Source organism: Streptomyces sp. NPDC015139, from assembly GCF_043079785.1.
Lineage (GTDB): Bacteria > Actinomycetota > Actinomycetes > Streptomycetales > Streptomycetaceae > Streptomyces > Streptomyces albidocamelliae.
In genome coordinates, this window is sequence record NZ_JBIBUW010000001.1 from 733,915 (window position 1) to 961,074 (window position 227,160).

Sequence of the window (227,160 nt, forward strand, 5' to 3'; positions counted from 1 at the left end):
ATCCACCGGAGCCGTCGAACCCCTACGCGCCGGCCCGGGAGCGGTCACACCGCCAGGCCGTCCGTCTCAGTCCTCCTCCGCCTGCTCCTGCGCGCCGACGTTCGGGCTGGTGGCGTCCCCGGCCTTGCCCGAGCGGGACCCGTCCTCGTCGCGCTTCTCGGCCTCCTCGACCTCCCGGAGCACTTCCTCCAGGGCCGTCTCGGGCCGCTCCTCGTGGTCGTTCCCGCCGGGCATGGCGCCTCCTCGAATCGTTACGGTCTTGATCCACCGCGAGTTACCCGCACCCGCCGCCTCAAGCGTCCCGCGGGGGGTGCGGCCTGTCGCCCGGAGGGACAACGCGAGGGGCCGCCGTCTCCCTGAAGACGGCGGCCCCTCGGGGGTGCGGTTACGTGGCGGTCACATGTGGACGACCGGTGCCGCGCCCGCGTCCTGCTCGGGCACGCCGCGCCGGTAGAGCAGGAAGGCGATCACCGCGCCCGCGCCGAAGAGGACCGCGGACCACCAGAAGGCGGTGGTGTAGCTCTCGATGGTCGCCTGGGCCCGCACCAGCTCGCTCGTGGCGTCCCGGCCGGCGAGGTAGTCGGTGGCGGCGCTCGCGGCGAGGGTGTTCAGCAGGGCCGTGCCGATGGAACCGCCCACCTGCTGCATGGCGTTGACGGTCGCGGAGGCCACACCCGCGTCCTCGGCCGCCACCCCGCCGGTGGCCAGCTGCATGGCCGGCGGCATGACCAGGCCGAGGCCGACACCGATCACGACCAGCTGCGGCAGCACCGCGCTCAGGTAGTGCGAGCCGACGCCGATGCCGGCCAGCCAGGCCATGCCGGCCGTGGCGATCGCGAAGCCCAGCGGGATGACCGCCTTCGGGCCGAGACGGGGTACCAGGACGGTGGTGCCGAGCTGTGCGGCCACCATCAGGGCACCGACCATCGGCAGGAACGCCACACCGGTCTTCGTGGGGCTGAAGCCCAGGTTGAGCTGGAGGTAGTAGGTCAGGAAGAGGAACACGCCGAACATGCCCGCACCGGTGATCAGCACGGCCAGGAAGGAGGCCGCGCGGTCGCGGTCCAGCAGGATGCGCAGCGGCAGCAGCGGATGCGCCGCCCGGGTCTGCCACCAGGTGAAGGCGGTCAGCAGCAGCCCGCCCGCGATCAGGAAGCCCCAGGTCAGCGGGGATCCCCAGTCGTGGGACTCGGCGTTGGAGAAGCCGTAGACCAGGGAGAACAGACCGGAGGCGACCAGGACGGTGCCCGGCACGTCGAGCTTGGCGTCCGCCGCGTCGCGATGGTGGCCCAGCAGGATCCAGCCGCCCGCGAAGGCGACGACCGCGATGGCCACGTTCACGTACAGGGTCCAGCGCCAGTCGAGCGCGTCGGTCAGCACACCGCCGAGCAGCAGGCCGACGGCACCGCCGGCGCCGGCGATCGCGCCGTACACACTGAACGCGCGGGCCCGTTCCCGGGCGTCGGTGAAGGTGGTGTTGAGCAGCGACAGCGCGGCGGGCGCGAGGAGCGCGCCGAAGGCACCCTGCAGGGCGCGGGCCACGACCAGCATGGTGAAGCCGTTCGCGGCGCCGCCGAGCGCGGAGGCCAGGGCGAAGCCGACGACCCCGACGAGGAAGGCCGGCTTGCGGCCGAACAGGTCGGCGATCCGGCCGCCGAGCAGCAGCAGGGAGGCGAACGCCAGCGCGTAGGAGGTGACGATCCACTGCCGGCTGCCGTCGGAGAAGCCGAGGTCGCTCTGGGCGGACGGCAGGGCGATGTTCACGATCGTGGCGTCGAGGACCACCATCAGCTGCGCGATGGCGATGACCGCGAGGATCCACCACCGGCGGGGCGAGGCCTCGCCCCGTTCGGTCGCCGGTGCCCCCGATCGGGAGGACTCGGCCAGGGTCTTCTGGGACATGGGGGAACCACTCCAGGGAAGTCGTCCGGGTGCGGATACGCAAGAGAACGAACGGCGCGTAAACGAAACCGTTTCGTACACATGGAGCGTAAACCAGTCCGAACGAAACGGCAACGTTTCGCTGGGGCGCCCGCCTGGGCCGCCGCCCCGACGAGGCGCCGGACGACACCCGGCCCCGACGTGAAGGACCCGAGCACATGTCCGTCGACCTCACCGGCGCCTATCTGACCCTGCACGACGGCCGCCCCGCCGTCCGCTTCGGCCGTACCTACGACCACCCCGTGGACCGTGTCTGGCGGTACGTCGCCGACCCCGCCGAACTGGCCCTGTGGTTCCCCTCCCGGGCCGAGATGGAGCTGCGCCCCGGCGGCGCCGTCCGCTTCACCGGCGACCCGAACACGCCCGAGTCCACCGGCCGGGTCCTCGCCGTCGACCCGCCCCGGCACCTGTCCTTCGCCTGGGGCGGCGACGAACTCCACTTCGACCTGGCGGCACTGGACGACGGGCGCACCCGCTTCACCCTGACCGACGTGCTCGGCGCCGCGGACACCGCCGCCCGCAACGGCGCCGGCTGGGAGGTGTGCCTGACCGCCCTGGACGCCGCGGCGGGCGGTCGGGCCGTCGACGGCCCGCACACCGGGGCGAGCGCGCTCTGGAAGGAGTTCTACGACGGCTACGTCGGCGCCGGTGTGCCCTCCGGCGCGCCCGTGCCGGGCCTGGACTGACCCGCCCGCCGACCGGGCCGCCCTCGCGATCACCCCGGCGGCTGCGCGGACGGATCAGCTCGCGAACACCTTCACCAGGGCCGACGACAAGGAGCCGGGACCGGCCGGCGAGATACGTGCGCCCAGATGGCCGTCCGGGCGCACCAGGAAGGCGGTGCTCCCGCCGGCCGTGTACCGGTCGCGGAACTCGCCCCGGCCGTCCCGCAGCACCGGCACCGGCAGGAAGCCCGGTTCGACCCCGTCCGGCAGCACGCAGTAGACGGCCACCCGCCCGTGTGACAGACGGCGTGCCTCGTCCGCGAGCGCCGCGCAGTCCCGCGTCCCGCCGGCGGAATCGGCGTAGAGCAGCAGCACGTGGTCGTGTCCGCCCAGCACCTCGTGCAGGCGGAGGGGGAAGGCCGCGATCGGATCACGCAGGCCCCCGCAGTCGGGCGCGCGGTCACCCGCGGCCGGGCCGCGCCCGGCCGCGGGACCCGGCTCCACGACCGGGCTGTCCTGGTAGGTGATCAGCAGCTGCGCCTCGCGCAGCATGACCGTCACCGGATCGCCGGGGTCGCTCTGCACGCCCTGGCGCGTCGCGTGCCTCAGCGTGCGGCCCACCACCTCCTCGCCGACCGGCCGGCGTTCGGCGTCGTAGCTCTCCAGCAGCTTGGGCTCGGCGTCGCCCGCCACCGCGAGGGCCAGCTTCCAGGCGAGGTTGCAGGCGTCCTGGATCCCTGTGTTCATGCCCTGGGCGCCGGTCGGCGGATGGATGTGCGCCGCGTCCCCGGCGACGAAGACCCGCCCCCCGCCGTACCGGCCCACCAGGCGGTGGCTGACGCGGAACACCGACGACCAGCGCATCGCCGAGGCCGTGGCCGGCCGGGGCGACAGCCGGTCGACGACCTCCTGGATGTGTTCCAGACTCGGCGCACGCCCGGACTCCGGACCGTGGGCCACCGCGTCCTGCCCCCGCGCCCCGCCCCGCAGCGACAGCTCCGGCGGGACCCGCATGGACACCCGGTAGCGGCACCGGCCCGGCAGCGGGATGCACACCAGCAGGTCGTCCACCTCGCCGCCGGGGGGAACGTGCATGGCCCGCACGCCGTACCCGGGCGCCAGATCCCAGTCCAGCTCGACGTCCGCGAGCATGTACTCCTCGGGCAGCGCGCCGCCCTCGAAGGAGAGCCCCAGCGTCCTGCGCACGACGCTGTGCGCGCCGTCGCACCCGACGACGAAGCGGGAGCGGATCTCCAGCTCCTCACCGGTGGCCGTGCGCAGACCGCTGGTGACGCCGTCCGCGTCCTGGGTGAAGGAGACCAGTTCCGTACCGCGCTCGATGCGCCCGCCGAAGCAGGCCAGCCGCTCCTCCAGGATGCGCTCGGTCTCGTACTGCGGCAGGCACGCGAAGCCGTACGGCACCTCCGGCGGCAGCTCCAGCTCGACGCGCGCCTGCTGCACACCGTTCACGTAGACCAGCTGACCGCGCATGGGCAGCGCGGCGTCGAGCGCGGCGCGGGCCACGCCCATCCGCTCCCACAGCTCGAACGTCCTCGGCTGGACACCGACGGCCTTGGCGTACGGCAGCCGGGCGGGCAGCCGGTCCACCAGCCGGCAGCCGACGCCCCGCCGGCGCAGTTCCAGGGCGGCGGTCAGACCGACCGGGCCCGCCCCCGCGATGAGTACGTCGGTGTCCGTCATCCGCCACTCCCGCCAGGGTCCCGGTGAACGGACGGGGGACCGGCCCCCGGTCCGCTCTCGCCTTCATGCTCGCTCCCGTGGCCCCGCCCGGCGACCGGGGACCCGCGCGGGAGAGGGCGCCGGCCGCCCCGCCGTGCGCGGTGTTTCAGTCTGTGGCGCCCTGGATACACCGCGAGGGTTCGGCCCCGGAGTCCGCGAGCCCGTGCACACCGTCGCAATGAGGTCGTCACCATGTCCCACGCCCCGTCCCCCGCAAGCCCCTCGAACCGCGCCGGGCCGGTCGTGACCTCCGCCCCCCGGACGGGTTCCGCCGCGCACGCCGGGCGGCGGACCGGCGGGGGCGGCACCGCTCTGGTGACGGGCGCCTCCTCCGGCATCGGCGCGGCCGTGGCGCGCCGGCTCGCCGCCGAGGGGGGCTGGCGGATGGTGCTGAACGGGCGCGACGTCACCCGTTTGGAGCAGGTGGCCGCCCTGGCCGGTGCCGTGGCCCTGCCCGCGGACCTGACCCGGCCCGGCGCGGACCGCCGGCTCACCGAGCTGGCCCTGGACCACCTGGGGGAGCTGGACCTGCTCGTCGCCGGTGCCGGGGTGGGCTGGGCCGGGGACTTCACCGCCATGCCGGCCGCACGCATCGACGAGGTCGTCGGCGTCGACCTGCTGGCCAACCTGCACCTGGTGCGGGCCGTGCTGCCCCACATGGTCGCGGCCGGATCCGGACGCGTCGTGCTCGTCGGATCCCTCGCCGGCAGCGTCGGCGTGCGCGGCGAAGCCGTCTACTCCGCCGCCAAGGCGGCCCTGGCCGCCTTCGCCGACGCCCTGCGGTACGAACTGCGCGGCACCGGCGTCCGCGTCAGCCATGTCGTCCCCGGTGTGGTCGACACCCCCTTCTTCGACCGGCGGGGCACCCCGTACACGCGGCCCTGGCCGAGACCGGTGCCGCCCGCGCGCGTGGCGGACGCGGTGTGGGCCGCCGTCCGGCACGACAAGGACGAGGTGTACGTCCCCGGCTGGCTGCGCGTGCCCGCCCTGGTGCGGGGAGCCGCGCCCGGGCTCTACCGGCGGCTCGCCGCGCGTTTCGGGTGAGCGGACATGATCGCCCTCACGGTGGTGCTCGCCCTGCTCGCGGCGCTGTCCAACGCGTCCGCCTCGGTGCTCCAGCGCCGGGCCGCCGTGGAGCAGGGCGACGAGGGCACCGGTGCGAGGGCCGCCGGGCGCCGGCTGCTGCATCTGCTGCGGCGCCCGTCCTGGCTGGCCGGCGCGGGACTGCTGGCGCTGTCCAGCCTGTTCCAGGCCGGGGCGCTGGCCACGGGCAGCCTGTCCCTCGTCCAGCCGCTGCTCGCCGCCGAGCTGCTGTTCACGCTGGCCGTGGGCAGTGTCGTCTTCCGGCGCCGCCCGGACGGCCGTACCTGGCTGGCGTTCGCCGCCCTCGCCGTCGGGCTCGCCCTGTTCCTCCTCGCGGCGGCGCCGTCCCCCGGCCGGCCGACCGCGCCGCCGGAGGCCTGGCTGCTGGGCGGCTGCGGGGCGCTCGGGGCCGTCGTCGTGCTGGTCGCCGTCTCCCGCCCGGTCCGGGGCGCGGCCAGGGCGGCGCTCCTCGGTCTCGCCTCCGCGGTGTCCTTCGCGACCACCGCGGCGCTGATGAAGGAGGCGGTGGGCCGGCTCGCCCACGGGCCGGAGGCCATGTTCACGCACTGGTCGCTGTACGCCACCGCCGGCGCCGGACTCGTCGCCTTCCTGCTGCTGCAGAGCGCGCTGAGCGCCGGATCGCTGACGGCCTCCCAGCCCGCCCTCACCCTCGGCGACGCGCTGACCAGCGTCGTGCTCGGCTGGGTCCTGTTCGCTGAGACGATCCACCTGGGGCTGAGGGTGATTCCCGAGGTGATCGGCGTCGTCCTGATCGGGGCGGGCAGCATCGGCCTGGCCCATGCCCAGTCGGCCGGTCAGGACTGGGACACGTCCGTACCGGACCACCCGCCCGACCGGAACGGGCGGCGGGCGCCGGCACCCCGCAGGCCCTGACACCGGCCGGGCCGTGCGCGCCGGTCGAATCCACTGAAGGAGGCAGTCCGATGTCCCTCGTGTCCGGCCGCGCGTGGCGGACGACGGTGGCCCTGCTGCCGGTGGGCGTCGCCGCGGCGCACATCGGTCCGGCGGCCACCTGGCTCCCCGGCGTACGGCTGCGGTTCTTCCCCGGGCTCAGCGGGACCGGCCGCCGCGACCATGTGGCGCTGACCTTCGACGACGGCCCCGACCCGGAGTCGACACCGCGCTTCCTGGACGCGCTGGACGACCTCGGGACGCGGGCGACGTTCTTCGTGCTCGGCGAGCATCTGGTGCGCCACCCGGGTCTGGCCCGGGAGACGGTGGCGCGCGGCCACGAGCTCGCCGTGCACGGCTGGACCCACGACCGCCCGTGGCGCCCCGCGCCCGGCCGGGACTCGGCGGAGATCGCCCGGACGGTGCGGGCGGTGCGGGACGTCACCGGCCGGCGGCCGCAGTGGTACCGCCCCCCGTACGGCATCCTCACCTCGGGCCGCTGGGCGGCCGCCCGGCGGGCCGGACTGCGGACCGTGCTGTGGTCCGCCTGGGGCGAGGACTGGACGGCCGACGCCACGGCGGCGTCCGTACGGGCCCGGGTCGCGGCGGACCTGCGCGGCGGCGGCACCGTCCTGCTGCACGACACGGACCGGCACTCGGCCCCCGGCTGCTGGCACTCCGCACTCGGCGCCCTGCCCGCCCTCGTCCGGAGCTGCCGGGAGGCGGGCCTCACGATGGGCCCACTCGCCGACCACACCGGCTCCCCGGGACCGGCCGGGCCGGACGCGCCGTCCCCGGTCGGCGAGGGGTGAGCGCCAGGGGGCGTTGCACGCCCGGTCCCGCTGTCCTCGGTGGCCTCAGGGCCTTCCAACGGCATGCCGGAAAGGCAGTCGGCCCCCGGCTACGGGCCCGCCGTTCCCCGGCAGGCTCACAACCCGGCCACGTACTCCATCGGATCGTGCCGGAACAGCGCGTGGCCCCGTTCCGCGCGTTCCGCGCGTTCCCGGCCGCCCGCCGGGAGCCGGCCGAGCGCCGTCAGCAGCGCGGGCCCGTCGCCGGCGTACTCGGACAGCCCCAGCTCCGCCATCCGCCGTACCCCCTCCGCCCCGTGGCCGGGCAGCGGCCGGTGCCCCACCACGGGCAGCCCCGAGGCCAGGGCCTGCACGGCGGTCTGGCCGGCGGCGTTGTCCACCAGGGCGTGACACGCGGCCAGCAGTCCGGGCATGTCCCCGACCCAGTCCAGGGCGAGCACCGAGGGCACCCCGGTAAGCCGGGCGAGCAGCCTTTCGTTGCGGCCGCACAGCACCACGGGCAGATAGCCGGCCCCCGCAAGCAGCCGGGCGGTGCCGGCCGGGCGGGACGCCGCACCCCAGGCACCCGCCGACAGCAGGACGGCGGGGCGGCCCGGCGCGAGCCCGGCGAAGCGCTCCCGCCACCGCTCCGCCCCGGGGGCCGGGGCGAGGAACGCGGGCGCCACCACCGGCCCGGTCGTCACCACGGGCGTGCCCAGCGCCCGGCGCACCTCGCTCGCCGCCCGGTCCGTCAGGCACAGGTACCGGTCGTTGCCGGGATGCAGCCACTGCCGGTGCACGGCGAAGTCGAGCAGGAACACCGCGCTCGGCACCCGCAGCCCGCCCCGCTCCCGGAGATGGCCGGTCAGCTGCGCGGCCAGGTGGAAGACGGACACCACCACGTCGATGTCCAGCCGGTCCACCAGGGCGGTCAGCCGGCCGGCGGCGAGCCGGGCCAGCGGCACGCCACTGGGGCGCGGACCGGTGCCGGTGCGCAGGAACGCGCCGTAGACACCGGCGTACGCCCAGGGGAAGTGCCGTACCGAGGCCTGGTAGCAGCGGCGCAGCCCGGTGCCGAGGCCGTACGGCAGCAGCCCCAGCAGGTCGACCACGTGCGGCTCGTGCCCGGACGCCGTGGCGCGGCGCGCGAGTTCCGCGGCGACGGTGTCGTGGCCGGCCCCCATGCTCGCGGTCACGATGAGTGTTCGCCGCCCGCGGCCCGGCATGTGCCGGTCCGTGCCGGGCACTTCGGCAGGAGTGCGCACGGGTCCCGATTCTCCGGTGACGCGGCGCGCAAACGGCGGACGTGCCCGACGTGTCGCCGGATCCGGCGGCCGGGGCCGCGCACCATGGCGCCGTGCCTCCGGCCCCCCGGCGAGTTGCCCGGTACGCGCCGGGGTGGATGAATCGGCACAGGAGAGCGTGTGGGCGGCGAGCACGGGAGGAGCCGTGAACCGGTGGCGGCGCGGCCTGCACCGCGCGTGGGAGTGGCTGCGTGTCGGCGCCCTGTTCGACCACGGTCGCGAGCTGGAACTGATGCACCGGGCCATGGGATTCGCCACCCTGGCCCTGGTGACCCTGGCACCGCTGCTGATCGTGGTCGCCGCGGCCGACCCCCTCGGGCGGGGCGGCTTCGCGTCCTGGCTGACCGACGGGATGGGGCTGTCCGGACGGTCCGCGCACGTGATCACCGACGTCATCAGCCCGCCGCGCAATGTCATCGGCGCCACCAGCGTCCTGAGCGGTGTGCTGCTCGCCGTCTTCGGCGTGGCCTTCGGGGGCAGTGTGCAGAACGCCTACGAGCGGATCTGGGGGCTGGCCGCCGGCCCCTGGCACCGGGTGTGGCGGCAGGCGACCTGGCTGGTGGTGCTGACCACGTACCTCTACCAGGAGGTGGCGACGAAGACGACGCTCCACGGCGGCCAGCGGATCACCCTCTCCGCGGTGAGCGGTGTGCTGTTCTTCTGGTGGGGACAGCGCTTCCTGCTCGGCGGCCAGGTCCGCTGGCGGGCCCTGCTGCCGGGCGCGTTCGCCACCGTCATCGGGCTGGCGGGCCTGAGGGCCTTCTCCTACCTCGTCTTCACCCCCCTCATCGTCACCAACGCCCTCAGCTACGGCGCCGTCGGCACGGTGCTCGTCGTGGAGTCCTGGCTCATCGGCGTCGGCTTCGTCATCTACGGCGGCGCCCTGTTCGGCCGCTGGTTCACCGAACACCACTGGATGCCGTCCCACCACGAGGACGAACCCGGTGCGCGGGACCCCGACTGATCCGGACGCGGCCGCTAGGCCATCTGGCGGCGCACCAGTTCGTGGAGGCGGCCGGAGGTGTCCGCGAGCAGTTCGGCCGGGCTGCCGTGCTGGACCACCTTGCCGTCCTCCATCACGATCACCCGGTCGGCGTCCAGCACCGTGGACAGCCGGTGGGCGATGACGACACGGGTGGCGTTCAGCTTGCGGGTGCTGTCGATGACGATGCGCTGGGTGTCGTTGTCCAGGGCGCTGGTGGCCTCGTCGAAGAAGAGCAGCCGGGGGCGCCGGACGAGGGCCTGGGCGATCATCAGCCGCTGGCGCTGCCCGCCGGAGATCGCGCCGTTGCCCGCGACGATCGTGTGCAGGCCCATCGGCATCCGCTTGATGTCCTCCGCGAGCCCCGCCATCTCGGCCGCCGCCATCGCCTCCTCCGGCGTGTACGGCTCGGCGCCGCAGATGACGTCCAGGATGGAGCCGGTGAACGGCTGCGCGTGCTGGAGGACGACCCCGCACTGGCGACGCACCGCCGACCGGTCCAGGGCCGCGAGATCCTGACCGTCGTACAGGACGCTTCCGGAGACCGGCCTGTCGAAGCCGATCAGCAGCCTCAGCAGGGTGGACTTGCCGCAGCCGCTCGGGCCGACGATCGCCACGAACTCGCCCGGCCGGACCGCGAAGGACACGTCGTCGAGGACGAGCGGGCCGTCGTCGGCGTAGCGGAACGACAGCCGGCGGGCCTCCAGTGCGCCCGACAGCGGGCCGGGGCGGGTGCTGGCCGTGCGCACCTCGGGCGTGGCGTCCAGGACCGGCCTGATCTCCTCGAAGAGCGGCAGCGCGGCCACCGCCGAGACGAACGACCCGGTCAGCTGGGTCACCGCCGTCAGCACCATGGTCACCGACGTGTTGAAGGTCAGGAAGTCCGCCGCCGACATCGCGCCCCTGGCCGGACCCGCCAGCAGCATGAACATCAGCAGGGTGCACACCGGCAGGTAGACCGCGCCCAGCACCGTGGTGAGGTTCTTGATCCGGCCGACCTTCTGCTGGAGCTCCCGGCTGCGCGCGAACTCCCGGGCCCAGGCCGCGTACGCGTAGTTCTCGGCCGCCGCCACCCGCAGCTTCGGCAGCCCGCGCAGGGTCTGGAACGCCTGGTTGTTCAGCTTGTTGCCGAGCACCACGAGCCGCCGCTGCCAGCGCACCTGCCACAGCCCGAGCCCCAGGAACACGGCCGCGATGACGACGAGCATGCCGATCGCCGCCATCGCCATCGGCACGCTGTACCAGAACAGCAGGCCGAGGTTCATCGCGCCGATCGTCGCCGACTGCGCGACCACCGGGCCGACCCCCGCCAGCAGCCGGCGGACGGCGCTGATGCCCATCGCCGCGCTCGCCAGCTCACCGGTCGAACGCTCGGTGAAGAACCGGGTGGGCAGCCGGAGCAGCCGGTCCCAGACGGCCGGCTGGAGCGCCGCCTCGATACGGCCCTCCAGGCGCAGGATGGACAGGTTCTCCAGCAGCGTGAACGCCGCCGCGACCAGCCCGCTGACCATCACCGCCAGGCACACCTGGACGATCAGGCCGGTCTGCGCCCGCGGCACGTACTCGCCGAGCACCTTGCCCGTGGCGACCGGCACCAGCGCGCCGATCGCCACCGTCACCAGCCCCGCGAGCAGCAGGTGCAGCAGGTCCCCGCGAGTGCCGCGCAGGCTGAACCGCAGCAGCCCCAGCGGCCCGAGCCGCTTGTCGGGCAGCGGCCGGTAGAACATCACCGCGCGCGGTTCGAACTCCTGCGCGTTGGCCTTCTCGATCGGTGTCTCACGCCCCGTCGCCGGCTGTACGGCCACGTAGCCGCCACGCCGCCACAGCAGCGCGACCGGCGCCCCGGACAGCGCCCGGTGCCCGACCAGCGGGCCCACGTTCTCCCGCCACCAGCGCCCGTCCAGACGGACCGCCCGGGTGCGCACCCGGGAGGCCAGCGCCACCCGTTCGACCGGATCGAGGCGGTCGCTCTCGGTGCCGCTCTGCGCGGGCTCGGCCAGCTCGATCCCGGCCGCCTCGGCGACGAGCCGGCAGGCCGCGTACGAGGCGTCCGCGTCGGCGGCCGTCGTCCGGCGGGCCGAGCGCTTGCCGATGGAGGCCAGCAGGGTCCGGTCGGCCTGGGCCCGCACCGCCTCACCGGCCTTGATACCGGCGGCCGTACGGGTCTCGTGGGTGCGCTCCAGCTGTTCGATCCACCGGTCCAGCGCGGTCAGCAGCCGGTACTGCTGGTCGACCATGCTCTGCCACAGCGCCGGGTCCATCAGCAGATCGGCGGCGGCCTCCGCGCCGTACAGCGAGCCGTACTGCACGCTGCCCGGCGGCACCTGCATCCAGAAGACGTCGTCGTCGGCGGGTGCCGCGGCCCGTTCCTCGGCCATGGGCGCCTGGAACAGGACGGACAGGCCGCGGCCGACGCCGAGGGCGAGCGCGTACTCGAGCGGGCTCGACGTAGGCGGGACGTACTGCGGGTTGCCGTACTCGTCGTACGACCAGGTCTGGGTGTGCGCGGGCTGGTACAGCTCGCGCAGGTTGACGCGGTGCAGGACGCAGTCGCGGACCGGGCGCGCCACCAGGGTGTGCTGGGGGCCGGCGACCGGGCCGAGCAGCAGCGCGCCCGCCTCCAGCCGGCCCAGGTGGTGCCAGTGGCCCTGCTCGGCCGCGTCCACCGCGAACAGGTCCAGGGCGCCGGCCGCGACCAGCCACAGCACCTGAGGGCCTTCCAGGTCCACCCGGGTCAGGCCCGCGCAGTCCGACCGGGTGCCGAGCGCGCCGAGCGCACCGAGCACCAGGTCGCCGTCGTACCCCTCCTGAACGGTCGTCATCTCAACGCTCCCTGACCAGCGCCGCGTACGCGCCGCCGTGTGCCACCAGTTCCTCGTGCCGCCCGCGTTCGACGACCGTGCCGTGCTGGAGCACGACGATCTCGTCGCTGTCGCGGACCGTGCTCAGCCGGTGGGCGATCACCACGCAGGCGCAGCCGCGCCGGCGCAGGTTGTCCATCACGATCAGCTCGGTCTCCGCGTCCAGCGCGCTGGTCACCTCGTCCAGCACGAGGATGCTGGGCCGGCGCACCAGCGCCCGGGCGATCTCCAGGCGCTGGCGCTGGCCGCCGGAGAAGTTCCGGCCGTCCTGCTCGACCCTGCTGTGGATGCCGCCGGGCCGGCGCGTCACCACGTCGTACAGGGCCGCGTCCGTCAGCGCCTCCACCACGGCCTCGTCGGGGATCGACGGGTCCCACAGGGCCACGTTGTCGCGCACCGAGCCCTCGAAGAGGAACACGTCCTGGTCGACGAAGGACACGGAGGAGGCGAGCGCGCCGCGCGGGATGTCCTCCAGCCGGCGGCCGTCGATCCGGATCACCCCGTCCCACGGCGCGTACAGGCCCGAGATCAGCCGGGACACCGTGGACTTGCCGCTGCCCGAGCCGCCGACGAGAGCCACCTGCCGGCCGGGTCCGACGGTCAGGTCGAAGCCGGTCAGCAGCGGCTGGTCCAGCGGGCTGTAGCCGAAGGTGACGTTCTCCAGCTCGACGTGTCCGTGCAGCCGGCGCGTGGAGTCGCCGGTGCCGGGGCGGTCGTAGAGCGGGTCGGCCTGGAAGTTTTCGACGTCCTTGAGCCGGGCCACGTCGGCCGCGAAGTCCTGGATCCGGCCCGCCACGCCGTTGAGCCGGGTGAGCGGCGCGGTGAAGCGGACGACCAGCGCCTGGAAGGCGACCAGCAGACCGACCGAGATGTGGCCCTCGACGGCCCGCATGCCGCCGATCCACAGGATCAGGGCGCTGTTGAAGGTGGCGAGGGTCGGGGCGACCACCCCGAGCCAGGCGCTCGGCACACCGAGCCGCTGCTGCTCCTCCAGGGTGGTGGCGTGCTGCCCGGCCCACTTGCGGAAGTAGCCGTCCTCGCCGCCGGTCGCCTTCATCGTCTCGATCAGCTGCAGCCCGGTGTACGACGTGTTGGTGAGCCGCGCCGTGTCCGCCCGCAGCTTCGCCGTGCGGGTCGCGCGCAGCCGTACGACCAGCCGCATGGCCACCAGGTTCAGCAGGGCCACGCCGATGCCGACGAAGGTCAGCTGCGGGTCGTACGTGTACAGCAGCACGGCGTAGAGCACGACCACGACCGCGTCCACACCGGCCGCCGCGAGGTCGCGGGCCAGGGTCTCCGCCACCTGGTCGTTGGACTGGAGCCGTTGCACCAGGTCGGCGGGGGAGCGCTGGGCGAAGAACGTCACCGGCAGGCGCAGCAGATGGCGCAGGAACCGGGCGCTGGAGAGCGTGGAGGAGATGATCCGGCCGTGCAGCAGGTTGGCCTGCTGGAGCCAGGTCAGCACCAGGGTCAGCAGCACGCAGGTGGCCATCGAGGTGAACAGCACGCCCAGCAGCGAGGTCTGGCCGCCGATGAGGAACATGTCGATGTAGGTGCGGCTGAGCGCGGGCACGGCAGCGCCGACGGCGACGAGCAGCAGACTGGCCAGCACGGCGGCGGGCAGGGTGCCCGCGGTGCCGCGCAGCCGCGCCGGCATCGCGCCGAGGACGCCGGGCCTGCGCCCGCCCCGGGTGAAGCCCTCACCGGGCTCCAGCACCAGCACGACACCGGTGAAACTGCCGTCGAACTCCTCCAGGGGCACGAAACGGCGGCCCTTGGCGGGGTCGTTGACGAAGACGCCGCGCCGGCCGAAGCGGCGGCCGATCCCGTCGTAGACGACGTAGTGGTTGAACTCCCAGAAGAGGATGGCCGGGGAGCGCACCTCGGCGAGGGCGGCCAGGTCCATCTGCATGCCCTTGGCGGTCAGGCCGTAGCCGCGGGCCGCCTTCAGCAGGTTGCTGGCGCGTGAGCCGTCCCGGGAGACACCGCAGGCGATGCGCAGCTCCTCCAGCGGGACGTGCCGGCCGTAGTGGCCGAGGACCATGGCGAGTGAGGCGGCGCCGCACTCGACGGCCTCCATCTGGAGCACGGTCGGGGTACGGACCGTGCCGGTACGGGACTTGGGGACCGGCCGCTTGGCGGGGGCGGCGCGTCTGCGGCCGCGGGTTTCCTGCGTGGTGGTCACGGGAGCAGCCAATCGACGGGCCGCTGGTCGGTCAGCCTGACCGAGGCGGAGGCGAGGGTCATCGAGTCGAGCCGGTACGGCGGCCCGCCGGCGGTGGACCAGCGGTAGCCGCTCCTGGCGGTCCCCGACCGGTCCAGTTCGACCAGGACGGCCACCGGGCGCCCCTTGCGGGTGAACTGCTCGCCGAGCTGGGTGTCGCCGAGGAACGCGGAGATCGACTGGGCGGACTGCACGGTGCGGTCCACCGACTTCACCCGGCCGCGCAGCACGCCGTACCGCTCGCTCGGCACCGAGGAGACGGTGAGGTCGACGGAGGCGTGGGCGGGAATGGCCGCCGCGTTCTCGGCGGGCACATACACGGTCGCGTACAGCGGGTCGGAGGCGTGGGCCACCTTCTCGACCGCGGCGACGTCGGTGCCGGTCCGGATGATCTGCCCGATGGTGGCGGCGAGCGTGGTGACGCGGCCCGCGGCGACCGTGCGGACGACCGAAGTGCCCTGCGCGGTGCGGACCTTGAGGACGGGGGCGTTCGCCGGGAGGCGCCGGCCCTGTTCGGCGAGGACGCCCGTCACCTGGCCGCTGACCGGGCTCTGCAGCACGTAGCTGCCCTGCCCGTGGGTGAGGACGGCCTGCGCGCTCACGGTGGAGGTGACCGAGCCGGTCACCGCCCAGACGGAGGCCGCGGCCATCACGACGACGGTGACGCCGAGCGCGAGCCAGCCCTGCGGGCGGGCGAGCCGCACCGGAAGGTCCAGCTCCTCCGGCGACTGGAGCTTGGCGAGGGCCTGTTGGCGGAACTGCACGGAACTTCCCTCACCCGAGGAGAGACATCGTCACGACACATGAGGGCGCTGCCGCGGACGGCGGCCGCCCTCGGGCACCCGAGAGTCCCGGAGCCGAGGGACGGCTCCGGGACCAGCGGTGACACACCGAGGTGCGATCAGAGACCGGCGACCAGGCCGGAAACCGGGGCCACGTTCAGGCCGGTGACACCCTCGACGGTGCCGACGGCCGTGTCGACCAGGCCGGAAACCGGGGCGAGGCCGTTGACGGCACCGGTCACGGTGTTCAGGGCGTTCACGGACAGACCGCCGGAAACGTTGTCCAGCTCGGCGTCCGAGATCTCGACGGTCTCAACCTGGGGGGTGGAGTTCATGATGGAACTTCCCTTCGTATGGATATTTCACAAGGGGGAGAGCGGCCCCCTCTGGGGACAGACGGACGGCCGCGACCGCAGGGATCCGGGCCCCGGATTCCTCAAGGCCCCGGCCTCCCTGCGGTGCGATGGATCAAAGCACGCACGGCGGGCGCGCTTCCAATCAACCAGTGCTCCCACCTGGGAACTTGGTTCGGTAACGGCCTCAACCGTGCAGGTGTGCGCACGGCATGTCGGCGACTCCTTCACATGCGGCACGACTTCACCGCCGTTCCACCCCTTGCCCGCCGGGCGGCGAATCCGGCACTCCGCGCCAAAGGCGTGCGAGGGGGCGCGCGGATGTGCAGATAAGCCGACGGCGGTGACTTGGTTGAGCATTCAATGTGCAGATTCCCTGAAGCCGGGATTCCGCTACGCCGCCGGAACGCACCGTCACCGGTCGGTGGCCGAACGTGTCAGGCCAGGATCGCGTAGACCGTGCTCGCCCGGGCCGCCAGCGCGCCCGACTCCGCGTCCCTCAGCGTGATGTCGGCGAAGGCCATCCGCCGGCCCAGCTTCGTTAGCACCGCTTCGATCAGGACATCCGAACCCGTCACCGCCCGCTGGAACGACGTGGACTGCTGAACCGTCGTCATCGGAACGAATCCGCCCCGCGCGGCCGACACCGCGATCACCGTCGCCGTGTCCGCGGCCGCCATCAGCGCCTGCCCCGACAGCCCGCCGCCCTCCCGGGCCAGCCGCTCGGACCAGGGCAGACGCAGTACGGCCCGGTCCTTGCCCACCTCCTCGACGGTCAGCCCGAGATCGAGCACCCAGGGGGCGAAGTTGGCGGAGAGGATCTTGTCGCCTTCGGCGGGGGTCATCGTCATACGGCGGATCGTTCCCGGCCGCCCTCCCCGCCACGCGGAGGGTGGCCGATTCCCCGCCGAATGGCCGCCGTTGGGAAACGGAATTGAACACACCGCACGGCCGGTGCGTACAAACGGCCATCCAGGCGCCCCGGAACGAACTGCCCCTCACAGGCAGCCCCCCCGTCTCAGGAGGTCGAGAAGTTTGAGTCACAGGCGAATGCCCAAGCGCAAGGTCGCGATAGCGGTGGGCGGTGTCGCGGCGCTCGGAGCGGCGGCCCTCCTGCTGCCCAACGCCAACGCGTCGCAGGACCAGAACGGCCAGAACGCGGCGTCGGGCGCCACCGGTGCGAAGACCCTGAAGTCAGCGGACGCCTCGGACCTCGCCGGCCAGGTGCAGAAGATCCTCGGCGACGCCTTCGCCGGCTCGTACTACGACAGCGGCAAGCAGCAGCTCGTCGTCAACGTGGTCGACGGCGACGACAACGTGATCGTCCAGGCGAAGAAGGCCGGCGCGGTCGTCCGCGAGGTGGACAACAGCCTCGGCGAACTCCGGCAGGCCGCGAAGACGCTGAAGACCGAAGCGACGATCCCCGGCACCTCCTGGGCGGTCGACCCGCGCACCGACAAGGTCCTCGTCACCGCCGACTCCACCGTCACCGGCGCCAAGTGGGACAGACTGCAGTCGACCGTGCGGAGCCTCGGCGCCGACGTGGCCACGGTGAAGAAGTCCGCCGGCAGCTTCAAGACCTTCGTCTCGGGCGGCGACGCCATCTTCTCCCAGGCGCAGGGCGGCAACGTCCGCTGCTCCCTCGGCTTCAACGTCACCGCCTCCGACGGCAGCCCCGCCTTCCTGACGGCCGGTCACTGCGGGGTGGCCGCCAAGGACTGGTCCGACTCCCAGAACGGGCAGCCGGTCGCCACCGTCGACCAGGCGACCTTCCCCGGCAACGGTGACTTCTCGCTGGTCAAGTACAACGACCCGAACACGCAGGCGCCGAGCGAGGTCAACGTCGGCAACGGCCAGACCGTGCAGATCAAGCAGGCCGCCGACGCCACCGTCGGCCAGGCGGTGTTCCGGATGGGTTCCACCACCGGACTGCACGACGGCAAGGTCACCGGCCTCGACGCCACCGTCAACTTCCAGAGCGAGACCGACCCCAACGGCGTCGACACCGTCACCGGCCTGATCCAGACCGACGTCTGCGCCGAGGCGGGCGACAGCGGCGGCTCCCTGTTCACCCAGGACGGCGGCGCGGTCGGCCTCACCTCAGGTGGCAGCGGCGACTGCACCAGCGGCGGCGAGACCTTCTTCCAGCCGGTCACCGCCGCGCTCCAGGCCACCGGCGCGACCCTCGGCGACGCCGGCGCGGGCGCGGGCGGCCAGGCGGGCGCCGGCGATCAGGCGGGCGCGGGCGACGAGGCCGGTGCGGGCGACCAGGCGGGCGCCGGTGACCAGTCGGGCGCTGCCGACCCGTCGGCCTCGGCCGGCGGCCAGGCCGGTGCGGGTGACCAGGCAGGCGCGGGTGACCAGGCGGGTGCCGGTGACCAGGCGGGTGCCGGTGACGGATCCGGTGCCGGCGGCGACCAGATCGGTGGCGGCACCGACCCGTCCGGCGCGGCGGGCGACCAGTCCGGCAGCGGCGCGGCGGACGACGGTTCGTCCCAGACCGACACGCACTGAGCCGGACGCACCCGGACCCCCTGCCCACCTCGTCGCGGTTCCGGCGGGCAGGGGCCGGTCCGGCCCTCCGGCGGGAGGGCCGGACCACGACGTCCGAGGCGGCCCGGCCGGCGCGTTACGGACACGAGTCCGGACCATGCTGAACCGCCCGCGGTGACGGAGGTGTCAGCCGTCGTCGCGGGCCCGCAGCAGCAGCACCGCCACGTCGTCCAGGCGTTCCCGGGCCGCCGCGCTGTGCCGGAGGATTTCGTCCGCGAGAGTCTCCAGCGGCTGGTCACCGATCTCCGAGAGCAGCGCGCCGAGCTCGACCAGGGCGTCCTCGATGTCGACGCCCGGGGACTCCACCAGGCCGTCGGTGTAGAGGACGAGGACCGAGCCGGGCGCCAGGGACACCTCGGTCGTCGGGTAGACCGCCGCCGCGTCGATCCCCAGCAGCGGGCCCCCGGCCAGGTCCAGCACCCGCACCCGCCCGTCGGGACGCCGCAGCAGCGGCGGCGGATGCCCCGCACGCGCCATGACGGCCCGTCCGCGCTCGGGATCGAGCCGCAGATACAGACAGCTGGCGAACAGCTCCGAACCCAGGTCGATGAGCAGCCGGTTGGTGCTGCTCATCACCTCGTGCGGCGCCTGCCCCACCGTGGTGTAGGCGCGGACCCCGGTGCGGATCTGCCCCATCAGGCCCGCCGCGGTCACGTTGTGCCCCTGTACGTCCCCGATCACCGCCGCCGCCAGCGGCCGGGTCGGCACCAGGTCGTAGAAGTCGCCGCCGATCTCCATGCCGTGGGTGGCCGGCAGATAGCGGGCCGCCGCCTCGATGCCGGGCAGGGACGCCAGCGTGCTCGGCAGCAGCGCCTGCTGGAGGCCGTGCGCCAGCCGGGTCTTGGCGTCGTAGAGCAGCGCCCGCTCCAGCGCCTGCGCGATCAGACCGCCGAGGGACGTCAGGACCGCCCGCTCGTCGGCGGGGAAGGCGTGCGGTTCGGCGTAGGCGAGGACACAGGTGCCCACCGGCCGGCCGGACGCGATCAGCGGCAGGTACGCCCAGGCCGCGAAACCGTCCGGGGTCTCGTGCCGGCCGGGATACAGCCGTTCCAGCTGCTCCCTCGTGTCGAAGAACGCGGGCACCCCGCTGTTCAGGGCCTGCGTGCCCGGGGTGCGTTCGCTCAGCGGCAGCCCGTCGAACCGCTCCACGACGTGCGCGTTCGCGTACCCGCGATGCCCCAGCACGTGCAGCCGGCCGCCCTGCGAGCCGAGGATCACCAGCGCCCGGCTGCCGACGGCCGGGGCCACCTCGTCCCAGACCAGCTGCACCACGTCCTGCACGCCCACCGCCTCGGTCAGCGCACCGGCCAGGCTCAGCACCTGGGAGATGGTCACCAGCCGTGCCGGATGCGCCTCGGACTCCGGTGCCCTGCGCGCCAGTTCAGCCACCGCCCGCGCCCGGCTGATGCGCACGCTCAGCCCGGTCGTGCTCGGATACATGCGGAACGACAGCCACTCGCCCGGCGGGCGCAGCGCCACGAACGACATCACCTGCTGGCTGATCAGGGCCGCCCGGTAACGGTCCTCGTACATCGGGTCGTTGAGCCAGGGCACCGACACCCAGGGTTTGCTGCCGAGCAGTTCCCCGGCCGGTCTTCCGAGCATCTCGGCCGCCGCCGCGTTGACGAAGCCGATCCTGCCGTGCAGGTCGAGCGAGACCAGCCCGTACGGCAGCCTGGACACCATCCGGACCGCCTCGAGCGAGCCCAGCGTGCCGGCGATGCCCGGCGCGGGTGCCGCGATCACATCGGCCTCGGGGCCGACCGGCCGGTTCTCCTCGGCGGCCCGCTGAAGCCGCAGCGCCAGCCGGTCGCAGGCCGCCGACAGACTCTCGCGCTCCCGGTCGGACAGCTCCGGCGGATGAGCGCCGGGCCAGGTCACGAACACTGCGCCGTACACCCCGCGCTCCGTCGCCAGGGGAAGCGCGGCCAGCGCGAAGGGATACGGCAGCACCACCGAGATCCGCGGATAGCGGCGGGCCATCTCGTCCTCGCCGGCCACCCACACCAGCCGCCGGTGCCGCACCGCGTCGGCGACCGGGATCGGCGCGCTCAGCCCCACCCGCTCCCACGGCGCCGCGAACGCCCGGGGCATGCCCGCGGTCACCGCCATCTCCAGGACCGGTTCGTCGGGCCTGAGCAGGTACACCGCGCCCGAGTGCGCCTGCACCTCCTCGACCAGCGAGGCCAGCGCGAGCGACAGCACCGGCCGCCCGACCGACGCCGCGTCCGCCGCCGGCGCGCGTCCCGGCCCCGGCCCGTCGGACACGCCGACCACCTCCTCCTACGGCCGCCTCCTACGGCCGCGCGTCGCACCCAAGGATCAAGACTCCCTCGCGGGTGCGCCCCGCGCACGGCGAGCCGGCCGCCGTGATCACGGCCCGGACCCGTACGACGGGTGCGTTCGCATACCCCGAACGCCCCGACGCATGCCTGGTCGGCCGATGCGCGAAGCGGCACACGCCCGCTCCCCGTGCGCCCCCGCGCACCCCGATGGCCGGATCTTCGCGCCCGCCCTGGATGATCCGGCCGAAGAATGGGCACGCGCTCACCGCGCCCGAAAGTCGACGGCGTGAAAGACGGCGCGGAAGACGGCGTGGAAGAGGGCGCGGACGACGGGAAGACGGACGGCAGCGAACCACGACGGCCGGACGAACGCAGGTACGGCGACCATCCGAGGGGGCGGAGCAGTGATCCGGGTGCTTCTGGTGCACGACACGAGTCTGGTGCGATCGGTTCTCGCGGAGTGGCTGCGACGGGATCCCGGGCTCGCTGTGGACGACACGCCATGGCGCGGAGCCGCCTCGCGGTTACGGTCGTTACGTCCGGACGTGTGCGCGGCGGACCTGGACTGTGCCGACGGCCACGGGGTGCCGCCGCTCGGCGACCTGTGCCCGCCCGGCGCCGGGGGGAGACCGCCGGCGCTGGTGGTGCTGGCGCACGCGCACCGGCCGGGACTGCTCAGACGCGCTGCGGAGGCGGGGGCGCTCGGCTTCGTCGACAAGGCTGGCTCGCCCGACCGGCTGGTGCGTGCCATACGGAGCGTCGCATCGCGGGAACGTTTCGTCGATGCCTCGCTGGGTTTCGGGTTCCTCAAGGCCGCGCAGATGCCGCTGACCAGACGTGAACTGAGCGTGCTGTCCCTGGCGGCCGGCGGCGCGTCCATCGCGGAGATCGCCGGGAGCCTGCACCTCTCCCACGGCACGGTCCGCAACTACATGGCGTCCATCACCCGCAAGACCGGCGCGCGCAACCGCGTCGACGCGATCCGGATATCGCGTGGTGAGGGCTGGGTGTGACTAGCGGGCGAGCGGCGCCGGGGCGATCCAGCCACCGGCCAGGTCCCGGTACAGGGCCGAGGTCCGCAGCAGCTCCTCGTGCGTGCCGGCGGCCGTGTGCGCGCCGTCCATGACCAGGATCCGGTCGGCCCGGCGGGCCGAACTGATCCGGTGGGCGACGACCACCAGCGTGCCGCCCGGCCGCTCGGCGAAGGCCCGCTCGGCGCGCGCCTCCGCCGCCGGATCCAGATGGCAGGTCGCCTCGTCGAGCAGGGCCAGCGGGGCGGGGGCCAGATAGGCCCGGGTCAGCGCGATCAACTGCCGCTCACCGGCCGAGAGCGCCGCCGGATCGACCCGGCCGGCGGGGCCGCCCAGCGTCCGCAGCAGCGGGGTCAGGCCGAGGACGTCGGCGGCCGCCAGCAGCTCCGCCTCGGGCACCGGGCCGGGGCGGAAGAGGGTGAGGTTCTCGGCCAGAGTGCCGCCGTGGACGTACGCCTCCTGGGGGATGAGGACCCGCAGCGCGGCCGCCTCCGGCCCCGGTACGGCGTGCCCGTGGACGCGGATGCCGCCGTGCACCGGCCGCAGCAGCCCGGCGACGAGTCCCGTGAGCGTCGACTTCCCGATCCCGCTCGGCCCGACGACGGCCAGGTGCCCGCCCACCGGCACGGTGAGAGCGAACCCGTCGAGCACGGGCTCACTCGCGGGGCCGTAGGCGAAGGTGACGGAATCCAGGTCGAGGGCGGGAGCGCCGGGACGCGGTGCCGCGGGTGGCTTTCCCACGGGCTCCAGGCCGGCCGGCCGGCGTTCGCGTGGGGTCGTCCGGGCGTCGTGGGGCCATGACCGCGCGGGGGAGTCCGCCGTGCCCGGTGCGGCCGGGTGGTTCCCCGGCTTCGGCTCCGGTGTGCGCCGGGCCGGCACCGCCGCGGTGCCGGGCGTCCGCTCGGCGGGGGCGGGTACTGCCGGGTGGCGCACGGTCCGGGAGCGGGAGGGGCGTCCCCGCGCGGGGGCGTCCGGTGCGGTCAGGCGGCGCAGGACGACCGTCAGGCGGGCGCCGCCGGTGCCCAGCCCGTGGACGAGGTTGTGCAGGGCGGGCAGCAGCGACTGGGTGACGTAGGCCAGCGCGCCGACCAGCGCGCCCGGGGTGACACCGTGACCGAGCAGCCAGGGCGCGGTGGCGAGCAGCAGCACCACGGGCGTCTGGCCGCCCACGGCCAGGGCGGCCACCCGGGTCACGCTCCAGCGGGCCAGCGCGCCTGCGGCCCGCAGCTCCGCGTCGATCAGCCGCCCGGTGTCGGTGGCGACGCGCGCCTCGGCACCGGCCGCCGTGACGTCCCGCAGTCCCGGGCACACCGTGCCCAGCTCCCCGGCGAGTGCCTCGTCGGCGGCGAGGAACGCCTCCTGACGGCGGGCCAGCGGCCGGAGCGTCACCGCGAACAGGGCCATACCGGCCAGCAGCGGCGGCAGGACGACCGCGAGCAGCAGGGGGGCCAGGGAGAACAGACCGATCAGCGCGCCGGCGGAGGTGAACAGGAACGAGCGGGAGACCATCACCAGTCCGGCGAGGGCGTCCCGGGCGATCTCCACCTGCTGGGTCAGCCCGGACAGCGCCCCCGTGTCCGCCTCCCGGACCCCCCGCCCGACCACGGCCGTGACGAGCCGGTCCCGGACCGGCTCGACCAGCGCGGCGACCGCGCCGTACACCCGCCCGGTCCCGTACGCCCCGACGGCCACGGCGAGGGCGGCGGCCCCCAGCCACAGCAGACCGGCCCGCGCGTTCCCGGCCAGGAAGCCGGAGTCCAGCGCCCGCGCGAGAGCGAGACCGACGACGAAGGTCTGGCCCGCCTCCAGCACCGACCAGGCACCGAGCCGGACCAGCACGAGCCACCGGACCCGCAGCGTCCGGCGCACCCGCCCGCCCACGGCCGCCGTCACCGGGCCCCGGTCCCGGCGTTGCCGGCCGCGGTGCCCGTGCTCTCGGCCGGACCGTCCTGACCGCGGGTACCTGTCCCGTCCCCGACGGTGTCGTCCGGGGCACCCCCACCCCCGCTGCCCGTTGCGGCCCCGGCGTTCCCGACGGCGGGCTCCGGGGTTCCCGGGGCTGGGCCGACTCCGGCGTCTTCCGCGTGGGCGGCGCTGCCCCCGGGGTCCGGGCCGACTCCCGGGCCTTCGGCGCGGGCGCCCTCGGGGTTCGTGCCGTTCTCCTCGCCGAACACCGCGCGGTAGTCGGCGTCGGCCCACAGCTCATGGTGCGTGCCGATCGCTCGTACGCGGCCCCCGTCCAGCCAGGCGACCCTGTCCGCGCGGGCCGCTGTCGTCGCGCGGTGGGCGATCAGCAGGCGGGTCGGGCCGGGGCCCAGGAGGGACTGGGTGATCTGGTGCTCGGTGACCGTGTCGAGGCTGGACAGGGCGTCGTCGAGGACCAGGAGCCGACCGCCGTGGGCGAAGGCGCGGGCCAGGCCGAGGCGTTGGGACTCGCCGCCGGAGTGGGGAGCGTCGGCGCAACGGGTCGCGTAGCCGGCGGGCAGCCGGCGGACGAAGGCGTCGGCGCGGGCCTTGCGGGCGGCGGCCCGGACTCCGGCGGGGGAGGGGGCCGCGAGGCCGAACGCGATGGTGTCCGCCACCGTGGTGCCGAGCAGCGCGGGCCGTTCGAAGGCGTAGGCGACCGCCTGCCGCAGCTGAGCGTGGGACAGTTCGGGCAGCGGGACGCCGTCGAGGAGGACCTCGCCCGCGTCCGGGTCGGCGAGCCGGCCGGCGAGCTCGGCGAGGAGGGACTTGCCGGTGCCGGAACGGCCCACGACCGCCAGGGTCGTGCCGCCCGGTACGACCAGGTCGACGCCGTCGAGGACGGTCCGGGCGCCGCGGTGGGCGGTGACCCCGCGCAGTTCCAGCCGGCCGGGACCGGACGGCAGACGGCGGGCGCCGTGGGCGGGCGCGCCCTCGGCGGTCACCTCGGCGAGCCGTGCCGTCGCCGCCCGGGCCCGGCCGAGCGCCGCCAACTGGCCGACCAGGACGCCGACTCCGGTGGCGAGCGCCGCGTACCGGGAGGCGGCCAGCACCTCACCCACCGTCAGGCGGTGCCGGACGAGCAGCAGTCCGGCGACCGCCACCACGCCCAGGGTGAGCAGCGGCGCCACGGTGACGGCCTGCGCGGCGGCCCGCCCCTGCACCCGCCACATACGGTGCCCGGCGCGGGACAGTTCGGGCAGCGGGGCGAGGATCCGTGCCGTCTCCCGGTCCTCGGCGCCCGCGGCCCGGATCGTGCGGAATCCGCCGACCGCGTCCGCGAGGGAGGACGCGATCCGCCCCTGCACCCGCTGGTAGTCGGCCGCGCAGGCCGACGTGTCGCGGGCGAAGGCGCGCAGCAGCAGGGCCAGTACCGGGGCCCCGGCCAGGAACACGGCCGCCAGCCACGGGTCGATGAGGCCGAGGGCGATCACCCCCCCGACGGGACCGGCGAGCGCGGCGGCGAGCGCGGCCAGCGCGCCCGGCGCCGTCCCGGCCTGCGCCGCACCGCCGACCAGCCGCGCCACCAGGTCCCCGGAGCCGAACCGGGCCGTGGCGCGCGGCCCCAGTGCCAGGACGTGCCCGGTGAGGCGGTGGCGCAGCCAGGCGGTGGCCCGCGCGTCGGCCGTGCCGGTGAGCACGCCCGCGCAGCCTTCCAGTACCGCGGTCAGCAGGACGAGGGCGGCGCACCCGCCGACCCAGCGGGCCGCCGGGGCGTGCGCCAGCAGCAGGTCGAGGGTGTGGCCGAGCAGCGCGGGCAGCAGGAGGCCCGCCGCCGTGGCCGCCGTGCTCACGGCGCACAGCGCGGCGCAGCGGGCGCCGGTGTGCCGCAGCACCGCACGCGACAGGTCACGGACGGCCGCGGGACTCGGAGTCGGAGGGGCGTCGGCGGCGTCGGCACGGAGGGTCATCGGCTGCGGCCTCGCTCGGGTCGGACGGAAGCGGGGGCTGAGTGGGCGGGGGAAGCCGGCGCGCCCGAGGCGTCGGCCGGAAGCGGACTACGGCGGACGGGGTCCCGGCGCCCACGGGAACGGCAAGGCCCCGGGGGGCCCTCCCCGCGAGGAGGGCCGCCCGGAGCCGTGAACGCACCTGCTCGGTCAGAGGCAGAGCAGTACGCTCGCCGCGGACACACAGGACAGCAGGCTCGCGGTGCTCGCGCCGGTGTGGGTGTGCTCGTCGGACTCGAGGATCTGCAGGTCGAGAAGTGCCATGGTGATGTCCTTTCCCTTTATGGGGACGGGGGTTGGATCACGACTCCGTCAATGCGCGGAGCCGCGTGCGGGGGCCGCCACGGGGGGGCGGCAGGAAGGGCAGGTGCGCGCTGCGCTCGGGGTCGCGTGCCGCGGCGAGCGCGAGCAGGCAGCCTGCCGTACCGGTGGCCAGGTCCATGGAGAGACGCATCATCTGGTGCCCGGGGAAGGCCAGTTGGCCCTGGTAGCCCATGGAGAACCAGCCGAGGCCCGCGATCTGCTGCTCCAGCCGTTCCCGGGTGGCACCCGGGGCGGAGCTGCGGGCCAGGTGGAGGATCATCCCGGCGCGGCCCTGGAAGAGGCCGGGCTGGGCGTAGAAGCGTGAGGTCGCCGCGGTGAGGATGCCGGCCCGGGCGGTCCGGAACCGCTCGTCGTCCGCGTACACGAGCCAGTCGTCGAGGACCAGTCCGATCCCGGCGCTGCCGTCGCCGAGGTAGGGCAGGGTCCGCCAGCCCTCGTCCACCTCCAGGCCGCCGCCCGCCTCCTGCACCACACAGACCGCGAGATCCCGGCGCAGCGCCTCGGCGGCCGCGTCGAGGAACCGCGTCTCACCGGTCTCCTCGTACCACCGGATCAGGAACAGCGCGGGCCCGCTCGCGCCGCGCAGCAGCCCGGCGCGGCGGCGCGGGGTGTCCGGGACGGGTTCGGCGAGGCGCCGTACGAGGATGTCGGCGGCGTCGGCGGCGTGCTGCCGCAGGCCCGGCTCACCGGTGGTGGCCGCGAGCCGGGCGAGGACCAGCCCCAGTCCCGCGAGCCCGCCCTGCAGATCGGAGGCCAGATTGCGCCAGTTCTCCCGCAGGATGCCGTCGAGCAGGTCCAGCGCCCGGCCGCGGTGGCCGAGCCGGTCGAGGACCAGGGCCACGCCGGCGAGGCCGTCGTACAGGCCGAGCGGGGTGCCGGGCGGCGGCGGGGCGGTGTGGTCGAGCAGCCAGCGTTCGCCCTCGTCGTAGCGGCCGGCCCCGGACTCCTCCAGCGCGTACAGCACGCCGGCCGCGCCGTGCGCGAGCCCGAGGCCGCCGCCGTCGGAGAACTGGGCGATGTCGCCGGGGAAGAGGCGGTCGTCGCGTTCCGGGGTGGCGGAGGCGAGGATCGCCTTCACCATCGAGTCCCGGCTGTAGGGCCAGTCGCCGGGCACCACCGGCACGGCCGGCCGGCTCCGCCCGCCGCCCGTGTCCCGGGTGATCTCCGCGACCGCCTCGTCCAGGAACGCCCGCGGGACGTCCGGGAACTGCTCGGATATCACCTCGGCGAGATGCGCGGCCTTGCCGCGGTCCACCACGAACAGCGTGGTCACCGGCAGGAACAGGGCCAGCCGCAGACAGGCCAGGGCATAGCGGTCGACGTCCGGGCCGCGCCGGTCCGGTGGCGCGAAGAAGCCCGGGTGGGCGACGGTCTGCCGGGCGTTCTCCTCGGCGGGGGCCGCGGCCTCGAAGTCGATGAGGTGCACCGTCTCCTCGTCGGGCGCCACCATGATGTTGAAGACGTGCAGGTCGTTGAAGACGAGCCCGCGCGCGTGGATCGCCGCCACCGCCCGTTCCACCGAGGCGTGGACACGCAGCGCCCACGCCGTGTACGCGGCGACCTTCGCCGGGTCGGGGTCGGAGGTGAGCAGCGGATGCCGCTCGGCGAAGAAGGAGTTGAGCGGGCGGCCCTCCAGGAAGTCCATGACCAGGAACCGGTGGTCGCCCAGGGTGAACCAGTCCCGCACCTCGGGTACCACGCCGGTGCCGGCGGCCCGTTGGAGCGCGGCCCGCTCCCGCTCCAGCCGGGCGACGGCGTCCGCGCCGTCGGCGGCGAGTCCCGCGTGCGGCCGGGCCTCCTTCAGCACCACCCGGCGCCCGTCCCGGGTGTCCGTGCCGGTGTACACCCCGCCGCCGTTGGAGAAGTGCAGTGCCTTCTCGATGCGGTACGGCAGGTCGCCGACCGTGGTGGTGTTGCGGGCGTCGAGGTGCGGCCGCAGGAACTCCGGGAGGCTCACCCACTCCGGCACCTGGAAGGACGGCGCCCGCCGGTCCGGGACCAGCCGTCCGGTGGCGTCGGCGACCGCCGGGACGAGCGTGCCCCGCTCGTCCACCACGTACCGGCGGGCGAACGCGCCGTAGCGGACGTAGAGCGGGCCGTCCTGCCAGCGCAGGTCGGTGAGGATGTACGGCCCCTCGAAACCCTCCAGCAGGGCGCCGAGTTCCCGCAGGGTGCGCTGCAACTGCTCCTCGTCGGCCGGGTAGACGGTGACGAACTTGCCGCTGGTGTCGCGGCCCGCGTACTTGGCGTTGCGCAGATGCAGCAGGTGCGGGCCGGGCACGAACTTGAACGGGATGCGGCGCGGCACGCAGTAGTCCCAGACGATCGCGGCGATGCGCTCCGCGTTCGCCGCCGTCGCCGAGGAGTGGATCTTCCAGCCCTGGGCCGGCGACGGGAGCGGGGCGCCGTCCGCGTCGACCGGCGTCAGCGTCAGCCAGTCGCCGGAGCGGGCCGCGTGCCAGCCCTCCGGAACGGTGCGGCACGCCGTCGCGAACAGCGGCGCGGGCTCACCGTCCGCGGCCGAGAGCCGGTCGGGCGCGTCGTAGAAGTGTCCGTCGGCGAGCGCGTACACCTCGTAGCGCTTGTCCATGCGCCTCCCGTCCCTCCTCGTGCGGTGCCGTGCGGTGACGGGAAGACACTCTCAGCGGCCACCCGGTCGCGGACAGTCACGTCTGTCACGACATCCGCGTGCGGAACTCACGGGTCAAGATGTGTTCGGCCGCTTTCGACCCGAGGGCCCCGGAACAGGCGGCGCGCGGGCCCGTCGGGCACCCGGACTCTTCACAGGGGCTGCGCGGGAGCCTCACACGCGCTGTAATGGCGAACGTGGTGAGTGACGGCGCTGCGATCAGCGGCACGAGGACGGAACGTGCCGAATCCGCCCTCGACACGCTCACCGCGTCGCCGGTCTCCCCCGAGCGGCTCCGCCGCATCCTCGAACAGGCCCTCGTGTTCGCCGCCGCGTCCTTCGCCGGGGTGTACACGCCCGGCGACGACCCGACCCAGCTGTACCTCGCCGAGTCGGCGGGCCTGCCACGCACCCTGTACGGCCTCAGGGACAGCTATCCGGCGGCGGGCGGTTCCCCGGTCGCCGAGGCCCACCGCACCGGACGTCCGCGCTGGCTGGGCCCGGCGGAACTGGCCGGCGGCCCCGAGGCCCGGCGCACCCCGTCCGGGGAGTTCTCGCTGGCCGCGGTGCCGCTCGGCCCGGCCGGCTGCGGCTGTCTGCTGGCCGTCAGCGAGCACCCCGGCGGGTTCGGCAGCGACGACCGCGCCTGCCTGGAGCTGATCGCCCGGGCGATCGCCGTACCCGCCCCGCAGGAGGCCGCCGAAGAGGGCCGTGAGCTGCCGCCGGACACCTTCAGCCTGGCCATGGACAGCGGCCGGGTGGAGGTGGGCGACGGGATCCTCGCCCTCTTCGGGATCGCCCGCGACAGCTTCGACGGCCGGGTGGAGACCCTGCTCGGGCAGACCGTCCCCGAGGACCTGCCCGCCCTGATGTCCGTGGTCGAGGCCGACCACATGTCCATCGGCGACCGCGAGCTGGAGTTCCGCATCCTGCAGCCCTCCGGCCCGCCGAAGTGGCTCCGGCTCCGCGGCCGGCTGCTGCCGGGCGAGAAGGGCCGCCCGGCCCGGCTCGTCGGCACCCTCGCCGACGCCTCCACGCTCCGCTCCGACGTCACCGACGTGGCCCGGGTGCAGCGCCTTGCCGCCGCCCTGGCCACCGCCGGCACCGTCAAGGACGTCGGCAACGCCGTCGTCGCGGCCCTGCGCAAGCCCCTGCAGGCCGACCGGATCGCGCTCGCCGAACTCGAGAACGACCGGCTCGTGGTCACCGTCCTCGACCCGCCCGAACCCGAGTTCTGGCCCGAGGTGTGGCGCAGCGAGTGGCGCACCGAGTGGCCCGACGCCCCGGTACGCTCCATGCCCACCCTGTCGGCCGCGCTGCGCGAGGGGCGCGCCCGGATCTGGCCCGCCGGCAGCCCGCTGGAGCCCGCCCTCGCCGACGTCGGCCCCGGCGGCCTCGCGGTGCTGCCGCTGCCCGCCGGCGGCCGCATGGCCGGTGCCTGCCTGATCGGCTGGGACCGCCCGCGCGAGTTCGCCCCCGACGAACGCGCCCTGCTCACCGTCTGCGCCGGCCTGACCGGCCAGGCCCTGCTGCGCGCCCACGCCTTCGACGCCGAGCACGAACTCGTCGGCATGCTCCAGCGCACCCTGCTGCCCCGCCGCCTGCCCCGGCTGCCCGGCGCGGTCGCCGTCGCCCGCTACCTGCCCACCACCGCGGGCCTGGAGGTCGGCGGCGACTGGTACGACGTCATCCCCCTCGCCGACAACCACGTGGCCTTCGTCATCGGCGACGTCCAGGGCCACAACGCGGGCGCCGCCACCCTGATGGGCCAGATGCGCACCGCGCTGCGCGCCTACGCCGCGGAGGGCCACCCCCCGGACGTCGTCGTCTCCCACGCCAACCGGCTGCTGATGGACATGGAGACCGACCTCTTCGCCACCTGCGCCTACGTGGACGTCGACATGGAGCAGGGCACCGCCCTGTGCGTACGGGCCGGCCATCTCCAGCCCGTGCTGCGCCACCCGGACGGCTCGACCACGATCGTGGAGGCCGAGGGCGGCCCGCCGCTCGGTGTCCTCGGCCGGGCCGAGTTCCCGATGACCCCGCTCCGGCTCCAGCCGGGCACGGTGCTCGCGCTGACCACCGACGGACTGGTGGAGTCCGCCGACGAGGACCTCGACGTCGGCATGGAACGGCTCGCCGGCGCGCTGGCCGCCGCGGACCCCGCCCACCTCGGGCAGGTCGCCGACGCCCTGCTCACCGGCGCCCACCGGGGCGACGACGTGGCCCTGCTGCTGATGCGCTTCGACGGCATGGCGGTACGGCCGCTGCGCGAGAGCTGGACGGTGTGGCGGGTACCGGAGGCGGTCCGCCACGCACGCCGCTTCACCCGGCGCACCCTGCGCACCTGGGGCGTCGAGCGGGACACCCTCGACGCGGCCCTCCTCGTGGTCTCCGAGCTCGTCACCAACGCCCTCGTGCACACCGGCGGCCCGGTCCGGCTCGACATGAGCCTGGTCAACCACCGGCTGCGGCTCGCCGTCGCCGACTCCTCGCCGCGCAGCCCCATGAAGCCCGCGAGCATCGGCTGGGAGGCCACCGGCGGCCGGGGCATCCTGCTGGTGGAGGCCGTCTCGGCGGCGTGGGGCACGATCCCGGTCAGCGGCGGCAAGCAGGTCTGGGCGGACCTCGTCGCCCCCGACTGACACCCACTCGGGTGCGTCGGGGCACCGTTCAGGCAGGCTGGGGAGGCGCATCGGGCGAGCGGTGCCTAGGGTCGGTTGATGTGGCACACACCTTCGAAGAACTGGTGCAGAAGCAGCGCGCGGCCGCCGCGGCCCACACCACGGTCGAGGATCTGCGGGACGCCTACGGCCCGCCGGCCGAGCGACGGATGACGGGCGCCCAGTCGGGCACCTACGAGACCGCCCTGCGCGCCTGGCGCGACCTCGCCCGGGACGTGCAGACCGCCGTCAGCGAGTACGCCAGGGAGACGGGCCGGCCCCGCGCCGAGGTGGAGGCCGAGGTGGAGCGGGCCGCGGCGACGGAGACCACGTGAGCCGGACGGCCCGCCGCGCCGAGCGGCTGGCCGACGCCGCGGACGCACGGCTGCCCGTCCTGGAGGGCGGCACACTCCTGCGCAAGGCGTTCCCCGAGCACTGGTCCTTCTTCCTCGGCGAGATCGCCCTCTACAGCCTGCTGTTGCTGATCCTGACCGGTGTGTGGCTGACCTTCTTCTTCCAGCCGGAGATGCGCGAGGTCGTCTACACGGGCTCCTACGTGCCGCTGCAGGGCGTGGCGATGTCGGCCGCGTTCGACTCCACCCTGCACATCAGCTTCGACGTGCGCGGCGGCCTGCTGATGCGGCAGGCCCATCACTGGGCCGCGCTCGTCTTCGTGGCCGCGATCGGCCTGCACCTGCTGCGGATCTTCTTCACCGGCGCCTTCCGCCGGCCCCGCGAACTCAACTGGGCGATCGGGGTGACCCTGTTCATGCTCTCGCTCGCCGAGGGCTTCGCCGGCTACTCGCTCCCCGACGACCTGCTCTCCGGCACCGGACTGCGCATCGCCCAGGGCATCATGACGTCGATCCCGGTGGTGGGCACCTACCTGGCCTTCTTCGCCTTCGGCGGCGAGTACCCGGGACACGACATCATCACCCGCCTCTACCCGCTGCACATCCTGCTGCTCCCCGGCGCCCTCATCGCCCTGGTGACGGCCCATCTGATCCTGGTCTTCCACCTCAAGCACACCCAGTGGCGCGGTCCGGGCCGCACCAACCGCAACGTCCTCGGCAAGCCCCTCTACCCGCAGTTCACCGGCACCTCGGCCGGCCTGTCCCTGACGGTGTTCGGTGTGCTGGTGCTGCTGTCCGGCCTCGCCCAGATCAACCCGGTGTGGACCTACGGCCCCTACCGCCCGGACCAGGTCTCCACCGGCTCCCAGCCCGACTGGTACGTCGGCTTCCTGGAGGGGGCGCTGCGGCTGGTACCGCCCTGGGAGACGAACGTCGCCGGGCACACCGTCATGTGGAACGTGCTGCTCCCGGCCGTCGTCCTGCCCGGCCTGCTGTTCGCCGTGCTCTACGCCTACCCCTTCGTCGAGCAGCGCCTGACCGGGGAGTGGCGTCACGAGCAGCACCTGTGCGACCGGCCGCGCGAGCGCCCCGTGCGGACCGGACTCGGCGTGGCCGGCACCGTCTTCTACGGCGTGCTGCTGCTGGCCGGCGCCAACGACATCATGGCCCAGGTCTTCCGCGTCTCCGTCGACGCCCTGACCTGGATCCTGCGCGTGGCCCTGGTGGCGGCGCCGGTCCTCTCGTTCCTGGTGACCCGGTGGCTGTGCCGGGCCCTGACCGCGGCCGAACGCGAGCGGCTCGCCGAGGGAGTGCCCACCGGCGACATCCGCCAGAGCGTCACCGGCGGCTACGAGAGCGACCACGAACCCGTCGAGTCCTTCCGGCCGGGCGCTCCCCGCAAGCCGCTCACCGGCGCGCGTACTGGAACACCAGCCCGAACACCCCGCGCGCCAGAACACCCAGACCGATGAGGAACAGCCACAGCCCGTAGACGACCCCGCCGGCCGTCACCGCGAAGCCGAGCGCGGTGACGATCGGCCACACGCTCGCGTCCGGGAAGAACGCCACCGGCCCGGCCGCGTCCGCCACTTCGGCGTCGGTGCGGTCCTGCGGGCGCAGCCCCCGGCGCCGGTACTGGATCAGGCAGAAGAAGCCGACGAGCGCCGCCATCCCGCACGCGACGACCAGCGCGGTCGTGCCCGTGGCATCCCCCGACCACACCCCGTACAGGGCGGCACAACCCCCGAAGAACAGCGCCACGGCGCCGAACAGCACCGCCTCGGCCTTCATCGCGTCGCCTTCTTCCCGGGCGGGCTGTCGATCCCCGGATGGTGCAGGTCGAACGCGGGGGACTCCGACCGGATACGGGGCAGGGCGACGAAGTTGTGCCGCGGAGGCGGACTGGACGTCGCCCACTCCAGGCCCCGCCCCCAGCCCCAGGGGTCGTCGAGGCCGACCTTCTCGCCCCTGACGGCGGTGCGCCAGACGTTGTACAGGAACGGCAGCGTGGAGACGCCCAGCAGGAACGCACCCGCCGTGGACAGCGTGTTGAGCGCCGTGAACCCGTCCCCGGGCAGATAGTCGGCGTACCGCCGCGGCATGCCCTGCTCACCGAGCCAGTGCTGCACCAGGAAGGTGAGCTGGAACCCGGGGAACAGCAGCCAGAAGTGCACCTTGCCGAGCCGCTCGTCCAGCATCTTCCCGGTGAACTTCGGCCACCAGAAGTAGAACCCGGCGAACATCGCGAACACCACGGTGCCGAACAGCACGTAGTGCAGGTGCGCCACGATGAAGTACGAGTCCGTCAGATGGAAGTCGAGCGGCGGCGAGGCGATCAGCACCCCGCTCAGCCCGCCCAGCAGGAACGACACCAGGAAGCCCGCCGACCACAGCATCGGCGTCTCGAACGAGAGCGAACCGTGCATCATCGTGCCGATCCACGCGAAGAACTTGATGCCCGTGGGCACCGCGATCAGGAACGACATGATCGAGAAGAAGGGCAGCAGCACCGCGCCGGTCGCGAACATGTGGTGCGCCCACACCACCGCCGAGAGCATGGTGATCGCGATCGTCGCCCCGATCATCGGCACATAGCCGAACAGGGGCTTGCGGGAGAAGACCGGGATGATCTCCGAGACGATCCCGAAGAACGGCAGCGCCACGATGTAGACCTCGGGATGCCCGAAGAACCAGAACAGGTGCTGCCACAGCAGCGCGCCCCCGTTCGCCGCGTCGAAGACGTGCGCCCCGAACTTCCGGTCCGCCTCCAGGGTCAGCAGCGCCGCCGTCAGCACCGGGAAGGCGGGCAGCACCAGGATCGAGGTGAACAGCACGTTCCAGGTGAAGATCGGCATCCGGAACATCGTCATGCCCGGCGCGCGCAGGCACATGATCGTCGCGATGAAGTTCACCGCGGTCAGCGTCGTCGACACACCCGAGACGACCAGCCCCATCGTCCACAGGTCACCGCCCGCGCCGGGGGAGTAGTAGGCGCTGTTCAGCGGCGCGTAGGCGAACCAGCCGAACGCCGCGGCCCCGCCCGGCACCAGGAAGCCCGACACCACCATCAGCCCGCCGAAGAGGTACATCCAGTACGACAGCGCGTTGAGCCGCGGAAAGGCCAGGTCCGGGGCCCCGATCTGGAGCGGCATGACGGCGTTGGCGAACCCGGCGAACATGGGCGTCGCGAACAGCAGCATCATGATCGTGCCGTGGATCGTGACGAACTCCAGGTAGCCCTGCTTGCTCAGCACCTGCATACCGGGTTCGGCCAGTTCGGTGCGCATGGCGAGCGCGAGCAGACCGGCCAGCAGGAAGAAGCAGAACGCCGTGACCATGTAGAGACGGCCGATCACCTTGTGGTCGGCCGTGGACACCCAGCGCAGGAGGGTCCGGCCGGGGCGCGGAGCGGGCTCCGTGTACCGGGCGGTGATCTCCACGATCTCTGACATGTGCGGCGAATCCGTCATCGCGGGTGACGGTACTCCCGGTGCCGCGAAGCCCGTCAGCGCCACGCCCTGCACGTCCGCGCCCGGCCCGGCCGCGGGTTGCGCCGAACGGCTGACCGCCGTCCGGCCCGGCATCCTCGGCGCGGCCCCGGGTACCCGGCGCCCATGACGACTTCCATGTACGAAGCGGCCGCCGGCGTTCAGGTGTTCGGATACGTCCTCATCCTGGTCGCCGGGCTGGCCTGTGTCGCGGGACTGATCTGGGCCTTCCGGCTGGGCGCGAAGGTGCGCGAGCGTGAACCGGCACCGCCGCGCCCCGACGAGCAGCCCCGGGTGCCGCCGTCCGGGCCGGTCCGCGAAGTGCAGGAGATGCGGGAGCCGGACGAGGTGCCGCGGGCCGCGGACGGCGACGAGCGGCTCACCCCCCACCACTTCGGCAACGTCGGCAGCAAGCGGGCCGAGGACCAGAGCCGCCCGCGCTGGTCCCCCGGATCGAGCGGCTCGTTCGGCGGCGGTGGCGGCGGCCGTACCTGACCGCCGCCGTCCGTCCGGGTTTGCCCACGCCCGAGCGGGGGACCCGGCCGGACACCGATCGTGCAGAGGGAAGATGAATGACGTGACCGCGCATGCCAGTCAGAGGACCGCACTGCCCTACGCCGAGACCGGTTGGGCCGAGGCCCGCCGCCGTCACGGCCGCGGACCGCGCACCTGCCGGCCCGCCGTGCTGAAGCACGCGGCCGCCCGCCGGCAGGGCGAGGCGGCCGAGGACAACATCGTGCGCGGCGACGACTGAGACGACTGCCCGGAAGGGCGCACCGCGGGCCCGGCACCGCGCGGTGAACCGCGGTGGGCAGCGCGGTGTCCTGACGTGACCATCCAGTCGTACAAACGCAGGTCCGATCGGGACGATCGCCACTAGGGTGGGGCGAAGGAAGGCTCTGGTGCTCTCCGGCGGCACCGGGTCCAGGCTGCGACCGATCGCGCACACCTCGGCCGAACGACTGGTGCCGGTGGCCGACGGGCAAGCGGTCGGCGAATCCGCGAGGAGACGTCCGAGTGAAACGCCACGAGTTCCTGCGGGGACTCCACAAGGCCACCGCGAACCGCAACTACCTGGAGATCGGCGTCAACGACGGCCGCAGCCTGACGCTCTCCCGGGTGCCCAGCATCGCGATCGACCCCGCCTTCAAGGTGGTCAGCGAGATCCGCTGCGACGTCCACCTGGCCAAGGCGACCAGCGACGACTTCTTCGCCCGCGACAACCCGCTCGCCCATCTGCGGGGCGGACGCCACCCGTTGCGCAACCTCGCCCGCAACCGCAGCCCGCTCGGCCACTGGCAGCGCACCACCCTGGACCTGTCGTTCATCGACGGCATGCATCTGTTCGAGTACGCGCTGCGGGACTTCATCAACATCGAGAAGCACGCGGACTGGGCCAGCGTGATCGTCTTCGACGACATGCTGCCGCGCAACGTGGACGAGGCCGCCCGCGACCGGCACACCAACGCCTGGACCGGGGACGTCTACAAGCTGATCGAGATCCTCCAGCGCCACCGCCCCGACCTGGTGACCGTCCTCGTCGACACCGCGCCCACCGGCCAGCTGGTGGTCTTCGGCGCCGACCCGGACAACACCGTCCTCAAGGACCGCTACGACGACATCATCGCGGAGTTCGAGGTCCCCGACCCGCAGAAGGTCCCGGAGTCCGTCCTCGGGCGCACCACCGCCGTCAAGCCCGAGGACTTCCTCGGCGCCGGGTTCTGGAAGCCGCTGGCCGCGTCCCGCAACCGGGGCACCGGCCGATCCCGCGGCTGGGAGCCGCTGCGCCGCGCGCTCGCGCCGTACGCCGCCGGACGCTGAACCCGGCGGCCCCTACCGGCCGCGCAACCGCTCGTAGTGGGCGGAGCATTCCTTGTACGTGGGCAGCAGCCCGGACTGCTCCGCCTCGGCGAGCGTCGGTGCCTCGGTGTCCTTGGCCGACAGCACGGGCTCGACACCCTCGGGCCAGGCGATGCCCAGCTGCGGGTCGAGCGGGTGCAGCCCGTGCTCGCGCTGGGGCGCGTACCCGGCCGAGCACAGGTACACCACCGCCGCGTCGTCGGTCAGCGCCATGAACGCGTGCCCGAGGCCCTCGGCGAGGAAGACCGCGCGCCGGCTCTCGTCGTCCAGCCGCACCGCCTCCCACCGCGCGTAGGTGGGGGAGCCGACGCGGATGTCCACGACCACGTCCAGGACGGCTCCGCGCACACAGGTGACGTACTTGGCCTGCCCGGGCGGCACGTCCGCGAAGTGGATGCCGCGCAGCACGCCCCGGGCGGACACCGACATGTTGGCCTGGGCGAGTTCCAGGTCGTAGCCGGTGGCCTCGCGGAACTCCGCGCCCCGGTACCACTCGTGGAAGCTGCCCCGCTCGTCCGGGAACACCCGCGGTTCCAGCACCCAGGCGTCCGCTATCCCCAACTGCCGCACGTGATCAGGCCTTTCCCGTCGATGTCCTGCCGAGCGCCGAGCGCAGTGCGCGCCGCGCCACGCGTACCAGCCGCCGCAGCGGTCCCGGGTGCGCCGGCCGGACCACCTCGACGTCACCACGGCCGCGGCCCACCCGCAGCAGCAGTGCGAGCGCCGGTACCCGGCCGTCCGGCAGACCCAGCCCGGTCCGCCAGACGGCGTTGCGCAGCTCCCGCAGCGGTATCGAGGCCTCCAGCAGCGAGTGCACGCCGTCGGCGGGGGTGAGCACGGCCGGCCGGTCGAGCGTGCGGCCCGAGGCCGTCGCGGTGAACCGGAGGGTGGCCGCCGTGCTGTCCGGGACGTACAGCGGCAGGGCCACCGTCAGCGTCTCGGTGTCGGAGACGGCCGCGTCCGCCGGGGTGAGCCGGTGCAGGCCGAGGGACTTCACGGCACGGTCCACGTCCAGCGACAGGTTGCGGCCCTGCTTCGTCCAGTACGGCAGCACGACCCGCCCGGCGACGATCCCGGCCGGCGGCAGCGCGGGCGCCTGCTCGGGGGCGGGGCCCAGGCGGCACTCCTTGGTCCAGCCGCCCAGGGAGACCCGGACGAACATGTCCCACAGCCCGCCGTGCAGCGGGGCGCCGCCCGCGGCGGTGCCGGGGTCCACGCCGGCGGTCGCGCGCAGCACCAGGCGGGTGCCGCCGTCCTCGGCGGGGATCCGCTCGCGGGTGAGTTCGACCGGCTGGAAGAAGGAGGCCGCGGTCGCCCGGTCGCGCAGGATCAGGTCGGCGGCGGCCCGCTCGAAGCCGTCCGCCGCGGCGGCACCCAGCCATGCGGCGGCCTCGGCCGCGTCGCGGGGCGCGCCGTCCGCCGCCGGCCGGGGGGCGTCGGCGGCCACGCTCAGCGGCCCGTCGGCCGTGACGTACTCGGCGGTGAGGCCGATCCGCAGGGTGCCGTCCTGCCACTCGACGGCCGTCGGGACGGACCGGGGCCGCACCCCGGCCTCCCACTCGGCGAGGGCGACGAGGTCGTCGTAGCGGTCCTCGCGGAGCAGCGCGGCGACGATCCGCTGACCGGGGCGGAGCCCGGCGGCCACTCCGGGTCCGAAGCGCTCCACCACGACGGCGTGGATCTCCCGGAACAGCTCGCGCCGGTAGTCGTCGGGCATCGCCAGCAGCCGGCGTCCGCTCATCCGGTCGGCCATCTCCACGCGCAGCCAGCGGCGCATCAGTTTGTCGCGCAGCGGCCCCGGTTCGGTGTACCGCTCGACCACGTCGAGGGCCTCGCGGAGGTTCTTGTAGTAGCCGACGGGGTCGAAGCGCTGGAAGCCGGCGTTGGCCGCGTCGTCGCGTTTGACGTGGTAGTAGCAGACGTAGTCGCTGAGCACGGAGACGTTGTCCGCGCGCAGATAGGCCTCGGTGACGAAGACGTGGTCCTCCAGCCGCCGCCGGCCCTCGGGGAAGCGCAGGCCGGTGCGGTCCAGGAAGGAGCGCCGGAGCATCTTGTGCGGGGTGAGGCTGTCGATCAGCGGCGCGTTGTCGACCGTGGCGTGCGGGTGGTTGCGGCGGAACAGCTCCACCGGCACGGGGCGGCCCTTTCCGGCCATCTTGCCGACGATCACGTCGGCCTTGTTGGCCACCCCGTAGTCGTACATCCGCTCCAGGGCCTCGGGCCCCAGGTGGTCGTCGTTGTCGACGAACATCACGAACTCGCCCCGGGCGGCGTCGATCCCGACGTTGCGGGGCCTGCCCGACCAGCCGGAGTTCTCCTGGTGGAGGACCCTCACATGAGCGTGCTGTGCGGCGAGCTCGTCCAGCCGGGCGGGGGTGCCGTCCGTGGAGCCGTCGTCCACGAAGATCAGTTCGTACGCGTCGGCGGGCAGGGACTGGTTCAGCAGCGAGGCGACGCAGTCCTCGATGTACGGCCCTGGGTTGTAGACGGGGACGACGACGCTGACCTTGACCGGCATCCGGTTCCAAGCCCCCTTTGTTCGCCTGCCGTTGCCTCGGTGACACGGTGTGCGTGGCCGCATGCTAACCCGGCCGCTCGTGCGCGTGTGCGGACACTCGCGCACAAGGGGCCGGGCCGAGGAGGGTCAGGCGTGGGTCTTGGCCAGCAGCTCCAGGACCTCCGCGGTCGTGCCGGACTCGCCGAGCCGCGGGAAGATGCGCTCGACGCTGCCCTGGTGAGCGGCGGGGTCGGCGTCGGCCATCGCGTCGGTGGCGAGGGTGACGTGGTAGCCGTGGGCGTAGGCGTCACGGGCGGTGGACTCCACGCCGATGCTGGTGGCGATGCCGGTCAGCACGATCTGGGTGATGCCCCGGCGGCGCAGCTGCGTGTCCAGGTCGGTGCCGTGGAAGGCGCTCCAGTTGTGCTTGGTGACCCGGATGTCACCGGGGTGCCCGGAGAGCTCGTCGGTGATGGTGTCCCAGCCCTCGGGGAAGGCGAGCCCGCGCGCCTGGCGCTCGGTGCGGCCGGGGACCGCGTCCGCCCCGTCGGCCGCGAAGGAGACCCGGACGAGCACCACGGGAAGGTTCCGGGCGCGGAAGGCGTCGGCGAGTTCCGCCGTGCGGGACACGACCTCCGGGCCCGGGTACGGCTGGGTGGGCATGGCCACGATGCCGTTCTGCAGGTCGACCGCCACGAGGGCGGTACGGGGGTCGAGGGTGGTGAGCGACATGGGTCGGCCGGGCCTTTCGGGGATTCGGGGGGATGGGGAGGACGCGCCGGCCGGGGAGTGGCCGGACGGCGCGTGCGCCGCGGGGGCGGCGCGGGCGGAGGCGCACCGGATCACGGCTGGGACAGCCGGTCCATCAGCTCCAGCGCCCGCAGGACCGCCTCCCGCTCCTCGGCGGTGAACCGGTCCTGGAAGGCGCGGGCCAGCCACTCCTCGCGGACCTGCTTGTTGCCCTCGACGCGCGCCCGGCCCGCGTCCGTCAGCGTGACCAGCTGGCGGCGCCCGTCGTCGGGGTCGGGGGCACGGCGGATCAGTCCGTGCTGCTCCAGCGCGGCCAGCGTGGTCGCCATGGACTGCGGCCGTACGCCCTCGGCGGCGGCCAGGGCGCTGGCCGTGGCCGCGCCGTGCTTGCCGACCAGGGTCAGCGCCGACTCCTGGGAGGGGGTCAGGTCGGCGTCCTGGGCGATCTCCCGGATGCGGCGCCGCAGCCGGCTGAAGACCACCCGCAGGTCACGTGCGGCACGGACGGCCGAGTCGGAGATGTGATCCATGCCGCCAGCCTAGGACCGACAGTGGAAACTGTCCAGGCGAAACTGTTCAGTTTTGCCTGAATGATTGCCGGGTACTCGCCCGCCGTCGGACCGCACGACGGGCCCGCGCCTAGCGACGACGGCAGGTGAAGGAGCGCAGATGACCCCTCCGGACACGTCCGGCCTGGAGGCGGCCCTCCGTGCCGAGGTGGACGGCGAAGTCCGCTTCGACGCGGGCAGCCGCGGCGCCTACGTCACGGACGGCTCGAACTACCGGCAGGTCCCGCTGGGCGTCGTCGTCCCCCGCACCGTGGAGGCGGGCGCCCGGGCGGTGGCGGTGTGCGCGCGCTTCGCCGCCCCCGTGCTGTCCCGCGGCGGCGGCACCAGCCTGGCCGGACAGACGACCAACACCGCCGTGGTGATCGACTGGAGCAAGTACTGCAGCAGGGTGCTCACCGTCGACGCCGAACAGCGCACCTGCGTGGTGGAACCCGGCATCGTCCTGGACGAACTCAACCGGCAACTCGCCGGGCACGAGCTCCAGTTCGGGCCGAAGCCCTCCACCCACAGCCACTGCGCGCTCGGCGGCATGATCGGCAACAACTCCTGCGGCGCCTCCGCCCAGGCCTACGGCAAGACCGTCGACAACGTCCGCCGGCTGGAGATCCTCACCTACGACGGTCAGCGCGCCTGGGTCGGTCCCACCCCGCCCGCCGAGCGCGCCCGGATCGTCGCCGGCGGCGGACGGCTCGCCGAGATCTACACGGGCCTCGACCGCATCGCCACCGAGTACCTCGCGGACATCCGCCGCGGCTTCCCGAAGATCCCGAGGCGCGTCTCCGGCTACAACCTCGACTCCCTGCTGCCCGAGAACGGCTTCGACGTGGCCAGGGCGCTCGTCGGCAGCGAGGGCACCCTGGTCACCGTCCTGCGCGCCGAACTGGACGTCGTCCCCGTCCCCGCCCGCCAGTCGCTGCTCGTCCTCGGCTACGACGACATCTGCGCCGCCGCCGACGACGTGTCCCACCTCCTGGAGCACTGCTCGCCCAGCCAGCTGGAGGCCCTGGACGGGCGCATGGCCCAGCTGATGCGCGAGGAGGGCGCCTACCTCGACTCGCTCGACACCCTGCCCGAGGGCGACAGCTGGCTGCTGGTGCAGTACAGCGGCGACAGTCAGGAGGACGTCGACGCCCAGGCCCACGCCCTGCTGCGCGCCGTCGGCCGCGAGGAGAAGGACGCGAACGTCGCCTTCTCCGACAACCCCGAGCGCGAGCAGAAGATGCTCAGGGCCCGGGAGGCCGGCCTCGGCGTCACCGCCCGCCCGCCGGACGACCGGGAGACCTGGGAGGGCTGGGAGGACTCCGCCGTACCGCCCGAACGGCTCGGCGACTATCTGCGCGACCTCAAGGGGCTGTTCGAGGAGTTCGGCTACGACCACCCCTCCCTCTACGGGCACTTCGGCCAGGGCTGCGTCCACACCCGCATCCCGTTCGGCCTGAAGACCGCCGAGGGCGTGGCCGACTTCCGCCGCTTCGTGGAGCGTGCCGCCGACCTCGTCGTCTCCTACGGCGGCTCCCTGTCCGGCGAGCACGGCGACGGCCAGTCCCGCGGCGAACTGCTCACCCGGATGTTCGGCGAACGGCTCGTGACCGCCTTCGGCGAGCTCAAGGCCGTCTTCGACCCCGGCAACCGGATGAACCCGGGCAAGATCGTCCACCCCAACCCCGTCGACGGCCAGCTGCGGCTCGGGCCCACCTGGCGGCCCGACACCCCGGCGACCCACTTCGGCTTCCCCGAGGACGACCACTCCTTCAACCGCGCGGTGATGCGCTGCGTCGGCATCGGCAACTGCCGCGGCCACACCGGCGGCGTCATGTGCCCCTCCTACCGGGCCACCATGGAGGAGGAGCACTCTACCCGCGGCCGCGCCCGGCTGCTGTTCGAGATGCTCGACGGACACGCGGACTCCGTCGTCAAGGACGGCTGGCGCTCCACCGCCGTGCACGACGCGCTCGACCTCTGCCTGGCCTGCAAGGGCTGCAAGTCCGACTGTCCGACCGGCGTCGACATGGCCACCCTCAAGGCCGAGTTCCTCTCCCACCACTACGAGGGCCGCCTGCGCCCCGCCGCCCACTACGCCATGGGCTGGCTCCCGCTGTGGGCGAAGCTGTCCCGCATCGCCCCCCGGCTGGTCAACTCCGTGCTCCACGCGCCCGGTTTGGCCCGCGTGGGCAAGCGGCTGGCCGGCGTCGACGAGGCCCGCGAGGCACCCGTGTTCGCCGCGCAGTCCTTCCTCCAGTGGTGGCGGCAGCGCGACACCGAGAACCCCGACCCGGCCGACCCGCGCACCGTCGTGCTCTGGCCCGACACCTTCAGCACCTACTTCCACCCCTCGATCGCGAAGTCGGCCGTACGGGTCCTGGAGGACGCGGGCTTCCGGGTCGCCGTCCCCACCGAACCGGTGTGCTGCGGCCTGACCTGGATCTCCACCGGCCAACTGCCCGTCGCTGAGAAGGTCCTGCGCCGCACCCTCGACGTCCTGCGCCCCTATCTGGACGCGGGCACCCCGGTCATCGGCCTCGAACCGTCCTGCACCGCCGTCTTCCGCTCCGACGCCCCCGAGCTGATGCCCGCCGACCAGGACGTGCGGCGGCTCGCCGGCCAGGTCCGCACCTTCGCCGAACACCTCGTCCACCACGCGCCCGACGACTGGCGGCCACCGCGGCTGGCCCGGCAGGCGACCGTGCAGACCCACTGCCACCAGCACGCCGTCATGAAGTTCGACGCCGACCGCGAACTGATGCGCCGCGCCCACCTCGACGCCGACGTCCTCGACGAGGGCTGCTGCGGACTGGCCGGCAACTTCGGCTTCGAACGCGGCCACCACGAGGTCTCCATGGCCGTCGGCGAACTCGGCGTCCTGCCCGCCGTGCGCGGTGCCGCCCCGGACAGCCTCGTCCTCGCCGACGGCTTCAGCTGTCGCACCCAGATCGAGCAGGGCGGCACCGGCCGCCGCGCCCTGCACCTCGCCGAAGTCCTCGCGCTCGCCCTCGACGGCGACCTCCCGAGCGACCGGCCCGAACGCCTCGCCGACCGGCCGCCCGAGCCGTCCCGCACGGCCCGCTGGGCGACCACCGCCGCCCTGGCCGTTCTCGCCGCGGGCGCGGTCGGCGGGCTGTGCCGGCCGCGGAGGTGACCATGACCGATCCGCCTGCCGTCGAGACCGTGGACACCGCCGTCTACACCGTGCCCACCGACGCCCCCGAGGCGGACGGGACACTCGCCTGGGACTCGACCACCCTGGTCCTGGTCACCGCCCGCTCCGGCACCACCAGCGGACTCGGCTGGACCTACGCGCCCGCCGCCACCGCCCACGTCGTCCGCGACCTGCTCGCCGGCACCGTCACCGGTCTCCTGGCGTTCGACGTGCCGCGCGCCAACGAGCGCATGTGCCGGACCGTCCGCAACGCCGGACTGCCCGGCGTGACCGCCCAGGCGATCGCCGCGGTCGACATCGCCCTGTGGGACCTCAAGGCCCGGCTGCTCGACGTCCCCCTGGTCCAGCTCCTGGGCCACGCCCGCGACGACGTGCCCGTCTACGGCAGCGGCGGCTTCACCACCTACGACGCCGGGCGCCAGGACCGGCAACTGCGCGGCTGGACCGAGGAACAGGGCATCCCCCGCGTGAAGATCAAGATCGGCGAGTCCTGGGGCACCCGGCAGACCCGCGACCTGGAACGGGTCGCCCGCGCGCGGGCCAGCGTCGGTAACACGGCCGAGCTGTACGTGGACGCGAACGGCGCCTACACCGGCGGGCAGGCCGTGCGGATCGCCGGCGGCCTCGCCGACCACGACGTGACCTGGTTCGAGGAACCCGTCTCCTCCGACCACCTCGGCATGCTCGCGGACATCCGCGGCCGCGTCCCGATGGACGTCACCGCGGGCGAGTACGGCTACACGCTGCCCTACTTCGCCGCCATGCTGTCCGCCGGCGCCGTCGACTGCCTCCAGGCGGACGTCACCCGGTGCGGCGGCATCACCGTCTGGCTGCGCGCCGCCGCCCTCGCCCACGCGCACGGACTAGACGTGTCCGGCCACTGCGCGCCCCACGCCCACGCCCACGTCGCCGCCGCCGTGCCCAACCTCCGCCACCTGGAGTGGTTCCACGACCACGTCCGCATCGAGGGGCTCCTCTTCGACGGCGTCCTCGACCCCGGCGGCGGCAGCGTCACCCCGGGCGCCGACGGGGCGCCCGGACTGGGCCTGACCCTCGTCGAGGAGCGGGCGCGGCGGTACCGGGTGGAGTGAGACCGATGCGAGCCGCCGCTTCCCGCCCGACGAACCGTTCCATGCCATACGACACGCCGTACGACACACCGTACGAAAGGAGATGACCATGCCCCCGACCGTCGTCATCACCGGTGCCAGCGCCGGGATCGGGCGGGCCACCGCCCGGCTGTACGCGAGGCGCGGTGCCGACGTCGTGCTGATCGCCCGGGGCAAGGGAGGCCTGGAGGAGGCGGCGGACGAGGTCGCCGCCCTCGGCGGACGACCGCTGGTCCAGGTCGCCGACACCGCGGACCCGGCACGCGTGGAGGCGGCCGCCGACGCCGCCGAGGAGACCTTCGGTCCCATCGACGTGTGGATCAACTGCGCGTTCTCCACGGTGTTCGCCCCCTTCGAGGAGATCACCGCCGAGGAGTTCGAGCGCGTCACGCAGGTGACGTACCTCGGATTCGTCAACGGCACCCGCTCGGCCCTCAAACGGATGCTGCCCCGGGACCGCGGCACCGTCGTGCAGGTCGGCTCCGCGCTCGGGGAGCGGTCCATCCCGCTCCAGGCCGCCTACTGCGGCGCCAAGCACGCCATCAACGGCTTCACGTCCTCCCTGCGCACCGAACTGCTGCACCGCGGGAGCCGCGTGCACGTCACTGTCGCCCAGATGCCCGCCGTCAACACCCCCCAGTTCCAGTGGGTGCGCTCCCGGCTGTCCAAGCACCCCATGCCGGTGCCGCCCATCTACCAGCCCGAGGTCGCCGCGCGGGGCGTCGCGTACGCGGCCGACCACCCGCGCCGCAAGCAGTACTACGTCGGCGCCACCACGGTCGCCACCATCTGGGCCAACCGCTTCGCACCGGCCCTGCTCGACCGCTACCTGGCCCGCACCGGCTTCGACTCCCAGCAGACCGACAGCGTCCCGCCCGCCGGCCTGGACAACCTCTTCGAGCCGGTCGACCGTGAACCCGCCGGCGACCAGCGCGCCCACGGCGCCTTCGACGACACCTCCCACGCCCGCTCCTGGCAGGAGATCCTGGTCCGGCACCCCGCGGCCACGGCGGTCGGCGCGGGCGCCGCCGTACTGGGCGCCGTACGCGGCGTCCGCCGGCTGACCTCCCGAGCCGCATAGGCTGACCGCGTGCGCCTCCTCCTGATGTCCGACACGCACCTCCCGAAGCGCGCCAGGCGGCTCCCGGAGCAGCTGCTCGCCGAACTCCCGCACGCGGACGTCGTCCTGCACGCCGGGGACTGGGTCGACGCGGCCACCCTCGACCTGCTTCAGAGCCGCAGCCGCCGGCTGGTCGGGGTGTACGGCAACAACGACGGCCCCGACCTGCGCGCCCGGCTCCCCGAGGTGGCCCGTGCCGAGCTCGGCGGCCTGCGCTTCGGCGTGGTGCACGAGACCGGCCCCGCCCAGGGCCGCGAGGCCCGCTGCGCCGCCCGCTTCCCCGACCTCGACGTCCTGGTCTTCGGGCACAGCCACATCCCCTGGGACACCACCGCCCCCGGCGGCCTGCGCCTGCTCAACCCCGGCTCCCCGACCGACCGCCGCCGCCAGCCCCACTGCACCTACCTCACGGCGGCCGTCGACGGCGGAGCGCTCACCGACGTGACGCTGCACCGGCTGCCCCAGCGGTGACGGACCCTGGCATGATCACCGGATGACCTCCACCGCCGGCATACCCGACGTCGTACCCGCGGGCCGCCTCGCCACCCGGGCACAGCCCGTACTGCCGCTGCCCGGCGGCCTTCAACTGCGGCCCTGGCGGCTGGACGACGGCGACGCCGACGCCCTGCACACCGCCGGACAGGACCCGGCGATCAGCCACTGGAACCTCTTCTCCGTCGGCAGCCGGGACGAGGCCCGCGCCCGCATCGAGCGGCTGCACGCCCGCCGGACGGCCGAGACGGGCGCGATCTGGGCCGTCGCCCCCACCGGCGGCGCGGCCGTCGGACTCGCCGGGCTCAACGACGTCGACCTGGCCGGCGGCACCGCCGAGCTCGTCTACTGGGTGCTGCCCGAGGCGCGCGGCGGCGGCATCGCGGTCGCGGCGACCCGCGCGCTCAGCGGCTGGGCCCTGGACGACCTGGGCCTGCACCGGCTGACGCTGTGCCACTCCACCGGCAACCCCGCCTCCTGCCGGGTGGCCGAGAAGTCCGGCTACCTCTTCGAGGGCACCCACCGCAGCGCCCTGCTGCACGCCGACGGCTGGCACGACCAGCACGTCCACGCACGCGTGGCCGGAGATCCCGCGTAGCGCGCACGGAGCCCGGCCGTCTCCCGGGGCGCTAGCGGCGTCGTCCGCCGTGGCGGCTGCGGCTGCGGCTCCGGTTGCGGCGGCGCAGGCGCAGGGCCACCACGGTCAGGGCCGCCAGGGCCGCCGCCAGGGCCGCCGCCCGTTTGGCCACCGGGAGGCCGGCGACGTGCAGCAGGTCCAGCGGCTCCGGCTCCGCCGGGCCGGCCGGGGCCGTCGCCGTCCCTTCCTCACCCGGCTGCTCCTCGGTGGCCGGGGGCCGCTCGGTCAGCCGCTGGGCCAGGCAGTCGGCGAACTGCGACACCAGCCGGTCGCCCACCTCCGCCAGCACCCCGCGCCCGAACTGCGCCGGACGACCGGTCACCGTCAGATCGGTCCGCACCGAGACCGCCGTCCCGCCGTCGCGCCCGCTCAGCTCCGCGGTGACCGTCGCCCGGGCCGTGCCCTGCCCCCGGGTCTCCCGGCCGCTCGCCACGAGCACCATCCGGTGCGCCGCCTCGTCCTGCTCCTCGAACACCGCGGTGCCCCGGTAGGTCACGGTCACCGGGCCGACCTTGACCTTCACCGAGCCCGTCACGGTCTTGCCGTCGTACTCCTCCACCGTCGCGCCCGGCAGACACGGTGCGACGCGTTCGATGTCGAGGAGTGCCGGCCAGGCCTCGTCGACCGGGACGGGGACGGTGAACTCGTGCTGCAGCTCCATGACTTCTCCTCGCACTCAGACGGCGGCGGGCGGATGGATGGCCCCGGTGGTCGCGGTCAGCGGCGCTCCGCTGCCGCCCCAGCGCAGGGCGACGATCTCGGCGGCGACGGACACGGCGACCTCCTCGGGTGTACGCGCCCCGAGGTCGAGCCCCAGCGGTGAGCGCAGCCGGGACAGCTCCGCCGGGGTGAGACCGGCCTCGGCCAGGCGTTCGCGCCGCTCGTCGTGGGTACGGCGGCTGCCCATGGCCCCGATGTAGGCGGCCGGCCGGCGCAGCGCCTCCTCCAGCAGCGGCACGTCGAACTTCGGGTCGTGGGTGAGGACGCAGATCACCGTGCGCTCGTCGGTGCCGGTGCTCCGCAGATACCGGTGCGGCCACTCCACGACGACCTCCACGCCCGCCGGGAAGCGCTTGGGTGTCGCGAAGACCGGGCGGGCGTCGCACACGGTGACCCGGTAGCCGAGGAAGTCGCCGATACGGGCCACCGCGGCCGCGTAGTCGATCGCGCCGAACACCAGCATCCGCGGCGGCGGCGCGAACGACTGGAGGAACACCGTGACGTCGTCCTCACGGCGCTCGCCCCGCGGGCCGTAGTGCCTCAGGACCGTCGCGCCGAGGGCGAGTTCACCGCGCGCGTCGGCCGCTACGGCGGCATCGAGCCCGCTCGTGCCGAGCGTGCCGGCCACGGTGTCCCGCCACACGCCGAGGGCGGCACCGCGCGGGGCGGGCCCGTCGACCACCGTCGCCACGGTCACCGGCTCGCCCGCGTCCACCGACCCCGCGACCGCCCCGAACACCGGGTCCGTGCCGGGCGACACCGGCCGCACCAGCAGAGTGATCTCTCCGCCGCAGGTGAGCCCCACCGCGAAGGCGTCCTCGTCGCTGTACCCGAAGCTCTCCAGCCGGGCCTCGCCGCTCGCCACCACCTCCTGCGCCAGTTCGAACACCGCGCCCTCCACGCAGCCGCCCGACACGCTCCCCACCACCTCGTCGTCCGGACCCACGGCCATGGCGGCACCGGGCCCGCGCGGAGCGCTGCGGCTGACCGCGACGACCGTGGCGAGCCCGAACGGGATCCGGGAGGTGTACCAGCGCTCCAGCGCCGGGAGGATCTCACGCACGCTGCGCTCCTTTCACGTCGTCCGCGCCGTCCGCCGCCCCGCGCACCACCGCCGCGAGCCGCTCCAGCGCCGCGAGGCTGTGCCCCTCGACGAAGGCGTCGACACTGGGCAGGGCCGCGGCCATCCCCGCCGCCAGCGGCGCGTAACCGGGGCGGGCCTTGCGCGGGTTGGCCCAGATCACCTGGTGGGCCAGGGCGTGCAGCCGGCGCATCTGCGCGCCGAGCAGTTCCGGGTCCCCGCGCTCCCAGCCGTCCGACATGAGGACGACGACCGCGCCGCGCGCCATGCCACGCTGCCCCCAGCGGTTCAGGAACTCGCGCAGCAGCTCGCCCAGCCTGGTGCCGCCGCGCCAGTCCGGCACGGCCGCCGCCAGGGCCGTCATCGCCAGGTCCGGGTCCCGGTGGGACAGTTCACGGGTGGTCCGGGTCAACCGGGTACCGATGGTGAACACCTCCGTGCGCCCCGCCCGCACCGCCGCGTGCGCGAACCGCAGCAGCGCGTCCGCGTACGGCGCCATCGAACCGCTCACGTCGACCAGCAGGACGACCCGGCGGGGCCGCTCCACCCGCGCGTGCCGCCGCAGCCGGGCGGGTTCCCCACCGCGGCGCAGCAACTCCCGTACGGTGCGCCGCGGATCGACGTCCCCACGCCGGGCCGGCCGCCGCCGGGCCGTACGCCGGGACTGGCCGTGCAGCGCGAACGCCGCGAGCAGACGCCGCAGTTGGGCCCGTTCCGCGCCGTCAAGGCCGGCCACGTCACGATGGCGCAGTACCTCCGCCGAGCTGGCGAGCGTGGCGGTGGGCGGCCCCGTGGGCTCGCTCCCGGCCGGTCCGCCCGGCACGCCGACCGCCTCGCGCACGGTCAGCCGCAGCCGGGGCGGGGGAGTGGCACGCACCCGGCGCGGGGCCGGGTCGCCGCGGGCCCCGAAGTACGCGGCGAACACCCGCTCGTACCGCTCCAGGTCGTCGTGTCCGCCGCACAGCGTCGCCCGGCCCGCCCAGTACACGTCCGCCCGTATCCCGGGCCGCAGCACGGCCACGGCACGCAGGAACGCGTACAGCCGCTCGGTGCTGACGTCGAGCCCGGCCGCCCGCAGCGCCCGTACGAAGCCGACCAGCACGGCGTCGGCACCGAGCGGTGTCCCGGGAGGGCCGCTCTGCGCGCCGGGCGACCGGTCCGCCTCGCCGTCGGCCGGGGCCATCGCCGTCACACCCCCCGCGCGGCCAGGGCCGCCGCGAGGTCCAGGCCCCGGGCCCGGTCCATGTCCTCCCGGTACTTCAGCACCGAGCCAAGCGTCGTCACCACCAGGTCCGCGTCCGCCTCCCGGGCGCCCAGCGCGTCCAGCGCCTGGGCCCAGTCGATCGTCTCGGCCACCCCCGGGGGCTTGAGCAGGTCCGCGCCCCGCAGGGTCTGCACCAGCGACGTCACCTGCTCGGCCAGCCGCTGGGACACCCCGGGGAGCCGGCGCCGCACGATGGCCAGTTCCCGCGCGAAGGACGGATGGTCGAACCAGTGGTACAGACACCGCCGCTTCAGCGCGTCGTGCACCTCCCGGGTCCGGTTCGAGGTCAGCACCACCACCGGCGGCACCTCGGCCCGCAGCGTGCCGAGTTCCGGGATCGAGACGGAGTACTCGGACAGCAGCTCCAGCAGGAACGCCTCGAACTCGTCGTCGGCGCGGTCGATCTCGTCGACCAGCAGTACCGACGGCTGCGTCTGGAGGGCCTGGAGCAGCGGCCGGGCGATGAGGAAACGCCGGTCGTACAGCTCGCTCTCCAGACGGTCGGCGTCCGTCACCCCGGCCGCCTCGGCGGCCCGCAGGTGCAGCAGCTGGCGCGGGAAGTCCCAGTCGTACAGCGCCTGGGAGGCGTCGATGCCCTCGTGGCACTGGAGGCGGATCAGCGGCGCGCCGAGCACCTCGGCGAGGGCGGCGGCGAGCGCGGTCTTGCCGACGCCCGCGTCGCCCTCGCAGAACAGCGGCCGGTGCAGCCTCAGGGCCAGGAAGCAGGTGACGGCCAGCCCCTCGTCGACGAGGTACCCCGTCTCCTCCAGGCGGGCCCGCACCTGCTCCGGGTCGTCCATCCGGGTGATCGGCGCTCACCCCCATCCGGTGGCGGTCAGCACCGCCCGCCGGGTCAGAACCCGCGCGAGGTGCTGCCGGTACTCGGGGGAGGCCGCCAGGTCCTGCGACGGCCGGGCGCCCTCGGCCGCCGCCTCGGCGGCCCGGGCCACGGCCTCGGGGCCGTCGGCGCCGGACAGCGCCTCCTCGGCGGCCGTGGCCCGCAGCGGTGTGGAGCCCATGTTGGTGAGGCCGACGCGCGCCTCGGCGATGTGCCCGTCGTCGCGCCGCACCAGCGCGGCGACACCGACGATGGCCCAGGACTGGGCGACCGGGTGGAACTTCTCGTAGTGGAAGCTCCAACCGTCCGTCTTCGGGATGCGCACCTCCACCAGGAGTTCGTCGGGCGCCAGCGCCGACTGGAGGTAGTCGACGAAGAACTCCCGCGCCGGTACCGTGCGCCGGCCGCCGGGACCGGCCACGACCAGGCCGGCGTCCAGCGCCAGGGCTACGGCGGGCAGGTCCCCGGCCGGGTCGGCGTGCGCGAGGGAGCCGCCGAGGGTGCCCCGGTGCCGTACCGCCGGGTCGGCCACCGTGGCCGTCGCCTCGGCCAGCAGACCGGCGTGCCGGCGCACCAGCGGGTCCCGGACCACCTCGTGGTGCGTGGTCATCGCGCCGATGACGAGCGTGTCGCCGTCCTCGCGGACCCCGCGCAACTCGCTGATCCTGCCGACGTCCACGACGAGTTCCGGGAAGGCCAGCCGCATCCGCAGCAGCGGCAGCAGGCTCTGCCCGCCGGCCAGCACCTTGCCGTCCTCGCCCGCGTCGGCGAGGACGCGCACCGCCTCGTCCACGCTGTCGGGACGGGCGTACTCGAATGCGGGGGGAATCATGCCGGACCCTCCTTCCCCGAGGGGTCGTACTGGCCGGTGTCACCGGACTGGGCCGCCTGCCCGGACTGGCCGGACTGCGCGGGCCCGGTGCCCTCGACGTCGTCCGCCGCGACGCTTGTGCCGGACCGTGCCGCCCGGAGCGCCTGCCACACCCGGTGCGGCGAGCAGGGCATCCGTACGTCCCGCACACCGAGCGGCCGCAGGGCGTCCACCACGGCGTTGACGACCGCGGGCGTCGACGCGATGGTCCCCGCCTCGCCGACGCCCTTGACGCCCATGGAGTTGTCGACGGCCGGGGTCTCCGTGCGGTCGGTGACGAAGTCCGGCAGGTCCGCCGCCGACGGCACCAGGTAGTCGGCCATGGTGCCGGAGACCAGGTTGCCCTGGTCGTCGTAGACGGCCTCCTCGAACAGCGCCTGTGCGATGCCCTGGGCGAGCCCGCCGTGCACCTGGCCCTCGACGATCATCGGGTTGACGACCGTGCCGACGTCGTCGACGCAGACGTACGAACGGATCCGGGTCTTGCCGGTCTCGGTGTCGACCTCGACGGCGCACAGATGGGTGCCGTGCGGGAAGGAGAAGTTCTCCGGGTCGAGCACCGTCTCGGCGTTGATGGACGGCTCGACCCCGTCGGGCAGGTCGTGCGAGGTGAAGGTCTCGAAGGCGATCTCCTGGATCGTCCTGCGGGCCTCCGGGGACCCCTTCACCGAGAACGCCCCGCCGCTGAACTCCAGGTCCTGCTCGCTCGCCTCCAGCAGGTGCGCGGCGATCTTCCGCGCCTTGTCCACGACCTTGACCGCCGCCCGGTGCACGGCCTCGCCGCCGACGGCCAGCGAACGCGAGCCGTAGGTGTCCATGCCCATCGGGGCGGACTTGGTGTCGCCGTGCACGACCTCGATGTCCTCGAACGGCACGCCGAGCACGTCGGCCGCGATCTGGCTCCAGCAGGTCTCGTGGCCCTGCCCGTGCGGGCTGGTGCCGGTGACGACCTCGACCTTGCCGGTGGGCAGCATGCGGATGCTCGCCGCCTCCCAGCCGCCGGCCCCGTACCGCAGGTCGCGCAGCACCCGGCTCGGCGCGAGGCCGCACATCTCGGTGAACGTCGACACACCGATGCCGAGGCGTACGGTGTCCCCGCGCTCGTTGCGCTTGGCCTGCTCGGCGCGCAGGTCGTCGTAGCCGAACAGGGCCAGCGCCTTCTCGGTGGCGGCCTCGTAGTTGCCGCTGTCGTAGGTCAGGCCGGCGATCGTGGCGTACGGGAACTCCTCGTGCCGGATCCAGTTCCGGCGCCGTACCTCCACGGGGTCGAGGCCGAGTTCCACGGCCAGTTCGTCCATGATCCGCTCGATGGCGAACGTGGCCTCCGGGCGGCCGGCGCCGCGGTAGGCGTCGGTGGGGGTGCGGGTGGTGAAGACGCCGGTGCAGTTGAATTCGTAGGAGTCCATCTTGTAGATGCCCGGGTACATGAAGGCGCCGAGGATCGGGATGCCCGGGGTGACGAGCATCAGGTAGGCGCCCATGTCGGCGAGCAGGTCCACCTTCAGGCCGAGCAGCCTGCCCTCGCGGGTGGCGGCGATCTCCACGTCCTGGATCATGCCGCGGCCGTGGTGCGTCGCGAGGTAGCCCTCGGAGCGGGACTCGGTCCACTTCACCGGGCGGCCGAGCCTGCGGGCCACCGCGATGGCCAGGGCCTCCTCGCCGTACACCTGGAGCTTGGAGCCGAAGCCGCCGCCCACGTCGGGGGCGATCACCCGCAGCTTCTGCTCGGGGACCCCGGTGACCGTGGCCAGCATGATCCGCAGGATGTGCGGGATCTGGGTCGCGGAGTAGACGGTGTACTCGCCGGAGGCGGCGATCGGCGTGACGACGACCGCGCGGGGCTCCATGGCGTTGGGGATCAGCCGCTGCTGGTGGTAGCGGCGCTTCAGGGTCACCTCGGCGCGTTCGCGGACCGCGTCGAAGCTCTCGCCGGTGGCGAGCGGCCAGGTGTAGCAGCGGTTGGTGCCCTTGTCGGCGTGGACCAGCGGCGCGTCCTCGGCGAGGGCGGCCTCCAGGTCGAGTACCGGGGGCAGCGGCTCGTAGTCGACCTCGACCGCCTCCAGCGCGTCGGCGGCCGCGTACCGGTCGCGGGCGACCACGACGGCCACCGGGTCACCGGCGTGGCGGACCTCGTCCACGGCGATCGGCGGGTGGTCGGGCAGCACGATGTCCTCGGTCACCGGCCAGGCGCAGGGCAGCGAGCCCAGGCCCTCGGCGAGGTCGGCGCCGCTGAACGCGGCGATGACACCGGGCCGTTCGAGGGCGGGCGAGACGTCGACCCGGGTGAGGCGGGCGTGCGCCATCGGGCTGCGCAGCACGGCCAGGTGCAGCAGCCCGGCGACCCGGATGTTGTCCGTCCAGTTGGTCTGGCCGGTGATCAGCCGGGCGTCCTCCTTGCGGAGCCGGGAGCGGCCGATCTCGTGCTCTACGGCCTGGTCGGTCATGCCGTCGCCTCCTCGGTGACCTGCTGTCCGGACCCGGCTCCCCGCCCGGCCTCGGCCCCGCCGGGGGAGTTCTCCCCGTCGGCGGCGGCGAGCACCGCGCGCACGATGTTCTGGTAGCCGGTGCACCGGCAGAGGTTGCCTTCCAGGGCCTGCCGGACCTCGTCGGAAGTGGGGTGCGGGTTCTCGCGGAGCAGATCGCGGGCCGCCATGATCATCCCGGGGGTGCAGTAGCCGCACTGCAGACCGTGCCGCTCGTGGAAGGCGCGCTGGAGCGCCGTCCACTCGCCGTTCCGGGCCAGTCCCTGGATCGTGGTCACCTCGCCGCCGTCGGCCTGTACGGCCAGCACCGAGCAGCTCTTGACCGTCGCGCCGTCCAGGTCGACCGTGCACGCCCCGCAATTGGAGGTGTCGCAGCCGATCGGGGTGCCGGTGAGGCCGAGGCGGTCACGGAGATAGTGGGCGAGGAGGAGACGGGGTTCCACGTCGTCCTCGTACGTCGTGCCGTCCACGTTCACCTTGATGTGGGTCATGCGCCCTCCAAGCCGTGCGGGCAGGAGTGAGGAATCAACCACGCTCGCGTGATGTAGGTCACTCTATGGCGGCCCTCCGGACGCGGCGAGTGCTGCGGCGCCCGATTCGTTGAGCGTTAATCGATTGCCGTCGGCGGAGCGTCCCTGCTGCACTGCTCGGGACCCGATGCCCCTCGGGACGTCACACGGAGAGGACCCCTCTGATGCGCGCAGCGTGCCTGTCCACCCAGGAAGGAACCCACCCCGTGCCGAAGGACATCACGCTCAGTGCATCTGCTCAATCTCGGAATTCTCGCGCATGTCGACGCAGGTAAGACCAGTCTGACCGAACGGCTGCTGTACACGGCCGGAGTGATCGACGAGGTCGGCAGCGTCGACGCGGGCAGCACCACCACCGACACCCTCGCGCTGGAGCGGCGGCGCGGCATCACCATCAAGTCCGCCGTCGTGTCGTTCCCGCTCGACGGCGTCACCGTCAACCTCATCGACACCCCCGGACACCCGGACTTCATCGCCGAGGTCGAGCGCGTGCTCGGTGTCCTCGACGGTGCCGTGCTGGTCGTCTCGGCCGTGGAGGGCGTCCAGGCGCAGACACGGGTCCTGATGCGGACGCTGCGCCGGCTGCGCATCCCGACGCTGGTCTTCGTCAACAAGATCGACCGGCGGGGTGCCGAGGACGGCGCCGTGCTCCGCGGACTGGCGCGGCGGCTGGCCGCGCCGTTCGTCCCGATGGGGCGGACCGCGGCGCGCGGCACCCGTGCCGCCCGCTTCGTCCCCCACCTCGGCCCGGCCGCGCTGGACACCCTGGCCGACCACGACGACGGGCTGCTCGCCGCCTACCTGGACGGCGAGGTCCCCGAGGCCCGGCTCCGCGCCGCCCTGGTGACCGGGACCCGGAGCGGACTGGTCCATCCGGTGTACTTCGGCTCCGCCGTCACCGGCGCCGGCGTGCCCGAACTGATCGACGGCATCGAGCATCTGCTGCCTCCCGCCGCGGGCGACCCGTCCGGCCCCCTGTCCGCCTCGGTCTTCAAGGTCGAACGCGGCCCGGCGGGCGAGAAGATCGCCTACGCCCGCCTCCACACCGGCACGCTCAACGTCCGCGACCGGGTGCCCGTGGGCGCGGACGGCGACCGGCCCGGTCACGCCCGGCCCACCCCCGCGCCCCGCGCCACCGCCACCCGCAAGGACGGCCGGGTCACCGCGATCAGTGTCTTCGACCGGGGGACCGACGTACGGCGGGACCGTGCCGGGGCCGGCCGGATCGTCAAGGTGTGGGGTCTTGGCGGGGTCCGGATCGGGGACGCGCTCGGGGTGCCGACGGCGGCGTACCGGCGGCATTTCGCGCCGCCCACCCTGGAGACCGTCGTCGTCCCGGGCCCCGGCACCGACCGGAGGTCACTGCACCTCGCGCTCACCCAGCTCGCCGAGCAGGACCCGCTCATCGGGGTCCGGCACGACGAGCGGCGCCGGGAGACCTCCGTCTCGCTCTACGGCGAGGTGCAGAAGGAGGTCGTCCAGGCCACCCTCGCCGACGAGTACGGTCTGGCCGTCACCTTCCGCGGGACGACCACCCTGTGCATCGAGCGGCCGGCCGGCTCCGGGCACGCCGTGGAGTTCAACAAGAAGGACGCCAACCCCTTCCTCGCCACGGTCGGACTGCGCGTCGACCCGGCGCCGCCCGGCTCGGGAGTGGCGTTCCGGCTGGAGGTCGAGCTGGGCTCGATGCCGTACGCCTTCTTCCGGGCCGTCGAGGACACCGTCCGCGAGAGCCTCGGCCAGGGGCTGCACGGCTGGCGGGTCACCGACTGCACCGTCACCATGACCCACTCCGGCTACTCGCCCCGGCAGAGCCATGCCCACCAGGGCTTCGACAAGAGCATGTCGAGCACCGGCCACGACTTCCGGGGTCTGACGCCCCTGGTCCTGACCGAGGCGCTGCGCCGGGCCGGCAGCCTGGTGCACGAGCCCCTGCACCGCTTCCGCCTCCAGGCGCCGGCGGACACGCTGGGCGCGCTGCTGCCGGTGCTCGCCCGGCTGGGTGCCGTACCCGAGACCACCGCGACGCACGGCCCGGCCTGTGTCTTGGAGGGGACCGTGCCCGCGGCCCGGGTGCACGAGCTGGACCAGCGGCTGCCGGGGCTGACCCGGGGCGAGGGCGAGCTGGAGACGGCCTTCGACCACTACGCCCCCGTCACCCGCGGCCAGGTCCCCGAACGAGCGCGCACCGACCACAACCCGCTGAACCGCAAGGAGTACCTGCTGAACGTCGCGGGCAGGATGGGGGACTGATCCGATGGACCGCTCAACTCCCTTCCGGACCGGTCCAGTCGGCCTGCACGTGCCCCAGCCGGACGCGCTGCGGATGGTCGCCGACGGGGACCGACGTCACCTTCCGGCCCGTGGCGAAGTCGATCGCCGTCACCTGGTCGGCGCCGCTCTCGGAGACGATGCAGTCCTTGCCGTCGCCGCTGATCGTCGCCCAGTACGGCTTCGACGTCGCGACCAGCGGACCCTCCTGGAGCGTGGCACGGTCGACGACGGTGGCGTAGTCGTCCATGGTGCCCGCGACGCACAGCTTCGTGCCCGCGGGGTTCATCGAGATCCCGTGGTGGCGCGAGTCGTTGACCCACGTGGTGCGGTCCTCGCTGGTCGCCGGGTTCTTCGGCAGGGTCTTCATCCGGGTGATCCGGTCGGTGGCGACGTCGTACTCCAGGAAGCCGTTGAAGAACGACACCTGGAAGTACAGCTTCGACTCGTCGGGGGAGAAGACCGCCGGACGGACCGCGTCGGAGTAGTTCTTCAGCCCGAACGCGTCCAGCCGCTGACGCATGTCGATGACCTTGACCTGCTTGTACGTGGTCGCGTCCACGACGGTGATGCGCCGGTCGCCCTTGGTCCAGTCCCAGATCGGGTCGTCGAGGGCGGTGTTGACGTCCCCGATCGACATGTTCCAGATGTACTTGCCGTCCCGGGAGAAGACGTTCTCGTGCGGCTTGTCGCCGGTGGCGAACGAGCCCAGCTGCCTGCCGGTGGCGATGTCGAGCACGTGCACGGTGTTCGCGGTGGAGGCGGACACCGCCACCCGGGTGCCGTCCGGCGAGACCGCCATGTGGTCGGAGCGGTAACCGGCCACGGGGAAGCGCCAGTTGACCTTCCCCGTGGCGAGGTCGAGGGAGACGACGTCGGCGAAGCTCGGCCGGGACACCACCACCGACCTGCCGTCCGGGGTGGAGTACATGTCGTCCGCGAACTGGTCGTGGCCCTCGCCGACACCGTTGCGGATCGCCTGGAAGTAGATCCACTTGATCGGGTCGGCGTTGATCTCCGCCATCCGGGCGGCCTTGTCCGGGACGACGTCGATCCGGCCTATCTTCGCGAAGTCGCCGGTGGACCTGATGACGTCCGCGGTGCCGTCCCAGTTGTTGCCGACGAACATCACCTCGCGCAGTCCGTCGGACGTGCCGGCCGCCGCGGTGGCGGCGGAGGCGGCGGCCGCGGGACCGGCGGCGGTCAGGACGAGGGCGGCGGCCACGGAGCAAAGGTGCCTGGTTCTGGAGGCAGGCATGACTGCTCTCTTTCCTCATGGGGAATCTGAACACGGGCGCTTTCACAGTCAACTTACGGAAAAGTAAGGAGGGGTGGGGCTTCTCGACAAGATGTGTGCACGACAAGATTGGGTGATCGCGCAGGCTAGGGAGGGAGAAGGGTGACGGGCAGGCTCAAGACGCCCACGGGCCGCTACGGCGGCAGGACCGCCGAGGAACGGCAGGCCGAGCGCCGGCGGCGCTTCCTCGACGCGGCGCTGCGGCTGTTCGGCGGCACGCCCGGCTTCCGGGGGACGACGGTCGCCGCCCTGAGCCAGGCCGCCGGACTGTCCACGCGCCAGTTCTACGAGGAGTTCCGCGGCCTGGAGGACGTCCTGGCCGCGCTCCACCTCCAGGTCAACGACTGGGCCGAGGAAGCCGTGCTGGACGCCCTCGCCTCGGCGGAGGGACTGCCGCTGGCCGAGCGCGCCGCCGTCCTCTTCCGCGCCTACGCCCGGGGCGTCACCCGCGACCCGCGCCGTATCCGCATCACCTTCGTGGAGATCATCGGGGTCAGCCCGCGCCTGGAGGAGCAGCGCCTCGCGCGCCGCGCCCGCTGGATCGACCTGATCCGCGCCGAGGCGGACGCCGCCGTGGCCCGCGGGGAGGCCGCGCCGCGCGACTACCGGCTCGCGGCCACGGCCTTCATCGGCAGTGTCAACGGCCTCCTGCACGACTGGAGCGCCGGCTGGGTGGACGCCACCCTGGACGAGGTGGTGGACGAGCTGGTGCGGCTGCTGCTGGGCATGCTCCGGCCGGAGGGCTGGCGGCCCGCGGCCGGGTGACGGGCGCGGCCGGGGCAGGGCGGCGCGGCCGACGGTCCGGTGCCGACCGTGACGAGGGGTGCCGGGCGTGGCGGGCCCAGGTCACCGGGGGCGCCGGCCGCTCGGCGCGCGCGTTCGGCCCGGAACTGGTCTGCTGGTGCGGGGGGCCGTCGTACCCGTTCTCCGGAGAGACACATGACTACCTACCGAGTCGCGCAGGTGGCGACCGCGGACGGCGCCTTCGAGCTGGTCGAGCGCGAGGTGCCGCGGCCGGGTCCCCGCCATGTGCGGATCGCCGTCGAGGCCTGCGGGATCTGCCACAGTGACGCCCTCTTCGTGAGCGGTGGCCTGCCCGGCGTCACGTTCCCGGTGGTGCCCGGGCACGAGATCGCCGGACGCGTCGAGGAGCTCGGCGAGGACACACAGGCCTGGGGACACCAGGTCGGCGACCGGGTGGCGGTCGGCTGGTTCGGCGGCAGCTGCGGCCACTGCACGCCCTGCCGCCAGGGCGACTTCATCGTGTGCGTCAACCTCCAGGTCCCCGGCTGGACCTACGACGGAGGCTTCGCCGACAAGGTCGTCGCCCCCGTCGACGCCCTGGCCCGGATCCCCGAAGCGCTGTCGGTGAGCGACGCCGGCCCCCTCGCCTGCGCGGGCGTCACCACGTTCAACGGACTGCGGCGCAGCTCCGCAAAGCCCGGCGACCGGGTCGCGGTGCTCGGCATCGGAGGCCTCGGGCACCTCGGGGTGCAGTACGCGGTGGCGATGGGCTTCGAGACCATCGCGATCGCCCGCGGCGCCGAGAAGGCCGACTTCGCCAAGCAGCTGGGCGCCCACCACTACGTCGACAGCACCTCCGGCACCCCGGTCGCCGAAGCCCTGCAGTCCCTCGGCGGCGCCCACGTCGTGCTCGCCACCGCCGGGAACTCCGAGGCCATCACGGCCACCGCCGACGGCCTCGCGCCGCGCGGGGAGCTGGTCGTCATCGGAGCGGACACCGCACCGCTCGGCATCAACCCGGCCCAGCTGCTCCTCGCCGGGCGCGTGGTCCGCGGCCACCCGTCCGGCACCTCGCAGGACGTGGAGGACACCATGGCCTTCAGCGCCCTGCACAGCATCCGCCCGATGACCGAGACCGTTCCGCTGACGGAGGCGGGCGAGGCCTACCAGAAGATGCTCGCCGGACGGGCCCGCTTCCGGATGGTGCTGCTCACCGCCGGCTGACGCCCCGGCCGCCCAGCCGGTCCACCGCCTCGACCACGGGGGCCGCGCCGTCCTCGCCCCGGACGCGGATGCCCAGCGCCCGCGCCCGCTCCCGGTACGCCGGGTCCCGGGTGGCCCGTACCAGGGCCGGGGCCAGGGCGGACGCGGTCAGCCGGCGCAGCGGTACGACGTCGGGGGCGACACCCAGGCCGACCAGCCGGGCGGACCAGAACCCCGCGTCGAACTGAACCGGCACCGGTACGGCCGGCACCCCGGCCCGCAGTCCCGCCGCCGTCGTGCCCGCGCCCGCGTGGTGCACCACGGCGGCCATCCGCGGGAAGAGCAGGGCGTGCGGTACCTCGTCGATGGTGAGCATGTCGTCGCCGTCGGCCGCGAGCCCGCCCCAGCCGCGCTGGATCACGCCGCGCAGCCCGGCCCGCCGCAGCGCCGCGACCACCTGGGCGCTGAGCCGCCCGGCGTCCGGCACCGTGGCGCTGCCCAGACCGACGAACACCGGCGGGGGCCCGGCGTCGAGGAACTCGGCCACGGCCCGGGGGAGTTCCGTCCCGGTGTCGTACGGCCACCAGTAGCCGCCCACCTCCAGACCGGGACGCCAGTCGCGCGGCCGGGGCACCACCGCGGGGCTGAACCCGTGGTGCACCGGCCAGGCCCGTTCCCGCGTCCGCCGCGCGGCTCCGGCCCGGGCCGGGGGCAGGCCCAGCCGGGAGCGCAGCGAGGGCGCCGTGGCGGCGAAGACCCGCTCCACGGCGAGGCCCACCCCGTGCCCGGCGACCCGGTTCGCCGTACCGCCCCAGGAGCCGCCGCCGAGCACCGCCGGCGCGAACTCCCTGGTGGCGGCCAGGGGTTGCAGGTAGACACCCATGCTGGGCAGCCGCAGCCCCTCGGCGATCGTGTGCCCGAGCGGAGCCACCGAGGCCGACAGCAGCAGCACGTCGCTGTCGCGGGCCGCCGCGAGGAGATCGTCCGTCATCCGGCCGACCAGCCGTCGCGCCAGCTCCACGACCCGGACCAGTTTCCCGGCGCCGCTCGCGCTGCGGTGCAGTCCCCGGCCGCGCGCCGACTCCAGCTCCGCCCGGGGATCGACCGGCAGCGCGTGGAACCCGACCCCGGAGCCCGCCACGAGCGACGCGAAACGCCCGTGCGTGACCAGGGTGACCTCGTGCCCGGCCCGGTGCAGCCGGTGTCCCAGCCCCGTGTAGGGAGCCACGTCACCACGTGAGCCCGCCGTCATGATCGCCACCCGCACGCATCCCAGTATGGCGACCGGCGCCGCGCGAGCACCCCCGGTGACGCGCCGACCGGCCGGCGCGCGGGGGCGCCGGGGCGCCTACCCGGCGACGGCGAGCACCAGCGCACTCCCCGCCAGCACCGCGCAGCCCAGCAGGAGGCAGGCCAGCAGGCGTGTGCGCAGGGTGCGGTAGCGGAATTCGTAGTCCCGGCGCAGTTCCTCGGCCCGTTCGGCGGTGCGGTGCCAGGAGGCGCGGGCGAGTGTCAGGTACTCCGTCTCGAACTGGGCCGCCAGATCCTCCCGTTGGGTGTCGGTGAGCCAGCCCAGCCGGGAGGCGAGGCGTGCACCCGCCGTACGGCCCTCCTGTCGTGCGGCGGCCAGCAGCAGATGGCCCTCGATCTCCCGCACGAGGGCCGGCCCCTCCTGCCCGCCGCCGTCCTCCGCCGTCATCGGACGGCCACCTCCCGCTCACGGTCCCGGATCTGCGGGTGGTGGAGGTCGAAGGCCGGGGACTCGCTGCGGATCCGGGGGAGTGTGCGGAAGTTGTGCCGGGGCGGCGGGCAGGAAGTGGCCCATTCCAGCGAACGGCCGTACCCCCAGGGGTCGTCGGTCTCCACCCGCTCGCCGTACCGGGCCGTCCTCCAGACGTTGTAGAAGAACGGCAGCAGGGACGCGCCGAGCAGGAACGAGAAGACCGAGGAGACCGTGTTGAGCGTCGTGAACCCCTCGGCCGCCAGATAGTCGGGGATCCGGCGCTGCATGCCCTCGGCGCCCAGCCAGTGCTGCACCAGGAAGGTGCCGTGGAAGCCGGTGAACAGCGTCCAGAACGTGATCTTGCCGAGGCGCTCGTCCAGCATCTTGCCGGTCATCTTCGGCCACCAGAAGTGGAAGCCGGCGAACATCGCGAAGACGACGGTGCCGAACACCACGTAGTGGAAGTGCGCCACCACGAAGTACGAGTCGGAGATGTGGAAGTCGATGGGCGGTGAGGCGAGCATGACGCCCGTCAGCCCGCCGAAGACGAACGTGACGAGGAATCCCGTCACCCAGAGCATGGGCGTCTCGAAGGACAGCGAGCCCTTCCACATCGTGCCGATCCAGTTGAAGAACTTCACGCCGGTCGGTACGGCGATGAGGAACGTCATGAAGGAGAAGAACGGCAGCAGCACTCCGCCGGTGACGTACATGTGGTGGGCCCACACCGTCACGGAGAGACCGGCGATCGCGATGGTCGCCGCGATCAGGCCCATGTAGCCGAACATCGGCTTGCGGGAGAAGACCGGGATGACCTCGGAGACGATGCCGAAGAACGGCAGCGCGATGATGTACACCTCCGGGTGGCCGAAGAACCAGAAGAGGTGTTGCCACAACAGGGCGCCGCCGTTGGCGGCGTCGAATACGTGGGCGCCGAATTTCCGATCCGCCTCCAGGGCGAACAGCGCGGCCGCGAGGACCGGGAAGGCCAGCAGGACCAGGACGGCCGTCAGCAGCACGTTCCACACGAAGATCGGCATGCGGAACATCGTCATGCCGGGAGCGCGCATGCAGATGATCGTGGTGATGAAGTTGACGGCGCCGAGGATGGTGCCGAAGCCGGAGAAGGCCAGACCCATGATCCACAGATCCGAGCCGAGACCCGGGCTCCGGATCGCGTCCGACAAAGGGGCGTACGCGAACCAGCCGAAGTCCGCCGCGCCCTGCGGCGTGAGGAAACCACTCACGGCGGTGAGCGAGCCGAACAGGTAGAGCCAGTAGGCCAGCATGTTCAGCCGCGGGAACGCCACGTCGGGCGCGCCGATCTGCAGCGGCATGATCCAGTTCGCGAAACCGGCGAACAACGGCGTCGCGAACATCAGCAGCATCACGGTGCCGTGCATCGTGAACGCCTGGTTGAACTGCTCGTTCGACATGATCTGCAGGCCCGGCCGGGCCAGCTCGGCGCGCATGAACAGCGCCAGCACACCACCGAACAGGAAGAACCCGAACGCGGTGACCAAGTAGAGCGTCCCGATCGTCTTGTGATCGGTGGTGGTGAGCCACTGTACGGCCCTGGTGTCTCTGATCCTCTTCACGCCCCGCCTGTGTCCGCGCCGCGCCCGCGCGTCACACTCGGACGATGCGAGGAGCATCACGGAAGGAGGGTGTGATGATCCCGGCCGTGCCGGACACGAACCGAACATGAGCAACGACGAGATCTTCGCCGCTGCCTATCGCGAGCACTACTGGGCGGTCAGCCGCTATGTCGCGAGGCGGCTTCAGGGGCGGACCGGCGAGGTGGAGGAAGTGGTGGCGGAGGTGTTCACGGTCGCCTGGCGACGCCGGACCGACCTGCCGGCCTCACCGCTGCCCTGGCTGTACGGGGTCGCCCGCAACTGCCTGGCGAACGCGGTACGCGGCTACGGGCGGCGGCGCCGGCTGGTGGACCGGCTCGGCAACGACGAGGCCGCGCACGGCCGGCACATCGTGGACAGCCCCGACGCCGAGGCCCCGGGCGCCTGGGTGCACGAGGCCCTGGACCGGCTGTCCCCGGCGGACCGGGAGATACTCCGGCTGGCCGCCTGGGAGGAACTCGGCGCCGAGGAGATCGCGGTCGCCCTCGGCTGCGGCAGGCGCGCGGCGACGATGCGCCTGCACCGGGCACGGCGCCGGCTCCGGGCCGAGATCGACCGGCCGGGCCCCGCCCCGTCCGCCCCGCCCGAAGACCGGCCCGCGCCGACTCCCGTCCCCGCCGACGCGACCCTGTGCAAGGACCACGGACATGGCTGACGAACTCGAACTCCTCCACCGCGCCGACCCGGTGCCGGCCGACCACCCCCGGTTCGGCGACGGGCCGCTCGACGACCGTGCCGAGCGGCGGCTCACGCGACTGATGACCGAGGAGCCGCTTGCGGCACCTGCCGGCCGCCTTCTTCCGCGCCCGTGGGCCCGGCCGCTTCCGGCGCCAGCCGGCCGCCCCCCGCGCGCCCGGCGCCGGCTGCTTCCGCCGCCCCCCGGCCGTACTCCGCGCGCCCGGCTGGTCTGGGGCCTGGCCGCCACCTCCGCCGTCCTCGCGATCGCCCTCGACGCCGTGCTCGGCGGCGCGGGCACCCCGCGGGCCGTCGCCGCGCCCCGCCCGCTGACCGTCCGCACCCACTCCGCGCCCGTGCCCCTGACGGACATGACGGCCCTCGCCGACGCGGCCGCCTCGGGCGGCTCGCCACGCCTGCGCAAGGGGACGCACGTGCAGTCGTGGAGCCTCGGCATGAGCGACGACAAGCCCCCCGTCACCCTCCCCGAGGAGCGCGTGGTGCGCTGGCGCGCGGACGCCACCCACACCGAACTGGTCGTGGCGACCGACCCGCGCCGCCCCGGCAGGCCGGTCCTCACCGACGAGGGCGACACGGAGGGCGACGCGCCGCACGAGGTGGCGGACGGCCATGTGATCAGCCGGACCACCTACCCGCCTATGTGGAGCGACGCCCCGCCCGAGGCGCCCCCACCGCACACCGCGGCGGCGCTGAACGCCTACCTGACCGAGGTAGTCCGCCCCCAGACCGACCGGAGCACGGCCCCGCTGAGCACCGCCGAACTCCTCGACGCCACCGCGGAACTGCTCGACCACTGGACCCTCGGCGCCCGCGAGTCGGCGGCCCTCGTCCACCTGTTCGCGAAGACCGGCGGGCTGCGCCCCGTCGGCGAGGTGACCGACCGCTTGGGCCGCCCCGGCCACGCGTACGCCTACGACGCCCGCGGCATCCGGCACATGCTCGTCCTGGAACCGCGCACCGGCGCCGTCCTCGGCATGGAGGACACCTTCACCGAGGACGACCCCGGCTACGGGGTGAAGGCCGGGGACGTCATGGGCTACAGCGCCTGGATGCGCTGATCACACCCCGAGCTGCCGGGCGGCGGCGTCGACGGTCTGCTCCAGCAGCGTGGCGATCGTCATCGGACCCACACCGCCCGGCACCGGCGTGATCAGCGAGGCCCGCTCCACGGCCGAGTCGAAGTCGACGTCGCCGACGTTCCCCGCGTTGTAGCCGGCGTCGATCACGACCGCGCCGGGCTTGATGTCCTGCCCGCGGATCAGCCGCGGGCGGCCGACGGCGGCGACGACGATGTCCGCCTCGCGGACGGCCGCCGAGAGGTCCCGGGTGCGCGAGTGGCAGTACGTCACCGTGGCGTCCCGGGCCAGCAGCAGCATCCCCACCGGCTTGCCGAGGATCGCGCTGCGGCCCACCACCACGGCCCTCTTCCCGGCCGGGTCGACGCCGTACTCGTCGAGCAGCCGCACGATCCCGCCGGGCGTGCAGGAGACGAAGCCGGGCAGGCCGAAGCTCATCGTGGCGAAGGAGGCGAAGGTGACACCGTCGACGTCCTTCTCCGGGGCGATCGCCTCGAACGCCGCGCGCTCGTCGACGTGGTCGCCCACCGGATGCTGGAGCAGGATGCCGTGCACCCCCGGATCGGCGGACAATTCCCGCAGCGTGGCGACGAGTTCGGCGGTGGTCGTGGCCGCGGGCAGGGCCACGTGACGCGATTCGATCCCGGCCTTCCGGCAGCGGTTCTGCTTCATGCGGACGTACGTCACGGACGCCGGGTCCTCGCCGACGAGCACGGTCGCCAGACACGGCGCGCTGCCGGTGCGCCCGGTGAGGTCGGCGGCCTTCTTCGCGGTGTCCTCGACGATGCGGCGGGCGAGGGCGGTACCGTCCATCAGACGGGCCTGGGTCATGCTGCACACTCCTGAGCTGGATCGACTCTCCTCGCCCAGGCGCGCGGCATCCACCGAAGGCCGCTCCCCGGTGGTTCTCCACCTCAGCGCCAGTCACGGCCGGGTACAGCGTAACCGAGGGGGTCGGCAGGGGATCCGCCCCGTCGCTCAGCGCGGCCGGGTCCGCCGTCCCCTCGGGCCACGCGGCAGCGAAGGACGCGCGCGCATGCCTGCCAGCACCGACCGGACCAGGGCGGACGACACCGGCAGCCGCACCGTGAGGGCGGGCGCTCCGCGGCGCGTACGGGTGCGGGGCACCCGGCCGAGTACCGCCCGGGCCGACAGGGTCCAGGTCACTCGCGTGCTGACCTGGACCCTGGCGATCCTCCTCGTGCCGCCTGCCATGCCGGGCCGCTCCTACTCGTCCCAGGCCTGGATGAGCAGCTGGTTCGTGATCTTGCCGTCGCGCAGGGTGACCATCGACTCGGCGATGACCCGGGTGCCGTCCCCGTACTGGCAGGACTCGCTGAACGCGGCGTGGTCGCCCTGCACGACGCACTGCTCCAGCTTGTGCGTCATGTCGCGGCTGTAGATGTCGTCCAGCAACTCGGCGATCTGACCCCGGCCCCGCAGCACGGTGGGCTCGCTCGGCTGGTGGTTGTGGTCGACGATACGGATCTCCGCGTCGTCGGCGTAGAGGGACAGAAGGGTGTTCCCGGTGTTCCCTTCGATGCCCCGGCGCAGCGTCTCGGCGTCGAAGTCGCGGCCTGTCGCGGTGCCCATGGTGACCTCCTTCAGGCGCCCGCGGCCCGATGAGGAACGGGCCGCGCGGGCCTCACCTCCGAGACTCCTCCGGCCCGGCGGCCTCGGCAAGCGCAGGACGGGTGCTCCGCCTCACGGGTGAGCGCGGCCCGCCGCCCGTGTCCGGCCGGGCCCCGGAACCGTTGCTGAAGGCATGATCTCAACACGACGCATCGCCGCCGCGGTCGCCCTGGCCGCCGGTATCACCGGCCTCGCCGCATCGTCGGCGAACGCGGCCGGCGGCGCCCCGCTGGTCGACAAGCTCGGCGCGGTGAACACGCTGGACTCGCTGGCCGTCAGCGGCATCCCCGCGCAGGACCAGGCGAAGATCCCGCGGGTCTCCCAGCAGCTCCAGGCGTTCAACCACCTCCAGGAGCTGAACCAGCTGAACCAGGTGGAGCAGGTCCTCGCGCCCGCCGCGCCGGTGCTCGGCCTGGCCTCGGCCATCCCCATCCACTGAGCCCGCACCCGGGCAGCAGGGCCGTCCCGACCGGGGCGGCCCTCGCCGTTTCCGCCCGCCGAGGGGGCGCGAACACCGAGTGGGGTGCCCCGGGTTCAGCGCCCCAGGGATGCCGGAGGACAGGGCGCTCCGGAGCGGTGACCGGAAAGATCCACGTCCGTCGTCGTGGTCCGTCCCGCCCGCCGATCGACAGCGCGTAGGGTCGGCGGGTCAGGCATGTCGAAGGAAGGGGCCAGGCCATGGCGCAGGAAGTACGCGGCGTGATCGCACCGGGGAAGGACGAGCCCGTACGGGTCGAGACGATCGTGGTGCCGGACCCCGGGCCCGGCGAAGCCGTCGTACGGGTACAGGCCTGCGGCGTCTGCCACACCGACCTGCACTACAAGCAGGGCGGCATCTCCGACGACTTCCCCTTCCTGCTCGGCCACGAGGCCGCCGGTGTCGTGGAGTCGGTCGGCGAGGGTGTCACCGACGTGGCGCCCGGGGACTTCGTCGTCCTCAACTGGCGTGCCGTGTGCGGCGCCTGCCGGGCCTGTCTGCGCGGCCGCCCCTGGTACTGCTTCAACACCCACAACGCCTCGCAGAAGATGACGCTCGCCGCCACCGGTCAGGAACTCTCCCCGGCCCTCGGCATCGGCGCGTTCGCCGAGAAGACGCTGGTGGCCGCCGGACAGTGCACCAAGGTCGACCCGGCCGTCTCCCCGGCGGTCGCCGGACTGCTGGGCTGCGGGGTGATGGCCGGGATCGGCGCCGCCATCAACACCGGCGGTGTCGGCCGCGGCGACTCGGTCGCCGTCATCGGCTGCGGTGGTGTCGGTGACGCGGCCGTCGCCGGGTCGAACCTGGCCGGCGCGGCCCGGATCATCGCCGTGGACATCGACGACCGCAAGCTGGAGAAGGCCCGCACGCTGGGCGCCACCCACACCGTCAACTCCAGCACGACGGACCCGGTCGAGGCGATCCGCGAACTCACCGGAGGCTTCGGCGCCGACGTCGTCATCGAGGCCGTCGGCCGCCCCGAGACGTACAAGCAGGCCTTCTACGCCCGCGACCTCGCCGGTACCGTCGTCCTCGTGGGCGTCCCCACGCCCGAGATGAAGCTCGAACTGCCCCTGCTCGACGTCTTCGGCCGCGGCGGCTCCCTGAAGTCCTCCTGGTACGGCGACTGCCTGCCCAGCCGTGACTTCCCCATGCTCGTCGACCTGCACCTGCAGGGCCGGCTGCCGCTGGACGCGTTCGTCACCGAGACGATCCAACTGGACGAGGTGGAGAAGGCGTTCGAGCGGATGCACGAGGGCGACGTGCTGCGCTCGGTGGTGGTTCTCTGATGACCGTCCGCATCGAACGCCTCGTCACCTCGGGCCAGTTCAGCCTGGACGGCGGCACCTGGGACGTCGAGAACAACGTGTGGATCGTCGGCGACGAGCGGGAGGTGATCGTCATCGACGCCGCCCACGACGCCGAGGCGATCGCCCGTGCCGTCGACGACCGGCGCCTGTCCGCCATCGTGTGCACCCACGCGCACAACGACCACATCGACGCGGCCCCCGCCCTCGCCGACCTCACCGGCGCCACCATCTGGCTGCACCCCGACGACCTGCCGCTGTGGCGGATGACCCACCCGGACCGCGAGCCCGACCGGCACCTCGCCGACGGCCAGGTCCTGGAGACCGCGGGCGCGGACCTGACCGTCCTGCACACCCCCGGGCACGCGCCGGGCGCCGTCTGCCTGTACGACCCCGGCCTCGGCACCGTCTTCACCGGCGACACCCTTTTCCAGGGCGGCCCGGGCGCCACCGGACGTTCCTTCTCCCACTTCCCGACGATCATCGACTCCATCCGCGACCGCCTCCTCACCCTGCCACCGGAGACCAAGGTCCTCACCGGCCACGGCGACCCCACCACGATCGGCGCCGAGGCCCCCCACCTGGAGGAATGGATCACGCGCGGTCACTAGACCCGCCGGAAAAGGCGACAGGAGATGTCCGGCTTTCCCGCGACAGTGGAGGACGACAGCAGTCGTACCGCACGGAAGGCCGGACATGTCGGACGAACCACAGGGCAAGGTGGCGCTGGTCGCCGGGGCGACCCGGGGCGCGGGCCGGGGCATCGCCGTCGAACTCGGCGCGGCCGGCGCCACCGTCTACGTCACCGGACGCAGCACCCGCGCCCGCCGCTCGGAGTACGACCGCCCCGAGACGATCGAGGACACCGCCGACCTCGTCACCGCGGCCGGCGGCCGGGGCATCGCCGTACCCGTCGACCATCTGGACGGGTCCGCCGTACGGGCCCTGGTGGAGCGCATCGCGGACGAGCAGGGCCGGCTCGACGTCCTCGTCAACGACATCTGGGGCGGCGAGAAGCTCTTCGCGTGGGACACCCCCGTCTGGGAGCACGACCTCGACAACGGACTCCGGCTGCTCCGTCTCGCCGTCGAGACCCACGCCATCACCAGCCACCACGCCCTGCCGCTGCTGCTGCGCCGGCCCGGCGGACTGGTCGTGGAGGTCACCGACGGCACCGCCGAGTACAACCGCGACACCTACCGCGTGAACTTCTTCTACGACCTCGCCAAGGCCTCCGTCCTGCGCATGGCCTTCGCCCTCGGCCACGAGCTCGGCCCGCGCGGTGCCACGGCCGTGGCCCTGACACCGGGATGGATGCGCTCGGAGATCATGCTGGAGGCGTTCGGCGTCCGCGAGGACAACTGGCGCGAAGCCCTCGACCGTGAACCGCACTTCGCCGTCTCCGAGACCCCGCGCTTCACCGGCCGCGCCGTCGCCGCGCTCGCCGCCGACCCCGACGTGGCCCGCTTCAACGGGCAGTCGCTCTCCAGCGGCGGGCTGGCGCGGGTCTACGGCTTCACCGACCTCGACGGCAGCCGCCCCGACGCCTGGCGGTACCTGGTCGAGGTGCAGGACGCGGGCAAGCCGGCCGACGTCACCGGTTACCGGTGAGCCACGGGGTCCACCGGTTCCCGTGATGCGGCGCCCTCGGGGGCCGTACGGTCGCCCCATGACCGATGACACCCGCTTCGCGGGACACGGAGTTCTCGTCACGGGCGCCGCCCGCGGCATCGGCGCCGCCGTCGCCCGGCGGCTCGCCGAGGAGGGCGGCCGGGTCCTGGTCACCGACCGGGACCTGCCGGAGGCCGAGCGCACCGCGGCCGCGCTCGGCCGACAGGGCCTCACCGTCGAGGCGTATGCCTGCGACGTCGCCGACCGGGGCTCTGTCGAGGCGGCCGTCGCCCGTGCCGTGGCCGCCTTCGGCTCCCTCGACGTGCTGGTCAACTGCGCCGCCCACTGCACCCCGGACGTCCCGCTGTTCGAGGACGACCCCGACGACGCCTGGGCCCGCGACCTCGACATCACCCTCACCGGTGCCCACCGCTGCTGCCGGGCGGCGCTGCCCCATCTCGCCGCCTCCGGCCGCGGGGCGATCGTGAGCATCGGGTCGGTCAACGGCCTGCAGGACTTCGGCAACCACGGCTACAGCGCGGCCAAGGCCGGCCTCGGCTCGCTCACCCGGACTCTCGCCGGGCACGCGGCCTCCCGCGGGGTGCGGGTCAACCTGGTGGTGCCGGGCACGGTCCGCACCTCGGCCTGGGAGGGGCGCGACGACGACCTCGACGCCGTCCGCGGTCTGTACCCGCTCGGCCGGGTCGGCGAGCCCGAGGACATCGCCGCGGCCGTCGCCTTCCTCGCCTCCCGTGACGCCGCCTGGATCACCGGCACCAGCCTGGTCGTCGACGGCGGCCTGACCGCGGTCAACACCGGCTTCCGCACCGCCGTACGGGCCACCCCCTGAGCGTGCCCGGGACCGCCCGGAGGCCCCCGGACGCGGACGTCACCCGGAGGCCGCCGCCAGCGCCTCCAGCACGCGATCGGTGTCGGCCCGTGTGGTGCGCCAGTTGCTGAACGCGGCCCGCAGGCCGGGCACCCCGCCGTACACCGTCGGCGTCACGTACGCCTCCCCGGAGGCGGCGACCGCCCGGGCCAGCGCGTCGACCCGCTCCTGCGACGGATCCCCGGCGAGGGTGAAACAGACGACGTTGAGCCGGACCGGCGCCAGCAGCCGCAGACCGGGCAGGGCGTCGATACCCGCGCCGAGGCGGCGGGCCAGCGTCACGTTCCGCTCGACGATCTCCCGGTGCCCCGCGCGCCCGTAGGCCACCAGCGAGAACCACGCCGGCAGGGCGCGCAGCCGCCGCGAGTTCTCCGGGGTGAGGTGCAGGAAGTCGGGCTCGCCGGTGGGTGGGCCGAGATAGGGGGAGGCGTTGTGGAACACCGTCACCTGCAGATCGGGGCGGCGGGTGAACTGCACCGCCGCGTCGTAGGGCACGTTGAGCCACTTGTGCAGGTCCACGCAGACCGAGTCGGCCGCGTCGAGACCGTCGACGAGGGCGGCGTGCTCGGGGGACAGCGCGGCGAAGGCGCCGAACGCCGCGTCGACGTGCAGCCAGAAGCCGTACCGCTCCTTCAGGGCGGCGATCGCCCGCAGATCGTCGAAGTCGACGGTGTTCACGGTGCCCGCGTTGGCGACGACGATCGCGGGCCGGCCGTCCCGCCCCGCGAGCGCGGCCTCCAGCGCGGTGACGTCGACGGCCTCCCGGCCGCCGGGCAGCAGTGGCACCCGGCGCAGCCGGTCCCGGCCGATGCCGAGCACGGACATCGCCTTGGTGATGCTGGAGTGCGGGCTGCCGGAGAGCACGTCGACCGGGCCCAGCGCGGCCGCGCCCTGCCGGGAGACGTCCACGCCCAGCCGCTCGCCGAGCCACTCCCGCGCGATCGCGAGGCCGACCGTGTTCGACATGGTGGCGCCCGTCACGAACGCCCCGCCGTGCGCCTCGCACAGACCGAACAGTTCGCGCAGCCAGGCCACCGTCTCCCGTTCCAGCTCCACCGCCCACGAGCCGCCCGCGCCCGACAGGTTCTGGTCCAGGGCGGACGTCAGCCAGTCGCCGGCGACCGACGCGGGGGTGGCGCCGCCGGTGACGAAGCCCAGGTAACGGGGGCCGGCCGAACCGGAGAAGCCCGGCGCCCACCGTTCGGCGAACCGGGTCAGGGCGGCCTCGGCCCCGGCGCCCTCGGCCGGAAGCGGCGCACGCCCGGGCGCCCGGCCGGCTGCGGCGACCGGCCGCTCGGCCAGAGCGGTCAGTTCGCGGGCGGCGAAGTCGCGGGCGTCCTGGAGGAGTTCGGGAAGCCGGGAGAGATCGCCGGCGAGTGCGGGGTGCATGTGCCGCAGCGTAGGGCGGTCGGGCGGCCGCGCACCCGGTCCAATCGGCGAGAACTGGACCGTGCCGGGCCCCGCCCGCCACACGTGTCACCGGCCGCCCGAGCGGCGAAGTTCACCGTTTTGTCACAGCCCGACCACTCGCACAACCTTGTCCGCCCGCAGCGGGTCTAGTAGTCCGAGGTCGCGGGAATCGCGCAGGGAGACACCCGGGGGAGGCCCCGGGGCGCCGGGGAGAAGAGGAAGTACCCATCATGGGGGACATACGCAGACGAGGTGCGGTCGTGCTGGGCGTCACGGGGCTGGTGGCGCCGCTCACCCTCGCCCTCACCGCGGCACCGGCGCAGGCCGCGAGCTGCACCACGCAGGCGGGGCCGTACCAGAAGCAGGTCGAGAAGTTCCTGGGCCGCCCGGTCGACGGCAAGCAGTCCGCCGCCGACTGCAAGGCGACCCAGGCCTTCCAGACCAAGCACGGCATCACGCCCAACATCGGCTACGCCGGGTCCGTCACCTGGGGTGTGATGGACCTGATGAACAAGCAGAAGGCCGTCGGGAGCAACCCGAACAAGGACGGCAAGTGCCCGGTGAACAAGGGCCGTATCGCCTGCGTGAACCTCACGCTCCAGCTCAGCTGGATCCAGGACGGCAAGAAGCTCGTCTACGGCCCGGTGCCGGTGCGCACCGGACGCGACGGCTACGAGACCCGCACCGGTCTGAAGAAGATCTACTGGCGGGACATCGACCACGTGTCGAACATCTACAACGTGCCGATGCCCTACAGCCAGTTCTTCGACGGCGGCCAGGCCTTCCACTCGGTGGGTCTGAGCATGTGGAACCCGCCGGGCTCGCACGGCTGCGTCAACATGACCACCACGACCGCCAAGAAGTACTGGTCGCTGCTGAAGAACGGCGACGACGTCTTCGTCTACGGCCGCAAGCCGGGCACCTGAGCCCCGGGGATGGGCCACTGAGCCCTCACGCCCCGGGTGCGTCCCCGAAGTCGGGGATCGCCAGCCTGACCCCACCCTGCCGTGCCGACTCGTGCGCGACGACGCCCGGCAGGGTGTAGCGGGCGGCCACCCAGGCGTTGACCGACGGCAGCGTGCGGGTCCCGACCGCGGTGACGAAGTCGTCCACCAGGAAGTGGTGGCTGCCCTCGTGCCCGTTGTGCAGCCGGTCGAAGACGCGCGGCAGCCGGGAGCGGTCGTGCACCGGCGCCGACCCGGAGGTGAAGGCCGCCCGCAGCTCGGGCGCGATGTGCCGCAGCGACGGGTCGTCGGGGGAGAGGGTCGGCCTGGGCTCCAGCAGTTCGCTGATGTCCTTCACGCCCTTCTTGTCCTGCCACAGCGCCACCGTCGCCAGCTGCTCCATGCTGGCCTCCGTCCCGAAGAACCGGAACCGGGACTCCCGGATGTGTGACGGGTAGCCGACCCGGCGGAACTCGTTCGTCCGGAACGAGCCGCCGCCCGCCACCTCGAACAGCGCGGTCGCGTTGGACACGTCGTTGTCGAACCGGCTGACCGAGCGGTCGAAGACGCCGTCGCCGCGCTCGTCGCGCACACCGATCGCCGACACGCTCACCGCGTGGGTCTGCCAGGCCCCGAGCACGCCGCCGACCGAGTGCGTCGGGTACAGCAGCGGGGGGTAGCTGGCGGTCGACTTCCAGTCCTCGCCGCCGCTGTAGCGGTAGGCGTCGTAGAAGCCCAGGTCCATGTCGTGGACGTAGTCGCCCTCGGCGTAGAAGAGCCGGCCGAACGCGCCCTCGGCGATCTGCTTGCGCGCGTGCACGGTGGCCGGGTTGTACTGGCTGGTCTCGCCCATCATGTACGTCAGCCCGGTGGACCGGACCGCGTCGATGATCGCCGATATCTCGTCCGCGGTGATCGCCATGGGGACGGCGGAGTACACGTGCTTGCCGGCGTTCAGCGCCGCGAGGACCAGCGGGCCGTGCGTCCAGCGCTGGGTGAAGATCGCGACCGCGTCGACCGCCGCCGACTCCAGCATGGCCGCGTACGACGGGAACGTGCCCGCGAGGCCCTGCGCGGCGGCGAGCCGCTCGGCCCGCTCGGGCAGCAGATCGGTGACATGGACGTCACCGACTCCGGGGTGGGCCTGGAACAGCGTGGCGAACTGGCCGGCGAACTGCCCGGCGCCGACGATGCCGAGGGAGAAGGTCATGCGTGTTACTTTTGCTGCGGAAGAATAGGTGCGTCAAGAGGGCGACACAGGCGGGCGTCTTCCGGGCGCTCACCGCGAGCGCCCGACGCGCCCGACTCCATAACTTCCGCATCGGAATAAAAGGCGCCGAGAGGCACCCAGGAGAGGGAGGTGCCGGGGCCCATGACCAGCTGGCTGCCGCTCAGTCCCGCGGAGCGCTCCGTGGCGATCGAGGTCCTCGTGCACGGACCGCTGTCCCGCACCGAACTGGCGCGCCGGCTGCACCTCTCCCAGGGCAGCCTCACCCGGCTGACCAAACCGCTGACCGAGTCCGGCCTGCTCGTGGAGGCCCCCGCAGCCGGCGGTGCGGCGCGCCAGGGGCGTCCCTCGCAGCCGCTCGACGTCCGCGCCGAGGCCAGTTCGTTCCTCGGCTTCAAGATCACCGCCGACACGGTCTACGGCGTCGTCACCACCCTGCGCAGCGAGGTGACCGACCGCCTCGACCGGCCGCTCGCCACGCACGACCCGGGCGCCGTCGCCGACCTGGTCGCCGAGACGGCCGCCGAACTGGCCGCACGCCATCCCGGCGTGGCGGGCATCGGTGTCGGTGTGGGCGGCCGGGTGCGCGAGCGCGCGGTCGTGGCGGAGTCGGCCTTCCTGGGCTGGCGGGACGTGCCGTTCGCCGCGCTGCTGCAGGAGCGCACCGGCCTGCCGGTCGTCGTCGAGAACGACGTGGCCGCCCTGGTCGAGGCGGAGACCTGGTTCGGCGCGGGCCGGGGACTCGACCGGTTCGCCGTCCTGACCATCGGCGCCGGCATCGGCTACGGACTGGTGCTCGGCGGCACGCGGGTGCCCTTCGACGAGGAGGACCGCGGCTTCGGCCGGTACTGGATCCTCGACCCGTCCGGCCCGCTCACCCCCGACGGCGCCCGGGGCAGCGCCGTGTCCTTGCTCACCGTCCCCGGCATCGAGTACCAGATCCGGGCCGCCACCGGCGCCGACGCCCGCTACGAGGACATCCTCGCGGGTGCCGGAGCGGGCGAACCGATGGCCTCCCGGGTGATCGGCGAGGCCGCCCGGGCGCTCGGCACGCTCGTCGCGCAGATCGCCAACTTCGCGATGCCGCAGAAGATCCTGCTGGCCGGTGAAGGGGTCGGACTGATGGATGTGGCGGGGAACACGGTCCGGGAGACCGTCCGCGCCCACCGGCATCCGCTCGCCGCTCCGGTCGACCTGGAGACCAGGGTCTCGGACTTCCACGACTGGGCGCGTGGCGCCGCCGTGTTGGCGATCCAGGTCCTGGTGCTCGGCAGGGCCGGAAAGTGAACTCCCGTCCGTGACGGACTCATTGACGTGATGAGTAACACGGTCCGATATGTCCGTATCCGGTGGGCTTACTCACAGCGCCTTCACCTCCGGCGGCATATGCTTCACAGCATGTCCACCACTGTTGAAGCCGTCACCGAGCGATCGGCCGCGGAGGTCAACGAGGAGATCCGGGCCCTGTGGCTCCGGTCGGGCGGGACACTGACGACCGAGCAGCGCGCCGAGTACCAGCGCCTCGTGTTGGAGTGGGCCGCCGCGGCCCCGCAGTCACGGCCGCACCGCGCGGCCTGATCGATCCGGCGCCTTTCGCGCCGCACCGTCCCGGGCACCCGTGAGCGCACGGGTGCCCTTCTCGTTCTTCCTCCGGGCCCCGCACGGCACATCCGTCCCGAAGCCCGCCCAGACCTCGCACGGCGCCCCGCGAAGGCCCCGCGCCGTGCGCCCGGCCCGCTCCCGCCGCCCGGTCAGCCCCATGTCGCCGAGTAGTACCGCTGGTACGCCTTGCGGTCCTGCTCGGAGCGGATGTACCGGGTCGCGACAAGAGCGATCAGACTGCCCGCCACGACCAGCAGACCCGGACCGACGTTCCGCGTGTCCGTGAGCCGTGCCAGCAGAGTGCTGCCCTCCGACGCACCCGTGACCGGCGCCGAGGAACCCGGCGAGGCCGCGTTGGGCGCCATCCCGCCCTGGGCGGCTGGCGCCGACGGCGCACCCGAGGGCGGTGCGCCCTGGGCGCCGCCCGCGTTCTGGGCCGACACGATCAGCCGTACCCCGAGGGTCGTCATCGCCTTGGTCACCGGCTGGAAGAACGTCGTCCCGCCGGTCTTGCAGTCCCCGTTGCCGCCGGACGTCACGCCCAGTGCGATGCCCTCGGAGAACAGCGGGCCGCCGCTGTCGCCCGGTTCGGCGCACACATCGGTCTCGATGAGGCCGGTGACCGTGCCCTCCGGGTAGTTGACGGTGGCGTTCAGCCCGGTGACCTGGCCGTCGCGCAGCCCACTGGTGCTGCCGCTGCGGAACACCCGCTGTCCCACGGCCGGATCGGCGGCCCCGGTGATCCGCACGCCCTTGCCACCGCCGACCGACACGACGTCGGCACCCGCCCCGGCCTTCCCGGAGGCGTACTGCACGAGGGAGAAGTCGGTGCCCGGGAAGGCGCTGTTCACGGTCTGGCCGAGCTGTTGGTCACCCCGGTTGTCGGCGAACCAGGTGGATCCGGCGGGTCCGCAGTGGCCGGCCGTCAGGATGAAGTCGCTCTGCCCGTTGGTGACGTTGAACCCCGCCGAGCAGCGGCCACCGGTCGACAGGATCGGCAGGGCGCCGTTCAGCCGCGTGGTGAAGGCACCCTTCGTGCGTTCCATGTGCACGAAGCCGCCTATTCCCGCGGCCACGTGCGTCATCCGCGACCAGTCGCCGGCCGACACCGTGCTGTCCGCCCGCACCACGACCCGGTTGGTGCGGTAGTCCACCGCCCAGGCCGTGCCGGCCACACGCGGTGCCGAACGCAGCGTGGCGGTCGCCGACTTGAGCGCGTCCATGCTGTGGGGGACGACCTTCGCCGTGGCCCCTGCCTGCCGGACCGCCTTCGCCGCCGCGTCGTCGGTCACGGCCACGACGGGCCGCCCGTCGGCGCCGATCCAGCTGCCCGCCGTCCGCGCGGTGCCGAGCCGCGCCACGAGTGCGTCACCCGGGTCCCCGGCGCCGGCCGCGGAGCGGAGCGCTCCGGTGGTGGCCGAGGGCGTCTCGCTCGCCATGGCGGCCTGGGTGACCATGGCGCCCCCCAGGAGGAGTCCGCCGACCGCCGCCAGCCGTGTCACTCGCCGGACGACCCGTCGTCGTGCGTGCCGCATGCAGGGCTCCCGAAACCGAACCAGGTGGGGCGATGCCCGTACCGGCACCGCGGGGCACTCGGGTCGTCGAGTGCCCGCTCCTCCATACGGCGCGCGCGGCGGCGGCGTTCACCGGCGGCGGTCAGTTCTTGCGGGCCACCCCGCCGAACATGGCGACCTCCTCCGGCTCGCCCTCCGCGGTGTCCTCCGGGCGCCAGCGCGAGCAGGACACCACACCCGGCTCCAGCAGCTGGAGGCCGTCGAAGAACCGGGTGACGTTCTCGGGTGTGCGCTGGGTCAGCTTCGGGGTGCCGTGCTCGTTCCAGAACTTCACCGCCTCGTCCACGTCCGGCATCGACGGGCTGGTGATGGTGTGCGACAGCACCAGGTGGCTGCCCGCGGGCAGCCGGTCCGTCAACTGCCGTACCAGACCGTACGGGTCCTCCTCGTCGCCGACGAAGATGACCACGCCGAGCAGGATCAGCGCGACCGGCTCGCTGAAGTCCAGCGTCTTCGAGGCGTGTTCGACGATCGCGTCGACGTTGCGCAGGTCCTCGTCGAGGTAGTCGGTACGGCCCTCGGGCGTGCTCGTCAGCAGGGCCCGGGCGTGGGCGAGCACGAGCGGGTCGTTGTCGACGTACACGATCCGGGACTCCGGCGCGACGCGCTGGGCGACCTCGTGCGTGTTGTCGGCGGTGGGCAGCCCGGTGCCGATGTCCAGGAACTGCCGGATGCCCACCTCGGACACCAGGTGCCGCACCGCGCGGCCGAGGAACAGCCGGTCCGCGCGCGCGTACTCGCCTATGCCCGGGTGCAGTTGGCGTATCCGCTCGCCGGCGGCGCGGTCGACCTCGTAGTTGTCCTTGCCGCCGAGCCAGTAGTTCCAGATCCGGGCGGTGTGCGGCTGGCCGGTGTTGATGCGGGCGCGCAGCGATGCGGCCACGTCGTTGGTGGCTGCCGGGTTCTCGGTCACGTGGGTCAGCTCCTGGATGCCGGGGGATGCCTGAGGGGATGCCTGACGAGGTGTCCGGTGCCCCGCCCGGCGGGTCGCCCGACGCGCGCGGTGCACCGTGCAAGACGCAATCTAGACGCCCGAGTTGATCTCCGCCGCACGACCCGGCATTTCGGCGGCGCCGACCCCGTGCCGCGCCACCGGCGGGAACCTGGTCCGCCCGTTGCCCGCCGGCAGGTGGGCGGACCTGGAAACCGCCCCCGTGTCCGCGTTCCCGCCGGCCCCACCGCCCCCCTATCTTGACCCCCATGACCAGCATCCCGCACGTCACACCCGGCGAACCGGACCCGCTGCGCGCCCTCGACCTGGAGCGGCTGCGACGTCGTACGAGCATGAAGTGGCGCACCTACCCCGAGGACGTGCTGCCCCTGTGGGTGGCCGAGATGGACGTCCCGCTCGCCGAACCCGTCGTCCGCGCCGTCACCGACGCGCTCGCCCTCGGCGACACCGGGTACCCCGTCGGCACCGCCTACGCCGAGGCGCTGGCCGCGTTCGCCGCCGACCGCTGGAACTGGTACGACGTCTCCGTGGAGCGCACGTCGATCGTGCCGGACGTCATGCTCGGAGTGGTCGAGATGCTCCGGCTGGTCACCGGTCCCGGCGATCCGGTCGTCCTCAACTCGCCCGTGTATCCGCCGTTCTTCCAGTTCATCACCCACATGGACCGCCGGGTGGTGGAGGATCGGCTCGGGGCCGGTCTGCGCATCGACCTCGCCTCCCTGGAGGAGACCTTCAAGGCGGTGACGGCCGGCGGGGGACGCGCCGCGTACCTGCTGTGCAGCCCGCACAACCCCACCGGCACCGTGCACACCGCCGGTGAACTGGCGGCCGTCGCCGGGCTCGCGGAACGGTACGGCGTCCGGGTCGTCGCGGACGAGATCCACGCCCCGCTCGTCGACCCCGGCGTCGCCTTCGTGCCCTACCTCAGCGTCCCCGGCGCCGAACGCGGCCTGTCTTTGATGTCGGCCAGCAAGGGCTGGAACCTGGCGGGCCTCAAGGCCGCCCTCGCGCTCGCCGGGCCCGGAGCCGCCGACGACCTGCACCGCATGCCGGAGGAGGTCGGCCACGGCCCCAGCCACCTGGGCGTCATCGCGCACACCGCCGCCCTGCGCGACGCCACCGGCTGGCTCGACGCCCTGCTCCCCGGCGTCCGCGCCAACCGGCTCCTGCTCCGCGACCTGCTCGCCGACCACCTGCCCGGCGTCCGCTACGACCCCGGAGAGGCCACCTACCTGGCCTGGCTCGACTGCCGTGCCCTCGGCCTGGGTGACGACCCGGCGCGGACGTTCCTGGACCGGGGCCGGGTGGCCCTCAGCTCCGGCGTCCCCTTCGGCACCGGCGGCGCGGGCCACGCCCGTCTCAACCTCGCGACCTCGCCCGAGATCCTCACCGAGGGAGTACGGCGCATGGCGGCGGCCCTGCGCTGACCGACCGGCCTCCGGCGACGGACCGGGGGCTTCGCGGCCGTCCGGACCCGCACTGCCGGAGACCTACACTGCGTAAATGGACGACACACGGCTGGACCTGCTCGGCTCCGGCAAGTATCTGCTGGTGACCAGCTACCGGAAGAACGGCACCCCCGTCGCCACTCCCGTGTGGGTGGTCCGGGACGGTGACGGCCTCGGCGTGTGGACGGCCGCCGACAGCTTCAAGGTCAAGCGGATCCGGCGCCGCGCCGACGTCCTCGTCGGCCCCTGCGACCTGCGGGGCAACCCCACCGGCGAGCAGGTGCCGGCCACGGCCGCGATCGCCGACGCGGCCACCACCGCCCGCTACCGGGACCTCATCGCCCGCAAGTACGGCATCGTGGGACGGCTGACACTGCTGGGCAGCCGGCTGCGCCGCGGCCTCGACGGCACGGTGGGCATCCGGGTGGCCCTCACGGACTGAGGGCCACCCGGGGGCGGGGCGGGCCGCGTCACCGCCCTCGCGTGCTACGAGGCGTTCTTCACCGACCCGTCGAGCACGAGTCCGCCCGTCTGCGGCTTACCGGTCTCCGGGTCGATCTGCCGGAACCGCACGGACTCCACCGGCTCCGTCACCCGGTCCTCGACCGTGGGCACGGTGATGTCGGCGCTGGTGCTCCCCGGGGGGATGTCCACCCACAGATAGAGGCCGTCCACCTTCGACAGCCGCCGCTCCGGGTCCGGCTTCGCCCCGGCGGTGTCCCGCAGCCAGCGCGCCGAGACGTCCTTGGTGGACAGCTCCGGACCGGTGACCGGCGCGACCGCGAACATCGTGGTCATGTCGACGTCGACCGCCTGGGACAAGGACACCCGCCACTTCAGCGACTTGCCCTCGGCCACCTTGCCCGCGACGGGCGTGACGGTCATGGTGGGCGCCGGATCGTCGTCGTGGACGGTGATCCCGCCCCGGTAGGAGCCGACGACCGCGCCGCGGACCGCCTTCACGAGGACGTCGTGCGACACGTCGGTGCCGTACCGTGTGTTGCCCTTCACCTGGACCGGTACGTCGATGTCGTCGCCGCCCGCCCGCACGGTGACCAGACGGTTCTTCGTCCGGCCGGTCGCGGGGTCGACGACGTACACGCGGACCTGACCGCTGCCCTCGCCCGCGACCCGGACCGGGACGTGGTAGGTGCGCACGCCGGAGTCGCCCTCGTCGACCGTGGTGCGGCCGAGGTCCACCCGGGGCAGCGCGGCGGCCCGCACCGCGGGCGTTCCCGCACGCCAGCCCCAGGCGTCCATCAGCCAGGCGCGTCCGGACGCCGAACGAGGCGTCAGCGACAGTGACTTGACCGACTTCAGGTCGAGACCCGCCCGGGTGGCCGCCGTCAGCGGCACCCGGTACTCACGCGCCCAGTAGGAGGCGGTCCGCTCACTGCCGGGCAGACCGTCCGCCCGGACCCGGCCGAGCGTCGCCTTCTTCCCGGAGGCGTCGGTGAGGGACACGTCCAGCTGGGTGCCCCGCGAGTTCGGCGGTACGAACAGCCGCAGCGCCAGCGACGTGGAGCCCGCCAGCGACAGGGGCTTCCCGGCGCTCACCCGGGTCGCGGTACCGGCGTGCGTCCAGTGCAGCGCGACCGCGTGCCGGCCGGCCTCCCGGTCGGTCTCCCACTGCGCGAAGTGCGGGGAGGAACCCTTGGCGCCCTGGCCGAGGCAGGTCTTCGACGGGCTCGGGTCCACCGCGTCGCACAGCTTGCCGCCGGTCACCGACACCCCGCCGTCCGGCAGGAATCCGGCACCCCGGCGCGCGCCCACGGCGTGGCTGAGGACCCGGGCCGGGTCCGCCGACGGCGCCCGCCTGCCGGAGCCGTCGAGCAGCGGCCGCACCTTTTCGTCGCCGGCCAGGAACAGCCGGGCGGCGGCCGCGATGTACGTCGAACCGGCCTTGTGCTGCTGTCCGGCGGTCAGCCGGGTCGCGGCGCGCTTGCCGCACACCTTGTCGGGGTGCTGCGGGTCGTCGTAGAAGTCGTCCTCGGCGGGCGCCGCGGACTGGCCGGGCGTCCACTCGGAGTTGAAGAAGTTGTGGTTGGCCCCGACGACGTACACGGCACTGTGCAGCGCGGTACCGCTGCTGACCGCGCGGGTGCCGTCGACGTACACCTCGCCCTGGAGGTCGGAGACGTCACCGTCGCAGCCCGGCAGGATCGTCAGGGACGGCACGTCGGGGACCGGGTTCTGCCCGAAGACGGTGGGGCCGATGAGGACGGTGCCGCGGATGTCCCAGTGGGCCGGGCCGGGCTGGGCGTCCTGGTCGGCGGGCGGGGCGTAGAGGCTGTCCAGCGCCGCCCGGTTGACCCCCTCGCCGCCGCGGGAGTGCCCGACGAGGAGCACCCGGGACAGGTCGGTACGGGGCGCGTCGCGGACGATCGCCGGTGCGGTGTCGGGGTGTTCGGCCCAGTCGGCCCAGCGGGCCAGGTGCAGCCGGACCAGCGAGGAACGGGCCTGCGCGCCGCCGTCCTCGGCCAGGTGGTCCTGGCCGTTGATGCCGTTGGCGGAGATCGACACGGTCATGTAGCCCTGGGAGGCCAGGAGTTTCTGGTCCCGCAGATAGCCGCGGTGGCTCGGCACCGGCTTCGTGCCGGCCGGGCAGGGCCACTCCCCGGAGATGTCACGCCCCTTGTAGCACGTGTAGTGCCGGCCGTGCAGGAACAGCGCGAGCGGCCGCTTGCCGGACGCGCCGACGGGCGCGACGACCACCGCGCGCATCTCCACCGGTGCCGGAAAGCCGGGCAGCCGCACCGACTTGAGGTGGTACTCGCCCGTCTTCGTGCGGTACGAACCGGGCTTGCCCGGGTCCACGGAGTTCGCGGGCAGCGGGGCCGGCGGCCGGGCCGCGGCGGCCGTCGAGGTGGTGCCTCGCGCATCCAGCCGGCGCCCTCCCGACCAGACCTGCAGACCCGCCAGTTCCCCGGCCCGGTGCCCGTCGAGCGGCAGCCGGAAGGTGTGCCCGTCCCGGCCCGGCCGCGGCACTCCCAACAGCTGTCCCCGCGAACGGAATTCGACGCGTGCGTCACCCATCGGCACCGGCCGGTCCGAGCGCCACTCCAGCTGCGGTGCCGAGCGCCCGTCGGAGATCCGCCATCCGGGCGGCAGCTGACCGTCGTCCGCCACTGTCGACGCTCTCACCTGCGCGGGTGGTCGGGCTTGCGCCGCTGCCACCCCTGGTGAGGCTCCCGCCACCGCGAGCAGCGCGGCGGCGGTCACCCCTATGTGCCGGGCACGGACCACTGTTCCTCCTCGAACCCCGGACCCGGGCGTCCCGTCGGTTCCGGGAGCCCTCTCGTCCCCGGAGGATGGAACGGCGAGTCCGTGGGTTGCCTGTGGAGGAGAAGTGATGGATCACATCATGCGCAACGACGGCCCGTGACGGCGCAGTTCGGCCACGGTGGGCGGGGCGGTCCGGCGTCCGCCGCGGTCCCGTACGGCCGTCAGGTCCACGCCCGGTACGGCTCGTCCGTCAGCTGGAAGACGGGCTCCCCGCGCACCGGGTCCTTGGCGGTGGACATGCGGACCCGGTCGCCGCTGTGGATGCCGACCGGCGGGCCCATGACCCGGCCCCGGACGACGAACCCCTCGGCCATCTCGATCAGCGACACATTGCGTGCCGCCGGGGTGTTGCGGTGCACCACCGTGGAGTGGCGGACCGTGCCGACACCCTCGCTGCGCTCCGTGCGCAGCTCACTGCCCTGGCACACCGGACACAGCAGCCGGTGGTACATCGCGGTGCCGCACCAGGTGCAGCGCTGGAAGTGGATGGCGTCCCTGGAGTCCGCGGAGACGGGATCGAGAACACCCGCGGCGGAACCGGCCGCCGGATGCGAGGCGCTTGCTGAGTGGTGGTACACGCTGGTCAACTCCCTGCGCTCGGCCGGAATCCCGCAGGCACGGCGCGAGCCGTGCGTACGAGTGCACGGCAGCCGTGCCACCGTGCACGCCGACAGAGTATGGCACTCAGTGTCACTCGTAAAGGCACTGCGTACCCTGATTTTCGCCGGCGGCCCGCGTCAGGCGCGGCCGAGTGCCGCCTCCCACTCCTGCACCACGCGCCAGACCGGGGCGTTGCGGCGGGAGACCAGCACGACCACGTCCTCGGGCCGCTCGTCCCCGCGGTCCGGCAGGGGGCCGACCGGCAGGGCGCGCACGGGGGCGTCCGCCGGGTGGCCGAACGCCCGCTGCACATGCCCGAGTGCGTGGTCCACCAGCGTCCCCGCGTCGCCCTCGCCGTCCGACCGGAGCCAGGAGCGCAGGGCGTTGTTGTGCGCGGCGACCACCGCGGCCGCGATCACGTCGGCCCGCAGCGTCCCGTCGGTCTGCCCGGCGAACCGGGCGCGCAGATACTCGGCGAGTGCGCGCTCGTACCGCCACACCACCGACAGCTCGTAGGCGCGCAGTCCCGGGACCTGCCTGGTGAGGCGGTAGCGCTGCACGGAGAAGGTCGGGTTCTCCGCGTACATCCGCAGCACCATCCGGGCCGCGTCGCACACCCGCGCCACCGGGTCGTGCTCCTCGTCGTCGGCCTCCGCGAGGAACGCGGTCATGTCCGCCAGACAGCGCTCGTGGTCGGGGAAGACCACGTCCTCCTTCGAGGGGAAGTAGCGGAAGAACGACCGCCTGCCGACCCCGGCGAGGGACACGATGTCGTCCACGGTGGTCTGCTCGTAGCCGCGTTCCAGGAAGAGCTGGAAGGCCGCCGCGACGAGGGCGTCCCGCATGGGCGGCTTCGCGGTCGGCGCCGCGCTGCTGGAGCTCATGACCGGGAACGTAGCACCCGCACGGCATTCGTGACACTCAGTGCAGTGGAACGGGCAGAAAGGGGGAACCGAGTGCTTTCCGGGAGACCCGGGCAGACCTGTCCAGCCGCGTCCTGGTCCTGGGCGCCGACCCCCTCCGGGGGCGGTCGAGGCAGCCCGTACCCTGCGACGTAACCTTTCTCCACCCATGCCGCCCGCGCTCGCTGGAGGAGATCCGCATGTCCGCCGCCCGCCCTCGCCTGCTCTACGTCACGGACCTGGCGTACCAGGCCCGCGGGCGCCGCTACTGCGACGAGGACATCCACCTCGCCGCCCGGCTGCGTGAGCGCTTCGACCTCGCCCTGTGCCATCCCCGGGACGCCGCCGCCCTGATGGACGGCTTCGACGCCGTGGTGGTCCGCAACAGCGGGCCGGTCCTCGGGTACCGGAGCGAGTACGAGGCCTTCCGCGCGCGGGCGCTCGCCACCGGCGCCCTCGTGTACAACCCGCTCACCGGCAAGGCGGACATGGCCGGCAAGCAGTACCTGCTCGATCTGAGCGCCGCCGGGTTCCCCGTCATCCCCACCGTCGGCCGCGCCGAGGACCTGCACCTGCTGCCCGCCGCCGAGGCCTACGTGGTGAAGCCCCGCCTCGGCGCGGACTCCCTGGGCATGCGGATCGTCCCCGCCGGTCAGGTCGCCCTCCTCGCGACCGGTGACGTCCTGATCCAGCCCTGCGTCGACTTCGCCTACGAGGTCTCCTTCTACTTCGTCGACGACGACTTCCAGTACGCCCTGTACGCCCCCGACCCCGAGCGCCGCTGGGAGCTGGAGCCGTACGCCGCGACCGCCGCCGACCTGGAGTTCGCCCGGCGTTTCGTCGACTGGAACGACCTCGGGTCCGGCATCCAGCGGGTCGACGCCTGCCGCGCGCCCGACGGGGGACTGCTCCTGGTCGAGCTGGAGGACCTGAACCCCTACCTCTCCCTGGAGGCGCTGCCGCAGGAGGCCAGGGAAGCCTTCGTCACGGCGTTCACGGCATCCCTGAGCCGGTTCGTGCAGGGAGCCCTCAGCCCGGCCTGACGGCAGGCGTACGCCGCGTCCACCGGATCGGTACCGCGAGGCGTGGGGGTGGCCCTGAACGGGGCGGCGGCACGGGCCGTATCTCAGCACGGGGACCCCCAACTCCCGTTCGCACGGGACGGAAGGAGAGCCAGGTGCCGACATCGCCCGACCCCGAACCGCCGCGCCCAGGACCGGTACTGGAACCCGTCCGGGTCGTGCGGCTCCGCCGCTTCGACGCCCTCGCCGAGCTGATGCGCGAGATGTATCCGGACCCGGCCGCCCACGAGCCGGGCCCCGCGCCCCCGGGTCGCCCCTCCGCTTCCTCCCGCACGCCGGAGACCGCCGAGGAGGAGACCCGGGAACTGCCGCCCTTACCCGGCACCCGCCCCCCGGCCGCTTCCGCGCCCCGCCGCGCCGGCCGCGGCACCCGCCGTACCGCCGTGGCCCTCGCCGTGGCGGCGGCCGCACTCGCGGGGTTCGGCTCCGCCCTCCTGCTGACCGGCCGCCAAGAGGCCGCCGCGACCGCACGGCCCTCCCCGCACCGGCCGACCCCACCGTCCGCCACCGCGTCGCCCGTCACCACGCCGCCCGTCACCACGCCGCCCCCCACCGGGCCGGCCGCCGCCGGCGACCCGGACGGCCCCGGCACACTCCGCGGCGGCGACACCGGCCCCGAGGTCACCGACCTGCAAGAACGCCTTCTGCACGTCCCGGACGTCTACCGCGGCGGCTCCACCAGCGGCGTCTACGACACCACCCTCACCGAGGCCGTGGCCCGCTTCCAGCTCTGGTACGGCATCAGCGGCGACGAGACCGGTGTCTACGGCGACGACACGCGCCGCGTACTGGAATCGCGCACCGACCCCGGCGACGATGGGTGAAAGGCCGCGCCGGGAACAGCGGGTGACCGGGGCGGGCGGCACCCGGGCGGCACCCGCGCGACCGACGGGAGCGGAGCGGCATGACGGACAGGCACGGCAGCACGGAACCCGGCGGTTCCGCGCTCGACGGATTCCTCGCGCGGCTGAACCCGGACATGTGTGTGGTCACGGCCGCCGCCGACGGTGAGCGGGCCGGGTGTCTCGTCGGCTTCGCCTCGCAGTGCTCCATCGACCCGCCGCGGTTCGCCGTGTGGCTCTCCAAGGTCAACCACACCTACCACGTGGCCCGGGCCGCCCAGCACCTCGCGGTGCATCTGCTCACCCGTGATCAGCGCGACCTCGCCGAACTCCTCGGTGGCGAGACGGGCGACGAGATCGACAAGTTCGCGCAGTTGGACTGGTGGGAGGGGCCCGGCGGCGCCGCCGTCCTCACGGACGCGGCGGCCTGGTTCGTCGGCACGATCCTCCACCGCACGGACGGCGGAGACCACGTCGGTTTCGTCCTGGACCCGGTGCGCTGGGGCGGGGGCCGGGAGGGTCCGCTCCTGAAGCTCTCCCACGTCTCCGGCATCGACGCCGGTCACCCGGTGGACTGAAAAGGCCTCGAACACCGGGGAGTACTCCGGAGGATCGCCTGGACGGCCTGGTGGCGGCCCCGCACAATGGGCAGCCCGCGGCCACCGGTCGCGTGCTCAGCCGCACCATGAACCGAAGGCGTCGCCGATGACCGGCTCCCGCATCCCGGGTCTCCTCGTGCCCGCCGTGTTCCTGCTGGCCCTGGTCGCCGGCGTCTGCTGGTACTGGCGGCACCGTGACGACGACTGACCCGGCCCCCGCGCTTCCTGCGCGCTAGTCCTGCGCGCCCGGGACGTCGTCCTCCCGCGGCATCCGGATGTCGACCACGCACACGTCGTCCCGCCGTCCCTCGGCGAGCATCGTGGTGAGCAGCGCGTCCAGCGAACCGGACTCGCCGCGGCCGTGGGCGCGTACCGCCTCGGCCAGCCGGTCGAAGCCCGCGTCCAGACCCTCACCGGTCCGCTCGACCAGGCCGTCGGTGTACAGCAGCAGCCGGTCGCCGGGTTCGAGACGGAGTTCCGCGGATTCGTAGTCCGGGCTTCCGCTCGCGCCGAGCAGCATCCCGCCGGGGCGGGTGAGGTAGCGCACCTCGCCGCCGCGCACCAGCAGCGGCGGGGGGTGCCCGGCCTGCGCCCAGGCCAGCACCTGCTCCTCGCGGTGGTAGCGGGCCAGGACCATGGTGGCCGTGGTCCGGCTGTCCCGGGAGTGCAGCAGCAGCTGGTTGAGCCGCGCCAGCGCCCCCGTGAGCGAGGAACCGGTGCTGACCATGCCCTTCGCGGTGAACCGCAGCTGGGCCATCGTGGCGACGGCGTCTATGCCGTGTCCGGCCACGTCACCGACGACGAACAGCGCGTCGCAGTCGGGCAGTTCGATGGCGCTGAACCAGTCGCCGCCGACATGGATGCCCGCCTGCGCGGGTACGTACGCGACCTCCACGCGCAGGCCCGCCAGCCGCACCGGTTTGCTGGGCAGCGGCAGCAGGGCGTGCTGCATCTTCGCGGCCAGGGCCCGCTCGGCCTGTAGCACGCCGCGTTGCAGCAGCATCGCGCGCTCGCTCTCCACCAGCGCGAGTTCCGCGCTGCGCTGCGCGGTCAGGTCCTGGACGAAGCCGTGCACCTCGACCGGGGTGCCGTCCGGCTCCGTGACGGCCTCCGCGACCATCCGCAGGTGCCGTACGCCCTCGGGGGTCTCCATGCGGAACGGCACGTCGAACTGCTTGGCGTGGCGGACGAGCCGGTCGACGGCGTGGGCCAGCAGCCCGGCGTCCTCCGGCAGTGCCAGCTCCGGCAGCCGCTCCAGGCGCAGCGGCTCCCGCGCGGGCCCCAGGCCGAGCACCTTGTACGCCTGTGCCGACCAAATGATCTCCTCGGTGACCAGGTTCCAGTTCGCCCAGCCGAGATTGCCGAGCCGCTGCACGTCCAGGAGACGCTGTTCCTGCCGGTCCCCGGGGTCGTGCCGCAGCCAGGTCACCAGCAGCCCGTCGCCCAGCCGGGCCGCGCGCACCGAGTAGGTGGCGGTCACGGGCACCCCGTCGGACTCGTCCTGGTAGGCGAAGGGTTCGCCCTCGAAGGGCACCCCGGTCTCGAGGGCCTGGAGATAGCCGTGCCACAGGGGCTCGCCCGCGACGGAGGGGTAGCTCTCCAGGATGTGCTTGCCGACCATGTCCCGGCCCGTGCGGCCGAACACGTCGACGGCTTCCGCCGTCGCCGCTTCGATGCGGTAGTCCTCGACCTTGCCGGAGGCGGCGCGCAGCGGAGCGAGCAGGATGGCGGCGCCCGGAAGCGCGTCGAGGACCTCCTGGACGGTGTGGGCGATGCCGTTCTCCTCGGCGTGTTCCTGCGAGGCGTCGAAGGCCCGCAGCCGGCCCGCGCACAGCCGGGCGACGGCCCGCAGCAGCTCCCGCTCGCGGGACTCGAACGGCCCGGGGCACCGGCGCAGCACGCCCAGCGCGACACTCGCGGTGTCCCCGGCCGGCACCGGCAGCCAGGCCCGGGTGGGCCACCGCTCCGGCGGGTCCCCGATCAGCAGATAGCGGGTGCGGTCCGTGGGGAAGTCCTCCAGCCAGCACGGCTCGCCCGACTGCAGGGCTTCGAACGCGGTGATCCCGGTCAGCGGGGGCACGTGCCGCCACTGGGCGGCGAGGGTGCCGTCGATGCCCGCGTGCCCGATCAGTTCGAGTCCGCCCTCGGGCAGCCGCGCGTAGAGCAGTACGGCGTCGGCGCGCACCTCGGACGCCAGCTCGTCCAGCAGGCAGTCGGCCAGCTCGCGCGGCGAGCCCACGCGGATCAGCTCCCGGCCGATGTGTCCCAGGAGGTCGGCCATGTCCGCGGTGCCCGCGGGCGCCATCTCCCAGGTGCCGGCGGCGCGGGGCGGTCCCGTGGGCGAGACCGGTGCCGCGCCGGGGTCAGGTTCCTCGGCGGGCAGCAGCTCACCCAGGGTGAGCCAGCACTGTTCGAGGAGGGTGCGGTTGCCGTCCTTGGCCCGTTGCAGCAGTTCCTCGTGGGCGGCGCTCGGACCGCATCCGATGACGGCCATCAGGACACCCTTGGCGCGTTCCAGGACGGCTGCGGTCGCGGCGAGGTCGCGCAGCCGTTGCATCTCGGCGCGCTGCCGGGTCACGACCTTGGCCAGCGCCGTCAGATCGGCGCCGGTGCCGGGGTCCACCGGGGGCACGGGCTCGCTCGTCACGCGTTGAGCATCGCACATCCGGACGCGCTGGATCACTCGTCTGCCGACTCGTCCTCGCGTGAACTTTCCCCGCACCCGGACCGGGCCGCACGGAGGGGGGACACACCACCGGCCGGAGCAGGTGGGGGCGGGTGCGAGCGGTCCGCACCGGGACGCGGCGGATCAAGCGGAACGGGTGGGTGCGGGCCGGTTCCGGGGGCCCGGGGCCGAGTGGGCGGCGTCCGGCGGGCCGGAGCCTCGGGGACGCCCGGTGCGGTGGGGCCGGGCCGGGGCCGCGGGCGGGGACTGCCGTCCGGCTGCCTTCGTCGGGCGGGGCGGGGGCACCCCGAGATGGCGTACGCGGCCGGCTCGGGTGCGACCGTTCGTGAAGGGCGTACGGCGGGGAGGCGGGCCCGTCGGGGGAACACGTCCGACCTGTCCGGGCGGCGGCGTCGGGAGCCGTCCGCCGACGGGGCCGGAGTCGGTGGCGGGCAGCCGGGCCGGTGGCGGCGGTCAGCCGGTCGGGTCAGCGGGTCAGGCCGCGGGCGCCCAGGGCGTCGGCGACCGCGCGGACGCTGCGGGCGATGTGCTGGAGCTGCATGACCTCGGCCGCGTACATCTTGATCGTGTGCTCGATGACCGACTCCGGCAGCCCGAGCACCGGCAGTTCGGCACGGGCGGTCTGCAGTGCGGTGCGGGCCACCCGGATCTCCTGCTGGACCTGGATCTGCGCGTGCCGGGCGAGCAGCACGGGGTGCCGGATGAGCGCCGGATAGCTCGCGTAGCGCGCGGGGATCAGCTCGCGCAGCCACTTGGCGGCCGAGCGCTCCCAGTCGTAGCTGCCCGGCGTCTTGACCTGGCAGGGCCAGTCGGGGCTGATGCGCGTGCTGGTCAGGGGCATGGTCTTCGCTTCCGGTGTGCGGCGTCGTGAGGGTGTCCGACGGGTTCGGGGCGGCCCCGGCCTAGGGGATGGCCGGGGCCGCCACGGGCGCATCGCGCAGACGATGCGCCCCGGTACACCCCTCGCGCCGACGTGGGTAGGGAACGGCGGCTGGGGGTGTCCGTATGAGTGCCCCGGGCGTCGGGAGCCGGTGCGGCGTGCGGGGCTGCAGGCGCATGGGCGGTCCGTCGGCTTTCTCGGGGCGTTGTGCGAGCGGTGGGTCCGCAGGTGGGACCGTGCCAGGAGTGGGCCGGGCGCGATCCGTGAGCAGTATTTATATATGCCGACCGCTTTGCAAGACGTATGAAAACATTCATGCGCGATATGGGGTGAATGATCCCCGTCTTCGACCGCGAAGCCGCAAGATCTTCACGAGTTACCGGTGCGTACAAGAGGATCGACCGGGCAGGTCCAGACCTGGAGGAAGGTCGAAACCCGGCCGGATCAGCCCGGGATCAGTCCTTCAGGAAGAACTGGTGCTGGTCGGAGAGCTGCTCGTACTTCTCCAGACGGCCCTGGGTGCGCTCCGGATCGGCGTCGGTCATGGCCTGCAGCAGCGCCGCGGCCAGTACGCCCGGCGCGGCGTAGGAGTCGAAGACGAGCCGGGAGCCGGTGCCCGTGGCGAACGCGATGTCGGCCTCGTCCGCCAGCGGCCCGAGCGCCAGGTCGGTCACCAGGGCGACCTTCAGACCGGCACCGCGTGCCACCCGGACCGCGTGCAGCGTCTCCTGGGAGTGCCGGGGCATGGCGAACGCCAGCACCCAGGTGCCGCCGGCCTCACGGGCCTGGAGCAGCGCGTCGTAGGCCACGCTGCCGCCCCGGGTCACCACCCGCACATCGGGGTGGATCCGGCGGGCCGCGTAGCCGAAGTACTCGGCGAGCGACTCCGAGATGCGCAGGCCCAGCACGGTCAGCGGGGTGGACCGGGACAGTTCGCGGCCGACGTGGATGACCCGGTCGGGGTCGGCGAAGTCGCGCCGCAGGTTCTCCAGGTTCGCGATCTCGGCGTCGACCGCCGCCTGCAGCTCGTTGGCCCGGTCCTCGTCGTCCGGACCGCCGGCCAGCGTGCGCAGCGCGATCGACTGGAGCGTCTCCCGCAGGGCCGGGTAGCCGCTGAAGCCGACGGCGGCGGCGAAGCGGGTGACGGACGGCTGGCTCACGCCGACCCGGTCCGCGAGCTCGGTGATCGACAGGAAGGCGGCCTCGGTGATGTGCTCGATGAGGTACTGGGCGATGCGCCGCTGCCCAGGCGACAGACGCGGGCCGTCGAACAGCTCCCTGAGCCGGGACGTCGGGGCGGCGGACTCCGCCTCCGGGACGGTCCTGCCCGACGTGATCGCTGACGCCTGTGCGCGTGCCTGCTGCGGCGAGGGCACCGGTCGGTCTCCTTTGTCTGCCACGAGCACTCAACATAGCTCACCGACCGTCGTGACCAGGGGTTGAAGGTGCCGGGCTCACCGCCGGTACAGGGTGATCGAATGGCCCACCTCGTCGACCGGCCTACTGCTGTCGATCAGTTCGGCGAGCCGGCCGCGTGCCTTGGCCGCCGCCGAGTCCGACACCACCAGCAGCCCGTGCACCCGCTCCCCGGGCACCTTGCGCGGGTCGTCGGCGTGGATGCCGTAGTAGGAGGGCACACCGCTGCCCTTGTACACCAGCCAGACCCGCTCGCCCGGGTACCGCTGCCGCAGCCGGTCCGCGAGCCTGCCCAGATCCTGCCCCCAGTCCACGTTGGAGTCGTGCAGCAGACGATGGGTGCGCCCGGGTCCGCCGAACGCCTCGTTGGCGTACGGCAGGTAGTACGGGAACGTCCGCAGGGAGCTCACCGCCGCGAACAGCACCAGGGCGCCGGCCGCGAGCGCGGGCCACCGCCGTCGCGACCGCGGCACGCAGGCCGCGGCCACCGCGAGGAACATCGGCACGAACAGCGCGTAGCGGGTGCCGAAGTCCCGCGCGCCCGTCATCGCCACCGCCAGCAGCACCAGCGGGGGCAGCAGCAGGTACGGCGCCGCGGGCCGCAGCCGCCGCAGCGCCACCGCCGTGACCGCGCCGGCCGCCCCCAGCGCCTGGAGCCCGAGCGGCGTCTTCACCAGCAGGGCGGCCGGCAGGTAGTACCAGAGCGAGCCGGTGTACAGGTGCCCGAACAGATAGCCCTGCCACGGGTACTTCTCCAGGCCGAACTGCACCCGCATGCCCGCCCGGTACGCGGGAGGCACGGGCAGCAGGTCCACCACGTGCCCGCGCAGCCCGTGCAGCGCCGGTACCGCTTCGGCGGGCGCGAACCGCAGACGGGGGTCGACGGCCAGGTAGGAGACCCAGACGACGGCGAGCGCGGCCAGTCCCACCAGGGCCGCCCCGACGAGCGCGGGCACCACCGCCCGCCTAGGGTCTCCGGCGCCCCCGGGTCCCGGCAGCAGCGCCCGCCACCGGCCGAGGATCCGTGGCACCGCCGCCCGCCGGCGTTCCGCGCCCTCGTCCCCGGGCCCCGGCGGTGACGCCTCCCGCCGCCCCGCGGCCAGGACCGACACCGCCGCCAGCGCCATCAGCACCGGTACCGCCGGCAGCGCGCTCATCTTGGTCGCCACGGCCGCCCCCAGCGCGGCCCCCGCGAGCGGCAGGTACACCAGCGGCCGCTGCCGGGCCCGCCACGACAGCCAGGCCGACGTCAGCACGAACCCCGCCGCCGGCACGTCCAGCGTGGCCAGGGAGCCGTGCGCGATCACGTCGGGGGAGAAGGCGTACAGGGCGAGCGCCATCAGCCCGCCCGCCGTCCCCGTCAGCTCACGTGCGAACGCGAGGACCACCAGCCCGAACAGCAGGGTCAGCGCGATCACCGGCAGCCGCGCCCAGAGCATCAGCCGCCAGGGATCGTTGCCCGACTCGTACAGCAGGTGCCGCCCGACGTCGCCCTGGGTGCCGGTGTACGACGGGTCGTAGACCGGGTCGGCCACCGCCACGCCGGCCGCGATCAGCAGCTTGCCGAGCGGCGGGTGCTCGGGGTTGTAGCGCAGGCGGTGCTCACGGAGGTAGTCGGTGGCCGTCGCCACGTACACCGGTTCGTCGATCGTGGGCGTCTGCCGCACGGCGGTGGTCACCATCGCGGCGGCCATCTGGGCCAGCAGCAGCGCCACCAGCAGCGGCGGGAGCCACCGCCGGTGGCGGCGCGGCCGGGCTGACGGGTCCCCCGGTGCCGGCCGTGCGGGCCCCGCCACGGCGGTCCCACGGGTGAGGACCGCGTGCTCTTCGTGTGCCATGATCCGCCCCGCGGTGGCACCGGCCGTGCGCCGGCGGGAGCGCTCGACGGCCGGTACACGGCCCCACCGTCGCATCGCTTCCGGCGTCGCGGCCGTCTCCGCCGCACGCGTCGTACCCGGCAGACCCTCTGCCGTGCCCACGGATACGGCCCGCGGCCGGTAGCGGTTCACCTGCCGGCGAGGACACCGCGGCGGACGGGCGCCACCGGTCCGCCGTCGGCACCGGACACCGGGTCACCGACTCGCGCCCCCCGTGGGCCCGTTGCATGCCCGCCGTCGACGGGAGGGCCGTTCACGCCTGCCCCGGACCGGCGGTCCGGAGGTCCCGCACGGCGCGCGGCGCCGGCAGCGCGTCGGCCGTCACCAGCAGGTCCGCCCGGTGCCGAGTGGTCGCCGTCAGATCGGCGTTGCGCTGGTCGGTGCCCAGCACCCAGGCCAGCGCGGCCTCCGGGTCCTTGCCGAACTCCTCGTGGCGGGCGACCAGTCGGCGGATCCGCTCGTCCTCGGCGATCTCGCAGTACCACACCTCGTCCAGGCACGGCCGCACCCGTGCCCACGAACCCTGCTCCAGCAGAAGGTAGTTGCCCTCCGTGACGACCAGCCTGGCGGCCGGCGGCACCGGGACCGCGCCGGCGATCGGCTGCTCCAGCACCCGCTCGAAGCCGGGCGCGTACACCACCTCGTCGGTGTCCTTCCGCAGCCTGCGCAGCAGCGCCGCGTACCCGGCCGCGTCGAAGGTGTCCGGCGCGCCCTTGCGGTCCCTGAGGCCCAGCCGGTCCAGCTCGGCGTCGGCCAGGTGGAAGCCGTCCATCGGGACGTGCGCCGCGCGGGCCGGGCCCTGGGCGTTGAGGGCACGCACCAGGTGCTCGGCGAGCGTCGTCTTGCCCGATCCCGGGCCGCCCGCGATGCCGAGGACGGCACGCGTGCCGTCGGCGGTCAGGCCGCGGGCGCGGGCCAGGAGGGCGTCGAAGGTCAGCGGCACACCGCACAGTGTGTCATCCGCGATCCGGCGAACATGTGGCGTGTGCCACCCACTGGACGGCGCGTGGCGGGGAACAGTGCAGGGTATGACTCAGCTCGGTCTGCCCGACGACATCCAGGCCTGCCTCTTCGATCTCGACGGGGTCGTCACCAGGACGGCGGTGGTGCACGCGGCCGCCTGGAAGGAGACGTTCGACGCGTTCCTGCGCGACGTCGACGGCGAACAGGGACGGCCGTTCGACGCGGTCGCCGACTACGACGAGTACGTCGACGGACGCCCCCGCGCCGACGGTGTCCGCGCCTTCCTCGACTCGCGCGGCATCCGTCTGCCCGAGGGCACCCCCGGCGACCCGCCCGACGCCCGCACCGTCCACGGACTCGGCAACCGCAAGAACGACCTGCTCCTGGAGAAGATCCGCACCGGCGGCGTGGAGGCCTACGAGGGCACCCTGCGCTATCTGGAGGCGGTACGCGCCGCGGGACTGCGCACGGCGATCGTCTCCTCCAGCGCCAACTGCCGGGACGTGCTGCGCGCGGTCGGCGCCGAGCACTTCTTCGACGTCCGCGTCGACGGCGTGGTGGCCGCCGAGCGGAACCTGCCGGGCAAACCGCACCCCGACACCTTCCTCGCCGCCGCCCGCGACCTCGGCGTCGAGGCGTCCCGGGCGGCCGTCTTCGAGGACGCGCTGGCCGGCATGGACGCGGGCCGCTCGGGAGGTTTCGGGTACGTCGTCGGACTGGACCGCGTGGGGCAGACCGACGCCCTCTACGCGCACGGCGCCAGCGTCGTCGTGAAGGACCTGGCCGAGCTGGGAGGCAAGCAGTGATCACCGAGCGGTCGTACGCCGTGGAGCCGTGGACCGTCCGGGAGACCGCCCTCGACCTGGACGTCCTCGCCCAGAGCGAGTCGGTGTTCGCCCTGTCCAACGGCCACGTCGGCTGGCGCGGCAACCTCGACGAGGGGGAGCCGCACGGCCTGCCCGGCAGCTACCTCAACGGTGTGCACGAGGTGCATCCGCTGCCGTACGCGGAGGCCGGCTACGGCTACCCGGAGTCCGGCCAGACGGTCATCAACGTCACCAACGGCAAGGTCGTCCGGCTGCTGGTGGACGACGAGCCGTTCGACCTGCGCTACGGGCGGCTCGTGTCCCACGAGCGGGTGCTGGACCTGCGCCGCGGGGTGCTGGAGCGGACCTGCGAGTGGACCTCCCCGGCCGGCTCGACGGTCCGGGTCCGCTCGACCCGGCTGGTGTCGCTCACCCAGCGGGCGGTGGCCGCCGTCGCCTACGAGGTGGAGGCCGTCGGCAGCCGCAGCCGGGTGGTGATCCAGTCGGAACTGGTCGCCAACGAGAGCCTGCCGGAGCCCAACGGCGACCCGCGGGCGGCGATCGCGCTGAAGTCGCCGCTGGAGCAGGAGGACGGCTTCGCCTCGGGCAACCGGCTGCGGCTGGTGCACCGCACCCGGCGCAGCGGCCTCCGGGTGGCCGTCGCCGCGGACCACGCCGTCAGCGGCCCGGAGCGCACCACGACCCGCAGCGAGAGCGGCATCGACGTGGCCCGGCTGACCGTCACCTCGGTCCTGGAGCCGGGGCAGACGCTCAGGCTGGAGAAGCTGGTCGCGCACGGCTGGTCCGGGACCCGCTCGCTGCCCGCGATGGCCGACCAGGTCGACGCGGCGCTCGCGGCCGCCGCGCACGACGGCTGGCAGGGGCTGCTGGCGGACCAGCGGCGCTGCCTGGACGACTTCTGGGCCCGCGCCGACGTCGAGGTCGAGGGCGACGAGGAGATCCAGCAGGCGGTCCGGTTCGCGCTGTTCCACGTGCTGCAGGCCGGGGCCCGCGCCGAGCAGCGCGCGATCCCGGCGAAGGGCCTGACCGGGTCCGGCTACGACGGACACGCGTTCTGGGACACCGAGATGTTCGTGCTGCCCCTGCTCACCCACACCGCGCCCGCGGCGGTCGCCGAGGCGCTGCGCTGGCGGCACAACACCCTGGACGAGGCCCGGGAACGCGCCGCCCAGCTCGGCCACGTCGGGGCCGCCTTCCCGTGGCGCACCATCGCCGGCTCGGAGGGCTCGGCGTACTGGCCGGCCGGCACCGCGGCCTTCCACGTGAACGCCGACATCGCCGACGCGGTCGTCCGGTACGTGGAGGCGACCGGCGACACCGCCTTCGAGCGGGAGGTCGGCGTGGAGCTGCTGGTGGAGACGGCCCGGCTGTGGCGGTCGCTGGGCCACCACGACAGCCACGGCGTCTTCCACCTCGACGGCGTCACCGGCCCGGACGAGTACAGCGCGGTCGCCGACGACAACACCTACACCAACCTCATGGCCCGGCGGAACCTGCTCACGGCGGCCGACGCCGTCGAGCGCCACCCGCACGAGGCGGAACGGCTCGGCGTGGGCGAGGAGGAGGGCGCGGCCTGGCGGGACGCCGCCGCGGCCATGCACGTGCCCTACAACGACGAGCTCGGCGTCCACGAACAGCACGCGGGCTTCACCCGGTACCAGCGCTGGGACTTCGACGGCACGCGGCCCGACCAGTACCCGCTGCTGCTGAACTTCCCGTACTTCGACCTGTACCGCAAGCAGGTCGTCAAGCAGGCCGACCTGGTGTTCGCCATGTACACCTGCGGGGACCTGTTCGACGACGAGCAGATCGCCCGTAACTTCGCCTACTACGAGCCGCTGACGGTCCGGGACTCCTCCCTGTCCGCCTGCTGCCAGGCCGTCATCGCCGCCCAGGCCGGTCACCTCGGGCTGGCCTGGAACTACACCACCGAGGCCGCGCTGATGGACCTGCACGACCTGGAGCACAACACCCGGGACGGGCTGCACATCGCCTCGCTGGCCGGTACCTGGATGGCGCTCGTGGCCGGGTTCGGCGGCATGCGGCGGGACGGCGACCGGCTGCGCTTCGCGCCCCGCCTGCCCGAGCGGCTCAGCCGGCTCGCGTTCAACGTGCAGTTCCGCGGCCGCCGGCTGCGCGTGGACATCGGTGCCGACAAGGCGACGTACCAGCTCCTGGACGGTCCGCCGCTCACCCTGCACCACCACGGCGAACCGCTGACGGTGAGCGCCGACGAGCCGGCCGTGCGGACCGTGCCGCGAGCCGTCTCCCGGCCCACCCCCCAGCAGCCGCCGCACCGCGCGCCGAACGGCTGCTGAGCCCCGGGGCGGTGGTGCGAGGGGTGCGGGCGGCGGGCGCGCCCGCCGCCCGCACCCCCGGACGGCCCGTGCTCCTACGGCACCGGCCTCATTCGTCCTGTCCGGCCAGGAGTTCGCGCAGCGCCCGCGCGTCCTGCGCACTCAGCCCGGTGACGAAGTGCTGGAGCGCGGCGACCGGGTCCGGGCCCCGGTGCAGGGCGTCGTGCATGGCCTCGGCCGTCAGCTCCGCCGCGTTCTTCGCCGGCCGGTACGCGCCGCGCCGTCCGTCGGCGTCCCGCAGCACCAGCCCCTTGTCGTACAGACGTTTGAGGATGGTGTGGATCGTGTTGTACGCGAGTCCGCCGCCGATGCCGGTCTGGATCTCCGCCGGGGTCAGCGGCCGCTCGGTGGCCCAGAGGGCGGCCAGGACCTCGCTCTCCAGCTCACCGGCGCTGCGCCGCTCCGCTCTGCCGCGGGACCCTGTGCCAGCCATAGGCCAACCTTACAGCGCGTAGGGCCGCCGGCCGGAGGCCCCTCCCGGTCGGCGAGTGCTTCCGGATTACGTTAGTTTGTCGCTGTCTGCGCCCGCGGCGGAAAGGTGACGATGGCCGGCAGCGCGTACGCCCCACTCGCCGGACTGCGCCGCGAGCGCCCACGACGCCCCTCCGGGCGCGCCCGGGACCCGCGGGCCCTCGCACCGCTCGCGGCCGTCGCCGCGGCCTTCACCCTGGCCCAACTGCTGCTGGTCCGGCCCGGCATGGGCCTCGGCTGGGACGAGACGGTGTACGTCAGCCAGGTCAGCGCGCACGCGCCGGCCGCCTTCTTCAGCGCACCCCGCGCCCGGGGCGTCTCCCTGCTGGTCGCGCCCGTCACCTCCTGGTCGTCCTCGACGGCCCTGCTGCGCGTCTACCTCGCGGTCCTCTCCGGACTCGGGCTGTTCCTGGCCCTGCGGACCTGGCTCGGCCTGTTCCCGGTCCGCGTGCTCGCCGTCGCGGGCACCCTGTTCGCCTCCCTGTGGGTGACGCTGTTCTACGGCCCGCAGGCCATGCCCAACTACTGGGTCGCCGTGGGCGCCCTGGCCGCCGTCGCCTGCTTCCTGCGCGCCCTGGCCGACCGTACCGACCGTCCCGCCCTGTGGGGTCTGGCGGCGTGCGCAGCCCTCATGGCGCTGATGCGGCCCGTGGACGCCGTCTGGGCCGTCCTGCCGCTCCTCGCCCTCGGCCTGCCGCGCCGCCGGCGGCGGACGCTGTGGGTGCTGCTCGCGGGGCTCGCGGCAGGCGCCGCGGAATGGGTCGTCGAGGCGTACGCGCGCTACGGCGGCCTGGGCCGCCGGCTCTCCGACGGCTCGGCGATCCAGGGCGGCCTCGGCTGGCACTTCGCCGTCGTGGACCAGCTGCGCAGCATGGGCGGGCGGGCCCTGTGCCGGCCCTGCACGGGGGAGCTGCCGACCCCGGTCGTCGCCGTGTGGTGGTTCACGCTGCCGGTGCTCGCCGTGCTCGCGCTGGCCGTCGCGGTCCGCGCCCGGCGTACGGCGGCCACGGCCGTGCCGCTCGCCTGCGCGGCGACCGCCGCCTTCCCGTACCTGTTCCTGATCGGTTACGCGGCACCCCGCTTCCTGCTCCCGGCCTACGCCCTGCTGGCGGTCCCGGTCGCCGACGTGCTCTGCCGCCCGGTGAGCGGCCCGCGCCGGACCTGGAGTCCCCTGGCCGTGACCCTGCTCTGCCTGGGCCTCGCCGCCCACCTGGCGGTACAGCTGGCCGTGCTGCGGGACACGGTGGACCGCACGACCGCCTCCCACCGCGCCTGGTCCCGTACCGCGTCCGCCCTGCACGGCCTCGGTGTGCGGCCGCCGTGCCTGCTCACCGGCCACGAGGCCATCCCGGTAGCCTTCTACGCCGGCTGCTCCTCGGCCGCGACGAAGGGGCACAACGCCAACGCCACCACGGCCGGCATCGTCCGGACCGCCCGGCGTGTCCCGGTGGCCGTGCTCGTGGCCGGGGGCACCCGGGCACCCCGCTACGCCCGCGACTGGCCGTCGGCACCCGCGGGGAAGGTGCGGTCGTACTACGTCGTACCGGGGGCCGGAGCCGCCGCGGACCGATGAGGGCACCGCGGCCCGGTGCGCCGGGTCAGGCGGGGCGCGACCGTCCTTCGTGCCGGGAGTCACGCGGCCCCCGTCCGCCCGGCGGGGCGCCGCCCGGTCCCTCGGAAGGGTCCGGGGCCGGTTCCTGATCGCCGGGCACGAAGCGCGGGGGCAGCAGACGGGCGGCCGCCCACAGCAGGACCCCGAGCCAGCCGAGGGCGAACAGCCAGCCGCCGACGACGTCGGTGAACCAGTGCACGCCCAGGAAGACACGGGTCAGTCCGACGGCCGCCCCCCAGCACGCGACCGCCAGGCGCACCGCGGTCCGCCCGTGCGGGGACCGCAGGTACAGGGCGGTGATCAGCAGTCCGGCCGTCAGCGCGGCCGTCGTGGTGTGCCCGGACGGGAACGACCAGCCCGACGCGTGGGTCTGCCACTCGTACTGCGGCGGCCGGGCCCTGGCGACCAGGTTCATCACCGCGTACCGCAGGCTCTGGCCCATGCTCAGGCAGCCCACGGCGAGCAGCACGGCCACCAGTCGCTGCCGGGCGCCGCGGCCCGCGATCAGCCCGGCCACCACCGCCAGCACGTACGGGACGACCCCTGTGCCGGTGACGGTCAGTCCGCGGGCGACCGCCACCGCCATGGGCGGGCGGTGCCCGACGGACCAGGTCAGCAGCCCCTGGTCGAGGGGGAGCGGGGCGCCGTGGTGGTGCGTCGCCACCACCCCCGCGAGCACGCCGAACGCGAGCCAGGCGCCCAGGGCTCCGGCACCCGCCGTCTCCGCGACCTTCTTCCGATTCATGACGCTCGCAGCGGCCCTTCGAACTTGACTACACATGTGTAGACCGACTACTGCACTGTAGTCGAAGCCCGAGGCTTTCCCTCGTCAGGAGTGGACCGGGGGCGGCGGGCCGGCCGGGCGGTCCGCCGACTGATCCGTTCCCGGGCTCGCGGGGTTAATGACCCCGCTGCGGGAAACGCGGACCGGGACCGCCCGCGAGCCGAGAAGGAGGCGACGATGAGCGACCAGCAGTCGGAGCAGACCCCGATGGCGGACGACGCCTACCAGCCCACCGGTACCAACGAGGAACAGGAGGACGCCGGACCCCTGGACCTCCAGGACGCGGTCGGCGAGCGCTCGTACGACGACATCCTCGACGAGGGCTACTCCCCGCCCGAACGGCCGCTGGGCGTCACCAAGCACGGCACCACCGCCGCCGAGCAGCACGAGGGCGAGACTCTGGACGAACGGCTCGGCCAGGAGGTCCCGGACGTGGACGCGCCGGCCGTCGACGAGGTCGGCGACCTGCCCGGCGGCGAGGGCGAGCCGGTCGACCCCGAGGCCGGCGCGTCCCGCGCGGGCCGTCTGGTGGCCCCGGACGAGGGCGCCCACCCGGACACCGTCAAGGAGGCGGTCGCCGACGACGTCGGCATCGACGGGGGAGCGGCGGGCGCGGAGGAGGCGGCGGTCCACGTGGTGGAGGAGGAACCCTGACCCCCGGGCCGACGGGAGCGGCCCCACCCCGGGCCTCCCGTCGGCTTCCCCGGATTCGCCCCCGGCGTAGCGGACGACCCGGGGCGAACCCGACCGAGACCCCTGGTCCAGCCGCTCAGTCCAGCCGCTCGATCTGGCGCAGCCGGTTCGTCGCGTCCAGCGCCGCCACCTTGTACGACTCCGCCAGCGTCGGATAGTTGAAGACCGCGTCCACCAGATAGTCCACCGTGCCTCCGCAGCCCATCACGGACTGGCCGATGTGGATCAGTTCCGTGGCGCCGGAGCCGAAGCAGTGCACCCCGAGCAGGGTGCGGTCCTCGGGGGAGACCAGCAGTTTCAGCATGCCGTGGGAGTCGCCGATGATCTGTCCCCGGGCCAGTTCCCGGTACCGGGCGACGCCGGCCTCGAACGGCACCCGGTCCTCGGTGAGCTGGTCCTCGGTGCGGCCCACGAAGCTGATCTCCGGGATCGTGTAGATGCCGATCGGCTGGAGCCGGTGCATGCGCCCCGCCGGCTCCCCGCAGGCGTGGTAGGCGGCGGCCCGGCCCTGCTCCATGGAGGTCGCCGCCAGCGCCGGGAAGCCGATGACGTCCCCGACGGCGTAGATGTGCGGCACCTCGGTGCGGTAGTTCTCGTCGACCGCGATCCGCCCGCGCGGGTCCGCCGCGAGCCCCGCCCGCTCCAGGTCCAGGTCGTCGGTGAGCCCCTGCCGGCCCGCCGAGTACATCACCGTGTCCGCGGGGATCTTCTTGCCGCTCTCCAGCACGGTGAGCGTGCCCCGCTGGTGGCGCTCCACGGCGGCCACGGTCTCCCCGAACCGGAAGGTGACGGCCAGGTCCCGCAGGTGGTACTTCAGCGACTCCACGATCTCGACGTCGCACAGATCCAGCATGCCGGGCCGCTTCTCCACGACGGTCACCCTGCTGCCCAGCGCGGCGAACATCGACGCGTACTCCATGCCGATCACGCCCGCGCCGACGATCACCATGGAACGCGGCACCCGCTCCACGGAGAGCACGTTGTCCGAGTCCATGATGGTCCGCCCGTCGAACTCGACGCTGGCCGGGCGGGCCGGCCGGGTGCCGGTGGCGATGACCACGTGCTCGGCACCGATCAGCCGCTCCCGGCCTGACGCCTCGGACAGGGCGACCGTGTGCGGGTCGGTGAAGCGGGCCGTGCCGGAGTACAGGGTCACGTGGTTGCGGGCCAGCTGGCTGCGGACGACGTCCACCTCGCGTCCGACCACGTGCCGGGTGCGCGCGGTCAGGTCGGCGACGGTGATGTCCTCCTTGAGCCGGTAGCTCTGCCCGTACAGATCCCGCTGGGTGAGACCGGTCAGGTACAGCACCGCCTCGCGCAGGGTCTTCGAGGGAATGGTGCCGGTGTGCAGGGAGACCCCGCCGAGCATGTCGGCGCGGTCGACGACGGCGACCCGGCGGCCCAGCTTGGCCGCGGCGATGGCGGCCTTCTGGCCACCGGGTCCGGATCCGATGACGAGCATGTCGAATGCGAAGTCGGGCATCCCGGGAGTGTGCCAGCCGTCCGCCCGTCCGCGGAAGGGAACGGCCGCCGCCGAAATCCCCGCGCGCGCCCCCGAGTTGCCGTCGGCTCCCGTTCTCCTCGCCGGGACCGCGCGCCGGGCGCACAATGAGCCCATGGGCCCACGAACCGCCGACGTGAGCGCCCCCGCCCGGCTGGCCGGCCCCGAAGAGGGCATCGGCGCCGACGAACTCGCGCTCGCCACCCGCAACCACGGACTCCCGCTGGAGGCCATGCGCTACGACATCACCCCGCCCGGCCTGCACTACGTCCTCACGCACTACGACATCCCCTACGTGCCGCAGGCCGGCGCCTGGCGGCTGACCGTCGACGGGCGGGTGCGCCGTCCGCTCGACCTGAGCCTCGCCGACCTGCTGTCGTTCCCACAGGTCACCACACGGGTCACCCTGGAGTGCGCGGGCAACGGACGGGCCCTGCTCACCCCCCGCCCGGTCAGCCAGCCCTGGCTGGTCGAGGCCGTCGGCACCGCCGACTGGACCGGGGTGCCGCTGTGGCTGCTGCTCGCGGAGGCCGGCGTCGAGCCGGACGCCGTGGACGTCGTCTTCACCGGCGCCGACCACGGCGTGGAACGCGGTGTCGAACAGGACTACCGGCGCGCGCTGCCGCTCGCCGTCGCGACCGGGGGCGACCCCGAGGTACTGGTGGCCACCACCATGAACGGCGCCCCGCTGCCCCCGCAGCACGGCCGCCCGCTGCGGCTGATCGTGCCCGGCTGGTACGGCATGGCCCACGTCAAATGGCTGCGCTCGGTCACCGTGAGCGACACACCGTTCGACGGCTTCCAGCAGACGGTGGCCTACCGTCTGCGGCAGACCGCCGACGAGCCCGGCGAACCGGTCACCCGGATCGCGCCGCGTGCCCTGCTGGTGCCGCCCGGCTTCCCCGACTTCATGTCCCGGGCCCGCACGGTGCGGCCGGGGCCGGTGACGCTGGAGGGCCGGGCCTGGTCCGGACAGGCTCCCGTCGCGGCGGTGGAGGTCAGCGCCGACGGCGGGGTGAGCTGGGAGCCCACCGACCTCGAACCGGCCACCCCCCGGAACCGCTGGGCATGGCGGTCCTGGCGTACCACCTGGCTCGCCACCCCGGGCGACCGCGACCTCGCCGCGCGCGCCGTCGACACCGACGGCCGCGTCCAGCCCCTCGGCCAGCGGTGGAACCGCGGCGGCTTCGCCAACAACGCGGTGCGGTGGGTGCGCGTGGTGTGCGCCGACACCGTCGCCGACGGCGCCCGGCCGCGGTCATGACGCCGGCCGGGCGCTGCCTCGCCCGGCCGGTCTCCCCGTTGCTCTGCCTTCCCCGGACGGCCCTAGGGCAGCAGCTTCTCGATCGCTGCGTGGCCCTCCGCCTCCAGCTTGCGACGCGCCCAGTCGAGGGTCTTCGGGGTGACGTCCCTGCCCGCCGCCATCACCAGGTCCTCCGGGGAGATGTCCCTCGAGGGAGCGGAGTGGAGCAGGGCGTCCGGGGTGCAGTGGTCGTCGGACGACCGGGATCCTTCGGGTGTGGATGTCGACATGATGCCTCCTCCTCGGTCCGGATGACCGCATCCGTGCCGGTGCCTTGCGAAATGGGGCACACTCTCACCATTCCCCGCCCGGGCGCACCCTGCATCCGGAAGCACCTCGGGGGCGGGTGCGGAACGCCTGCCCACGCCACACGGATGCACTCGCTCCTAAGCTGGAAAACACCCGCATCACGTACCGGGAGGCCGCGATGGCCGAGATGCCGTTTTCCGCGCACGCACCCCACAGGCCCCGCTACCTGCCGATCGCCGAGCACGGACTCATCGGTGACCTGCGCAGTGTGGCCCTGGTCGGCAGCGACGGCACGATCGACTGGTACTGCTGCCCGTCCTTCGACGACCCGAGCGTCTTCGCGGCGATCCTCGACGTCGAGCGCGGCGGCCGCTTCGAACTGGCCGCCTCCGTGCCGTCGCGCACCAAGCAGTTCTACTTCCCCGACACCAATGTGCTGATCACCCGGTTCTTCACCGAGGACGGCGTCGGCGAGGTCCAGGACTTCATGCCGGTCGCCGGGGGCGGCCCGGGCGAGGAGGGCCGCCACCGGCTGATCCGGCGGGTGGTGTGCGTCCGCGGCACGGTCCCCTTCCGGGTGCTGGTCGCCCCGCGCTTCGACTACGGCGCCGTACGGCACACCCTGCGCACCCTCGACGGCCTCGTCATGTTCGAGTCGACCGGGAGCTCGCTGGCGCTCACCTCGACCGTCGCCCTGGAGTGCGACAGCCTCGACGCCCGCGCCGACTTCAAGCTCGGCGAGGGCGAGTCCGCGGTGTTCGCCCTCGACCAGGTCGACGGCCGGTTCTCCCCGCGCGGCTGCGCCCACGCCGAGGCCGAGCACCAGTTCAACGCCACGGTCGCCTACTGGCGGCGCTGGCTGCACCAGTCCCGCTACCGGGGCCGCTGGCGCGAGATGGTGCACCGCTCCGCCCTGACCCTCAAACTGCTCACCTACGCGCCCACCGGCGCCATCGTCGCCGCCCCCACCACCAGCCTGCCCGAGCAGCTCGGCGGCGAGCGCAACTGGGACTACCGGTACGTGTGGGTGCGCGACGCCGCCTTCGCCGTGTACGCGCTCCTCCGGCTCGGCTTCAGCGGCGAGGCCGAGGCGTTCATGCGGTTCCTCACCACGCACATCAGCCCCGGCTGCGAGGACGGCACCGGCCCCCTGCAGATCATGTACGGCATCGACGGCCGCTCCGACCTGCCCGAGCGGATCCTGCCGCACCTGGAGGGCCACCAGGGCTCCGCCCCCGTCCGGGTCGGCAACGCCGCCGTCGGCCAGCTCCAGCTGGACATCTACGGCGCCCTGATCGACTCCATCTACCTCTACGACAAGTGGGCCCAGCCCATCCCCAGCGGGCAGTGGGACGACGTCTGCCACCTGGTCACCTGGGTCTGCGACAACTGGGACCAGCCGGACGAGGGCGTATGGGAGACCCGCGGCGGCCGCAAGAACTTCCTGTACTCGCGCCTGATGTGCTGGGTCGCCATCGAACGGGCCATCCGCCTCGCCACCCACCGGGGGCTGCCCGCCGACCACCGGCGCTGGCGGGAGGCCCGCGACGCCATCTACCGGCGGATCATGGACCGCGGCTGGTCCGAGCGCCGGAACGCCTTCGTGCAGTACGAGGGCGGTGACGTCCTCGACGCCTCCCTGCTGATGATGCCGCTCGCCAAGTTCATCGCCCCCACCGACCCCAAGTGGCTGTCCACCCTGGACGCCCTCACCGAGGACCTGGTCTCCGACTCCCTCGTCTACCGCTACGACCCGCAGGCCAGCCCCGACGGACTGCGGGGCGACGAAGGCACCTTCTCCATCTGCTCCTTCTGGTACGTCGAGGCACTGGTCCGGGCCGGCCGGGTCGACGAGGCCCGGCTGGCCTTCGAGAAGATGCTCACCTACGCCAACCACCTCGGCCTGTACGCCGAGGAGATCGGCCGCACCGGCGAGCAACAGGGCAATTTCCCGCAGGCGTTCACCCACCTGGCACTGATCAGCGCCGCGTTCAACCTGGACCGCGCCCTCGGCTGATCCGTCCCCGCTCTCCGGCCCCGCCGGTGTCCGCCGGGCGGGGCCCGCTCCGGTGTGTCCGCGGGTCCCGCACGGGTACCCGGGGTGTCCGAAGACTCCAACGGCTCAGGGTCACAGGAGAAGGAGACCCCGGATGACCAGCACCAGCGAGACCGGCCATGTCACCGGTACCCGCGACAAGGACTACAACCTGATCTGGTACGTCGAGGCGTGCCTGAGCAACGCGCTGCGTCTGGAGCAGTACATCCAGGACGCCGAGCGCGACAAGGACAGCGAGGTCGTGGACCTGTTCCGCAAGGCCCAGGCCGACAGCCGCAAGGGCGCCGACATCGGCAAGCAGCTGCTGCGCTCGCGGCTGAACGGCGGCTGACCGCCGCCCCGTTCAGGCGAACCGGGAACTCGGGACGGGCCCGGCGGACCGCACACGCGCCCGATCGCCGCACAGCCAGGTGCCCCTGACGGCCGTGGCGAACGCGGTGAACTCCGCGTCGGTGTCCGCCGGGCCCTCGCCGTCCCCGTGGTCCGGTGCGGGGTCGGCCGCGACGATTCCGGCGGCGATCTCGGCCGCCGGACGGGCGTCCGCCGGACCCCGTTCGACGCCGCCGTCCGCGCCCTGCCGCAGCTGCTCGCCCCAGGGCGCCACGATCGACTGGTGCAGCACGCCGACACTGTCCGCGGTGATCGCGGGCGGGTCGGTCCAGCAGCTCGCGTGCGCGTGCAGCACCTGGCCGGGCACGCGCTCGAAGAGGTCCCCGACGATCTCCGGGCCGCCGTCGTGCGCCGCGAGCCCGTCGAGGTCGTAGGCGACGGCCACGGTGTCCGGGCGGCCGGGCTCGAACGGCTCGGCGGGCAGCCCCAGCACCTCCGCCGCGGCCAGGCCCAGGATCTCCGAGTCGCGGTCGGGCAGCAGCGACACCGAGCGCGGCCGGGCCCGCGCCGCCTCCAGCAGCGCGCGCAGCCGCAGCAGACCGCGCAGGCACTGGTTCACGTCGTCCTGGAGCCAGGCGTAGCGCCCGTTCATGCCCGACGCGAAGCCGTACGGGGAGAGGGTGCCGAGGACGGTGCCGCTGATGACGTACTGCCAGCCGCGCAGATCGGACGGGTCGAGCGGGGCCGCCCGCTCGGCGTCGGCGGCCCGCGCGAGCACCCGGTCCTGCCGGTCCCGGGCGGGCAGCCACACCTCGTCCTGCGGGGCGCCCAGAAGCGCGTGGCCGCGCCGGGCCCGCTCCAGCTCGCCCGCCATCACGGCGTTGAACACCAGCAGATACCGGTCCGGCCAGTCGGCGAACCGCTCCGCGTGACTCTCGGCCTGGCGGGTGAGCGCGTCCACGGCGTCGCGGTGGCGGCCCTCGTCCTCGTACGCGGACACCAGCTCCCGCAGCACGGCGGGCGAGCCCTCGCTGCGGCGCAGCGCCTCGCGCAGCGCGGGGACGGCCAGATGGGACACCCCGCGCTCGACGCACGCGTAGCCGAAGCCGTGGAGGGCCCTCGGGCTGTCCGGGTCGGCGGCGAGCGTGGCGGCGGCCTCGGCGAGGTCGTCGAAGCCGGCCGAGTCCGCGGCCCGCCGCACCACCTGGGCGACCTGGGCGAGCGGCTGGTCCTCGCCCGCCGCCCGCAGGAGGCGCAGCGCGCCGGGCACGTCCCCGGATTCCAGGGAGTCCCAGGCCTTGCGGAGTTCGGGGGACTTGGGCGGGCGGTTCCTGCGCGAGAACATGCCGGAGATCATCACCCGTGGGCTGTCGTGTCCTCAACACATTTGCCGGGAGGGGTGCGGTGTCGGCCGGCCGGAGGCTCAGGGCAGCGGCTGCTCCGCCCAGATGATCTTGCCCTCGGGGGTGTAGCGGGTGCCCCACCGGTCGGCGAGCTGCGCCACCAGGAACAGGCCCCGGCCGCCCTCGTCGGTGCTCGCCGCGTACCGCAGATGCGGCGAGGTCGTGCTGCGGTCGGAGACCTCGCAGATCAGCGTCCGGTCGCGCAGCAGCCGTACGCCGATCGGCGCCCGCCCGTACCGGATGGCGTTGGTGACCAGCTCGCTGAGGACCAGCTCGGTCGTGAACGCCAGCTCCTCCAGACCCCAGTCCGCGAGCTGCCGGGTCACCGACGCCCGTACCTCGGAGACGGCCGCCGGTTCGGACGGCACCTGCCACTGGGCCACCCGGTCCGCACCGAGGACCCGGGTCCGGGCCACGATCAGGGCCACGTCGTCGCTCGGCCGGTTCGGAAGCCGGTCCAGCACCGTGCGGCAGGTCTCCTCCGGGGTGGCGCCCGGCGTACGGCGCAGGGCGTCGCCCAGCAGCTCAAGACCCTCGTCGATGTCCCGCTCCCGGTCCTCCACCAGTCCGTCCGTGTACAGCACCAGGCGGCTGTCCTCCGCCAGCTCCAGCTCGGCCGTCTCGAACGGCAGCCCGCCCAGCCCCAGCGGCGGCCCCGCCGGCATCTCCGGGAACTCCACACTGCCGTCGGGACGCACCAGCGCGGGCGGCGGATGACCGGCCCGGGCCATGGTGCACCGCCGGGACACTGGGTCGTACACCGCGTACAGGCAGGTCGCGCCCGTGACCACGGCGGCATCCTCCTCCGGGGTCTCGTCCAGGTCGATCCGCGCCACCAGCTCGTCCAGCAGACCCAGGAGTTCGTCGGGCGGCAGATCGAGGGCGGAGAAGTTGTGCACGGCCGTGCGCAGCCGGCCCATGGTCGCCGCCGCGTGCAGGCCGTGCCCCACCACATCGCCGACGACGAGCGCCACCCGGGCCCCGGACAGCGGCAGCACGTCGAACCAGTCGCCGCCCACGCCCGACTGCGCCGGCAGATAGCGGTAGGCGATGTCCAGGGCACCCTGCTCGGGCAGCGACCGCGGCAGCAGACTGCGCTGCAGGGTGACCGCCATGCTGTGCTCGCGCGTGTAGCGGCGGGCGTTGTCGATGGAGATCGCCGCCCGCGCCACCAGTTCCTCGGCGAGCGCCAGCTCCTCGGAGTCGAACGGCTGCGGCTTCTCCGCACGCCAGAAGTTCGCCACCCCCAGCACCAGGCTGCCCGCCCGCAGCGGCACCGTGATCAGCGAGTGGATGCCGTACCCCAGTACCTGGTCCGTGCGCTCCAGATCCTGCGCCCGCCAGCCGGGCGCGTCGCGCAGCCGGGCCGCCACCACCGACTGCCCGGTCGTCAGGCTCCGCGCCTGCGGCGAGGTGGCCACGAACCGGATGCGTTCCCCCACCGGGTACAGCGGGGCGTCCTCGCGCAGGCCCGCGCAGGCCGTGCGCCTGAGCGCCGTCCCGGGTTTCGGCTCCTCGCCCTTCAGTACCGCGTCGAACAGGTCCACCGTCGCGAAGTCCGCGAACCGGGGCACCGCGAGCTCGGCCAGCTCCTCCGCCGTCCGGGCCACGTCCAGGCTGGTGCCGATGCCCACTCCGGCCTCGTACAGCATGTTCAGCCGCTCGCGCGCCACCTCGGCGCGGCCGGCCACGGCGCGCAGTTCGGTGGAGTCGCGCAGCGTGGTGACGCTGCCCGCCGGGCCGCCGCGCAGATCGGTGGGCCGCTGGTTGATCGCCAGCAGCCGGTCCTTGACCAGCCGCACCTCGTCGGTGACGACCCGTCCCGACGCCAGCAGCGCCGCCGTCTCCCCGTCCAGGCCCAGCTCCAGCACACTGCGCCGCTCGGCGTCGTGCGGCAGGTCGAGCAGCCGGTGCGCCTCGTCGTTGGCGAGCAGCAGCCGGCCGTCGCCGCCGACGATCAGCACGCCCTCGCGCACCGAGTGCAGCACCGCGTCGTGGTGCTCGTACATCCGGGTCATCTCGTTCGGGCCCAGCCCGTGCGTCTGGCGCAGCAGGCGTCTGCTGACCAGGGCGGTGCCCGCGGTGGCCAGCGCCATCGCCGCCGCCGCCGCGGCCAGCAGCAGCGGAAGCTGCTGGTCGGCCGCCCCGCCCACATGGGCGGTGGTGATCCCGGACGACACCAGGCCGACCACCTTGCCGGCAGCGTCCTTCACCGGCACCACGACCTGCACCAGCGGGCCGATCGTGCCCTCGATGTGCTCGACGACCGTGCCGCCGGCCAGGGCAGGGGCGATGTCGCCGACGAACTTCTTGCCGATGCGGTCCGGCTTGGGATGCGTGTAACGGATGCCGTCGGTGTTCATCACGACGACGAAGTCCACGCCGGTCGCCTCGCGCGTGGCCTCGGCCTTCGGCTGCAGGAGGGCCGTCGGATCCGGTGAGCGCAGCGCGGCCACCGTGCCGGGCGCGTTCGCGAACGTCTCGGCCACGGCGAGGGAACGATTCGCCGCCTCGACGTCGCTGTCGTGCCGCACCTGGAGCACCTGCGCCACCACGGCCGCGACGACCAGCAGCAGCACGATCACCACCTGGAGCACGAACACCTGACCGGCCACACTGCGCCCGGTCACCGCCGCCCGCAGTCTCCCGGGCCACCGGCCGCCCCTCACGTGTTCGTCCTCCGGCTTCGGCCGCCGTGGTGCGCGCGGGTGCCCGGAGGGACGGGGCGGCCTGGGCCGGCCGGGCAGTCGCACCATGTGCCCATGTCTACACTGCCCGGCGCCGTCGGGCGAGACCGTCGGCAGGGGAGACCGCCCCCGACCGGGTCGAGGTGCGGCCACCGCCCTGCGAGGGTGCCGCGCGGCGGGCGGCCAGCAGCAGCGCCACGTCGTCGGGCCGGTCGGCGGCGTGCCGGGCGTTCGCGGTGAGCCGGTCGGCGACGCCCGCCAGCGACCGTCCGCCGCGCCGGCCGGCGACCGCACCGGCCCGCGCGAGCCGCACCCGCAGGGCCGCGATGCCGTCGTCTATGTCGGTGCCGGGCCGCTCCACCAGCCCGTCCGTGTACAGCGCGAGGATCGCGTCCGGCTCCAGCGGCAGTTCCGTCACCGGGTACCGGGCGTGCGGATCCACCCCGAGGACCACCCCACCCGGTATGTCCAGCACCCGGGTCCGTCCGTCGGGGGAGCGCAGCAGCGGCGGCGGGTGGCCCGCCCGGGCCATCCGGGCGACCCCGGTGACCGGGTCGAGCCGCAGGTAGCAGCAGCTGGCGAACTGGCCCGGGTCGAGGTCGATCAGCAGATGGTTCGTCCCGCTCAGCACCTCGTCCGGCGGCCGGTCGCCCAGCGCGAACGCCCGGACCGCGCTGCGCAGCTGGCCCATGGTGGCCGCCGCCTGCACCCCGTGCCCCTGCACATCGCCGATGACGAGCGCGAGCCCGTCACCCGCCTCGACGACGTCGTACCAGTCGCCGCCCACGTCCATGCCCTGCGTCCCCGGCAGATAGCGGCCCGCGGTCTCCACCCGCGGGTGCGTCGACAGCCGGCGCGGCAGCAGCGCCTGCTGCAGCCCGCGCGCCAGGGCCGCCTCGCTGTCGTAGCGCTGCGCCCGCTCCATGGCGTGTGCGATCAGCCCGGCCAGCGCGGTCAGCACCGTGCGCTCCTCGGTGCTGAAGCCGCGTGCCCCCTCGAAGCCGAGGATGCAGGAGCCGACCGGCCGGCCGGACGCGATCAGCGGCAGGAACGCGCGGGCGCCCTCGTCGGCGTCCAGCGGGATGCCCGGATAGGCCGCCGCCAGCTGCTCCATGGACTCGAAGAACAGCGGCCGGCCCGTGGTGAGGGTCTCCACACCCGGCAGGTGGGCGTCGAGCCCGATTCCCTCGAAGGGGGCGAGGAACCCCTGCGGGAAGCCCGTCTCCCAGGCCAGGTACAGGTGCCGTTCCTGGAGCAGGTAGATGGCGAGGCGACGGCCGCCGAACGCGGGCAGCAGCTCCTGCATGACCACCGCGGAGACCTGCCGGGCGGTCACCGCGTCCGTCAGCGCGATGGCCAGGGCGATCGGCCGGTACAGCGGCTCCAGCGAGTGGCCGCCCGCCACCGGGTCCTCGGGCACGTGGACGTCGGCGACCGGCCCCACCGGCGCGTCCATCCGGCTGGCCGGCACGAGCGTGCAGGCCAGCAGGTCCGTGCCGGGGTGCACGGACACCGCGAGCCAGTCGCCCTCACCGGCCTCCTCCGACGAGGCGGCGGGCCGGTGCGCGTGGAAGTGCACCGGGTCCGCGGAGACCAGGACACCGCGCAGATGGTCGTCGTACGGCGGCCCGGACAGCCAGGGCACGACCTCCCACAGCTCCCGCCCGAGCAGCTGGTCCCGGCCGCGGCCCATGAGCCCGGCCGCGGCCTCGTTGACGTACACGATCAGCCCCAGCCGGTCCAGGCAGAGCACACCGTGCGGCAGCAGGTCGGCGGCGCCCTCCGCCGCGGCGGCCGGACCCGGGTCGAAGACGACTCCGCCGACCGTCGGCGCCGCACCGTCGACCGCGGCCGGGCAGAGGTCCAGCAGCCGCGGTGTGCCGTCCGGCGAGCGCAGGCTGAGCGGGGCGCCCGGTGGTTTGCCCTCGGCGGTCTCGCGCAGCGCGGCCAGGATCCGGTGCGCGTCGGCCGGGGCCACGGCGTCCGCGAGCGCGCTGTCCGTCCCCTCGAACTCCCCGGGCCGCAGACCGAGCAGTGTGTGCAGCCGGTCGTCCGCGCGGACCGCGGAGGTCGCCGGGTTCCAGTCGAACCGTCCCACGGCGACACTCGCGGGCGGGGTCACCGGCGGCCGCACGCACAGGGGCTCCGCGTCCCAGAGGACCGCGTCCGGGTCCCCGTCGGCCAGTCCGAGCAGTTCGGCGCCGAGCCCTTCGGCCAGCCGCCCGAGCAGCTCCCGGTCCAGCAGCTCGTCCACGGACTCGGTCATCGCCGGCCGCAGCACCGTGAGGACGCCCAGCGGCTCGTCCCCGCCCGGCACCGGCACGTACACCGAGCCGAAGGGGAAGGGGAGACCCGCCGCGAGCTGGGGGTACCTGCGCATCGTCTCCGTGGCGTTCGGCAGCACCACCTGCACGCCCAGCCGGTACGCGTCGGCCACCGGGAAGGGCCGGTCCACGTGCAGCCGCCACCAGGGTCTGAACAGCCGGCCGGGGAGTCCCACCAGCACCGACAGACGCAGCAGGCGCGGGGTGCCGGAACGCAGGTACACGCCCGCGACCCGGCCGCCGGCCGCGCCGAGCGCGGCGGCCGAGGCGTCGGTCAGCAGCGCGGCCAGCCGGGCCCGCGTGCGGACCGCCTGCTCGCCGCTCCCAGCCATCGGCCCTACCTCGTCCCGTGCGCCTCCGGAAGGATGACACAGCAAGAATGCGCCAGGAAGCCCACGGAACGCACCTGGGCGGAGGGGAGTGGCGGGCCCGCGTCGCGGGGGCGGCGGCGGGAACGCGGGCCGTGTCGGGTGCCGTACCGAAAAGCGCCGGTCAGCGGCTAGTCGGAGCCGGCGTGGACCGTTTCCCGGGAGATGCCCGGCCGGGGCGCGCCGCCCACGCGGGCGGTCGCGGCGAACGGGTCGCCGTCCGTGCACACCAGGGTCGCCGACCGTGAGAGGACCCATCGCTGGTCCTTGCGGGGCGTGACATGGCCGAACCCGACGTCCCAGCCACCGCCGCGCCGGGTGAGGGTGGCCGCGGACAGCGGCGGCACGGCCAGGTGCCAGAAGCTGCGTTCCGGCAGGGCCAGCGCATGGATGAGCGCGGCCCGGACCACGGCCGCCTCGGTGACGGCCAGCGCGGAGCCGGTGTCGGAGGGCAGGTCGCGCAGCCAGTTCGCGGTACGGCGGCAGAAGCGGCGCACGGACTCGCCGCCGTGCGGTGCCGCGTCCGGGTCGGTGAGCCAGGCGGTGAACCCGTCGGGGTCGGTCGCCGCGAGGTCGCCGACGGTACGGCCGCACCAGGCACCGAGGTCGACGTCGCGCAGTTCGGGCTCGGCCGCCGCCGTCACGCCGAAGGCGTCGGCGGTCTGCGCGCAGCGCACCGAGGGCGCCCGGACGGCCGTCGCATGGGCGGGGAGGGCCGCACGAGCGGCGCGAGCCATGCGCAGGCCCTGCTCGCTCAGCGGCGCGTCACCGAGGAGTGGACCCAGGGTGGCGTCACCACCGGGCGCGCACACGAACGTGAGCCGGATCGCCATAAGACCGACCTCCTCCTTGGCCCGGTCGCCAGACCGGTGGAGCGGCTGGGGCAACCCGAGCGAACGGGCCGGTGCCGCCTCGTGACTCATGTGCTCCAGCATTGGCGAACGCCACCCCCCGGCGACATAGGCCGGGTGTCCGGAACGCACCCGCCGACCGTCCGGCGCGATCCGGCCACCCGGCCGACCCCGTTCCGTGGAGACGCGCCCGTCCCGTCTCCGCGAAACCCGCGCGGGGAGCGCGGTTGGCGCGGACCCGCCCACGGGTACGAGGTCGACGACCATGCCGTGCGGGGCCCGGCGGCCGTCCCGGAAGCGGTGGGGCGCCGCCGGGCGACGAGAGGAGCCGCGACCCGTGGCCGAGAACGCCGAGTCCGCCGCCCGCACCGGCCCGGCCCCCGCCCCAGCCCGGTCCCGCGACCGCACCGGCCCGGCCCCCGCCCGACTGGCGCTGCGCACCGCCGATCTCGACGAGGCGCGCAGCGCGATCGGCACGATGTACTACGACCCCCGCATCGATCTGCTGGACTCCCGCCGCCCGCTGGACACCGACTTCTCGATGGCCCGCCTCGGCCCGTTCACCGTGGGCGAGCTGTGCTGCGGCGCCGACGTCCGCATGCGCTTCGAGGACCTCGGCGCCTACCACGTGGACCTGCCCCTGACCGGCCGGCTTGCCTGGCGGCAGGGCGCCCAGCAGACCCGGCTCGCCACACCGGAGCGGGCCGCGGTCTTCCAGCCCGAGGGCCGGACCACCCTGGAGCGGTGGGACGGCGCCTGTCGGCTGCTCGCCGTCAAGGTGGCCCCCGAGGCCCTCGTCCGGCACCTGGAGCTGCTCGTCGGCGACTCGCTGCGCGCCCCGCTGCGGCTCGCGCCCACCATGGACCTCACCGCCGGACCCGGCCGAAGCTGGGCGCGGCTCGTCCGGCTCGTCACCGACGAGATCGACGACGACCGCGGGCTGCTGCGCCAGCCGCTGCTCGCCGCCGAACTCCAGGACTCGCTGCTCACCGGGCTGCTCCTGGCCACCGGCCACCCCTGGCGGGAGGCCCTGGACCGGCCGGCGCCGCACGGCTTCGCACGCCCGGTCAAACGCGTGGTCGAGGTCATCCGCGCCCGCCCCGAACACCCGTTCACCACCACGGAACTCGCCGAGGTCGGCGGAGTGAGCGCGCGCTGGCTCCAGGAGGTGTTCCGCCGCCAGACCGGCACCACCCCCATGGGGTATCTGCGGGAGGTCCGCATGGAACGGGTCCGCGACGAGCTGCTGAGCGCCGACCCGGCGGCCACGACCGTCAGCGACGTGGCCTACCGCTGGGGCTTCGGTCACCTCGGCCGCTTCGCCGACAAGTACCGGGCCCGGTTCGGTGAACTCCCGTCGCAGACCCTGCGTTCGCGCTGAGCCCGCCTCGCCCGCAGGCTCACCCCGACGGGCTCACACCGCTGCCGCGTCCGGGTGGCGGGGCCACGTGCCCGCTCCTAGTAATGGACACGTAATGCCGCGCGCCGCACGCGGGGGCGCCGGTGCGGTCGCATCCTCCCCTGGAGCCGAGATGACCACCCGCTCTTCGTCCCCTCGTCCCGACGACTCCCTCATATCGCCCGCACCGGCCGCCACCGGCGTCCCCACGCCGTACCCCCAGCTGCTCGGCTGGCCGGCACCGGCGCCGGAGCAGCTCCCGGGCGTCCTCCACCCGGAGGACCCGCTCCCCGGCGATCCGCTGCACCAGCTGGTCCACGCGGCCGTCGCCGACCGCCCCGTGGAGGACGTCGCCCAGCTCATCACGCTGCTGGAGCGTTCGCCGGAACACGCGCGGACCGCGGCCGACGCACTGCGTGCGGCCGGGGTCGACCGGTCCGTGGAGGACGTCACCCGCCTGGTGGCCCTGCTCACCGAGCCGTCCCGGGAGTCCGACAGCGCGGACCAGGTGCTCCGTGCCGCCGCCGAGCGCCGCTCCCTGGAGGACGTCACCCTGCTGATGCAGCTGCTGCACCGCAATCCGGCGGAGCGCCGCTGCGGGCAGGCGGCCGTACGGGCGGCCGCGGTGAGCCGGCCGGTCGAGGAACTCGCCGAGCTGATCAGCCGGCTGGCCGCCGAGCGGACCCGGCAGGAGAGCCCGCTGCCCGAGCCCCCGGCCCCCGAGCAGACCCGGCACCTGCCCACGTTCGCCGTCGCGGCGGCAGCGGCCGTACCCGCACCCCAGGAGGCCGGCGCGCCGCCCCGGCCGGCGGAAGCCGGGGCCGAGCAGCCCCGGCCCGCCAAGTCCCTCACCGTGACGGTCCGCTCCCTGCGGCCCCGGCCCGCCAGGGACCGCGCCCCGGGGGACCGCGCCGCGAGCGGCTCCCCGGACGACCGGACGGTCCCGGCCCCTCTGTGGACCGCCCGGGGCGCCGCGCTGCTGGTGTTCCTGTGCGGTGTGGCGCACGCCCCGCGCTACTGGACCGGACTGTCCCAGGGCGTCCTCGGCAGCACGATCGTCGTCGCGGCACTGTGCATGCTGCTGGCCCTCACCCTGCCCGCGCGGGCGGCGCAGGCCCGGCTCGTGGCGGCGACGGCCGCCGTCGGCGTCACCGCGGTGCTCGCCGTCGGACAGCTGCTCGCGGGGCGGTTCGGCCCGCGCGGCATCTCCCGGCTGTGGGACGGGACCCTGGCCCCCTCCTGGCTCGCCGGCACCGCGGCCGCGGCGGCCGCGGCGGCGGCGCTGGCCGTCCTGGCGGCCGCGCTGACGACGGGCGGCGCAGGGGCCGACGGCAGCCGATGACCCCTTCCGTCCGCGCCCGGCCGGCCCCTCGGGGGCGGGCCGGGCGCCGGCGTACGGCGCGCCGGCCGGCGATCAGGCGCCGGTGACGTCGGGCGGCAGGGGACGGGCCGCGCGCAGGCTGCGCAGCGCGAGGAGCAGGACGCCGATGTCGTCCAGGTAGACGGGGTCCGGCAGCAGATCGGTGGGCAGCAGCAGGTACGCGACCGCGCCCCAGAAGACCCAGCGGGGCCCCGTCGGCAGTCCGGCCCGCCGCAGCGTGCGCCGTGCCCGCACCAGCCGCACGAGCAGGCCGACGGCCACCGCGAGCAGCACCGCGGCGACGGCGGCGGCGACCACGATCAGGGTCGTGGTGGTGTCCATCGGGCCTCCTCCTTCGTCGGTGGTGCGTCCACCGGCGGACTACGCCGTCCGGTCCGCGCCTGCCTTGCTGTCCGTACCGTCCGTGCTCTCCGTGCCGTCGGCGCCGTCCACCTCGACCGTGGCGGCGGCCTCGGCGTGTGCCTGCGCCTGTCCGGCCAGCGAGTCGTCCGGCGCGACGTCCGGCGCGGCGTTGGGATCGGGCGTCGTGGTACGGGTGCCCTTCACGCCGGACTTCAGCCGTTCGAAGGTGCGCGTCAACTGCTGCAGGGCGGCGGGCGTTCGGGCGGCGGGCCGCTGCTGCGGCAGCGGGGCCGGGACGTCCCGGTAGGCGGACAGTGCCTCCAGTGCCTGTTCGGCGGCCTGCTTGTACAGGTCCCGGGACTTCGCCATCGCCTCCAGCGCCTCGGCGTACATGGCGACCAGCCCGCGCTCGTGCTCCAGCTGCTCCTGAAGCGTCATCAGGGTCCAGTTGTCGCGCAGGTCGGTCAGCGCCTCCTCGGCGTCCCGGGGCAGAGGCCGGGGCAGGGCGACGAAGTCCCGCAGGGCCGCGACGAGTTCCACGGGTTCGGAACCGTCCAGGAAGAGGTTGCGCACCCGGTGCGCCCCGCCGTCGTACTCCTTGGGGGCCGGGTCCGGCGGCAGCAGTACGGCGCCGCCGCGCGGCACCTCCACGCCGAAGACCTTCAACGCCCAGTTGACGGCGCGCAGCTGGTGCGGGGCGGCCCGGTGCTCCACCACCCGGTGCCGCAGACCGGGCGGCAGCAGCTGTGCGAGCGGCAGCCGGCCCCGCTCGTCCGGGGTCATCGCCTCGTGCACGACGACGTTGACGCACCAGGCCTCACGGGCCGCGTCCCGCAGTCGCCGGCGCATCTCCTTGTCGTCGGCGGGCAGGGCGTTGACCTGCCGGAGGCGCACGCCGGCGACACCGGCGTGGTCCCAGGAGCCGTCGTCCCCCTCACCCGGCCCGCTGTCGGGCCAGAACAGGGTGGCCGGCGAGGGCCAGGACTCGTCCCAGGGGCGTTCCGCCTCGGCGACGAGCCGCCACTCGTGGCCCTGCGGCCGGCCCACGGACGGTACGAGGGTCAGGCGGGCCCGCACGGTGACCGTGCCGCCGGCCCGCCAGCGCGCCTCGAAGACTCTGAGGGCCGCGTCCTTGGCCACGGGCGGTTCGGCGAAGTCGTCGATGTCCCCGCTCTCCTTGTGCCGGCGCAGGGTGCGCCGGAGGACGTCCTCGGGACCGGGACCGGTATGGCGGCCGCGGGCCGCCCAGAGGGTCTGCGGGATGGTGGCGTGGTCGGCGGCGGAGTTCGACATGAGCCAATCTGCTGATGGGGGCGGGTGCGCCTCCCAGTATCACCACTCCGCGCCGCGAAACGTCGGCGGGGGCCCGGAAGCGGCGCGTGGCGGACTGCGAGCGCCCCGCGCACGGGACGCGCGCGGCACACTCGGGGTGCGCGCGGGGCGCGTCGGGTGACCACCGTTCACCCGTGGCCGCGGGCAGGCGCGGCGCCCACCATGGACGGGCGGACGGGGCCCGCCCGTCCATCCGCTTGGGGCGGACCCCGTTCCCGCCCACCCGCACGGATCGCGGCGCTCCGGCCTCGGCTGCACGTGCCCGGAGCGGGTCGGCTCGTCGGCGGCGGCCTCGGGCAGCCGGCGGCGCTCGCCCTGCTCGTCGCGGACCTGGCGGTGGTGGGCGGCCGGGAGCTCGCCCGGCGCTGACGGGGACGCGTGGGCCGCCGCCCGCTCAGTGCGGGAACGCCCGGGGCGGCCGCTGCCGCGGCAGCTCGTCGCGGAAGCCGGAGATGGCCGTACTGATCTGGCGCATCAGGACCGTCTCCTCCAGCCGGCCGAGATAGAGGTTGGCCCGTGCCAGCGCCGGCAGGTCGACGCAGAAGTACACCGCCATCAGCGGGTTCACGAACAGCTCGGTGCCACGGGTGCGCTCGGTGAACCGCACGTCGCCGAACTCCCCGCGCACCGCGGCGGCGACGGACCCGTGCACGATGCTCGGGTGGGTGGCGTGGGCCTGCTGGGCGTGGGCCACCGCGTCGAGGTAGGCGGCGCCCTCGGGACTCTCGCGGGGCAGGGAGAAGGCCCCCAGGTAGCCGCCCGCGCGGTCCAGGGCGGCCAGGTTCTCCAGCACCAGCGAGTGGTTGACGCCGTGATGGGCGTCCACGCCGAAACCGAGGCACGCCACGAGCCGCTCCGGGACCTCGTCGAGCCCGGCGACGGCCGCCAGGCTCGCCATGTCCTCCTCCGGGGTGCCGAGCCCGTGCTCGTCCCCGTGCATCAGGATGTCCGTACCGCCGTCCACCAGCACGACCGCGTCCACCCCGCCCAGATGCTCCAGCAGCGCCCGGTAGGCGGCGCGCAACGGCTGCACACCGGTCTGCGGAAAGGCGTACACGGTGTCCGGCAGGTCCCGCGAGCGGAGCCACCGGGCCAGCGACCGCTCGGGGAAGTAGTCGCCGCGCAGCGGGGTTCCGGGCCTCACGGCCGCGACGTCCGGCGCGACCCAGTGGTCGAGATCGAGGCCGTACAGGTCGGCGAAGGACAGGTTGGCCAGATGGACCTCGGCGCCGGCGGACCGCAGCGCGAGGGCGAGGGGCAGTCCGGCGTAGACGTCGAAGCCGCCGCCCGCGCCGGCGACGAGGACCCGCCGCGCCCCGCGCAGCCGGGTGAAGAAGGCGGGCTCACGGAGGGAGAACATCGAAGGACCCTAACAGGGCGACCCCTGCGGTCTGTTGGGTGTCCGCGCGGGCCGGGGTGTGCGGTTGCGGACACGGCGAGGGGGCCGGCGCCCTTCGGCACCGGCCCCCTCCGGGCTCGACGGGACCGGGGAGTTACGCCCCGCTCTCCCGCAGCATGTCCTCGCGCTCGACGATCTTCACGCGCTCGCGGCCCTGCGGCTCACCGAGCGCCCGCTCGGCGGCGTCCAGCTTGTACCAGCCGTCCCAGGTGGTGACGCGGACGCCGCGTTCGGTGAGGAAGGCGTCCACGGCCTCCGGCTCCGGGGAGGCCGGCGTGTGCAGACGGCCGCCCGCGTAGTCGGCGAGCAGGTTGCCCACGGTCTCGTTGGCGTCGCCCTTGGTGTGGCCGATCAGACCGACCGGGCCGCGCCGGATCCAGCCGGTGACGTAGGTGGACTGCAGATGGCCGCCGCCCTCCTCGATCACGCGGCCGCCGTCGTCCGGCACGGTGCCCGACGTGATGTCCCAGGGCAGCTTGGGCAGCTTGTCGGAGAGGTAGCCGACGGCCCGGTAGACGGCGGTGACGTCCCAGTCCTTGAACTCGCCGGTGCCCTTGACGTTGCCGGTGCCGTCCAGCGCGGTGCGCTCGGTGCGCAGGCCGACGACCTTGCCGTCGTCGCCGAGGATCTCGGTCGGCGACTCGAAGAAGTGCAGGAAGAGCTTGTGCGGGCGGTCGCCGACGTCCCGGATCGCCCAGTTCTCCAGCGTCTTGGCGACCATGTCGGCCTGCTTGTTGCCGCGCCGGGTCTCGATCGAGCCGGCGTCGTAGTCGATGTCCTCGGGGTCGACGATGACCTCGATGTTGGGGGAGTGGTCCAGCTCGCGCAGTTCCATCGGGCTGAACTTCGCCTGCGCCGGACCGCGGCGGCCGAAGACGTGGATCTCCCGCGCCTTGTTGGCCTTCAGGCCGTCGTGGACGTTCGGGGGTATCTCGGTCGGGAGCAGCTCGTCGGCGGTCTTGGCGAGGATGCGGGCGACGTCCAGCGCGACGTTGCCGACGCCGAGCACGGCGACCTTCTCGGCCTCAAGCGGCCAGGTGCGCGGCACGTCCGGGTGACCGTCGTACCACAGGACGAAGTCGGCGGCGCCGTAGGAGCCGTCCAGGTCGATGCCCGGGACGGCCAGCTCACGGTCGGCCGTCGCGCCCGTGGAGAAGACCACCGCGTCGTAGAAGGTGCGCAGGTCGTCCAGGCTGATGTCCGTCGGGTAGTCGACGTTGCCGAAGAGGCGGATCTGCGGCTTGTCCAGCACCTGGTGCAGGGCGGTGATGATGCCCTTGATGCGCGGGTGGTCGGGTGCGACGCCGTACCGGATCAGGCCGAACGGGGCGGGCATCCGCTCGAAGAGGTCGATGGACACACCGGGGTCGGCGGCCACCTCGGACTTGAGCAGGGCGTCGGCGGCGTAGATCCCGGCGGGGCCGGCTCCGACGATGGCTACCCGCAGCGGGCGCGGCATGATCAGGTTCCCTTCGAGCGTGCGACAGGCGTCTCGATGGGGAAGCCTAAACTAAGGCAGCCCTAAGTTAGTACGGGGGTCCGGTCTATGACCTCATAAGGCGAACTTATGCCCTGCCCAGGAGCGCCTTATGGGCGCGAGTCGATGCGGAGCCGCTCTCCCTGTTCCCTCGCGCGGGCCCGTGCGCCAGCCTGTCCCTCGATGCGCCGCACGGCGGCGGCCGACCGGAAGGGGGGCGGGGACCGTGGGCGAGGACACGGCGACGATCGCGGCGGTGACGGGCGGCAGCGGATTCGTCGGCAGTCATCTGGTACGGCGTCTGCTGGAACGCGGCTACGAGGTACGGGCCACCGTGCGGCGGGCCTCCGACGGACCCAAGGTGCGTCCGCTGTGGGAGCTCCAGGAGGCGTTCCCCGGCCGGCTGCGGCTGTTCGAGGCCGACCTGCTGACGGAGGGCTCCTTCGACCCGGCCCTCCGCGGCTGCTCGGCCGTCTTCCACGTGGCCTCGCCGTTCCTCATGCCCGAGCGCATCAGGGACGGGCGACGGGACGTCGTGGAGCCCGCGCTGCTCGGCACCCGCAACGTCCTGGCCGCCGTCGAACGCACCCCCGAGGTGCGGACCCTGGTGTTCACCTCCACCGTGGGCGCGATCTTCGGCGACTACGCCGACGTCCGCGCGATGGACGGCCGGGTGCTGTCGGAACGGTACGTCAACAGCACCAGCACGGTGGAGAACAACCCCTACCACTACGCCAAGACCGTGGCGGAGCGCGCCGCGTGGGACGCCGAGGCGGCACAGGGCCGCTGGCGCATGGTGTCCGTCAACCCCGGACTGATCCTCGGCCCGTCGTTCACCCCCGCGTCGGACTCGGGCAGTCTCTTCCTGCTCGACGAGCTGTTCCGCGGCTACTTCTGCTACGGCGCCCCGGACTTCAGCTTCACCACGGCGGACGTCCGGGACGTCGCCGACGCGCACATCGCGGCCGCCGAGAACCCCGCGGCGCACGGGCGGTACATCGTCGCGAACGACACCATGACGTCGTTCCACGAGATGTCCCGCATCATCCGCGCCCGGCACCCCCGCGACCTGCGGCTGCCCCGCACCGTGCTGCCGCACTGGCCCGTGCGGATCCTGGGTCCCGCCTTCGGCCTCACCCAGGACTACATCCGGGGCCACCTCGGCATCCGCTTCCGGGTCGACAACCGTCGCGGCATCGACGAACTGGGCCTCACCTACCGGCCGGTGGAGACGACCCTCCTCGACCACTACGAGTCCCGGCGCGTCCGGCGGCGCCGGGACTGATCCCCGTCAGGCCGGCCGGACGACGCGGTGGATCGCCGACTCCCCGGCGCCGTAGATCGACTCCTCGCGGATGGTCGACCCAGGTCCGGGGGCGTGGACCATCATGCCGTCGCCGACGTGCAGGCCCACGTGCCGGTCGTCGTCGAAGAAGAGGACGAGGTCGCCGGGTTCGAGCCCGGCGAGCGTGACCGGAGCGCCGGCCAGGGCCTGCTGGTGCGCGGCACGCGGCAGCGCGACACCGGCCGCTCGCCACGCGGCCAGCGTGAGGCTGGAACAGTCGTAGGAATCGGGTCCGGTCGCTCCCCAGACGCACGGCTTGCCGACCTGCGCCCGGGCGAACGCGATGGCCTTCGCGGCACGGAGAGCCCGCGGCGACTCGGGGACGGGCACAGGCAGCGGGAGCGGGTCGGCGGCCAGGGACACCGGGGCGGTGAAGGAGCCGGTGTCCGGGAGAGGGGCGAAGGAGCCGGTGTCGATGACAGGGGTGGGCGCTGCCGCGTAGGTGAGGGACCCGGTGTCGGTGAGGGGGGCGGGTGAGTAGGCGGCGGCGCCGGTGTCGGTGAGGGGCGCGGCGGATGTGGGCGGGTAGGTGAAGGAGCCGGTGTCCGTGACGGGCGCGGGTGAGTAGGCGGCGGCGCCGACGTCGGTGAGGGGCGCGGTGAATGCTGCCGGGTAGGTGAGGGGCCCGGTGTCGGTGAGGGGCGCGGGTGAGTAGGCGGCGGCGCCGACGTCGGTGAGGGGCGCGGCGGACGAGGGCGGGTAGGTGAAGGACCCGGTGTCCGTGACGCCGGTGGGCGCCGGCGGGTAGGTGAAGGAGCCGGTGTCGGTCACCGGGGTCGCCGTGGGCACGGTCCCCACTCCCGCGGCCGGCATCGCCAGGGCGGCCGCCGCCGGACCGGGTGCCTCCCACGCGGGCTGCCGCCAGTGGTCCGCCTGAGCCGGCTGGACCGGCTGCGCGGCCTGGACCGCAGGCGGCTCCGCCAGTTGCTGTGCACCGGCGTAGGAAGAGGAGTGTGCCCAGGCGGGGTCCGGTACCCAGCCCGCACCTCCGCCGGGCAGGTCATCCGCGAAGTAAGGCTGTTGGACGGTTTGCACAACGGGCACCGCCGTCCGGACGCTCTCCGTGGCCTGCCGGGGGAACGCGGGCGGCTCCGACGCCGGACCGGCCGTCAGGGCGGCCGTCGCGCGGCCGTCGCGCGGGAGGAGGGTTTCGGACAGCAGGAGAGCCGGGCCATCCGTCTCCGCGGTCCGCCGGTCACCGGCGGGCAGGGCCCGGACCTCCCGTCCGCCGCCGGCGAGGCCGACGGCGTCCACGCTCCTGCCCGGCGGCAGCCCGAGGGAGTCCCCTCCACCGGCCGGAAGGGCCAGGACCTCCCTGTCGCCGGCCGGAAGAGCGAGGACCTCCCGGTCGGGACCCGGAAGAGCGAGTTCCCTCCGGTCGCCGCCCGTGAGCGCGCGGCTCTCCCGGTCGGCCCCCGGAAGACCGCCCAACCCGTCGCGCGGACGCGCGGGCGCGGCGGGCAGCCGGTCGGCGGGCAGGACGGCGGAGACGGTCGGACCGAGTGTGGCGCGTGCCCCGTCGAACCACTGCCGGGCCACCGCGTCGAGCGCGGGATCCTGGCCGGACGACCCCCGCCGCTTGGCCAGCGGAACGCCCCGGGACCGCGTGCGGGCCGCCATGGCCCGGGTCGCGTTGAAGTTCCCGGTCGCGTTCTCCGCCCGGTCGTAGAGGGAATCGATCCGCTGCCGAACCTCGTCGCGGTTCTCCGGCGCCATGGAAGACGTGCTCCTTCCTTGCCCCTCGGGGCAGTTGCCCCGCAGGGCAGTTGGGCCGTCCCGCCCGACCCGTCGAGCACCCGGCGCCGGACCACACGGCGGCTCGCCGGGGCTCAGCCGGGCGGCCTCGCGTCAACCTAGCCAACGTGTGTACCTCGTGTGAAGGTTGAGGTGTGGAATGTCCGATACGTATTCGTGATGTTCGTGACGACGTTCGACCGGGAAGAGATGTGCCTCACGTTTTCCTGTGAGATCCCGGTGAATTCGCGATTCGGTTGAACACAGTGGCACCGTCCTCCGTATGAGGCTCGGGGGAACTCCATGCCCGAGACCGGCGATGAGACACAGGGGACGACCTTGGTACGCAACAGGCGCAGACGCCCGACCGGCGCACGACGCGCGACCTTCGCAGCGGTCGCCCTGATGCTGGGCGGAGGCGGGCTCGTGGCGGCCAACGTCTACGCCTCGGCCTCCGAAGGCTGGGGCGACGGCTCCACCACCACCTCGGGACAGGTTCTCTCGTCGGGCATGGCGACCATCGACTGCCCCGATGTCGGCAGCCGGCTCACGGACGTACCGGACGGGGCCCGGGGGGACGTCGACCGTCAACTCGCCGCGCTGGACCAGCAGACGGCGGCGGCCTATGGGCAGCTCCGCGCCGCGGGACAGGCCGGCGGTCAGGAGGCCGACTCCGTCGACGACTCCATCATGAACCCGCTGAAGGAGAAGCGGGCGGAGACCATCGGCAGGATGGCCGACGCCATCGACCGCGCGGGCGACCGCCCCGAGGGCCTGGACGAACTGGCCGGCTGCACCCTGCGGCCCGGCGAGGGCGGCGGCAACGGCGACGGGGCGACGGCCGACCCGAGCGCGGGATCCCAGCAGGGCGGGGCGAGCCAGGCGCCGGGCGGCGCGGGACAGGGCGGCAACGGACCCGTCGTCTCCGACTACGTCGACATCACCTCCGTACAGCCCGACGCGCAGAACCCGCCCCAGCAGTCCGGCGCCTCCCGCGGTTCCTTCGCCTCCGACTGCGGCGTCAACGCGAACGGCCTGTTCAACTCGGACAACGTCATCGTCGCTCCGGGAGTCACCAACGGCGCCCACCACTTCCACGACTACATCGGCAACCAGAGCAACACCGCCTTCGCGAGCGACGAGGACCTCGCCAACGCCAAGACGAGCTGTGTGGACCAGGGCGACAAGTCCACCTACTACTGGCCCGTGGTACGCCTGCAGAACGGCACCCAGGAGCGCGACGCCGGGTCGCCGGGCGGCGGCACGGAGGGCAACGCGGGCCAGATCGTCACGCCCAAGCAGGTGACGCTTTCGTTCGTGGGCAACCCGCGCGAGAAGGTCACGGCGATGCCGCGCCTGCTGCGCATCATCACCGGCGACGCCAAGGCGTTCGTCAACGGCCCCGGCAACGCGAACGCGTCCTGGAGCTGCACCGGTTTCGAGAACCGGCAGCTGAAGGACAAGTACCCGCTGTGCCCGCAGGGCAGTGACGTCGTCCGCACCTTCCGGTTCCAGAGCTGCTGGGACGGCCGCAACATCGACAGCGCCAACCACCGCACCCATGTGGCCTTCGCGGGCGCCGACGGCGCCTGCCCGGCCGGCTTCCGGGCGATACCCCAGCTGGTGCAGCGGATCGTCTACGACATCGACGCGCCGAGCGTCCAGGACGGCGGCCGTACCGTACCGCTGTTCGCGGTGGACTCCTTCCCGGAGCAGCTGCACAAGCCCGTCACCGACCACGGCGACTTCATCAACGTCTTCGACGAGGACCTGATGGGCAAGATGGTCGACTGCATCAACTCCGGCCGCACCTGCGGTCCGGACGGCGGCGACGGCGGTGACAACGGCGACGGCGGTGGCAACGGCACCGGTGACGGCGGCGATTCGACCGCATCGCCGACGGCGGGCCCCGGCGACGGTGCGACGGCGACGCCCACCGCGAGCTCCGGTGCCACGGCCGGACCCGGCGACGACGCCACCGGCGAACCGGGCGACGACGCCACCGGCGAACCGGGCGACGACGCCACCGGCGAACCGGGCGACGACAACACGGCGGCACCCGGCGACGACAACACCACCGCACCCGGCGACGACGCAACCGCCGCGCCCACCGCCTCCGCGGACGACCAGGCGCCCAGGACCGAGGCGTCCACCTCGCCCGGCCGCACCACCAAGCACGACAAGGGCGACAAGGCCACACCGGCCAAGTCGGCCGAACCCCGGTCCACTTCGGCGGACTCCGCGCCGGCGCCGGCAGCCTCCGCGTCCGGCTCCTCCGCGCCCGCCTCGTCGGCTTCGGACCAGGCCACCGCCGCCGCGTACCCGCCGCCGGCGGGCGCGCAGACCGAACCCCAGGCGTCCCGGGGCAGCCTGGCGGAGACGGGCGCACAACTGTGGCCCGCGGCCATCGGCGTGCTGCTCGCCCTTTCGGGCCTGTTCATGCTGGTGCGGGCCAAGCGTCTGCGCTACTGAACGTCCCCGGCGACGACCGGCACGGCCGGACCCGGGACATGACCGTCCCGGAGCCGCCGCACGGCGGCCACCCTTGCGAGGGGTGGCCGCCGTGCGGTGCGATCACCCCCGCGTTCGGCGGCGTCACCCGTGCCGGTGATCACCCGCGAGGCGGCCCACCGGGGTGCCCGCCGCGCCGCCACCCTGAGGGGATGCACCACCAGTTCCGCGTTCTCACCGCGCTCGCCGCCCTGCTGTTCACCTCGGGCTGCGTCCACATCCCCGCCCACCGGACCTCGCCCTCGGTCATGGAGGCCGCCACCGTCCGTGCGCCGTCGCCCGCCGTCGCGTCGGTCGGCCAGGCCCCCGCCCGCGGTGCCCTCGTCGACACCGGCACCGACGCGAAGCCGAAGAAGCCCGCCCGCCGCCTCGGCGCCCGGCACCGCCCGGCGAGGCCCGCCCCGTACCCGCACCCCCGCATCCCGGTACGGTCCGCGCCGCGGCACCGCACGGCACCACACCGCCCCGTCGCGGCCGAGCACCGCCACCGCGCCCCGCGTCCCCACCCGGCCCGCCCCCGCACCCCGCGGCCGGGCACCACCGACGACATGCGCACCGTGTGCCGCCTGGCCCACCAGCCCGCCGCCCCCGCCGAGGCGGGCACCCTGTGCGACACCTACCTGCGCTGACCGACCACCCGCACCACACGGCAGGGCCCCGCGCGCGGGGCCCTGCCGCGTCCGCGCCCCGCCGTCCGCCTGAGGCGTCGTCGGATTTTGCCCGCATTGGCATGGACCTGACTTTCCTGCGTGGCTACGCTCTGCCCCAGCCAAGCATGAGAGCGCTCTCACGAACCACTGTCCCGCCCCCCACTCGTACGACGAAGGGCAACCCCCATGAGCGAACGCAGACTTGTGCACGTCGTCCTGGCCGCACTCCTGACCGTCGGAGGATTGGGGGCGGCGAGCGCGTTCCCCGCCTCGGCCGCCAGGCCCGCGCCGGAGCGAGCCCTCCACGCCCCGTCCCCGAAGCCGGCGTCCGACTCGATCGTGGCCGCCATGAGCAGGGATCTCGGTCTCACCAGGAAGCAGGCCGAGACGCGGCTGGCGTCGGAGAAGGCCGCCTCCGCCCTCGACCCGAAGGTGCGCCGAATCGCCGCGGACACCTACGGAGGATCCTGGTACGACGCCACGCGCGGACGGCTCGCGGTGGCGCTCACACCCAACGCCCCCACGGCAACCGTCCGGGCGATCGAGGCGGCGGGAGCCGACGTCCGCACGGTCGCCCACAGCGCCCGGCAATTGAAGGCGGTCAAGACGCGCATCGACCGGCTCCCGGCCCCCTCGGGGGTCAGCAGCTGGCGCGTCGACCCCAGGGCCAACACGGTCGTGGTCGACGTCGTGCGCGGCAGACGAGCTGACAACGATGTCCGGAGCTTCCTTTCACGAGCCCGAGAGGCGGGCCCGGTCACCGTCGGGACCGTCTCCGCGGCCCCGCGGACCCTCGCCGCCGGCACCGTCGGCGGCGACCCCTACTACACGGGCAACGTCCGCTGCTCCATAGGCTTCTCGGTGTACGGCGGCTTCGTGACCGCCGGGCACTGCGGACAGCCGGGCGCCGGAGTCAGCGGCTGGGACCACTCCTACATCGGCGCTTTCCAGGGCTCCTCGTTCCCGGACAACGACTACGCCTGGGTGAGCGTCGGCAGCGGCTGGTGGACGGTGCCGGTCGTCCTCGGCTGGGGTCAGGTGTCCGACCAGCTCGTGCGCGGCTCGGCCGTCGCGCCCCCCGGCTCCTCGATCTGCCGCTCGGGATCGACCTCCCATTGGCACTGCGGCACGGTGCTCGCCCTGAACGAGACCGTCAACTACAGCCAGGGTGCCGTGCACGAGGTGACGAAGACGAGCGTCTGCGCCGAGCCCGGTGACTCGGGCGGCTCCTTCATCAGCGGTGACCAGGCCCAGGGCGTCACCTCCGGCGGCTGGGGCAACTGCTCCGGCGGCGGCGAGACCTGGTTCCAGCCGGTCAACGAGATCCTGAACCGCTACGGGCTGACCCTGCACACGGCCTGACCGCGGCCCCTGGACACGCGGGGTTCCGTGTGCACGACGGCGGAGCCCCGCGTGCCATGGCGTGAGGTGGCGTACGGCTCTAGGCCACCCCACCGCCGAGCGGACCGCACATGAGGTTGCCGGGGTCCCCCGGGTCGTCGCTCGTCCAGAACTGCGTCCACAGAAATGCGAACTCGGAGCGCGAGAGATAGCCGTCGCCGTCCTGGTCCAGGTGGTCGAAGACGTCTCCGGTCTCGACGGGCCGGCCGTGCCAGGCGTCGATGAGCCGCCGGTGTTCGGTCCGCGAGATCCGGCCGTCCCGGTCGTCGTCCACGGCGTCGAAGACGACGTCGGCGGTGGCCATCGTCTCCGCGCGCATGGCGGGCAGCCGATCCACCACGCCGAGAAGCCCGTCCATGTCGATCCGGGCGTCGCGGCCCGGGCCGGCTGCCGCCGCGAGGTGCCCCCACCAGCCCATCATCACGCTCTCCACCCGGCCTGCCAGCTCCGGCTCCCCGGCCACCCGCGGCATACGGCACCACCTGGCGGTGAGCGCTTCGAAGTCCTGCTGCTCGAGGTAGCCGTTGCCGTCCGCGTCGAACGCGTCGAACATCGCCCGGAGCTTGTTCCGCTGGAACTCACTGGCCATGCCGGATCTCCCTACTCGCCGTTCTCGGGAGAGATCCTTTCCCTGTCTGCCGTCCGGGCAACGGCGTGCGGAAGCGCGACACCGCGCCCGCCGACCGGACCTTCGCGACAAGTGCGCCGTTGGCGATGGTTTGACCGTTTCGCCGCGGCCGATGCGGCGGGCGCCGACGCTTGCGTGGCCCGCCGGAGTGAGTGCGGCCACGACTCAATGTTTCATGAGTGTTGCAATTCATCGGACACGTGTGCGCAGGAATCGAAAGTTTCGCTGATAACTTGTGAATGCCGCTGCGAGGTTGTTCAGTTCACCCGCGCGAGCAAGATCAAGCACGTAGAAAGGGGCGCCGTGACCGAGGCGTCGCAGGGGGAGGACCGGCCCGGGAAAAGGGGCGGTCGTGACGAGGGCTCGTTCGACGGCGACGAGACCCTCTTCCTGAGGGTCGGCGCTCCACGAGCGGACGAGACCATGCAACTGCGGGTGCCGCCGCCCGAGCCGGTCGCCGGGGGCAGCCGGGCCGAGCGCCGGCGCAGTGCCCGGCCCTCGGCCCGGGAGCGCGTCGCGGTGCCGCTGGCGCGGGCGCTCGCGCCGCTGGCCCCGTACGCCCGCCGGCTCGCGCCGTACGCTCGCCGTCTCAAGCCTGTCTACCCCCGGCCCAATCGCACCGGGTGGCGGCGCTGGATACCCTCCTGGCGCCAGTGGATCGGCGGGATCCTGGGAGCGTTCAGCCTCCTCGGGGCGTTCCTCTTCACCGCGTACGCGCTCACCGACATACCGAGCAACCTCAACACGTACGCCACGCAGCAGGACAACGTCTACTTCTGGTCCGACGGCACGCCGATGGCGCGCACCGGGTGGGTGCAGCGGCAGGCGATGCCGTTGAAGGACATACCCGAGGACGTCCGCTGGGCCGTGCTCGCGGCGGAGAACCAGAATTTCTATACGGATCCGGGTGTTTCCGTCAAAGGCCTCACCCGGGCTCTGTACCGCACGGTGGGCCAGGGGGACACCGAAGGTGGTTCCACCATCACTCAGCAGTACGTGAAGAACGTTTATCTTACGCAGAACCGGACCATTACCCGGAAATTCACCGAAGCGATGATCGCCCTCAAGCTCGACAACAAGATGAGCAAGGACAAGATCCTCGAGGGCTACCTCAACACCAGTTGGTTCGGGCGCGGCACCTACGGCATCCAGCGGGCCGCGCAAGCGTATTACGGCAAGGACGTCAGCAAGCTCAACGCCTCCGAGGCGGCCATGCTGGCCTCGCTGCTCAAGGGCGCCAGCCTCTACGACCCCACCCTCGGCAAGGCCAACCACCAGCGGGCCGAGGAGCGCTGGACCTGGATCCTCGACCGCATGGTCAAGATCGGCAAGCTGTCGCCGCGGGAGCGGGCCACGTACAAGACGTTCCCGGAGCCGCTGAAGAGCAACCCGCTCTACAACACCGGTGAGCAGAGCGACTACCTGGTGGAGCTGGCCTCGCAGTACGCCAAGAAGGCCGGCCACCTGACCGACAAACAGTTCGACCTGGGTGGATACCAGATCTACACGACCTTCGACCGAAAGCGGGAGAAGGCGCTCACCGACGCCGTCACCCAGGCCCGGAAGAAGGCCGGACGGGAGAACCCCAAGGCCGCGAAGAACGGGCACTACGGCGGTGCCTCGGTCGCCACCGACGGACGCATCCTCGCCGTCTACGGCGGTCCCGACCACCGCAAGCAGGGCTACAACGAGTCCAACGCCACCACCGTTCCCGCCGGAAGCGCGTTCCAGCCATTCGTCTACGCCGCGGGCCTCGAGCACGGCGCCCACCTCACCCGCGGCGGCCCCGCGACCCCGGTCACCCCGGACAGCGTCTACGACGGAGACGACGGCGTGCCCGTCACCACCCCCGAGGGCCCCTACTGGGACCGCAGCGGCAAGAAGGTCGCCGCGCACAACGAGGGCCGCAAGTCCTACGGTCGGATCACCCTGCGCCAGGCTCTCACCCAGTCGGTGAACACCCCGTTCATGCAGCTCGGGATGGACACCGGTCTGGAACGGGTCCGCCAGACCGCAGAGGCCTCCGGGCTGCTGCCCTCCAGCATGGGCCCGCAGGTGCCCGCCCTCTCGCTGGGCAGCTCGACACCCAGCGCGATCCGGATGGCCGGCGGCTACGCCACCTTCGCCGCCGGGGGCACGCACACCGAGCCGTACTCGGTGCGCCGCATCACCCGCAACGGCGCGCCGGTCGCGCTGACCGTCCCGCGCGCCCACCGGGCGATCGGCGCCCAGGTGGCCGAGGACGTCAGCGAGGCACTCGTCGACTCGTTCCGCGCGACGCACCCGCAGGCGGCCGCCGCCGAGCCGGGGACGGGCGGAAAGGCGGGCACCACCGAGAAGGACACCGCCTCCTGGTACGCCGGAACCGCCGACTCCGTGTCCACGGCGGTCGTGGTGTACCGGATCGACCTGGCGAAGTCCCTGGAGCCGCTGCCGCTCGAAGGGCTGGCCGGAACCAGTACCGACAGCGTCCCGTACGACCTCTGGTCGGCCGCGACGGGTCTTGACTGACCAAGAGACCCGCCCCTTCCACGTCCCCTCCGGAGAATGAGCCGCGCATGCCCACCAACAAGCCGACGGGCCGCCGTCGGGCCACGCCCAGCCGCCGCCTCCCCGCCACCGCCCGGCCGAAGGTCCTGACACTCGCCGCGTTCCTCGTCGTGGCGTCGCTGGTCGCCGGGTACCTGGCGCTCAGCCGCCCGGACGACACCGCGCCGGCCGCCTCGGCGGGCAAGAAGCCGTCGACCGCCCCGAAGGCCGGGGCGACACCCCATTGGGACGGCAAGACCCGGGTGCTCGGCGACGGCTCCACCTCCTACACCGGCCCGCAGCACGGCCAGCTGAAGGCGGTGCCCCTCAAACCGGGGGAGAAGCCGCCCCAGTTCGTGGTGTTCTCCTGGGACGGTGCCCTGGAGGGCAGCGACCACCTCTTCTCGCACTACCGGGACCTGGCCAAGCAGTACGACGCCCACATGACCTTCTTCCTCACCGGCATCTACCTGCTGCCCAAGAGCGAGAAGAGCAAGTACCACGGCCCCATGCACTCGCCCGGCGACGCGGCGATCGACTACGCCACCGACGACCACATCCGCACCACGCTGGAGCAGCTCTCCCTCGCCTACGAGCAGGGCAACGAGATCGGCACCCACTTCAACGGCCACTTCTGCGACGCCAAGGGCGGCGGCGACTGGAGCGTCCAGCAGTGGAAGAGCGAGATCGACCAGTTCTTCTCCTTCGCGGAGCACTGGAAGACGAACACCGGCTTCAAGGACGTCCCGCCGTTGCCCTTCGACTTCAAGCGGGAGGTCACCGGTGGCCGCGCGCCCTGCCTGGAGGGCCAGCCGAACCTGCTGAAGGCCATCAAGAGCTACGGCTGGCGCTACGACGCCAGCTCCCCCGGCGACTTCCAGATATGGCCCTCCAAGAAGAAGGGCATCTGGGACTTCCCGCTCCAGATGCTGCCGTACGAGAAGGGCAAGTACCAGGGCCTGTCGATGGACTTCAACTTCCTCTACAACCAGTCCGACGGCGAGACCCAGGGTGATCCGGCCGAGTTTCCCAAGTGGCAGCAGCAGACCGTGGACTCGTACATGGCCGGCTTCAACCGGGTGTACTACGGCAGCCGCGCGCCGCTGTTCATCGGCAACCACTTCGAGGACTGGAACGGCGGCATCTACATGAAGTCCGTCGACCAGGTGGTCAAGGACGTCTGCTCCAAGAAGGGCGTCAAGTGCGTGTCCTTCAAGGAGCTGGCCGACTGGCTGGACGTGCAGAAGCCGGAGACCCTGGCGGCCCTGCGCAGCCTCGACCCCGCCCAGTCGCCGGACTGGTCCACGGTGGTCAAGTGACCTGGTGGGTCTGATGATTCCACTTGCGTATACCCCCTTCACAACCCCCGCACATGACGTGGGAAGATCTCACTCCCCCGGTAGGTGTACCGGAGTGAAGGGGAACATCATTGAAATCGAGAAGACTGAGCCGTAAGGGGCGCCGCGCCTCCATAGTCACGGTCGCCGCCGCCTCGGTGGTCGCCGGCGTGGCGCTGGTGCCCAACTGGAGCGCGGGCGCGGCGGTGACCGACGACCCGACGGTGGACGCCAGGACCAAGGCGACCTTCCAGCGTCTGGCCGACGCGGTGTTCACCGACCGCACCCAGGCCCTCGTGGACGGCACCGGGAAGTCCCGGACCCGCCACGCCGCCGGGTTCTCCGGGTCGGTGCGGCTGTCCGGTGGTCAGACCCGCCGGCAGGACTCCGCCCTGGGACAGCTGCGTGACCGCCGCAACGTGCTCGCCAAGCTCGGCGAGAAGTACAGCGCGGGCGCCACGAAGGTCGTCCTGGACGCCACCCAGGTCGACGGCCGCCGGGCAAAGGTCGCCGTGACCGAGACGACGACGCTCACCTACGAGCGCCCCGTGTCGAAGGACCAGAAGACCACCGGTTTCCAGGCCCACCACGAGCTGACCTTCCAGGCCGACCGCAAGGGCGACTGGCAGCTCACCGGCATCCACGACACGGACGACGGCTACCTGGCCGTCAACCAGGTCGCCAAGCCGTCCGTGGCCTCGGTGAAGACCGCGGACGACAGCCCGCCGGACGCGATCCGCTCGGCCACCTCCTGGCCGGCCCCGGCCAAGCCGAAGAACTTCTCGGCCACCGGGTACAACTACCAGGCCATGGCCACGTACGCGGCCAAGTACTGGAAGAACTACAACACCGCCTACCCGGACTTCAACGGGCAGGGCGCCGGCGGCGACTGCACCAACTTCGTCAGCCAGTCCCTGAAGGCGGGCGGCTGGAAGCACGTGCCCGGGTACACCAACGACTTCCACAAGTGGTTCGGCACCGCCGACATCCAGTCCGACTCCTTCGTCGGCGTGAACGAGTTCTCCTGGTTCGCCCTGTCGTCCAAGCGGGTCAGCAGCCTGGCGAACGTCTACCAGCTCGACGTCGGCGACGTCCTGCAGATGGACTTCAACCGGGACGGGTCCAAGGACCACTCGATGATCGTCACCTACCGCGACCGCTCCGGTGTGCCGTACGTGACGTACCACTCGACCAACACGTACAACCGGTCGGTGGCCAGCCTCGTCGCGTCGTACCCGACCGCGGCGTTCTACGCCTACCGCACCTGATCCGGGGGCGCGCCACGCGCCCGGTACCGGAACCCGGCCCGCCCGGTACACCGTCGGTGGTGTACCGGGCGGGCCTTTGCCGTCCCCGGGGTTGTGGGAGCGCTCCCAAGATGACCAGGATGGCCGCATGTCCCCAACGGAGCAGGCACCCCTCATCCGGCCCTACCGTCCCGCCGACCGCGACGATCTGGCGAACGTCTGCGTCCGTACCGCGCACAACGGCGGCGATTCCCGGGCCGTCCACCCGGACCGGCGCCTGATGCCGGCGATCTTCGCCGAGCCGTACTGCCACCTCGATCCGGATCTCGCGTTCGTTCTGGACGACGGTACGGGCCGGACCGTGGGCTACATCGTCGGCACCGCGGACACCAGGCGCTTCGTGGAGGACTTCCGGCGCACCTGGATACCCCGGCTGGCCGACCGTTACCCGGAGCCCGCGGTGCCGCCGCGTACGCCCTCCGAGGAGATGATCCGGCTCCTGCACCACCCGGAGCGGATGCTCGTACCCGAACTCGGCGAGTACCCCGCCCACTTGCACATCGACCTGCTGCCCCCCTGGCAGGGCCGGGGGCACGGCCGCGCCCTGCTGCGCACCTTCCTGGACGCCCTGCACGGACGGGGCGTCCAGGCGGTCCACCTCGGCATGGTCACCGTCAACACCGCCGCCCGCGCGTTCTACGACCGGGTCGGCTTCCACGAGATCGCGGTCGCCGACGCGGGCCCCCTCACCTATCTGGGGCGGGCCACCGCGCCGGACTGAGCGCGGCGCGGGCGGCGGCCCTCAGGCGAGTTCGAGGGTCTGCTTGGCGAGGTCGTAGGCGGGGCGCATCGCCTCGTGCTCCTCGGTGTCCATGCCGCCGAGGTGCAGGACGACCGGGCCGCCGGGAGTGGCGACCGCGAAGGCGCTCTCCTTCTTGGTCTCGTCCAGGAGCTTGCTCGTGTAGAGGTACTCCACCTCCACGGCGGACACGCCGCCGCCGGTCTTGAACGAGCGGTACTTCGCCTTGCTGACGTTGTCCTCGGCGGCGACGAACGCCCGCAGCACGCCGCCCGCGTCGGCGTCGCCCTTCTTGCCGGTCCACACGCGCAGGAAGCCGATGTTGCCGGCCGGCTTGGCGTCGATCTCACAGGCGGCGGTGACCGGGCCCTGGCGGAGGAAGCTCTCCGCGAGCGCGCCGCTCAGATCGTCGTCGGAGCCCTTCGACGCCTTCGCCAGCTGGGCCTCGGCGTCGATCGCCTTGGGCTTCCAGTCCTTGGCGAGGCCGAAGCTGACGGGCAGTTCGCAGGCGGAACCGGCCGCGCCGATCGTCCCCCCGCGCGCGGCCGCCCCGCCCCCGGACCCCGTGCCCTCGCCCTTGGCGGTCGGCGACGCGCTCGCGCCCTTCTTCCCGTCGTCGTCCGCCGCACCCGCGCAGCCGCCGAGCACGGCTGCCAGCGCGACCGCCACGATCGCTCGGCTTCCTACGGACCCCACCCTGACCTGCACAGTCGTCTCCCCTCCGGTTCAGCGCCGTCACTGTAACGGAGAGCACCCGCATCACCGAACGAATATGCCCCGACCAGCGGTCGAGCGGGGGTCACGCCGGGGCGCGCCGGCAGTGCAGGAACAGGTGCGGCTCGGGTACGGCGTCGGGGTGGGCCGGGGTGAACACGGCATCGTCCTCGGTCAGCACCGTCAGGCCCGCCCGGGTCACCAGCTCGGTGAAGGCGCCGGCGGAGAAGCTCGTCACCTCCACCGGCTGCCCCATGAAGTGGGCCTGGACGCCCTCCACGTCGAGCGGAACGGTCGCCAGAGCCACGAGGCCGCCGGGCCGTACCGCCCGGGCCAGCCGCGCCACGACGGCGGCCTGTTCGGGGCGGGACATCTGGAGCAGCGAGAAGTACGCGCACACCGCGTCGAACGAGGCGTCCGGCACGGGCAGTTCACGGAGGTCCGCCAGGCGGAACTCGGCCCCGGGCACCTGCCGCGCGGCCAGCTCCACCATGACCGGCGAGACGTCGACGCCCAGTACCCGGTGGCCCGCCCCGGAGAGGGTCTCGGCGGTCGGCCGTCCCGTTCCGCTGCCCGCGTCCAGCACGCTGCTACCCGGTGCCAGCCGCTCCAGCAGCCACCGCAGCGACGCCTGGTGCGACTCGGACGCGGCGAACGCCTTCTCGTAGTCGAGCCCCAGGGCGTCGAACACCACGGCGGCCGGTGCTCTGTGATCGTCCTCGGCCACCCTGTCTCCTCCCGTCGTCGCCGCCGTGCACCGTCCTACCCCGGACGGACGCCCGCGACGCACCGGGAGGCCCGCCGTTTGCCGGGGACGGCGGCCGCACGGCAGGGTGCGGGGCGTGCCTACCTTGCTGATCGTCCACCACACCCCGTCGCCCAACTGCCAGGCCCTGTTCGAGGCCGTCGTCGCCGGGGCCACGACTCCAGAGATCGAAGGCGTCCGGGTGGTCCGGCGCGCGGCCCTCGCCGCCACCGCCTCCGACGTCCTCGAGGCCGACGGCTACCTGCTCGGCACCCCGGCGAACCTCGGCTACATGTCCGGTGCGCTGAAGCATTTCTTCGACCAGATCTACTACCCGTGCCTGGACGGGACCCGGGGCCGCCCCTTCGGCTACTACGTCCACGGCGGCAACGACGTCACCGGTGCCGTCCGCGCCGTCGAGGCCGTCACCACGGGCCTCGGCTGGCGGCGCGCGGCCGAGCCGGTGACCGTCACCGGCGAGCCGGGCAAGGCGGACACGGAGGCGTGCTGGGAGCTGGGAGCCACGGTCGCGGCGGGCCTGATGACCGGCGACTGAGCACCGGCGCCGCGGACATCACCTCCGGAAGCGCGGGCCCCGGCTCGTCGGAGGGCGTGGCTCGATTTCCGTCCCCCCGTGAGCCACGGCCCCCGGCACACCGCGCGGCTACGGCTTGCGGGCCACCCCCACGTACACCGGCTGGAGTCCGGGGACGCGCATCCCCGGCTCGGGCTGCCAGCGCGTGGCCGGTACGACACCCGGGGCGCACAGCTCCAGACCGTCGAAGAAGCGGGCCACCTCCGTCTGCGAACGCGCCCGCACCGCAGTGCCGCCGGAGCGGTAGACGGCCGCGATCCGCTCCCAGACCTCCGGGTCGAACTCGGTGCCGACGTGGGAGATCATCAGGTGGCTGCCGGACGGGAGCGGTTCGAGGAGGGTGCGGACGATCCCGTGAGGGTCCTGCTCGTCGGTGACGAACGGCAGCAGCGCGATCAGCGACAGGCCGACGGGCCGGGTCAGGTCCAGGTGTTCGCGGGCGTACGCCACGATGTGCTCGGGTTCCCGGACGTCGGCGTGCACATAGGCGGTACGGCCCTCGGACGTGCCGTGGAGCAGGGCCTCGGCGTGCCGCAGCACGATCGGGTCGTTGTCCGCGTACACCACCCGGGCGGCCGGGTCGACCGCCTGCACCACCTGGTGCAGGTTCGGCTCGGTGGGTATGCCGGTGCCCACGTCCAGGAACTGGCCGACACCCCGGCTCGCGACGAAGCGGGCGGCCCGGTGCATGAACTCGCGGTTGGCCCAGGCCGTGTCCTTCACGCCGGGAAAGAGGCCGAGCACCGTCCGCGCGGCGTCCGCGTCGACGGGGTAGTGGTCCTTGCCGTCCAGGAACCAGTCGTACATACGGGCGGAGTGCGGTGTGCCGGTGTCGATGCGGTCCGGGCTGAATCCGGTGTCTGTCACGTCGGCTCTCCGAGCGGGAGTGGGGGGTGGGTGCGGCGCGCCGTGCCGGGTACGGACACGCCCTCGCGTGGTCAATGGCAGCGGGAGGCCGTCACGGTGTCGTGCCGGTGCCAGACGGCGTCCACGACACGCCCGTCGGGCAGGGTGTGCCGGAGCGGTCCCTGGTCCCGGACGAAGCCCGCGCGGGCCAGGGCCCGCCGGCTGGCGGTGTTGCCGGGTTCGGCGCCGGCGCGGACGGTGGCGAGCCCGGCATGGGTGTGCGCGAGTGCGACGCCCGCGCGGAACAGCTCCGCGCCCAGGCCCTGGCCGCGGCAGCCCGGTGCCAGCCAGCCGCCCATCTCACCGGACCGTGGCTCCAGTTCGAGCGCTCCGGCGTAGCTGAGATCGGATCTGCGGACGCACACCAGGATCATCGGGTCGTCGGGTCCGGGCGCGAACGGCTCGGCCAGGTGCCGTGGAACGCGGCGGCCGTCGTCTCCCGCGGGCCGCCACCGCAGCAGGGTGCGGCGGGTGCCGGGATCGGGCACGACCTCGTCCGCCTGGGTGCCGAGCCACCGCTGCGCCTCGGCGTCCGCGCACGCGGCGAGTGCCGCCGCCACGTCGAGCCGGTTCCGGGGCGTGAACAGCAGCAGCCGTACCGTCGCCAGGACGTGCCGGCCCGGGGCGCACCGTCCGGGCACGGGCAGGCCGGGCGCGGTCCGGCCCCGGCGGATGAGCGACCAGACCATGACGCCCCCGAACCCCGACGCTGCGGCTCGCGCGGCGGACACGCATCCGCCGGCGGATGCGGAAGTCCCGCACCGGCGGTGAATCTAGCGGGAATCGAGGCCGGACGTCGTGTCACCGGCGCTGTTCCGGACGTCGTCCGCCCGCGGGGGCGGGCCGGGCGGGTCGAGCCGGTCCGCGGGCGGCGTGCCGGGCCTGGGGCGGCCGGCGGTCCAGGACGGGTCCGCGGACGGTACGGGGCCGACATGACAGCGGTGTGCGGGACCGCGGGGGAGAGGAGGGGGGCGCAGGGTGAAGCGGTGCGGGGGGATGTGGTGCATGGGAATCCCTTCGGACGGGTGGGGGACGGTCCGGGGGTGTCGGGTGGGGGGTGTCAGGGGTGGTGGAGCAAGGGCAGTTCCGCCCAGACGACGCATGCCGGCCGGTCCGGCACCGCCGTCACTCCCCAGTCGGTGCTCAGCGCCTCGACCAGGAACAGGCCGCGTCCGTGCTGTTCGTCGGGGCCGGGCCGGCCGACCACGGGCAGTCCGGGGCCGCCGTCCTGGTCCTCGACCTCGATGCGCACCCGGTCCGCCGTGCGGTGCAGCCGGCAGGCGATCCGCTCGCCCGCCGCGTGCACCAGCGCGTTCGTGACCAGCTCGGAGGTCACGAGGATCATGTCGTCCCGGACCTGTCCGGGCACGTCCCAGGCGGTCAGCAGGTCCAGGACGAGCCGGCGGGCGGTGCCGACGGCCAGCGGCACGGCCGGCAGGTCGAACGCGGCGGAGCCGGGAGAGGAAGCCCCGGAGGCGAGCCGGCCGGAGCCGTCGGGCCCAGGGAGTCGACCGGGGTGCTCGCCTGCGCGTGGTCGGGAGCCGGCGGCCGGGACCGGCGGCAGGTGGGGACGCTCCGCACCGCCGGCGGCCGGGCGGGGGTGGTCCGGGACGTACGGGGCCGGGCGGGGTGGTCCGGCGGGGTCGGGGGCCGGCAGGGGTGGTCCGGCGGCGGGGGACCGGTGCGGTCTGGGCAGCGCGGGCAGGCGCACCGGATCCGGTTCCGGCAGCGGCCGTTCGGGTCTTCGGTCCTCGGGAAGTCGGGGGAGGGAGGGCGGAACCATCGTGCGCCTTTCGTCCGGCCTCGCGAGTGGGGGGTGTCCGGTGCGAGGTCCGGCCGCTCGCGCAGCAGACGACACACCGCCTCCCATGAGGCCGTATGCCGGCCCGGTCTCCCCCGACCCGGCCGCGCCGCCTGCTCCTCGGGTCGGCCGGAGCAGTACGTCCACTGTGTCATCCGCCAACATCGGCTCGCAACAGGCAAGTTGAAATTTGCAAGTGACCCCGAACGTGTCGTTCGGCATCCGGACATGATCGAATGAGCGCACGGAAATGACCCGTGCGGGACCGGATCCGGCACCTGCCGAGGGGGGTGTGCGTGACCGCGGAGACCGACTGGGGCGGCGCCCCGTCCGTGCTGCGCATGATCCTCGGCCGGCAGCTGGAGGAGCTGCGGATCCGGGCCGGTCTCGGCTACGCCGAGGCGGGTGACGCCCTCGGGGTCAGCCACTCCACGATCCGCCGCATGGAGGCCGCCAAGGTGGCCCGCCTGCGGCTCGCGGACGCCGAGAAGCTGCTCCAGATCTACGGCGTCACCGACCGGCGGGAGATCGACGCCTTCCTGCGGTCCGTGCGCGAGGCCAACAAGCGCGGCTGGTGGCACACCTACCGTGACGTCATGCCCGACTGGTCCGCCGCCTACCTCAGCCTGGAACAGGCGGCCTCGCAGATCCGCGCCTACGAGAGCCAGTTCGTGCACGAACTGCTCCAGACCGAGGACTACGCCCGGGCCCTGCTCGGCGTGGGCGACCCGAACGCCTCGGCCGAGGCCACCGAGCGGCGGGTCGCGCTGCGCATGCGCCGCCAGGAACTGCTGACGACGCAGGCTCCGCCCCGGGTGTGGGTGGTGATGGACGAGACCGTGCTGCGCCGGCCGGTCGGCGGGACCGAGGTGATGCGCGCGCAGATCGACCACCTCGTCGAGATCGGCCGACTGCCCCATGTGACGCTGCAGTTCATGCCGTTCGCCAACGGCCCGCACCCCGCCCTGCGGGCCGGCACCTTCCACCTCTTCCGGTTCCGGGCCCCCGAACTGCCCGACATCGTCTACCTCAACGGTCTCGCGGGGGCCGTCTACCTCGACAGGGCGGGCGACGTCGGGCTGTACCGCGAGGCGCTGGACCGGCTGGGCGCCCAGGCCGCACCGGCCCGGACCGCCGAGGCCATGCTCGACACCATCCGCAAGGATCTCTGACCCCCGCCGCATCGGCCGGTGCCGGACGCCGGCTGCCCCGGGCGGCCACCCGGCCCTGCTCACCGGCACCGCCGACGTCGTGCGCCACGACCGGCCCGGCCGCCCCGCGGACGCTAGCGTGAAGCCATGTACGCCACCCGAGTCACCCGGCATGTGCAGGCGCCCCCGGAGGCCGTCTACCGGGCCCTGCTCGATCCGGACGCGCTGGCGGCCTGGCGGGTCCCGGCCGGCATGACCGCGCGCGTGCACGCCTTCGAGGCCCGGGAGGGAGGGGAGTTCCGCGTCTCCCTCACCTACGACGACGGGGGCGGCACCGGAAAGTCCGGCGGCCACACCGACACCTACCGCGGCCACTTCGCCCGGCTCGTGCCCGACGCCCTGGTCGTCGAGGTGTTCGCCTTCGAGTCCGGCGACGACGCCCTGCGGTCCACGATGACCCTGACGACGAAGCTCACGGCGAGCGGTGGCGGCACGGACGTGGAGATGCTGCACGAGGGCGTCCCCGACGCCGTACCCCGCGAGGACAACGAGCTGGGCACCCGTATGGCCCTCGACAACCTCGCCCGGCTCGTCGGTGAAGGGCGGTCACCCGAAGCGGAATGACCGAAAGAGCGGCGAAACCCGGCCGGTTTGCGTCCGAACCTTTTCGAGTTTCCACCTTCCGGGCATTGAGTGCCAAGAAAGCGGAAAGAAGCGGAACCGGAGCGCGGAAAGCACGGTCTTACGGACCGTCGACGACCGAACGGTGCAGGTCGCGAGGAAAACGGGGGAAACGAGAAAGATGTCCGTCCGCAGTCGCAAGTCCCTCCTCACCGCAGTGGCCCTCACCGTCGGCCTCAGCCTGGCCGCCGTGACGCCCGCCCTCGCGGGCGCCGGCGCGAACCGCACCGCCCGCGCCGGGGCGGTGTCCACCGCCCAGGGCGACCCGCGCGACGTCACGCAGCACGTGGCCGACTTCTACGCGGCCGACGTCGACTCCGCCCGGGCCACCGACGACCCGTCCGCCGCCACCGGCACCAAGGCCCTGCGTGGCTTCTACCTCTCCTCCGCCGCCCGCGCGAAGGTGGCCGCCTACGAGAAGAGGCAGCACACCCTCACCTGGAGCGACGGGCCGCACGCGCGGGTCACCGGCATCGACGTCCTGTCCGACCTCAAGACCCTCGAGATCACGGACCTCAAGCCGGTCCGCTGACCCGGAGGACGGGGCGTGCGGTCCCGCCCCGCCCCACTCGGGGCGGGGCTCACGCCCGCGGTACTCTCAGGCGTGTCCGCGCGGACGGTAGGGCCGGGGCAGCGGCAGCCCGCGGTCGGCCATCAACTGCCGTACGCGATTCGGGTAGTCGGTGATGACGCCGTCGACGCCCGCGTCCATCAGCGCGGCCACGGTCGGCATGTCGTCGCAGGTCCAGGGGACCACCTTCAGCCCGCGTGCGTGTGCCTCGGCGACCATCGCCTCGTCGGCGTAGAAACGGAACCCGGGGTCGCCGACCTTGCCGTTCTGCGGGAAGCCGTAGTTGGGGGAGAGCGTCGTGACGCCCGGGACTGTCGCGGCCGCCCGGACGAAGTCCCCGCCGTAGTCGTCCGCGTCGATCCCGCCGAGCCACGGGGACGCGCCGTCCATGCCGACCTGGAGGAAGTCGTAGTTGGTCAGCGCCACCAGCGGCCACCGGGGCGCCAGTCGGTGCATCGCCTTCAGCGCGCCCCAGTCGAACGACTGGATGGTGACCTGCCGTTCGATGCCCGAACGGTGGATCTCCTCGTACACCCGCCGGACGAACACCTCGCGCGGCGCGGTCTGTTCGGGCGCCCCCGCCTCGACCTTGGTCTCGATGTTCAGCTTCAGCCGGTCGGCGTGGTAGCTCCTGACCAGATTCAGGACATCCCGCAGCTCCGCCATGCGGAAGCCCTCGACGACCTCCTGCTCCGGGAAGCCCGGGAGTTGCCGGTACCCGCAGTCCAGCGTCTTGATCTGAGCCAGCGTCAGATCCTTGATGTACTTCCCGACGTACGGGTACAGCCGATCGCCGGGCGTGACGGGGCCCGTGTCCGCGCACTTGACGCCGCTGATCTGCCGGTCGTGGTTGACGACGACCTTGAGATCCTTGGTGATCTGGGTGTCCAGCTCCAGCGTGGACACCCCGAGCCGCATGGCCTTGGCGAAGCCCTCGAGGGACTCCTCGGTCGTCATGCCGATGCCGCCGCGGTGGGCCTGGAGGTCGAAGCGGTGCGGGTGCGGGCCGCCCGGTGCCGCGTGGGCGGTGGCCGGGAGCAGGAGCGCCGGCGTCAGGGCCAGGCCGGCGAACATGTTGCGCAGGGACAGCGGAAGTCGCACGGGGTCTCCCTGTTCTGGGGGCGCCGGTGATTCTCGCAACGGCCGCGCCGGGCGGGCCACCCCGGGGACTGAACATTGGCGCAAAGGGAGTTGAACGTCCGGCCGGCCGGCGACCGCGCACGGCGACCGGCCGGCCCGGGGTGCCGGCGGGTCCTGGCGAGCCGGGTCAGCCGGCCGGCTTTCCGGCCTCCGTGCCGGCGCCGTGCCGGGCGGTGTCGCCGCCGCCGACGCGGCCGTGATGGCGGCGCCGCTCGACCGGTGTGCGGTGCACGGCGATGAGCGCGGCGTCGTCGTTGAGCCGGCCGCCGACGTGGTCGAGCAGGTCGCGCCGCAGGTGGTGCATCAGCGCCTCGGGGCTGTCGTCGGTCCAGCGCGCGACGCGCTCGGCGAGCGGGTAGAACCTGCCGCGCGTGTCCCGGGCCTCCACCACACCGTCCGTGTAGAGCAGGAGCGTGTCACCGGGTTCGAAGGAGAACGCGTCGAGAGTGTGCTCGGCGTCCGCGTGCACACCGAGCGGCGGTGACGGATGCAGGCTCGGGACGTTGACGACGTGGCCGGGACTCAACAGCAGGGGCGGCGGATGACCGCAGCTGGTCATCCGGGTGACCGGATCGTGGTCCGGGATCTCCACGAGCAGCGCGGTGGCGAACCGCTCGCCCGCCTCCTCCGGTGGCTCCAGGTCGGCCGCGTACCGGCTGACGCTCTGGTCCAGGCTGGTGGCGAGCTCCGCCAGCGGGACGTGTCGGTGCGCGCTCTCCCGGAAGGAACTGAGCAGCAGGGCGGCCTCCCCGATGGCGGGCAGCCCCTTGCCCCGGACGTCGCCGATCAGGACGCGGACGGCGCCGTCGCTGACGGTCGCCGCGTAGAGGTCGCCGCCGATCTGCGCCTCGTCCTCGGCGGCCAGGTACAGGGAGGCGATCCGCAGCGGGCCGATCTGCTCGGGCAGCGGCCACATCAGCACGTGCTGCGCGGCCTCGGCGACCGTGCGCACCTGGGCCAGCTGGGCCTGCCGGCGCTCGCGCAGCGCGCTGTAGATGACGCAGAGCACGGACAGCACCGCGAGGGTGATGATCTGCACGATGTGGTTCGTCGTGTAGAGCCCGCCGTGCGTGACGCCGATGAGGATCTGTGCGCCCGTGGCCAGCGCGCCGATGCCCGCCGTGGTCCAGGGGCCGGCGAAGGACGGGGTGATCGCGGGCGCGATCACCAGGGTCGGGCCGAGGTGGACGTCGGTGGGCGCGTGGATGTCGACGACGGTGATGACCACGATGAGCGTGATCGGGAGCAGGATCAGGGCGTGCGACGACTGCCATGGCTGCCGCGCGCCGGCACCCCCGATCCGGGATCTCATGCCTACAGCGTGCCCCTGGGCGGAGCGGGCGGCCACTCGCCGTCCGCGGGTGACGCCGCACACGACGCAGGGCACACGGGAGGAGGTGACCGCCCTGATCGCGACGGCCGCCCTCGTCGGCTCCCACCCGGCCGGCGCCGTCGCCACCCGGATGGCCGTCGGCTCCGGCACCGCCGGCTCGTGGCTCGCCGACCCGGCCTCCTCGGACAACGCCTCCGCCGCCCTCGCCGGACCGGTCACGGGCCGCCCCGTCGGCATCCTGATCATCCTGGTGATGCGGGGCCACGCCCCCGGCTTCCTCCACGGCCACGTCCGCACGGCCTGCACCGCCCGTGGCCCGCGGTTCTCTCCGCTCGGGCCGACGACGGGACCGCTTCGCGCGTGACCCGTGTCGGTCCGGACGCCCCGGGTACCCGGAGGGCCCCCGGCGCCGATCCGGCCGCCCGGGGTGGAGTGCGCCGCGATGGGAGAGGTCATGACGCACAACGGGGAGGACACCGCGCCCGCCCGGCGACCCGAGGCCACGGGGCTGCACCTCGCCACGGACGGGCAGGACCCGGCTGCCCCGGCGCTGCCGGAGCCGTCAACCCTGCCGGAGGACCGCAGCCAGGCGATCCTGGAGGCCACCAAACAGATCGGTGCCCTCCTCAAACGCGCGGGCCACCCCTTCGCCCTGGCCGGCAGCGTCGCCGTGTACGCCCACGGCGGCAGCCGCTACCTCCAGCACGACGCCGACTTCGCCATCCTCCCCGAGGACGCCGAGGCGGTCGCCGGTACGCTCCGCGAGGCGGGCCTCGCCGTACGGATCCCGCCCGAGGACTGGCTGCTGAAGACCACCTGCCACGGGCAGAACGTCGACGTCATCTTCGCCCTCGCGCACCAGCCCGTCACCAAGGACATGCTCGACCGGGCCCATGTCCTGCCGGTCGACTCGGTGCTCATGCCCGTGCTCTGTCCGACCGACCTGATCCACAGCCTGATCAGCGCCTTCTCGGAGCACTACTGCGATTTCGGGTCGGTGCTGCCGGTGGCCCGGGCGGTCCGGGAGAAGGTCGACTGGGACGTGGTGCGCGAGGAGTGCGGGGACCAGCCGATGCCGGCCGCCTTCCTCTTCCTCCTCGAACGGCTGAACGTGATCGATCCCCAGGAAGGGCAGTCATGACCGACGCAAGCGCCTCGCCCCCGACGGGCGCGGCCAACCTGGACTACCGCGTCGCCCACCTCGCCGAACACCTGGCCGCCGGGCCGCTCGGGGAACTCGGCGTACGGGTGGAGCTGCGCGGCGACGCCGTCCTGCTCACCGGCACCGTGCCGTCCACCCAGTGCCGCGACGAGATCCTGGACAAGGCGCGCGAGGAACTGGCGGGACACCCGGTCCACAGCGACATGCTCATCGCCGGGACCTCCTCGCCCGACCACGGGGAGGACCTCACATGATCCGCGTAGCGGCCGTCGGGGACATCCACATGGGCCCCGAGAGCCAGGGGACCCTGCGGCCCTCCTTCGACACGCTGCCCGAGTGCGCCGACGTCCTGCTGCTCGCCGGGGACCTCACCCGGCACGGCACCCCGGAGGAGGCGGCCGTCGTCGCCCGGGAGATCGAGGGCCTCGCGGTGCCGGTCGTCGCCGTCCTCGGCAACCACGACCACCACGACGAACGGCCCGAGGAGGTCACCGCCGTCCTCCGGGACGCCGGCGCGCACGTACTGGAGGGGGAGGCCGTCGTCGTCACCGCCGGCGGGGCACGGATCGGGGTGGCCGGGACCAAGGGCTTCGGCGGCGGTTTCGTCGGCCGCTGCGCCGGGGAGTTCGGCGAACCGCTCATGAAGGAGTTCGTCCGCTACACCCGCAGGAGCGCCGACGCCCTGCACGGCGCCCTGAAGGACCTGGGCGACTGCGACGTGCGGATCGCGCTGACCCACTTCGCGCCCGTACCGGACACACTGGCGGGGGAACCGCTGGAGATCTACCCGTTCCTCGGCAGCTATCTGCTCGCGGAGGCCATCGACACCGGCGGCGCCGACCTCGCGGTGCACGGTCACGCCCACGCGGGCACCGAGCACGGCATGACCAGCGGCGGCGTCCGGGTGCGCAATGTGGCCCAGCCGGTGATCGGGCAGGCCTTCCACGTCTACCACCTGCCGGGCGGCCCGGACCGGCAGCAGGCCTGAACCGAGCCGGACGGTACGACGGTCAGGCGGCCGTGCCCAGAGCCGACCGCCCGGCCACGTCGCCGTCCTTCGCGGCCAGCGCCATCGGCACCGGGCCACCGCGCCGGCGCACCAGCAGGCCCGCGCCGATCGACCCGGCGATGAGCAGACCGCCGGCGACCAGGGCACCGCGCGCCCCGGCCCACTCCATCAGCAGGCCCAGCAGCGGCGGGCCGCCCAGGCCCCACACCGTGCCGATGCTGCTCCACACCCCGAGCACCCGGCCCCGCAGATGCGCGGGCGGATCGGTCTGCAGAACGGCCGTACCGGCGGTGTCGGAGACGGACTCGACCACCGCCATCGGCAGCACCAGCACCAGCAGGACGACGAGTGACGGGGACAGTCCCGCGACGACCTGGAGCAGCGCGCCCGCCGCGGCGAGCAGACCCACGGTCCGCACCGACGGCTTGTGCAGCCGGGCCCCGAGGACCGCGCCGAGGATGCCCCCGACCGCCAGCACGGTGGACACGGTGCCGAAGGCTCCCGCGCCACCGGCGAGCGGGCCGGTCACCAGGACGGCCAGGGTCAGGCCGTAGTTGCGGCCGAAGACCGAGCTGATGCCGGTGATGCCCGCGAGCGCGACCAGCCGGGGCCGGCGCGCGAAGAAGGTGAGGCCCTCCCGGACGCTCATCTCCGCGCGCCCCGGAGCGGCGGGGGCCTCGGCCACCGGTTCCCGCGCCGCGGCGCCGGGTGCCGGGCGCAGGAACGGGACGACCGCCGCCACGAAGAGGAACGAGAGCCCGTTGGCCGCGTAGGCGGCGGCGGTGCCGAGGAAACCGACGGTCACCCCCGCGAGGGCGGTGCCGGTCAGCCGGCCCGCGCTGTGCACCAGCGAGCCGACGCCGATCGCGGACGGCACGTCCGCCACGGGCACGAGATCGTTGCCGAGCAGGGCGCACGCCGGTCCGTCGACGGTGGCGACGACGCCGGTCACGGCGGCCAGCACCAGCAGCGCCGGCATGTCGATCCGGTCCAGCGCCACCAGCAGCGCGGTGGCGAAGGCGACCGCGCCGAGCAGCGCCTGGCTCACCGCGACCGTCAGCCTGCGGTGCCAGCGGTCCACGGCCGCGCCGCCCAGCAGGCTGACGAACAGCGCGGGCGCCGCCTGCACGGACATCGACAGGCCGGTCGCCGCCGCGGAACCGGTGATCTGGAGCACGAGCAGGTTCTGCACCGTGAGCTGCACCCAGGTGCCGGCGTTGGAGACGAAGTTCGCCGCCGACCACCAGCGCATGCTGCGGTGTCTCAGGGACCGCCACGGCGAACGCGAGACGGCGGCACGGGAAGCGGGTGTGGGCGGGGAAGAGGAAGCAGACACGGCGGGGTACTCGACAACCGGGGTCGGGAGAGTGACCGGAGAACCCCGTCGGGCCGGCTGCACCGCGCGGCCAGGGTGCTTGGTCAGGGCGTCGACCATGGTGGCAGACGGGCCGGGCGGGCTGTCGGCGGCACCCCTGGCCGGGAACCCGTACGCACCGCCAAACCCCGCTGCGCACCTGCCGGTTGGAAGCCGCCGTGTGCTTCCTCACAGGCTCCCGCACCCGGCTACGGCGGCGCCGCGGACGGCCTGCGGCCGGGCGCGACACCGCCTCGCGCGCCCGGCTACCGGTTGATGGCGCGCATCCCCGCCTCGTCGTACCGCTGGCCCGCCACCTCGGGCAGCTCCGCGTCGATGCGGGCCAGGTCCTCCTTGGTCAGCTCGATGCCGGCCGCGCCGGCGTTCTGCTCCAGGTAGCTGCGGCGCTTGGTGCCCGGGATCGGCACCAGGTTCTCGCCCTGGGCCAGCACCCAGGCGATCGCCAGCTGGGCCGGGGTCACGTCCTTCTCGGCGGCGATCTCCTTGACCTTCTCCGCCAGCCGCAGGTTCGCGTCCAGGTTGGTGTCGGTGAAGCGGGGGTTGTTGCGGCGGAAGTCGTTCTCGTCCAGCTCGTCGGGAGAGCTGAAGCGGCCCGCGAGGAACCCGCGGCCGAGCGGCGAGTACGGCACGAAGCCGATGCCGAGCTCCCGGCACGCGGGCAGCACCTCGGCCTCCACGTCCCGCGACCACAGCGAGTACTCGCTCTGCACGGCGGTGACCGGGTGCACTGCGTGGGCGCGCCGGACGGTGTCCGCGCTCGCCTCGCTCAGCCCGATGTGCCGCACCTTGCCCTCGGCGACCAGCTCGGCCAGGGCGCCGACCGTCTCCTCGATGGGCACGTTCGGGTCGACCCGGTGCTGGTAGTACAGGTCGATGTAGTCGGTGCCCAGGCGCTCCAGCGAGCCGTGGACCGAGCTGCGGACGTGCTCGGCCGAGCCGTCCTGCCGGCCGATCGTGCTCATGTCGCCGGGTACGGCGTCGTCCATCCGGTAGTTGAACTTCGTCGCGATCACGTATTGGTCGCGGTGTCCCCGAACCGCCTCGCCGACCAGCGACTCGTTGGTGAGCGGGCCGTAGAGCTGCGCGGTGTCGAGGAAGTCGATGCCGAGTTCCAGGGCGCGACGGATGGTGGCGACGCCCTCCTCCTGGTCGGTGGAGCCGTAGAAGGCGGACATGCCCATGCATCCGAGGCCGATGGCCGATACCTGGAGGTCCCGCAGACTGCGCTTCTGCATGTGTGGTCCCAGCCTTTCGTGCACGCTCGTGCGTCGTTCTCCGGGGGCGCGAGGGTCCTCTTTCCATCCGACGACGGATCGCGGTACCCGGCATCCCGTGGGGTGTGCCGGGTACCGCGGGCCCACACGCTGACTGCGACGCTACGAGCTGGAGCGCGCTCGAAGTCAAGGCGTGCCGTGCGCGGGACTACGCGTCGAGCCGCACCGGCAGCTCGAACAGGTCGTTCTGCGTGACGACCGGCTTGTTGCGCAGCTCGGCCGCCGGCACCGCCAGTTCCAGGCCGGGGAAGCGGGCGTACAGCGCGGGCAGCGCCACGCCCGCCTCCAGCCGCGACAGGGCGGCGCCCGGGCACACGTGCGGCCCGTGCCCGAAGGAGATGTGCCGGCCGCCCGTCGTGCGGGTGATGTCGAACTCCCCGGCGGTCGGGCCGTGCGCGTGCTCGTCACGGCCGATCGCGCCGTACGACACGATGAGCGCGTCCCCGGCCGGGATCACCTTGTCACCGACCGGTACGTCCTCCGTGGCGAAGCGGATCAGGACGTGGGAGGTGGGGGTGGAGAAGCGCAGGGTCTCCTCGACGACCGCCGACCAGTCGGCCTCGCCGGACAGCACCAGGGCGCGCTGGTCGGGGTGGGTGGAGAGGTTGACGACCGCGTTGACGATCAGGGAGATCGTCGTCTCGTGCCCCGCCGCGACCATCAGCTGGAGCGTGGAGACGATCTCCTCGTCGGTGAGGTGGTCGCCGTCCTCGGAGGCCAGGATCAGCGCGCTGGTCAGGTCGTCGCCGGGCTCGGCCCGCTTGGCCGCCACCGTCTCGGCCATGATCCGCGCCAGCTCGGTGAGGGTGGCGACGACCTCCGCCGGCGGGGTCTGCGTGGAGAAGAACTTCTCGAACAGCACCTTCAGCCGGGGCAGCCGCGCCTCCTCGATGCCCATGAGGTCGGCGATGACGTACATCGGCAGCGGGTAGGCGAAGGCCGCCTTGAGGTCGACGGTGCCGCCCCCCGTGGGCAGCGCGTCGAGCAGGTCCTGGGTCAGCTTCTCGATGCGCTCGCGCATCCGCTCCACCCGGCGGGGGGTCAGCGCCTGCGCGACCAGCGTGCGCATCCGGCGGTGGTCGGCGCCGTCCACGGTGAGCATGGAGCGGCCCGGGTTGGCGAGGCCGATCAGCGGCCAGTCGGCGGGTATCTCGCCGCGCCGCCAGGCACCCCACACGGTGATGTCCTTCACCAGCCGCGGGTCGGTGAGCAGCGCCCGGGCCTCGGCGTGGTGGGTGACGGCCCACACGGGGACGCCGCCCGGCAGCTCGACGGCGGCGAGCGGGCCGGCCGCGCGCAGCGCCGCGCTCTCGCCGTCCAGGTCGGTGACGAAGGGGTCCAGGGCGATCCGGGGTGCTTCGGTACCGGTCGTCATCGTGACGTGCCTCCCAGGGCAGGGTCGGGGTACGGCGCCGGTTTCCGGGGGACGGTCCCCGAGAACCCCGGCGGAACAGCGCGCGGCCGGGGCGCCGCGGGATCAGCGGGCGGGTACGGGCGTGAAGCGGACGGGCAGCCCGGTCAGTCCCCGGAGCCAGGGCGAGGGCCTGCGGCCCAGCGACTCGGCCGGCACCGCCAGGTCGATGTCCGGCAGCCGGTCCAGTACGACCTCGATGCCGGTCCGCGCGATGACCTCGGCGATCTCCTGCGCGGGGAACGGGCAGCGGTGCTCGCCGTGACCGAAGGAGAAGTGCGCGCTGTTGCCCCCGGTCAGCGCGGACGCGTCGGTGCGCACCTGCGGATCGGAGTTGGCGCCCTGGAGGCCGAGCAGCAGCAGGTCACCGGCCCGCACGCGGCGGCCGCCGAGGTGGGTGTCGCGGGCGGCCCAGCGGCCGGCCACGTTCTGGGTCGGCGTGTCCTCCCACAGCACCTCGTTCATCGCCTCGGCGACGCTGTTGCGCCCGCCGAACAGCGAGGCCGCGAACCGGGTGTCGGTCAGCATCAGCCGCAGCGAGTTGCCGATCCAGTCGGCGGTCGGCTGGTGTCCGGCCGCCATCATCACCATCAGGTCCTGCGCGATCTCCTCGTCGCTGAACCCGCTGTCGTCGGCGAGCATCCGGGAGACCACGTCGGCGGCGGGCTCCTTCTTCCGGTCGGCGAGCAACTGCCCCATGGACGTGGCGAGATGCGCCTGCCCCGCGAGGGCGCGCTCGCGGCCGTCGATCATGTCGTTGAGGGCGGTGACCAGACCCGGGCCGTCCTCGTCGGGGAAGCCGTACAGCCGGGCCAGGACACGGACCGGCAGCAGCATCGCGTACTGCGCGACCAGGTCGGCCTCGCCAGCGCCGCACAGTGAGTCGATCAGTTCGTCCGCGAACCGCTCGGCGTGGCGCCGCAGTTCGAACGGGTCCACGGCCTCCAGGGCGTTGCTGACCATGGCCGCGCGCTGCCGGTGCCGTTCGCCGACCGTGTAGAGGATCGACGGCTGCCTGCGGCCGATCATCGGCAGCAGCGGCCAGTCGGCCGGGATGTTGTCCCACTGGTTCCACAGGTCGGAGTCCCGGCTGAAGAGCACCGGGTCGCCGGTGACCTGGTGCAGTTCCCGGTAGCCCAGCACCAGCCAGGCCGGGACGTCACCGTCGAGGGCCACCGGCACCACGGATCCGTGGTCGCGCCGCATCTCGCGGTACAGGGTGGCGGGTTCGGTCTGGAAGCGGGGGCCGCCGAGCGGTACGGCGTCGGGGGTGGTCACACGAACTCCTGTCGGGGCAGGCCCGCCCGCGCGGACGGGTCGGCGTACCGGTTCTTCACGTGCTGCACCAGCGTGATCAGGACCTGCTTGCCGGACTCTCGGGAGCGTGCGTCGCAGTCGATCAGCGGCACGTGCGGGTCCAGGTCGAGGGCCTCGCGGACGTCCTCGCCGGCCCGTACGGTGCCACCGAAGTCGTTGCACGCCACGATGAACGGCGTGCCGTGGTGCTCCAGCCGGTCGATGGCGTACCAGGAGTCGTCGATGCGGCGGGTGTCGACCAGCACGACGGCACCGAGCGTGCCGGAGAACAGCCGGTCCCACAGGAACCAGAACCGCTGCTGGCCCGGCGCCCCGAACAGGTACAGCACGTTGTGCGCGTCCAGGCTGATCCGGCCGAAGTCGAAGGCCACCGTGGTGGCCGACTTGCCCCGCACCTGGCCGATGTCGTCGACCGACTCGCCGGCCTGCGTCATCGTCTCCTCGGTGTTGAGGGGGCGGATCTCGCTGACGGAGCGGACCAGGGTGGTCTTGCCGACGCCGAAGCCGCCCACGACGACGATCTTGAGACCGTTGTCGGCGGAGGCACCCAACGGGGTGCGGGCGTCAGAGGTTGCGGAGTCCAACGAGCACCTGCTCCAGGATGTCGGGGTCGGTAATGGCCGGCCGGCGGGGATGACGGGCGCTCACACGGCCCGCCGCCAGCAGGTCGCACAGCAGCACCTTGGTGATGCTCACCGGCAGCCGCAGTTCGGCGGCGATCTCCACCACCGAGGTGGGGAAACGGGCCGTCTCGAGGATCGCCACGTGCTCCGACTGCATGCCGGCCGCCGGGTCCGACTCGGCGACCACGAGGGTGACCAGGTCGAAGGGGCTGTCCGGACCGGTCCGGCTGCGCCCCTGGGTGATGGTGTAGAGACGGTCGGGCGCGTCGTCCCTGCCCGGACGGCTCATGACGTCCGGGGCGGAGCGGTCAGGTGCTCGCCGAGCTGCTCCACCAGTTCGCTCATGGTGTGCCCGACGACCCCGGCGTCCGCGTCCTCCGAGGTGACGACGGCCAGGTGGGCGCCCGCGCCGGCTTCGACGATGAACAGCACGCCGCCGTAGAACTCCGCCATCGCCGATCGCACGCCGCCGCTGCCGTCGCCGAACTCCGCGGAGGCTCCGTGCGACAGCGACTGGATGCCGGCGGCGATCGCGGCCAGCTGGTCGGCCTGGTCCACGCTCAACTCGGGGGTACGGCACAGTTTCAGCCCGTCCCGGGAGAGCACGAGCGCGTGCCGGGCGCCGGGCGTCCTCTCCAGCAGGCCCTCCAGGAGCCAGGTGAGCTTGTCGTCGGCGGTGGTCGGGCCGGTCATGGAGTGGTGTCGCCTTCCGGGTGCGCGTGCGGGTGGGAGGAAGCGGGTGCGGTGTCCGCGCCGGTGGCGGCGAGGCCCTGCGGAGAGCCGGGCGCCCGGCCGTCGTGCACGCGGCCGTCGTGCGTCGCGGTCCCGGCGTCGTCCGCGAAGCGGCCGTCGCGGGCCGGTTCCTCGGGGGAGCCGGCGGTACGGCCGCCGGGTGCCGGGGGCAGCGGGTCGTCGGTGCCGTGGTCGCCCGGCGCGGGAACGACCGTGCCGGTCCCGCCGGTGTCCGCCGGCGGTCGTACGGCCTCGCGGAAGCTGCTGAAGCGGGCCGCCCGCGCCTTGCCCTCGTCGCCGCCGGGCGCGGGACGGCTGCCGCCCGCCCGGGGCGAACGGGAGCGCTCGGCCTCGGCCAGCGTGCGGCCCCGGCGCCGCTTGGGCAGCCCGGCCGTGCCCTCCCGCGGCTCGGGCGCGGCTGCCTCGTGGACCGGCGGGACCTCCACGGCGGCCGGCGCCTCGGCGGGCGCGGGGGCGGCCGGTTCGGGTGCGGCCGGGCCGGCGAGGATGTCCTGCGGGACGAGCATCAGTACCCCGGTGCCGCCGCGCGCGGACGGCCGGAAGGAGACCTTGAGGCCGTGCTTGCGGGCCAGCCGGCCGACCACGGCGAGGCCGAGCCGGGTTCCGGTCAGACCGCCCAGCTCCGAGACGTCACCGGTGACCGCACGCTCGGCGCGGCGCAGCTGCACGTCCCCCATCACCAGACCGCTGTCCTCGACGGACACGATGACGCCGGCCGGCACCTCCTCCACGTACACGTGGACCTCGGCGGTCGGCGGTGAGAAGTTCGCCGCGTTGTCGAGGAGTTCGGCGAGCGCGTGCATCACGCCCTCGGCCGCGTGTCCGGCCACGGCGACCCCGCTGACCGAGTGCACCCGCACCCTGCGGTAGCCGGCGATCCGGCCCATCGAGCCGCGCAGGATCGACTCCATGCCGATCGGCCGCGCCCACCTGCGGCCCGAACGCGCACCCGTGAGCACGGCGATGGAGTCCGCGAGCCGGCCCGCCTGGGCGGTGCGGTGGTCGAGGTGGAGGAGGTCGGCGAGGACCTCCTCGTCGGTGTGCCGGTCCTCCATGGCCCGCAGGTCGGCGAGCGTGGCCGTGGCCAGGGCCTGCATCCGGCCGGCGGCGTTGGAGGTCGCGGACACGGCGGCGTCGCGTTCCCGCCCGGCCTTCTCCAGCTCGCCCGTGAGCCGGGCGTTCTCCTGGCGCAGCCGTTCCGTCTCGCGTGCGCCCTCCTGCTCCAGCCGGTCCCGTTCGGTCGCGAAGGACTCGGTGAACTCGGCTCGTTGCTCGGCGAGTTCGTCGATGAGGCGCTGCTGCTCCTGGCGAGTCTCCGCGGTCGCGCGGGCCTGCTGCTGGAGCAGCCGCCCGAGGTCCTGGGTCACGCTCTCCAGCCGGCCCCGGGTGTCCCGACCGGCCCGCAGGGCGTGGGCCGCCGTGGCCACCGCCAGGCCGAGCAGGACCGCGGCGGCGCCGCCGCCCCAGGCGAGCGGAGTGCGCACACCGCCCGGTGCCGCCACCACGGCCGCGCAGACCACGAGCGCCGACAGGGCACCGGTCGCGGCGAGGGCGCTGATGAACGTACGGAGGGAAGGGCGGTCGCCGGGAGGGGTGGGCGCGGTCATCGTCCGGTCGGGTCCTCGCGCAGAAACGGGCAGGCTGGGGGGCTGGGCAGGAGACGTTCAGAGGGTGAGAGATGCCACACGACGGTGAACTCGCGGTCACTATACGAGAGTTCGTGATCGAAACTGAAAGGAATCGTGCACGTTCCACGAACGTGGACCGTCATACCGGGCGAAGGTGACCCCCTGCGGTGCGCCTCCGTCCGGGGGATCTTTCCGCCCTCGGGCGGCCGAAGGGGGCGATGCGGGTGACGTCGGCACGTCGAGCGGTGGTCAAGGACCGCGGACGGTGTGTCCCTGTGGCGCCGCCCACCCCGTCAATGTGATGGTTTTCGCACGTCGACACATGCGGACACCCCCTAGGGTGGCCGCGAGATACGGCCAGGCGTGGCTGACACCAGGGTGTTCGTCGCCGGCAGGCAGCTGCTGAAGGGAATCCAGGATGTTCCGCAAGGTGCTGGTCGCCAATCGTGGAGAGATCGCGATCCGCGCGTTCCGGGCGGGCTACGAACTCGGCGCGCGTACGGTCGCCGTGTTCCCGCACGAGGACCGCAACTCGCTGCACCGGCTCAAGGCCGACGAGGCGTACGAGATCGGGGAGCCGGGGCACCCGGTGCGGGCGTACCTCTCCGTCGAGGAGATCGTGGCCGCCGCCCGCCGGGCCGGCGCCGACGCCGTCTACCCCGGTTACGGCTTCCTGTCCGAGAACCCCGAACTGGCGCGCGCCTGCGAGGACGCCGGCATCACGTTCGTCGGGCCCAGCGCGCAGACGCTGGAGCTGACCGGCAACAAGGCGCGCGCGGTCGCCGCCGCCCGCGCCGCGGGCGTACCCGTGCTCGGTTCCTCCCAGCCCTCCAACGACGTCGACGAACTGGTACGGGCCGCCGAGGAGATCGGCTTCCCCGTCTTCGTCAAGGCGGTCGCGGGCGGTGGCGGCCGTGGTATGCGCCGCGTGGAGGCCCCCGATCAGCTGCGCGAGTCCATCGAGGCCGCCTCCCGGGAGGCCGCGTCCGCGTTCGGCGACCCGACCGTCTTCCTGGAGAAGGCCGTCGTCGACCCGCGCCACATCGAGGTGCAGATCCTCGCCGACGGCGAGGGCGAGGTCATCCACCTGTTCGAGCGGGACTGCTCGCTCCAGCGCCGCCACCAGAAGGTCATCGAGCTGGCGCCCGCCCCCAACCTCGACCCCGCGCTGCGGGACCGGATCTGCGCCGACGCCGTCCGCTTCGCCCGCGAGATCGGCTACCGCAACGCGGGCACCGTGGAGTTCCTGCTCGACCGCGACGGCAACCACGTCTTCATCGAGATGAACCCGCGCATCCAGGTCGAGCACACCGTCACCGAAGAGGTCACGGACGTCGACCTGGTCCAGGCCCAGCTGCGGATCGCCTCCGGCGAGACCCTCGCCGACCTCGGCCTCGCCCAGGACCGGATCACCCTGCGCGGCGCCGCCCTCCAGTGCCGCATCACCACCGAGGACCCGGCCAACGGATTCCGCCCGGACACCGGCCGGATCAGCGCCTACCGCTCGCCGGGCGGCTCCGGCATCCGCCTCGACGGCGGCACCACGCACGCCGGCACGGAGATCAGCGCCCACTTCGACTCCATGCTCGTCAAGCTGACCTGTCGGGGCCGGGACTTCCATGCGGCGATCGGCCGGGCGCGGCGCGCGGTCGCCGAGTTCCGCATCCGCGGTGTGGCCACCAACATCCCGTTCCTCCAGGCGGTCCTGGACGACCCCGACTTCCAGGCCGGCCGGGTGACCACCTCCTTCATCGAGGAGCGCCCCCACCTGCTCACCGCCCGGTCCTCCGCCGACCGGGGCACCAAGCTGCTGACCTACCTCGCCGACGTGACGGTGAACAAGCCGCACGGCGAGCGGCCCGACCTGCTCGACCCACTGACCAAGCTGCCCCCGCTGCCGCAGGCCGAGCCGCCCGCCGGGTCGCGCCAACGCCTCGTGCAGCTGGGCCCGGAGGGCTTCGCGCGGCACCTGCGCGAGTCGCCGACCATCGGCGTCACCGACACCACCTTCCGCGACGCCCACCAGTCCCTGCTCGCCACCCGTGTGCGCACCAAGGACCTCCTCGCCGTCGCGCCGGTCGTCGCCCAGACCCTGCCGCAGCTGCTGTCCCTGGAGTGCTGGGGCGGCGCCACCTACGACGTCGCGCTGCGCTTCCTCGCCGAGGACCCCTGGGAGCGGCTGGCCGCCCTCCGCGAGGCCGTGCCCAACATCTGTCTCCAGATGCTGCTGCGCGGCCGCAACACCGTCGGCTACACGCCGTACCCCACGGAGGTCACCGACGCCTTCGTGCAGGAGGCCGCCGCCACCGGCATCGACATCTTCCGCATCTTCGACGCCCTCAACGACGTCGGCCAGATGCGCCCCGCCATCCAGGCCGTGCGCGAGACGGGCACCGCGATCGCCGAGGTCGCCCTCTGCTACACCGCCGACCTGAGCGACCCCGCCGAGCGGCTGTACACCCTCGACTACTACCTGCGCCTCGCCGAACAGATCGTCGAGGCCGGCGCCCACGTCCTCGCCGTCAAGGACATGGCCGGACTGCTGCGCGCCCCCGCCGCCGCCAAGCTCGTCTCGGCGCTGCGCCGGGAGTTCGACCTGCCGGTGCACCTGCACACCCACGACACCGCCGGCGGCCAGCTCGCCACCTACCTCGCCGCGATCCAGGCGGGTGCCGACGCCGTCGACGGCGCGGTGGCGTCCATGGCGGGCACCACCTCCCAGCCGTCGCTGTCGGCGATCGTCGCGGCCACCGACCACTCCGAACGGCCCACCGGACTCGACCTCCAGGCCGTCGGTGACCTGGAGCCCTACTGGGAGGGCGTGCGGAAGATCTACGCCCCGTTCGAGGCGGGGCTCGCCTCCCCGACCGGGCGCGTCTACCACCACGAGATCCCCGGCGGCCAGCTGTCCAACCTGCGCACCCAGGCGGTCGCGCTCGGCCTCGGCGACCGCTTCGAGGACATCGAGGCGATGTACGCGGCCGCCGACCGGATCCTGGGCCACCTGGTGAAGGTCACCCCGTCCTCCAAGGTGGTCGGCGACCTCGCGCTGCACCTGGTCGGCGCCGGCGTCTCCCCGGCGGACTTCGAGGCGACCCCCGACCGGTTCGACATCCCCGACTCGGTGATCGGCTTCCTCCGCGGCGAGCTGGGCACCCCGCCCGGCGGCTGGCCCGAGCCGTTCCGCACCAAGGCGCTCCAGGGCCGTACCGCCGCCAAGCCGGCCCCCGAACTGTCCACCGAGGACCGGGAGGGACTGGCGAAGGACCGCCGGACCACCCTCAACCGGCTGCTGTTCCCCGCGCCGACACGGGAGTTCGAGACGCACCGCCAGTCCTTCGGCGACACCAGCGTCCTCGACAGCAAGGCCTTCTTCTACGGCCTGCGCCAGGCCAAGGAGTACGCCGTCGACCTGGAGCCCGGTGTCCGGCTGCTGATCGAGCTGCAGGCGGTCGGCGAGGCCGACGAGCGCGGTATGCGGACGGTCATGTCCACGCTCAACGGTCAGCTCCGGCCGATTCAGGTACGTGACCGGGCCGCCGCCTCCGACGTGCCGGTGACGGAGAAGGCCGACCGGTCGAACCCGGGCCATGTCGCGGCCCCCTTCGCCGGTGTGGTGACGCTCGCCGTGACCGAGGGCGACGAGGTCGCCGCCGGTGCCACGATCGCCACCATCGAGGCGATGAAGATGGAGGCCACGATCACCGCTCCGAAGGCGGGCCGGGTGTCCCGGCTGGCCATCAACCGGATCCAGCAGGTGGAGGGCGGCGACCTGCTGGCGGAGATCGGCTGACACGCGCGCGGGGCGGAGACCGCTCGTGACGCCGCTCGCCGCGGCCGGAACGTTCCGGCCGCGGCGAGCGGCGTCGGGCTGCGGGCGGCTGCGCGCCCTTCGGCGTGTCAGTCCCAGAGCGGATAGGTCATGACCTGCTTGTAGCCTTCCGGCCGGGCGTCGGCGTAGGTGAGGCTCATCCGCGTGAAGTGCTGGACGTTCGGGTCCTTCTTCCAGGCCTGCGGACGGTCCAGGCGCACGGTCACCTGGTAGTAGCGGAAGGTGCCCGCCGCGCAGTACGGCTTGCAGTCGTTGACCATGTTCACGCCCACGGCCATGGCGCCCTCGGCGTTCCAGTGCTTCCACTGGAGGCCGGACAGCCGGCTGTTGCCGTCACCGCAGGCGAGGATGAAGTCCACCGGGCGGTAGTCGCGCCGCCACTGGCAGTCGACGAGCACGGGCGCCTGGGACACGGCCTTCGGTCCCGCGGTGGTCACCGGACTCGCCGTGGCCGTCGTCATGGCCGCCGTGAGCAGCGTTCCCGCCGCGAGGGTGATCGCCGTTCCCACCAGTGATCCGCGCATGTCCGCTCCCGCCGTCGTGCTGTGTCGGACGCCACATTGACGCTACGACCGTACGCCCGAATGCACCAATCGCGCAGGTCGGACCGTGTGTCAGCCGTGGGAGACGGTCAGCCCGTAGAACGCGACCCGGGCTCCCTTCGTGGTGCTGTCCGAGGAGGACTGGTTGTAGGAACCGGCCTTGAAGTACTGCTTGTAGGGCTTGAACGACGACGGGATGCCGTAGTGCGTGGTCGTGCCGTTCACGGTCAGGTCGACGGTGTTACCGCCCGAGACGGCGATGGTGTAGCTCCAGGTCTTGCCGACGGACACATGGCCGACGGTGTGCGGGGTCTGCCCGCCCGACGGCGAGTTCTCGGTGCCGAGGACGATGTCGCCGTTCGCGTGGTAGTAGAGCTCCAGCAGCGGCTTGGTGGAGGAGCCGCCCGAGCCCAGGTGGATCTGGCCGACGCACACGTTCTTGGTCACGGACACCACCCGCAGCGTCGCGCTCATGCGGTGGGAGCCGGCGAGCGCCCAGTCGGCGGCCGAGCCGTCGCGGTTCATCTCGCGCAACTCGGAGCGGGCGTAGTTCGAGTTCGGGGTGGTGACGCCCTTCTCGGGCGCCCAGAAGGTCATCGCACCGTCACGGGTGTCGGTGGAGAAGTAGGCGTCCTGGTAGCCGTTCGGGCCCTGGAGCCGTGAGGACGGGACGGTGGTGGGCCTGCCGGGGGAGCCGACGGGCTCCTGGAGCTGCCAGACCGACAGGTCGAAGTTGCCACCGGGGGCGACGTGCGGATCGGCCGCGTCGGCGGCGCCGGTGCCGAGCGCGGTGAGGGCCAGGGCGAGCGCCGCGGTGACGCTCGCCGTGAGGAGCCGGGGTCGGGTCATGTGGGGGTCCCTTCGTCGGACCGGGATGCGTTCAGCATGATGAACACTGAACGCATCCTTGGTCACCGGTGACCCGAGAAGTTAAAGGTCTGAACCAGGCACGTCAAGAGGTTCAGCAGGCTCCCTCGTCCTGCCAGGGCCCCCATTCGGCGGCGCCGGGCGTCTCGTTCTGGGTCCACCACTTGGCCTTCCAGTTGTGCTTGGCGTACGAGACCTCGTTGCCGGCCGTGTACACCGCGGACGCGTTCCAGGCCGTCTTGCAGGACGTCGGCGTCGGGGTGGGGGTGGGAGTGGGAGTGGGTGTACCGGTGGGCGGGGTGACCCCGGCGAACTTCACCGAGTACTTGGCGAAGTCCCAGGAGTTCTGGGTCACGCTGGAGCACGTGCCCGAGGTGCGGCCGCCGTTGTCGGCCGGGGTGCACTGCCGGTCGCGGTTGAGCGACCAGAAGGTGAACCGGTCCATGTGGTGGCTCGTCGCGTAGTCGAGCACGGTCTGGAAGTCCGCCTGGCTGAAGTACTCGCCCGTGTCGCTGCGGCCGTTCATGCCGGAGAAGCCCTCGTGGGCGTACGCGGTGGCCTCGTCCCAGCCGAAGGTGGACCGCAGGATCGCGTTGAAGTTCGTCAGCGCGCTCGTCTGGCTCGCCGCCCCGTTGAAGCCGCCGTCGAACGGCATGATGGAGAAGTTGTTCGGGGTGAACCCCTGCGACTTGGCCTCCAGCAGCATCTGCTTGCCGAACCAGCCGGTGCCGTCCGCCGTGCCGGCCGTGGTCACGGACACGTACAGTCCGGGGTTGTTCTGCTGGAGGATCTTCGCGGCGCCGATCTCGTTCCGGACGGCCGCGGTGTTCTCGTACTCCGGCTCCTCCAGGTCGAAGTCGATGGCGTGCAGCCCGTACTTGGTGATGACCTGCTGGTAGGCCGCCGCCGTGGACGCGGCGTCGGAGCAGGCCTGGCCGAGCTTGGTGCCGCCGTAGCCGCCGATGGAGACGGAGACGTCGCCGCCCTTGGCCCGGATGGTGTCGATCACCGACTGCACGGCCGTGTCCGAGGAGACCGGTGCCGTGCCGCCCCAGGTGGGCGTGCAGCCCCCGCCGTTCGGGGCGAGGACGAAGGCCAGCTGGAAGGCCTTGAGGCCGGTCGCGTCCATGATCGCGGCCGGGTCCGGCGGGTCGTTGTCCAGCGGCATCAGGTACGGGGCGGCGGCGTACCAGCGGTTGCCGAGCGCGCTCGTCGCGCCCGAGGCGTTGCTCGCGACCAGGGCGGTCGTGCCCGCGGCGGCGAGCGTGACGGCCGCGGCCGCGCCCAGACATGCCCGAAGACGTCTCACTGCGTGCCTCCAGAGGGTGGGGTGGGGGAGAGCCCCTGAGCGGGGGAGCCCCACCCTCTGGGAGGTGTTGCGGTCACGTCAATGAGTTGGACTAGACCAACTCGCTCTTTGGACTAGACCATACGATCTCTTTACCTCCCGCCGACCAGCCGTACGGTGAAGTCCCGGTCCAGCGGCCGGCTCGGCGTCGTGACCGTCGTGACGCGGCTGCCCGAGTCGTAGGACCAAGCGGTGCGCGGGAGTTGACGGCCCTCGAGCAGGACGCGTGCGGGTGCGGAGCCGCCGTGCACCGTGAACCGGTACGTCCGCGCGTCCACCTTGCCCGCGTAGTCGCCCCGGCTCGCGCCTACCCGCACGGTCGTCCCCCGGGCGTCCGCGCGCACCGACACCCGCTGCGTGGCGGCGGCGCCCTTGGCGAAGTCGCGGGTCACGCCGTCGTCCTCGTACAGCGTGTAGCGGCTCGTGCCGTGGGCGGCCGGGTACAGGTCCCAGTCCAGCTCGTGCCGGTCGCGGTTCTGCCAACTCGTCGTCCCCTTCGGCCACATGGGCACGACGGCGCCCTCGCGGACGAAGAGCGGGAGCGTGTCCAGCGGGGCGTGGTAGCCGTTCAGCGTGGTCGGCCCGCGGTAGGTGCGGCCGGTCCAGTAGTCGGTCCAGGTGCCCTTCGGCAGGTAGATGCCGTCGCGGGTGCCGGAGTCCTGGTAGACGGGTGCGACGAGGAAGTCGGGGCCGGACAGGAACTCGTACTTCGCCTGTCCGCCCAGGGTGTCCGGGTCGCCCGGGTACTCCAGCCAGAGCGGTCGCACCGCGCCCACGCCCGTTCTCGCCGCCTGGGCCGACAGGGTGTACATGTACGGCAGCAGGCGTTCCTTGAGCTGGAGGTACTTGCGGTTGATCGAGGTGTACGGCTCCCCGTCCAGCCAGGGCTGCTGATCGGCGGGCTTGCCCGTGGTGATGTCGCTCGCCCATCCGTCCATGGTCATGACGGCCGGCAGGAAGGCCTTCCACTGGAGGTCACGGGTGTACATCTTGGCGTCGTGGCGGTAGATGCTGCCCACGTCACCGGTGTTGTAGGCGATGCCGGACATGGTCGCCCCGGCGTAGGTCGGGATCTGCCAGCGGATGTAGTCCCAGGACAGCTTTTGGTCGCCGGACCACAGCACCCCGCAGCGCTGGGCGCCCGCCCAGGACACCGGCAGCCACACGAAGCCGCGGGCGTCGCTGTTGTCCTCGATGCCCTTCTTGGCCGCGTCGCAGGCGTCCAGCGCGAACTCGTAGCCGTTGCCGACCCAGGCCACGTCCAGCTTGGCCACCCGCTGGCCGGCCTTGACCTGGTCGGCGAGCCTGCCGATGCCGTCCTGAGTCCACAGGCCGAGCTGGGCGTGGTGGTCCGCGAGGCCCTTGGCGGTCTGCTCCAGGTTCTCGTAGCCGCAGCCGTAGCCGTCGTTGACCAGCATCCAGCCGAGCGGCATGTCGTGCTCGGTGTAACCGTCGGCGACCTTCAGCGCGTCCAGGGTGTGCCGCTCGCCCCGGTTGGCGTTGTGCAGATAGCAGTCGGAATCGCCGGGTTCGAGGCCGTAGACCGGCGGCATGAAGGGCCTGCCCGTCAACGCCGTGTACTTCCCGATCACTTGCTTGGCGTTCCCGAGGAAGTAGTAGGCGTCCAGACGGCGTTCCTGCTGACCGGTGGTGACCGGCGAGCCGAAGGTGTACACGCCCGGCGCGAAGGTGTTGCGGAAGACGCCGTAGCCCGCGCTGGAGAGGTAGAAGGGCTGGGAGTTGTTGTAGCCGCCCTCGTTCCAGTCGAAGCTGTTCGCCACGTACATCGTCCGTCCGCGGTGCGCGAAGCTGCCGTTCTGCTCCCCGCCCCCGAAGAACTGCTCGTCCGCGCCCCGCGCGAGGCTCTGCCGCATGCCGCCGGTCGACCAGCGCAGCGGCTTGTCCTCCTGCCAGATCCGGGTACGGTCGTCGGGCTTGTACAGGCCGAACCGCAGCGGCTTCTTGTACACCCGCAGGACGGCGTCCGGGGAGCGGATGCCGTAGTAGTCGCCCGCGTCGAAGGACGAGGTGCGCCGTTCGGGCTCCGGCCGCTCGCGCACGATGGCGGTCCCGGCCGGATCGCTCAGCGAGCCCGACGGGTCGGCCTGGAGGCGCAGCCTGCCTCCCTTCAGGAAGTCCGCACGGGCCGTGAGGCCGCCCGCGCCGATGGTGTAGCTGCCGTCACGGCCCGAGAAGGACGTCAGGTCACCGGCGTCCGTGGTCGCGGGCAGGTAGGCGGTGCCGGTGAAGGAGTCGTCGTGCACGTCGTACGGGACGACGACCACGTGGTACGTGCCCGACGCCCGCGGGATCACCGTGGCCTCCGGGTCGGCGGTGCCGGCGCTGGACGCCACCTGCTTGCCGTGGTCGTCGTAGACGTAGAGGTCGAAGTCGGCCGAGGGCCTGTCCCACTCGACCGACAGCGGGACGCCGCCCTCGGGGTTGTCGTCCCAGTAGCCGTCCGGCACCGAGACGGTCAGGTCGAAGCGGTCGCAGACCTTGTTCTCGGGGTCGGCGGCGGCGTCGGGGCAGCTCTCGGTGCCGCCGCCGGTGCCCTTGGCGTAGACCGGGCTGCGCCAGCCGACGCTGCTGTGGGCCGGATCCAGTAGGGCTCCCGAAGCGGTGGCGGCGGCCTCGGCGGGCACCGGGCCGGCCAGCACGGTCGCGGCCAGGGCGGTCGCCAGCCCCAGCGGCACCCAGGCCGGCCACGGCACACGATGTCGGAGTCTTCGCACGGCGGAACAGCTCCCCTCGCACCCTTGCGGATTGTCTGTCCTTGGAGAAGATGCTCGGAAGAGCTTGAAATCGCCGTCATTCGAGCAACTTCACGCACGAAGCCTCAGGGTTGACGCAGGTTCATGTCAATACCGTGACCGGCTCGGCGCATCCGGGCTCCGGTCCGGCGCGGTGCCGGTGGCCTGGTTCACCGACTACGACGCCGAACCGCACTGCTGCTGAGGACTGGCTGAAAACGCGTGAACTGCGGGTCGGTCCGCGGTCCGCGCACCGCGGTGCTCGTGCACCCGGGGCCGCGCGACCCCGCCGACCGGCAGCTGGAGGCGGTGGGCGGCCTGCGGAGCCGTCCCGGTCGTCCGGTGCCGGGCAGGTCGCGCGACTCGTGACCGGCCCGCGGCCGCCCGCTCGCGGAGAGCCCGGCCGGCCCGGCGTGTGCGCGGGCGGGCGCCCGGGCAACGTCGGGGAGGGGGCGGCCGCACGACTGCCGACTGCTCCGTTACTGGCAGGTACTTGTCAAGAATCGGCCAAATGCCGGACGTGCACCGGTCCTTGTGGTCGGGTCTCCTGCGTCAGCAGTGTCGACACCCGATCCGGGAGGCCTGGTGTCCGTGCCAACCCGCAGAAGACGGTGGTTCACCGTCTGTGCGCTCACCGCGTCCGCAGCACTGGCGATGATCCCCCCGTCAGCCGCGTCCGGCCGAGGGGTGAACCCCTTCGGAGTGCGCGTCCTCGCTCAACTCGCCCACGAACGCGAGCAGTCGACCGGCGCCGTCGCACCGCACCTGGCGGCGGACGACGACGACGGCAACGAGGCGAACGAGATCGCCGAGGGCGCCGACCAGTACGCCGAGGCCCGTACCTCACCCGGGGTCGTCGCACCCGGCGCCTACGGCGCCGCCTGGCAGGACCTCACCAGGCTCAGGAGCACCGGCGGGGACTGGCGCCACCTCACCGGCCTGCCGTACGACTCCGACGACCGGCGCTACCGCGACATCGACTCCAACTCCAGCGGCGGGTCCGGCGACGTCACCGGCCGGATGGCCGCCGTGGCCGCCGACGACCACGGCTACGTCTACGCGGGCAGCGCCGGCGGCGGCGTCTGGCGCTCGCGCGGCGGAGGCGGCCACTGGCGGCCCATCAGCGACCGGCTCCCCGCCCAGTCCACCGGCGCCCTCGCACTGGACGGATCGGGCCGGCTGTGGCTGGGCACCGGAGAGGCCACCACCAACGCGGACGCCTACCTCGGCAGCGGCGTGTACGTCCTCAGTCACCCCCACCACGGCACGTTCTCCTCGCGCGGCCGGGTCGGCGGCGACGAGCTGGACAGCACCACCGTCCACGAACTCCGCTTCGGCGGCGGCAAGGTGTGGGCGGCCACCAGCGAGGGCGTGTGGAGCCACTCCACGCGCAGGCTGAGCGGCGCGTGGAAACTGGAGTTCGCGCCCAACCCCGAATTCCTGCCGGGTGGTTCGCGGGCCGACGACCCGGACGCCCCGTACAAGAACATCGCCAACGACATCGCCGTCGACCCCAAGGACCCCGCCAAGGTGGTCCTCGCGATCGGCTGGCGCAGCGGCGACGACTACAACGGCTTCTACACCAGGTCAGGTCATACCTGGACGCGGATCACCAGCGGCCTCGGCGACCTGCCGGCCGACGCGGACGGCGTCGGCGGCGTCACCTTCGCCCGCTCCGCCGACGGCTCCCGCTACTACGCGATCGACCAGTCGCCGGAGCAGCTCAACACCAACCCGGACAGCGGCCTGGAGGGCATCTTCGTCTCCAAGTCCGGTTCGCCGACCGGGCCCTGGACGAAGATCGCCGACTACAAGGGCCTCGCCGCGACGGGTTCGGCGCTGACCTCACCCGGATTCATGCCGGGCGTCCAGGCCTGGTACAACCAGTTCCTCACCGTCGACCCGAGCGACCCGCGGCACGTCTACGCGGGCCTGGAGGAGGTCTACGAGACCAAGGACGGCGGCGGCACCTGGTCCACCGTCGGCCCGTACTGGAACTTCGGCTTCTCCTGCTGGCGCATCGACCCGGCCGAGCAGACCGGCGACTGCCACCAGACCACCCACTCCGACCAGCACGGGGTGGCCATCGGCCGGCACCACGGCAAGTCGTACGTGTACGTCGGCAACGACGGCGGCGTCTACAAGCGCCCGGTCGACGGCTCCCAGGACGCCTCCGGCCACGCCACCGACTGGACGTCCCTCAACGACGGCACGATCGACACGCTCCAGTACTACTCGGTCGGCATCGGCAAGGACCCCGACCACGGCGGCCTGTCCGTCACCGGCGGCCTCCAGGACAACGGCCAGTCCGTGCTGCGCAGCGACGACAAGGTGATGGGCTCCAACTTCGGCGGCGACGGCGGTGACACCCTCACCGACCCCGGCAACGGCTGCAACATCGCCGAGGAGTACGTCTACCTCGCCGTCCAGGTCACCCAGAACTGCGCGGTGAACGACGGCAGCTGGGTGAGCGATCCCGCCAAGGCCACCTCGTACGGTGTCGCGCCGCCCGACAACGCCACCGGTGAGGCCCGCTTCATCGCGCCGCTCGCGGCCGACCTGAAGAACCCCGCCGCCTGGGTCGCCGGCGGCCGTCACGTCTGGGTGCAGAACCACGGCTACGCGATCCGCAGCGGCTCCGAGTGGACCAGCGCGCACGACTTCGGCGCGGGCCGGTACGCCACCGCCGTCGCCGCCTCCGGCGGCAGGATCTACGCCGCCTGGTGCGGCCCCTGCAACAACCAGGGCTTCGCCCGCGGCATCGCCGTCGGCAACGCGGACGGCACCGGCTGGCACGACATCACCCTGCCCGTCGACGGCACCGTACCCAACCGCTATCTGAGCGGATTCGCCGTCGACCCGAAGAACGCCGACCACGTCTTCCTCGCCGTCAACGGCTTCTCCCGGCACTGGACCGAGGGTCCCGGCGCCGGCGTGGGCCATGTCTTCGAGTCCACGAACGGCGGCACCACCTGGAAGGACATCTCGGCCAACCTGCCCGACGTGCCCACCGACTCCGCGCTGGTCACGGCGGACGGCGGCCTCGCCGTCGCCACCGACCTCGGCGTGGTGTACCGGGCGCCGGGCCGCACCACCTGGCAGCGCGTCGGCGACCTGCCGGCCGTCGCCGTCCTCCAGCTGAAGACGAGCCCCGACGGCGGCACGCTGTACGCCGCCACGCACGGCCGGGGCATCTACTCCGTCAGGCTGAGGCACCTGCGCTGAGCGCCGAGGGGTGATCCGGCCGGTGCCGGGTCACCCCTGCCGCGGGTACGGCACCACGCGCACGTCCAGCGTGAGGACCGGGCGGGCCGCACCCGCCACGTCCGGCGCCCTGGCGGCCACGGTGACCCGGGCCTCGCCTCCCCGGGCGCCCGCGGAGCGCAGGGCGGCGTGCGCGGTGCCGTCGGCGTCCAGGCGCCAGCCGGACGCGACGACGAGGGCGGGGGCCGAACTCCGCACCCCCTCCCAGCGCTTGTCGTCCACCCGGGGCCGCAGCACGAGGGTCACCACCGTCCCGGGCCGCACGCACAACCGCCGCCGTACCGGATCGCCGGGGGAGACGGCCAGCTCGGCCCGTCCGGCGAGGCAGCGGCCCGGCACGGCCGATGAATCCGGCACGGCCGAGGAACCAGGCACGGAGACACCCGGGGACACCGGGGAACCGGGCGGCGAGGACCCCTGGGCCGAGGACGCCGACTGCGGGGGCCGGGCCGACCCGCCTGCGGACGCACCGGCCTGCCCACCGCGCTCCGACGACGCCCCGCACCCGGCCACCACGAGGATCGCGGCGACCGCACACCCCAGGGTCCACCACCGCATGCCGGCCCACCTCCCGGTCTCGGTCCGCTCCCCACCAGCATGCCTCGGCCACCGCCGCGAGCACGGAACCGGGCACCGGCTACGCGGGCGGACCGGCTATGCGCAGGGTCGCCGTGGGGGGCGGCGCGTCCGAGCCGTCGGAGCCGGTGGCGTCGGTCCACCAGTCGGCGCCGTCCTCGATGTAGCGCAGCAGGACGCCCTCGCGGATCGCCCAGGGGCAGACCACGGCCCGGCGCAGCCCCATGAGCTTGAGCGCCGTGTGCCCGACGACCGCCCCGGCCAGGCTCTGGGCCGCGCGCGGCGCGGAGATCCCGGGCAGCTGGGCCCGCTCGACGGTGGGCAGCGCGGCGAGACGGCGCACCGCCTCGCCCAGGTCCCCGCAGACCAACTCCCGCTCCACGAACGGGCCGAACCGCCCCGGTGCGGCCCCGCACAACCGGGCCAGCTGCTGGAACGTACGCGAAGTGACGGCGGCGGTGCGCGGCCGCTCCCAGCGGATCCGCGAGGCCACGTCCCGCAGCTCGTGCCGGATCCGGCGGCGCAGTTCCTTCAGTTCACCGGGCCCGGGCGGGTCCTGGACGCTCAAGTGCTCCCGCGTCAGCCGGCTCGCGCCGAGCGGCAGGGAGACGGCGAAGTCGGGCAGCCGGCCCCTGCCGAACGCCACCTCCAGCGAGCCGCCGCCGATGTCGAGCAGAGCGAGCGGGCCCGCGTTCCAGCCCAGCCAGCGCCGCGCGGCCAGGAAGGTCAGTTCGGCCTCGGTCTCACCCGGCAGCGTGCACATACGGATCCCGGTCGACGACGCCACCCGGTGCAGGATCTCCTGCCGGTTGGGCGCGCCGCGCACCACCGCCGTCGCGAAGGCCAGCGGCCCCGAGGCGTGCCACCGCCGGGCCGTCGCGCCCGCCGCGGCCACCGCCTTGACCAGCTGCTCCACCGCCTCCTCGGCGATGGTGCCGTCCGGACCGACATGTTCGGACAGGCGCAGCTTCCATTTGACGGTGTGCACCGGCAGCGGAACACCCCCCTCCACATCCGCGATCACCAGTCTGACCGTGTTCGACCCCGCGTCCACCACACTCACCCGCATGGCCGGGAAGTACCCAATTCGACGACCTCGACGCCTCGCACGGGGGGCGTGCCGGTGCACAGCCTCCCGGAGCTGTCCGGATCTCGGCCCCCTATGCGCGCATACGGCCCGCCCTGCCCTTAGATGGGCACGACCACAGTCGGCAGGGGAGCGGTACTTGACCAGAACGGCTGTCACGAAAGTCCTGGTGATCGGCGGCGGGATCGCCGGCACCGCGACCGCGCTGGGCCTGCGCAAGGCCGGGTTCGACGTCACCGTGTTCGAGTCCCACCCCGACACGGCCGAGGACATCGGCGCCTTCCTGACCCTGGCGAGCAACGGCATGCGGGCCCTGGCCCAGCTGGACGCCACCGACGCCGTCACGGCCGTCGGTTTTCCGCTGACTTCCCTGCGCCTGCTCGACCACCAGGGCACCGAGGCCGCGCACGCACCGCTCGGCGAGGCCGCCGACCCGGCCCTGCGCTACCGCTGCCTGCGCCGCGGCGAGCTGAACGCCGCCCTCCAGGGTGAGACCGCCCGCCGCGGCATCCCGCTGCGCCACGGCGCCCGGCTGGAGTCCGTGACGGACGGCCCGGACGGTGTCACCGCCCGCTTCGCCGACGGCACGAGCGCCACCGGGGACCTCCTCGTCGGCGCCGACGGGCTGAACTCGACCGTCCGGCGGCTCATCACACCCGGCGTCAGACCCGTCTACGCGGGCCAGCGTGTCTACTACGGCTACACCGCCGCCGCCCCCGTGGCCGGTCCCGACGGCACCATCACCATGGTGCGGGGCAGCGAGGCCGCCTTCGGATACGCGGTGTCGCCGGCCGGCGAGGCGTACTGGTTCGCCCGGGCCGGTGGAGACCCGCTGCCCGCCGGCGCCTCTGGCGGTCCGTCCGCCGCCCTGCGCGGGCAGTTGCTGCCGCTGCTGCGCAAGGACGCCACGCCCGCTGCCGACCTGGTCGAGGCCGCCGACGACGGCATCATGGTCACCAACGCCACCGAGCTGCCGCTGGGCGCCACGTGGCGTTCCGGACGCGTCCTGCTCATCGGTGACGCCGCCCACGCGGCCTCCCCGGCGACCGGCCAGGGAGCCTCCATGGCCCTGGAGGACGCCGTCGTCCTCGCCAAGGCCCTGCGCGACCTGCCCGACCCGCGCGGCGCGTTCGCCGCGTACGAGCGGCACCGCCGCCCGCGGGCGGAGCACAACATCACCGTCAGCGGGGGCATCTCCCGCGGCACCCGCACCCCGTCCCGCCCGGCCACCGAACCCGCGGCCGGTCCGGCCGGCGGAGCGGCCCGTCCCACGGCGCCGGACGAGGACCTGATCCGCCAACTGGCCTGGGACACCGCCCTTCCGGCCGCCCCGCCCGCGGCGGACTGACCGGCGCGCTCCCGCCCGCACACCCGGGCACGACCGGGGTGCGTCCGCTTGCGAAAGTGCAAGAGGCGGAGCACTGGAGTCCATTGCCGGGGAATCCGCCGGCGCCGGATCGTTCCGTGCAACCGGCCCTTCGGCGACAAGGAGCACCCGTGCGACTCTTGAGCAGAGCAGGCGGCGCCGTGACCGCGGCCGCCGCCCTGGTCCTGGGCGGTGGCACAGCCTCCCCGGCGGCCCCGGTCCCGGCCGGCGCCACCTACAGCGTGACCGTCGGCACCCCCGTGCCCTTCCCCCATCCCACGGACACCCCCGCCACCGCGTTCATCGACAAGGACGGCACCTTCCACTACCAGCAGTCCGCCGCGCTCTACGGCGCCCAGGACCCGCGGGTCTGGGACTTCTACACCGGCAAGGACTTCGACACCGCCGGCTACGACAAGAAGCTCAGCGAGGCGGCCGACCCGGCCAACCCCGCCGACCGCAACGACGACACCACCTGGCGGTGCGAGAACAGCCCCACCGGCCGTGCGGCGACGTACGCCCCGAGCGGCTCCGGCTACGCCAGGAAGAACTACTGCGACCTGTCCGGGGTGTGGGTCGACCCGGACACCGGTGACTGGTACGGCCTGGTGCACAACGAGTTCACCCCGCGTCCCTTCGGCGACGGACTGCACTACGACGCCATCGACTACGCCGTCTCCACCGACCAGGGCCGCACCTGGAGCATCGAGGACCATGTCATCACGTCCCCGTACAGCACCGGCCGCGGGGACACGGCGGCCTTCCCGAACCAGACGTACTCCTACGGCGACGGCGACCAGCGCCTGTTCGTCGACACCGCCTCGGGCTACTTCTACGTCTATTACGGCTCGCGGATCGTCGACAAGGGCGGCAGCTGGAAGGCGTTCTACGAGCACGTGGCCCGCGCGCCGATCGCCGGGAAGATGGCGCCCGGCTCCTGGCGCAAGTGGTACGACGGTGCCTGGACGCAGCCCGGAACGGGCGGCCGGGAGAGCAACATCGTCCCGGCCGACACCGGCCACCCCTCCGGCTACACCCCCGTCACCGACGAGTACGACCCCGCGAACACCGGCACGTCCGCCGAGCAGATCGCGGCCGGGAAGATGCCGCCGACCTCGCCGCTGTTCGTGATGAACATCGCCTACGACGCCTACCTCGGCCTGTACATCGGCACCCCGCAGGCGGTCGACCAGAGCGGCGGCTCACCGCAGTACCTGTACGCCACCGACGACCTGGCCACCCAGAAGTGGCGGCTCATCGGCGGCACCGGCGGGTACACCAACGCCTCCTGGTACCGCTGGTTCCTGGACGGCGCGAACCGCACCTCCTCCGCCGTCGTGGGCAAGAGCTTCCGGTCGTACTGCTCCTTCGGCTGCTCCCACGACGCCTCCGGCGAGTACGTCGACCTCACCGTCCAATCCTCCGCCCCCGCGGCCCCGCCCGTGGACACCGGCCGCGCGCACCGTATCGCCGGCGGTGCGGGCCGGTACCTCGCCCAGGCGTCCGGTTCCGCCACCACCTCGATCGCGAAGCCCACGCGATCCGGCCGTGACGCGTGGCTCTTCCGGCCGACCGGCGACGGCGCGTTCACCGTCGCCAACGCGGCGAGCGGTCGTCTCCTGGGCGTCGACTCCACCACCGCGGCCGGCCGCGCCTGGGGCGCCAGGCCGACCGTCACCGCGGAGCGCGGCGGCGGACCCACCGTCGGGCAGCAGTGGTTCGTGATCCCCGACGCCTCAGCCGACGGCGCCTGCCACCTGGTCAACCGGTACAGCGGCCTCGTGCTCGGCCTCTCCGCCAGGTCCGGCCGGCTCGCCGAGACCACACCGGTGCGCAACTGGACCGACCGCAGCGGCAGTTCCGTCGGCGCCGGCCGCACCGGAGCCGAACAGCTCCTGACCCTCACCCCGGTCGAGAGGTGAACGGCGGCTCGGGCCCGCCCGGCGCACTCCGGCCGCGCGGGCCCGAGCCGGCTGCCTGGCTCCTGCCGTGACTTCCTCCTATCCTGCGCCCATGTCGATCATCAACGGGGCCTCCGACGCACAACTGGCCGTGACCGCGGCCCTGGCCGGCGCGGCGGTGGTGCGCGACCTGTACGGCAAGCGCCTCGCGCGCCACGAGAAGTCCGCCGGCGACTTCGCGACGACCGCCGACCTCGTCGCCGAGCAAGCCATCGTGGACATCCTGCGCGAAGCCCGCCCGCAGGACGCGGTGACCGGCGAGGAGAGCGGACGCACCGGTGCCGCGGGCGCACACCGCCGCTGGCTGGTCGACCCACTGTGCGGCACCCTCAACTACGCCGTGCACACCATGCTCGTCGGCGTGAACGTCGCCCTGCGGGAGGGCGCCGCCATCACCGCGGCGGCGACGGCCGACCCCTTCAGCGGCGAGGTGTTCTGGACCGACGGCGTGCGCGCCCGGGTCCGCCGGGACGGCACCGATGAGGAGGTGACCCCGTCGGCCGGTTCCGCGCTGGTCGACGTCAACCTCGACCCGCCCTTTCCCAGCGCGCCCGGATTCCGGGCCGTGCGCCTGCTGGGCGAGCCCGGCTTCACCGAGCGGTTCCGGCCCCGGGTGATCTCCAGCACCCTGGCGGTGGCGTGGGTCGCCGCGGGGCGCAGGGCCGCCTACGTCACCGACGGCGATCTGCGCGACAGCGTGCACTTCGCCGCCGGAATCGCGCTGTGCCGGGCGGCGGGCTGCACGGTGACCGGTCTGCACGGCGAGCCCGTGCTCACCGGGGCGGGCGGCCTCGTCGCCGCCGCCGACGCCGGGACGCACGCGGCACTGCTGGACCTGATCCGCTCCACCGGCTGAAGTCATCGCCCCGGCAACGCGGTTCGAAGGATTTGGCTTCCGAAGACTTGTGGCCCGCTTGGTTCACCACTTAAATCAAAACATGAACTAAGTAGTGGGGCCGGTCCTCCGGCCCCCGCAGCCGCATGGAGCCGCCGCATGAGTCCACATCGCGCACGATTGAGACCCCTGGGTGTCGCCCTGGCCGCCATGGCCGCGCTGATCGCCCTCCCGCTGAGCAACAGTCCCGCCGCCGCGGCCGAAACCCCCTTGTCCCAGGGGAAGTCGGCCACCGCGTCCTCCACCGAGAACGCCGGCACCCCCGCCTCCGCCGCCGTCGACGGCGACACCACGACCCGCTGGTCCTCCGCCGCGAGCGACGACCAGTGGCTCCAGGTGGACCTCGGCGCCACCGCCTCCGTCACCCGGGTCGTCCTGAACTGGGAGGCCGCCTACGGCAAGGACTACAGGCTTCAGATCTCGAAGGACGCCGCCACCTGGACCGACCTGAAGTCGGTCACCGGTTCGGACGGCGGCACCGACACGGTCGACGTGAGCGGACAGGGCCGCTACGTCCGCCTCCAGGGCGTGCACCGGGCCACGCAATGGGGCTATTCCCTCTGGGAGTTCCAGGTCTTCGGATCGACGTCGACGACGCAGCCGGACTGCGGTACCGCCAACGCCGCGAAGGGCAGGGCCGCTTCGGCCTCCTCCACCGAGAACGCCGGCACCCCCGCCTCCGCCGCGTTCGACGGCGACCCCGGCACCCGCTGGTCCAGCCAGGCCGCCGATCCGCAGTGGGTGCGGGTCGATCTCGGCTCCGTCCAGGACATCTGCAAGGTGGACCTCGCCTGGGAGGCCGCGTACGGCAAGGACTTCCAGATCCAGACCTCGTCGGACGGGCAGAGCTGGAACACCCTGAAGAGCGTCACCGGCGCGACCGGCGGCACCGCGTCCTACGACGTCAGCGGCTCCGGCCGGCACGTCCGGATCCACGGCACCGCCCGCGGCACCGGCTACGGCTACTCCCTGTGGGAGGTCGCCGTGCACACCGGCACCACCGGCACCCCGCCGGTCCAGGGCGGCGGCGACCTCGGCCCGAACGTCATCGTCGTGGACCCCTCCACCCCCAACCTCCAGCAGAAGTTCGACCAGGTCTTCGCCCAGCAGGAATCCGCCCAGTTCGGCTCCGGCCGCTACCAGTTCCTGCTCAAGCCCGGCACCTACAACGGCGTCAACGCCCAGATCGGCTTCTACACCTCGATCTCCGGACTCGGCCTGAACCCCGACGACACCCAGATCAACGGTGACGTCACCGTCGACGCCGGCTGGTTCAACGGCAATGCCACCCAGAACTTCTGGCGTTCGGCGGAGAACCTCGCGATCACCCCGTCCAACGGCACCGACCGCTGGGCCGTGGCCCAGGCCGCGCCGTTCCGCCGCATCCACGTCAAGGGCGGCCTCAACCTCGCCCCCAACGGCTACGGCTGGGCCTCCGGCGGCTACATCGCCGACTCCAAGATCGACGGCACCGTAGGCCCGTACTCCCAGCAGCAGTGGTACACCCGGGACAGCTCGGTCGGCGGCTGGACCAACGGCGTGTGGAACATGACCTTCTCCGGCGTCCAGGGCGCCCCCGCCACCGACTTCGACAACGGCCCGTACACCACCCTGGACAACACCCCGGTCTCGCGGGAGAAGCCCTTCCTCTACCTCGACGGCTCCGCCTACAAGGTGTTCGTCCCCGCCAAGCGCACGAACGCGCGGGGCGTGTCCTGGCCGGCGAACGCGGGCACGTCCCTCCCGCTCGACCAGTTCTACGTCGTGAAGCCCGGCGCGACGGCCGCCACCATCAACGCGGCCCTCGCCCAGGGCCTCAACCTCCTGTTCACGCCCGGTGTCTACCACCTCGACCGGACCATCGACGTCACCCGCGCCGACACCGTCGTGCTCGGGCTCGGCCTCGCGACCCTGGTCCCGGACAACGGCGTCGACGCGATGCACGTCGCCGACGTCGACGGCGTGAGGCTCGCCGGCTTCCTCATCGACGCGGGTTCCGTCAACTCCACCACCCTGCTGCGGATCGGCACCCCCGGCGCCGGCGCCGACCACTCCGCCAACCCCACCACCATGCAGGACGTGTTCGTCCGCGTCGGCGGTGCCGGTCCCGGCCTCGCCACCGACTCCGTGGTCGTCGACAGCGACGACGTGATCATCGACCACACCTGGATCTGGCGCGCCGACCACGGCAGCGGCGTCGGCTGGGACACCAACCGCGCCGACTACGGACTGCGCGTCAACGGCGACGACGTCCTCGCCACCGGCCTGTTCGTGGAGCACTTCAACAAGTACGACGTCTACTGGAACGGCGAACGTGGCCGCACGATCTTCTTCCAGAACGAGAAGGCGTACGACGTCCCGAACGCCGCCGCCGTCACCCACGACGGCATCGTCGGCTACGCGGCCTACAAGGTCGCCGACACCGTCACCATCCACGAGGCCTGGGGCCTGGGCAGCTACTGCAACTTCACGGCCGATCCGTCGATCGTGCAGGCCCACGGCTTCCAGGTGCCCACCACCCCGGGCATCAGGATGCACGACCTCCAGGTGATCTCGCTCGGCGGCATGGGCCAGTACGCCCACGTCGTCAACAACACCGGGGCACCCACCTCGGGGACCAGCACCGTCCCCTCCAAGGTGACGTCCTTCCCGTAGTCCGCGCGGCCGTTCCGGGACGGGGCCGAGCTCCCGTCCCGGAACGGCCGCTTTCCCGGACCGCTCCTCAGTCGGCGGACAGGGTCTCGTGCGGGGATCTGCGGTAGGTGTCCCGGTAGAGGCCCGCGAAGCGGCCGGGATGGTGAAAGCCCCAGCGGGCCGCGACCTCCGTCACCGTCGTCCCGCCGCCCCGGTCGGCGGCCACCAGGTCCCGGTGGGCGTGCGTGAGCCGCACCCGGCGCAGATGGGCCAGCGGGGTGGTGTCCAGATGACGGCGGAAGGCGTACTGCAGCGCCCGTACCGTCACATGCGCCGCCGCGGCGATGTCGGCCACCGTGACGGGCTGGTCCGCGTGGTCGTCGATGAAGGCGAGGGCCCGGCGCAGCATCACCGGATGCGCGTCGTTGCGGTCGGCGGCGGTCGGCTCGGCGAGCGCCGTGCTGGGGAACGCGGCCAGGACGCTCGCCGCCAGGTACTGGGCCGCCGTCGCGGCGATCAGCGGCTGGTCCGCGATCTCCGGATCCGACAGCACGCCCTCGCGCAGGTGGGTGATGGTGCGCGCGAGGTGGCGGGCCGCGGCCGCCGACTGCGGACGGTGCCCGGTCAGCCGCACGGGAGGCGCGCCGTCCTCGCGACCGGCCACCTGGCCGAGGAGCGCCGGGTCCAGCATGGTGATGGTGTAGCGGGCGTTGCAGATCCGTCCCGCGTACGGCAGGTCCGGCGGGGCGAACAGCACCACGTCACCCGGCCCGAACTCGTCCTCGACCCCGTGGTAGCCGTGGTCCCGCACCGTGCCCTCGTGGACGACGCAGAGACAGATCCGGCCCAGCGGCGTCACCGAGTAGCTCATCTCGAAGTCCAGCGCGAGGTCGTCGACACTCACCGCGGGGATACCGGCCCGCCGGATCCGCGCGCGGTTCGCACCGGGTGTCCCACTGCCGATGCGCATCCTGGCGTAGGCACGGCTGAGGAAGTCCTCCGTGACCCCCAGGTCACGACTGTCGAAGGTGAGCGATTCCATCCCCCACAAATGCCCCCTGAACCACCCCGCATGTGCCGTCTGACCAGGTATTTTTCGCTTTCTGGACAACTTTTTGCGATGTCCTTCGCCTGGCGGCTGTTCCTGGCGCACATGGCTTTGCAGGGTGAACGACATGATCGGAAACGACGAGCAGGCGGAACGGCTGAGACTCCTCCAGGAGGAAGTCGACCAGCTGCGGCAGGCCGTGGTCTCGCACGCCGTCGTCGACCAGGCGATCGGCGTGGTCATCACCGCCGGCGGTCTCAGCCCCGAGCAGGGCTGGAAGGCCCTGAAACACATCTCGCAGCACACCAACATCAAGCTGCGGGAGGTGGCGGACACCCTGGTGCGGTGGCCCGCGAGCGGCACCCTCCCCGAAGCGGTCCGCCAGGCCCTGTTCGCCGCCGTCGCGCAGGCACGCGGGGACGGGACCGACGGCCGGGACGGCCGGACGGAGCTGAGCGGAGGCCGGTCGCGCTGAGGGACCCTACGTCCGCACACCCGCCGTGCCGGCCAGGTGCTCCCGGGCCCGCGCACGCGGCTCCGCAGACCCTGCGGGTCATGGCGCGTACGTGACCGGTACGTCCCGAACTGCGGGCGTGCCGGCCGGCGCATAGGGTGGCCTCTGCGGGCGGCCGGACGGGCGCCCGCCACCCGGGTCAAGAAGCCGGCCCCGCTGACGAAGACTCGTCCGGCAGGCGGGCCTTGGCCCCGTCCGGCGGTCTCCGGGACCGGACCGTGCGTCCGGCGGGCCTGCCCCCGGCACTCGATCAGGAGACGGCCCGACTTCACCCCGACCGGAAATCTCCCATGGTTACCGGTTTCGGACGCCCCGGCCCGGGGACCTCGGTACGGCAGCCGTGCCGACCCTTTCTTCCGTGTTCGACCCGATGCGTTCACCGAGTCGGCCGTATGTCCCGGCGTGGCCACCGCGCGGCGCGCACCTCACCGCGCCCCGCGCGGACCCCCCATGACCAGCGAAGGACTGCCACTGATGAGCGAGACCAATCCCCTCAAGCATGCGGCGGACAAGGTGGCGAAGGCCCTGCGCGGTGCTGCCGAGGGCCCGGAGGACGGCGTGCCCGGCAAGCCGGGCCCCGAGTCGCCGCCGTTCGCCGAACCGACGGAGCCCCGCGAGCCGTTGCCGTCCAAGCCCGACCAGAGCGGCCCGGACACCGTCTCGCCCACCGGTCAGCCCACCGGCGCCGACCAGGCACGGATGGCGCAGAGCGGCAGCTATCTGACCGACGCGCAGGGCACCCGGCTGTACGACACCGACCACTCGCTCAAGGCGGGCCCCCGCGGCCCGGTCCTGCTCCAGGACCACCACCTGCGCGAGAAGGTCATGCACTTCGACCACGAGCGCATCCCCGAGCGGGTCGTGCACGCCCGCGGCGCGGGCGTGCACGGCGTCTTCCGCAGCTACGGCACCGCGGCCGGCGTCACCAAGGCGGCGTTCCTCGCCGAGGACAGCGAGACTCCGGTGTTCGTCCGCTTCTCCACCGTGCTCGGTTCGAGGGGGTCCTCCGACACCGTCCGCGACACCCGGGGGTTCGCGACGAAGTTCTACACCAGCGAGGGCGTCTTCGATCTCGTCGGCAACAACATCCCGGTGTTCTTCATCCAGGACGCGATCAAGTTCCCGGACGTCGTCCACGCCGCCAAGCCGCACCCCGACCGGGAGATCCCGCAGGCCCAGAGCGCCCACGACACCTTCTGGGACTTCGTCACGCTGCACACCGAGGCCACCCACCACACCCTGTGGAACATGTCCGACCGGGGCATCCCGCGCTCCTTCCGGGCGATGGAGGGCTTCGGCGTCCACACCTTCCGCCTGGTGAACACCGCCGGCGAGACCACCCTGGTGAAGTTCCACTGGAAGCCGAAACTGGGCGTGCACTCCCTGGTGTGGGAGGAGGCGCAGATCATCAACGGCGTCGACCCCGACTTCCACCGCCGCGACCTCTACGACGCCATCGAGTCCGGCGCCTACCCGGAGTGGGAGCTGGGTATCCAGACCTTCCCCGACACCCCCGAGCAGACCTTCGAGGGCATCGACCTGCTGGACGCGACGAATCTCGTCCCCGAGGAACTCGCCCCCGTGCAGCCCATCGGCCTGCTCACCCTCAACCGCAACCCCTCGAACTACTTCGCCGAGACCGAGCAGGTCGCCTTCCACGTCGGCCACCTCGTCCCCGGCATCGACGTCACCGACGACCCGCTGCTGGCCGGCCGGCTGTTCTCCTACCTGGACACGCAGATCACCCGGCTGGGCGGGCCCAACTTCCCGCAGATCCCGATCAACCGGCCGCACTCGCCCGTCAACGACATGCTGCGCGACGGCTTCCACCAGACCGCCGTGCACCGCGGTGTCGCCCCCTACCGGCCCAACTCCCTCGACGGCGGCTGCCCGTTCACCGCGGGCGTCGACACGGGCGCGTTCATCGAGACGCCCGTACGGGTGCCGGAGGCCACCAAGGTCCGTGAGGCACCGGAGTCGTTCGACGACCACTTCAGCCAGCCCCGCCGGTTCTGGCTCAGCATGAGCCCGGTGGAGCGCGAGCACATCATCGGCGCCTACTCCTTCGAACTCGCCAAGTGCTACGAACAGGCCATCCGGGAGCGGGCGTTGCAGGTCCTCGCGAACATCGACCCGGAGCTGTGCGCGGGCGTCGCCGCCGGACTCGGCCTGCCCGCACCCGGGCCGACCGTGCCCCTGGCCGAGGTCGAACCGAGCCCCGCCCTCTCCCAGGTCGGTCACACCTGGCCGACCGACGGCCGGATCGTCGGCATCGTCACCGGCCCCGACGGCGACCTCGACGGCGTACGGGCCGTGCGCGAGGAGGTGCTGAGCGGCGGCATGGTCCCCCTGATCGTGGCACCGGCCGGCGGCACTCTCGATGACGGCGCGGACACCCTGACCGTCCAGCGGACCTACGCCACCGCCCGTTCGGTGGAGTTCGACGCCCTGCTGGTGGCCGGGACCCCTGGGGTAGGTGTCGACGCCTACGGTGCCCGCGACGCCAAGGCCGGCACGCCCACGGCCCAACTGGGCACCCCCGACCCCCGGGTGGGACTGCTGCTGGCGGAGGCCTACCGGCACGGCAAGGCCATCGGTGCCGCCAAGGGCGGCGAGGCCGCGCTGGAGGCGGCCGGCATCCCGCTCGACGCCCCCGGGGTGGTCGCCGGCGACACCGCGACGGCGGTGCTGCAGCAGCTCACCCGGTTGCTCGGCGCCCACCGGGTCTGGGAACGCTTCCCCTCGGCCGCCTGACCGGAACGGCGGACGCGCGGCGGTCCGATCGGCCTAGCCGGAGAGGCGAACGACGTGGCGGACAGGTGTGATGGACGGGTCCCTACGCCCAACCAGTGAGGCAGATCATGCGCATTCGCAGCATCGCCACAACGGCCGTTCTCGCAGGTGTTCTCGGACTCGCGGGTGCGACCGCCGCACACGCCGACCCGGACCCGGTCGTCGGAAGTGCCGTCAACAGCCCGGGAGTCCTCTCGGGCAACGTGATCCAGGTGCCGGTCAACATCCCGGTCAACCTGTGCGGCGACAGCATCGACCTCGTCGGCCTGCTGAACCCGGCCGGCGGCAGCTCCTGCGTCAACGACTGACGATGCCCGCGCGCCGGCCCCTCCACCCCCGGGGCCGGCGCACGGCCGTTCAGGACCCCGTCGTCCGCGCCGCCCCGGCAGGCGCCGTCGCGGTCTGCGCGGGCTCCGCCGTGCGGCACAGCAGCAGACAGATGTCGTCGTCGTGCTCGGAGTCGTGCAGCATCGGCTTCAGCAGCAGGTCGGCCGCCGCCTCCAGGTCCGCCGGCTCCGTCCCGTCCAGCGACTCCATGGCCCGGGCCAGCCGGTCGATGCCCGCGTCGATCCCGGCGGACCGCCGCTCCACCAGACCGTCGGTGTAGAGCGCGATCGTGGATCCCGCGGGCAGCTCGACGGTGTGCTGCTCGTACTCGTAGGGCACCGGAACGCCCAGCATGATCCCCGGCTTCGCCTCCAGCACCCGCACCGCGCCCCCGGGACCCCGGGTGACGGGCGGCGGATGCCCGGCGGCCGCCCACAGCACCTCCGACGTGCCCGGCGTGAACCGGGCGATCGCACAGGTCGCGTACAACTCCGGCTGCTGGTGCAGCAGCATGCGGTGCAGCAGCGTCAGGATCCGGGCCGGGCCGTTGCCCTCGACGGCGTACGCGCGCAGCGCGGTGCGCAACTGCCCCATGATCACCGCAGCGCGCAGCCCGTGCCCGGTGACATCCCCTATCACCGTCAGCACACTGCCGTCGGGCTGCGGGAAGGCGTCGTACCAGTCGCCGCCGATGTTCAGGCCGTGCGTCGCGGGCAGGTAGCGGGCGGCCAGCGCGAGGCCGGGGGTCGAGGGCAGGTCGGTGAGCTGGGCGCGTTGCAGGGCCTCGGCGACGTCCCGGTGCTGCTCGTACCGGCGGGCGTTGTCCAGGGCGATGCCCGCACGGCGGGCCACCTCCAGCAGCATCACCGTGGTGTCCGGGGCGAAGCGGTCACCGGGCGCGGTCAGCGTCAGCACACCCTGCACCGTGCGCGCGCCGAGCGGCAGGCACAGCAGGGGCCGGTGGGGGGAGAGCGCGGAGGCCGGCAGGTCGTCCACGCCCGGCAGTTCACCGGGATGGGGGCCGGCGTACTGCGGGCGTCCGGTGCGGGCCGCCGCGACCGCGGCCGCCGGCCGCCCGTCCGCCGGTGCCCCTTCGTCCTCCATGAGCCAGACGTCCACGTTCGCCGCGTACTCCGGGACCAGCAGCTCGGGGATCCGGCGCAGGATGTCCTCGTGGTCCAGCGAGGCGTTGAGGACGGCGCTGGCGTTGGCCAGGAAGGTCAGCAGCCTGCGGGCGTTCTCGGCCTCGGCGCGTGCGGTCCGTTCGGCGTCGAGGAGTTCGCGCTGCGCCAGTGCCGCGGCCTCCAGTTCGGCGTGCAGCGCCAGCACTCCCTGGTTGGTCTGGTGCAGCTCCTCGCGGTGGAACTCGACCAGCTCCTCCGTCTCCTCCAGACCGGTGAGTACGGCGGTCGTGTCCTCGTCGGCGTCCAGCAGCGCCTCGGCCAGGGCGACGTCGTCCATGTCCGCCGGGCGGGGCAGTGGGCCGGTGACGGGTGAGGGGCACACGAGCGCCCGCTGCCAGGGCTCGGTCCGGTCCGGTCCGTGCAGGGCGACGTGCAGACAGTCCCCCGGGTCCGCGGTCACGCGCAGTTCCGCGCCGCCCCCGGCAAGGCCGTGGCGCAGCCGGGCACCGAGCGCGGTCAGGAAGCGGGCCCGCTCGAGCGCGGGCACCCCGGCGTCCGCCGTGAGCCGTGCCAGCAGGGAGCGGGCGCGGGCCGCGTCGGCGGCGGAGGCGATGGTCCAGGTGTCAGTGGGGGCTGTCATGGAGTGGTGGTCCGGCGGTCGGGGGCCAGTACGGCCACGCTGGTGTCGTCACGTACGGGGCGGGCGGGGCTGCCCGCGTCGCGCAGGATCGCCGCGGCCACCACCGACGGGTCGTGGGTGAGCAGACGGGGGTCGTCGGGCGGGGTCCAGCGGCTGGGCAGTCCGTCGCTGTGCAGGACGAGCAGACTGTCCGGGCGCCAGGGCAGCCGGCGTACGGGGACGTGCGCCGGGAAGTACGCCCCGACGATCCCCGGACGGGTGACCAGGGAGGTCCAGGAATCCCCGGTGCGCAGCCGGGCGCCGACGTCGCCGACGCCGGCGAAGGCGAGTTCCCGCCGTTCCGTGTCCAGCTGGGCGACGGAGACCGCCGCACCCCGGGTCGGCCGCAGCGCCGCGTTCAGCCGGCGCAGGATGTCCACGGGCGGCAGCGGGGCGAGGCCGCGCAGCTCCGCGACCGCGACGCCGGATGCGTGCGCCGCCTCGGCGCCGTGTCCGAGGCTGTCGGCGAGCAGCAGCGTCACCAGCCCGCCGGAGCGCGCCCAGGCCCAGGCGTCGCCGCACTGCTCGGCCTGGCCGAGCGCGACCGTGATCCCGCCCGCGGGCACCTCACCGGCGCGTGTCCCGCTTCCGGCGGGCGCCGGGTCGATCCGGGCCGTGGCGACCGTCCCGCGGCCCGGAACGCTGTACAGGTGGAAGGCGTTCGCGATCCGCCGGCAGCTGCCGAGGCCCGCACCGAGGGAGACGTCCGCCGTGGTGTAGCCGTCCCGCAGCGCCGCGGTGACATCGGCGATGCCCGGGCCGTGGTCGAGGGAGAACAGCTGCACCGAGGTCCCGGCGCCACCGGCCGGCGGGGCCACCGGGTTCACCACCATGCGGCCGCCGCCCGCGTGCTTGAGCAGATTGGTGGCCAGCTCGGTGGCGACCAGCTCGGCGGCCGCCGTGCGCTCCGCGGCGAGGCCCGCGTGGGCGCACGCCTCCCGGGCGGCCATCCGGGCGTCCCGGACCCGCGTGGAGTCGTGCACCGGGACCTCCCACACCCTGCTCATCCGAACCCCGGACGCGACGAGGGGACCTGGGCCACCCAGGCGACGGCCGTCACGGTCGTGCCCCGGCCCGGTTCGCTGTCCACACCGAACTCGTGCACCAGCCGCTTCGCGCCGCTCAGTCCCAGCCCGAGCCCGCCGCCGCTGGTGTAGCCGTCCGTCATCGCCAGTTCCAGGTCGCGGATGCCCGGCCCGCTGTCGATGAAGCACATCCGCAGCCCGCGGGTACGGCCGTTGTCCAGCGGGGTGATCTCCACCCGTCCGCCGCCGCCGTGCACCAGGGTGTTGCGGGCCAGCTCGCTCGCGGCCGTGACCAGCTTCGTCTGCTGCACCAGACCGAAACCGAGCTGCGCCGCGCACTGCCGCACCTGCTGCCGCACCCAGGCCAGATCCGCGTCCGAGCCGATGGGCAGGCTGGTCGCGGTGGTCCGGCCGGACGTCTGCATCACGTCCCCCTCTGGGACAGCAGTTCCATGGCCCGGTCCACGTCCAGGGCCGTGACCAGCCCGGGCAGGGTGAGCCCCAGCTCGACCAGGGTGATCGCCACGGCGGGCCGCATCCCGGCCAGCACCGTGCGGGCCGCCAGCAGCCGGGCCGTCGAGGCGATCTCCGCCAGCACCCGGCCGAGGAACGAGTCGACGACGTCCACCCCGGAGATGTCCAGCACCACACCGCTCACCCCGCTGGCCGAGATGCGGCTCGTGATGTCGTGCTGGAGCTGCTCGGCCATGCCGTCGTGCAGCTCGCCCTGCAGGGAGACCAGCAGGACGTCGCCCAGGGCGAGTACCGGGACCTGGGCGGGACGACCGGGAAGGGTCTGGTTCACCGCGCACTCGCACCCGCGTCCGTACGGGTGACCTCGATGCCCTGCCGGCCCAGCGCGTAGGCCAGCGCGTCGGCCAGCGAGGCACGGGTGAGCACCGAGCCCAGGTCGATGCCGAGCTGCACGATCGTCTGCGCGATGGCCGGGCGGATGCCGGAGACGATGCACTCGGCGCCCATGAGCCGCGCCGCCGCCACGGTCTTCATCAGGTGCTGGGCGACGAGCGAGTCGACGGTGGGCACGCCGGTGATGTCCAGGATGGCGTACCGGGCCCGCTGGTCGACGATGGCCTCCAGCAGGGACTCCATCACGACCTGGCTGCGCGCGCTGTCGAGGGTCCCGATCAGCGGTACGGCGACGGTTCCCTCCCACAACTGGATGACGGGGGTGGCCACTTCGAGCAGCTGCTGGCGCTGCCGCTCGATCAGCTCGGTGCCCGATTGCAGCGCGGTCTCCATCACCACCACGCGCAGCGTCCCCAGCAGGACGGTCAGCGCCAGCACACCCTCGTGGGCGGCCGGTGCGGCCGGGTCGGCGAACTCGGCGCGCAGCAACTCCGTCACCGGCGTGCGCAGGGCGCTCACCTCGTCGGAGACCTGCGAGGGGGTGGCGCCGGTACGGGCCCTGGTCTGGGCCGTACGTCCCAGCTGGTCGCGCACGGCGCCGAAGCCGGGGGCCTCGATGTCGTCGAGCCGCCCGGTCGCCGCCACCTGGGACAGCGCGTCCACCACTGCCTTGCACGCCTCGACCGCCTCGTCGCGGGAGACCGTGAAGACCGTGCGGAACAACGGGGCGTCGGCCCAGCGCTGGGCGATCTGTTCGCGGCGCCGCTCCAGGAAGGAACTCACCACCTGCGGCGCCGACTCGGCCGCGTCCTGCTCCGGCACTTGCATCTCTCCTCTCGCACAGCCAGGCGCCGGCACCGGTCGGCCGGCCCCGAGCGGTTAGTTGCCGTATGACAACAGTATCTGTCATGTTCCGGTCCGGCCAAGCCGCCCGGCAGGTGACCGCCCGTCAGCACGACGGCATCGACCTGCGGACGCTCGCCGACGGCCTGGGCACCACGGCTCCGTCCGCGAGCCGGCTGTGCGACCGGCTCCGGACCACCGGATCCGTCGAACGGGCCCTCGGCGCGGCCGGCCGGCGCGAGGCACGACTGCGTCTCAGCGGCAGCGGCCGGTCCTTCCTCGCGCAGCCGCGCCCCCGCGGACGGGAGAGGGCCGGGGAGGTGCCGGCCGCGATGCCGTCGGCGAGGAGCTGGGCGCTGTCGGAGGGACTGGAGGCGTTCTGCGCCACCGCGGCCCCGCGGATCCCGGGCCACGAGGGCGCGGCCGTGCCGGCACCGGCAGCCCGTCGGAACGGACGGCAGGCACACGGCCGCCGGTGCCGGGCGGCGCCGGCCGGGCCACCGGCGGTCCGCCGCGACACCCCGGTCTGTTTCCCGCGCACGTCGACACGGCTCCTTAGTTGCGTCAAGCGGTCTCGGCCCGGCGGCTTGCGCCGCCGGGCCGGTGTCGGTGGGCCGTCTACCCCGAAACACGCCGGACTCTCCTGACTGTTGCCGACGTCACCCGGGAGTGCGACCGGTCAGAAACCGGTGCTGCCTCCCGCACCGCCGACCTCGCCGCGCCAGGCGCCGGTCTCCTGGCCCCCGCGCTTCTCGATGAACTCCTTGAACCGGTGCAGATCGCCCGTGACGCGCCGCTTGACCAGGCCGAGCTTGTCGCCGACCGTCTCGGTCATGCCCTCGGGCTCGTAGTCGAGCTGGAGCATGACCTTCGTGCTGGAGTCGTCGATGCGGTGGAAGGTGACCACACCGGCCTGCCGCGCCTCACCGTCGACGGTGGTCCAGGCGACCCGCTCGTCGGGCCGCTGCTCGGTGATCGCGGCGTCGAACTCGCGCCGGACGCCGCCGATGTTGGTCACCCAGTGCGTGAGGGTCTCGGTCCGCTGCTCGATGCGCTCCACACCCTCCATGAACGCGGGGAAGGTCTCGAACTGGGTCCACTGGTTGTAGGCGGTGCTCACCGGCACGTCGACCTGCACGGACTCCTCGACCTGAGACATGAATGATCCCTCTCGTCGCTGTCGAATGCGTGAGGGATCCGGGTTCCTGGCTCCGCGCGGTCCATGCATGCGAACTCCTCGTGCACGGGAACTCTTCCCGCACGCGAGCTCTGCGCGACCGAGCGGACCGGCGGGACAGGGCGGCCGGGACCGCGGGCCCGGCCGCGCACCGGCGGGCCACCGGTCCCGGCGGCGCCCGCCGTCCTTCCTCCGGCCGCCCGCCGCCGGGTGCCCGGGCGGCTCAGTCCGGCGCGGCGGCGGGAGCCGGCGCCGGTTCCGGGGCTTGGTGGGAGGACCGGCGCCTCAGCAGCAGGCGCCTCGCCGGGCACTCCACCGCCTCGTACAGCAGCCAGGACAGCGCCAGTGACACGGCGAACACGATCGCGGTGACCGCCAGGCCCGCCAGGACACCGAAATGCGGTTTCGTGCCCAGCAACTGGGTTCCGGTACGGAGCACCAGCAGGTGGATCATGTAGAAGGCGAACGACAGTTCCCCGAGCCGCACGAGCCTGCGGCCGCGCCACAGCGAGGGCAGCCCGTGCAGGTCGGCGACGGCCGCGGCCGGAATGAGCAGCGTGAACCCGACCAGGGTGCACACGGTCGCGGTGTAGCCCGGAGTGACCTGCGGGACGAGGAAGTACCCGATCAGCGCCAGGGCGAGCGAAGCCTCCAGACCGGGCCCGCGCCACCGGCCGAGCAGCACCAGCCGCGCGGCGACCGCGCCGAGCACGAACTCCGGCAGCCGGGCGCCGGGGAACGAGTACAGGGCGTACTTCCACCAGTGGTGGGCGTCCGCCCGGGCCAGCACCAGCACCGCCGCCATCGACAGCCCGCCCAGCGCGACCGCCCCGCGCGGGCCGAGCCGGCGCAGTACCAGGATCAGCAGGGGGAAGGCGGCGTAGAAGAACGCCTCGCAGGTCAGGGACCAGCTGACCGGGTTCAGCGTCTGCCACCAGGGACGCCACCACGAGTGCACCAGCAGGACGTTGGCCAGCGCCTGCTTGGGCGTCGGCCGGGGCTGGTGCGCCAGCGTGTACGCCATGATCAGCGCCAGCACCAGGGTGACCAGGTGCACCGGGTAGACGCGCGCGACGCGCCGGCGGTAGAAGGCGAGCGCCCGGTCGCCGGGTCTCGCCGACCAGGTCAGCACGAATCCGGACAGCACGAAGAAGAACGACACGCCGGTGGCACCGGCGCCGAACCCCCACTTCACGAAACGGCCGCCGGTCCCACCGAAGTAGCCGAAGTTGTTCACGTGCAGTCCGAACACCAGCAGCGCCGCCATCCACCGCAGCCCGGTCAGGGACGGCAGGGAGGGCATGGCGGCGGAGGGGGAGAGCCCCGCGCCTTTCGCGCCGGCTCTGGCGGGCGGCGTCCGGAGCGCCCGGTTCGTCGCCGTAATCATCGAATCACCTGCCGCAGAGGGTTCGCTTGGAGCATGAAGGGGTACGTTGCCCGCTCACCCCCGATCCATCACGTCGCGAGGCAAACATCACACTGCTGCCGAACGACGGAGCCCCCGCTGTGCCACGGACGGCCGGACCGGCTGCACCCGTACGAGTGACGGCGCCCGCGGAACCGATCGGCCCGGCCCAGCCGGTCCACGGGACGCCGAAATACGGCCGGCGCCGGGCGGATGGAAGGAGTGAGTGGTGCGGCACCGGTGGTTCAGCCACGGCCTGTCGATCGCTCGACCCCGGTGAGGAGCGTGCGGACGCCCGGTCCGGACGCCGGCGTCAGCCGGCCGTCGGCCGATCCGCCCGCTCGGTGGCCGCGACCGCTCGCCGCCGGGCCTCCCGTACGGCCCGGTCGGCCCGGCGTGAGCGCTCCCGGGCCGCCCGGGCCTCGGCGCGGGCCTCCCGCTGTCCGGCCTGGGCGCCGCGCAACCGTTCGTGCAGCTCGCGGACCCGGTCCTCCAGTTCGGCCACCCGGGCACCGGCTTCCGCCGCCTCCCCTTCGGCGGCCTCGGCTTCCTTCTCCCGTGCCCGCAGGTCCCGCTCGGTTTCCCGGGCCCGGCTCCGGGCCTCGGCGAGCCGCCGGCGGCGCTCCTCCTCGGCGGCGCGGTCAGGCCGGCTGCGGGGCCTCTCCTTCACGGTGCGGTCCGGGTGGCCGCGGGGCCTCTCCCCGGGCACGCGGTCCGGGTCGCGGGTGGGCTTCTCGTCCCTCGCGTGCTTCCCGGGCCCGTTCGCCGGGGTGGCGGGCCGGCCGTCCGGGACGCTCTCGTCGGCCGCCGGGAAGCCGATGGTGGCGTGGAGCGGCTTCACCAGCCGGCCCGCCGCCCATGCCCGGGCGGCGTCCGCGTCCGCCAGCGCCGCGTGCAGGGTCTCCTCGACCTCGCGCTGGACGCCCTCACCCACCGGATGCCCGGCCTGCCCGGCCAGCCGGCGGGCCTGCCGGGCGAGCGCGCCGATCACCTCGTTCTGCCGGCGGGCGAGCCGGCGCAGCCGGGGGCCGTCCAGTTCACGGTGGGTGCGGCGCAGTTCCTCGCCGAGCGCGAGCAGCGGCGGGACCTCGTCCGGCTGCCGGCGTACCAGGAGGTTGCTGACCCAGGCGCCCAGGCTCGGCCTTCGCAGCGCGCCGATCTCCCTGGCGAGGTCCTGCTCGCCGGACCGCCGGGCATCCAGGGCACGACGGTCACGGGCCGCGACGAACTCCTCCGGCCGCAGCGCGTACAGCTCGTCGGCGACGGCGTCCAGGTCCACCGGCGTCCCTCTCGACGGCCACTTCGATGACGGGATCCGAGTTCCTCGCGGGGCGCGAACCATGTGCCGTGCGTACCGGTTCACCCGCGGGGACGGGCCGCGACCGCCGGCGCCCGCGTCACGGCCCCCGTCTGCCGCTGCCCAGGTGTACGGACCGCGACTTTCGGTGCCCCGCCCGCATCTTTGGACGTCGCGCCGTAGACCGTCGGCCCCGCCTCGCAGACCGTCGGCCGACGGCGGCGCGGGCCCGGCGCCCGGCAGGGTGGCCGCATGGAGAAGACCACAGGGATCGATCGCGCACAGTTCCTGGCCGGTACGGCCGCCGCCGGACTAGCCGCGGCGCTGCTTCCGGCGGGCGCGGCCCGGGCGGCCGAGGAGCGGCAGGCGGAGCAGCAGGGGGAGCGGCCCGGGCTCCGGCACCACGGCGTCGTCTACACCGTCGGCGCCGGCGAGACACCGGGTACGGCCTTCAGCGCGACCCGGATGCGACGCGACATCCGCGTGATCCGCGACGAGCTGCACGCGGACACCGTCGACGTCACCGGGGACGGGGTGGAACGCCTCACGGCCACCGCGGCGGAGGCGGCGGAACGCGGGCTGCGCGTCTGGCTCCAGCCGACCCTGGGCGACGTGCCCGAACGGGACATCCTCGAACACCTCGCGGAGACCGGCCGGTTCGCCGAGCGGCTGCGCCGGCAGGGCGCCACCGTGGACCTCAGCGTGGGCTGCGAGTTCTGGCTGTTCGTGCCCGGCATCGTCCCCGGTGACACCGTCCTCGAACGCATCCGCAACCTCCTCGACGGCAAGGTGGACCCCGTCGTGATGCAGCGCCGTCTGGACCGGTTCACGGCGAAGGCGGCGGCGGTCGGCCGCTCCGTCTTCCGCGGCCGGCTGAGCTACGCGGCCGCCCAGGACGACCGGGTGGACTGGCGTCTCTTCGACGTCGTCGGCATCGACTACTACTCGTACTTCGCCGACAAGGCGCACTACGTACGGGAGTTGAGGCGCTACCTGCGCTTCGGCAAGCCGCTGGCCATCACGGAGTTCGGCACCTGCGCCTACGTCGGCGCGCCCGAGACCGGCGGCATGGGCTGGGACGTGGTCGACCACGACAAGCACCCCGAGGAGATCAAGGGGCGCCTGGTCCGCAGCGAGCGCACCCAGGCCGCCTACCTCGGGCAACTCCTGGACGTCTTCGACTCGTTGGACCTCTACGCGGCGATGGCCTTCGAGTTCGTGACCCCCGACGCACCGCACCGCCCGGACGACCCGCTGCACGACCTCGACATGGCGAGCTACTCCGTCACCAAGACCCTGAAGGACCGGCCGGACGACCCCGCCTCCGGCTGGCACTGGGAACCCAAGGCGGCCTTCCACGCGCTGGCCCGCCGCTACGCCACCGCACGCGCGGCCCGCTGACCCGCCCGGGGCCGCCCCGGCCGCCCCCGTCCGACGGGTGGGGCCCGGGGCGGCCCTCGCCGTCGCCCCCGTCCGACGGTCGACGCTCGCGGCCGCCGGGACGCCCCGTTTCACCCGTTCGGAGGACACTCCGGCTCGCCGTCCGGCCATGGGCGGCGCCCGGCCGCATGATGCGTGCACGCCCCCGCCCGGACGCCCGGCCGCCACCCCCGGCAAACCCCGCGTAGGCGAACACGGGGCGACGGTGAAGGCGCGAAAATTGCATCGTTCGTTTTCTTGAACCCTTCGTGTTTATGAGGGTAGGTTCGGCGTCATGACCGCCTCCCCGACCCCGACCACCGCCGAGGAGCTCCGCGGTGTCGGCCTGCGCGTGACGGCAGCCCGCGTCGCGCTGCTGGAGACCGTCCGGGACGGCGACCACCTCGGCGTCGAGGCGATCGCCACCGGGGTCCGAGACCGCGTGGGCCACATCTCCCTGCAAGCCGTCTACGAGGCCCTGCACGCCCTCACCGCGGCGGGCCTCGTGCGCCGCATCGAACCGGCCGGCCATCCGGCCCGCTTCGAGGGACGCGTGGGCGACAACCACCACCACATCGTGTGCCGGTCGTGCGGAACCGTCGCCGACGTCGACTGCGCGGTCGGCGACGCGCCGTGCCTGACCGCCTCCGACGACCGCGGCTTCCGCATCGACGAGGCCGAGGTCGTCTACTGGGGCCTCTGCCCCGACTGCTCCACCGGCCACAGTTCCTGAGCACCGAGTTCCGCACAGTTCGGAAGGATTGCCATGACTGAGAACCACGACGCGATCGTCACAGACGCGAAGGCGGAGGGAAGCGGCGGTTGCCCCGTCGCCCACGACCGTGCCCCGCACCCGACCCAGGGCGGCGGCAACCGCCAGTGGTGGCCGGAGCGGCTGAACCTCAAGATCCTGGCCAAGAACCCGGCCGTGGCCAATCCGCTGGGCGACGAGTTCGACTACACCGAGGCGTTCAACGCCCTGGACCTCGCCGCCGTGAAGCGGGACATCGCCGAGGTGCTGACCACCTCTCAGGACTGGTGGCCCGCCGACTTCGGCAACTACGGCCCGCTCATGATCCGTATGGCCTGGCACAGCGCGGGCACGTACCGCATCAGCGACGGCCGCGGCGGCGCGGGCGCCGGACAGCAGCGATTCGCCCCGCTCAACAGCTGGCCCGACAACGGCAACCTCGACAAGGCCCGCCGGCTGCTGTGGCCGGTCAAGAAGAAATACGGCCAGAACATCTCCTGGGCCGACCTGATGGTCCTCACCGGCAACGTCGCGCTGGAGCAGATGGGCTTCGAGACCTTCGGCTTCGGCGGCGGCCGCGCGGACGTCTGGGAGGCCGAGGAGGACGTGTACTGGGGCCCCGAGACCACCTGGCTCGACGACCGCCGCTACACCGGCGACCGCCAGCTGGAGAACCCGCTCGGCGCGGTCCAGATGGGTCTGATCTACGTCAACCCCGAGGGCCCGAACGGCAACCCCGACCCGATCGCCGCGGCCCGCGACATCCGCGAGACGTTCCGCCGCATGGCGATGAACGACGAGGAGACCGTCGCGCTGATCGCCGGTGGCCACACCTTCGGCAAGACCCACGGCGCCGGCCCGGCCGACCACGTGGGCGCCGACCCCGAGGCCGCCACCATGGAGGAGCAGGGCCTGGGCTGGCGGAGCACCTACAACACGGGTGTCGGCAAGGACGCCATCACCAGTGGTCTGGAGGTCATCTGGACCACGACCCCGACCCGGTGGAGCAACGGGTTCTTCAAGAACCTGTTCGAGTACGAGTACGAACTCACCCAGAGCCCGGCCGGCGCCAACCAGTGGGTGGCCAAGGACGCCCCGGAGAACGTCCCGGACGCGTTCGACGCGGAGAAGAAGCACCGCCCGCGGATGCTCACCACCGACCTGTCGCTGCGCTACGACCCGATCTACGAGCCCATCTCCCGCCGGTTCTACGAGAACCCGGAGGAATTCGCGGACGCCTTCGCCCGCGCGTGGTACAAGCTCACCCACCGCGACATGGGCCCGAAGTCGCTGTACCTCGGCCCGGAGGTCCCGGCGGAGACCCTGCTGTGGCAGGACCCGCTGCCCGCGCGTGAGGGCGAGCTGATCGACTCCGCCGACGTCGCGACCCTCAAGACCAAGCTGCTGGAGTCCGGCCTGACCGTGTCCCAGCTGGTCACCACCGCCTGGGCGTCCGCCTCGACCTTCCGCGGCAGCGACAAGCGCGGCGGCGCCAACGGCGCCCGCATCCGTCTCCAGCCGCAGCGCGGCTGGGAGGCCAACGACCCGGACGAGCTCGGCCAGGTGCTGCGCACCCTCGAGGGCATCCAGCAGGACTTCAACGCCTCCTCCGGCGCCAAGAAGGTCTCCCTCGCCGACCTCATCGTCCTCGGCGGGGCCGCCGGTGTGGAGAAGGCCGCCAAGGAGGCCGGCTTCGAGGTGCAGGTGCCCTTCACCGCGGGCCGCGTGGACGCCTCCGAGGAGCACACCGACGCCGAGTCCTTCGAGGCGCTGGAGCCGGTCGCCGACGGCTTCCGCAACTACCTCGGCAAGGGCAACCGCCTGCCGGCCGAGTACCTGCTGCTCGACCGCGCCAACCTGCTCACCCTGAGCGCCCCGGAGATGACGGTCCTCGTCGGCGGCCTGCGCGTCCTGGGCGCCAACCACCAGGGCACGCAGCTCGGCGTCCTCACCAAGACGCCCGGCGTCCTCACCAACGACTTCTTCGTCAACCTGCTCGACCTGGGCACGACGTGGAAGGCGACCTCCGAGGACCAGAGCGCGTTCGAGGGCCGCGACGCCGCCACCGGTGAGCTGAAGTGGGCCGGCAGCCGCGCCGACCTGGTCTTCGGCTCGAACTCCGAGCTGCGCGCGCTCGCCGAGGTCTACGCCTCCGACGACGCCAAGGAGAAGTTCGTCGAGGACTTCGTCGCCGCGTGGGACAAGGTCATGAACCTGGACCGGTTCGACCTCGTCTGATCCACCCGTCCGGCCGGAGCGTCCGGGTCCACCCCGCGGGGGCGGACCCGGACGCTCCGCTGTCCGGACGTCGCCCGGCTCAGTGACCGAGCGTCGCCGCGCCCGCCTGCGCGTACTTCTCGTCCAGGTCGCCCGACGGGGCGCCCGCGACGCCGATGCCCGCGACCGGGGCGCCCTTGGCGGTCACCGGCGCACCGCCCGCGAGGAACAGCGTGCCCGGGATGTCCTTCAGGCCCGGCGCCTGCGCCAGCCGCCCGGCCAGCTCCGAGGTGGGCGCGTTCCACGACACCGCCGTGAACGCCTTGCGCACGGCGGACTCGTACGACTGCGGACCCGCGCCGTCGCCGCGCAGGGTGACCAGGGTGTTGCCGTTGCGGTCGACGACGGCCACGGAGACGTGCCGGCCGTCCTTCTCCGCGGCGTCCACCGCGGCCCGCGCCGCCTCGGTGGCGGCGTCCAGAGTGAGGTGCGTGCTCTGCACCAGGTCACCGCCCCGGGCGGCGCCGGGCGCCGCGGCCGGAGCGGCGCCGGCCGAGTCGGCGGCGTTGGCGGCGACCGTACCGACGACACCCGCGCAGGCGGCGGCGAGGGCGGCACCGCCGACGAGGACACGGGTACGGCGGGACGGCTTCCTACGGCTGGACATGGGCGAACGACCTTCCTGTGGCAGGGACTCGCCGCGGCGAGCGCTACGGGAGCGGATCCGCTCCCGACCTCGATCCTCGGCCCGGTCCCGGCCGCTTCGCGTCGCCGGACCGGTTGCCCCGGGGGTCATCCGTTCGGATGACCCCCACCGCACCGGACCAGGGAACAATGGAAGGTGTTTGCCCAGTTCAGCGCGGTGAGAAGGAGGTGAGGGCAGTGCCGGAGCCCGGACCCGACGACACCCGCGCCCTCACCGTCGTGATGCACACGGCGTTCTTCGTCCTGCTCGCCGCGTCCCTCGCCCGCTATCTCGCCCGGCACGCCGACGGACCCCACACCCCCTGGATCGTCGCCCTGTCCGCGCTGCTGGCCCTGCTGTACGTCCTCGGCATCGCGCTCGGCACCCGGCCGACACCCCGCCGCCTGACCTGGCTGGGTCTGGTCGTCGCCGTCTGGGCGGTGCTGGTCGTGCTCGCCCCCAGCTTCGCCTGGTGCGCGGTCCCACTCTTCTACACCGGCCTGCGCACCCTTCCGCCGCGTGCCGCCGTCCCGCTGGTCGCGCTGCTCACGGCGCTGGCCGTGGCCGCCCAGCTCAGCCTCGCCGGCTGGCCCGACCCCAACGTGCTGCTCGCACCGCCCGCGGTGGCCGCCGTCGCCACCACCGTCTACGTCGTCATGCAGCGCCAGGCGGCCCGCCGGGACGCCCTCATCGACGACCTGGTCCGCACCCGGCGCGACCTGGCCGCCACCGAGCGCCGCGAGGGCACCCTCGCCGAACGCGAACGGCTCGCCCGGGAGATCCACGACACCCTCGCCCAGGGCCTGTCCAGCCAGCGCATGCTGCTCCAGGCCGCCGACCGGCTCTGGGACACCGAGCCCGGCACCGCACGGGACCACGTCCGTACGGCGGCCGCGATCGCCGAGCGCAGCCTCGCCGAGGCCCGCCGTTTCGTCCACGACCTGACCCCCGCCGACCTGGCGGAGGGCGGCGGCCTGATCCGGGCCCTGCACGCCGTCGCCGAGCGCGAGACGACACCCGGCCTCACCGTGCGCGTCCACACGGAGGGCACCCCGCCCGGGCCGCTGCCCGCGCCCGTGGAGTCCGCTCTGCTGCGCATCGCCCAGGGCGCCCTCGCCAACGTCCGCGAACACGCGGCCGCCCACACCGCCACCCTCACCCTGACCTGCCTGGACGATCAGATCGTCCTCGACGTCACGGACGACGGCCGGGGCTTCGACCCGCAGGCCCCGGCCGTCCCCGCGGCCGGAGCCGGCACCGAGGACCGGCGCGGCCACGGCCTGCCCGCCATCCGCGCCCGCCTGCGCCAGCTGGGCGGCACCCTCACCGTCGAGTCGACGCCGGGCCAGGGCACCGCCCTGTCGGCGGCCATCCCCCTGGAGCCGCGATGACCCCCACCCCCGGCACCGACGCGACGTCCGGCCGTCCACGGGTCCGCATCCTCGTCTGCGACGACCACGCCGTCGTACGCGCCGGACTGCTCGCCCTGCTGCGCAGCGCCCCGGACATCGAGGTCGTGGGCGAGGCCGGCAGCGGCGAGGAGGCACTCGCGCTGGCCCGCAGGACCGCCCCGGACGTCGTCCTCATGGACCTCCAGCTGGGGGAGGGCATCGACGGCGTGGAGACCACCCGCCGACTGCGCGCCACCACGCCCGCCCCGCACGTGCTGGTCCTGACGACGTACGACACCGACGCCGACGTCACCCGTGCCGTCGAGGCCGGCGCCACGGGCTACCTGCTCAAGGCCGAGCGCGCCGAGGACCTCTTCACCGCCATCCACGCGGCCGCGCAGGGCCGCCCCGCGCTCTCCCCGCCGGTCGCCGACCTCGTCATGTCCCGCCTGCGCAACCCGCGCCCCGCCCTCACCCCGCGCGAGCGCGACATCCTCACCCACCTCTCGCGCGGCCTGCCCAACCACGCCATCGCGCGCGCCCTCTACATCAGCGAGGCCACCGTCAAGACCCATCTGCGCCGCATCTACGACAAACTCGGCGTGGACACCCGGGCGGGTGCCGTGGCGGTGGCGAAGGAACAGCGCCTGCTGCCCTGACGGCCGCCCGTCCGGGCGCGCCGAGCCGGAACGGGCCTCATCGCCGCAGCGCCTCGAACGCCTCCCGCCCCGCACATCCGATCGCCAGGTCGATGTCCGGTGCCTGGCCGGCCCGGCGATCCGCACGGGTGAGCGCGGCCATCGCCACGCGGTCGCCGGAGTCCGCCTCGACCACACCGATCTCGTGCCGCAGATGCAGGAACGTGCCCGTCTTGCCGCTCCACCGCAGCGAGTCGGCGCGCAGTTCGCTCGCCAGCCGCTGGGTGAACACCTGCAGTCCCATGAGCCGGCGCAGCTCCGCGGTCGCGGGCGGGGTGGAGATCTCGTCGCACCACGCCCGCCGCAGCAGTTCGACGAGCGCCGCGGCCGAACCCGTGTTGGCGTGCGCCGGATCCAGGGTCCCGACGGTGTGCCGGCCCGTGTGTTCGTCCCGTACGGCCAGCTCAAGGGCCAGGGAGAAGTCGTTCCCCGCGGCCCCGGCGGCACACTCGTACATGTGGTTCATCCGGTGCCGCATCCGGATGCCCGCGCACCCCCAGGAGCGCAGCCGCGTGTCGACCTCCGCCACCGGCACCAGATCCAGCAGCGCGTCGGCGGCGGCGTTGTCGCTCACCGACAGCATCAGCTGGAGCAGATCACCGACGGCCACGGTGGCCGGGTACCGGAACGCCGCGAGCCCGGTGGGGCCGACGCTGCTCGCGGCCGGATCGACCGTCACCGGCCGTGCGGGGTCGAGGTCGCCCGTGGCGATCCGGTCCAGCAGGACCAGGGCGAGGGGGACCTTCACCACCGACGCGAGGGGCACCGACTCCCGCACGTCGAAACCGAGTTGCTCACCGGTGTCGAGGTTCCGGGCGACGAAGGAGCCCCGGACACCCAGGGCCGCCCAGTCCGCGGCGACGGCCTCGGCGACGTCCAGGAGCGCCCCGTCGTCACCGACGCAACCGGGCCGGTGCCCCGGTGCCGCGCTCATCCGCGTGCCGCCAGCCGCGCCGGGACGTCGTCGCCGTGGGCCGCGGAGCGCGGCGCGACGGACCCGGCGGCAGAGGCGCCCACGGCCGCGGCGAGCCGGACGGCCAGCCAGCCCGGCACCTCTCCCGTGCCCTGCCGTCCCGGCGGTGCGCCGACCTCGTACCCCCGGTGCAGCGACCGGTCGCCGAGCGGTGCCCACCGCGCCCCGTGCCGCCGGGCGAACGGCTCGGCGCACAGCAGCAGCGCCCGCCCCGCCAGCGTCTCGGCGAGCGCGGTGGCCGCGGGACCGGCCGGCCGGACGCGGCCTTCGGGCAACCCGGCACGAGCCGCCGCCCGGGCCAGCCTGTCCTCGAAACAGGGGACCTGGTCCTCGGCCGGCATCAGCAGCGGCAGGGTGCCGGACGGTTCGGCGGCGGTCCGTCCCCGTCTGGGCCGCAGCTCCTCCAGGTGGACCGTGCGCCCGGAGCCGGGCCGTGGATCCGGTCCCTCCGCCGCCGACGCCAGTCCCAGCGGCACCCGCCACGCCGCCCGTTCCACGGGGACCCGCAGCACCGCGTAGGCCAGTGAGCCGTCGGCCAGCCCGGACTCCCTCTCGTGCGGCGGCAGTTCACGCATTCCGAGCGTGACCCCGTGTTCGGTGGCCGCCCGGATGACGTGGGCCAAGGCCGCCGGTGCGCAGTCCGCGGGCACCCCGACGGCCCGCACCCGGGACCGCCGGGCCGAGTGCGCCGCATGCCGCAGCCGCTGGGCCCGGTCCAGCACGTCCCGCGCGTACGGCAGCAGCAGCACCCCGAGCTCGGTCGTCGTGACCTGCCGCCGCGAACGATCGAACAGCGGGCCGCCGAAGTGCCCTTCGAGCGTCTTGATACGACGGCTGAGCAGCGGCTGGGCGATGCCGAGCCGGTCGGCCGCACGGGAGAAGCTCGCTTCGTCGGCGGTCGCGACATACGCCTCGAGGTGTGCCAGAAGATCCACCCAGCAGTCATATCAATAAGGCATGAGAGGTTCACAGTTCCCTCTTGGACATGAGTCGCCTCCTGCTGTTTCGCTGTCCCCGTCGAAGATCCACGGACCCGGGAGGACCACGCCCATGACCAGCACCGAACGCCCCGGACCGATGCCGCGCCGCCGTCTGCTCACGGCGGGCCTCGTGTTCACCGCCACCACTGCCCTCGCCGCGTCCGCCCCCACCGCGGCCGCGGCTGCGGGCACCGGATCACCCCGCGTGGAGGCGGAGTTGCAGGACCTGGAGCAGCGTTACGACGCCCGGCTCGGTGTGTACGCGCGGAACGTCCGCACGGGGCGCACCCTGTCCCACCGGGCCGGGGAACGGTTCGCGATGTGCTCCACGTTCAAGGCGTTCGCGGCGGCCGCGGTCCTGCGCGACCGCGGCGACCGCGCACCCCTCGACCGGGTGATCCACTATCCGCCGCACGACATTCTTCCCAACTCGCCGCGCACACAGGAGAATCTGGCGACCGGCATGACCGTCGGGGACCTGTGCGCCGCGGCGATCCAGTACAGCGACAACGCGGCGGGCAATCTGCTGCTGCGGGAGATCGGCGGACCGGCCGGCCTGACCCGTTTCCTCCGCTCGCTCGGCGACGACGTCAGCCGGCTGGACCGGTGGGAGCCGGAGCTGAACACCGCGATCCCGGGCGACCCCCGCGACACCACCACCCCGCGGGCCATCGGCGGAAGCCTCGAACGGCTCGGTCTGGGCCGGGCCCTGGGCGACGCGGACCGGGAGCGCTTCGTCGGCTGGCTGAAGGGCAACACCACCAGCGCCGGACGGTTCCGCCGCGGCCTGCCGGACGGCTGGGTCCTGGCGGACAAGACCGGCACCGGCTCCTACGCGACCGCCAACGACATCGGCGTGGCCTGGACGACCCGGAGGACACCGGTCGTCCTGGCCGTGCTGTCGACCAGGAGCACCGAGGACGCGACGGTGGACGAGGCGCTCGTGGCCGAGGCGGCCCGCGTCATCGCCCGCACGGTCGCCCCCGGCGAGTAGGCCGCGGGCGACGGGCGACGCCTCCGGGACCGGCGGCCGGCCGGCTCAGCCGACGGTGTCGTCCGGTGCCACCGGGTACGCCTCCAGCCCCGGTGTCGCCAGCAGGTCGGCGATCAGCGCGAGCGAGCCGCCGATGTAGGTGCTGACCAGGTCCACGTCGCCGCCCAGGCACCACGCTCGGTCCTCGGGCCACCACAGGTCGGGCAGCTCGGCGAACTCGTCCGTGCGCACTGGGGAGACGGCGTCGGCGAGGGTGCCGGAGAGCAGCACCTCGTCCCGCCCGGGTGTCTCGAAGACCGGGAGCCCGCCGAAGTCCCAGCGGCCGTACCCGTGCCACAGCCCGAACCAGCAGTGCTCCGGCGTACGGGTGTGCCGGGCCAGCACCGGGATGAGCGCCCCGGCGACGTCCGGCGGGGTCGGGCCCTCCCACGGGTGCTCGTCCCAGACGCCGGGCCGGCCGTACTCGGAGGCGTTGCGGTGGTCGAGGTCCATTCCGACGACCTCGTGCCACCGCGTGCCCGATGTCACCCGGGTGCCGTGCGCGGCTGCCACGGTGTCCCACCGCACCGGCCGATCCTCCAGGGCGGCCGGATGCAGGACCCGCGCGTACCCGGCGAAGCCGGGCGCGGCCACGCCCGCCACCGTGCCGAAGTCGCCGTGACCGGGACGGCGTTCGGTGAGCCAGCGGGCGGGGGAGAGGCCGGCGGTACGGACGCGCAGGCGCCCGTACCACTCCGGTGCGGGGTCCAGAGGGACTGGTCGGAGGTCGTTCACCCGCCCAGTCTGCCCCGTCCGGCCGCCAGGCCTCACCGTGTCCCGTCCGGAGGTCCGGCGTCAGGCGCGGCCCAACGGCACCTGGACGCCTCTCGCACAGGGCCCTCGGCCGGCGGACCGCCTCAGACCGCCCGGTGCACCACATGGCCTCCGGTGACCGTCAACACCACGGGCGCGTCCGTCAGTTCGTCACCGGACGCGCGCCCCGGATCGACGGACAGCGCGGTGAGATCCGCGCGGAAGCCCGGAGCCACGCGGCCGGCGCGGTCGGACTCGCCGGCGGCGGCCGCCGCGTGCGTCGTGCAGCCCTCCAGCGCCTGCAGCGGCGTCAGGCCCGGCCGGTGTGCCGCCGCCCCCTTCGGCCGGTGGGCGGTCGCCAGCACCGCCCGCACGTCGTAGTGCGCGATCGGCCAGTCCGAGCCCAGCGCGACCGTCGCCCCGGCCTCCCGCAGGTCCCGCAGTCGCCAGGCGCGTCCGGCACGGTCACCGCCCACCCGGCGCGACCACTCGTCCGTGCCGTCGTCGCGTGTGTAGCCGGTGTGCGGCGGCTGCATGGAGGCCGCTACGCCCAACTCGGCGAAACGTGGGAGGAGTTCGTCCGGTGCGGTCTCGATGTGCTCGATCCGGTGCGCCCCGTGGCCACCGGGCCCCAGGGACGCCACGGTGTCCAGGACGTGGCGTACGGCCGCGTCCCCGATGGCGTGCGTGGCGGTGCGCGCCCCGGCCGCGTGCAGGGTGCGGACCGCCTCGGCGTACGCCCGCGGGTCCGGCCAGAAGGCGTCCGTGCCCCGGCCGTGGCAGTCGGGGTGCTCCAGCCAGGCCGTGCCGCCCTCGACGGTGCCGTCCATGAAGAACTTGACCCCGCCGACCAGCCAGTGCCGACCGCCCGTGCCCTGGAGTTCGATCAGCTCCCGCAGGGTGTCGCGGTCGGCGCCCGGCATGCACCAGGGCGCGAACCGCAGCCGCAGCGGCAGGACCGTCTCCCGTGCCACCTCCGCCACCAGGTCGAGGTCCCCGCCGTCCATCACATGGGCTCCGGTGAGTCCCGTTGCGGCCATGGCGGACAGCAACTCCAGCAGCCGCGCCCGCCGTTGCCCGTACGCGGGCCGGGGTACGACGCCCGCCACCAGGTCCATCGCGGCGTGCTCGACCAGATGGCCGGTGGGCCGGCCGGTGGCGTCGCACACCACCTCGGCGCGCTGCGCGAAGGCGCGCGGGCCGGTCACCCCGGCCGCTGCCAGCGCCGCGCCGTCGGCGAGGGCGGAGTGGCCGTCGTAGAGCCGCAGGAAGGCCGGGGTGTCGCCGAGTACGTCCGCCACCAGTTCGTGGTGGACGGGACGGCCCTCGAACGCGTTGTGGTCCAGGCCGTACCCGACCACCCAGCCCTCGACGCGCTCCGCCCCGGCGAGTGCCGTCCGCAGCCCGGCCAGGTCCGTCACGCCGGACAGGTCCGTGCCCGTCGCCATGTCGAGGCCCCACACCGGATGGCTGTGGGAGTCGACGAGGCCCGGCACGAGGTGCGCGCCGTGCAGGTCGACGACCTCGGTGCCGGGGCCCCGCCAGTCCCGGACGTCGTCCGCCTCGCCGACCGCGGCGATCACGCCGTCGCGCACGGCGACGGCTGAGGCGGTGGGCCGGCCGGGATCGAGGGTGCGGACGTGGGCGCCGGCGAGGATGAGGTCGGCAGCGGGCATGGGGGCGACTCCTGTACGGAAAAGGGGCGTTGGGTCAGTTCGCGGACACGGGGGGCGCGGTCGCCCCGGCGGGTTCGGCCGGCTCCGCCGCGAACCCGGCGTAGACGTCGGGCCTGGCCCGGCGCAGCCACCACGCCAGCGGGAGGCCGAGGAGGAAGACGGCCGGTGCCACGACGACCAGGAGGGTGTTCACCGCCCGGGACGCGCCGGTGAACAGGTCGATGTGGGTCACCACCAGCACGATCGCGGTCACCAGCAGCACGGCGGCGACGACCGGCGCCACGACCGTGCGCAGGGCGCCCTCCGTGTGCCGCACCCGGCGGAAGTAGCAGGGCACGGCGATCGCGGCGAGCAGTTGCAGCACCAGCAGACCGATCATCCCGGGCGTGTTCACCCACAGCAGCAGCTGCTGGTACGGGTCGGCGTCCGCGGCCCGGAAGGCCAGGACGACCAGCGCGCCGAGAACGGTCTGGGCGACGCCCGCGACGTACGGGGAGCGGTGGCGGGCGTGGACGCGGCCGAGCCGGCGCGGGAGCACGCCCTCCTCGGCCAGGGCGAGGGCGTAGCGGTTGATGGCGTTGTGGAAGGCCAGCAGGGAGGCGATGACGCTGGTGACGATGAAGAGGTGCATCAGGTCGGCGGCCCAGCCGCCCACATAGGTGGTGATCGCGGTGAAGAACAGTCCGGCCGGGTCCTCGCCCGCGGTGCGTACGACCTGGTCGTCGCCGAACGCCTGGACGGCGATCCAGACCACGAACGCGTAGAACAGGCCGAGGAATCCGACCGCCGCATAGGTGGCGCGGGGGACCGTGCGCTCCGGGTCACGGGCCTCACGGCGGTAGATGACGGTCGACTCGAAGCCGGTGAACGCGGCGAAGGCGAAGGCCAGTACGGCGGCCGTGCCGGGCACGAACACGTGCGCCGGGGCGAGCGAGGCGAGGGACAGCCCGTGTGCGCCGCCCTTCAGCAGGACCCCGCCGGCGAGGAGGACGAGTATTCCGGTCTCGGCGACGAGCAGGATGCCGAGCAGCTTGGCGCCGAAGTCGATGGACCGGTAGCCGCCGTAGCCGATCAGTACCAGTCCGGCCAGCGACACGGGCAGCCAGGGCACGTCGGCGCCGACGAGGGAGTGCAGGGTGTCCCGGGTGGTGGTGGCGAGGAGGCCGTAGACGCCGATCTCCATGCCGTTGTAACCGATCAGTGCCAGCAGGGCCGCGCCGATGCCGACCGGGCGGCCGAGGCCCCGGGTGATGAAGGCGTAGAAGGCGCCGCCGCTGGTGACGTGGCGGCTCATGGCGGTGAAGCCGACGGCGAAGACCGCGAGGGTCAGGCCCGCGAGGAGGTATCCGACGGGCGCGCCGATCCCGCCCAGCAGGATCGCGAGCGGCGCGACGCCGGCCATGACGGTCAGCGGCGCGGCGGCGGAGACGACGAAGAAGGCGATGTCGGCGGTGCCGAGGGAACCGGACCGGAGGGTGGTCGCGTCGCGGGACGCTCTCTGCTCCGGCGGCTCGGACGTGGTCACGGACATGCGGGGGAGCCCTTCTGGCGGCGGAGGGACGGGGTCCCGGAGGTGGGGCGGCCGGTTGCGGAGGGCACCGGCGGGCGGGGCGGAGATGATCCGCCCGGGCCGGCGTCCGTCGGGAGCACGAGGGGATGGCGGGCGCCCGGAGCCGTAAACCTAAAGGCTTTCGGTTTCCGCAATGTAACCTGCCGTTGGGCATCCGGGAAGACCTCAGGGAGAACGCTGACCATGGGACGGCCGCGCACACCGCTCCTCGACCGCGAGCGCATCACCACGACCGCGCTGCGACTGATCGACGAGACCGGTGACTTCAGCGTCCCCGCGATCGCCCGGCGGCTCGGGGCGCAGACCGGCTCGGTGTACCACCACGTGGACGGCCGTGACGGCATAGTCGAGCTGCTGCGGGAGCGGATCTGCGCGGCGATGGACCCGGCCACCCTCGACCTCGATCCCTGGGACACGGCCCTGGAGGCCTGGGCCCGCTCCTACCGCGCCGCGTTCGCCGCCCACCCCCGTGTGATCCCGATGCTCATGACCTCACCGGTACGCGCGCCCCGGGTCCTGGAACAGTACGAGCGTGCCGTGAGCCTCCTGCTGGAGGCCGGGTTCGACCGCGCCGGGATCATGCCGTTGATCATCGCCCTGGAGAACCTGGTGCTCGGCTCGGCCCTCGACCTCGCCGCTCCCGAGACGATGTGGGAGCTGGCGGACGGCACCCCGACCCCCCGCCTCGCGGAGGCACTCGCCGCGGTGGGCGACGGCCGGGCCGACCGCGCCTTCGAGGTCGGGCTGACGGCCTTCATGAACCACGCGCGAACCCTGAGCGGGTGCTGATTCTCCGGCCAGGCCGGCTTCGCCCGCCGGGATTTCCCCCTGCCGGTTTGTCGCAAAGTGAGACAATGAGGGGGCTGCCCGCCTCATGCGAGTCTGCCTGATGTCGCTTTCCGATATCGAGGTCGTCACCGGGACGGAGGCCGACATGTACACAAAGGACGGCGAGAACTACTTCATCGTGGATGCGCACGTCGCACTGTGGGACGCGCGCCCCGAGAACCAGCTGAACATCCACGGGAAGCAGTTCATCGACTGCTTCTACGACTACCACCGCAATCTCAGCCCCGAGTCGGAAGTGTGGCCGTACGAGGAATTCCTCTACTACGGCGGACAGCGGCTGATGAAAGACCTCTTCGTCGACGGACACGTCGATCACGCGATTTTCCAGCCCGCGTATCTCGGCGCGTTCTACGGGAACGGCTTCGGGCAGACCGAGGAAGCCTTCGCGCTGGCCGAGGAGCACCCCGAGAAGCTGACCTACAACCACTGCTGGGACCCCCGGTTCGAGCAGAAGGGGCTCGACCGGCTCCGCCGGGACGCCGAACGCTTCCGGCTCAAGGGCGTCAAGCTGTACACGGCCGAGTGGCAGGGCGACTCGCGCGGGTACAAGCTCACCGACCCGTGGGCCTACCGCTACCTGGAGGCGTGCCAGGAACTGGGCATCAAGAACATCCACATCCACAAGGGCCCGACGATCCGGCCGCTGGACCGCGACGCGTTCGACGTCGCCGACGTCGACGCGGCGGCCACGGACTTCACCGACCTGAACTTCGTCGTCGAGCACTGCGGCCTGCCCCGGCTGGAGGACTTCTGCTGGATCGCCACCCAGGAGCCCAACGTCTACGCCGGCCTCGCCGTGGCCGTCCCGTTCATCCACACCCGGCCCCGCTACTGGGCGCAGATCATCAGCGAGTTGCTGTACTGGCTGGACGAGGACCGCATCCTCTTCGGCAGCGACTACGCGTTGTGGACACCCCGGTGGCTGATCGAGCGGTTCGTCGACTTCCAGATCCCCGAGGACATGCAGGGCGAGTTCCAGCCGCTCACCGTGGAACAGAAGAAGAAGATCCTCGGCCTGAACGCGGCGGCCCTGTACGACATCCCGGTGCCCGCCGCGGCGGCGACCACGACCACGACCGCGGGCACCCCCTCGGCCGCGGGCCCGGCGGGGGCCGCCTCCGTCGCCACGCAGCCCACCGAGGCGTGACATGCCCGCGGACACCCTGGAGCAGCGGGCCAGGCGGGCGCTGGACGCCGTCCACGATCCCGAACTGGACGAACCCATCACCGATCTCGGGTTCGTCCGTTCCGTCGAGGCCGGCCCCGACCACCGGCTCACGGTGCACCTCAGACTGCCGACCTCCTTCTGCTCCCCGAACTTCGCCTACCTGATGGCCTCCGACGCCAAGGACGCCCTGGCCGCCCTGCCCGACGCCAGCGCGGTCACCGTCCTGCTCGACGACCACCACGACTCCGACCTGATCAACTGCGGCCTGGCCGCCGACGCCGGCTACCGCGGCACCTTCGGCGCCGAGGCCGAGAACGACCTGGAGGAACTGCGGCTGATCTTCCGCCGCAAGGCGCACACCGCCGCGATGGAACGCGCCCTGAGCGAGCTGCTGCGGCGGGACCCGGCGCTGACCGAGGAGCGACTGGGCGACGTGGTGCTCGGCGACCTACCCGACACGGCGGCGACCCGCGCCCTGCTGCTGCGGCGCGAGGCGGCCGGCCTCGGCACGGATCCGGCCGCACCCGTCCTCGTCGACGACGACGGACACCCCTACCCGCCGGGCGAGATCCCGCTGCGCCTGCGCTTCGCCCGGTCGGTGCGACGGTCGATCGACGGCAACGCGCACTTCTGCCGCGGCCTGCTCCGCACCCGCTACCCGGACTCCGCCCCCGACCAGACACCGCGCGCCGAGGACACCACCCTCGTCTCCCGCTGCAAGGAGGCCCAGTGAAAGCAGTCCAGGTCGTCGCCTACGGCCGAAACCCCGAGATGACGGACGTTCCGGTGCCCTCCGTCACCGACCCCTACGACGTCGTCGTCAGGATCGGCGGAGCAGGGGTGTGCCGCACCGACCTGCACATCCTCGAGGGACAGTGGGCGGAGAAGTCCGGGGTCACGCTGCCGTACACCATCGGGCACGAGAACGCCGGCTGGGTGCACGCCGTCGGCGGCGCCGTCACCCATGTGGCCGAGGGCGACAAGGTCATCGTCCACCCCCTGATCACCTGCGGGCTGTGCCGGGCCTGCCGGTCCGGCGACGACGTCCACTGCGAACAGAGCCTCTTCCCCGGCATCGACACCGACGGCGGCTACGCCGAGTACCTGAAGACCTCCGCCCGCAGTGTCGTCCGCATCGACGACTCCCTGGAGCCGGCCGACGTCGCGGCCCTGGCCGACGCCGGGCTGACCGCCTACCACGCCGTCGCCAAGGCGGCCCGCAGGCTGCGCCCCGGGGACAGCTGCGTGGTCATCGGCGCCGGCGGGCTCGGGCACATCGGAGTGCAGGTGCTGCGCGCGCTGACCGCCGCGGAGATCGTGGTCGTCGACCGCAACCCGGAGGCGCTGAAGCTGGCCGAGACCATCGGCGCCGACCACGGCGTCCTCGCCGACGGGGACCAGGTGGAGCGGGTGCTGGAGCTGACCGGCGGCCGGGGAGGCGAAGTCGTGATCGACTTCGTCGGCGAGGGAGGCGCGACCCGGGACGGCGTACGCATGCTCCGCAGGGCCGGTGACTACCACGTCGTCGGTTACGGCGAGAACATCGACGTGCCCACCATCGACATCATCTCCGCCGAGATCAACTTCATCGGCAACCTCGTCGGCTCGTACAACGACCTGAGCGAGCTGATGGTCCTCGCGGCCAAGGACGAGGTACGGCTGCACACCACGTCCTACCCGCTCGACCGGTTCCAGGACGCGCTGGACGACCTCGACGCCGGACGAGTCCGCGGGCGGGCCATTCTCGTACCCTGATCTTGACCCTGACCTTGCCCCTGAACGGGGACGACCGCCAGCCGGCGGGGGCGGAGCGCCCCCCGCCGGTCAGCCACGACAGACCGGGAAAGCCCATGATCTTCATCACCGCCCGCTTCCGTGTCCTGCCCCAGCACGCGGACGACTGGCCCGAGCTCACCCGTGCCTTCACGGAGGCCACACGCGGCGAACCCGGATGCCTGTGGTTCGACTGGTCGCGCAGCCTCGACGACTCCGACGAGTACGTGCTGACCGAGGCGTTCCGCGACGACGAGGCGGGCGCCGCACACGTCGGCACCGAGCACTTCGCCACGGCGTGCGCGACCCTGCCGTCCTATCTCGCCGAGACCCCGAGGATCGTCAACGTGACCGTCCCGCAGGACGACTGGTCGGAGCTGGGCGAGATGGCCGTGGACACGTCCCGCTGAGTCCTGCCGGCGCCCGCCGGCCCCTGTCCGGGGCCGGTTCAGGCCTCCAGAGCGGCCAGATCGTCGCGGAGCACCGTACGGGCCGCCCGGGTCGCGTCCCCGTGAGCCTGCCGTGCGGTGTGGTACTCGTCGGACGTCAACGTGTACCCGGACGCCAGCGTTTCGCGTACCTGGCGCAGGGAGTGGTACGAGGCGTCTATGGCCTCGCCCACCTCGGCGTCCGCCGTCAGGACGAGCCGCTCCCGGGCCTCGTCGCACCCCGACGCCTGGAACGCCTGCCGGATCCTGGCCGCCCTGGTCTGCGGATCCGTGTGTTCCTCGTCGGCGGCCAGCCGCATGGCCTCATGGGCTCGGCGCAGCGCGACCAGGCAGTCCGCGTACATGGTCCGGCGGGTGTGCAGCCTGCTGTCCCTGACGGTCCGTCGCCAGCGCAGGTGCTCGCCCATCAGCGTCGCCCCGACCCCGAGCACCGCTCCGAGGGCCGTCCCTATGAGAGTCGCCCACTCCACACGGAGATCGTGCCATACCGCCGGGGGCGGTGATGAAGGGGTTTCAGCGGCTGCCGCTCGCCACGGAGGGTTGGTCGGCCGCCGGCACGCGCGGCGGGGGAGTGTCGGACTGCTGTAGTTCCGCCAGGAGTTCGTTCCGCCCGGCGAGCAGCTCGGTCAGGATGCGGCGGGCGGCGCGCAGCAGTTCGGCCACGTCACCGCCGGCGAGGGCGTACCTGACGGTGGAGCCTTCGCGTATGGATACGACGATGCCGGCGCGGCGCAGCACGGCGAGCTGTTGCGAGAGGCTGGAGGGCTCGATCTCGATGTCGGCGAGCAGGTCGCGTACCGGGACCGGGCCGTGCTGCAGCAGCTCCAGGACCCTGATGCGTGTGGGGTGCCCGAGCATACGGAAGAACTCTGCCTTGGCTTGGTAAAGAGGGACCTGCATGCGCTCTTCCTGCCTCTCGGTGGCCTCTCACGGCGCGGCGGCGGCTCGGGGCGCCGCCGCGCCGTGAGTCATGCCTGTTCATCTTTCTCGGTCAGGGCAGCTCTCGTTCATGAATTGTCGTCCTCTCCATGTGATGACTTGAAGAAATCTTCAATTCATGGGCATGCGTCAGCCCGGTTCGAAGAACGTCTAGACCTCGAGTTGCTCTTCGATGCGCTTGAGTTGGCGGCGGGCCATCGCCAGGTTGGAACGGTCCCTGTCGATCACGAGATAGAGGAACAGGCCGTTGCCGTTCCGGCCGGTCACCAGCCGGATGAGGTGGTACTGCTGGCCCAGCGTGATCAGGATGTCCTCGATCTGGCTCTGCAGGCCGAGGTGTTCCATGGTGCGCACCTTGGCGCGGATCACGTCGGTGTTGCCGGCCGCGGCGACCTCCAGGTCCAGGCCCTTGCCCCCACCCAGAGTGCCGAGGGCCATGCCGCTGGTGTAGTCCACCACGGCGGCCCCCAACGCCCCCTCGATCCCGGTCATCATTTCCTTGAGTGCCACTTCCACGTTCGCCATCGGCGCCTCCCCTTGGATGTCGGCCTCGGCGGACCCGCTGACGAACCCGCCCGTGACCGCACCGTAGGCGCCCCGACCGCGGGGTTGAGTTGCCTGCCCGAGAACGACGCGAACTGATCAAGTGGGGATGGAAGTTGACACTCCACTGATCACTTGTGACAGGTAGCTACGCCGACAGGTTCAGTTGCCAGGAAACGCCGAACCTGTCGTTGAGCCAGCCGAACTTCGGGCTGAAGCCGTAGTCGCCCAGCGGCATGAGTTCCGTGCCCTGTTCGGCCAGGGCCGCGTAGAGACGGTCGATCTCGGCCTCGTCCTCGCACTGCACGAAGAGTGAGATCGCGGGGGTGAAACCGAACGCGTGCTTCGCGGGGCTGTCGATGCACATGAACTGCTCGCCGGCGAGCGAGAACGTCGCGTGCTGCACGCTCCCCTCCTTGCCGGGGCCCTCCGCGCCGTAACGGCGGATGCTGACGATCCCGGCATCGTCGAAGAGCGTGCTGTAGAAGGTCATCGCGTTCTCGGCGTCACCCTCGAACATCAGGAACGTGGTGATTTTCTGTGACGTCACGATCTCCATTGCCGCTCGCTCCTCCAGCGCTCCCGGGCGGTCGATGCGTGGCCACGGTAGCGCCGGCGGAGCATCCCGGCGCGGTGCCGCTCCAGAGCCTCGGCGGACGGCACGCGCACGGCGCGCACCGGCCTGCGTGCCACGCCACCCGGTGGATCCGGGCGGCGCGGCACGAGGCCGGCGGGCGTCACGCTTCAGCGGGGCGCCCGAGTGTCTCCGTATGCCGTGTTGGCGAGCCAGCAGGCGCCGCCCTGGGGGAGCCAGTCGAATTCCTCGAGGGTGGAGACGACCCGGCGCACGAGGGCGTCAGGAGTGCCGGTCCACGCCTCGAAACCGCTCTCGCCGAGATCCCCCACCTCCATCAGCCCGCGGCCCAGCAGCTGGGTGAGCGTTTCCCTGGCCACGTCCCGGAAGTCGCGCCCGGACCGCTCCACCGTCTCCTGGGCCAGCCCGATCAGGCGGTCGACCGGTACCCAGTCGTCCAGCCCCTCTTCCAGGAGTTCGCCGATGACGTACTCAGTGCCCATGCGGCAGGTGCACCTTCTTTCCCTTGCCTGTGACGGGGAAGATGTCGATGGTCTCGCCACCCGAGGTGGATGACGCGCGCCACTGGATGATCGTGCCGTCGGGGAGTTTGTACACGTCCGGGATCTTCGGTCCGCGGGCCGGCAACCGCTGGGCGCCCTGAGTCCACCGTTCGAAGGTCTTCCGCAGCTCCGCGGCGGTCGCGATCTCCTTGACGTGCTTCTGCTGCCCGCCCGGCAGTGCGTCGAACTCGGCCTTCCACTTGCCGCAGCCGTTGGCGTTGTGCACCAGCAGCGGGGTGCTGCCGGCCATGACGTAGAAGGTGTGCAGATCACCGACGGTGAGGTTGCGGACGGTCTGGTCCGGCGCGGTCCACGCCCTGACCGCGTCGACCTGCACCCGTGTGCCCGCACCGGTCCGTAGCCAGGCTCCCGGCTGGAGCTGGTCGGCTGCCGCCCAGGCGTCGAGGTCGTCGACCCAGAACGGGTGTTCGTCCGTGGCGGTGACCTGGGCGGGGCCCTGGTCCGTGCGCACGGTGACGTCGACGAGGTGCTTCTCGCCCTGACCGGTGATCAGGGCGGTGACCGGCTCCTGCCGCTGCTGTCCGCTCAGTGGGTCGGCGGCCAGGACACGGTCGCCCTCCCGGACCTGCTCGATGGGCAGCTGCGAACCGTCCGCCATCAGCACCCTGGTGCCGTCGGGGAAGCTGTTGCAGGTGACGGCCTGCTCGCCCTTGCGGGCCTTGCGCACCTCGTCGGCCGTGAGCAGCCGGTCGCCGGCCCGCAGCCAGCCGAGGACGGACACGCCGCCCAGCACCCGCTCCTCGGTGGTCAGCTTCTGGCCGGTGACGAGGTCCTTGCCGACGAGCGCCTCGACCACGCCCTTGCCGTCGCCGACCCCGGGCAGCAGGTCCAGCAGCAGTGACATCCTGCGCTGCTGCTCCGCGTCGTCCAGGAGCGAGGAGCCGGACGCCCAGGTGTCGCCGATCCGGGAGAAGTCGAAGTCGATCCCCGACATGTCCCGGAGCTTCTCCGCACCCTTCTTGATGCCGGGTACGTGCTTGTTCGCCTCGTCGACGCCCTTGTTGGCCTGCCGAACGCCGTCGTTGAGCTCCTTCATGCCCTTGTTGGCCTTGTCGATGCCCTTGTTGGCTTCCGACAGGCCCTTGTTGACCTCGCGGACACCGGAGTTCATGGTGTCGAGGCCGCGATTCATCTTCTCGAAGCCCGCGTTCATCTGGTCGAACGCGTCGTTGAGCTCGTTCAGCTCCTTCTCGAAGTCGAAGACCGGTTTGGCCTCCGGGTACTTCTTCTGTTCGGGGAAGTACTCGCCCAGTGCGACGGTCAGGATGGTCAGGGCGAGCAGGGAGTCGTTCTGGTCCCCGAGGAGGGAGTCCGCCTTGGCCAGGTTCTTCGCGACCTTGTCCATGTGCGGCTTGGCGCTCTCGAAGGTCCGGACGGCCTTTTCGAGCAGCTTCACTTGCTGTGCCGGGTCCGGTGCCTTGGCGGGATCCACGAGATCCAGCGGCTTGAGGGCCTCGATGTCCTTGAGGTTCCGGTCGAGGTCCTTGAAACTCGCGCCGTGGTCCTTCATGGCGTCCTGCGCGGTGTACAGGAACACCGCCACTCCGGCGCCCAGCGCGATGGCCTTGCCCGCGAACTGCTTCAGGCACGCCGGTCGTTCGAGCAACGGCAGGCGGTCGCAGTTCGCGTACTGGGCCACCTTGCGGACGATGTCCGCGAGCCTTTCGGCGCGGCTCGGCTGTGCGGCCTCGGCGCCGGCCGCGGAACCCACGCCGCCGGTGAACACGATGGCCAGGGCGACGAAGAGCGCCGCGATCCTTGATCTGAAATGGTGATGCATGCATTCCTTGACCGGCGCGCGTCGGCTGGCCGGTGCGCCGGTCCTGATTCCCCGTGCCGGATCGGCAATGTTGTTACTGGCGAGTAGCCATATGGTCGGTCACACCATATCTCACACTCAGTCATGTGCTGGCCCATGCTTTGGATTGCCCGGGGTGGAGGCGACACGACAATGCCCCGGGTCCCGCCGTCCAGGCCCCGCTACGGGCGAGGGCACGGTGTGGGTTCACTCCGGCCGGAGTGAACCGTGTCACAGTTCAGGGCGGTCCCCGGGCCGGAGGCGCCTCGTCCGAGGCCGTGACGGCGGCTCTCCGAGGCGTTGCCGCGGGGCGCGCCGGCGGGCCGGAGCAACGCGATGAGGTGAAGTGGTCTGGGTCGCGCGCAAGGCGGCGGTCCGGTGTTGTCAGAATAGGACCATGAGTAATCCCCGCGTTTTCTTCGACATCGACATCGCCGGCCAGGACGCCGGCCGGATCGTCTTCGAGCTCTTCGAGGACGTCACGCCCAAGACGGCCAAGAACTTCCTGGAGCTGGCCACCGGCGAGCACGGCTTCGGCTACAAGGGCTCCCCGTTCCACCGCGTGATCCCGCAGTTCATGCTCCAGGGCGGTGACTTCACCCGCGGTGACGGCACCGGCGGCAAGAGCATCTACGGCGAGAAGTTCGCGGACGAGAACTTCCAGCTGAAGCACACCGCCCCGTACCTGCTCTCGATGGCGAACGCCGGCCGCAACACCAACGGCTCGCAGTTCTTCATCACCACCGTCGCGACTCCGTGGCTCGACGGCAAGCACGTCGTCTTCGGCAAGGTCGTCGAGGGCACCGAGGTGGTCGACACCATCGAGAAGCTGGGCTCCCAGTCCGGCCGCACCTCGAAGGCCATCTCCGTCCGCGACTCGGGCAAGCTCGAGGGCTGAGCACCCCTCCGCCGAAGCTCCCGGCCGGGAGCGCGCGCCCGCGCGCTCCCGGTCTTCCATGGCCGCCCGGCCGTTGCGACGGGGGCCGCGGAGGTGACGAGGACGGGGTCACTCAGGTGATGCGACAAGGATCATTGACCCCGTTGGGCTGTTTCTCTCTGGCGTTGGGCGAACGCGCCGTGTAGCGTCGCAGTGGTTGTCGTGGTTCGCCGTTCCTGCCCGTGCCGCCAGGTGCGGGCGTTTTGATGTACGGGCGCTTCCAGGACGACCATTGCGGGTCTGCACGGTGCGGACCCGGCTCGACCGAGAGGTAAACGCATGGCCAGCGGGACCGTGAAGTGGTTCAACGCCGAGAAGGGCTTCGGTTTCATTCAGCAGGACGGCGGAGGCCCCGACGTCTTCGCGCACTACTCCAACATCAACTCTTCCGGCTTCCGTGAGCTCCAGGAAGGCCAGGCCGTGACCTTCGACGTCACGCAGGGCCAGAAGGGCCCGCAGGCCGAGAACATCACGGTCGTCGCCTAGTCGATGCCCTGAGCGTGGCCCCCGGAGTTCGCTCCGGGGGCCACGTTTTCGTCGGTGGCCGGATACGGCCTCCACTCCGGGGCGCCCGCCGCCGGCCTCCGGCCGAGCCGCGGTGATCGCGGCGACCCCCTGCTGCCCCGCACGGGCATGTCGCGGAAGGCCCGCCTTCACCCGCTCGGCCCAGGCGCCGGGGGACTCCTGGCGCGTCATCGCCCGACCGGCGCGGACAGGGCCACGCCGATCCGCCCCCGCGGGCGAGGATCGCCCGGCGGTGCCGGCGGCCGGCCAGTGTGCGGCCCGTCACCAGAGCGGTGTCCCGCACCGCTCCGATGGCATGATCGGTTGTCGACGAGTGCCCTCGTCGCCCGTCCCGACCGGAAATCGGCACTGTTCGGCACGAGATGAACCATTCGACCGGCAAACCAACACATCGGCCAGAGAATTGACTCCTCCAGTCTCGCGGTTGTTCTCGCGAATACAAGCCAAGACCACGTTCGCCGCAGGGCGTCGACCGCGGGCGATGCTGTGGGCCCTGGCGGCCGTGGTGGCCCTCGCCTTCGTCATCACGCTGGAGATCGTCGCCCGTCGCAGCTCCGGCGACCCGGAGCCGATCGCCGACTGGGTGAAAGACGCCATATTCTCCCCCAAACCGGGGCCGTTGTACGGCGGTCTGGCGTTGATGATGGTCGTGCTCACCTGGCGGCAACGGTTCGTCGCGGCAGGTGCCGCGATCGGCGTCGACGCCGTCTTCATGCCGCTGCGGTGGGCGATCGAGGGCGGGACGGCGGACGTCCACCTCTTCGCCAGCGGCCCGGTGTGGGTGATGTCGGGCTACGCGGTCATCGCCGTGACACGCCGCACCGGCCGGGAACGGGTGCTGCTGCTGGAGGGTGTCGGCCTGGGGCTGCTGCTGGTGGCCGGCCGCAAGGCGGGCGACAACTGGCTGCTCATCACGGCGAAGACCCGCCCGATGGTCCTCGATCCGTACGTGGCCGCCGCCGACCACGCGCTCGGCAACCCGTCATTCCTGGTCGGCCGGCTCGTCGAGGCCACCGACCCCGTCGGCCCCCACGTTCTCCACCTGGTCTACGCCCAGCTCGCGGTGGCCGCGGTCGTCGTCGCGCTCTACCAACTGCGGAACGTGCGGGTCGAGCGCCGCTTCCCACGCCATCATCTCGTGCGCACCTTCCTGCTGATCGGCCTCATCGGGCCGGGCATCTACATGCTCTTCCCGGTGGTCGGACCGGTCTTCGCCTACGGCCCCGGCGCCTCGGGCACCGGTGGCGTGCAATGGGCGGTGGCCGACCTGTGGCCCGGCACACCGCCCTCGATCGGCAGTCCGCACCCGGTGCCGTACGACGGGCTCACCCCTCGCAACTGCATGCCGAGCCTGCACACCGCATGGGCCACCGCTATCTTCATCCACACCCGCACGGGCCCGCGCGTTCTGCGGGCGGCGGGCGCCTTCTGGCTGACCGCGACCCTCACCGCGACGCTGGGCTTCGGCTACCACTACGGCGTGGACCTCGTCGCCGGCGTCGTCTTCACGCTCACCATCGAGGTGGCGCTGCGCGCGTACGACCGCGGCCGGGACCGGTCGGGACTCCTGCTGGCCGCCTACGGCGCCACGGTCTTCACCGCACTCCTGGTGTCGTACCGCTTTCTGTCCGTGGACATGGCCCGGCACCCGTGGGCGTTCGGCCCCCTCCTCCTGCTGGCGCTGGGCTCGGTGGTGCACGGCTACGTCCACGTCACCAGGCTGTGGGAACCGCGCACCGTGCCGGCGTCCCACCCGGAACCGCAGCCGGGACTGAGCGCCGTCCCGTAGGGGAGGCCCGGGCCGTCAGAGCGGTGGGCGCTGCCGGGGTCGACAGCAAGCGCATACCCGTCGTCTCACATCGTGGCACCGACTTTCCGCACAGCAAGACGCCTGACATTGTTAAGTGCCCGTACAAATCGCACGGTCTTTCGGCGAGGGGACGCGTGCGGGGTGCGGGACCTCGGCAACCGCTCTGCACCTCGCGCGAAAGACCCGGCAATGCCTGCACCAGCCACCGGCCCCGCCCGTCCCCCCGTCAATCCGCGGTCCCGCGTCCTCGTCGCCAGCCTCATCGGCACGACGATCGAGTTCTACGACTTCTACGTCTACGCGACCGCCGCCGTCCTGGTCTTCCCGTCCCTGTTCTTCCCGGGCGGTGACCCGACCACGGCGCTGCTGTCGTCGTTCGCGGTCTTCGGTGCCGCGATGGTCGCCCGCCCGATCGGCGCGATCTTCTTCGGGCACCTCGGCGACCGCCTCGGGCGCAAACGGACGCTGGTGGTCTCGTTGCTGACGATGGGCCTCGCCACGCTGCTCATCGGTGTGCTGCCCACCTACGCGCAGGCCGGCTGGATCGCCACCGCGCTGCTCGTGCTCATGCGGCTCGCGCAGGGCTTCGCACTGGGTGGAGAGTGGAGCGGTGCCGCGCTCGTCGCGACCGAGAACGCCCCCCGCGGCAAGCGCGCGCTGTACGGCACCTTCCCACAGCTCGGCGCCCCGCTCGGCTTCATCATCGGCAACGGCCTGTTCCTGGTCATCGGGGCCCTGCTGCCGTCCGCGACGGGCGCCGACCCCACCCAACCCTCCGACGCCTTCCTCAGCTGGGGCTGGCGCATCCCGTTCCTGTTCTCCGCCGTCATGGTCGCCATCGGTCTGTGGGTACGGTCGCGACTCGTCGAGTCGGCGGTGTTCGCCAGGACCCGCGACAGCGGCAAGGTGCGGAAGCTGCCGCTGGCCGAGGTGGTCCGCGGCCACTGGAGGCAGCTGATCCTCGGTACCTTCTTCATGCTGGCGACCTACGTGCTCTTCTACCTGATGACCACGTTCTCGCTGAGCTACGGACGTACGGCGAAGAGCGCCGCCGTCCCCGGCCTCGGCTACAGCTACACCACGTTCGTCCTGATGATGATCTTCGGTGTGCTCTTCTTCGCCGTGTTCACCCTCGTCTCCGGCCCGCTGGCCGACAGGTACGGACGACGCTCCGTCCTGATCCTGGTCACCGCCGCGATCGTGGTCTTCGGCCTCGTCTGGGTGCCCCTGATCGGTCTGGGAACGCTCGGTGTCGTGCTGTGGCTCGTGCTCGGCTTCACGCTGATGGGCATGACGTTCGGCCCGATGGGCGCGCTCCTGCCCGAGCTCTTCCCGACGAGCGTGCGCTACACCGGGTCCGGCATCTCGTACAACGTCAGCTCCATCCTCGGGGCGGCCGTCGCCCCGTTCATCGCCGTGGCGCTCTGGCAGGCCGGTGACGGATCGCCGTGGCTGGTCGGCGTCTACCTCTCCGCGATGGCGGTGCTGACGCTGATCGCGCTCCTGCTCGGGGACGAGACCAAGGACGTCTCCCTGGACGACGGCGAGGCCGCCTCCACCGACGAGGGCGCCCCGGCCGCGGCCACCTCCGTCGCCGGCTGATCCACCGCGCGTCCCCCGCCCGCCCGCGGCGGCCCCCTGGACCGGCACCGTCGCCACCACGAGAGGCAGCGGCGCCGGCGGTCTCTTCCCCTGCCGTACGACGTCGGCGGGGGAAGAACGCCGTTCTGGCCCGCCGCCGAGGGCGAATCATGAGGCCCGTGCGAACCTTCGGATTCCGAAAACCCTCTATCAACGCGCAGGGCCGTCCGGTGCCGGGACATGAGGATGGGGAGCCGCGATGGTGTCCGTCGGGGAGAGACTGAGCAGTGCCCGCACCCGGGCGTTCGTCGGCCGGGAAACGGAACTCGACCGGTTCGGGGAGGCGCTGGCCGGTGATCCCGAGGCGCCCTTCGGCTTCTACGTGCACGGGCCGGGCGGCATAGGGAAGTCGACGCTGCTGCGGCGCCTGGCCGACCGGGTCCGTGCGGCGGGCCGGCTGCTCGTCGAACTCGACGGCCGCTTCGCCAGCCGGGACCCGGCCGATTTCGAGCGGGCGGCCGGTCCCTTCCTGGACGTTCCCGGCACGGTCCTGATCGTGGACTCCTTCGAGCACTGCCAGTGGCTGGAGAGCTGGTTGTGGCAGCACTTCCTGCCCGGCGCCGCCGACGGCACCCTGGTCGTCCTGGCCGGCCGGCTCCCACCGCGACCGCAGTGGACCGCCGACCCCGCCTGGGCCGGTCTGCTGCACGTGACCGAGCTGAAGCCGTTCTCCGAGGAGCAGGCCCGGAGCCTGCTGGCCGCGGCACGGATCCGGCCAGAACTGCGGGACCGGTACTCCGCTTCGCCGGAGGCAACCCGCTGGCGCTGTCCCTCGCGGCGGCCTCCGGATCGGCGGGGTGCGGCAGGGAGGAGATCTGGGCCCCTTCGGCGGACGTCCTGCGCACCCTGCTGGCGGGACTGATCGGCGAGGTCCCCACGGCCGCCCACCGGCGCGCCCTGGAGGTGGCGGCGCAGGCCCGCTCGACCTCCGAGGAACTGCTCGACTCGGTGCTGCCCGAGGAGGACGCCCATCTCCTCTTCTCCTGGCTGAGGGACCTGCCCTTCATGGAGTCCACGCACCAGGGGCTCCACCCGCACGACGCGGCACGCGAGACACTCGCCGCCGACCTGCGCTGGCGCGCACCCAACGCCTTCGTGTCGATGCGCGGGCGGCTGGCGGAGGAGTATCTGCGTCTGCTGCGGGAGGCCCCGGAGGAACGGGTCTGGACCGTCACCGACGAACTCTTCCACCTCTTCCGGGAGGGGAAGATCCTCGCGCGGCTGCGCACCTGGTCGCGTGAGGACGAGGTGCACGACCGCCCGCTGCACCCGGACGACATGGACGTGGTGCTGCGGATGGCGGAGGAGACCGAGGGAGCCGCGTCGGCCGAACTGGTCCGCCACTGGGCGGAGCGCCAACCGCAGGCGTTCAGTGTCTACCGCCTCGTGAGCACGGGCCGGGTCGTGGCGTTCACGGCCCGGCTCGCCCTGTCGTACCCGCCCGATCCGCAGGACGTGGCCACGGACCCCGTCGTGGCCGCGGCGTGGGCGTACGCCGACGCCACCGCGCCGGTGAGTCCCGGCGAGCACATCGGCGTGAGCCGGTTCTCGGTCTACCCCGAGCAGTACCAGATCCCCTCGCGCGTCATCGACTTGAGCAGCTCCCGCGCCCAGGCCGAGGCCGCCCGTGCGCGCGGCCGCGCCTATGGCTTCGCCGTCTGGCGGGACGCCGAGACCTGGGCCGAGCGCGTCGAGGGAACCCTCGGTGACACCGGTGCGCGACCACGGGTCGGCGAGCACACCTACGGGCTGTTCGCCGTCGACTGGCGCCAAGTGCCCGTCGAGGCGTGGCTGCACCGGTTCATATCAGCCACCGACGTACCGGTTCGGCCCGGGCCGGCGAGCGTCCCGCGCACCACGTTCGACCAGGGCGTACGCGAAGCCCTGCAACACTGGCGCGACCCGGCCGCGTTCGCCGCCTGCGCCCTGACGCGCACCCGCCTGGCGGCCGATCTCACCGAACCCGTCGAGGAGTTGCGCGCCCTGCTGCGCCAGGCCGTGGACGACCTCGCCCGCGATCCGCGCGGCGTCCGCGCCCGCGAGGCCCTGACCGCGGGACACTTCTCGGGCGCCCCCACCCAGGAGGCCGCCGCCCGCCGCCTCGGTCTGCCCTACGGCACCTACCGCCGTCATCTGCGCCAGGGCCTGGACCTCCTCTGCGAGGCCTTGTGGCAGCGGGAGTTGTACGGCGCCGGAGAGGCGGGACAGGGGCCGTCGTGCTGATCCGGGGGGCGTCGGCGGCAGCCCACGCGAGGGAACCCGGCGAGCGCGACCCGGCCGACACCGCTTCTACTCCTGCGGCACGGCTCGCAGTTCGCGGTGCGCCCGCCGCTCGCGGGGCTTGAGGGGGATCTCGGTGTTGAGCGGCGCGGGCGGGCCGAGGAGGACCTTCAGCAGGGTGCCGGGGGACATCAGCCGGGCGGGACCGGCCTGGAGGCCCGTGACGTCCCAGAGCGCACGGGCCACCGGGTAGGACACCGTCGCGGTGGCGGCCACTCGGCGGGAGTACCGGGCGGCGGCGCGGTCGGCGACCGTGGGAGCGGCGCCGGTGACGAAGGGGTACAGCACGTCCTGGCTGACCGCCGTGGTCCAGGGCCCATTGACGTGCCCGGCCACCGCGCGCTGGATCGCACGTGCCAGGCCGGGTGCGGACACGTCCGCGTTGTCGAAGGCGTCCCGGAGCGTCACGGCCTGCTGGGCCGCGACCGACATGCCCTGGCCGTACGCGGGGTTGAACGTCGCGAGAGCGTCTCCCACGACAGCCAGGCCCTCGGGCCACTTCGCGGACCGCTCGAAGTACCGGCGCACGTTGCGGGTCATACGGCCCCGGGTACGGACGACGTCCGTAAGCGGTTCCGCGTGGGAGATGAGCTCACCGATGATCGGATCCGGCAGCTCGTCGAAGGTGTACGCGAGGAAACCGGCCGGGTCGGCAGGCGGTTCGCCGCCCTTGGTGCCCGCCAGGCTGACCATCCAGCGCTCGCCCCCGTCGTCGGGCTCGATGGGCAGGATCATGCCGCTGCGGCCGGGCTCGCCGCGGTACGGGTCGGCCTGGAGAAGCGTCAGCGGCCAGTCCGTGACGAGGGCCGGCCGGCGGTAGATGCGGGTGGCGTTGGTGAGGCCGGTGTCCACGGCCTTCTCCTGGATGCCGTCGATCCCGAGGTCGGCCAGCCAGTGCATGACACGCGAGCCGCGTCCGCCGGCATCCACCACGAGGTCCGCCCGGAGCAGATCCTCTCCGGCGTCGGTGGCGACCCTGACGCCTTGTACGCGCTGCTCGGTGCCCACCAGGCCGAGCGCCTTGCCCCGCACGATCTTGACGTTGCTGAGGCGGCTCAGGACGGCGGCGCGCACCGCCCAGTCGAGCAGGGCCCTGGTGCAGGTCAGCATGTGGTGACTGTCGTGCCTGAAGCGGGAGAACCAGCCGTCGGGCGTGCGGGCGAGGAGACCGGACGCGAGGGAGATCTCGACGGCCCCGGCGTCGAGGAGGTGACGGCGCACGTCCAGGCCGGAGAGCAGGCTCTGCATGGCGTCCAGGCCGCCCGCCATGAGCAGGTGGGCGTGCTGCCCCTGCGGCAGCCCCTTTCGCTGGTCCGGTCCGTCGGCGAGTGCGTCCGGCTCGACGACGACCACGTCGCCGACGGCGGGAGCCAGTGCCGCGGCTGCCAGCATGCCGCCGATCCCGGCCCCGATGACGACCGCTCTACCTGTCATGATCCATTCCTCGTTCCGTGCGTGGGCGCTGCCAGCGGATCGACGCCGACGACAGTGCCGGGGGTGTTCAGCTCCTGCGCCAGTCTCAGCAGTCCGCGGCTCGCGTCCTTGGAGGTGCGCAGTTCATAGGTGCCCGGCTCCGTGAGCGAGTCGGCAGCGCCCCAGGCGAGCTGCCTGGCGGCCTCCACGACCATGGAGGCCTCGGCCTTGGCCCGCGCGGCGGTCGGGTCGCATCCGGCTGCCAGCGCTCGCCGGAGCACGCCGCTGCCCGCTCGCTCGTCGAGGTGCGGAGTGAGGACGAGCAGGGCGTCGTGGATGGCCATCTCGCGCATGCGCAGGCGTGATTGAGGGAGTCGATACCAGGTGCTGGGCGAGACGAACGCGGTCGGGACATGCCTCAGCACCTTCCACAGGGGCGCCAGTCTGCGGTAGTGGCGCAGACTGCGCCACTGCGCTCCGACCGCGGGCACGATCCTGGGAAGCACGAATCCGAGCGAGCAGATCACGGCGCCGACGGAGGCGAGCGGCGGAGCCACGGTGGTGGAGAGGAAGTCCAGGTCCCGGCCGTACCAGCGTGCCGTCACAGCGATGATCTTCGCCAGCACGAAGCCGCTCATGTCCATCCCGAGGCCGATGACGATCAGCCAGAGTCCGGCTCGCAGCAGCCGGTCGCCCTTGCTCGCCGCGGGCGCGCCCGGGCCGGCGCCGTCCGCCGCGGCGGACGAGGCGGTCTCCTGCCGCAGCTGCCGGGTCCACCGCAGACACACCCCGCAGATCACCAGGCAGCAGACCAGATGGCCGAGCAGGTAGAGGACGATCATCTCCCTGATGTACGGCGTGTTGGCGTAGTAGGTGTCGAGGTCCCGGAGCCTCTCCACATGGGCGTCGCCGACGGTGAACAGGGTGATGATGGCCGCGATGAGCAGCCCGTACACGCCGATGAAGGCGAGGGCCGTACGCCTCAGTGTGACGACCGGGCCGCCCCGCCAGTAGATCAGCAGGATGAAGAGCGAGCAGCTGTAGGCGGAGATGAGTGAGTAGGTCATCGGGGCACCGAAGTTGGCGATGCCCGTCATGTTGTTGACCGTCGCCAGGGTCGCCGGTGCGGCCGCGGAGAAGCAGCAGGCGCCGATGAGGATGGAGACGCAGGTCGAGGCGGTCAGAGGGTTCGTCAGCGCCTGGCGTGGCCGCCGGAACAGCAGGACCGCCGCCATGCCCAAGATGGCGGCCGCCAGGTAGACGACATAGCTCACCGGGGACTCCGATCAGAGGTGCGCAGTGTGGGGGGTTGGTGGGCGCGCCCGGCTGTACGGGTGTCGCTACCGGGCATGACGCTCGCCCTTGAGTGCCTCGGCGATGAGGACGAGTTCCTCCGGCGTCCTGGGGGAGGGCGCCTGGAGACGGATCACGGCAGGGGCGGGGGTGGTGGGGCACCCCTCTTCGTGCGCGGCCGCCGCGATCACCGCCGCCCAGGCGGCCGCCAGCGCCTTCTCGGGCGGCTTCGTGTCCTGCGCGGCGCGCAGGACATGCTGGAAGATGGCCGGGTCGTAAAAAGGACTGAGGTAGCTCAGGCCGTTGTGGATGCTCGTGGCCCGCCAGGTCAGCAGGCTCGCGGACGAAGCACCCCACACGGGCCGCGACAGGCGCAGCTTGCGCCGTCTGAGCATCCGTTCGAGCTCCCTCTCCAACGGGCGCATACGCCGGTACAGCAGCCGGTCGTTGCTCTGCCAGCGCTGGCCCATCAGGGGGACGAGGACTCCCGCCACGGTCAGGAGCGTGCCCAGACCGGCGCAGGACGGGGCGACCGCCGTACCCAGCCAGTCCCAGTCCCGGCCCGACCAGCGAGCCCCGACCGCGACCAGCTTGGACACGCTGTAGCCGGCCGTGATCAGCGTGCCGGCACCCAGGGTCAGCAGACCCGTCAGCGTCCACCGGGAGACCTCGCCGCGAACCTTCCGCGCCCAGCCCAGCGACCGCCAGGCCGTGAACGTCACCGCGGTGAGGTGGGCCACCAGGTACAGGACGACCATCTCGCGGACGAACGGCGTACCGGCGTAGTAGGTGTCGAAGTCCCGCCTGCGCTCGACCGGGGAGGACCCCAGAGCGAACAGCAGACCGACCACGGCGAGGATGACCGTGTAGCTTGCTATCCAACGGCGGGCGATGCGGCGCACGTTGGGGGATTCCTGCCAGTAGGCGATCAGTACCAGCAGGGCGGCGCTGTAGGCCGTGATCGCCGCGTACGTCAACGGCGCGGCGAGGTTCGGGACGCCGCTGAGGCCGTTGACGGCACCGATGGTCAGAGGAGCGCCGAGCAGCCAGCTGACGCTGCCGAGGGCCAGCGCCGCGCACAGCGCCAGCAGATACGGCTCATTGCGGTGACGGACCAGGTCACGAGTCTTCGGGACCAGACCCACCCAGAGCAGCGCGCATGCCGCGTAGTTGATCGCGCTGCTCACCCTCAGGCCTCGCCGCGGTAGTTGAGCGCCGCGCCTATGCGGCCGGCGAGGCTCGTCGGCTCGTTGCAGTAGACGGAGTGCTCGGACGCCTCCATCCACGGCCGCAGTTCCAGCCCCATCAGCATCCCGAACCTGTCGGCCTCCCGCTCGTGCTTCTCGGCGAGCGTGGTGCGCGCCGCGGCAGGCCGTGAGCCGTCACCGCCGGCGCCGCCGAGCATGTGCAGCGGACTCGACTGCCCCTTGTGGACGTGCCACAGTTCGTGGCAGAGGATGACGATCTGCATCCATTTCGGCGCGCGCCGGTCCACGATGACGATGTCCCGGTCCTCTTGCTCGATCCACAGGCCGGAAGCCGTGTGCGGCGGGAATTCGCGCAGTACCACACGGAGCGGACGCTGACGCCATTCCTGCGCCGACTCCACCAACGCGTCGAAGAGCGCTTCGGGATCCGCGGGCAGCGCCGGCACCTTCATGGAGCCGATCAGAGCGTCGGCGAGACGACGCATCTCCCTCCTGGTGCCCACAGTTCCCCCGATGCGCTCATCTCGGCTTCCGGCGCTACCACCGGCCAGGACCAACCGTCGTGACCGGCGGCGCGCGCCGCCGCCGGGTGACGACTCGACTCCGGCCGCGGACGGAATCCTAGTGCCTGCGCTGGGGAGTTGGCATGGTCGGGAGTTCGCGCCGCCCGGTCGGCGCGGGCACCGGCCGAGTGGACAGGTGCGGACAGGAGTGGACAGTGAACGTCCCTGTCCGGCCTGGAGAGTGGACAGTGCCCCGCACGACGCTGTGCGCCATGAACCTCCCACGCACTCGGCAGGGGCGGACGCCACCCGGCCCTCGGCGCACGGCCGTCCTCGCGGTACTCGCCGCGGCCCAGTTCCTCGTCATGGTCGCCACCTCGATCGTGAACGTGGCGCTGCCGCAGATCCGGACCGGGGTCGGCCTGTCGGACACCGGTACCACCTGGGTGGTCAACGCCTACGGGCTGGCGTTCGGGGCGCTGCTCCTCGCCGGCGGGCGGGCGTCCGACCTGCTCGGGCGCCGACCGGTGCTGGTCGTCGGGCTCGCCCTGTTCACGGCCGGCTCCCTGGCGGCGGGAGCGGCCGGCTCGCCGGGCGTGCTGATCACGGCCCGTGCCGTACAGGGCCTCGGTGCCGCCGCCGTCGCCCCGGCCGCGCTCGCCCTGGCCATGGACCTGTTCCCGCCAGGCCCCGGACGCGGCAGGGCGCTGGGGGTGTGGGGCGCGGTCTCCGGGGCGGGCGGCGCGGGCGGGGTCCTGCTGGGCGGTGTCCTGACGCAGGCCCGGGGCTGGCCGTGGATCTTCCACGCCGTCGCGCTCGGGTCGGTGCTGGTCCTGACCGCCGTCGCGGTCCTCGTCCCGCGGTCGTCCGGCCGTGCGGCCGGACGGTTCGACCTGCTCGGCACCACGACCGTCACCCTCGGCCTGACCTGCCTGGTCTGGGGGCTGACCGCAGCCCGCGGCAGCGGCTGGACGGACGACCGGGTCCTCGGCGCCCTCGCCGCCGCGGCCGCACTGCTCGGGGTCTTCGCCGCGATCGAGCTCCGCCGGCCGAACGCGCTCGTGCCGCCACGCCTGTTCACCACCGGCCGGGTGGCGGCGGGCAATCTGCTGATGGCCCTGCTGGGGTCGGTGTGGATCGCCCTGTTCTTCTTCCTTCCGCTCTACCAGCAACAGGTCCTCGGCTCGGGGCCGCTGACCACCGGGGCGGGCCAACTACCGCTCGCCGCCGCCAACATGCTCGGGTCCGTCCTCGCCCGGCGTCTCTCCCGGCTCATCGGC

194 protein-coding genes, 1 pseudogene and 1 riboswitch (1 of these 196 only partly in view) are annotated in these 227,160 nt (G+C 73.2%); of the genes and pseudogenes, 89 read left to right on the plus strand and 106 right to left on the minus strand.

The features are described from left to right. Positions 1 to 66: 66 nt before the first annotated feature. Both ACF08B_RS03280 and ACF08B_RS03285 read right to left on the minus strand, forming a co-directional pair. Complete coding sequence (locus tag ACF08B_RS03280) at positions 67 to 234, minus strand: hypothetical protein (protein WP_392315802.1); 168 nt, start codon at positions 232 to 234, stop codon at positions 67 to 69. Positions 235 to 396: 162 nt separating this feature from the next. Beyond that, positions 397 to 1,902 (minus strand): MFS transporter, encoded by a 1,506-nt coding sequence (locus tag ACF08B_RS03285; protein ID WP_392315803.1) that lies wholly within the window; start codon positions 1,900 to 1,902, stop codon positions 397 to 399. Between the two features lie 197 nt (positions 1,903 to 2,099). Between ACF08B_RS03285 and ACF08B_RS03290 the strand changes: the two genes are divergently transcribed. Beyond that, positions 2,100 to 2,627, plus strand: a complete 528-nt coding sequence (locus tag ACF08B_RS03290) for an SRPBCC family protein (RefSeq protein ID WP_392315804.1) — start codon at positions 2,100 to 2,102, stop codon at positions 2,625 to 2,627. A 54-nt stretch (positions 2,628 to 2,681) separates the two neighbouring features. Here the strand turns inward: ACF08B_RS03290 and ACF08B_RS03295 are convergent, their stop codons facing one another. After that, positions 2,682 to 4,307, minus strand: coding sequence for an FAD-dependent monooxygenase (locus tag ACF08B_RS03295; RefSeq protein ID WP_392315805.1), 1,626 nt, complete (start codon positions 4,305 to 4,307; stop codon positions 2,682 to 2,684). 231 nt (positions 4,308 to 4,538) lie between these two features. On the opposite strand from ACF08B_RS03295, the gene ACF08B_RS03300 reads away from it, so the two are divergent. From ACF08B_RS03300 to ACF08B_RS03310, 3 genes are read left to right on the plus strand one after another with little or no spacing between them, the layout of a single operon-like run. Continuing rightward, positions 4,539 to 5,390 (plus strand): SDR family NAD(P)-dependent oxidoreductase, encoded by an 852-nt coding sequence (locus ACF08B_RS03300; RefSeq protein WP_392315806.1) that lies wholly within the window; start codon positions 4,539 to 4,541, stop codon positions 5,388 to 5,390. 6 nt (positions 5,391 to 5,396) lie between these two features. Beyond that, the gene (locus ACF08B_RS03305) at positions 5,397 to 6,323 is read left to right on the plus strand and encodes a DMT family transporter (RefSeq protein WP_392315807.1); all 927 of its coding nucleotides are present in this window, start codon (positions 5,397 to 5,399) and stop codon (positions 6,321 to 6,323) included. Positions 6,324 to 6,373: 50 nt separating this feature from the next. Continuing rightward, positions 6,374 to 7,153: a polysaccharide deacetylase family protein gene (locus tag ACF08B_RS03310; protein WP_392315808.1), complete on the plus strand. Its 780-nt coding sequence runs from the start codon at positions 6,374 to 6,376 to the stop codon at positions 7,151 to 7,153. 116 nt (positions 7,154 to 7,269) lie between these two features. On the opposite strand, the gene ACF08B_RS03315 is transcribed toward ACF08B_RS03310, so the two are convergent. After that, the gene (locus tag ACF08B_RS03315) at positions 7,270 to 8,316 is read right to left on the minus strand and encodes a galactosyldiacylglycerol synthase (RefSeq protein WP_392316031.1); all 1,047 of its coding nucleotides are present in this window, start codon (positions 8,314 to 8,316) and stop codon (positions 7,270 to 7,272) included. A 265-nt stretch (positions 8,317 to 8,581) separates the two neighbouring features. On the opposite strand from ACF08B_RS03315, the gene ACF08B_RS03320 reads away from it, so the two are divergent. Beyond that, positions 8,582 to 9,400: a ribonuclease BN gene (locus ACF08B_RS03320; protein WP_392315809.1), complete on the plus strand. Its 819-nt coding sequence runs from the start codon at positions 8,582 to 8,584 to the stop codon at positions 9,398 to 9,400. Between the two features lie 14 nt (positions 9,401 to 9,414). On the opposite strand, the gene ACF08B_RS03325 is transcribed toward ACF08B_RS03320, so the two are convergent. The 5 genes from ACF08B_RS03325 to ACF08B_RS03345 form a co-directional block, all read right to left on the minus strand. Continuing rightward, the gene (locus ACF08B_RS03325) at positions 9,415 to 12,240 is read right to left on the minus strand and encodes an NHLP bacteriocin export ABC transporter permease/ATPase subunit (protein ID WP_392315810.1); all 2,826 of its coding nucleotides are present in this window, start codon (positions 12,238 to 12,240) and stop codon (positions 9,415 to 9,417) included. Between the two features lies 1 nt (position 12,241). Further along, positions 12,242 to 14,464 carry an NHLP family bacteriocin export ABC transporter peptidase/permease/ATPase subunit gene (locus tag ACF08B_RS03330; RefSeq protein WP_392315811.1) on the minus strand — a complete coding sequence of 741 codons (2,223 nt, stop codon included), beginning with the start codon at positions 14,462 to 14,464 and terminating at the stop codon, positions 12,242 to 12,244. After that, complete coding sequence (locus ACF08B_RS03335; protein WP_392315812.1) at positions 14,461 to 15,267, minus strand: HlyD family efflux transporter periplasmic adaptor subunit; 807 nt, start codon at positions 15,265 to 15,267, stop codon at positions 14,461 to 14,463. Before ACF08B_RS03335 ends, ACF08B_RS03330 begins: the two co-directional genes overlap by 4 nt. Before the next feature lie 137 nt (positions 15,268 to 15,404). Continuing rightward, positions 15,405 to 15,620, minus strand: coding sequence for a hypothetical protein (locus ACF08B_RS03340; protein ID WP_073890947.1), 216 nt, complete (start codon positions 15,618 to 15,620; stop codon positions 15,405 to 15,407). A 455-nt stretch (positions 15,621 to 16,075) separates the two neighbouring features. Then, a complete protein-coding gene (locus ACF08B_RS03345; RefSeq protein ID WP_392315813.1) occupies positions 16,076 to 16,489 on the minus strand; it encodes a PaaI family thioesterase in 414 nt (137 codons plus the stop codon). Positions 16,490 to 16,688: 199 nt separating this feature from the next. On the opposite strand from ACF08B_RS03345, the gene ACF08B_RS03350 reads away from it, so the two are divergent. Further along, positions 16,689 to 18,152 carry a S1 family peptidase gene (locus ACF08B_RS03350; RefSeq protein WP_392316032.1) on the plus strand — a complete coding sequence of 488 codons (1,464 nt, stop codon included), beginning with the start codon at positions 16,689 to 16,691 and terminating at the stop codon, positions 18,150 to 18,152. Between the two features lie 165 nt (positions 18,153 to 18,317). On the opposite strand, the gene ACF08B_RS03355 is transcribed toward ACF08B_RS03350, so the two are convergent. Next, positions 18,318 to 20,468, minus strand: coding sequence for a SpoIIE family protein phosphatase (locus ACF08B_RS03355; protein WP_392315814.1), 2,151 nt, complete (start codon positions 20,466 to 20,468; stop codon positions 18,318 to 18,320). Positions 20,469 to 20,880: 412 nt separating this feature from the next. Between ACF08B_RS03355 and ACF08B_RS03360 the strand changes: the two genes are divergently transcribed. Further along, entirely contained in the window at positions 20,881 to 21,489 is a 609-nt protein-coding gene (locus ACF08B_RS03360) for a LuxR C-terminal-related transcriptional regulator (RefSeq protein WP_392315815.1), read from the plus strand. On the opposite strand, the gene ACF08B_RS03365 is transcribed toward ACF08B_RS03360, so the two are convergent. The 4 genes from ACF08B_RS03365 to lanKC form a co-directional block, all read right to left on the minus strand. Beyond that, positions 21,490 to 23,400 (minus strand): ATP-binding cassette domain-containing protein, encoded by a 1,911-nt coding sequence (locus tag ACF08B_RS03365; RefSeq protein WP_392315816.1) that lies wholly within the window; start codon positions 23,398 to 23,400, stop codon positions 21,490 to 21,492. Further along, entirely contained in the window at positions 23,397 to 25,382 is a 1,986-nt protein-coding gene (locus ACF08B_RS03370) for an ABC transporter transmembrane domain-containing protein (protein ID WP_392315817.1), read from the minus strand. The genes ACF08B_RS03365 and ACF08B_RS03370 overlap by 4 nt, the downstream gene beginning before the upstream one ends. 186 nt (positions 25,383 to 25,568) lie before the next feature. Continuing rightward, the gene (locus tag ACF08B_RS03375; RefSeq protein WP_073890943.1) at positions 25,569 to 25,682 is read right to left on the minus strand and encodes a SapB/AmfS family lanthipeptide; all 114 of its coding nucleotides are present in this window, start codon (positions 25,680 to 25,682) and stop codon (positions 25,569 to 25,571) included. Positions 25,683 to 25,719: 37 nt separating this feature from the next. After that, entirely contained in the window at positions 25,720 to 28,332 is a 2,613-nt protein-coding gene (lanKC, locus tag ACF08B_RS03380; RefSeq protein WP_392315818.1) for a class III lanthionine synthetase LanKC, read from the minus strand. Positions 28,333 to 28,559: 227 nt separating this feature from the next. On the opposite strand from lanKC, the gene ACF08B_RS03385 reads away from it, so the two are divergent. From ACF08B_RS03385 to ACF08B_RS03395, 3 genes are all read left to right on the plus strand, one after another. Then, on the plus strand, positions 28,560 to 31,016 hold the full coding sequence (locus ACF08B_RS03385) for a SpoIIE family protein phosphatase (protein WP_392315819.1): 2,457 nt from the start codon (positions 28,560 to 28,562) through the stop codon (positions 31,014 to 31,016). A gap of 80 nt (positions 31,017 to 31,096) precedes the next feature. Further along, complete coding sequence (locus ACF08B_RS03390) at positions 31,097 to 31,369, plus strand: hypothetical protein (protein ID WP_392315820.1); 273 nt, start codon at positions 31,097 to 31,099, stop codon at positions 31,367 to 31,369. After that, a complete protein-coding gene (locus ACF08B_RS03395; RefSeq protein ID WP_392315821.1) occupies positions 31,366 to 32,859 on the plus strand; it encodes a cytochrome bc complex cytochrome b subunit in 1,494 nt (497 codons plus the stop codon). The genes ACF08B_RS03390 and ACF08B_RS03395 overlap by 4 nt, the downstream gene beginning before the upstream one ends. On the opposite strand, the gene ACF08B_RS03400 is transcribed toward ACF08B_RS03395, so the two are convergent. Further along, the gene (locus ACF08B_RS03400) at positions 32,795 to 33,178 is read right to left on the minus strand and encodes a cytochrome c oxidase subunit 4 (RefSeq protein ID WP_392315822.1); all 384 of its coding nucleotides are present in this window, start codon (positions 33,176 to 33,178) and stop codon (positions 32,795 to 32,797) included. The two genes, ACF08B_RS03395 and ACF08B_RS03400, sit on opposite strands and share 65 nt — an antisense overlap. Next, positions 33,175 to 34,839: a cytochrome c oxidase subunit I gene (ctaD, locus tag ACF08B_RS03405; protein WP_392315823.1), complete on the minus strand. Its 1,665-nt coding sequence runs from the start codon at positions 34,837 to 34,839 to the stop codon at positions 33,175 to 33,177. The genes ACF08B_RS03400 and ctaD (ACF08B_RS03405) overlap by 4 nt, the downstream gene beginning before the upstream one ends. A gap of 162 nt (positions 34,840 to 35,001) precedes the next feature. On the opposite strand from ctaD (ACF08B_RS03405), the gene ACF08B_RS03410 reads away from it, so the two are divergent. The 4 genes and pseudogenes from ACF08B_RS03410 (at position 35,002) to ACF08B_RS03425 (ending at position 36,696) form a co-directional block, all read left to right on the plus strand. Next, positions 35,002 to 35,370 carry a DUF6479 family protein gene (locus tag ACF08B_RS03410; RefSeq protein WP_241840864.1) on the plus strand — a complete coding sequence of 123 codons (369 nt, stop codon included), beginning with the start codon at positions 35,002 to 35,004 and terminating at the stop codon, positions 35,368 to 35,370. A gap of 73 nt (positions 35,371 to 35,443) precedes the next feature. Further along, complete coding sequence (locus ACF08B_RS03415) at positions 35,444 to 35,629, plus strand: hypothetical protein (RefSeq protein ID WP_392315824.1); 186 nt, start codon at positions 35,444 to 35,446, stop codon at positions 35,627 to 35,629. A 148-nt stretch (positions 35,630 to 35,777) separates the two neighbouring features. Further along, positions 35,778 to 35,846 (plus strand): annotated as a pseudogene (locus ACF08B_RS03420) (hypothetical protein); the annotation flags it as partial. 46 nt (positions 35,847 to 35,892) lie between these two features. Continuing rightward, complete coding sequence (locus tag ACF08B_RS03425; protein WP_392315825.1) at positions 35,893 to 36,696, plus strand: class I SAM-dependent methyltransferase; 804 nt, start codon at positions 35,893 to 35,895, stop codon at positions 36,694 to 36,696. A 12-nt stretch (positions 36,697 to 36,708) separates the two neighbouring features. Here the strand turns inward: ACF08B_RS03425 and rfbC are convergent, their stop codons facing one another. The 4 genes from rfbC to ACF08B_RS03445 form a co-directional block, all read right to left on the minus strand. Continuing rightward, positions 36,709 to 37,305: a dTDP-4-dehydrorhamnose 3,5-epimerase gene (gene rfbC / locus ACF08B_RS03430; RefSeq protein ID WP_392315826.1), complete on the minus strand. Its 597-nt coding sequence runs from the start codon at positions 37,303 to 37,305 to the stop codon at positions 36,709 to 36,711. A 4-nt stretch (positions 37,306 to 37,309) separates the two neighbouring features. After that, the gene (locus ACF08B_RS03435) at positions 37,310 to 39,253 is read right to left on the minus strand and encodes a glycosyltransferase family 2 protein (RefSeq protein ID WP_392315827.1); all 1,944 of its coding nucleotides are present in this window, start codon (positions 39,251 to 39,253) and stop codon (positions 37,310 to 37,312) included. Positions 39,254 to 39,379: 126 nt separating this feature from the next. After that, complete coding sequence (locus tag ACF08B_RS03440) at positions 39,380 to 39,964, minus strand: isochorismatase family protein (protein WP_392315828.1); 585 nt, start codon at positions 39,962 to 39,964, stop codon at positions 39,380 to 39,382. A gap of 110 nt (positions 39,965 to 40,074) precedes the next feature. Then, positions 40,075 to 40,512, minus strand: coding sequence for a MarR family winged helix-turn-helix transcriptional regulator (locus tag ACF08B_RS03445; protein WP_093472552.1), 438 nt, complete (start codon positions 40,510 to 40,512; stop codon positions 40,075 to 40,077). A 139-nt stretch (positions 40,513 to 40,651) separates the two neighbouring features. Between ACF08B_RS03445 and ACF08B_RS03450 the strand changes: the two genes are divergently transcribed. The 5 genes from ACF08B_RS03450 (at position 40,652) to ACF08B_RS03470 (ending at position 47,027) form a co-directional block, all read left to right on the plus strand. Further along, positions 40,652 to 43,687: an FAD-binding and (Fe-S)-binding domain-containing protein gene (locus tag ACF08B_RS03450; protein WP_392315829.1), complete on the plus strand. Its 3,036-nt coding sequence runs from the start codon at positions 40,652 to 40,654 to the stop codon at positions 43,685 to 43,687. Positions 43,688 to 43,689: 2 nt separating this feature from the next. After that, complete coding sequence (locus tag ACF08B_RS03455; protein ID WP_392315830.1) at positions 43,690 to 44,799, plus strand: enolase C-terminal domain-like protein; 1,110 nt, start codon at positions 43,690 to 43,692, stop codon at positions 44,797 to 44,799. Positions 44,800 to 44,887: 88 nt separating this feature from the next. Next, a complete protein-coding gene (locus tag ACF08B_RS03460) occupies positions 44,888 to 45,898 on the plus strand; it encodes an SDR family oxidoreductase (protein ID WP_392315831.1) in 1,011 nt (336 codons plus the stop codon). Positions 45,899 to 45,907: 9 nt separating this feature from the next. Beyond that, on the plus strand, positions 45,908 to 46,408 hold the full coding sequence (locus tag ACF08B_RS03465) for a metallophosphoesterase family protein (protein WP_392315832.1): 501 nt from the start codon (positions 45,908 to 45,910) through the stop codon (positions 46,406 to 46,408). Between the two features lie 22 nt (positions 46,409 to 46,430). Further along, entirely contained in the window at positions 46,431 to 47,027 is a 597-nt protein-coding gene (locus ACF08B_RS03470; protein ID WP_392315833.1) for a GNAT family N-acetyltransferase, read from the plus strand. Between the two features lie 31 nt (positions 47,028 to 47,058). Here the strand turns inward: ACF08B_RS03470 and ACF08B_RS03475 are convergent, their stop codons facing one another. Genes ACF08B_RS03475 through ACF08B_RS03505 form a run of 7 tightly spaced genes read right to left on the minus strand, consistent with a single transcriptional unit; the run spans position 47,059 to position 54,814 of the window. Beyond that, positions 47,059 to 47,727 carry an SRPBCC family protein gene (locus ACF08B_RS03475; RefSeq protein WP_392315834.1) on the minus strand — a complete coding sequence of 223 codons (669 nt, stop codon included), beginning with the start codon at positions 47,725 to 47,727 and terminating at the stop codon, positions 47,059 to 47,061. A gap of 15 nt (positions 47,728 to 47,742) precedes the next feature. Further along, entirely contained in the window at positions 47,743 to 48,849 is a 1,107-nt protein-coding gene (locus ACF08B_RS03480; RefSeq protein ID WP_392315835.1) for an XdhC family protein, read from the minus strand. After that, entirely contained in the window at positions 48,842 to 50,050 is a 1,209-nt protein-coding gene (locus ACF08B_RS03485) for a VWA domain-containing protein (RefSeq protein WP_392315836.1), read from the minus strand. The genes ACF08B_RS03480 and ACF08B_RS03485 overlap by 8 nt, the downstream gene beginning before the upstream one ends. 5 nt (positions 50,051 to 50,055) lie before the next feature. Continuing rightward, a complete protein-coding gene (locus ACF08B_RS03490) occupies positions 50,056 to 50,931 on the minus strand; it encodes an AAA family ATPase (RefSeq protein WP_392315837.1) in 876 nt (291 codons plus the stop codon). Between the two features lie 15 nt (positions 50,932 to 50,946). Next, positions 50,947 to 51,801: an FAD binding domain-containing protein gene (locus tag ACF08B_RS03495; protein WP_392167889.1), complete on the minus strand. Its 855-nt coding sequence runs from the start codon at positions 51,799 to 51,801 to the stop codon at positions 50,947 to 50,949. Then, positions 51,798 to 54,284: a xanthine dehydrogenase family protein molybdopterin-binding subunit gene (locus tag ACF08B_RS03500; RefSeq protein WP_392315838.1), complete on the minus strand. Its 2,487-nt coding sequence runs from the start codon at positions 54,282 to 54,284 to the stop codon at positions 51,798 to 51,800. The genes ACF08B_RS03495 and ACF08B_RS03500 overlap by 4 nt, the downstream gene beginning before the upstream one ends. After that, on the minus strand, positions 54,281 to 54,814 hold the full coding sequence (locus ACF08B_RS03505) for a (2Fe-2S)-binding protein (RefSeq protein ID WP_392315839.1): 534 nt from the start codon (positions 54,812 to 54,814) through the stop codon (positions 54,281 to 54,283). The genes ACF08B_RS03500 and ACF08B_RS03505 overlap by 4 nt, the downstream gene beginning before the upstream one ends. A gap of 267 nt (positions 54,815 to 55,081) precedes the next feature. Between ACF08B_RS03505 and ACF08B_RS03510 the strand changes: the two genes are divergently transcribed. Beyond that, complete coding sequence (locus ACF08B_RS03510) at positions 55,082 to 57,106, plus strand: GTP-binding protein (protein WP_392315840.1); 2,025 nt, start codon at positions 55,082 to 55,084, stop codon at positions 57,104 to 57,106. 13 nt (positions 57,107 to 57,119) lie between these two features. Here ACF08B_RS03510 and ACF08B_RS03515 read toward each other — a convergent pair whose 3' ends face one another. After that, a complete protein-coding gene (locus ACF08B_RS03515; RefSeq protein WP_392315841.1) occupies positions 57,120 to 58,382 on the minus strand; it encodes a YncE family protein in 1,263 nt (420 codons plus the stop codon). Between the two features lie 141 nt (positions 58,383 to 58,523). Between ACF08B_RS03515 and ACF08B_RS03520 the strand changes: the two genes are divergently transcribed. Together ACF08B_RS03520 and ACF08B_RS03525 are read left to right on the plus strand one after the other, a co-directional pair. Beyond that, on the plus strand, positions 58,524 to 59,186 hold the full coding sequence (locus ACF08B_RS03520; protein WP_392315842.1) for a TetR/AcrR family transcriptional regulator: 663 nt from the start codon (positions 58,524 to 58,526) through the stop codon (positions 59,184 to 59,186). Positions 59,187 to 59,360: 174 nt separating this feature from the next. After that, on the plus strand, positions 59,361 to 60,389 hold the full coding sequence (locus ACF08B_RS03525; protein WP_392315843.1) for an alcohol dehydrogenase: 1,029 nt from the start codon (positions 59,361 to 59,363) through the stop codon (positions 60,387 to 60,389). On the opposite strand, the gene ACF08B_RS03530 is transcribed toward ACF08B_RS03525, so the two are convergent. The 3 genes from ACF08B_RS03530 to ctaD (ACF08B_RS03540) all read right to left on the minus strand — a co-directional run bounded on the left by ACF08B_RS03530 (position 60,376) and on the right by ctaD (ACF08B_RS03540) (position 63,689). Then, entirely contained in the window at positions 60,376 to 61,620 is a 1,245-nt protein-coding gene (locus ACF08B_RS03530; RefSeq protein ID WP_392316033.1) for a glycosyltransferase, read from the minus strand. The two genes, ACF08B_RS03525 and ACF08B_RS03530, sit on opposite strands and share 14 nt — an antisense overlap. A 96-nt stretch (positions 61,621 to 61,716) precedes the next feature. Then, positions 61,717 to 62,067: a hypothetical protein gene (locus tag ACF08B_RS03535; RefSeq protein WP_392315844.1), complete on the minus strand. Its 351-nt coding sequence runs from the start codon at positions 62,065 to 62,067 to the stop codon at positions 61,717 to 61,719. Continuing rightward, positions 62,064 to 63,689, minus strand: coding sequence for a cytochrome c oxidase subunit I (gene ctaD / locus ACF08B_RS03540; RefSeq protein WP_392315845.1), 1,626 nt, complete (start codon positions 63,687 to 63,689; stop codon positions 62,064 to 62,066). The genes ACF08B_RS03535 and ctaD (ACF08B_RS03540) overlap by 4 nt, the downstream gene beginning before the upstream one ends. A gap of 106 nt (positions 63,690 to 63,795) precedes the next feature. Here ctaD (ACF08B_RS03540) and ACF08B_RS03545 point away from each other — a divergent pair, with 106 nt between their 5' ends. Then, positions 63,796 to 64,383, plus strand: a complete 588-nt coding sequence (locus ACF08B_RS03545; RefSeq protein WP_392315846.1) for an RNA polymerase sigma factor — start codon at positions 63,796 to 63,798, stop codon at positions 64,381 to 64,383. After that, positions 64,376 to 65,482, plus strand: a complete 1,107-nt coding sequence (locus tag ACF08B_RS03550) for a CU044_5270 family protein (protein WP_392315847.1) — start codon at positions 64,376 to 64,378, stop codon at positions 65,480 to 65,482. The genes ACF08B_RS03545 and ACF08B_RS03550 overlap by 8 nt, the downstream gene beginning before the upstream one ends. Here the strand turns inward: ACF08B_RS03550 and ACF08B_RS03555 are convergent, their stop codons facing one another. The 3 genes from ACF08B_RS03555 to ACF08B_RS03565 all read right to left on the minus strand — a co-directional run bounded on the left by ACF08B_RS03555 (position 65,483) and on the right by ACF08B_RS03565 (position 67,093). After that, complete coding sequence (locus ACF08B_RS03555; RefSeq protein ID WP_093698334.1) at positions 65,483 to 66,331, minus strand: bifunctional 5,10-methylenetetrahydrofolate dehydrogenase/5,10-methenyltetrahydrofolate cyclohydrolase; 849 nt, start codon at positions 66,329 to 66,331, stop codon at positions 65,483 to 65,485. Between the two features lie 26 nt (positions 66,332 to 66,357). Next, a riboswitch (ZMP/ZTP riboswitch) is annotated at positions 66,358 to 66,438 on the minus strand. A gap of 40 nt (positions 66,439 to 66,478) precedes the next feature. After that, entirely contained in the window at positions 66,479 to 66,715 is a 237-nt protein-coding gene (locus ACF08B_RS03560) for a hypothetical protein (RefSeq protein WP_392315848.1), read from the minus strand. Between the two features lie 12 nt (positions 66,716 to 66,727). Continuing rightward, positions 66,728 to 67,093 carry a nuclear transport factor 2 family protein gene (locus ACF08B_RS03565; protein WP_392315849.1) on the minus strand — a complete coding sequence of 122 codons (366 nt, stop codon included), beginning with the start codon at positions 67,091 to 67,093 and terminating at the stop codon, positions 66,728 to 66,730. Positions 67,094 to 67,265: 172 nt separating this feature from the next. Here ACF08B_RS03565 and ACF08B_RS03570 point away from each other — a divergent pair, with 172 nt between their 5' ends. From ACF08B_RS03570 to ACF08B_RS03590, 5 genes are all read left to right on the plus strand, one after another. Next, entirely contained in the window at positions 67,266 to 67,571 is a 306-nt protein-coding gene (locus tag ACF08B_RS03570) for a hypothetical protein (RefSeq protein WP_392315850.1), read from the plus strand. A 239-nt stretch (positions 67,572 to 67,810) separates the two neighbouring features. Then, a complete protein-coding gene (locus tag ACF08B_RS03575) occupies positions 67,811 to 68,899 on the plus strand; it encodes an S-(hydroxymethyl)mycothiol dehydrogenase (RefSeq protein WP_392315851.1) in 1,089 nt (362 codons plus the stop codon). Continuing rightward, positions 68,899 to 69,528: an MBL fold metallo-hydrolase gene (locus tag ACF08B_RS03580; protein ID WP_392315852.1), complete on the plus strand. Its 630-nt coding sequence runs from the start codon at positions 68,899 to 68,901 to the stop codon at positions 69,526 to 69,528. The genes ACF08B_RS03575 and ACF08B_RS03580 overlap by 1 nt, the downstream gene beginning before the upstream one ends. Before the next feature lie 85 nt (positions 69,529 to 69,613). Then, positions 69,614 to 70,528: an SDR family oxidoreductase gene (locus ACF08B_RS03585; protein WP_093472517.1), complete on the plus strand. Its 915-nt coding sequence runs from the start codon at positions 69,614 to 69,616 to the stop codon at positions 70,526 to 70,528. Positions 70,529 to 70,586: 58 nt separating this feature from the next. Continuing rightward, positions 70,587 to 71,378 (plus strand): SDR family NAD(P)-dependent oxidoreductase, encoded by a 792-nt coding sequence (locus ACF08B_RS03590; protein ID WP_392315853.1) that lies wholly within the window; start codon positions 70,587 to 70,589, stop codon positions 71,376 to 71,378. 39 nt (positions 71,379 to 71,417) lie between these two features. On the opposite strand, the gene ACF08B_RS03595 is transcribed toward ACF08B_RS03590, so the two are convergent. Beyond that, a complete protein-coding gene (locus tag ACF08B_RS03595) occupies positions 71,418 to 72,806 on the minus strand; it encodes a pyridoxal phosphate-dependent decarboxylase family protein (protein ID WP_392315854.1) in 1,389 nt (462 codons plus the stop codon). A gap of 251 nt (positions 72,807 to 73,057) precedes the next feature. Here ACF08B_RS03595 and ACF08B_RS03600 point away from each other — a divergent pair, with 251 nt between their 5' ends. Then, positions 73,058 to 73,753, plus strand: a complete 696-nt coding sequence (locus ACF08B_RS03600; RefSeq protein ID WP_093472513.1) for a L,D-transpeptidase — start codon at positions 73,058 to 73,060, stop codon at positions 73,751 to 73,753. Between the two features lie 25 nt (positions 73,754 to 73,778). Here the strand turns inward: ACF08B_RS03600 and ACF08B_RS03605 are convergent, their stop codons facing one another. Beyond that, positions 73,779 to 74,981 carry a Gfo/Idh/MocA family protein gene (locus ACF08B_RS03605; RefSeq protein WP_392315855.1) on the minus strand — a complete coding sequence of 401 codons (1,203 nt, stop codon included), beginning with the start codon at positions 74,979 to 74,981 and terminating at the stop codon, positions 73,779 to 73,781. A gap of 162 nt (positions 74,982 to 75,143) precedes the next feature. Here ACF08B_RS03605 and ACF08B_RS03610 point away from each other — a divergent pair, with 162 nt between their 5' ends. Continuing rightward, the gene (locus ACF08B_RS03610) at positions 75,144 to 76,286 is read left to right on the plus strand and encodes an ROK family protein (RefSeq protein ID WP_392315856.1); all 1,143 of its coding nucleotides are present in this window, start codon (positions 75,144 to 75,146) and stop codon (positions 76,284 to 76,286) included. Between the two features lie 99 nt (positions 76,287 to 76,385). Next, complete coding sequence (locus tag ACF08B_RS03615) at positions 76,386 to 76,577, plus strand: hypothetical protein (RefSeq protein WP_392315857.1); 192 nt, start codon at positions 76,386 to 76,388, stop codon at positions 76,575 to 76,577. Between the two features lie 173 nt (positions 76,578 to 76,750). Here the strand turns inward: ACF08B_RS03615 and ACF08B_RS03620 are convergent, their stop codons facing one another. Both ACF08B_RS03620 and ACF08B_RS03625 read right to left on the minus strand, forming a co-directional pair. Further along, positions 76,751 to 78,136 (minus strand): S1 family peptidase, encoded by a 1,386-nt coding sequence (locus ACF08B_RS03620; protein ID WP_392315858.1) that lies wholly within the window; start codon positions 78,134 to 78,136, stop codon positions 76,751 to 76,753. Positions 78,137 to 78,257: 121 nt separating this feature from the next. After that, positions 78,258 to 79,088, minus strand: coding sequence for an SAM-dependent methyltransferase (locus tag ACF08B_RS03625; protein WP_392315859.1), 831 nt, complete (start codon positions 79,086 to 79,088; stop codon positions 78,258 to 78,260). Between the two features lie 287 nt (positions 79,089 to 79,375). Here ACF08B_RS03625 and ACF08B_RS03630 point away from each other — a divergent pair, with 287 nt between their 5' ends. Together ACF08B_RS03630 and ACF08B_RS03635 are read left to right on the plus strand one after the other, a co-directional pair. Next, positions 79,376 to 80,554 (plus strand): MalY/PatB family protein, encoded by a 1,179-nt coding sequence (locus tag ACF08B_RS03630; RefSeq protein WP_392315860.1) that lies wholly within the window; start codon positions 79,376 to 79,378, stop codon positions 80,552 to 80,554. A 76-nt stretch (positions 80,555 to 80,630) separates the two neighbouring features. Beyond that, a complete protein-coding gene (locus ACF08B_RS03635) occupies positions 80,631 to 81,017 on the plus strand; it encodes a PPOX class F420-dependent oxidoreductase (protein ID WP_392315861.1) in 387 nt (128 codons plus the stop codon). Between the two features lie 44 nt (positions 81,018 to 81,061). On the opposite strand, the gene ACF08B_RS03640 is transcribed toward ACF08B_RS03635, so the two are convergent. The 3 genes from ACF08B_RS03640 to ACF08B_RS03650 all read right to left on the minus strand — a co-directional run bounded on the left by ACF08B_RS03640 (position 81,062) and on the right by ACF08B_RS03650 (position 85,344). After that, complete coding sequence (locus ACF08B_RS03640) at positions 81,062 to 83,821, minus strand: hypothetical protein (RefSeq protein ID WP_392315862.1); 2,760 nt, start codon at positions 83,819 to 83,821, stop codon at positions 81,062 to 81,064. Positions 83,822 to 84,021: 200 nt separating this feature from the next. Beyond that, on the minus strand, positions 84,022 to 84,438 hold the full coding sequence (locus ACF08B_RS03645; protein WP_093472500.1) for a Zn-ribbon domain-containing OB-fold protein: 417 nt from the start codon (positions 84,436 to 84,438) through the stop codon (positions 84,022 to 84,024). Between the two features lie 159 nt (positions 84,439 to 84,597). Then, complete coding sequence (locus ACF08B_RS03650) at positions 84,598 to 85,344, minus strand: TetR family transcriptional regulator (protein WP_392315863.1); 747 nt, start codon at positions 85,342 to 85,344, stop codon at positions 84,598 to 84,600. A gap of 218 nt (positions 85,345 to 85,562) precedes the next feature. On the opposite strand from ACF08B_RS03650, the gene ACF08B_RS03655 reads away from it, so the two are divergent. From ACF08B_RS03655 to ACF08B_RS03665, 3 genes are all read left to right on the plus strand, one after another. Next, on the plus strand, positions 85,563 to 86,405 hold the full coding sequence (locus ACF08B_RS03655) for a hypothetical protein (protein ID WP_392315864.1): 843 nt from the start codon (positions 85,563 to 85,565) through the stop codon (positions 86,403 to 86,405). A 134-nt stretch (positions 86,406 to 86,539) separates the two neighbouring features. After that, on the plus strand, positions 86,540 to 87,268 hold the full coding sequence (locus ACF08B_RS03660; RefSeq protein ID WP_392315865.1) for a peptidoglycan-binding protein: 729 nt from the start codon (positions 86,540 to 86,542) through the stop codon (positions 87,266 to 87,268). A gap of 80 nt (positions 87,269 to 87,348) precedes the next feature. Next, positions 87,349 to 87,864 (plus strand): flavin reductase family protein, encoded by a 516-nt coding sequence (locus ACF08B_RS03665; protein WP_392315866.1) that lies wholly within the window; start codon positions 87,349 to 87,351, stop codon positions 87,862 to 87,864. A gap of 253 nt (positions 87,865 to 88,117) precedes the next feature. Here ACF08B_RS03665 and ACF08B_RS03670 read toward each other — a convergent pair whose 3' ends face one another. The 5 genes from ACF08B_RS03670 to ACF08B_RS03690 all read right to left on the minus strand — a co-directional run bounded on the left by ACF08B_RS03670 (position 88,118) and on the right by ACF08B_RS03690 (position 95,687). Further along, entirely contained in the window at positions 88,118 to 90,550 is a 2,433-nt protein-coding gene (locus ACF08B_RS03670; protein WP_392315867.1) for a SpoIIE family protein phosphatase, read from the minus strand. A gap of 487 nt (positions 90,551 to 91,037) precedes the next feature. Next, complete coding sequence (locus ACF08B_RS03675) at positions 91,038 to 91,412, minus strand: hypothetical protein (RefSeq protein ID WP_073890863.1); 375 nt, start codon at positions 91,410 to 91,412, stop codon at positions 91,038 to 91,040. 494 nt (positions 91,413 to 91,906) lie between these two features. Further along, a complete protein-coding gene (locus tag ACF08B_RS03680; RefSeq protein ID WP_073890862.1) occupies positions 91,907 to 92,827 on the minus strand; it encodes a MurR/RpiR family transcriptional regulator in 921 nt (306 codons plus the stop codon). 78 nt (positions 92,828 to 92,905) lie between these two features. Further along, a complete protein-coding gene (locus tag ACF08B_RS03685) occupies positions 92,906 to 94,705 on the minus strand; it encodes an ArnT family glycosyltransferase (RefSeq protein ID WP_392315868.1) in 1,800 nt (599 codons plus the stop codon). 292 nt (positions 94,706 to 94,997) lie between these two features. Beyond that, positions 94,998 to 95,687, minus strand: coding sequence for a nucleoside/nucleotide kinase family protein (locus ACF08B_RS03690; RefSeq protein ID WP_392315869.1), 690 nt, complete (start codon positions 95,685 to 95,687; stop codon positions 94,998 to 95,000). Between the two features lie 85 nt (positions 95,688 to 95,772). Between ACF08B_RS03690 and ACF08B_RS03695 the strand changes: the two genes are divergently transcribed. Both ACF08B_RS03695 and ACF08B_RS03700 read left to right on the plus strand, forming a co-directional pair. Next, on the plus strand, positions 95,773 to 96,513 hold the full coding sequence (locus tag ACF08B_RS03695) for a beta-phosphoglucomutase family hydrolase (protein ID WP_392315870.1): 741 nt from the start codon (positions 95,773 to 95,775) through the stop codon (positions 96,511 to 96,513). Beyond that, the gene (locus tag ACF08B_RS03700; RefSeq protein WP_392315871.1) at positions 96,510 to 98,852 is read left to right on the plus strand and encodes a glycoside hydrolase family 65 protein; all 2,343 of its coding nucleotides are present in this window, start codon (positions 96,510 to 96,512) and stop codon (positions 98,850 to 98,852) included. The genes ACF08B_RS03695 and ACF08B_RS03700 overlap by 4 nt, the downstream gene beginning before the upstream one ends. Before the next feature lie 88 nt (positions 98,853 to 98,940). Here ACF08B_RS03700 and ACF08B_RS03705 read toward each other — a convergent pair whose 3' ends face one another. Beyond that, on the minus strand, positions 98,941 to 99,324 hold the full coding sequence (locus ACF08B_RS03705; RefSeq protein WP_392315872.1) for a BlaI/MecI/CopY family transcriptional regulator: 384 nt from the start codon (positions 99,322 to 99,324) through the stop codon (positions 98,941 to 98,943). Positions 99,325 to 99,435: 111 nt separating this feature from the next. On the opposite strand from ACF08B_RS03705, the gene ACF08B_RS03710 reads away from it, so the two are divergent. Continuing rightward, positions 99,436 to 100,935: a DUF2142 domain-containing protein gene (locus tag ACF08B_RS03710; protein WP_392315873.1), complete on the plus strand. Its 1,500-nt coding sequence runs from the start codon at positions 99,436 to 99,438 to the stop codon at positions 100,933 to 100,935. 25 nt (positions 100,936 to 100,960) lie between these two features. Here the strand turns inward: ACF08B_RS03710 and ACF08B_RS03715 are convergent, their stop codons facing one another. Then, the gene (locus ACF08B_RS03715) at positions 100,961 to 101,719 is read right to left on the minus strand and encodes a phosphatase PAP2 family protein (protein WP_392315874.1); all 759 of its coding nucleotides are present in this window, start codon (positions 101,717 to 101,719) and stop codon (positions 100,961 to 100,963) included. A gap of 216 nt (positions 101,720 to 101,935) precedes the next feature. Here ACF08B_RS03715 and ACF08B_RS03720 point away from each other — a divergent pair, with 216 nt between their 5' ends. Next, positions 101,936 to 102,412, plus strand: a complete 477-nt coding sequence (locus ACF08B_RS03720; protein WP_392315875.1) for a DUF5709 domain-containing protein — start codon at positions 101,936 to 101,938, stop codon at positions 102,410 to 102,412. 115 nt (positions 102,413 to 102,527) lie between these two features. Here ACF08B_RS03720 and sthA read toward each other — a convergent pair whose 3' ends face one another. After that, positions 102,528 to 103,934 (minus strand): Si-specific NAD(P)(+) transhydrogenase, encoded by a 1,407-nt coding sequence (sthA, locus tag ACF08B_RS03725; RefSeq protein ID WP_093472480.1) that lies wholly within the window; start codon positions 103,932 to 103,934, stop codon positions 102,528 to 102,530. Positions 103,935 to 104,067: 133 nt separating this feature from the next. On the opposite strand from sthA, the gene ACF08B_RS03730 reads away from it, so the two are divergent. After that, a complete protein-coding gene (locus tag ACF08B_RS03730; RefSeq protein WP_392315876.1) occupies positions 104,068 to 105,216 on the plus strand; it encodes a molybdopterin-dependent oxidoreductase in 1,149 nt (382 codons plus the stop codon). A 62-nt stretch (positions 105,217 to 105,278) separates the two neighbouring features. Here ACF08B_RS03730 and ACF08B_RS03735 read toward each other — a convergent pair whose 3' ends face one another. Next, the gene (locus ACF08B_RS03735) at positions 105,279 to 105,485 is read right to left on the minus strand and encodes a hypothetical protein (RefSeq protein ID WP_093472476.1); all 207 of its coding nucleotides are present in this window, start codon (positions 105,483 to 105,485) and stop codon (positions 105,279 to 105,281) included. Between the two features lie 197 nt (positions 105,486 to 105,682). Here ACF08B_RS03735 and ACF08B_RS03740 point away from each other — a divergent pair, with 197 nt between their 5' ends. Together ACF08B_RS03740 and ACF08B_RS03745 are read left to right on the plus strand one after the other, a co-directional pair. Next, positions 105,683 to 107,521, plus strand: coding sequence for a glycoside hydrolase family 15 protein (locus ACF08B_RS03740; protein ID WP_392315877.1), 1,839 nt, complete (start codon positions 105,683 to 105,685; stop codon positions 107,519 to 107,521). Between the two features lie 133 nt (positions 107,522 to 107,654). After that, a complete protein-coding gene (locus ACF08B_RS03745) occupies positions 107,655 to 107,891 on the plus strand; it encodes a hypothetical protein (protein ID WP_392315878.1) in 237 nt (78 codons plus the stop codon). Between the two features lie 12 nt (positions 107,892 to 107,903). Here ACF08B_RS03745 and ACF08B_RS03750 read toward each other — a convergent pair whose 3' ends face one another. The 4 genes from ACF08B_RS03750 to ACF08B_RS03765 all read right to left on the minus strand — a co-directional run bounded on the left by ACF08B_RS03750 (position 107,904) and on the right by ACF08B_RS03765 (position 115,505). Next, positions 107,904 to 109,235 carry a tetratricopeptide repeat protein gene (locus ACF08B_RS03750; protein ID WP_392315879.1) on the minus strand — a complete coding sequence of 444 codons (1,332 nt, stop codon included), beginning with the start codon at positions 109,233 to 109,235 and terminating at the stop codon, positions 107,904 to 107,906. Positions 109,236 to 109,313: 78 nt separating this feature from the next. Beyond that, entirely contained in the window at positions 109,314 to 112,049 is a 2,736-nt protein-coding gene (locus ACF08B_RS03755; RefSeq protein WP_392315880.1) for a SpoIIE family protein phosphatase, read from the minus strand. A gap of 10 nt (positions 112,050 to 112,059) precedes the next feature. After that, positions 112,060 to 114,636 (minus strand): SpoIIE family protein phosphatase, encoded by a 2,577-nt coding sequence (locus ACF08B_RS03760; RefSeq protein WP_392315881.1) that lies wholly within the window; start codon positions 114,634 to 114,636, stop codon positions 112,060 to 112,062. 167 nt (positions 114,637 to 114,803) lie between these two features. Beyond that, entirely contained in the window at positions 114,804 to 115,505 is a 702-nt protein-coding gene (locus tag ACF08B_RS03765; RefSeq protein ID WP_392315882.1) for a histidine phosphatase family protein, read from the minus strand. 355 nt (positions 115,506 to 115,860) lie between these two features. Here ACF08B_RS03765 and ACF08B_RS03770 point away from each other — a divergent pair, with 355 nt between their 5' ends. Further along, positions 115,861 to 116,904, plus strand: a complete 1,044-nt coding sequence (locus tag ACF08B_RS03770; protein ID WP_392315883.1) for an AraC family transcriptional regulator — start codon at positions 115,861 to 115,863, stop codon at positions 116,902 to 116,904. A gap of 151 nt (positions 116,905 to 117,055) precedes the next feature. Further along, the gene (locus ACF08B_RS03775) at positions 117,056 to 118,264 is read left to right on the plus strand and encodes a hypothetical protein (RefSeq protein WP_392315884.1); all 1,209 of its coding nucleotides are present in this window, start codon (positions 117,056 to 117,058) and stop codon (positions 118,262 to 118,264) included. A 72-nt stretch (positions 118,265 to 118,336) separates the two neighbouring features. On the opposite strand, the gene ACF08B_RS03780 is transcribed toward ACF08B_RS03775, so the two are convergent. The 4 genes from ACF08B_RS03780 to ACF08B_RS03795 form a co-directional block, all read right to left on the minus strand. Further along, positions 118,337 to 118,624, minus strand: a complete 288-nt coding sequence (locus tag ACF08B_RS03780; protein WP_093472464.1) for a DUF1232 domain-containing protein — start codon at positions 118,622 to 118,624, stop codon at positions 118,337 to 118,339. A 39-nt stretch (positions 118,625 to 118,663) separates the two neighbouring features. Further along, complete coding sequence (locus ACF08B_RS03785; protein WP_392315885.1) at positions 118,664 to 119,938, minus strand: hypothetical protein; 1,275 nt, start codon at positions 119,936 to 119,938, stop codon at positions 118,664 to 118,666. Between the two features lie 433 nt (positions 119,939 to 120,371). Next, on the minus strand, positions 120,372 to 121,337 hold the full coding sequence (locus tag ACF08B_RS03790) for a DUF1152 domain-containing protein (RefSeq protein WP_392315886.1): 966 nt from the start codon (positions 121,335 to 121,337) through the stop codon (positions 120,372 to 120,374). A gap of 133 nt (positions 121,338 to 121,470) precedes the next feature. Further along, positions 121,471 to 122,835 carry an FAD-dependent oxidoreductase gene (locus ACF08B_RS03795; RefSeq protein ID WP_392315887.1) on the minus strand — a complete coding sequence of 455 codons (1,365 nt, stop codon included), beginning with the start codon at positions 122,833 to 122,835 and terminating at the stop codon, positions 121,471 to 121,473. Between the two features lie 244 nt (positions 122,836 to 123,079). On the opposite strand from ACF08B_RS03795, the gene ACF08B_RS03800 reads away from it, so the two are divergent. Next, the gene (locus tag ACF08B_RS03800; protein WP_392315888.1) at positions 123,080 to 124,138 is read left to right on the plus strand and encodes an NAD-dependent epimerase/dehydratase family protein; all 1,059 of its coding nucleotides are present in this window, start codon (positions 123,080 to 123,082) and stop codon (positions 124,136 to 124,138) included. Positions 124,139 to 124,144: 6 nt separating this feature from the next. Here the strand turns inward: ACF08B_RS03800 and ACF08B_RS03805 are convergent, their stop codons facing one another. Then, positions 124,145 to 125,914, minus strand: coding sequence for an NlpC/P60 family protein (locus ACF08B_RS03805; RefSeq protein WP_392315889.1), 1,770 nt, complete (start codon positions 125,912 to 125,914; stop codon positions 124,145 to 124,147). A 423-nt stretch (positions 125,915 to 126,337) separates the two neighbouring features. Between ACF08B_RS03805 and ACF08B_RS03810 the strand changes: the two genes are divergently transcribed. The 3 genes from ACF08B_RS03810 (at position 126,338) to ACF08B_RS03820 (ending at position 130,455) form a co-directional block, all read left to right on the plus strand. Beyond that, complete coding sequence (locus ACF08B_RS03810; RefSeq protein ID WP_392316034.1) at positions 126,338 to 128,404, plus strand: DUF1996 domain-containing protein; 2,067 nt, start codon at positions 126,338 to 126,340, stop codon at positions 128,402 to 128,404. 191 nt (positions 128,405 to 128,595) lie between these two features. After that, positions 128,596 to 129,072, plus strand: a complete 477-nt coding sequence (locus tag ACF08B_RS03815) for a hypothetical protein (protein ID WP_392315890.1) — start codon at positions 128,596 to 128,598, stop codon at positions 129,070 to 129,072. Between the two features lie 207 nt (positions 129,073 to 129,279). After that, positions 129,280 to 130,455, plus strand: coding sequence for a S1 family peptidase (locus ACF08B_RS03820; RefSeq protein WP_392315891.1), 1,176 nt, complete (start codon positions 129,280 to 129,282; stop codon positions 130,453 to 130,455). Between the two features lie 79 nt (positions 130,456 to 130,534). Here ACF08B_RS03820 and ACF08B_RS03825 read toward each other — a convergent pair whose 3' ends face one another. Then, complete coding sequence (locus tag ACF08B_RS03825) at positions 130,535 to 131,083, minus strand: EF-hand domain-containing protein (RefSeq protein ID WP_392315892.1); 549 nt, start codon at positions 131,081 to 131,083, stop codon at positions 130,535 to 130,537. A 462-nt stretch (positions 131,084 to 131,545) separates the two neighbouring features. On the opposite strand from ACF08B_RS03825, the gene ACF08B_RS03830 reads away from it, so the two are divergent. The 4 genes from ACF08B_RS03830 (at position 131,546) to ACF08B_RS03845 (ending at position 137,016) form a co-directional block, all read left to right on the plus strand. Continuing rightward, positions 131,546 to 133,633, plus strand: a complete 2,088-nt coding sequence (locus ACF08B_RS03830; protein ID WP_392316035.1) for a transglycosylase domain-containing protein — start codon at positions 131,546 to 131,548, stop codon at positions 133,631 to 133,633. Positions 133,634 to 133,680: 47 nt separating this feature from the next. Then, positions 133,681 to 134,970, plus strand: coding sequence for a hypothetical protein (locus ACF08B_RS03835; protein WP_392315893.1), 1,290 nt, complete (start codon positions 133,681 to 133,683; stop codon positions 134,968 to 134,970). Between the two features lie 176 nt (positions 134,971 to 135,146). Next, on the plus strand, positions 135,147 to 136,256 hold the full coding sequence (locus tag ACF08B_RS03840) for an amidase domain-containing protein (protein ID WP_392316036.1): 1,110 nt from the start codon (positions 135,147 to 135,149) through the stop codon (positions 136,254 to 136,256). A 127-nt stretch (positions 136,257 to 136,383) separates the two neighbouring features. Beyond that, a complete protein-coding gene (locus ACF08B_RS03845) occupies positions 136,384 to 137,016 on the plus strand; it encodes a GNAT family N-acetyltransferase (protein ID WP_392315894.1) in 633 nt (210 codons plus the stop codon). Between the two features lie 21 nt (positions 137,017 to 137,037). Here the strand turns inward: ACF08B_RS03845 and ACF08B_RS03850 are convergent, their stop codons facing one another. Continuing rightward, positions 137,038 to 137,742 (minus strand): lipoprotein, encoded by a 705-nt coding sequence (locus tag ACF08B_RS03850; protein ID WP_392315895.1) that lies wholly within the window; start codon positions 137,740 to 137,742, stop codon positions 137,038 to 137,040. A gap of 91 nt (positions 137,743 to 137,833) precedes the next feature. Further along, positions 137,834 to 138,475 carry a class I SAM-dependent methyltransferase gene (locus tag ACF08B_RS03855; protein WP_392315896.1) on the minus strand — a complete coding sequence of 214 codons (642 nt, stop codon included), beginning with the start codon at positions 138,473 to 138,475 and terminating at the stop codon, positions 137,834 to 137,836. Between the two features lie 115 nt (positions 138,476 to 138,590). Between ACF08B_RS03855 and ACF08B_RS03860 the strand changes: the two genes are divergently transcribed. Next, positions 138,591 to 139,049: a flavodoxin family protein gene (locus ACF08B_RS03860; RefSeq protein ID WP_093472444.1), complete on the plus strand. Its 459-nt coding sequence runs from the start codon at positions 138,591 to 138,593 to the stop codon at positions 139,047 to 139,049. 108 nt (positions 139,050 to 139,157) lie between these two features. On the opposite strand, the gene ACF08B_RS03865 is transcribed toward ACF08B_RS03860, so the two are convergent. The 3 genes from ACF08B_RS03865 to ACF08B_RS03875 form a co-directional block, all read right to left on the minus strand. Further along, positions 139,158 to 139,955: an SAM-dependent methyltransferase gene (locus ACF08B_RS03865; protein WP_392315897.1), complete on the minus strand. Its 798-nt coding sequence runs from the start codon at positions 139,953 to 139,955 to the stop codon at positions 139,158 to 139,160. A 71-nt stretch (positions 139,956 to 140,026) separates the two neighbouring features. Continuing rightward, positions 140,027 to 140,683 (minus strand): GNAT family N-acetyltransferase, encoded by a 657-nt coding sequence (locus ACF08B_RS03870; RefSeq protein ID WP_093699347.1) that lies wholly within the window; start codon positions 140,681 to 140,683, stop codon positions 140,027 to 140,029. A gap of 371 nt (positions 140,684 to 141,054) precedes the next feature. After that, complete coding sequence (locus ACF08B_RS03875) at positions 141,055 to 141,777, minus strand: ATP-binding protein (protein ID WP_392315898.1); 723 nt, start codon at positions 141,775 to 141,777, stop codon at positions 141,055 to 141,057. A gap of 314 nt (positions 141,778 to 142,091) precedes the next feature. Between ACF08B_RS03875 and ACF08B_RS03880 the strand changes: the two genes are divergently transcribed. From ACF08B_RS03880 to ACF08B_RS03890, 3 genes are all read left to right on the plus strand, one after another. Next, positions 142,092 to 142,967 carry a helix-turn-helix domain-containing protein gene (locus ACF08B_RS03880; RefSeq protein ID WP_392315899.1) on the plus strand — a complete coding sequence of 292 codons (876 nt, stop codon included), beginning with the start codon at positions 142,092 to 142,094 and terminating at the stop codon, positions 142,965 to 142,967. Between the two features lie 126 nt (positions 142,968 to 143,093). After that, positions 143,094 to 143,570, plus strand: coding sequence for an SRPBCC domain-containing protein (locus ACF08B_RS03885; protein ID WP_392315900.1), 477 nt, complete (start codon positions 143,094 to 143,096; stop codon positions 143,568 to 143,570). Between the two features lie 178 nt (positions 143,571 to 143,748). Then, a complete protein-coding gene (locus tag ACF08B_RS03890; protein ID WP_392315901.1) occupies positions 143,749 to 144,159 on the plus strand; it encodes a hypothetical protein in 411 nt (136 codons plus the stop codon). Positions 144,160 to 144,225: 66 nt separating this feature from the next. Here ACF08B_RS03890 and ACF08B_RS03895 read toward each other — a convergent pair whose 3' ends face one another. Both ACF08B_RS03895 and ACF08B_RS03900 read right to left on the minus strand, forming a co-directional pair. Next, complete coding sequence (locus tag ACF08B_RS03895; RefSeq protein ID WP_392316037.1) at positions 144,226 to 145,287, minus strand: glycerophosphodiester phosphodiesterase family protein; 1,062 nt, start codon at positions 145,285 to 145,287, stop codon at positions 144,226 to 144,228. A 178-nt stretch (positions 145,288 to 145,465) separates the two neighbouring features. Beyond that, positions 145,466 to 146,650 (minus strand): PP2C family protein-serine/threonine phosphatase, encoded by a 1,185-nt coding sequence (locus ACF08B_RS03900; protein ID WP_392315902.1) that lies wholly within the window; start codon positions 146,648 to 146,650, stop codon positions 145,466 to 145,468. Between the two features lie 85 nt (positions 146,651 to 146,735). Between ACF08B_RS03900 and ACF08B_RS03905 the strand changes: the two genes are divergently transcribed. The 4 genes from ACF08B_RS03905 (at position 146,736) to ACF08B_RS03920 (ending at position 148,821) form a co-directional block, all read left to right on the plus strand. Beyond that, positions 146,736 to 147,035 carry a hypothetical protein gene (locus tag ACF08B_RS03905; protein ID WP_392315903.1) on the plus strand — a complete coding sequence of 100 codons (300 nt, stop codon included), beginning with the start codon at positions 146,736 to 146,738 and terminating at the stop codon, positions 147,033 to 147,035. A gap of 90 nt (positions 147,036 to 147,125) precedes the next feature. Beyond that, on the plus strand, positions 147,126 to 147,812 hold the full coding sequence (locus ACF08B_RS03910; protein WP_392315904.1) for a hypothetical protein: 687 nt from the start codon (positions 147,126 to 147,128) through the stop codon (positions 147,810 to 147,812). After that, complete coding sequence (locus tag ACF08B_RS03915) at positions 147,809 to 148,087, plus strand: BON domain-containing protein (protein WP_392315905.1); 279 nt, start codon at positions 147,809 to 147,811, stop codon at positions 148,085 to 148,087. Before ACF08B_RS03910 ends, ACF08B_RS03915 begins: the two co-directional genes overlap by 4 nt. Further along, positions 148,084 to 148,821, plus strand: coding sequence for a metallophosphoesterase (locus ACF08B_RS03920; RefSeq protein WP_093698366.1), 738 nt, complete (start codon positions 148,084 to 148,086; stop codon positions 148,819 to 148,821). The genes ACF08B_RS03915 and ACF08B_RS03920 overlap by 4 nt, the downstream gene beginning before the upstream one ends. Before the next feature lie 22 nt (positions 148,822 to 148,843). On the opposite strand, the gene ACF08B_RS03925 is transcribed toward ACF08B_RS03920, so the two are convergent. The 8 genes from ACF08B_RS03925 to ACF08B_RS03960 all read right to left on the minus strand — a co-directional run bounded on the left by ACF08B_RS03925 (position 148,844) and on the right by ACF08B_RS03960 (position 157,202). Next, positions 148,844 to 150,094, minus strand: coding sequence for an MFS transporter (locus tag ACF08B_RS03925; RefSeq protein WP_392315906.1), 1,251 nt, complete (start codon positions 150,092 to 150,094; stop codon positions 148,844 to 148,846). A 368-nt stretch (positions 150,095 to 150,462) separates the two neighbouring features. Then, complete coding sequence (locus ACF08B_RS03930) at positions 150,463 to 151,452, minus strand: aldo/keto reductase (RefSeq protein WP_392315907.1); 990 nt, start codon at positions 151,450 to 151,452, stop codon at positions 150,463 to 150,465. Between the two features lie 187 nt (positions 151,453 to 151,639). Next, the gene (locus ACF08B_RS03935; RefSeq protein ID WP_093472426.1) at positions 151,640 to 152,866 is read right to left on the minus strand and encodes a cytochrome P450; all 1,227 of its coding nucleotides are present in this window, start codon (positions 152,864 to 152,866) and stop codon (positions 151,640 to 151,642) included. 102 nt (positions 152,867 to 152,968) lie between these two features. Next, positions 152,969 to 154,180 (minus strand): cytochrome P450, encoded by a 1,212-nt coding sequence (locus ACF08B_RS03940; protein WP_392315908.1) that lies wholly within the window; start codon positions 154,178 to 154,180, stop codon positions 152,969 to 152,971. Then, a complete protein-coding gene (locus ACF08B_RS03945) occupies positions 154,177 to 154,803 on the minus strand; it encodes an ATP/GTP-binding protein (RefSeq protein WP_392315909.1) in 627 nt (208 codons plus the stop codon). The genes ACF08B_RS03940 and ACF08B_RS03945 overlap by 4 nt, the downstream gene beginning before the upstream one ends. After that, positions 154,784 to 155,131 (minus strand): DUF742 domain-containing protein, encoded by a 348-nt coding sequence (locus ACF08B_RS03950; protein ID WP_093472421.1) that lies wholly within the window; start codon positions 155,129 to 155,131, stop codon positions 154,784 to 154,786. Before ACF08B_RS03950 ends, ACF08B_RS03945 begins: the two co-directional genes overlap by 20 nt. Then, on the minus strand, positions 155,128 to 155,535 hold the full coding sequence (locus ACF08B_RS03955) for a roadblock/LC7 domain-containing protein (protein ID WP_073890801.1): 408 nt from the start codon (positions 155,533 to 155,535) through the stop codon (positions 155,128 to 155,130). Before ACF08B_RS03955 ends, ACF08B_RS03950 begins: the two co-directional genes overlap by 4 nt. Beyond that, complete coding sequence (locus tag ACF08B_RS03960; RefSeq protein ID WP_392315910.1) at positions 155,532 to 157,202, minus strand: ATP-binding protein; 1,671 nt, start codon at positions 157,200 to 157,202, stop codon at positions 155,532 to 155,534. Before ACF08B_RS03960 ends, ACF08B_RS03955 begins: the two co-directional genes overlap by 4 nt. A gap of 439 nt (positions 157,203 to 157,641) precedes the next feature. Here ACF08B_RS03960 and ACF08B_RS03965 point away from each other — a divergent pair, with 439 nt between their 5' ends. Then, complete coding sequence (locus tag ACF08B_RS03965; RefSeq protein ID WP_392315911.1) at positions 157,642 to 161,016, plus strand: pyruvate carboxylase; 3,375 nt, start codon at positions 157,642 to 157,644, stop codon at positions 161,014 to 161,016. Positions 161,017 to 161,123: 107 nt separating this feature from the next. Here ACF08B_RS03965 and ACF08B_RS03970 read toward each other — a convergent pair whose 3' ends face one another. The 4 genes from ACF08B_RS03970 to ACF08B_RS03985 all read right to left on the minus strand — a co-directional run bounded on the left by ACF08B_RS03970 (position 161,124) and on the right by ACF08B_RS03985 (position 166,076). Further along, positions 161,124 to 161,579 carry a hypothetical protein gene (locus ACF08B_RS03970; RefSeq protein ID WP_392315912.1) on the minus strand — a complete coding sequence of 152 codons (456 nt, stop codon included), beginning with the start codon at positions 161,577 to 161,579 and terminating at the stop codon, positions 161,124 to 161,126. Between the two features lie 90 nt (positions 161,580 to 161,669). Further along, positions 161,670 to 162,446: a polysaccharide lyase family 7 protein gene (locus tag ACF08B_RS03975; protein ID WP_392315913.1), complete on the minus strand. Its 777-nt coding sequence runs from the start codon at positions 162,444 to 162,446 to the stop codon at positions 161,670 to 161,672. A gap of 112 nt (positions 162,447 to 162,558) precedes the next feature. Next, positions 162,559 to 163,773: a chitinase gene (locus ACF08B_RS03980; protein ID WP_392315914.1), complete on the minus strand. Its 1,215-nt coding sequence runs from the start codon at positions 163,771 to 163,773 to the stop codon at positions 162,559 to 162,561. A gap of 131 nt (positions 163,774 to 163,904) precedes the next feature. Next, entirely contained in the window at positions 163,905 to 166,076 is a 2,172-nt protein-coding gene (locus ACF08B_RS03985; protein ID WP_392316038.1) for a TIM-barrel domain-containing protein, read from the minus strand. A gap of 1,074 nt (positions 166,077 to 167,150) precedes the next feature. Between ACF08B_RS03985 and ACF08B_RS03990 the strand changes: the two genes are divergently transcribed. Next, positions 167,151 to 169,790: a glycosyl hydrolase gene (locus tag ACF08B_RS03990; RefSeq protein ID WP_392315915.1), complete on the plus strand. Its 2,640-nt coding sequence runs from the start codon at positions 167,151 to 167,153 to the stop codon at positions 169,788 to 169,790. A gap of 30 nt (positions 169,791 to 169,820) precedes the next feature. On the opposite strand, the gene ACF08B_RS03995 is transcribed toward ACF08B_RS03990, so the two are convergent. Both ACF08B_RS03995 and ACF08B_RS04000 read right to left on the minus strand, forming a co-directional pair. After that, positions 169,821 to 170,387, minus strand: coding sequence for a hypothetical protein (locus ACF08B_RS03995; RefSeq protein WP_392315916.1), 567 nt, complete (start codon positions 170,385 to 170,387; stop codon positions 169,821 to 169,823). A gap of 79 nt (positions 170,388 to 170,466) precedes the next feature. Then, positions 170,467 to 171,474, minus strand: coding sequence for a Ppx/GppA family phosphatase (locus ACF08B_RS04000; RefSeq protein ID WP_392315917.1), 1,008 nt, complete (start codon positions 171,472 to 171,474; stop codon positions 170,467 to 170,469). A gap of 157 nt (positions 171,475 to 171,631) precedes the next feature. Here ACF08B_RS04000 and ACF08B_RS04005 point away from each other — a divergent pair, with 157 nt between their 5' ends. From ACF08B_RS04005 to ACF08B_RS04020, 4 genes are all read left to right on the plus strand, one after another. After that, positions 171,632 to 172,840 (plus strand): FAD-dependent oxidoreductase, encoded by a 1,209-nt coding sequence (locus tag ACF08B_RS04005; RefSeq protein WP_392315918.1) that lies wholly within the window; start codon positions 171,632 to 171,634, stop codon positions 172,838 to 172,840. A gap of 149 nt (positions 172,841 to 172,989) precedes the next feature. Continuing rightward, complete coding sequence (locus ACF08B_RS04010; RefSeq protein WP_392315919.1) at positions 172,990 to 174,780, plus strand: RICIN domain-containing protein; 1,791 nt, start codon at positions 172,990 to 172,992, stop codon at positions 174,778 to 174,780. A gap of 91 nt (positions 174,781 to 174,871) precedes the next feature. Further along, positions 174,872 to 175,675, plus strand: a complete 804-nt coding sequence (locus ACF08B_RS04015) for an inositol monophosphatase family protein (RefSeq protein ID WP_392315920.1) — start codon at positions 174,872 to 174,874, stop codon at positions 175,673 to 175,675. Positions 175,676 to 175,813: 138 nt separating this feature from the next. Then, entirely contained in the window at positions 175,814 to 178,369 is a 2,556-nt protein-coding gene (locus ACF08B_RS04020; RefSeq protein ID WP_392315921.1) for a discoidin domain-containing protein, read from the plus strand. A 67-nt stretch (positions 178,370 to 178,436) separates the two neighbouring features. Here ACF08B_RS04020 and ACF08B_RS04025 read toward each other — a convergent pair whose 3' ends face one another. Beyond that, the gene (locus ACF08B_RS04025) at positions 178,437 to 179,390 is read right to left on the minus strand and encodes a helix-turn-helix transcriptional regulator (protein WP_392315922.1); all 954 of its coding nucleotides are present in this window, start codon (positions 179,388 to 179,390) and stop codon (positions 178,437 to 178,439) included. A gap of 133 nt (positions 179,391 to 179,523) precedes the next feature. Here ACF08B_RS04025 and ACF08B_RS04030 point away from each other — a divergent pair, with 133 nt between their 5' ends. The 3 genes from ACF08B_RS04030 to ACF08B_RS04040 all read left to right on the plus strand — a co-directional run bounded on the left by ACF08B_RS04030 (position 179,524) and on the right by ACF08B_RS04040 (position 183,011). Further along, positions 179,524 to 179,871 carry an ANTAR domain-containing protein gene (locus ACF08B_RS04030; RefSeq protein ID WP_392315923.1) on the plus strand — a complete coding sequence of 116 codons (348 nt, stop codon included), beginning with the start codon at positions 179,524 to 179,526 and terminating at the stop codon, positions 179,869 to 179,871. Between the two features lie 513 nt (positions 179,872 to 180,384). Beyond that, the gene (locus tag ACF08B_RS04035; protein ID WP_392315924.1) at positions 180,385 to 182,664 is read left to right on the plus strand and encodes a catalase; all 2,280 of its coding nucleotides are present in this window, start codon (positions 180,385 to 180,387) and stop codon (positions 182,662 to 182,664) included. Between the two features lie 107 nt (positions 182,665 to 182,771). Continuing rightward, the gene (locus ACF08B_RS04040) at positions 182,772 to 183,011 is read left to right on the plus strand and encodes a chaplin (protein ID WP_392315925.1); all 240 of its coding nucleotides are present in this window, start codon (positions 182,772 to 182,774) and stop codon (positions 183,009 to 183,011) included. Between the two features lie 49 nt (positions 183,012 to 183,060). On the opposite strand, the gene ACF08B_RS04045 is transcribed toward ACF08B_RS04040, so the two are convergent. The 8 genes from ACF08B_RS04045 to ACF08B_RS04080 form a co-directional block, all read right to left on the minus strand. Beyond that, on the minus strand, positions 183,061 to 184,794 hold the full coding sequence (locus tag ACF08B_RS04045) for a PP2C family protein-serine/threonine phosphatase (RefSeq protein ID WP_392315926.1): 1,734 nt from the start codon (positions 184,792 to 184,794) through the stop codon (positions 183,061 to 183,063). Then, complete coding sequence (locus ACF08B_RS04050) at positions 184,791 to 185,840, minus strand: SpoIIE family protein phosphatase (RefSeq protein ID WP_392315927.1); 1,050 nt, start codon at positions 185,838 to 185,840, stop codon at positions 184,791 to 184,793. Before ACF08B_RS04050 ends, ACF08B_RS04045 begins: the two co-directional genes overlap by 4 nt. Next, entirely contained in the window at positions 185,837 to 186,283 is a 447-nt protein-coding gene (locus tag ACF08B_RS04055) for an anti-sigma regulatory factor (protein ID WP_073890777.1), read from the minus strand. The genes ACF08B_RS04050 and ACF08B_RS04055 overlap by 4 nt, the downstream gene beginning before the upstream one ends. Then, positions 186,283 to 186,663 (minus strand): STAS domain-containing protein, encoded by a 381-nt coding sequence (locus ACF08B_RS04060; protein ID WP_392315928.1) that lies wholly within the window; start codon positions 186,661 to 186,663, stop codon positions 186,283 to 186,285. Before ACF08B_RS04060 ends, ACF08B_RS04055 begins: the two co-directional genes overlap by 1 nt. Next, a complete protein-coding gene (locus ACF08B_RS04065) occupies positions 186,660 to 187,553 on the minus strand; it encodes an STAS domain-containing protein (protein ID WP_392315929.1) in 894 nt (297 codons plus the stop codon). Before ACF08B_RS04065 ends, ACF08B_RS04060 begins: the two co-directional genes overlap by 4 nt. Before the next feature lie 694 nt (positions 187,554 to 188,247). Further along, positions 188,248 to 188,727: an SRPBCC family protein gene (locus tag ACF08B_RS04070; protein ID WP_392315930.1), complete on the minus strand. Its 480-nt coding sequence runs from the start codon at positions 188,725 to 188,727 to the stop codon at positions 188,248 to 188,250. 241 nt (positions 188,728 to 188,968) lie between these two features. Continuing rightward, entirely contained in the window at positions 188,969 to 190,132 is a 1,164-nt protein-coding gene (locus tag ACF08B_RS04075; RefSeq protein WP_392315931.1) for an acyltransferase family protein, read from the minus strand. A gap of 331 nt (positions 190,133 to 190,463) precedes the next feature. Then, complete coding sequence (locus ACF08B_RS04080; protein WP_392315932.1) at positions 190,464 to 191,429, minus strand: hypothetical protein; 966 nt, start codon at positions 191,427 to 191,429, stop codon at positions 190,464 to 190,466. A gap of 270 nt (positions 191,430 to 191,699) precedes the next feature. Between ACF08B_RS04080 and ACF08B_RS04085 the strand changes: the two genes are divergently transcribed. From ACF08B_RS04085 to katG, 3 genes are all read left to right on the plus strand, one after another. Further along, positions 191,700 to 192,848 (plus strand): abortive phage infection protein, encoded by a 1,149-nt coding sequence (locus ACF08B_RS04085; RefSeq protein WP_392315933.1) that lies wholly within the window; start codon positions 191,700 to 191,702, stop codon positions 192,846 to 192,848. Positions 192,849 to 193,161: 313 nt separating this feature from the next. After that, positions 193,162 to 193,599, plus strand: a complete 438-nt coding sequence (locus ACF08B_RS04090) for a Fur family transcriptional regulator (RefSeq protein ID WP_392315934.1) — start codon at positions 193,162 to 193,164, stop codon at positions 193,597 to 193,599. Between the two features lie 33 nt (positions 193,600 to 193,632). Further along, a complete protein-coding gene (katG, locus tag ACF08B_RS04095) occupies positions 193,633 to 195,855 on the plus strand; it encodes a catalase/peroxidase HPI (protein ID WP_392315935.1) in 2,223 nt (740 codons plus the stop codon). 79 nt (positions 195,856 to 195,934) lie between these two features. On the opposite strand, the gene ACF08B_RS04100 is transcribed toward katG, so the two are convergent. Further along, positions 195,935 to 196,501, minus strand: coding sequence for a heme-binding protein (locus tag ACF08B_RS04100; protein ID WP_392315936.1), 567 nt, complete (start codon positions 196,499 to 196,501; stop codon positions 195,935 to 195,937). Between the two features lie 206 nt (positions 196,502 to 196,707). On the opposite strand from ACF08B_RS04100, the gene ACF08B_RS04105 reads away from it, so the two are divergent. Together ACF08B_RS04105 and ACF08B_RS04110 are read left to right on the plus strand one after the other, a co-directional pair. Next, a complete protein-coding gene (locus ACF08B_RS04105) occupies positions 196,708 to 197,910 on the plus strand; it encodes a sensor histidine kinase (RefSeq protein WP_392315937.1) in 1,203 nt (400 codons plus the stop codon). Further along, complete coding sequence (locus tag ACF08B_RS04110) at positions 197,907 to 198,569, plus strand: response regulator (protein WP_392315938.1); 663 nt, start codon at positions 197,907 to 197,909, stop codon at positions 198,567 to 198,569. The genes ACF08B_RS04105 and ACF08B_RS04110 overlap by 4 nt, the downstream gene beginning before the upstream one ends. Before the next feature lie 37 nt (positions 198,570 to 198,606). On the opposite strand, the gene ACF08B_RS04115 is transcribed toward ACF08B_RS04110, so the two are convergent. Beyond that, positions 198,607 to 199,542: a serine hydrolase gene (locus ACF08B_RS04115; RefSeq protein WP_392315939.1), complete on the minus strand. Its 936-nt coding sequence runs from the start codon at positions 199,540 to 199,542 to the stop codon at positions 198,607 to 198,609. Then, on the minus strand, positions 199,539 to 200,516 hold the full coding sequence (locus ACF08B_RS04120; RefSeq protein WP_392315940.1) for a LysR family transcriptional regulator: 978 nt from the start codon (positions 200,514 to 200,516) through the stop codon (positions 199,539 to 199,541). Before ACF08B_RS04120 ends, ACF08B_RS04115 begins: the two co-directional genes overlap by 4 nt. A 115-nt stretch (positions 200,517 to 200,631) precedes the next feature. On the opposite strand from ACF08B_RS04120, the gene bla reads away from it, so the two are divergent. Further along, positions 200,632 to 201,555, plus strand: a complete 924-nt coding sequence (gene bla / locus ACF08B_RS04125; protein WP_392315941.1) for a class A beta-lactamase — start codon at positions 200,632 to 200,634, stop codon at positions 201,553 to 201,555. A gap of 45 nt (positions 201,556 to 201,600) precedes the next feature. Here the strand turns inward: bla and ACF08B_RS04130 are convergent, their stop codons facing one another. From ACF08B_RS04130 to ACF08B_RS04140, 3 genes are all read right to left on the minus strand, one after another. After that, on the minus strand, positions 201,601 to 202,329 hold the full coding sequence (locus ACF08B_RS04130) for a hypothetical protein (RefSeq protein WP_392315942.1): 729 nt from the start codon (positions 202,327 to 202,329) through the stop codon (positions 201,601 to 201,603). Between the two features lie 122 nt (positions 202,330 to 202,451). Next, positions 202,452 to 204,023, minus strand: a complete 1,572-nt coding sequence (locus tag ACF08B_RS04135) for an amidohydrolase (RefSeq protein ID WP_392315943.1) — start codon at positions 204,021 to 204,023, stop codon at positions 202,452 to 202,454. 34 nt (positions 204,024 to 204,057) lie between these two features. Then, positions 204,058 to 205,554 carry an APC family permease gene (locus tag ACF08B_RS04140; protein WP_392315944.1) on the minus strand — a complete coding sequence of 499 codons (1,497 nt, stop codon included), beginning with the start codon at positions 205,552 to 205,554 and terminating at the stop codon, positions 204,058 to 204,060. 222 nt (positions 205,555 to 205,776) lie between these two features. On the opposite strand from ACF08B_RS04140, the gene ACF08B_RS04145 reads away from it, so the two are divergent. The 5 genes from ACF08B_RS04145 to ACF08B_RS04165 all read left to right on the plus strand — a co-directional run bounded on the left by ACF08B_RS04145 (position 205,777) and on the right by ACF08B_RS04165 (position 209,793). Further along, the gene (locus ACF08B_RS04145; RefSeq protein ID WP_392315945.1) at positions 205,777 to 206,382 is read left to right on the plus strand and encodes a TetR/AcrR family transcriptional regulator; all 606 of its coding nucleotides are present in this window, start codon (positions 205,777 to 205,779) and stop codon (positions 206,380 to 206,382) included. Between the two features lie 100 nt (positions 206,383 to 206,482). After that, a complete protein-coding gene (locus ACF08B_RS04150; protein WP_392315946.1) occupies positions 206,483 to 207,589 on the plus strand; it encodes an amidohydrolase family protein in 1,107 nt (368 codons plus the stop codon). A 1-nt stretch (position 207,590) separates the two neighbouring features. Further along, positions 207,591 to 208,343: a metal-sulfur cluster assembly factor gene (locus ACF08B_RS04155; RefSeq protein WP_392315947.1), complete on the plus strand. Its 753-nt coding sequence runs from the start codon at positions 207,591 to 207,593 to the stop codon at positions 208,341 to 208,343. Continuing rightward, positions 208,340 to 209,365 carry an NAD(P)-dependent alcohol dehydrogenase gene (locus tag ACF08B_RS04160; protein ID WP_392315948.1) on the plus strand — a complete coding sequence of 342 codons (1,026 nt, stop codon included), beginning with the start codon at positions 208,340 to 208,342 and terminating at the stop codon, positions 209,363 to 209,365. The genes ACF08B_RS04155 and ACF08B_RS04160 overlap by 4 nt, the downstream gene beginning before the upstream one ends. 95 nt (positions 209,366 to 209,460) lie before the next feature. Beyond that, a complete protein-coding gene (locus ACF08B_RS04165; RefSeq protein ID WP_392315949.1) occupies positions 209,461 to 209,793 on the plus strand; it encodes a putative quinol monooxygenase in 333 nt (110 codons plus the stop codon). Between the two features lie 38 nt (positions 209,794 to 209,831). On the opposite strand, the gene ACF08B_RS04170 is transcribed toward ACF08B_RS04165, so the two are convergent. The 6 genes from ACF08B_RS04170 to ACF08B_RS04195 all read right to left on the minus strand — a co-directional run bounded on the left by ACF08B_RS04170 (position 209,832) and on the right by ACF08B_RS04195 (position 214,252). Next, a complete protein-coding gene (locus ACF08B_RS04170; protein WP_392315950.1) occupies positions 209,832 to 210,302 on the minus strand; it encodes a hypothetical protein in 471 nt (156 codons plus the stop codon). 43 nt (positions 210,303 to 210,345) lie between these two features. Beyond that, positions 210,346 to 210,732, minus strand: coding sequence for an ArsR/SmtB family transcription factor (locus ACF08B_RS04175; RefSeq protein ID WP_392315951.1), 387 nt, complete (start codon positions 210,730 to 210,732; stop codon positions 210,346 to 210,348). A 189-nt stretch (positions 210,733 to 210,921) separates the two neighbouring features. After that, on the minus strand, positions 210,922 to 211,296 hold the full coding sequence (locus tag ACF08B_RS04180) for a hypothetical protein (RefSeq protein WP_392315952.1): 375 nt from the start codon (positions 211,294 to 211,296) through the stop codon (positions 210,922 to 210,924). Positions 211,297 to 211,462: 166 nt separating this feature from the next. Then, positions 211,463 to 211,873 carry a VOC family protein gene (locus tag ACF08B_RS04185; RefSeq protein WP_392315953.1) on the minus strand — a complete coding sequence of 137 codons (411 nt, stop codon included), beginning with the start codon at positions 211,871 to 211,873 and terminating at the stop codon, positions 211,463 to 211,465. A 185-nt stretch (positions 211,874 to 212,058) separates the two neighbouring features. Beyond that, complete coding sequence (locus ACF08B_RS04190; RefSeq protein ID WP_392315954.1) at positions 212,059 to 212,391, minus strand: hypothetical protein; 333 nt, start codon at positions 212,389 to 212,391, stop codon at positions 212,059 to 212,061. Continuing rightward, positions 212,381 to 214,252 carry a pre-toxin TG domain-containing protein gene (locus ACF08B_RS04195; RefSeq protein WP_392315955.1) on the minus strand — a complete coding sequence of 624 codons (1,872 nt, stop codon included), beginning with the start codon at positions 214,250 to 214,252 and terminating at the stop codon, positions 212,381 to 212,383. Before ACF08B_RS04195 ends, ACF08B_RS04190 begins: the two co-directional genes overlap by 11 nt. Before the next feature lie 415 nt (positions 214,253 to 214,667). On the opposite strand from ACF08B_RS04195, the gene ACF08B_RS04200 reads away from it, so the two are divergent. From ACF08B_RS04200 to ACF08B_RS04225, 6 genes are all read left to right on the plus strand, one after another. Next, positions 214,668 to 215,168 (plus strand): peptidylprolyl isomerase, encoded by a 501-nt coding sequence (locus tag ACF08B_RS04200; protein WP_392315956.1) that lies wholly within the window; start codon positions 214,668 to 214,670, stop codon positions 215,166 to 215,168. Positions 215,169 to 215,486: 318 nt separating this feature from the next. Next, entirely contained in the window at positions 215,487 to 215,693 is a 207-nt protein-coding gene (locus ACF08B_RS04205; protein ID WP_031174240.1) for a cold-shock protein, read from the plus strand. 520 nt (positions 215,694 to 216,213) lie between these two features. After that, complete coding sequence (locus tag ACF08B_RS04210) at positions 216,214 to 217,521, plus strand: phosphatase PAP2 family protein (RefSeq protein ID WP_392315957.1); 1,308 nt, start codon at positions 216,214 to 216,216, stop codon at positions 217,519 to 217,521. A gap of 210 nt (positions 217,522 to 217,731) precedes the next feature. Continuing rightward, positions 217,732 to 219,144, plus strand: a complete 1,413-nt coding sequence (locus ACF08B_RS04215; RefSeq protein ID WP_392315958.1) for an MFS transporter — start codon at positions 217,732 to 217,734, stop codon at positions 219,142 to 219,144. Between the two features lie 238 nt (positions 219,145 to 219,382). Then, positions 219,383 to 220,045 carry an ATP-binding protein gene (locus ACF08B_RS04220; protein WP_392315959.1) on the plus strand — a complete coding sequence of 221 codons (663 nt, stop codon included), beginning with the start codon at positions 219,383 to 219,385 and terminating at the stop codon, positions 220,043 to 220,045. Positions 220,046 to 220,086: 41 nt separating this feature from the next. After that, positions 220,087 to 221,406 (plus strand): hypothetical protein, encoded by a 1,320-nt coding sequence (locus ACF08B_RS04225; protein WP_392315960.1) that lies wholly within the window; start codon positions 220,087 to 220,089, stop codon positions 221,404 to 221,406. A gap of 66 nt (positions 221,407 to 221,472) precedes the next feature. Here ACF08B_RS04225 and ACF08B_RS04230 read toward each other — a convergent pair whose 3' ends face one another. The 4 genes from ACF08B_RS04230 to ACF08B_RS04245 all read right to left on the minus strand — a co-directional run bounded on the left by ACF08B_RS04230 (position 221,473) and on the right by ACF08B_RS04245 (position 225,862). Continuing rightward, on the minus strand, positions 221,473 to 222,897 hold the full coding sequence (locus ACF08B_RS04230) for an FAD-dependent oxidoreductase (RefSeq protein WP_392315961.1): 1,425 nt from the start codon (positions 222,895 to 222,897) through the stop codon (positions 221,473 to 221,475). Next, entirely contained in the window at positions 222,894 to 224,150 is a 1,257-nt protein-coding gene (locus tag ACF08B_RS04235; protein WP_392315962.1) for a DUF6545 domain-containing protein, read from the minus strand. Before ACF08B_RS04235 ends, ACF08B_RS04230 begins: the two co-directional genes overlap by 4 nt. Positions 224,151 to 224,216: 66 nt before the next feature. After that, positions 224,217 to 225,356 carry a hypothetical protein gene (locus ACF08B_RS04240; RefSeq protein WP_392315963.1) on the minus strand — a complete coding sequence of 380 codons (1,140 nt, stop codon included), beginning with the start codon at positions 225,354 to 225,356 and terminating at the stop codon, positions 224,217 to 224,219. 2 nt (positions 225,357 to 225,358) lie between these two features. Continuing rightward, complete coding sequence (locus ACF08B_RS04245; RefSeq protein ID WP_392315964.1) at positions 225,359 to 225,862, minus strand: toxin; 504 nt, start codon at positions 225,860 to 225,862, stop codon at positions 225,359 to 225,361. A 290-nt stretch (positions 225,863 to 226,152) separates the two neighbouring features. Here ACF08B_RS04245 and ACF08B_RS04250 point away from each other — a divergent pair, with 290 nt between their 5' ends. After that, positions 226,153 to 227,160 carry the 5' portion of an MFS transporter gene (locus ACF08B_RS04250; RefSeq protein WP_392315965.1) on the plus strand. It continues 534 nt past the right edge of the window, so 1,008 of the gene's 1,542 nt are visible here — the first part of the coding sequence; it begins with the start codon at positions 226,153 to 226,155; its stop codon lies off the right edge, out of view.

What these genes read in the sequence shown, in the direction of transcription:
- ACF08B_RS03280 (WP_392315802.1), bottom strand. Translation starts at nt 234, where the DNA reads ATGCCCGGCGGGAACGACCACGAGGAGCGGCCCGAGACGGCCCTGGAG.
- ACF08B_RS03285 (WP_392315803.1), bottom strand. Translation starts at nt 1,902, where the DNA reads ATGTCCCAGAAGACCCTGGCCGAGTCCTCCCGATCGGGGGCACCGGCG.
- ACF08B_RS03290 (WP_392315804.1), top strand. Translation starts at nt 2,100, where the DNA reads ATGTCCGTCGACCTCACCGGCGCCTATCTGACCCTGCACGACGGCCGC.
- ACF08B_RS03295 (WP_392315805.1), bottom strand. Translation starts at nt 4,307, where the DNA reads ATGACGGACACCGACGTACTCATCGCGGGGGCGGGCCCGGTCGGTCTG.
- ACF08B_RS03300 (WP_392315806.1), top strand. Translation starts at nt 4,539, where the DNA reads ATGTCCCACGCCCCGTCCCCCGCAAGCCCCTCGAACCGCGCCGGGCCG.
- ACF08B_RS03305 (WP_392315807.1), top strand. Translation starts at nt 5,397, where the DNA reads ATGATCGCCCTCACGGTGGTGCTCGCCCTGCTCGCGGCGCTGTCCAAC.
- ACF08B_RS03310 (WP_392315808.1), top strand. Translation starts at nt 6,374, where the DNA reads ATGTCCCTCGTGTCCGGCCGCGCGTGGCGGACGACGGTGGCCCTGCTG.
- ACF08B_RS03315 (WP_392316031.1), bottom strand. Translation starts at nt 8,316, where the DNA reads ATGGGGGCCGGCCACGACACCGTCGCCGCGGAACTCGCGCGCCGCGCC.
- ACF08B_RS03325 (WP_392315810.1), bottom strand. Translation starts at nt 12,240, where the DNA reads ATGACGACCGTTCAGGAGGGGTACGACGGCGACCTGGTGCTCGGTGCG.
- ACF08B_RS03340 (WP_073890947.1), bottom strand. Translation starts at nt 15,620, where the DNA reads ATGAACTCCACCCCCCAGGTTGAGACCGTCGAGATCTCGGACGCCGAG.
- ACF08B_RS03345 (WP_392315813.1), bottom strand. Translation starts at nt 16,489, where the DNA reads ATGACGATGACCCCCGCCGAAGGCGACAAGATCCTCTCCGCCAACTTC.
- ACF08B_RS03350 (WP_392316032.1), top strand. Translation starts at nt 16,689, where the DNA reads ATGCCCAAGCGCAAGGTCGCGATAGCGGTGGGCGGTGTCGCGGCGCTC.
- ACF08B_RS03370 (WP_392315817.1), bottom strand. Translation starts at nt 25,382, where the DNA reads ATGACCCTCCGTGCCGACGCCGCCGACGCCCCTCCGACTCCGAGTCCC.
- ACF08B_RS03375 (WP_073890943.1), bottom strand. Translation starts at nt 25,682, where the DNA reads ATGGCACTTCTCGACCTGCAGATCCTCGAGTCCGACGAGCACACCCAC.
- lanKC (WP_392315818.1), bottom strand. Translation starts at nt 28,332, where the DNA reads ATGGACAAGCGCTACGAGGTGTACGCGCTCGCCGACGGACACTTCTAC.
- ACF08B_RS03385 (WP_392315819.1), top strand. Translation starts at nt 28,560, where the DNA reads ATGGCGAACGTGGTGAGTGACGGCGCTGCGATCAGCGGCACGAGGACG.
- ACF08B_RS03400 (WP_392315822.1), bottom strand. Translation starts at nt 33,178, where the DNA reads ATGAAGGCCGAGGCGGTGCTGTTCGGCGCCGTGGCGCTGTTCTTCGGG.
- ctaD (WP_392315823.1), bottom strand. Translation starts at nt 34,839, where the DNA reads ATGTCAGAGATCGTGGAGATCACCGCCCGGTACACGGAGCCCGCTCCG.
- ACF08B_RS03410 (WP_241840864.1), top strand. Translation starts at nt 35,002, where the DNA reads ATGACGACTTCCATGTACGAAGCGGCCGCCGGCGTTCAGGTGTTCGGA.
- ACF08B_RS03415 (WP_392315824.1), top strand. Translation starts at nt 35,444, where the DNA reads ATGAATGACGTGACCGCGCATGCCAGTCAGAGGACCGCACTGCCCTAC.
- ACF08B_RS03435 (WP_392315827.1), bottom strand. Translation starts at nt 39,253, where the DNA reads ATGCCGGTCAAGGTCAGCGTCGTCGTCCCCGTCTACAACCCAGGGCCG.
- ACF08B_RS03440 (WP_392315828.1), bottom strand. Translation starts at nt 39,964, where the DNA reads ATGTCGCTCACCACCCTCGACCCCCGTACCGCCCTCGTGGCGGTCGAC.
- ACF08B_RS03445 (WP_093472552.1), bottom strand. Translation starts at nt 40,512, where the DNA reads ATGGATCACATCTCCGACTCGGCCGTCCGTGCCGCACGTGACCTGCGG.
- ACF08B_RS03450 (WP_392315829.1), top strand. Translation starts at nt 40,652, where the DNA reads ATGACCCCTCCGGACACGTCCGGCCTGGAGGCGGCCCTCCGTGCCGAG.
- ACF08B_RS03455 (WP_392315830.1), top strand. Translation starts at nt 43,690, where the DNA reads ATGACCGATCCGCCTGCCGTCGAGACCGTGGACACCGCCGTCTACACC.
- ACF08B_RS03460 (WP_392315831.1), top strand. Translation starts at nt 44,888, where the DNA reads ATGCCCCCGACCGTCGTCATCACCGGTGCCAGCGCCGGGATCGGGCGG.
- ACF08B_RS03470 (WP_392315833.1), top strand. Translation starts at nt 46,431, where the DNA reads ATGACCTCCACCGCCGGCATACCCGACGTCGTACCCGCGGGCCGCCTC.
- ACF08B_RS03475 (WP_392315834.1), bottom strand. Translation starts at nt 47,727, where the DNA reads ATGGAGCTGCAGCACGAGTTCACCGTCCCCGTCCCGGTCGACGAGGCC.
- ACF08B_RS03485 (WP_392315836.1), bottom strand. Translation starts at nt 50,050, where the DNA reads ATGGCCCCGGCCGACGGCGAGGCGGACCGGTCGCCCGGCGCGCAGAGC.
- ACF08B_RS03490 (WP_392315837.1), bottom strand. Translation starts at nt 50,931, where the DNA reads ATGGACGACCCGGAGCAGGTGCGGGCCCGCCTGGAGGAGACGGGGTAC.
- ACF08B_RS03495 (WP_392167889.1), bottom strand. Translation starts at nt 51,801, where the DNA reads ATGATTCCCCCCGCATTCGAGTACGCCCGTCCCGACAGCGTGGACGAG.
- ACF08B_RS03500 (WP_392315838.1), bottom strand. Translation starts at nt 54,284, where the DNA reads ATGACCGACCAGGCCGTAGAGCACGAGATCGGCCGCTCCCGGCTCCGC.
- ACF08B_RS03505 (WP_392315839.1), bottom strand. Translation starts at nt 54,814, where the DNA reads ATGACCCACATCAAGGTGAACGTGGACGGCACGACGTACGAGGACGAC.
- ACF08B_RS03515 (WP_392315841.1), bottom strand. Translation starts at nt 58,382, where the DNA reads ATGCCTGCCTCCAGAACCAGGCACCTTTGCTCCGTGGCCGCCGCCCTC.
- ACF08B_RS03525 (WP_392315843.1), top strand. Translation starts at nt 59,361, where the DNA reads ATGACTACCTACCGAGTCGCGCAGGTGGCGACCGCGGACGGCGCCTTC.
- ACF08B_RS03530 (WP_392316033.1), bottom strand. Translation starts at nt 61,620, where the DNA reads ATGACGGCGGGCTCACGTGGTGACGTGGCTCCCTACACGGGGCTGGGA.
- ACF08B_RS03535 (WP_392315844.1), bottom strand. Translation starts at nt 62,067, where the DNA reads ATGACGGCGGAGGACGGCGGCGGGCAGGAGGGGCCGGCCCTCGTGCGG.
- ACF08B_RS03545 (WP_392315846.1), top strand. Translation starts at nt 63,796, where the DNA reads ATGAGCAACGACGAGATCTTCGCCGCTGCCTATCGCGAGCACTACTGG.
- ACF08B_RS03550 (WP_392315847.1), top strand. Translation starts at nt 64,376, where the DNA reads ATGGCTGACGAACTCGAACTCCTCCACCGCGCCGACCCGGTGCCGGCC.
- ACF08B_RS03555 (WP_093698334.1), bottom strand. Translation starts at nt 66,331, where the DNA reads ATGACCCAGGCCCGTCTGATGGACGGTACCGCCCTCGCCCGCCGCATC.
- ACF08B_RS03560 (WP_392315848.1), bottom strand. Translation starts at nt 66,715, where the DNA reads ATGGCAGGCGGCACGAGGAGGATCGCCAGGGTCCAGGTCAGCACGCGA.
- ACF08B_RS03565 (WP_392315849.1), bottom strand. Translation starts at nt 67,093, where the DNA reads ATGGGCACCGCGACAGGCCGCGACTTCGACGCCGAGACGCTGCGCCGG.
- ACF08B_RS03570 (WP_392315850.1), top strand. Translation starts at nt 67,266, where the DNA reads ATGATCTCAACACGACGCATCGCCGCCGCGGTCGCCCTGGCCGCCGGT.
- ACF08B_RS03575 (WP_392315851.1), top strand. Translation starts at nt 67,811, where the DNA reads ATGGCGCAGGAAGTACGCGGCGTGATCGCACCGGGGAAGGACGAGCCC.
- ACF08B_RS03580 (WP_392315852.1), top strand. Translation starts at nt 68,899, where the DNA reads ATGACCGTCCGCATCGAACGCCTCGTCACCTCGGGCCAGTTCAGCCTG.
- ACF08B_RS03585 (WP_093472517.1), top strand. Translation starts at nt 69,614, where the DNA reads ATGTCGGACGAACCACAGGGCAAGGTGGCGCTGGTCGCCGGGGCGACC.
- ACF08B_RS03590 (WP_392315853.1), top strand. Translation starts at nt 70,587, where the DNA reads ATGACCGATGACACCCGCTTCGCGGGACACGGAGTTCTCGTCACGGGC.
- ACF08B_RS03595 (WP_392315854.1), bottom strand. Translation starts at nt 72,806, where the DNA reads ATGCACCCCGCACTCGCCGGCGATCTCTCCCGGCTTCCCGAACTCCTC.
- ACF08B_RS03600 (WP_093472513.1), top strand. Translation starts at nt 73,058, where the DNA reads ATGGGGGACATACGCAGACGAGGTGCGGTCGTGCTGGGCGTCACGGGG.
- ACF08B_RS03605 (WP_392315855.1), bottom strand. Translation starts at nt 74,981, where the DNA reads ATGACCTTCTCCCTCGGCATCGTCGGCGCCGGGCAGTTCGCCGGCCAG.
- ACF08B_RS03610 (WP_392315856.1), top strand. Translation starts at nt 75,144, where the DNA reads ATGACCAGCTGGCTGCCGCTCAGTCCCGCGGAGCGCTCCGTGGCGATC.
- ACF08B_RS03615 (WP_392315857.1), top strand. Translation starts at nt 76,386, where the DNA reads ATGCTTCACAGCATGTCCACCACTGTTGAAGCCGTCACCGAGCGATCG.
- ACF08B_RS03620 (WP_392315858.1), bottom strand. Translation starts at nt 78,136, where the DNA reads ATGCGGCACGCACGACGACGGGTCGTCCGGCGAGTGACACGGCTGGCG.
- ACF08B_RS03630 (WP_392315860.1), top strand. Translation starts at nt 79,376, where the DNA reads ATGACCAGCATCCCGCACGTCACACCCGGCGAACCGGACCCGCTGCGC.
- ACF08B_RS03635 (WP_392315861.1), top strand. Translation starts at nt 80,631, where the DNA reads ATGGACGACACACGGCTGGACCTGCTCGGCTCCGGCAAGTATCTGCTG.
- ACF08B_RS03650 (WP_392315863.1), bottom strand. Translation starts at nt 85,344, where the DNA reads ATGAGCTCCAGCAGCGCGGCGCCGACCGCGAAGCCGCCCATGCGGGAC.
- ACF08B_RS03655 (WP_392315864.1), top strand. Translation starts at nt 85,563, where the DNA reads ATGTCCGCCGCCCGCCCTCGCCTGCTCTACGTCACGGACCTGGCGTAC.
- ACF08B_RS03665 (WP_392315866.1), top strand. Translation starts at nt 87,349, where the DNA reads ATGACGGACAGGCACGGCAGCACGGAACCCGGCGGTTCCGCGCTCGAC.
- ACF08B_RS03670 (WP_392315867.1), bottom strand. Translation starts at nt 90,550, where the DNA reads ATGTGCGATGCTCAACGCGTGACGAGCGAGCCCGTGCCCCCGGTGGAC.
- ACF08B_RS03675 (WP_073890863.1), bottom strand. Translation starts at nt 91,412, where the DNA reads ATGCCCCTGACCAGCACGCGCATCAGCCCCGACTGGCCCTGCCAGGTC.
- ACF08B_RS03685 (WP_392315868.1), bottom strand. Translation starts at nt 94,705, where the DNA reads ATGGCACACGAAGAGCACGCGGTCCTCACCCGTGGGACCGCCGTGGCG.
- ACF08B_RS03695 (WP_392315870.1), top strand. Translation starts at nt 95,773, where the DNA reads ATGACTCAGCTCGGTCTGCCCGACGACATCCAGGCCTGCCTCTTCGAT.
- ACF08B_RS03705 (WP_392315872.1), bottom strand. Translation starts at nt 99,324, where the DNA reads ATGGCTGGCACAGGGTCCCGCGGCAGAGCGGAGCGGCGCAGCGCCGGT.
- ACF08B_RS03710 (WP_392315873.1), top strand. Translation starts at nt 99,436, where the DNA reads ATGGCCGGCAGCGCGTACGCCCCACTCGCCGGACTGCGCCGCGAGCGC.
- ACF08B_RS03715 (WP_392315874.1), bottom strand. Translation starts at nt 101,719, where the DNA reads ATGAATCGGAAGAAGGTCGCGGAGACGGCGGGTGCCGGAGCCCTGGGC.
- ACF08B_RS03720 (WP_392315875.1), top strand. Translation starts at nt 101,936, where the DNA reads ATGAGCGACCAGCAGTCGGAGCAGACCCCGATGGCGGACGACGCCTAC.
- sthA (WP_093472480.1), bottom strand. Translation starts at nt 103,934, where the DNA reads ATGCCCGACTTCGCATTCGACATGCTCGTCATCGGATCCGGACCCGGT.
- ACF08B_RS03730 (WP_392315876.1), top strand. Translation starts at nt 104,068, where the DNA reads ATGGGCCCACGAACCGCCGACGTGAGCGCCCCCGCCCGGCTGGCCGGC.
- ACF08B_RS03735 (WP_093472476.1), bottom strand. Translation starts at nt 105,485, where the DNA reads ATGTCGACATCCACACCCGAAGGATCCCGGTCGTCCGACGACCACTGC.
- ACF08B_RS03740 (WP_392315877.1), top strand. Translation starts at nt 105,683, where the DNA reads ATGGCCGAGATGCCGTTTTCCGCGCACGCACCCCACAGGCCCCGCTAC.
- ACF08B_RS03745 (WP_392315878.1), top strand. Translation starts at nt 107,655, where the DNA reads ATGACCAGCACCAGCGAGACCGGCCATGTCACCGGTACCCGCGACAAG.
- ACF08B_RS03750 (WP_392315879.1), bottom strand. Translation starts at nt 109,235, where the DNA reads ATGTTCTCGCGCAGGAACCGCCCGCCCAAGTCCCCCGAACTCCGCAAG.
- ACF08B_RS03755 (WP_392315880.1), bottom strand. Translation starts at nt 112,049, where the DNA reads ATGGTGCGACTGCCCGGCCGGCCCAGGCCGCCCCGTCCCTCCGGGCAC.
- ACF08B_RS03760 (WP_392315881.1), bottom strand. Translation starts at nt 114,636, where the DNA reads ATGGCTGGGAGCGGCGAGCAGGCGGTCCGCACGCGGGCCCGGCTGGCC.
- ACF08B_RS03765 (WP_392315882.1), bottom strand. Translation starts at nt 115,505, where the DNA reads ATGGCGATCCGGCTCACGTTCGTGTGCGCGCCCGGTGGTGACGCCACC.
- ACF08B_RS03775 (WP_392315884.1), top strand. Translation starts at nt 117,056, where the DNA reads ATGACCACCCGCTCTTCGTCCCCTCGTCCCGACGACTCCCTCATATCG.
- ACF08B_RS03780 (WP_093472464.1), bottom strand. Translation starts at nt 118,624, where the DNA reads ATGGACACCACCACGACCCTGATCGTGGTCGCCGCCGCCGTCGCCGCG.
- ACF08B_RS03785 (WP_392315885.1), bottom strand. Translation starts at nt 119,938, where the DNA reads ATGTCGAACTCCGCCGCCGACCACGCCACCATCCCGCAGACCCTCTGG.
- ACF08B_RS03790 (WP_392315886.1), bottom strand. Translation starts at nt 121,337, where the DNA reads ATGTTCTCCCTCCGTGAGCCCGCCTTCTTCACCCGGCTGCGCGGGGCG.
- ACF08B_RS03795 (WP_392315887.1), bottom strand. Translation starts at nt 122,835, where the DNA reads ATGCCGCGCCCGCTGCGGGTAGCCATCGTCGGAGCCGGCCCCGCCGGG.
- ACF08B_RS03805 (WP_392315889.1), bottom strand. Translation starts at nt 125,914, where the DNA reads ATGGCGCCGGAGAACCGCGACGAGGTTCGGCAGCGGATCGATTCCCTC.
- ACF08B_RS03810 (WP_392316034.1), top strand. Translation starts at nt 126,338, where the DNA reads ATGCTGGGCGGAGGCGGGCTCGTGGCGGCCAACGTCTACGCCTCGGCC.
- ACF08B_RS03815 (WP_392315890.1), top strand. Translation starts at nt 128,596, where the DNA reads ATGCACCACCAGTTCCGCGTTCTCACCGCGCTCGCCGCCCTGCTGTTC.
- ACF08B_RS03820 (WP_392315891.1), top strand. Translation starts at nt 129,280, where the DNA reads ATGAGCGAACGCAGACTTGTGCACGTCGTCCTGGCCGCACTCCTGACC.
- ACF08B_RS03825 (WP_392315892.1), bottom strand. Translation starts at nt 131,083, where the DNA reads ATGGCCAGTGAGTTCCAGCGGAACAAGCTCCGGGCGATGTTCGACGCG.
- ACF08B_RS03830 (WP_392316035.1), top strand. Translation starts at nt 131,546, where the DNA reads ATGCAACTGCGGGTGCCGCCGCCCGAGCCGGTCGCCGGGGGCAGCCGG.
- ACF08B_RS03835 (WP_392315893.1), top strand. Translation starts at nt 133,681, where the DNA reads ATGCCCACCAACAAGCCGACGGGCCGCCGTCGGGCCACGCCCAGCCGC.
- ACF08B_RS03845 (WP_392315894.1), top strand. Translation starts at nt 136,384, where the DNA reads ATGTCCCCAACGGAGCAGGCACCCCTCATCCGGCCCTACCGTCCCGCC.
- ACF08B_RS03870 (WP_093699347.1), bottom strand. Translation starts at nt 140,683, where the DNA reads ATGGTCTGGTCGCTCATCCGCCGGGGCCGGACCGCGCCCGGCCTGCCC.
- ACF08B_RS03875 (WP_392315898.1), bottom strand. Translation starts at nt 141,777, where the DNA reads ATGGTTCCGCCCTCCCTCCCCCGACTTCCCGAGGACCGAAGACCCGAA.
- ACF08B_RS03885 (WP_392315900.1), top strand. Translation starts at nt 143,094, where the DNA reads ATGTACGCCACCCGAGTCACCCGGCATGTGCAGGCGCCCCCGGAGGCC.
- ACF08B_RS03890 (WP_392315901.1), top strand. Translation starts at nt 143,749, where the DNA reads ATGTCCGTCCGCAGTCGCAAGTCCCTCCTCACCGCAGTGGCCCTCACC.
- ACF08B_RS03900 (WP_392315902.1), bottom strand. Translation starts at nt 146,650, where the DNA reads ATGAGATCCCGGATCGGGGGTGCCGGCGCGCGGCAGCCATGGCAGTCG.
- ACF08B_RS03910 (WP_392315904.1), top strand. Translation starts at nt 147,126, where the DNA reads ATGACGCACAACGGGGAGGACACCGCGCCCGCCCGGCGACCCGAGGCC.
- ACF08B_RS03915 (WP_392315905.1), top strand. Translation starts at nt 147,809, where the DNA reads ATGACCGACGCAAGCGCCTCGCCCCCGACGGGCGCGGCCAACCTGGAC.
- ACF08B_RS03920 (WP_093698366.1), top strand. Translation starts at nt 148,084, where the DNA reads ATGATCCGCGTAGCGGCCGTCGGGGACATCCACATGGGCCCCGAGAGC.
- ACF08B_RS03925 (WP_392315906.1), bottom strand. Translation starts at nt 150,094, where the DNA reads ATGCGCTGGTGGTCGGCGGCGAACTTCGTCTCCAACGCCGGCACCTGG.
- ACF08B_RS03930 (WP_392315907.1), bottom strand. Translation starts at nt 151,452, where the DNA reads ATGCAGAAGCGCAGTCTGCGGGACCTCCAGGTATCGGCCATCGGCCTC.
- ACF08B_RS03935 (WP_093472426.1), bottom strand. Translation starts at nt 152,866, where the DNA reads ATGACGACCGGTACCGAAGCACCCCGGATCGCCCTGGACCCCTTCGTC.
- ACF08B_RS03950 (WP_093472421.1), bottom strand. Translation starts at nt 155,131, where the DNA reads ATGAGCCGTCCGGGCAGGGACGACGCGCCCGACCGTCTCTACACCATC.
- ACF08B_RS03955 (WP_073890801.1), bottom strand. Translation starts at nt 155,535, where the DNA reads ATGACCGGCCCGACCACCGCCGACGACAAGCTCACCTGGCTCCTGGAG.
- ACF08B_RS03960 (WP_392315910.1), bottom strand. Translation starts at nt 157,202, where the DNA reads ATGACCGCGCCCACCCCTCCCGGCGACCGCCCTTCCCTCCGTACGTTC.
- ACF08B_RS03965 (WP_392315911.1), top strand. Translation starts at nt 157,642, where the DNA reads ATGTTCCGCAAGGTGCTGGTCGCCAATCGTGGAGAGATCGCGATCCGC.
- ACF08B_RS03970 (WP_392315912.1), bottom strand. Translation starts at nt 161,579, where the DNA reads ATGCGCGGATCACTGGTGGGAACGGCGATCACCCTCGCGGCGGGAACG.
- ACF08B_RS03975 (WP_392315913.1), bottom strand. Translation starts at nt 162,446, where the DNA reads ATGACCCGACCCCGGCTCCTCACGGCGAGCGTCACCGCGGCGCTCGCC.
- ACF08B_RS03995 (WP_392315916.1), bottom strand. Translation starts at nt 170,387, where the DNA reads ATGCGGTGGTGGACCCTGGGGTGTGCGGTCGCCGCGATCCTCGTGGTG.
- ACF08B_RS04000 (WP_392315917.1), bottom strand. Translation starts at nt 171,474, where the DNA reads ATGCGGGTGAGTGTGGTGGACGCGGGGTCGAACACGGTCAGACTGGTG.
- ACF08B_RS04015 (WP_392315920.1), top strand. Translation starts at nt 174,872, where the DNA reads ATGTCGATCATCAACGGGGCCTCCGACGCACAACTGGCCGTGACCGCG.
- ACF08B_RS04020 (WP_392315921.1), top strand. Translation starts at nt 175,814, where the DNA reads ATGAGTCCACATCGCGCACGATTGAGACCCCTGGGTGTCGCCCTGGCC.
- ACF08B_RS04025 (WP_392315922.1), bottom strand. Translation starts at nt 179,390, where the DNA reads ATGGAATCGCTCACCTTCGACAGTCGTGACCTGGGGGTCACGGAGGAC.
- ACF08B_RS04030 (WP_392315923.1), top strand. Translation starts at nt 179,524, where the DNA reads ATGATCGGAAACGACGAGCAGGCGGAACGGCTGAGACTCCTCCAGGAG.
- ACF08B_RS04035 (WP_392315924.1), top strand. Translation starts at nt 180,385, where the DNA reads ATGAGCGAGACCAATCCCCTCAAGCATGCGGCGGACAAGGTGGCGAAG.
- ACF08B_RS04040 (WP_392315925.1), top strand. Translation starts at nt 182,772, where the DNA reads ATGCGCATTCGCAGCATCGCCACAACGGCCGTTCTCGCAGGTGTTCTC.
- ACF08B_RS04045 (WP_392315926.1), bottom strand. Translation starts at nt 184,794, where the DNA reads ATGACAGCCCCCACTGACACCTGGACCATCGCCTCCGCCGCCGACGCG.
- ACF08B_RS04050 (WP_392315927.1), bottom strand. Translation starts at nt 185,840, where the DNA reads ATGAGCAGGGTGTGGGAGGTCCCGGTGCACGACTCCACGCGGGTCCGG.
- ACF08B_RS04055 (WP_073890777.1), bottom strand. Translation starts at nt 186,283, where the DNA reads ATGCAGACGTCCGGCCGGACCACCGCGACCAGCCTGCCCATCGGCTCG.
- ACF08B_RS04065 (WP_392315929.1), bottom strand. Translation starts at nt 187,553, where the DNA reads ATGCAAGTGCCGGAGCAGGACGCGGCCGAGTCGGCGCCGCAGGTGGTG.
- ACF08B_RS04070 (WP_392315930.1), bottom strand. Translation starts at nt 188,727, where the DNA reads ATGTCTCAGGTCGAGGAGTCCGTGCAGGTCGACGTGCCGGTGAGCACC.
- ACF08B_RS04075 (WP_392315931.1), bottom strand. Translation starts at nt 190,132, where the DNA reads ATGATTACGGCGACGAACCGGGCGCTCCGGACGCCGCCCGCCAGAGCC.
- ACF08B_RS04085 (WP_392315933.1), top strand. Translation starts at nt 191,700, where the DNA reads ATGGAGAAGACCACAGGGATCGATCGCGCACAGTTCCTGGCCGGTACG.
- ACF08B_RS04090 (WP_392315934.1), top strand. Translation starts at nt 193,162, where the DNA reads ATGACCGCCTCCCCGACCCCGACCACCGCCGAGGAGCTCCGCGGTGTC.
- katG (WP_392315935.1), top strand. Translation starts at nt 193,633, where the DNA reads ATGACTGAGAACCACGACGCGATCGTCACAGACGCGAAGGCGGAGGGA.
- ACF08B_RS04100 (WP_392315936.1), bottom strand. Translation starts at nt 196,501, where the DNA reads ATGTCCAGCCGTAGGAAGCCGTCCCGCCGTACCCGTGTCCTCGTCGGC.
- ACF08B_RS04110 (WP_392315938.1), top strand. Translation starts at nt 197,907, where the DNA reads ATGACCCCCACCCCCGGCACCGACGCGACGTCCGGCCGTCCACGGGTC.
- ACF08B_RS04115 (WP_392315939.1), bottom strand. Translation starts at nt 199,542, where the DNA reads ATGAGCGCGGCACCGGGGCACCGGCCCGGTTGCGTCGGTGACGACGGG.
- bla (WP_392315941.1), top strand. Translation starts at nt 200,632, where the DNA reads ATGACCAGCACCGAACGCCCCGGACCGATGCCGCGCCGCCGTCTGCTC.
- ACF08B_RS04135 (WP_392315943.1), bottom strand. Translation starts at nt 204,023, where the DNA reads ATGCCCGCTGCCGACCTCATCCTCGCCGGCGCCCACGTCCGCACCCTC.
- ACF08B_RS04140 (WP_392315944.1), bottom strand. Translation starts at nt 205,554, where the DNA reads ATGTCCGTGACCACGTCCGAGCCGCCGGAGCAGAGAGCGTCCCGCGAC.
- ACF08B_RS04145 (WP_392315945.1), top strand. Translation starts at nt 205,777, where the DNA reads ATGGGACGGCCGCGCACACCGCTCCTCGACCGCGAGCGCATCACCACG.
- ACF08B_RS04150 (WP_392315946.1), top strand. Translation starts at nt 206,483, where the DNA reads ATGTCGCTTTCCGATATCGAGGTCGTCACCGGGACGGAGGCCGACATG.
- ACF08B_RS04155 (WP_392315947.1), top strand. Translation starts at nt 207,591, where the DNA reads ATGCCCGCGGACACCCTGGAGCAGCGGGCCAGGCGGGCGCTGGACGCC.
- ACF08B_RS04165 (WP_392315949.1), top strand. Translation starts at nt 209,461, where the DNA reads ATGATCTTCATCACCGCCCGCTTCCGTGTCCTGCCCCAGCACGCGGAC.
- ACF08B_RS04175 (WP_392315951.1), bottom strand. Translation starts at nt 210,732, where the DNA reads ATGCAGGTCCCTCTTTACCAAGCCAAGGCAGAGTTCTTCCGTATGCTC.
- ACF08B_RS04180 (WP_392315952.1), bottom strand. Translation starts at nt 211,296, where the DNA reads ATGGCGAACGTGGAAGTGGCACTCAAGGAAATGATGACCGGGATCGAG.
- ACF08B_RS04185 (WP_392315953.1), bottom strand. Translation starts at nt 211,873, where the DNA reads ATGGAGATCGTGACGTCACAGAAAATCACCACGTTCCTGATGTTCGAG.
- ACF08B_RS04190 (WP_392315954.1), bottom strand. Translation starts at nt 212,391, where the DNA reads ATGGGCACTGAGTACGTCATCGGCGAACTCCTGGAAGAGGGGCTGGAC.
- ACF08B_RS04195 (WP_392315955.1), bottom strand. Translation starts at nt 214,252, where the DNA reads ATGCATCACCATTTCAGATCAAGGATCGCGGCGCTCTTCGTCGCCCTG.
- ACF08B_RS04200 (WP_392315956.1), top strand. Translation starts at nt 214,668, where the DNA reads ATGAGTAATCCCCGCGTTTTCTTCGACATCGACATCGCCGGCCAGGAC.
- ACF08B_RS04205 (WP_031174240.1), top strand. Translation starts at nt 215,487, where the DNA reads ATGGCCAGCGGGACCGTGAAGTGGTTCAACGCCGAGAAGGGCTTCGGT.
- ACF08B_RS04210 (WP_392315957.1), top strand. Translation starts at nt 216,214, where the DNA reads ATGCTGTGGGCCCTGGCGGCCGTGGTGGCCCTCGCCTTCGTCATCACG.
- ACF08B_RS04215 (WP_392315958.1), top strand. Translation starts at nt 217,732, where the DNA reads ATGCCTGCACCAGCCACCGGCCCCGCCCGTCCCCCCGTCAATCCGCGG.
- ACF08B_RS04220 (WP_392315959.1), top strand. Translation starts at nt 219,383, where the DNA reads ATGGTGTCCGTCGGGGAGAGACTGAGCAGTGCCCGCACCCGGGCGTTC.
- ACF08B_RS04230 (WP_392315961.1), bottom strand. Translation starts at nt 222,897, where the DNA reads ATGACAGGTAGAGCGGTCGTCATCGGGGCCGGGATCGGCGGCATGCTG.
- ACF08B_RS04245 (WP_392315964.1), bottom strand. Translation starts at nt 225,862, where the DNA reads ATGCGTCGTCTCGCCGACGCTCTGATCGGCTCCATGAAGGTGCCGGCG.